Annotated in this window: 227 protein-coding genes, 1 tRNA gene and 2 pseudogenes (1 of these 230 cut by a window edge); 163 read left to right on the top strand and 67 right to left on the bottom strand. The window is 69.9% G+C overall.

Annotated elements, in window-relative coordinates:
* The 12 genes from SOM08_RS21390 to SOM08_RS21335 all read left to right on the top strand — a co-directional run.
* Positions 1-142: the 3' portion of an SAM-dependent methyltransferase gene (locus tag SOM08_RS21390; RefSeq protein ID WP_070400874.1), read on the top strand. The gene continues 308 nt to the left of window position 1, outside the view; the window shows 142 of its 450 coding nt (coding positions 309-450); the start codon falls outside the window, past its left edge; its stop codon occupies positions 140-142.
* Between the two features lie 34 nt (positions 143-176).
* Positions 177-539: a DUF1304 domain-containing protein gene (locus SOM08_RS21385; RefSeq protein WP_116959977.1), complete on the top strand. Its 363-nt coding sequence runs from the start codon at positions 177-179 to the stop codon at positions 537-539.
* A 1-nt stretch (position 540) separates the two neighbouring features.
* Positions 541-927 (top strand): RidA family protein, encoded by a 387-nt coding sequence (locus SOM08_RS21380; RefSeq protein WP_322469699.1) that lies wholly within the window; start codon positions 541-543, stop codon positions 925-927.
* A 148-nt stretch (positions 928-1075) separates the two neighbouring features.
* Complete coding sequence (gene gshA / locus SOM08_RS21375; protein ID WP_070400871.1) at positions 1076-2368, top strand: glutamate--cysteine ligase; 1293 nt, start codon at positions 1076-1078, stop codon at positions 2366-2368.
* A 146-nt stretch (positions 2369-2514) separates the two neighbouring features.
* Positions 2515-4386 carry a potassium transporter Kup gene (locus SOM08_RS21370; protein WP_322469698.1) on the top strand — a complete coding sequence of 624 codons (1872 nt, stop codon included), beginning with the start codon at positions 2515-2517 and terminating at the stop codon, positions 4384-4386.
* A gap of 107 nt (positions 4387-4493) precedes the next feature.
* Positions 4494-4910 carry a group III truncated hemoglobin gene (locus SOM08_RS21365; protein ID WP_116959974.1) on the top strand — a complete coding sequence of 139 codons (417 nt, stop codon included), beginning with the start codon at positions 4494-4496 and terminating at the stop codon, positions 4908-4910.
* 13 nt (positions 4911-4923) lie between these two features.
* Positions 4924-5346, top strand: a complete 423-nt coding sequence (locus tag SOM08_RS21360; protein WP_116959973.1) for an RrF2 family transcriptional regulator — start codon at positions 4924-4926, stop codon at positions 5344-5346.
* A gap of 3 nt (positions 5347-5349) precedes the next feature.
* Entirely contained in the window at positions 5350-5760 is a 411-nt protein-coding gene (locus tag SOM08_RS21355; RefSeq protein ID WP_181936522.1) for a SirB2 family protein, read from the top strand.
* Between the two features lie 60 nt (positions 5761-5820).
* Positions 5821-7011, top strand: a complete 1191-nt coding sequence (locus tag SOM08_RS21350) for a benzoate/H(+) symporter BenE family transporter (protein ID WP_116959972.1) — start codon at positions 5821-5823, stop codon at positions 7009-7011.
* Positions 7008-7958 (top strand): glutathione synthase, encoded by a 951-nt coding sequence (gene gshB, locus SOM08_RS21345; protein ID WP_322469697.1) that lies wholly within the window; start codon positions 7008-7010, stop codon positions 7956-7958. The genes SOM08_RS21350 and gshB overlap by 4 nt, the downstream gene beginning before the upstream one ends.
* A gap of 60 nt (positions 7959-8018) precedes the next feature.
* Entirely contained in the window at positions 8019-8813 is a 795-nt protein-coding gene (locus SOM08_RS21340; protein ID WP_322469696.1) for a trypsin-like peptidase domain-containing protein, read from the top strand.
* A gap of 72 nt (positions 8814-8885) precedes the next feature.
* On the top strand, positions 8886-9320 hold the full coding sequence (locus SOM08_RS21335) for a hypothetical protein (RefSeq protein WP_322469695.1): 435 nt from the start codon (positions 8886-8888) through the stop codon (positions 9318-9320).
* A gap of 11 nt (positions 9321-9331) precedes the next feature.
* Here the strand turns inward: SOM08_RS21335 and SOM08_RS21330 are convergent, their stop codons facing one another.
* Positions 9332-9991 (bottom strand): peroxiredoxin, encoded by a 660-nt coding sequence (locus SOM08_RS21330; RefSeq protein WP_116959969.1) that lies wholly within the window; start codon positions 9989-9991, stop codon positions 9332-9334.
* Positions 9992-10069: 78 nt separating this feature from the next.
* Between SOM08_RS21330 and SOM08_RS21325 the strand changes: the two genes are divergently transcribed.
* Positions 10070-10477, top strand: coding sequence for a carboxymuconolactone decarboxylase family protein (locus tag SOM08_RS21325; protein WP_116959968.1), 408 nt, complete (start codon positions 10070-10072; stop codon positions 10475-10477).
* Positions 10478-10491: 14 nt separating this feature from the next.
* On the opposite strand, the gene SOM08_RS21320 is transcribed toward SOM08_RS21325, so the two are convergent.
* From SOM08_RS21320 to SOM08_RS21280, 9 genes are all read right to left on the bottom strand, one after another.
* Positions 10492-11562, bottom strand: a complete 1071-nt coding sequence (locus SOM08_RS21320) for a TonB C-terminal domain-containing protein (RefSeq protein ID WP_322469694.1) — start codon at positions 11560-11562, stop codon at positions 10492-10494.
* A complete protein-coding gene (locus SOM08_RS21315) occupies positions 11559-12458 on the bottom strand; it encodes a hypothetical protein (protein ID WP_322469693.1) in 900 nt (299 codons plus the stop codon). Before SOM08_RS21315 ends, SOM08_RS21320 begins: the two co-directional genes overlap by 4 nt.
* Positions 12459-12511: 53 nt before the next feature.
* Positions 12512-13339, bottom strand: coding sequence for an ABC transporter permease (locus SOM08_RS21310; RefSeq protein ID WP_070400851.1), 828 nt, complete (start codon positions 13337-13339; stop codon positions 12512-12514).
* A gap of 28 nt (positions 13340-13367) precedes the next feature.
* The gene (locus SOM08_RS21305) at positions 13368-14180 is read right to left on the bottom strand and encodes an ABC transporter ATP-binding protein (protein ID WP_116959966.1); all 813 of its coding nucleotides are present in this window, start codon (positions 14178-14180) and stop codon (positions 13368-13370) included.
* 1 nt (position 14181) lies between these two features.
* The gene (locus SOM08_RS21300; protein ID WP_322469692.1) at positions 14182-15207 is read right to left on the bottom strand and encodes an ABC transporter substrate-binding protein; all 1026 of its coding nucleotides are present in this window, start codon (positions 15205-15207) and stop codon (positions 14182-14184) included.
* A gap of 128 nt (positions 15208-15335) precedes the next feature.
* Positions 15336-16100: a class II glutamine amidotransferase gene (locus tag SOM08_RS21295; protein ID WP_116959964.1), complete on the bottom strand. Its 765-nt coding sequence runs from the start codon at positions 16098-16100 to the stop codon at positions 15336-15338.
* Positions 16101-16129: 29 nt separating this feature from the next.
* Complete coding sequence (locus tag SOM08_RS21290; protein WP_116959963.1) at positions 16130-17668, bottom strand: MFS transporter; 1539 nt, start codon at positions 17666-17668, stop codon at positions 16130-16132.
* On the bottom strand, positions 17665-17895 hold the full coding sequence (locus SOM08_RS21285) for a cysteine-rich CWC family protein (RefSeq protein WP_116959962.1): 231 nt from the start codon (positions 17893-17895) through the stop codon (positions 17665-17667). Before SOM08_RS21285 ends, SOM08_RS21290 begins: the two co-directional genes overlap by 4 nt.
* A gap of 49 nt (positions 17896-17944) precedes the next feature.
* Positions 17945-18865: a LysR family transcriptional regulator gene (locus SOM08_RS21280; protein WP_181936520.1), complete on the bottom strand. Its 921-nt coding sequence runs from the start codon at positions 18863-18865 to the stop codon at positions 17945-17947.
* Between the two features lie 267 nt (positions 18866-19132).
* Between SOM08_RS21280 and SOM08_RS21275 the strand changes: the two genes are divergently transcribed.
* From SOM08_RS21275 to SOM08_RS21145, 27 genes and pseudogenes are all read left to right on the top strand, one after another.
* Complete coding sequence (locus SOM08_RS21275; protein ID WP_116959960.1) at positions 19133-19705, top strand: cupin domain-containing protein; 573 nt, start codon at positions 19133-19135, stop codon at positions 19703-19705.
* A 3-nt stretch (positions 19706-19708) separates the two neighbouring features.
* Positions 19709-20494, top strand: coding sequence for an alpha/beta fold hydrolase (locus SOM08_RS21270; protein WP_116959959.1), 786 nt, complete (start codon positions 19709-19711; stop codon positions 20492-20494).
* Between the two features lie 22 nt (positions 20495-20516).
* Positions 20517-21569: a TRAP transporter substrate-binding protein DctP gene (dctP, locus tag SOM08_RS21265; RefSeq protein WP_322469691.1), complete on the top strand. Its 1053-nt coding sequence runs from the start codon at positions 20517-20519 to the stop codon at positions 21567-21569.
* 6 nt (positions 21570-21575) lie between these two features.
* Complete coding sequence (locus SOM08_RS21260; protein ID WP_116959957.1) at positions 21576-22079, top strand: TRAP transporter small permease; 504 nt, start codon at positions 21576-21578, stop codon at positions 22077-22079.
* Between the two features lie 13 nt (positions 22080-22092).
* Positions 22093-23391 carry a TRAP transporter large permease gene (locus SOM08_RS21255; protein ID WP_322469690.1) on the top strand — a complete coding sequence of 433 codons (1299 nt, stop codon included), beginning with the start codon at positions 22093-22095 and terminating at the stop codon, positions 23389-23391.
* A 110-nt stretch (positions 23392-23501) separates the two neighbouring features.
* Positions 23502-23906: pseudogene (locus SOM08_RS21250) on the top strand (EscN/YscN/HrcN family type III secretion system ATPase); the annotation flags it as partial.
* Between the two features lie 327 nt (positions 23907-24233).
* Positions 24234-24662 carry a CopD family protein gene (locus tag SOM08_RS21245; protein WP_116959955.1) on the top strand — a complete coding sequence of 143 codons (429 nt, stop codon included), beginning with the start codon at positions 24234-24236 and terminating at the stop codon, positions 24660-24662.
* Positions 24663-24673: 11 nt separating this feature from the next.
* Complete coding sequence (locus SOM08_RS21240; RefSeq protein ID WP_116959954.1) at positions 24674-25789, top strand: VanZ family protein; 1116 nt, start codon at positions 24674-24676, stop codon at positions 25787-25789.
* A 9-nt stretch (positions 25790-25798) separates the two neighbouring features.
* Entirely contained in the window at positions 25799-26152 is a 354-nt protein-coding gene (locus tag SOM08_RS21235) for a (2Fe-2S) ferredoxin domain-containing protein (RefSeq protein ID WP_070400841.1), read from the top strand.
* Between the two features lies 1 nt (position 26153).
* Positions 26154-26777: an alpha/beta hydrolase gene (locus SOM08_RS21230; protein WP_116959953.1), complete on the top strand. Its 624-nt coding sequence runs from the start codon at positions 26154-26156 to the stop codon at positions 26775-26777.
* A gap of 39 nt (positions 26778-26816) precedes the next feature.
* A complete protein-coding gene (locus SOM08_RS21225) occupies positions 26817-27995 on the top strand; it encodes a D-alanyl-D-alanine carboxypeptidase family protein (protein WP_322469689.1) in 1179 nt (392 codons plus the stop codon).
* 119 nt (positions 27996-28114) lie between these two features.
* Complete coding sequence (rpsL, locus tag SOM08_RS21220) at positions 28115-28492, top strand: 30S ribosomal protein S12 (RefSeq protein WP_009516237.1); 378 nt, start codon at positions 28115-28117, stop codon at positions 28490-28492.
* Between the two features lie 150 nt (positions 28493-28642).
* Complete coding sequence (gene rpsG / locus SOM08_RS21215; RefSeq protein ID WP_070400838.1) at positions 28643-29113, top strand: 30S ribosomal protein S7; 471 nt, start codon at positions 28643-28645, stop codon at positions 29111-29113.
* An 89-nt stretch (positions 29114-29202) separates the two neighbouring features.
* Positions 29203-31305 carry an elongation factor G gene (fusA, locus tag SOM08_RS21210; protein WP_116959951.1) on the top strand — a complete coding sequence of 701 codons (2103 nt, stop codon included), beginning with the start codon at positions 29203-29205 and terminating at the stop codon, positions 31303-31305.
* A gap of 158 nt (positions 31306-31463) precedes the next feature.
* Complete coding sequence (gene tuf, locus SOM08_RS21205; protein ID WP_204743597.1) at positions 31464-32654, top strand: elongation factor Tu; 1191 nt, start codon at positions 31464-31466, stop codon at positions 32652-32654.
* A 12-nt stretch (positions 32655-32666) separates the two neighbouring features.
* A complete protein-coding gene (rpsJ, locus tag SOM08_RS21200) occupies positions 32667-32984 on the top strand; it encodes a 30S ribosomal protein S10 (RefSeq protein WP_070401262.1) in 318 nt (105 codons plus the stop codon).
* 196 nt (positions 32985-33180) lie between these two features.
* Positions 33181-33855 (top strand): 50S ribosomal protein L3, encoded by a 675-nt coding sequence (gene rplC / locus SOM08_RS21195; RefSeq protein ID WP_070401261.1) that lies wholly within the window; start codon positions 33181-33183, stop codon positions 33853-33855.
* Positions 33855-34478: a 50S ribosomal protein L4 gene (gene rplD / locus SOM08_RS21190; protein WP_116960984.1), complete on the top strand. Its 624-nt coding sequence runs from the start codon at positions 33855-33857 to the stop codon at positions 34476-34478. Before rplC ends, rplD begins: the two co-directional genes overlap by 1 nt.
* A complete protein-coding gene (rplW, locus tag SOM08_RS21185) occupies positions 34475-34789 on the top strand; it encodes a 50S ribosomal protein L23 (RefSeq protein WP_070401259.1) in 315 nt (104 codons plus the stop codon). Before rplD ends, rplW begins: the two co-directional genes overlap by 4 nt.
* Positions 34790-34791: 2 nt before the next feature.
* A complete protein-coding gene (gene rplB, locus SOM08_RS21180) occupies positions 34792-35616 on the top strand; it encodes a 50S ribosomal protein L2 (RefSeq protein ID WP_070401258.1) in 825 nt (274 codons plus the stop codon).
* A 12-nt stretch (positions 35617-35628) separates the two neighbouring features.
* The gene (rpsS, locus tag SOM08_RS21175; RefSeq protein WP_070401257.1) at positions 35629-35904 is read left to right on the top strand and encodes a 30S ribosomal protein S19; all 276 of its coding nucleotides are present in this window, start codon (positions 35629-35631) and stop codon (positions 35902-35904) included.
* 9 nt (positions 35905-35913) lie between these two features.
* Complete coding sequence (gene rplV, locus SOM08_RS21170) at positions 35914-36249, top strand: 50S ribosomal protein L22 (protein ID WP_009519300.1); 336 nt, start codon at positions 35914-35916, stop codon at positions 36247-36249.
* A 13-nt stretch (positions 36250-36262) separates the two neighbouring features.
* On the top strand, positions 36263-37141 hold the full coding sequence (gene rpsC / locus SOM08_RS21165) for a 30S ribosomal protein S3 (RefSeq protein WP_116960983.1): 879 nt from the start codon (positions 36263-36265) through the stop codon (positions 37139-37141).
* A 2-nt stretch (positions 37142-37143) separates the two neighbouring features.
* Positions 37144-37560 (top strand): 50S ribosomal protein L16, encoded by a 417-nt coding sequence (gene rplP, locus SOM08_RS21160; protein WP_070401255.1) that lies wholly within the window; start codon positions 37144-37146, stop codon positions 37558-37560.
* Between the two features lie 16 nt (positions 37561-37576).
* Positions 37577-37777, top strand: coding sequence for a 50S ribosomal protein L29 (rpmC, locus tag SOM08_RS21155; RefSeq protein ID WP_070401254.1), 201 nt, complete (start codon positions 37577-37579; stop codon positions 37775-37777).
* A 10-nt stretch (positions 37778-37787) separates the two neighbouring features.
* A complete protein-coding gene (gene rpsQ / locus SOM08_RS21150; protein ID WP_070401253.1) occupies positions 37788-38057 on the top strand; it encodes a 30S ribosomal protein S17 in 270 nt (89 codons plus the stop codon).
* 94 nt (positions 38058-38151) lie between these two features.
* Entirely contained in the window at positions 38152-38661 is a 510-nt protein-coding gene (locus tag SOM08_RS21145) for a peroxiredoxin (protein ID WP_070401252.1), read from the top strand.
* Between the two features lies 1 nt (position 38662).
* On the opposite strand, the gene SOM08_RS21140 is transcribed toward SOM08_RS21145, so the two are convergent.
* Together SOM08_RS21140 and SOM08_RS21135 are read right to left on the bottom strand one after the other, a co-directional pair.
* Positions 38663-39160: a GNAT family N-acetyltransferase gene (locus tag SOM08_RS21140; protein ID WP_116960982.1), complete on the bottom strand. Its 498-nt coding sequence runs from the start codon at positions 39158-39160 to the stop codon at positions 38663-38665.
* Positions 39161-39261: 101 nt separating this feature from the next.
* Positions 39262-39930 (bottom strand): cytochrome b/b6 domain-containing protein, encoded by a 669-nt coding sequence (locus SOM08_RS21135; RefSeq protein ID WP_116960981.1) that lies wholly within the window; start codon positions 39928-39930, stop codon positions 39262-39264.
* Between the two features lie 136 nt (positions 39931-40066).
* Between SOM08_RS21135 and SOM08_RS21130 the strand changes: the two genes are divergently transcribed.
* On the top strand, positions 40067-40519 hold the full coding sequence (locus SOM08_RS21130) for a cytochrome c (protein ID WP_322469688.1): 453 nt from the start codon (positions 40067-40069) through the stop codon (positions 40517-40519).
* Between the two features lie 72 nt (positions 40520-40591).
* Here the strand turns inward: SOM08_RS21130 and SOM08_RS21125 are convergent, their stop codons facing one another.
* Positions 40592-41107, bottom strand: coding sequence for a TlpA disulfide reductase family protein (locus SOM08_RS21125; RefSeq protein ID WP_322469687.1), 516 nt, complete (start codon positions 41105-41107; stop codon positions 40592-40594).
* 67 nt (positions 41108-41174) lie between these two features.
* Between SOM08_RS21125 and SOM08_RS21120 the strand changes: the two genes are divergently transcribed.
* A complete protein-coding gene (locus tag SOM08_RS21120) occupies positions 41175-41879 on the top strand; it encodes a DUF4197 domain-containing protein (RefSeq protein ID WP_116960978.1) in 705 nt (234 codons plus the stop codon).
* A gap of 100 nt (positions 41880-41979) precedes the next feature.
* Here SOM08_RS21120 and SOM08_RS21115 read toward each other — a convergent pair whose 3' ends face one another.
* On the bottom strand, positions 41980-42384 hold the full coding sequence (locus SOM08_RS21115) for a thioredoxin family protein (protein WP_116960977.1): 405 nt from the start codon (positions 42382-42384) through the stop codon (positions 41980-41982).
* 6 nt (positions 42385-42390) lie between these two features.
* A complete protein-coding gene (locus SOM08_RS21110) occupies positions 42391-43656 on the bottom strand; it encodes a CaiB/BaiF CoA-transferase family protein (RefSeq protein ID WP_322469686.1) in 1266 nt (421 codons plus the stop codon).
* A gap of 70 nt (positions 43657-43726) precedes the next feature.
* On the opposite strand from SOM08_RS21110, the gene SOM08_RS21105 reads away from it, so the two are divergent.
* Genes SOM08_RS21105 through ptsP form a run of 5 tightly spaced genes read left to right on the top strand, consistent with a single transcriptional unit; the run spans position 43727 to position 47951 of the window.
* Positions 43727-44260, top strand: a complete 534-nt coding sequence (locus SOM08_RS21105; RefSeq protein ID WP_116960975.1) for a hypothetical protein — start codon at positions 43727-43729, stop codon at positions 44258-44260.
* Positions 44257-45528, top strand: coding sequence for an MFS transporter (locus SOM08_RS21100; protein ID WP_116960974.1), 1272 nt, complete (start codon positions 44257-44259; stop codon positions 45526-45528). The genes SOM08_RS21105 and SOM08_RS21100 overlap by 4 nt, the downstream gene beginning before the upstream one ends.
* On the top strand, positions 45525-45971 hold the full coding sequence (locus tag SOM08_RS21095) for a PTS sugar transporter subunit IIA (protein ID WP_116960973.1): 447 nt from the start codon (positions 45525-45527) through the stop codon (positions 45969-45971). The genes SOM08_RS21100 and SOM08_RS21095 overlap by 4 nt, the downstream gene beginning before the upstream one ends.
* A complete protein-coding gene (locus tag SOM08_RS21090) occupies positions 45940-46209 on the top strand; it encodes an HPr family phosphocarrier protein (protein WP_070401241.1) in 270 nt (89 codons plus the stop codon). Before SOM08_RS21095 ends, SOM08_RS21090 begins: the two co-directional genes overlap by 32 nt.
* Complete coding sequence (gene ptsP, locus SOM08_RS21085; RefSeq protein ID WP_116960972.1) at positions 46206-47951, top strand: phosphoenolpyruvate--protein phosphotransferase; 1746 nt, start codon at positions 46206-46208, stop codon at positions 47949-47951. The genes SOM08_RS21090 and ptsP overlap by 4 nt, the downstream gene beginning before the upstream one ends.
* A 7-nt stretch (positions 47952-47958) precedes the next feature.
* Here ptsP and SOM08_RS21080 read toward each other — a convergent pair whose 3' ends face one another.
* The 3 genes from SOM08_RS21080 to SOM08_RS21070 are packed head-to-tail and all read right to left on the bottom strand — an operon-like array spanning position 47959 to position 50296.
* On the bottom strand, positions 47959-48801 hold the full coding sequence (locus SOM08_RS21080; protein ID WP_116960971.1) for a DMT family transporter: 843 nt from the start codon (positions 48799-48801) through the stop codon (positions 47959-47961).
* A gap of 60 nt (positions 48802-48861) precedes the next feature.
* Positions 48862-49551, bottom strand: a complete 690-nt coding sequence (locus tag SOM08_RS21075; RefSeq protein ID WP_322469685.1) for an AraC family transcriptional regulator — start codon at positions 49549-49551, stop codon at positions 48862-48864.
* Positions 49552-49561: 10 nt separating this feature from the next.
* On the bottom strand, positions 49562-50296 hold the full coding sequence (locus tag SOM08_RS21070) for a GntR family transcriptional regulator (RefSeq protein ID WP_070401237.1): 735 nt from the start codon (positions 50294-50296) through the stop codon (positions 49562-49564).
* A gap of 275 nt (positions 50297-50571) precedes the next feature.
* On the opposite strand from SOM08_RS21070, the gene SOM08_RS21065 reads away from it, so the two are divergent.
* From SOM08_RS21065 to SOM08_RS21030, 8 genes are all read left to right on the top strand, one after another.
* Positions 50572-51822: an NAD(P)/FAD-dependent oxidoreductase gene (locus SOM08_RS21065; RefSeq protein ID WP_322469684.1), complete on the top strand. Its 1251-nt coding sequence runs from the start codon at positions 50572-50574 to the stop codon at positions 51820-51822.
* Positions 51823-51861: 39 nt separating this feature from the next.
* Positions 51862-53055, top strand: coding sequence for an ABC transporter substrate-binding protein (locus SOM08_RS21060; RefSeq protein WP_116960968.1), 1194 nt, complete (start codon positions 51862-51864; stop codon positions 53053-53055).
* A gap of 33 nt (positions 53056-53088) precedes the next feature.
* Complete coding sequence (locus SOM08_RS21055; RefSeq protein WP_116960967.1) at positions 53089-53949, top strand: branched-chain amino acid ABC transporter permease; 861 nt, start codon at positions 53089-53091, stop codon at positions 53947-53949.
* Positions 53946-54911, top strand: coding sequence for a branched-chain amino acid ABC transporter permease (locus SOM08_RS21050; RefSeq protein ID WP_322469683.1), 966 nt, complete (start codon positions 53946-53948; stop codon positions 54909-54911). Before SOM08_RS21055 ends, SOM08_RS21050 begins: the two co-directional genes overlap by 4 nt.
* Positions 54908-55699 carry an ABC transporter ATP-binding protein gene (locus SOM08_RS21045; RefSeq protein WP_322469682.1) on the top strand — a complete coding sequence of 264 codons (792 nt, stop codon included), beginning with the start codon at positions 54908-54910 and terminating at the stop codon, positions 55697-55699. The genes SOM08_RS21050 and SOM08_RS21045 overlap by 4 nt, the downstream gene beginning before the upstream one ends.
* A complete protein-coding gene (locus SOM08_RS21040; protein WP_116960964.1) occupies positions 55692-56408 on the top strand; it encodes an ABC transporter ATP-binding protein in 717 nt (238 codons plus the stop codon). The genes SOM08_RS21045 and SOM08_RS21040 overlap by 8 nt, the downstream gene beginning before the upstream one ends.
* 61 nt (positions 56409-56469) lie before the next feature.
* On the top strand, positions 56470-57636 hold the full coding sequence (locus tag SOM08_RS21035) for an ABC transporter substrate-binding protein (RefSeq protein WP_322469681.1): 1167 nt from the start codon (positions 56470-56472) through the stop codon (positions 57634-57636).
* Entirely contained in the window at positions 57636-58991 is a 1356-nt protein-coding gene (locus tag SOM08_RS21030; RefSeq protein ID WP_322469680.1) for an amidase, read from the top strand. Before SOM08_RS21035 ends, SOM08_RS21030 begins: the two co-directional genes overlap by 1 nt.
* Before the next feature lie 13 nt (positions 58992-59004).
* Here SOM08_RS21030 and lipA read toward each other — a convergent pair whose 3' ends face one another.
* From lipA to SOM08_RS21010, 4 genes are read right to left on the bottom strand one after another with little or no spacing between them, the layout of a single operon-like run.
* Positions 59005-59985: a lipoyl synthase gene (gene lipA / locus SOM08_RS21025; RefSeq protein ID WP_116960961.1), complete on the bottom strand. Its 981-nt coding sequence runs from the start codon at positions 59983-59985 to the stop codon at positions 59005-59007.
* Between the two features lie 20 nt (positions 59986-60005).
* Positions 60006-60698: a lipoyl(octanoyl) transferase LipB gene (gene lipB, locus SOM08_RS21020; protein ID WP_322469679.1), complete on the bottom strand. Its 693-nt coding sequence runs from the start codon at positions 60696-60698 to the stop codon at positions 60006-60008.
* A 4-nt stretch (positions 60699-60702) separates the two neighbouring features.
* Positions 60703-60987 carry a DUF493 family protein gene (locus SOM08_RS21015; RefSeq protein WP_322469678.1) on the bottom strand — a complete coding sequence of 95 codons (285 nt, stop codon included), beginning with the start codon at positions 60985-60987 and terminating at the stop codon, positions 60703-60705.
* 9 nt (positions 60988-60996) lie between these two features.
* Complete coding sequence (locus tag SOM08_RS21010; protein WP_322469677.1) at positions 60997-61872, bottom strand: D-amino acid aminotransferase; 876 nt, start codon at positions 61870-61872, stop codon at positions 60997-60999.
* Between the two features lie 141 nt (positions 61873-62013).
* Here SOM08_RS21010 and SOM08_RS21005 point away from each other — a divergent pair, with 141 nt between their 5' ends.
* The 10 genes from SOM08_RS21005 to SOM08_RS20960 all read left to right on the top strand — a co-directional run bounded on the left by SOM08_RS21005 (position 62014) and on the right by SOM08_RS20960 (position 69969).
* The gene (locus tag SOM08_RS21005) at positions 62014-62520 is read left to right on the top strand and encodes an ATP synthase subunit I (protein ID WP_116960957.1); all 507 of its coding nucleotides are present in this window, start codon (positions 62014-62016) and stop codon (positions 62518-62520) included.
* Between the two features lie 22 nt (positions 62521-62542).
* Complete coding sequence (gene atpB / locus SOM08_RS21000; RefSeq protein WP_116960956.1) at positions 62543-63409, top strand: F0F1 ATP synthase subunit A; 867 nt, start codon at positions 62543-62545, stop codon at positions 63407-63409.
* Between the two features lie 77 nt (positions 63410-63486).
* A complete protein-coding gene (gene atpE, locus SOM08_RS20995) occupies positions 63487-63732 on the top strand; it encodes a F0F1 ATP synthase subunit C (protein WP_009519254.1) in 246 nt (81 codons plus the stop codon).
* 126 nt (positions 63733-63858) lie between these two features.
* On the top strand, positions 63859-64329 hold the full coding sequence (locus SOM08_RS20990) for a F0F1 ATP synthase subunit B (RefSeq protein WP_070401223.1): 471 nt from the start codon (positions 63859-63861) through the stop codon (positions 64327-64329).
* 21 nt (positions 64330-64350) lie between these two features.
* A complete protein-coding gene (locus SOM08_RS20985; RefSeq protein ID WP_116960955.1) occupies positions 64351-64881 on the top strand; it encodes a F0F1 ATP synthase subunit delta in 531 nt (176 codons plus the stop codon).
* A gap of 52 nt (positions 64882-64933) precedes the next feature.
* Complete coding sequence (gene atpA, locus SOM08_RS20980) at positions 64934-66490, top strand: F0F1 ATP synthase subunit alpha (RefSeq protein ID WP_116960954.1); 1557 nt, start codon at positions 64934-64936, stop codon at positions 66488-66490.
* Between the two features lie 27 nt (positions 66491-66517).
* Complete coding sequence (gene atpG / locus SOM08_RS20975; protein ID WP_070401220.1) at positions 66518-67384, top strand: F0F1 ATP synthase subunit gamma; 867 nt, start codon at positions 66518-66520, stop codon at positions 67382-67384.
* 44 nt (positions 67385-67428) lie between these two features.
* On the top strand, positions 67429-68841 hold the full coding sequence (gene atpD / locus SOM08_RS20970) for a F0F1 ATP synthase subunit beta (RefSeq protein ID WP_070401219.1): 1413 nt from the start codon (positions 67429-67431) through the stop codon (positions 68839-68841).
* A 24-nt stretch (positions 68842-68865) separates the two neighbouring features.
* Complete coding sequence (locus SOM08_RS20965) at positions 68866-69282, top strand: F0F1 ATP synthase subunit epsilon (protein ID WP_070401218.1); 417 nt, start codon at positions 68866-68868, stop codon at positions 69280-69282.
* Positions 69283-69399: 117 nt separating this feature from the next.
* The gene (locus SOM08_RS20960; RefSeq protein WP_070401217.1) at positions 69400-69969 is read left to right on the top strand and encodes a cyclic nucleotide-binding domain-containing protein; all 570 of its coding nucleotides are present in this window, start codon (positions 69400-69402) and stop codon (positions 69967-69969) included.
* Between the two features lie 71 nt (positions 69970-70040).
* On the opposite strand, the gene SOM08_RS20955 is transcribed toward SOM08_RS20960, so the two are convergent.
* The 3 genes from SOM08_RS20955 to SOM08_RS20945 are packed head-to-tail and all read right to left on the bottom strand — an operon-like array spanning position 70041 to position 72142.
* Positions 70041-70568, bottom strand: a complete 528-nt coding sequence (locus tag SOM08_RS20955; protein ID WP_322469676.1) for a TPM domain-containing protein — start codon at positions 70566-70568, stop codon at positions 70041-70043.
* A 13-nt stretch (positions 70569-70581) separates the two neighbouring features.
* A complete protein-coding gene (locus SOM08_RS20950) occupies positions 70582-71493 on the bottom strand; it encodes a TPM domain-containing protein (RefSeq protein ID WP_322469675.1) in 912 nt (303 codons plus the stop codon).
* Between the two features lie 49 nt (positions 71494-71542).
* On the bottom strand, positions 71543-72142 hold the full coding sequence (locus SOM08_RS20945; RefSeq protein ID WP_116960951.1) for a LemA family protein: 600 nt from the start codon (positions 72140-72142) through the stop codon (positions 71543-71545).
* Between the two features lie 71 nt (positions 72143-72213).
* Here SOM08_RS20945 and SOM08_RS20940 point away from each other — a divergent pair, with 71 nt between their 5' ends.
* Genes SOM08_RS20940 through SOM08_RS20930 form a run of 3 tightly spaced genes read left to right on the top strand, consistent with a single transcriptional unit; the run spans position 72214 to position 74210 of the window.
* Complete coding sequence (locus SOM08_RS20940) at positions 72214-72651, top strand: YybH family protein (protein WP_116960950.1); 438 nt, start codon at positions 72214-72216, stop codon at positions 72649-72651.
* Positions 72652-72670: 19 nt separating this feature from the next.
* Positions 72671-73666, top strand: a complete 996-nt coding sequence (locus SOM08_RS20935) for a YheT family hydrolase (RefSeq protein ID WP_245981145.1) — start codon at positions 72671-72673, stop codon at positions 73664-73666.
* A 10-nt stretch (positions 73667-73676) separates the two neighbouring features.
* A complete protein-coding gene (locus SOM08_RS20930; protein ID WP_322469674.1) occupies positions 73677-74210 on the top strand; it encodes a DUF2946 family protein in 534 nt (177 codons plus the stop codon).
* A 30-nt stretch (positions 74211-74240) separates the two neighbouring features.
* Here SOM08_RS20930 and SOM08_RS20925 read toward each other — a convergent pair whose 3' ends face one another.
* A complete protein-coding gene (locus tag SOM08_RS20925; RefSeq protein ID WP_322469673.1) occupies positions 74241-75083 on the bottom strand; it encodes a c-type cytochrome in 843 nt (280 codons plus the stop codon).
* A 142-nt stretch (positions 75084-75225) separates the two neighbouring features.
* Here SOM08_RS20925 and SOM08_RS20920 point away from each other — a divergent pair.
* The 11 genes and pseudogenes from SOM08_RS20920 (at position 75226) to SOM08_RS20870 (ending at position 83124) form a co-directional block, all read left to right on the top strand.
* Positions 75226-75301: transfer RNA gene (locus SOM08_RS20920), tRNA-Arg, on the top strand.
* Between the two features lie 530 nt (positions 75302-75831).
* On the top strand, positions 75832-76650 hold the full coding sequence (locus SOM08_RS20915; RefSeq protein WP_322469672.1) for an NYN domain-containing protein: 819 nt from the start codon (positions 75832-75834) through the stop codon (positions 76648-76650).
* A gap of 162 nt (positions 76651-76812) precedes the next feature.
* Positions 76813-77235, top strand: a pseudogene (locus tag SOM08_RS20910) (IS3 family transposase); the annotation flags it as partial.
* A 14-nt stretch (positions 77236-77249) separates the two neighbouring features.
* A complete protein-coding gene (locus SOM08_RS20905; protein ID WP_322469671.1) occupies positions 77250-77588 on the top strand; it encodes a DUF1330 domain-containing protein in 339 nt (112 codons plus the stop codon).
* Positions 77585-77986 carry a RidA family protein gene (locus SOM08_RS20900; RefSeq protein ID WP_322469670.1) on the top strand — a complete coding sequence of 134 codons (402 nt, stop codon included), beginning with the start codon at positions 77585-77587 and terminating at the stop codon, positions 77984-77986. The genes SOM08_RS20905 and SOM08_RS20900 overlap by 4 nt, the downstream gene beginning before the upstream one ends.
* Positions 77983-79356, top strand: a complete 1374-nt coding sequence (locus SOM08_RS20895) for a (Fe-S)-binding protein (RefSeq protein WP_322469669.1) — start codon at positions 77983-77985, stop codon at positions 79354-79356. The genes SOM08_RS20900 and SOM08_RS20895 overlap by 4 nt, the downstream gene beginning before the upstream one ends.
* Entirely contained in the window at positions 79353-80321 is a 969-nt protein-coding gene (locus tag SOM08_RS20890) for a tripartite tricarboxylate transporter substrate binding protein (RefSeq protein ID WP_322469668.1), read from the top strand. The genes SOM08_RS20895 and SOM08_RS20890 overlap by 4 nt, the downstream gene beginning before the upstream one ends.
* Positions 80322-80328: 7 nt before the next feature.
* Positions 80329-81105: a ferredoxin--NADP reductase gene (locus SOM08_RS20885; RefSeq protein WP_322469667.1), complete on the top strand. Its 777-nt coding sequence runs from the start codon at positions 80329-80331 to the stop codon at positions 81103-81105.
* Complete coding sequence (gene fdxA, locus SOM08_RS20880) at positions 81102-81428, top strand: ferredoxin FdxA (protein WP_322469666.1); 327 nt, start codon at positions 81102-81104, stop codon at positions 81426-81428. Before SOM08_RS20885 ends, fdxA begins: the two co-directional genes overlap by 4 nt.
* A gap of 8 nt (positions 81429-81436) precedes the next feature.
* Positions 81437-82096, top strand: a complete 660-nt coding sequence (locus SOM08_RS20875) for a Crp/Fnr family transcriptional regulator (RefSeq protein WP_322469665.1) — start codon at positions 81437-81439, stop codon at positions 82094-82096.
* A 38-nt stretch (positions 82097-82134) separates the two neighbouring features.
* Positions 82135-83124 (top strand): fumarylacetoacetate hydrolase family protein, encoded by a 990-nt coding sequence (locus SOM08_RS20870; protein ID WP_322469664.1) that lies wholly within the window; start codon positions 82135-82137, stop codon positions 83122-83124.
* 311 nt (positions 83125-83435) lie between these two features.
* On the opposite strand, the gene arcC is transcribed toward SOM08_RS20870, so the two are convergent.
* The 16 genes from arcC to SOM08_RS20790 all read right to left on the bottom strand — a co-directional run bounded on the left by arcC (position 83436) and on the right by SOM08_RS20790 (position 99359).
* Entirely contained in the window at positions 83436-84386 is a 951-nt protein-coding gene (arcC, locus tag SOM08_RS20865; RefSeq protein ID WP_322469663.1) for a carbamate kinase, read from the bottom strand.
* 1 nt (position 84387) lies between these two features.
* Positions 84388-85389 carry an ornithine carbamoyltransferase gene (gene argF / locus SOM08_RS20860; protein WP_116960905.1) on the bottom strand — a complete coding sequence of 334 codons (1002 nt, stop codon included), beginning with the start codon at positions 85387-85389 and terminating at the stop codon, positions 84388-84390.
* Positions 85390-85430: 41 nt separating this feature from the next.
* Positions 85431-86657, bottom strand: coding sequence for an arginine deiminase (locus SOM08_RS20855; RefSeq protein WP_322469662.1), 1227 nt, complete (start codon positions 86655-86657; stop codon positions 85431-85433).
* Between the two features lie 17 nt (positions 86658-86674).
* Positions 86675-88132 carry a YfcC family protein gene (locus tag SOM08_RS20850; RefSeq protein WP_322469661.1) on the bottom strand — a complete coding sequence of 486 codons (1458 nt, stop codon included), beginning with the start codon at positions 88130-88132 and terminating at the stop codon, positions 86675-86677.
* A gap of 180 nt (positions 88133-88312) precedes the next feature.
* Positions 88313-88831 (bottom strand): DUF2894 domain-containing protein, encoded by a 519-nt coding sequence (locus SOM08_RS20845; RefSeq protein ID WP_322469660.1) that lies wholly within the window; start codon positions 88829-88831, stop codon positions 88313-88315.
* Entirely contained in the window at positions 88824-89489 is a 666-nt protein-coding gene (locus SOM08_RS20840; protein ID WP_181936588.1) for an OmpA family protein, read from the bottom strand. Before SOM08_RS20840 ends, SOM08_RS20845 begins: the two co-directional genes overlap by 8 nt.
* Positions 89489-91423 (bottom strand): hypothetical protein, encoded by a 1935-nt coding sequence (locus SOM08_RS20835; protein ID WP_322469659.1) that lies wholly within the window; start codon positions 91421-91423, stop codon positions 89489-89491. Before SOM08_RS20835 ends, SOM08_RS20840 begins: the two co-directional genes overlap by 1 nt.
* Entirely contained in the window at positions 91420-92088 is a 669-nt protein-coding gene (locus tag SOM08_RS20830; protein ID WP_181936580.1) for a DUF3348 family protein, read from the bottom strand. Before SOM08_RS20830 ends, SOM08_RS20835 begins: the two co-directional genes overlap by 4 nt.
* A 132-nt stretch (positions 92089-92220) precedes the next feature.
* Entirely contained in the window at positions 92221-92763 is a 543-nt protein-coding gene (locus tag SOM08_RS20825) for an L-threonylcarbamoyladenylate synthase (RefSeq protein ID WP_322469658.1), read from the bottom strand.
* A gap of 32 nt (positions 92764-92795) precedes the next feature.
* Positions 92796-93566: an amino acid ABC transporter ATP-binding protein gene (locus tag SOM08_RS20820; RefSeq protein WP_116960899.1), complete on the bottom strand. Its 771-nt coding sequence runs from the start codon at positions 93564-93566 to the stop codon at positions 92796-92798.
* A 23-nt stretch (positions 93567-93589) separates the two neighbouring features.
* Positions 93590-94246: an amino acid ABC transporter permease gene (locus SOM08_RS20815; protein ID WP_322469657.1), complete on the bottom strand. Its 657-nt coding sequence runs from the start codon at positions 94244-94246 to the stop codon at positions 93590-93592.
* Positions 94247-94260: 14 nt separating this feature from the next.
* The gene (locus tag SOM08_RS20810) at positions 94261-94899 is read right to left on the bottom strand and encodes an amino acid ABC transporter permease (RefSeq protein WP_116960897.1); all 639 of its coding nucleotides are present in this window, start codon (positions 94897-94899) and stop codon (positions 94261-94263) included.
* A 76-nt stretch (positions 94900-94975) separates the two neighbouring features.
* Positions 94976-95767 carry an SDR family NAD(P)-dependent oxidoreductase gene (locus tag SOM08_RS20805; protein WP_116960896.1) on the bottom strand — a complete coding sequence of 264 codons (792 nt, stop codon included), beginning with the start codon at positions 95765-95767 and terminating at the stop codon, positions 94976-94978.
* A gap of 34 nt (positions 95768-95801) precedes the next feature.
* Complete coding sequence (locus SOM08_RS20800; RefSeq protein WP_322469656.1) at positions 95802-97166, bottom strand: four-carbon acid sugar kinase family protein; 1365 nt, start codon at positions 97164-97166, stop codon at positions 95802-95804.
* Positions 97163-98422 (bottom strand): ribulose-bisphosphate carboxylase large subunit family protein, encoded by a 1260-nt coding sequence (locus tag SOM08_RS20795; protein WP_116960894.1) that lies wholly within the window; start codon positions 98420-98422, stop codon positions 97163-97165. Before SOM08_RS20795 ends, SOM08_RS20800 begins: the two co-directional genes overlap by 4 nt.
* Positions 98423-98558: 136 nt before the next feature.
* A complete protein-coding gene (locus tag SOM08_RS20790) occupies positions 98559-99359 on the bottom strand; it encodes a transporter substrate-binding domain-containing protein (protein WP_116960893.1) in 801 nt (266 codons plus the stop codon).
* 279 nt (positions 99360-99638) lie between these two features.
* Here SOM08_RS20790 and SOM08_RS20785 point away from each other — a divergent pair, with 279 nt between their 5' ends.
* A complete protein-coding gene (locus tag SOM08_RS20785; protein ID WP_322469655.1) occupies positions 99639-100487 on the top strand; it encodes a LysR substrate-binding domain-containing protein in 849 nt (282 codons plus the stop codon).
* Positions 100488-100499: 12 nt separating this feature from the next.
* Here the strand turns inward: SOM08_RS20785 and SOM08_RS20780 are convergent, their stop codons facing one another.
* Positions 100500-101714, bottom strand: a complete 1215-nt coding sequence (locus SOM08_RS20780) for an MFS transporter (RefSeq protein WP_116960891.1) — start codon at positions 101712-101714, stop codon at positions 100500-100502.
* 118 nt (positions 101715-101832) lie between these two features.
* On the opposite strand from SOM08_RS20780, the gene SOM08_RS20775 reads away from it, so the two are divergent.
* The 10 genes from SOM08_RS20775 to SOM08_RS20730 all read left to right on the top strand — a co-directional run bounded on the left by SOM08_RS20775 (position 101833) and on the right by SOM08_RS20730 (position 114750).
* Complete coding sequence (locus SOM08_RS20775) at positions 101833-102432, top strand: TetR/AcrR family transcriptional regulator (RefSeq protein ID WP_116960890.1); 600 nt, start codon at positions 101833-101835, stop codon at positions 102430-102432.
* A gap of 144 nt (positions 102433-102576) precedes the next feature.
* Positions 102577-103755 (top strand): 4-hydroxybenzoate 3-monooxygenase, encoded by a 1179-nt coding sequence (gene pobA / locus SOM08_RS20770; RefSeq protein ID WP_322469654.1) that lies wholly within the window; start codon positions 102577-102579, stop codon positions 103753-103755.
* Positions 103755-104168, top strand: a complete 414-nt coding sequence (gene ligA, locus SOM08_RS20765) for a protocatechuate 4,5-dioxygenase subunit alpha (protein ID WP_116960888.1) — start codon at positions 103755-103757, stop codon at positions 104166-104168. The genes pobA and ligA overlap by 1 nt, the downstream gene beginning before the upstream one ends.
* On the top strand, positions 104161-105024 hold the full coding sequence (locus SOM08_RS20760) for a class III extradiol dioxygenase subunit beta (protein WP_322469653.1): 864 nt from the start codon (positions 104161-104163) through the stop codon (positions 105022-105024). The genes ligA and SOM08_RS20760 overlap by 8 nt, the downstream gene beginning before the upstream one ends.
* 46 nt (positions 105025-105070) lie before the next feature.
* A complete protein-coding gene (locus tag SOM08_RS20755) occupies positions 105071-106090 on the top strand; it encodes a tripartite tricarboxylate transporter substrate binding protein (RefSeq protein WP_322469652.1) in 1020 nt (339 codons plus the stop codon).
* A 52-nt stretch (positions 106091-106142) separates the two neighbouring features.
* On the top strand, positions 106143-109358 hold the full coding sequence (locus tag SOM08_RS20750) for a 4Fe-4S dicluster domain-containing protein (RefSeq protein ID WP_322469651.1): 3216 nt from the start codon (positions 106143-106145) through the stop codon (positions 109356-109358).
* Between the two features lie 67 nt (positions 109359-109425).
* Positions 109426-110505, top strand: a complete 1080-nt coding sequence (locus tag SOM08_RS20745) for a porin (protein ID WP_116960885.1) — start codon at positions 109426-109428, stop codon at positions 110503-110505.
* A 14-nt stretch (positions 110506-110519) separates the two neighbouring features.
* Positions 110520-112001: an aldehyde dehydrogenase family protein gene (locus SOM08_RS20740; protein ID WP_116960884.1), complete on the top strand. Its 1482-nt coding sequence runs from the start codon at positions 110520-110522 to the stop codon at positions 111999-112001.
* Entirely contained in the window at positions 111998-113752 is a 1755-nt protein-coding gene (locus SOM08_RS20735; protein ID WP_322469650.1) for a thiamine pyrophosphate-requiring protein, read from the top strand. Before SOM08_RS20740 ends, SOM08_RS20735 begins: the two co-directional genes overlap by 4 nt.
* A complete protein-coding gene (locus SOM08_RS20730) occupies positions 113749-114750 on the top strand; it encodes a tripartite tricarboxylate transporter substrate binding protein (protein ID WP_322469649.1) in 1002 nt (333 codons plus the stop codon). The genes SOM08_RS20735 and SOM08_RS20730 overlap by 4 nt, the downstream gene beginning before the upstream one ends.
* Positions 114751-114780: 30 nt before the next feature.
* Here SOM08_RS20730 and SOM08_RS20725 read toward each other — a convergent pair whose 3' ends face one another.
* Positions 114781-115695 (bottom strand): LysR family transcriptional regulator, encoded by a 915-nt coding sequence (locus SOM08_RS20725; protein ID WP_116960881.1) that lies wholly within the window; start codon positions 115693-115695, stop codon positions 114781-114783.
* Between the two features lie 174 nt (positions 115696-115869).
* Between SOM08_RS20725 and SOM08_RS20720 the strand changes: the two genes are divergently transcribed.
* On the top strand, positions 115870-116745 hold the full coding sequence (locus SOM08_RS20720; protein WP_322469648.1) for an acyl-CoA thioesterase: 876 nt from the start codon (positions 115870-115872) through the stop codon (positions 116743-116745).
* 36 nt (positions 116746-116781) lie between these two features.
* On the opposite strand, the gene SOM08_RS20715 is transcribed toward SOM08_RS20720, so the two are convergent.
* Genes SOM08_RS20715 through SOM08_RS20695 form a run of 5 tightly spaced genes read right to left on the bottom strand, consistent with a single transcriptional unit; the run spans position 116782 to position 120405 of the window.
* Positions 116782-117534 (bottom strand): NAD(P)H-dependent oxidoreductase, encoded by a 753-nt coding sequence (locus SOM08_RS20715; protein WP_116960879.1) that lies wholly within the window; start codon positions 117532-117534, stop codon positions 116782-116784.
* 14 nt (positions 117535-117548) lie between these two features.
* Complete coding sequence (locus SOM08_RS20710; RefSeq protein ID WP_322469647.1) at positions 117549-118481, bottom strand: electron transfer flavoprotein subunit alpha/FixB family protein; 933 nt, start codon at positions 118479-118481, stop codon at positions 117549-117551.
* Positions 118482-118493: 12 nt separating this feature from the next.
* Positions 118494-119243 carry an electron transfer flavoprotein subunit beta/FixA family protein gene (locus tag SOM08_RS20705; protein ID WP_322469646.1) on the bottom strand — a complete coding sequence of 250 codons (750 nt, stop codon included), beginning with the start codon at positions 119241-119243 and terminating at the stop codon, positions 118494-118496.
* Positions 119240-120085 carry an HpcH/HpaI aldolase/citrate lyase family protein gene (locus tag SOM08_RS20700; RefSeq protein WP_116960152.1) on the bottom strand — a complete coding sequence of 282 codons (846 nt, stop codon included), beginning with the start codon at positions 120083-120085 and terminating at the stop codon, positions 119240-119242. The genes SOM08_RS20705 and SOM08_RS20700 overlap by 4 nt, the downstream gene beginning before the upstream one ends.
* Positions 120085-120405, bottom strand: a complete 321-nt coding sequence (locus tag SOM08_RS20695; protein ID WP_322469645.1) for a 2Fe-2S iron-sulfur cluster-binding protein — start codon at positions 120403-120405, stop codon at positions 120085-120087. Before SOM08_RS20695 ends, SOM08_RS20700 begins: the two co-directional genes overlap by 1 nt.
* Positions 120406-120529: 124 nt before the next feature.
* Between SOM08_RS20695 and SOM08_RS20690 the strand changes: the two genes are divergently transcribed.
* The 21 genes from SOM08_RS20690 to SOM08_RS20590 all read left to right on the top strand — a co-directional run bounded on the left by SOM08_RS20690 (position 120530) and on the right by SOM08_RS20590 (position 143244).
* Entirely contained in the window at positions 120530-121819 is a 1290-nt protein-coding gene (locus SOM08_RS20690) for an aromatic ring-hydroxylating oxygenase subunit alpha (protein WP_116960154.1), read from the top strand.
* Positions 121819-122310, top strand: coding sequence for an aromatic-ring-hydroxylating dioxygenase subunit beta (locus tag SOM08_RS20685; protein WP_116960155.1), 492 nt, complete (start codon positions 121819-121821; stop codon positions 122308-122310). Before SOM08_RS20690 ends, SOM08_RS20685 begins: the two co-directional genes overlap by 1 nt.
* A 22-nt stretch (positions 122311-122332) precedes the next feature.
* Positions 122333-123157, top strand: coding sequence for an enoyl-CoA hydratase/isomerase family protein (locus SOM08_RS20680; protein ID WP_116960156.1), 825 nt, complete (start codon positions 122333-122335; stop codon positions 123155-123157).
* Positions 123158-123898, top strand: coding sequence for an SDR family NAD(P)-dependent oxidoreductase (locus tag SOM08_RS20675; RefSeq protein WP_116960157.1), 741 nt, complete (start codon positions 123158-123160; stop codon positions 123896-123898).
* 116 nt (positions 123899-124014) lie between these two features.
* Positions 124015-124914 carry an alpha/beta hydrolase fold domain-containing protein gene (locus SOM08_RS20670; protein WP_116960158.1) on the top strand — a complete coding sequence of 300 codons (900 nt, stop codon included), beginning with the start codon at positions 124015-124017 and terminating at the stop codon, positions 124912-124914.
* Positions 124911-126374, top strand: a complete 1464-nt coding sequence (locus SOM08_RS20665) for a 3-oxoacyl-[acyl-carrier-protein] synthase III C-terminal domain-containing protein (protein ID WP_322469644.1) — start codon at positions 124911-124913, stop codon at positions 126372-126374. Before SOM08_RS20670 ends, SOM08_RS20665 begins: the two co-directional genes overlap by 4 nt.
* Positions 126375-126385: 11 nt before the next feature.
* Positions 126386-127588 carry an acetyl-CoA acetyltransferase gene (locus SOM08_RS20660; protein WP_322469643.1) on the top strand — a complete coding sequence of 401 codons (1203 nt, stop codon included), beginning with the start codon at positions 126386-126388 and terminating at the stop codon, positions 127586-127588.
* A 5-nt stretch (positions 127589-127593) separates the two neighbouring features.
* Positions 127594-128388 (top strand): enoyl-CoA hydratase/isomerase family protein, encoded by a 795-nt coding sequence (locus SOM08_RS20655; protein ID WP_322469642.1) that lies wholly within the window; start codon positions 127594-127596, stop codon positions 128386-128388.
* Positions 128385-129167, top strand: a complete 783-nt coding sequence (locus SOM08_RS20650; RefSeq protein WP_322469641.1) for an enoyl-CoA hydratase-related protein — start codon at positions 128385-128387, stop codon at positions 129165-129167. The genes SOM08_RS20655 and SOM08_RS20650 overlap by 4 nt, the downstream gene beginning before the upstream one ends.
* 25 nt (positions 129168-129192) lie before the next feature.
* Positions 129193-130710 carry a 3-hydroxyacyl-CoA dehydrogenase gene (locus tag SOM08_RS20645; RefSeq protein WP_116960163.1) on the top strand — a complete coding sequence of 506 codons (1518 nt, stop codon included), beginning with the start codon at positions 129193-129195 and terminating at the stop codon, positions 130708-130710.
* On the top strand, positions 130707-131561 hold the full coding sequence (locus SOM08_RS20640; protein ID WP_116960164.1) for an FAS1-like dehydratase domain-containing protein: 855 nt from the start codon (positions 130707-130709) through the stop codon (positions 131559-131561). The genes SOM08_RS20645 and SOM08_RS20640 overlap by 4 nt, the downstream gene beginning before the upstream one ends.
* Positions 131562-131597: 36 nt before the next feature.
* Positions 131598-132914, top strand: a complete 1317-nt coding sequence (locus tag SOM08_RS20635; protein ID WP_322469640.1) for a phytoene desaturase family protein — start codon at positions 131598-131600, stop codon at positions 132912-132914.
* 8 nt (positions 132915-132922) lie between these two features.
* Positions 132923-134605, top strand: coding sequence for an acyl-CoA dehydrogenase family protein (locus tag SOM08_RS20630; protein ID WP_245981053.1), 1683 nt, complete (start codon positions 132923-132925; stop codon positions 134603-134605).
* Position 134606: 1 nt separating this feature from the next.
* On the top strand, positions 134607-135830 hold the full coding sequence (locus SOM08_RS20625; protein WP_322469639.1) for a CoA transferase: 1224 nt from the start codon (positions 134607-134609) through the stop codon (positions 135828-135830).
* A gap of 348 nt (positions 135831-136178) precedes the next feature.
* Positions 136179-137219: a TRAP transporter substrate-binding protein gene (locus SOM08_RS20620; protein WP_116960167.1), complete on the top strand. Its 1041-nt coding sequence runs from the start codon at positions 136179-136181 to the stop codon at positions 137217-137219.
* Positions 137220-137222: 3 nt separating this feature from the next.
* The gene (locus SOM08_RS20615; protein WP_116960168.1) at positions 137223-137714 is read left to right on the top strand and encodes a TRAP transporter small permease; all 492 of its coding nucleotides are present in this window, start codon (positions 137223-137225) and stop codon (positions 137712-137714) included.
* Between the two features lies 1 nt (position 137715).
* The gene (locus SOM08_RS20610; protein WP_322469638.1) at positions 137716-139023 is read left to right on the top strand and encodes a TRAP transporter large permease; all 1308 of its coding nucleotides are present in this window, start codon (positions 137716-137718) and stop codon (positions 139021-139023) included.
* Positions 139020-140096 (top strand): phosphotransferase family protein, encoded by a 1077-nt coding sequence (locus SOM08_RS20605; protein WP_116960170.1) that lies wholly within the window; start codon positions 139020-139022, stop codon positions 140094-140096. The genes SOM08_RS20610 and SOM08_RS20605 overlap by 4 nt, the downstream gene beginning before the upstream one ends.
* Positions 140093-140548 (top strand): hypothetical protein, encoded by a 456-nt coding sequence (locus SOM08_RS20600; protein WP_116960171.1) that lies wholly within the window; start codon positions 140093-140095, stop codon positions 140546-140548. The genes SOM08_RS20605 and SOM08_RS20600 overlap by 4 nt, the downstream gene beginning before the upstream one ends.
* Positions 140549-140553: 5 nt before the next feature.
* The gene (locus tag SOM08_RS20595) at positions 140554-141669 is read left to right on the top strand and encodes a hypothetical protein (RefSeq protein ID WP_322469637.1); all 1116 of its coding nucleotides are present in this window, start codon (positions 140554-140556) and stop codon (positions 141667-141669) included.
* 21 nt (positions 141670-141690) lie between these two features.
* Positions 141691-143244, top strand: a complete 1554-nt coding sequence (locus SOM08_RS20590; RefSeq protein ID WP_116960173.1) for an acyl-CoA synthetase — start codon at positions 141691-141693, stop codon at positions 143242-143244.
* Here the strand turns inward: SOM08_RS20590 and SOM08_RS20585 are convergent.
* Positions 143186-143860, bottom strand: a complete 675-nt coding sequence (locus SOM08_RS20585) for a TetR/AcrR family transcriptional regulator (protein WP_322469636.1) — start codon at positions 143858-143860, stop codon at positions 143186-143188. The two genes, SOM08_RS20590 and SOM08_RS20585, sit on opposite strands and share 59 nt — an antisense overlap.
* Positions 143861-143975: 115 nt before the next feature.
* Between SOM08_RS20585 and SOM08_RS20580 the strand changes: the two genes are divergently transcribed.
* The 7 genes from SOM08_RS20580 (at position 143976) to SOM08_RS20550 (ending at position 152034) form a co-directional block, all read left to right on the top strand.
* On the top strand, positions 143976-145241 hold the full coding sequence (locus tag SOM08_RS20580) for an NAD(P)/FAD-dependent oxidoreductase (RefSeq protein WP_116960175.1): 1266 nt from the start codon (positions 143976-143978) through the stop codon (positions 145239-145241).
* 131 nt (positions 145242-145372) lie between these two features.
* Entirely contained in the window at positions 145373-146203 is an 831-nt protein-coding gene (locus SOM08_RS20575) for an ABC transporter ATP-binding protein (RefSeq protein WP_116960176.1), read from the top strand.
* Positions 146200-146991: an ABC transporter ATP-binding protein gene (locus SOM08_RS20570; protein WP_116960177.1), complete on the top strand. Its 792-nt coding sequence runs from the start codon at positions 146200-146202 to the stop codon at positions 146989-146991. Before SOM08_RS20575 ends, SOM08_RS20570 begins: the two co-directional genes overlap by 4 nt.
* Entirely contained in the window at positions 146984-148846 is a 1863-nt protein-coding gene (locus SOM08_RS20565; RefSeq protein ID WP_322469635.1) for an AMP-dependent synthetase/ligase, read from the top strand. The genes SOM08_RS20570 and SOM08_RS20565 overlap by 8 nt, the downstream gene beginning before the upstream one ends.
* A 58-nt stretch (positions 148847-148904) precedes the next feature.
* Complete coding sequence (locus SOM08_RS20560) at positions 148905-149777, top strand: branched-chain amino acid ABC transporter permease (RefSeq protein WP_116960179.1); 873 nt, start codon at positions 148905-148907, stop codon at positions 149775-149777.
* Positions 149777-150823: a branched-chain amino acid ABC transporter permease gene (locus SOM08_RS20555; RefSeq protein WP_116960180.1), complete on the top strand. Its 1047-nt coding sequence runs from the start codon at positions 149777-149779 to the stop codon at positions 150821-150823. The genes SOM08_RS20560 and SOM08_RS20555 overlap by 1 nt, the downstream gene beginning before the upstream one ends.
* 53 nt (positions 150824-150876) lie before the next feature.
* A complete protein-coding gene (locus SOM08_RS20550) occupies positions 150877-152034 on the top strand; it encodes an ABC transporter substrate-binding protein (RefSeq protein ID WP_322469634.1) in 1158 nt (385 codons plus the stop codon).
* 21 nt (positions 152035-152055) lie between these two features.
* On the opposite strand, the gene SOM08_RS20545 is transcribed toward SOM08_RS20550, so the two are convergent.
* On the bottom strand, positions 152056-152649 hold the full coding sequence (locus SOM08_RS20545; RefSeq protein WP_070399268.1) for a TetR/AcrR family transcriptional regulator: 594 nt from the start codon (positions 152647-152649) through the stop codon (positions 152056-152058).
* A 142-nt stretch (positions 152650-152791) separates the two neighbouring features.
* Here SOM08_RS20545 and SOM08_RS20540 point away from each other — a divergent pair, with 142 nt between their 5' ends.
* From SOM08_RS20540 to SOM08_RS20520, 5 genes are read left to right on the top strand one after another with little or no spacing between them, the layout of a single operon-like run.
* Positions 152792-153955, top strand: coding sequence for an acyl-CoA dehydrogenase family protein (locus tag SOM08_RS20540; RefSeq protein ID WP_322469633.1), 1164 nt, complete (start codon positions 152792-152794; stop codon positions 153953-153955).
* Positions 153956-153958: 3 nt separating this feature from the next.
* Positions 153959-155134: a CaiB/BaiF CoA-transferase family protein gene (locus tag SOM08_RS20535; RefSeq protein WP_322469632.1), complete on the top strand. Its 1176-nt coding sequence runs from the start codon at positions 153959-153961 to the stop codon at positions 155132-155134.
* Complete coding sequence (locus SOM08_RS20530; protein ID WP_322469631.1) at positions 155131-155670, top strand: DUF2889 domain-containing protein; 540 nt, start codon at positions 155131-155133, stop codon at positions 155668-155670. The genes SOM08_RS20535 and SOM08_RS20530 overlap by 4 nt, the downstream gene beginning before the upstream one ends.
* The gene (locus tag SOM08_RS20525) at positions 155667-156476 is read left to right on the top strand and encodes an enoyl-CoA hydratase-related protein (protein WP_116960186.1); all 810 of its coding nucleotides are present in this window, start codon (positions 155667-155669) and stop codon (positions 156474-156476) included. The genes SOM08_RS20530 and SOM08_RS20525 overlap by 4 nt, the downstream gene beginning before the upstream one ends.
* Positions 156477-156509: 33 nt before the next feature.
* On the top strand, positions 156510-158036 hold the full coding sequence (locus SOM08_RS20520; RefSeq protein WP_322469630.1) for a cryptochrome/photolyase family protein: 1527 nt from the start codon (positions 156510-156512) through the stop codon (positions 158034-158036).
* 9 nt (positions 158037-158045) lie between these two features.
* On the opposite strand, the gene SOM08_RS20515 is transcribed toward SOM08_RS20520, so the two are convergent.
* Positions 158046-159044, bottom strand: a complete 999-nt coding sequence (locus SOM08_RS20515; RefSeq protein WP_322469629.1) for a sodium-dependent bicarbonate transport family permease — start codon at positions 159042-159044, stop codon at positions 158046-158048.
* Positions 159045-159132: 88 nt separating this feature from the next.
* Here SOM08_RS20515 and SOM08_RS20510 point away from each other — a divergent pair, with 88 nt between their 5' ends.
* The 5 genes from SOM08_RS20510 to SOM08_RS20490 all read left to right on the top strand — a co-directional run bounded on the left by SOM08_RS20510 (position 159133) and on the right by SOM08_RS20490 (position 169180).
* Positions 159133-160020 (top strand): LysR family transcriptional regulator, encoded by an 888-nt coding sequence (locus tag SOM08_RS20510; protein ID WP_322469628.1) that lies wholly within the window; start codon positions 159133-159135, stop codon positions 160018-160020.
* A 161-nt stretch (positions 160021-160181) separates the two neighbouring features.
* Entirely contained in the window at positions 160182-161393 is a 1212-nt protein-coding gene (locus SOM08_RS20505) for an efflux RND transporter periplasmic adaptor subunit (protein WP_116960190.1), read from the top strand.
* 10 nt (positions 161394-161403) lie between these two features.
* Positions 161404-164616, top strand: a complete 3213-nt coding sequence (locus SOM08_RS20500; protein WP_116960191.1) for an efflux RND transporter permease subunit — start codon at positions 161404-161406, stop codon at positions 164614-164616.
* A 6-nt stretch (positions 164617-164622) separates the two neighbouring features.
* The gene (locus SOM08_RS20495; RefSeq protein WP_322469627.1) at positions 164623-167766 is read left to right on the top strand and encodes an efflux RND transporter permease subunit; all 3144 of its coding nucleotides are present in this window, start codon (positions 164623-164625) and stop codon (positions 167764-167766) included.
* Between the two features lie 4 nt (positions 167767-167770).
* Positions 167771-169180 carry an efflux transporter outer membrane subunit gene (locus SOM08_RS20490; RefSeq protein ID WP_322469626.1) on the top strand — a complete coding sequence of 470 codons (1410 nt, stop codon included), beginning with the start codon at positions 167771-167773 and terminating at the stop codon, positions 169178-169180.
* Between the two features lie 39 nt (positions 169181-169219).
* Here SOM08_RS20490 and SOM08_RS20485 read toward each other — a convergent pair whose 3' ends face one another.
* Positions 169220-171106: a hypothetical protein gene (locus SOM08_RS20485; protein WP_322469625.1), complete on the bottom strand. Its 1887-nt coding sequence runs from the start codon at positions 171104-171106 to the stop codon at positions 169220-169222.
* A 304-nt stretch (positions 171107-171410) separates the two neighbouring features.
* Here SOM08_RS20485 and SOM08_RS20480 point away from each other — a divergent pair, with 304 nt between their 5' ends.
* Positions 171411-172712, top strand: coding sequence for an FAD-binding oxidoreductase (locus SOM08_RS20480; RefSeq protein ID WP_322469624.1), 1302 nt, complete (start codon positions 171411-171413; stop codon positions 172710-172712).
* 52 nt (positions 172713-172764) lie between these two features.
* Positions 172765-173505, top strand: a complete 741-nt coding sequence (locus tag SOM08_RS20475) for an SDR family oxidoreductase (protein WP_322469623.1) — start codon at positions 172765-172767, stop codon at positions 173503-173505.
* 118 nt (positions 173506-173623) lie between these two features.
* Here SOM08_RS20475 and SOM08_RS20470 read toward each other — a convergent pair whose 3' ends face one another.
* The 3 genes from SOM08_RS20470 to SOM08_RS20460 form a co-directional block, all read right to left on the bottom strand.
* On the bottom strand, positions 173624-173854 hold the full coding sequence (locus SOM08_RS20470; protein ID WP_116960200.1) for a DUF2798 domain-containing protein: 231 nt from the start codon (positions 173852-173854) through the stop codon (positions 173624-173626).
* 25 nt (positions 173855-173879) lie between these two features.
* Positions 173880-174449, bottom strand: a complete 570-nt coding sequence (locus SOM08_RS20465) for a flavodoxin family protein (protein ID WP_116960201.1) — start codon at positions 174447-174449, stop codon at positions 173880-173882.
* 79 nt (positions 174450-174528) lie between these two features.
* Positions 174529-175020, bottom strand: a complete 492-nt coding sequence (locus SOM08_RS20460; protein WP_116960202.1) for a DUF2938 domain-containing protein — start codon at positions 175018-175020, stop codon at positions 174529-174531.
* Positions 175021-175103: 83 nt separating this feature from the next.
* On the opposite strand from SOM08_RS20460, the gene SOM08_RS20455 reads away from it, so the two are divergent.
* The 3 genes from SOM08_RS20455 (at position 175104) to SOM08_RS20445 (ending at position 177382) form a co-directional block, all read left to right on the top strand.
* The gene (locus SOM08_RS20455) at positions 175104-175523 is read left to right on the top strand and encodes a helix-turn-helix domain-containing protein (RefSeq protein WP_116960203.1); all 420 of its coding nucleotides are present in this window, start codon (positions 175104-175106) and stop codon (positions 175521-175523) included.
* A 157-nt stretch (positions 175524-175680) separates the two neighbouring features.
* Positions 175681-176961, top strand: a complete 1281-nt coding sequence (locus SOM08_RS20450) for a thiolase family protein (RefSeq protein WP_116960204.1) — start codon at positions 175681-175683, stop codon at positions 176959-176961.
* 1 nt (position 176962) lies between these two features.
* Positions 176963-177382, top strand: a complete 420-nt coding sequence (locus tag SOM08_RS20445; protein WP_116960205.1) for a Zn-ribbon domain-containing OB-fold protein — start codon at positions 176963-176965, stop codon at positions 177380-177382.
* Between the two features lie 25 nt (positions 177383-177407).
* Here SOM08_RS20445 and SOM08_RS20440 read toward each other — a convergent pair whose 3' ends face one another.
* Positions 177408-177812 carry a hypothetical protein gene (locus tag SOM08_RS20440; protein WP_116960206.1) on the bottom strand — a complete coding sequence of 135 codons (405 nt, stop codon included), beginning with the start codon at positions 177810-177812 and terminating at the stop codon, positions 177408-177410.
* 219 nt (positions 177813-178031) lie between these two features.
* Between SOM08_RS20440 and SOM08_RS20435 the strand changes: the two genes are divergently transcribed.
* Positions 178032-180488 carry an autotransporter domain-containing protein gene (locus SOM08_RS20435; protein WP_322469622.1) on the top strand — a complete coding sequence of 819 codons (2457 nt, stop codon included), beginning with the start codon at positions 178032-178034 and terminating at the stop codon, positions 180486-180488.
* A 34-nt stretch (positions 180489-180522) separates the two neighbouring features.
* Here the strand turns inward: SOM08_RS20435 and SOM08_RS20430 are convergent, their stop codons facing one another.
* The 3 genes from SOM08_RS20430 to SOM08_RS20420 form a co-directional block, all read right to left on the bottom strand.
* On the bottom strand, positions 180523-181245 hold the full coding sequence (locus SOM08_RS20430) for an aldolase (RefSeq protein WP_322469621.1): 723 nt from the start codon (positions 181243-181245) through the stop codon (positions 180523-180525).
* The gene (locus SOM08_RS20425) at positions 181242-182165 is read right to left on the bottom strand and encodes a delta(1)-pyrroline-2-carboxylate reductase family protein (protein ID WP_116960227.1); all 924 of its coding nucleotides are present in this window, start codon (positions 182163-182165) and stop codon (positions 181242-181244) included. Before SOM08_RS20425 ends, SOM08_RS20430 begins: the two co-directional genes overlap by 4 nt.
* Before the next feature lie 82 nt (positions 182166-182247).
* Positions 182248-183330: a TRAP transporter substrate-binding protein gene (locus SOM08_RS20420; protein ID WP_070399305.1), complete on the bottom strand. Its 1083-nt coding sequence runs from the start codon at positions 183328-183330 to the stop codon at positions 182248-182250.
* A gap of 272 nt (positions 183331-183602) precedes the next feature.
* On the opposite strand from SOM08_RS20420, the gene SOM08_RS20415 reads away from it, so the two are divergent.
* Together SOM08_RS20415 and SOM08_RS20410 are read left to right on the top strand one after the other, a co-directional pair.
* Entirely contained in the window at positions 183603-184076 is a 474-nt protein-coding gene (locus SOM08_RS20415) for a (2Fe-2S)-binding protein (protein ID WP_070399306.1), read from the top strand.
* A gap of 13 nt (positions 184077-184089) precedes the next feature.
* Positions 184090-186336, top strand: coding sequence for a xanthine dehydrogenase family protein molybdopterin-binding subunit (locus tag SOM08_RS20410; RefSeq protein WP_322469620.1), 2247 nt, complete (start codon positions 184090-184092; stop codon positions 186334-186336).
* A 2-nt stretch (positions 186337-186338) separates the two neighbouring features.
* Here SOM08_RS20410 and SOM08_RS20405 read toward each other — a convergent pair whose 3' ends face one another.
* Positions 186339-187271: an AraC family transcriptional regulator gene (locus SOM08_RS20405; RefSeq protein WP_116960229.1), complete on the bottom strand. Its 933-nt coding sequence runs from the start codon at positions 187269-187271 to the stop codon at positions 186339-186341.
* 186 nt (positions 187272-187457) lie between these two features.
* Between SOM08_RS20405 and SOM08_RS20400 the strand changes: the two genes are divergently transcribed.
* The gene (locus tag SOM08_RS20400) at positions 187458-188402 is read left to right on the top strand and encodes an RNA polymerase sigma-70 factor (RefSeq protein WP_116960230.1); all 945 of its coding nucleotides are present in this window, start codon (positions 187458-187460) and stop codon (positions 188400-188402) included.
* Between the two features lie 47 nt (positions 188403-188449).
* The gene (locus SOM08_RS20395; protein ID WP_322469619.1) at positions 188450-188908 is read left to right on the top strand and encodes a carboxymuconolactone decarboxylase family protein; all 459 of its coding nucleotides are present in this window, start codon (positions 188450-188452) and stop codon (positions 188906-188908) included.
* Between the two features lie 15 nt (positions 188909-188923).
* Here SOM08_RS20395 and SOM08_RS20390 read toward each other — a convergent pair whose 3' ends face one another.
* Positions 188924-189814 carry a LysR family transcriptional regulator gene (locus SOM08_RS20390; RefSeq protein WP_322469618.1) on the bottom strand — a complete coding sequence of 297 codons (891 nt, stop codon included), beginning with the start codon at positions 189812-189814 and terminating at the stop codon, positions 188924-188926.
* A gap of 101 nt (positions 189815-189915) precedes the next feature.
* Between SOM08_RS20390 and SOM08_RS20385 the strand changes: the two genes are divergently transcribed.
* The gene (locus SOM08_RS20385) at positions 189916-190530 is read left to right on the top strand and encodes an FMN-dependent NADH-azoreductase (RefSeq protein WP_116960346.1); all 615 of its coding nucleotides are present in this window, start codon (positions 189916-189918) and stop codon (positions 190528-190530) included.
* Between the two features lie 13 nt (positions 190531-190543).
* Here SOM08_RS20385 and SOM08_RS20380 read toward each other — a convergent pair whose 3' ends face one another.
* Positions 190544-191458, bottom strand: a complete 915-nt coding sequence (locus SOM08_RS20380; protein WP_322469617.1) for a LysR family transcriptional regulator — start codon at positions 191456-191458, stop codon at positions 190544-190546.
* 88 nt (positions 191459-191546) lie between these two features.
* Between SOM08_RS20380 and SOM08_RS20375 the strand changes: the two genes are divergently transcribed.
* From SOM08_RS20375 to SOM08_RS20355, 5 genes are all read left to right on the top strand, one after another.
* On the top strand, positions 191547-192770 hold the full coding sequence (locus SOM08_RS20375; RefSeq protein ID WP_322469616.1) for an FAD-dependent monooxygenase: 1224 nt from the start codon (positions 191547-191549) through the stop codon (positions 192768-192770).
* A 163-nt stretch (positions 192771-192933) separates the two neighbouring features.
* Complete coding sequence (locus SOM08_RS20370) at positions 192934-193974, top strand: TRAP transporter substrate-binding protein (protein WP_322469615.1); 1041 nt, start codon at positions 192934-192936, stop codon at positions 193972-193974.
* A gap of 41 nt (positions 193975-194015) precedes the next feature.
* Positions 194016-195101 (top strand): aromatic ring-hydroxylating dioxygenase subunit alpha, encoded by a 1086-nt coding sequence (locus SOM08_RS20365; protein ID WP_322469614.1) that lies wholly within the window; start codon positions 194016-194018, stop codon positions 195099-195101.
* A gap of 16 nt (positions 195102-195117) precedes the next feature.
* Positions 195118-196074, top strand: coding sequence for a PDR/VanB family oxidoreductase (locus SOM08_RS20360; RefSeq protein ID WP_322469613.1), 957 nt, complete (start codon positions 195118-195120; stop codon positions 196072-196074).
* 9 nt (positions 196075-196083) lie between these two features.
* Positions 196084-196809, top strand: coding sequence for a dienelactone hydrolase family protein (locus SOM08_RS20355; RefSeq protein ID WP_322469612.1), 726 nt, complete (start codon positions 196084-196086; stop codon positions 196807-196809).
* A gap of 29 nt (positions 196810-196838) precedes the next feature.
* Here SOM08_RS20355 and SOM08_RS20350 read toward each other — a convergent pair whose 3' ends face one another.
* Together SOM08_RS20350 and gloA are read right to left on the bottom strand one after the other, a co-directional pair.
* Positions 196839-197450: a glutathione S-transferase family protein gene (locus SOM08_RS20350; RefSeq protein ID WP_116960239.1), complete on the bottom strand. Its 612-nt coding sequence runs from the start codon at positions 197448-197450 to the stop codon at positions 196839-196841.
* A gap of 9 nt (positions 197451-197459) precedes the next feature.
* Entirely contained in the window at positions 197460-197897 is a 438-nt protein-coding gene (gene gloA, locus SOM08_RS20345; RefSeq protein WP_116960240.1) for a lactoylglutathione lyase, read from the bottom strand.
* Between the two features lie 147 nt (positions 197898-198044).
* On the opposite strand from gloA, the gene SOM08_RS20340 reads away from it, so the two are divergent.
* The 12 genes from SOM08_RS20340 to SOM08_RS20285 all read left to right on the top strand — a co-directional run bounded on the left by SOM08_RS20340 (position 198045) and on the right by SOM08_RS20285 (position 211679).
* Positions 198045-199178 (top strand): epoxide hydrolase family protein, encoded by a 1134-nt coding sequence (locus SOM08_RS20340; RefSeq protein WP_181936542.1) that lies wholly within the window; start codon positions 198045-198047, stop codon positions 199176-199178.
* A 68-nt stretch (positions 199179-199246) separates the two neighbouring features.
* Entirely contained in the window at positions 199247-199804 is a 558-nt protein-coding gene (locus tag SOM08_RS20335) for a MarR family winged helix-turn-helix transcriptional regulator (RefSeq protein ID WP_116960242.1), read from the top strand.
* Positions 199805-200012: 208 nt separating this feature from the next.
* The gene (locus tag SOM08_RS20330; RefSeq protein WP_322469611.1) at positions 200013-201056 is read left to right on the top strand and encodes a TRAP transporter substrate-binding protein; all 1044 of its coding nucleotides are present in this window, start codon (positions 200013-200015) and stop codon (positions 201054-201056) included.
* 53 nt (positions 201057-201109) lie between these two features.
* Entirely contained in the window at positions 201110-201595 is a 486-nt protein-coding gene (locus SOM08_RS20325) for a TRAP transporter small permease (protein ID WP_181936543.1), read from the top strand.
* A 66-nt stretch (positions 201596-201661) separates the two neighbouring features.
* A complete protein-coding gene (locus SOM08_RS20320) occupies positions 201662-202948 on the top strand; it encodes a TRAP transporter large permease (RefSeq protein ID WP_116960245.1) in 1287 nt (428 codons plus the stop codon).
* A 34-nt stretch (positions 202949-202982) separates the two neighbouring features.
* The gene (locus SOM08_RS20315) at positions 202983-204437 is read left to right on the top strand and encodes an NAD-dependent succinate-semialdehyde dehydrogenase (protein WP_322469610.1); all 1455 of its coding nucleotides are present in this window, start codon (positions 202983-202985) and stop codon (positions 204435-204437) included.
* 28 nt (positions 204438-204465) lie between these two features.
* A complete protein-coding gene (locus SOM08_RS20310; RefSeq protein ID WP_322469609.1) occupies positions 204466-205887 on the top strand; it encodes a Rieske 2Fe-2S domain-containing protein in 1422 nt (473 codons plus the stop codon).
* Between the two features lie 20 nt (positions 205888-205907).
* Positions 205908-206870, top strand: a complete 963-nt coding sequence (locus tag SOM08_RS20305) for a PDR/VanB family oxidoreductase (protein WP_322469608.1) — start codon at positions 205908-205910, stop codon at positions 206868-206870.
* Positions 206871-206960: 90 nt separating this feature from the next.
* Entirely contained in the window at positions 206961-207734 is a 774-nt protein-coding gene (locus SOM08_RS20300) for a GntR family transcriptional regulator (protein ID WP_322469607.1), read from the top strand.
* Between the two features lie 33 nt (positions 207735-207767).
* Positions 207768-209225 carry a sulfatase-like hydrolase/transferase gene (locus SOM08_RS20295; RefSeq protein ID WP_116960250.1) on the top strand — a complete coding sequence of 486 codons (1458 nt, stop codon included), beginning with the start codon at positions 207768-207770 and terminating at the stop codon, positions 209223-209225.
* Positions 209226-209237: 12 nt separating this feature from the next.
* The gene (locus tag SOM08_RS20290) at positions 209238-210875 is read left to right on the top strand and encodes a GMC family oxidoreductase (protein ID WP_116960251.1); all 1638 of its coding nucleotides are present in this window, start codon (positions 209238-209240) and stop codon (positions 210873-210875) included.
* On the top strand, positions 210876-211679 hold the full coding sequence (locus SOM08_RS20285) for a TSUP family transporter (RefSeq protein ID WP_322469606.1): 804 nt from the start codon (positions 210876-210878) through the stop codon (positions 211677-211679).
* A gap of 4 nt (positions 211680-211683) precedes the next feature.
* Here the strand turns inward: SOM08_RS20285 and SOM08_RS20280 are convergent, their stop codons facing one another.
* Positions 211684-212445 (bottom strand): IclR family transcriptional regulator, encoded by a 762-nt coding sequence (locus tag SOM08_RS20280; RefSeq protein WP_116960253.1) that lies wholly within the window; start codon positions 212443-212445, stop codon positions 211684-211686.
* Positions 212446-212542: 97 nt separating this feature from the next.
* On the opposite strand from SOM08_RS20280, the gene SOM08_RS20275 reads away from it, so the two are divergent.
* The 5 genes from SOM08_RS20275 (at position 212543) to SOM08_RS20255 (ending at position 217580) form a co-directional block, all read left to right on the top strand.
* Positions 212543-213346 (top strand): SDR family oxidoreductase, encoded by an 804-nt coding sequence (locus SOM08_RS20275; RefSeq protein ID WP_322469605.1) that lies wholly within the window; start codon positions 212543-212545, stop codon positions 213344-213346.
* Positions 213347-213446: 100 nt separating this feature from the next.
* Positions 213447-214763, top strand: a complete 1317-nt coding sequence (locus SOM08_RS20270) for a flavin-containing monooxygenase (RefSeq protein WP_116960255.1) — start codon at positions 213447-213449, stop codon at positions 214761-214763.
* Between the two features lie 12 nt (positions 214764-214775).
* On the top strand, positions 214776-215702 hold the full coding sequence (locus SOM08_RS20265; protein ID WP_116960256.1) for a bile acid:sodium symporter family protein: 927 nt from the start codon (positions 214776-214778) through the stop codon (positions 215700-215702).
* 7 nt (positions 215703-215709) lie between these two features.
* The gene (locus SOM08_RS20260; protein WP_116960257.1) at positions 215710-216684 is read left to right on the top strand and encodes an SDR family oxidoreductase; all 975 of its coding nucleotides are present in this window, start codon (positions 215710-215712) and stop codon (positions 216682-216684) included.
* Entirely contained in the window at positions 216681-217580 is a 900-nt protein-coding gene (locus SOM08_RS20255) for an EamA family transporter (protein WP_322469604.1), read from the top strand. Before SOM08_RS20260 ends, SOM08_RS20255 begins: the two co-directional genes overlap by 4 nt.
* On the opposite strand, the gene SOM08_RS20250 is transcribed toward SOM08_RS20255, so the two are convergent.
* Positions 217553-218038, bottom strand: a complete 486-nt coding sequence (locus tag SOM08_RS20250; RefSeq protein WP_322469603.1) for a hypothetical protein — start codon at positions 218036-218038, stop codon at positions 217553-217555. The genes SOM08_RS20255 and SOM08_RS20250 overlap by 28 nt on opposite strands.
* A 121-nt stretch (positions 218039-218159) precedes the next feature.
* On the opposite strand from SOM08_RS20250, the gene SOM08_RS20245 reads away from it, so the two are divergent.
* On the top strand, positions 218160-218579 hold the full coding sequence (locus SOM08_RS20245) for a helix-turn-helix domain-containing protein (protein WP_416187024.1): 420 nt from the start codon (positions 218160-218162) through the stop codon (positions 218577-218579).
* The last annotated feature ends 198 nt before the right edge of the window (positions 218580-218777 follow it).

Raw genomic sequence — 218777 nt, 5'->3', positions numbered from 1 at the left:
CGACGGGCGCCACCCCGAGGCTGGCCGGCGCGCGATCGAGCGGCTGCGCGCGGCGCTGGTGGACGGCGGGCGCCTGTTCATCGACGGCGGCGACCCGCTGCGCGAACTGGCGCTCGGGGGCCGCGAGGCCCGCCCGCGTTAGCATCGCCCGGTCCGATTCCCCGGAGACCCCGCCCATGCTTGCCACCCTCGCCAACGCCGTCGTGCTGCTCGTGGCCCTGCTGCACGTCTATATCCTCGTGCTCGAGATGTTCCTGTGGGACAAGCCCAAGGGCATGAAGGCGTTCAATCTCACGCCCGAGTTCGCGGCCCAGACCAAGACGCTGGCGGCCAACCAGGGCCTCTACAACGGCTTCCTGGCGGCGGGCCTGTTCTGGGGCCTGGCGCTGGGGCCGGCGGGCTTCGCGGTCAAGGTCTTCTTCCTGCTGTGCGTGCTGGTGGCCGGCCTCTACGGCGCGGCCACGGCCAGCAAGCGCATCCTGTTCATCCAGGCGGTACCGGCCACGCTCGGCCTGGTGCTGCTCTTTCTGGGCCGTTGACATGCCACGCACCCTCATCTCATCGGGCTCCACCTTCGAACAGGAGATCGGCTACTCGCGCGCCGTGGTCCAGGGCGACTGGGTCTTCGTCTCAGGCACCACCGGTTTCGACTACGCCACCATGGACATCGCGCCCGGCATCGAGGCGCAGACCGAGCAATGCCTGCGCAACATCGAAGCCGCGCTGCAGCAGGCCGGCGCCAGCCTGCGCGACGTGGTGCGGGTGACCTACGTGCTGCCCGACGGCGGCGAATTCCCGAAAACCTGGCCCGTGCTGCGCCGCTTCTTCGGCGAGGTGCGGCCGGCGGCCATGATGATCTCGGCTGGCCTGGCCGACCCGCGCATGCGCATCGAGATCGAAGTGACCGCGCTCCGGTCGTCGGCCTGAGGCCCCTCGGGCGCGGGCCGGCATCGCCCGCTCGCCGGGGCGGGCCGAAGCCTTGCCCGAGCCGCCGGCCGGGCGCCGGCGGGCGCTTGGAATGCCCGTCACCGTCCCCATTTACACTGGCCCTCCCGCCCGGTTCTCCCGCCCCGCCATGGTCCCCCACCTCGTCACCGCCCTCACCGGCCCGATCAACGAACTCGAGCAGCGCATCCTCGAATCCACGCCGGTGATCGAGCGCTGGTTCCGGCTGGAATGGATGGAGCACACGCCGCCGTTCTACTGCTCGGTCGACGTGCGCAACGCGGGCTTCAAGCTCGCCCCGGTGGACACCAACCTCTTTCCCGCCGGCTGGAACCACCTCACGCCCGAGATGATTCCGCTGGCGGTGCAGGCCGCCATGGCCGCCATCGAGAAGATCTGCCCCGAGGCCAAGAACCTGCTGCTGGTGCCCGAGAACCAGCGCGACAGCTTCTACCTGAGCAACCTGGCCACGCTGCAGAAGATCTTCTACATGGCCGGGCTCAATGTGCGGCTGGGCTCGCTGTCGAACGAGATCACCGAGCCCACGCGCATCGACCTGCCCGACGGCGGCCACGTCACGCTGGAGCCCCTGCAGCGCGGCAAGCGCCGCCTGGGCCTGAAGAACTTCGATCCCTGCACCATCCTGCTCAATAACGACCTGAGCGCGGGCGTGCCCGGCATCCTGGAAGAGCTGCACGAGCAGTACCTGCTGCCGCCGCTGCACGCGGGCTGGGGCACGCGGCGCAAGAGCCTGCACTTCAAGGCCTACGAGGAAGTGTCCAAGCGCTTCGGCAAGCTGCTGGGCATGGACCCCTGGCTCATCAATCCGCTGTTCGCGCAATGCGGCCAGGTGGACTTCGAGGCCGACGCGGGCCTGGAATGCCTGCGCAGCAACACCGATGCGCTGCTCACCAAGGTGCGCCGCAAGTACAAGGAATACGGCATCAACGAGAAGCCGTTCGTGGTGATCAAGGCCGACAACGGCACGGGCGGCATGGGCATCATGACGGTGCGCGACGCCAAGGACATCGACAAGCTCTCGCCCAAGACCAAGGCACGCATGGCCACGGTGCAGGCGGGCCAGGCGGTCAGCGAGGTGATCATCCAGGAGGGCGTGCTCACGCACGAGCGCATCAACAGCGCCGTGGCCGAGCCCGTGGTCTACATGATGGACCGCTACGTGGTCGGCGGCTTCTACCGCATCCACGCCGACCGCGGCGAGGACGAGAACCTCAACGCCCCGGGCTCCAGCTTCGTGCCCCTGGCCTTCGAGCAGAGCGCCCAGCTGCCGCAGCCCGGCGTGAAGCCCGGCGCCAGCGTGCCCAACCGCTTCTATATGTACGGCGTCATCGGCCGCCTGGCCATGCTGGCGGCGAGCTACGAGCTGGAAGCCACCGACCCCGAGGCCGAAAACCTCGACTGACAGGCCGGTCGGGGTTGTTGCGGTGCAACAAAATCCACGCAGACCATGGCTTTAGGCGCCCCAGCCGGTGGTGCCCTGCGTCTGGCGGGCGCAGAATCCGCCTCTTCTGAGTTCACGCCCCGCGGCAACCCGGCGGGGCTTCTCGCTTGAATTCCCGCGCCCCGTCCTCGCTGGCCGCCCTCACGCTGGGCGCCATCGGTGTGGTGTACGGCGACATCGGCACCAGCGTGCTGTACGCCGTGAAAGAGATCTTCGGGTCCGGCCACGTCCCCTTCACGCACCGCAACGTCTATGGCGTGTTGTCCATCATCTTCTGGACGCTGACGACCATCGTCTCGCTCAAGTACGTGGTGCTGGTGCTGCGCGCCGACAACGCGGGCGAGGGCGGCCTCATCGCCATGCTCGCGCTGGCCGCCAATGCGGTGAAAGACAAGCCGGCGCTGCGCCGCGCGCTGATGGTGATCGGCATCTTCGGCACCTCGCTGTTCTATGGCGATGGCGTCATCACGCCGGCGATCTCGGTGCTCTCGGCGGTCGAAGGCCTGACGGTGATTTCGCCCGCGCTGCAGCACTACGTGATCCCGCTGACCCTGCTCGTGCTGCTGGTGCTGTTCTGGGTGCAGAAGCGCGGCACCGGCGGCATCGGCCGCTACTTCGGGCCGATCACGCTGCTGTGGTTCCTCGCGGTGGCCACGCTGGGCGTCTCGCACATCGTGCACCACCCCGAAATCCTGGGCGCGCTCAGCCCGCACCACGCGCTGCGTTTCCTGTGGCAGCAGCCGGGCATCAGCTTCATCATCCTGGGCGCGGTGGTGCTGGCCGTCACCGGCGCCGAGGCGCTGTACGCCGACCTCGGCCATTTCGGCAAGAAGCCGATTCGCCTGGCCTGGTTCGCGGTGGTCATGCCCTGCCTCACCCTGAACTACTTCGGCCAGGGCGCGCTGCTGCTGGCCGACCCGAGCGCGGTGAGCAACCCCTTCTTCCGCATGGCGCCCACCTGGGCGCTGCTGCCGCTGGTGGTGTTGGCCACGGCGGCCACGGTGATCGCTTCGCAGGCGCTGATCTCGGGGGCCTTCAGCGTGACCAAGCAGGCCATCCAGCTCGGCTACCTGCCGCGCCTGAACCTGCGCCACACCAGCGTGCGCGACACGGGGCAGATCTATATCCCCTTCGTCAACTGGGCGCTGTTCACCGCCATCGTGCTGGCGGTGGTGATGTTCAAGTCCTCCAGCAACCTGGCCTCGGCCTACGGCATCGCGGTCACCCTGGACATGCTCATCACCACCACGCTCACCTTCTTCGTCATCCGCTACGGCTGGAAATACCCGCTGTGGCTGTGCGTGGGCGCCACGGGCCTGTTCTTCGTCATCGACCTGGCCTTCTTCAGCTCGAACATGCTCAAGCTGTTCCATGGCGGCTGGTTCCCGCTGGTCATCGGCGGCGCGGTCTTCACGCTGATGATGACCTGGAAGCAGGGGCGCCGCCTCATGTCCAAGGCCCAGCAGGCCGAGGCACTGGAGCTCAATGGCTTCCTCGACGCGGTGTTCGTCGAGCCGCCGCTGCGCGTGCCCGGCGTGGCGGTGTTCCTCACGGCCGATCCGGGCATCGTGCCCAACGCGCTCTTGCACAACCTCAAGCACAACAAGGTGCTGCACGAGCAGAACCTGTTCGTGACCGTGCGCTCGCACCAGGTGCCCTGGATCGGCATGAGCGAGCGGCTGGAGGTCGAGCCCCTGGGCCACGACTGCTGGGCGGTCACCATCCACTACGGTTTCAAGAACGACCCCGACGTGCCCGCCGCGCTGGAGCCGCTGCGCCTGCGCGGCTGCGAGATCGAGCCCATGACCACGAGCTACTTCCTGTCGCGCGACGTGGTCACGCCCACGCTGGGCAGCGGCATGGCGCCCTGGCGCGAGAAGCTCTTCGCCGCCATGCACCACAACGCCGCCGGCGCCGCGGCCTTCCTGCACCTGCCGGCCAACGCGGTGGTGGAGCTGGGCTCCAAGGTCGAGATCTGAGGCCTTCGAGGCCCGCGAGGGCAGCAGGGATTTGGCCGCCCTATAAGATCGAAATAAAATAGATCTTATTGATCGCTGTCCTGCGGCAGCAGCAACGAGGACGCCCCATGACCACGACCGATCTGTGCACCGAGGAAGAGCTGAAGGTGCTGGTGCACGCCTTCTATGCGCGCGTGCGCCAGGACGCGGTCCTGGCGCCCATCTTCAACGCCCGCATCGACGATTGGGACCACCACCTCGACAAGCTGGTGGACTTCTGGTCCTCGGTGCTGCGGCGCACCGGGCGCTACACGGGCAACCCCATGCAGAAACACGCGGCCCTGCCCGAACTGAGCGCCGAGCTGTTCGAGCGCTGGCTCGCGCTGTTCGGCGAAGTGGCCGACGCGCAGCCCAACCGCCGCCTGGCGGTACAGGCCCGCGCGCTCGCCGGGCGCATCGCCCAGAGCCTGTGGATGGGCTGGCAGATGGGCCGCGACCCCCAGGCCCTGCCCCATGGCCTGAACCCGGCCGGCGCCACGCCCTGAGGCGGTTGACACCATGCGCCTGACCACGCTGACCGACTACGCGCTGCGCCTGCTGATGTACGTGGCGCGCCAGCCCGGGCGGCTGTGCACCATCGCCGAGGTCGCGCAGGCGCACGGCATTTCCGAGGCCCACCTCATGAAGGTCACGCACCTGTTGGGCCGCCAGGGCTGGATCGAAACCGTGCGCGGCAAGGGCGGCGGCATGCGGCTGGCGCGCGCGCCAGCCGACATCAACCTCGGCGCGGTGGTGAGAGGCATGGAGCCGGACTTCCTGCTCGTCGAGTGCTTCGGCGAGGACAGCCGCTGCGCGCTCACCGGCCGTTGCGGGCTGGCGGGCGTGCTGGACGGCGCGCTCCAGCGCTTCCTCTCGCACCTGGACGGCCACACCTTGGCCGACCTGCTGCCCCCGGCGGCGGCGGTGCTGCGGCGGGCCTGAGCCATGGACCTGCTGCTGGCCTACCCCTGGATCAAGGCCGCGCACGTCGCGCTGGCGCTCAGCAGCGGCGGGCTGTTCGCCGCGCGCGGCGTGGGCGTGCTGCTGGGCTCGGCCGCGCCGCTGGCCGCGCCGGTGCGCCGTCTGAGCCAGTTCATCGACACCGCCCTGCTGATGGCGGCCCTGCTGCTGCTCGCGGCGCTGCGGCTCAACCCCTTCGCCACGCCGTGGCTGCAACTCAAGCTGGGCCTGCTCGTGGCCTACATCGTGCTCGGCACGCTGGCCCTGCGGCGGGCGCGCACGCCCACGGGCCGGGCCATTGCCTTCGCGGCGGCCCTGGCCTGTTTCGCGGCCATGGTGACGGTCGCGCGGGCGCACGATCCGGCGGTGCTGCTGCGCCTGCTGCCGGCGGGCTGAGGCCGCCGGCCGGTCGGGCCCGCGCCAGCGGCGCCGGGCCTGTCCCGGCAGAATCGCGCGATGCGATTCTTCAAGGACCTCAGCCTTTCCGCCGCCACCGCCGGCTTCGTCGCGGTGCTCGTGGGTTTCACGAGCTCGGTGGCGATCGTCTTCCAGGCCGCGCAGGCCTTCGGCGCCACGCCGGCGCAGATCACGTCCTGGATGTGGGCGCTGGGCCTGGGCATGGGCCTGTGCTCGGCGATTCCCTCGCTGCTGCTGCGCCAGCCCGTGATGGTGGCCTGGAGCACGCCCGGCGCGGCGGTGCTGGCCAGCGCGGGCCTGGCCGGCGGCTTCTCGATGTCCGACGCCATCGGCGCCTTCCTGGTCTGCGGGGCGCTCATCACCCTGGCGGGCGCCACCGGCTGGTTCGAGCGGGTGATGAACCGCATCCCCATGGCCATCGCCGCGGCGCTGCTGGCCGGCGTTCTGGCGCGCTTTGGCCTGCAGGCCTTCGGTGCGGCGCAGACCGCGCTGGGCCTGGTGGTGCTGATGCTGCTGGTCTACCTGGTGGCGCGCCGCCTGGCGCCGCGCTACGCGGTGGTGTTCACGCTGCTCGCGGGCGTGGCGCAGGTGCTGGCCAGCGGGCGCTTCAACGCGGGCGCGCTCAGGCTCGAATGGGCGGTGCCGGTGTTCACCGCGCCGAGCTTCAGCCTGGCGGCGCTCACCAGCCTGGCGCTGCCGCTGTTCATCGTCACCATGGCTTCGCAGAACCTGCCGGGCGTGGCGGCCATCCGTGCGGCGGGCTACGACATGCCGATCTCGCGCATCCTCACCGTCACGGGCATCGCCACGCTGGTGCTGGCGCCCTTCGGCGCCTTCGCGCTCAACCTCTCGGCCATCACGGCCGCCATCTGCATGGGCCCCGAGGCCCACCCCGACCGAGACAAGCGCTACACCGCCGCGGTGGTGTGCGGCGCGCTGTACGTGGCCATCGGCCTGGTGGGTGCGCTGGTCACGGGCCTGCTGATCGCCTTCCCGCGCGAGCTGGTGATGGCCATCGCGGGCATCGCCCTGCTGGGCAGCATCGGCGGCGGGCTGCACGCCGCGCTCAAGGACGATGAGCACCGCGAGGCCGCGCTCATCACCTTCCTCGTCACGCTCAGCGGCGTGGTGATAGCCGGCATCGGCTCGGCCTTTTGGGGGGTGGTGGCCGGCGCCGCCGCGCTCTTTGTGCAACAGTACGGCCTCGCGAAAAAACACCTCCGCCCATGACGAAGAAGATCCTGGTCGTCGCCGACCCGCTCGAAGCTTTCAAGACCTACAAGGACAGCACCTTCGCGATGATGCGCGAGCTGCAGCGCCGCGGCCACGCGCTCGCGGCCTGCGAGCCGCGCCACCTGCAATGGGTGAGCGGCGGCCGTGTCACCGCGCAGGTGCGGCACCTGCGCCTCACCGGCGAACTCGACCACTGGTTCGACCTGAGCGGCGAGGGCCGCGAGGCCCTGGCCACCTTCGACGCCGTGCTCATGCGCAAGGACCCGCCCTTCGACAGCGAGTTCTTCTATGCCACCCACCTGCTGGAGCAGGCCGAGCGCGAAGGCACGCGCGTGTTCAACAAGCCCGCCGCGCTGCGCGACCACCCCGAAAAACTCGCGCTGATGGAGTGGCCGCAGTTCGCGCCGCCCACCCTGGTGACGCGCTCGGCCGACGCCGTGCGCGCCTTTCACGCCGAGCAGCGCGACGTGATCCTCAAACCGCTCGACGGCATGGGTGGCATGGGCATCTTCCGCGTGCGCGAGGACGGCCTGAACCTGGGCTCCATCATCGAGACCCTGAACCAGGGCGGCGCCACCAGCGTGATGGTGCAGCGCTACCTGCCCGAGATCGTGGAGGGCGACAAGCGCCTGCTGCTCATCGGCGGGAAGGTGGCGCCCTTCGTGCTCGCGCGCATCCCGCAGGGCAGCGAGGTGCGCGGCAACCTGGCGGCCGGCGGCAAGGGCGTGGCCCAGCCGCTGTCCGATGAGAACCGCGCCGTGGCCGAGGCCATGGCGCCCACGCTGGCCGCGCGCGGCCTGCTGCTGGTGGGCCTGGACATGATCGGCAACCGCGTGACCGAGATCAACGTCACCAGCCCCACCTGTTTCCAGGAGATCCAGCAGCAGACCGGCTTCGACGTGCCGGCGATGTTCGTGGACGCACTGGAGGCGGCGCTGGGCTGACGCGATGGCTGGCCATCGCGGCCGGTGGCCTGGGCGCCGCCAAGCCCTCACACTGTGGCGATGAACACCCCCCCCAAGACCCCCGCCGCGCCGGCCTCGCCGCCGGTGGACCCCTTGTTCCTTGCCACGCCGAAGGTCGGCACCTTCCAGGGCGAGCAATCGCTCACCAACGCCAGCGGCTTCTTCTTCGCGCGCGACGAACACCTCTTCCTCGCGACCAGCCGCCATGTCTTCATCGACGAGGGCAGCGAACACCGACCGGACCGCATCGAGATCACCCTTCACCTGGACCTTCAGGACCTCACGCGCTGCACCGGCTTTTCCATGCCGCTGTACGCCGACGGCACGGCGCTGTGGCGTCAGGGGCAGGACAGCGGCGGCGACATCGACGTGGCCGTGCTCGAAATCGACCGCGAGGCCTTGCCGAAGGAGGCGGTGCTGTTCGCCTTCACGCCCGCGCACATCGTTCACGACTTCGACGCCGTGCCCGTGGACGCCACGCTGTTCATCGCGGGTTTTCCGCTGGGCTTTCACGACGAGGTGCACCAGCTCCCGGTGCTGCGCCGCGCCGCCATCGCCTCGCCCTTCGGCATCCGCTTCCAGGGACAGGGCATCTTCCTCACCGACGGGCGCGCGCACCGTGGCATCAGCGGCGCACCGGTGGTCATGCGCGACCCCGTGCCCGCGACCGGCGTGCTGCCCTGGCGGCTGTTGGGCGTGCACTCCTCGCGCCTGGACATGGGCAACCGCGACCAGGCGCTCGACGAATCCCTGGGCCTGAACTGCGCCTGGTACGCGGACATCCTGCTCACGCTGACGGAGCCGCCCGCGGCGGGGCTGGCCAGTCCCGCGTAGAGAACGACAGGGGGTATGCCCCCGCCGCGCTGTGCACACTGGCGGGCCGTTCACTTCCCGCCCTTGTCGCCCATGCACCTCCATCGAATCGTCCTGATCGCCGCCCTCACCGTCCTGGGCGCCTGCTCGTCCCCCGCGACGCGCCCATCGGCCCAGTCCACCACGCCCGCCGCCGATGACACCCAGAGCGCCACCTCGCGGGACGGCTCCTTCCAGGGCGAGATCACCGGCAAGGCACGGCCCGGCAGCCGGTTCGCCCGGCTCCAGATCGGCATGGGCATGGACGAGGTGCAGACCTTGATGGACCGTGCGCCCGACCGCTCGCATTCCTACGAATCGGGCAAGCGCTGGATTCCGTTCTACTTCGGCAACGACGCGCGCCGCCTGCAAGCGCTCTACAAAGGCGAGGGCTGCCTGATCTTCACCGGCGGCAACGTCTGGGGCAGTGCCGGAGGCGACCTCATCGCCATCCACCACGACGCCACGGGCGCCTGCTACCAGCCCTGAGGCGCCCCCGCTCAGCGCGGCTGCTTGACGATGCGCAGGTAGGGCTTGAGCGCCTTCCAGCCATCGGGGAACAGGGTCTTGGCGTCCGCGTCGCTCACCGAGCCCGCGATGATCACGTCCTGCCCCTGGGTCCAGTTCGCGGGGGTCGCCACCTTGTGCTTCGCGGTGAGCTGAATCGAATCGAGCGCGCGCAGAATCTCGTCGAAGTTGCGGCCCGTGGTCATGGGGTAGGTCATCATGAGCTTGATCTTCTTGTCGGGCCCGATGATGAAGACCGAGCGCACGGTGGCGTTGGTGGCGGCGGTGCGGCCCTCGGCGCTGCCGGGTTCTTCGGCCGGCAGCATGTTGTAGAGCTTGGCCACCTTCAGATCGACGTCGCCGATCATGGGGTACTTGACCGTGGCGCCCTGCGTCTCCTCGATGTCGGTGACCCACTTGCCGTGGCTGTCCACCGGGTCCACCGACAGGCCGATGAGCTTGGTGTTGCGCTTGGTGAACTCGGGTTCGATGCGGGCCATGTAGCCCAGCTCGGTGGTGCAGACGGGGGTGAAGTCCTTGGGGTGCGAGAAGAGGATGGCCCACTGGTCGCCGATCCAGCTGTGAAAGTCGATGACGCCTTGCGTGGTCTGGGCGCTGAAGTTCGGTGCGGTGTCGTTGATGCGTAGGGACATGCCGGGCTCCTGGGCGGGTGAAAAGCCGCTAGTGTGCGCAGTCCGAAAGACCGTGTCCATGAAGGAGTTACCTGCACCATGACCACCGTTCGCCCCTTGGCCGAGCCCGAAGCCGATCCGCGCGTGAAGGCCGTCTTCGACGACATCCGCGCCACGCGCAAGACCGACTTCGTCAACAACCTGTGGCGCGCCCTGGCCTTCGACCCGGCGCTGCTGGAGGGCACCTGGGCCGAGGTGAAGCGGCTGATGGCCACGCCCTCGCAGCTGGACCCGCTGACCAAGGAACTGGTCTACATCGCGGTCTCCGTCGCCAATGGCTGCGGCTACTGCGTGCACTCGCACACGGCGGCGGCGCGCGCCAAGGGCATGACGGACGCCCAGCACGCGGAGCTGATGGCCATCGTTGGCCTGGCGGCCAAGACCAACCACCTGGCCACGGCCCTGCAGGTCGAGGTCGACCCGGTGTTCGACGCCGGCCGCGCCTGAGGTGGCGGCGCGCCTCAGTACAGGCGCACGGCGACGTCGAAGTGCCAGCTGCGGCGGATCTCGATCACGTCGAACTGGCGGGCCATGGCCGGCGGGAAGGCGGTGTGCGTCATGCCGTGCACCAGGCGTGGAATGGCCTCGTCGATGGCGGCCACGCCGCTGGTGCGCACCACCGTGACCGATTCGATCGTGCCGTCGCTGCGGATGGCGACGGTCACCACCGGGTCGGTGTAGCCCTGCCGGGCCGCCTCGCGCACCAGTTCCACCGGCATGTTCATCTCGATGCGCTTGGCCCAGGCCTCGGCGTAGAGGACCAGGTCGCGGTTGGGGTCGTAGCGGCCGAAGAGTCGGACGCGGCGCAGGCCGCTGGCGGACGGGTTGCGCTGCGCCTCGGCCTCGGCCGCCGCGCGGCGCTCGGCCTCTTCGTTGAGCTGGCGCCCGATGGCGCGGCGGCGCTCCTCGCGGGCCTCGTCCTCGGCCTGCCGTTGCGCCTGCAGGCGCGCGGCCTCGGCTTGGGCGGCCTGTTGAGCCGCTTGTTGCGCCGCGGCCTGCTGAGCAGCCGCCTGGCGTTCGCCTTCGAGGCGGGCGGCTTCGGCCTGTGCGGCGGCCTGCTGAGCGGCCGCCTGGCGTTCGCCTTCGAGGCGGGCGGCTTCGGCCTGTGCGGCGGCCTGCTGAGCGGCCGCCTGTTGTGCCGCCGCCTGGCGCTCAGCCGCCAGTCGCGCGGCCTCGGCCGCTCGCTCGGCCTCTGCCCGCTCGGCTTCGCGCTGCTCAGCGGCCCAGCGCTGCGCCTCGGCCCGGGCGGCGGCTTGTCTCGCGGCCTCGCGCTGCTGCGCCTCTTGCCGCAGAGCCGCCTCGCGTTCGGCCTGGGCCTGCTGACGGGCGGCCTCCTGCCGTTCGGCTTCCTGGCGGGCGGCCTCTTGCTCGGCCGCTTGGCGCTCGGCTTCGACTCGGGCCGCGTCGCGCTGCTCGGCTTCGCGCTGGGCCAGGGCCTGGCGGGCGGCCTCTTGCTCGGCCGCTTGGCGCTCGGCCTCCTGGCGGGTCGCTTCCGCGCGCTCGGCCTGCGCGCGCTCGGTCGCTTGCCTCAAAGCGTCCTGGCGCTCGACTTCAAGGCGCGCGGCCTCGGCCCGTTCGGCCTCGGCCCGCGCGGCATCGAGTGGTTCGGCCGGCGGGCGGGCCGCGGCCTGCTGAGCGCTTCGCGCTGGGCCGTGGCCAGGCGCTCGGCCTGCTGGCGCTCCAGCTCCAGGCGCGCCATGTCGGCGCGGACCGCCGCCTGCCGCTCGGCTTCCTGGGCGGCCTCCTGCCGCTCGGCTGCCTGGCGGGCGGCCTCCTGTCTCTCGGCCTCGCGGCGCGCGGCCGCCGCCTCCCGTTCGGCCAGCCGGCGCTGCGCCTGTGCCCGGGCCTCGGCCTGGCGCGCCGCCTCCGCCTGGCGCAGGGCCTCCTGTTGCTCGGCCTCTCGCTGGCGCGCTTCCAGTGCCGCGTGGTCGACCATGGCCAGCGCCGCGGTGTCGGCGCTGCCGGCGGGGGCCGGCGTTGCCGGTGCCGGTGCATCGGCGGTGGGTGCGGCCGTGGGCGCGGGAACGGTCCGGATCTTGGCCTTCGGCGCGGCCGGGCGGACCTTGGAGCGGGCGGCCGGCGCCGTCGGTGCGCCGGCCACGGTCGCGTCGGCGGAGGGCTCGGGCGTTGCGTCGGCCGCCGCTGCCGGCGCGGCCGCGGGCACCAGGCGCACCCGCAGCGCCGGCACCTCGGCTCGCCGCTCCTTCCAGGGCAGCTCCAGGCCCGGCAGCCCGAAGCCGTCGCCGAACGTCAGGCTCAGCAGCAGCGCGTGCACCAGCAGGGAGATCGACCAGGCGAAGGCCTGGCGCCGGCGTTCGTTCACCAGCCAGCCGGGCCGCCGCCAGCGGTAGCCCAGCACCGCCGTCAGCGGGGGCAGCCTGCGCTCGGCGGGCGCAGGGCGCGGGGCGGGTGAGCCGGTGGCGTTCATGGGGGCCGATTGTCCGATCCAAATCCCGTGCCCCACCGGGAGGGCTCAATGCCTCAGAGCTTCTCCGTCTCCCCGGCCTTGGGCTGCCACTTCATCAACCGCTTCTCGATGCGCCCGACCATCGCGTCGAGCACCAGCGCGAAGGCGGTGAGCACCAGGATGCCCGCCATCACCGTGTTGATGTCGAACTGGCCTTCGGCCTGCAGGATGAGGTAGCCCACGCCCTGCGAGGAGCCCAGGTACTCGCCCACCACCGCGCCCACGAAGGCCAGGCCCACACTGGTGTGCAGCGAGCTGAACACCCAGCTCGTGGCGCTGGGCAGGTAGACGTGGCGCAGCAGCTGCTTCTGGCTGGCGCCCAGCATGCGCGCGTTGGCCAGCACCACCGGGCTCACCTCCTTCACGCCCTGGTAGACGTTGAAGAAGACGATGAAGAACACCAGCGTGACGCCCAGCGCCACCTTGGAGCCCATGCCCAGGCCGAACCAGACCGCGAAGATGGGCGCCAGGATGATGCGTGGCATGGAATTGAGCGCCTTGATGTAGGGCTCCAGGATGGCCGAGGCCATGGGCGAGAGCGCCAGCCACAGCCCGCCCGCCAGTCCCGTGACGGCGCCGATGCCGAAGGCCATCAGCGTCTCGGCCAGCGTGATCCACAGGTGCACGTAGATGTCGGCGTCGCCGACGAACCAGGCCCAGATGCGGGCGAAGATCTTCAGCGGCTCGCCGAAGAAGAACGCAGCCTGGCGGTCGTTGTCGAACATGAAGGTCGGCACCAGGCCGGGCGTGGTCATCACGTGCCAGAACACGAAGATGAGCACCAGCAGCGCCAGCTGCCACAGGGTGAGGTTGCCCGGACGGGGCTTGATGAACTTCCACATGCGATGACGGGGCGGTGAAGGGCCGCGCTCAGGCGGCCTTGCGCAGTTGTTGCTGGTAGCCCTTGAGCACCTCGTCGCGCAGCACGGCCCAGATGGCGGCGTGCAGCTCGAGGAAGCGCGGCGTGGTCTTGACCTCGGCCACGTCGCGCGGGCGCGGCATGTCGATGGTGAAGTCGCCGATGGGGCGGCTGGCGGGGCCGGCCGACATCACCACCACGCGGTCGCTCATGGCGATGGCTTCGTCCAGGTCGTGGGTGATGAAGAGCACCGCCTTCTTCTTTTCGGCCCAGAGCTGCAGCACCTCGTTCTCCATCAGCTGGCGCGTCTGGATGTCCAGGGCCGAGAAGGGCTCGTCCATGAGGATGATGTCGGGGTCGAGCACCAGGGTCTGCGCCAGGCTGGCGCGCTTGCGCATGCCGCCGCTCATCTGGTGCGGGTAGCGGTCGCCGAAGCCGCCCAGGCCGACGCGGCGCAGCCAGCCGTCGGCCTGCTCACGCGCCTGGGCGGCGCCCACGCCGCGGAACTGCAGGCCGGCCATCACGTTCTCGAGCGCCGTGCGCCAGGGCATCAGGCTCTCGGCCTGGAACATGTAGCCCGCGCGCGCATTGATGCCCTTGAGTGGCTCGCCGAAGATGCGCGCGCTGCCCTTGCTCGGCTCCAGCAGGCCGGCCGCGACGTTGAGCAGCGTGCTCTTGCCGCAGCCGGTGGGGCCCACCACGCTCACGAACTCGCCCGCGCCGACCCGCAGGTCCACCTGGTCGACGGCGGTGTAGCGCTGGCCCGGGGCGTCCTTGCTGATGAAGGTGCAGGCGACGCCCTGCAGTTCGATCGCGGCGGTCATGTCATCCCTTCGGGTACTTGGCGTTGGCCTTCTGCGCGAAGCTGTTGGTGTAGACCGCGTTCAGGTCGAGCTTGGCCTTGGCGAGCGCGGCGTCCACGCTGCCCAGGGCCCGGAACGCGGTCTCGGCGCCCTTGGCGGGGAACATGCCGTCGGGCGACAGCGCCTTCTGCGCGGCCAGGAAGCCGTCGATGTAAACCGCGCGGTCGCCGAGCAGGTAGCTCTCGGGCACCACCTTGATGATGTCGCCCGGGCCGGCCTTCTGGATCCACTTGTTGGCGCGCACCATGGCGTTGGTCATGGCCTGCACGGTGTTGGGGTTCTTGTCGATGAAGGGCTGCGGGCAGTACAGGCAGCCGGCGGGCATGGGACCGCCGAACACCTTCTCCGCCTCGCTCACGATGCGCGTGTCCGAGACGATCTTCAGGTCGCCCGAGCGCTGCAGCAGGGTGATGACCGGGTCGAGGTTGCTGATGGCGTCGATCTGGCCCGCGCGCATGGCGGCCACGGCGCCGTTGCTCGCCCCCACGCCGACGATGCTGACGTCGCTGGGCTTGAGGCCGGCCTTGGCCAGCACGAAGTTCACCAGCACGTTGGTGGAGCTGCCCGGCGCCGTCACACCGATCTTCTTGCCCTTGAGGTCGGCCACGGTCTTGAAGTTGGCCATGGTCTTGGGGTTCACGCCCAGCACGATCTGCGGCGCCAGGCCCTGCAGCACGAAGGCGCGCATGGGCTGGCCCTTGAACTGCATGTTCACCGTGTGCTCGAAGGCGCCCGACACCACGTCGGCGCTGCCGCCGACCACGGCCTGCAGGGCGCGCGAGCCGCCGGCGAAGTCGACGATGGTCAGGTCCAGGCCCTCGTCCTTGAAGTAGCCCAGCTGCTCGGCGATGGTCAGCGGCAGGTAATAGAAGAGGTTCTTGCCGCCCACGGCGATGGTGCACTTGGGCTTTTCCAGGCCCTGCGCGGCGGCGAAACGGGGCAGGGCGGCGGCGGCGAGGCCGCCGGCGACGAAGTGGCGTCGTTGCATGTCGGGTCTCCTGAGGGGCGGGGCGGCTGGCCCCGCTGGGGTGGTGGCCCGGCGATGATAGACCGGGGGGTTTCCCCGTCGCGCCGCGCGGGACTGGGGATTGCCCTTAGCCCGGCCTCAGTCCGCCTTCAGCCCACCGGCAGCCCGTCCACGAAGACCTTGAGTTCTTCGGGAGCGAAGGGTGTCCACACCTCGTTGCTGGTGAGCGGCGTGGTCACGATCACCGCCGCGCGGTCGCCGGGGTGGTTGAGCTCGGCGAAGTTCACCGTCCAGTCGCGGTCTTTCAGCGTGGCCAGCGAGAACGGGTGCTGGCGCACCAGCCAATGCAGGTGGGTGCTGCAGTGCGCCCACAGGGCCTCGCCGTTGGAGAGCAGGAAGTTGAAGCTGCCGAAGCGGCGCACCTGCGGCACCAGTTCGCGCAGGGTGCGGGTGAGCTCGTCGACGCTGGGCAGGGACGCGTGCGACTTGGCCATTTCCTGCATCAGCCAGCAGAAGGCGCGCTCGCTGTCGGTGCTGCCCACGGGGCGGAAGTGGCTGTGCAGGTTCGGCTCGTAGTCCTTGAGGTCGCCGTTGTGCGCGAACACCCACTGGCGGCCCCAGAGCTGGCGCACGAAGGGGTGGGCGTTTTCCAATGCCACTTCACCGATGGTGGCCTTGCGCACGTGGGCGATGATGTTGCGGCTCTTGAGCGGGTAGCCCTGCAGGAAGGCCGCCATGGGCGAGTCGTGCGCGCTGCGGTGGTCGATGAAGAGGCGCAGGCCCTTGCCCTCGAAGAAGGCGATGCCCCAGCCGTCGGCGTGGTGGTCGGTCTTGCCGCCGCGGTCGCAGAAGCCCGTGAAGCTGAACGACGCGTCGGTGGGCGTGGCGCAGTTGAGTCCCAGCAGTTGGCACATGGCGCGAATTCTGCCTTTTTGCTGGCGGCCTAGCCCTGGGCAGTATGCCGCTCGGGCGGCGAGGGCGGCTCGGCGGGGCCCGGGGGCTTCAGGCGGGCGGCGGCCAGCAGGGCCAGCGCGCAGATGGCCGCGAGCATGAGGAAGGTTTCGTCGAAGGCCGCGAGGCGCGCCGGCGTGGTGGGTGAGGTGTCGAGCGGCGCGCCGTGCGCGGCCAGCCGCCATTCCAGGAAGATGCCGCACAGGCTCACGCCCGCCGCACCGCCCAGCATGCGCAGGAAGTTGATGACGCTGGCGCCCTGCGGGATGTGGGCGTGGCCCAGCCCGCGCATGGCGCCGATGTTGAGCGAGGGCAGGATGAAGCCCAGCCCGATGCGCCCGACGATGGCCCAGAGCACCAGCAGCGGGATGATGCGCGCCGCGTGCTCCAGCCGGATCGTGACCATCAGCGCGAACGAGGCCGCCAGCAGCACCAGGCCGATGCAGACCAGGCGGTGCGTGGGCTGGCGGTCGGCCAGGCGGCCGACGGTGGCGATCGTCACCGCCAGCACCAGGCCCGAGGGCAGCAGCACCGTGCCCACCACCGACGGCGAGAGCTGCAGGCCCATCAGCATGTACACCGGCAACAGGTAGGTGGAGCCGAACAGCGCCACGCCGTAGATGAAGGCCACCAGGCTGCCCATGGCGAAGCGGCGGTCGGCGAACAGGCTCAGGTTCATCAGCGGCTCGGGCCCGTGCGCGTGGCGGTGCGCCCGCAGCATGCGCCGCGCCAGCCAGACAAAAACCAACAGCAAGGCGCCGGCCGTCAGCAGCAGCGTGGCCGCGGTGAGCGGCGTGCCGCCCTGCAGTTCCACCAGGCCATTGAGCAGGCACAGCGTGCCTGCGGCGGCCAGCAGCAGGCCGCGCCAGTCGAGCGCGGCGCCCGCGCGGTTGGCGGCCTGGCCGCCGGGCGCGGAGGTGGGGATGAGCTTGCGCGCCATCCACAGCGAGGCGATGCAGAACGGCACCACCATGAAGAAGATGGAGCGCCAGCCGAACCAGTCCACCAGGATGCCGCCGATGCTGGGTCCCAGCGCCGGCGCCAGCACCACGCCCATACCGAAGACGCCGCTGGCGCGGCCCTGCTCGCTGGGGTCGAAGGCGCGCAGGATGATGATGGCCGGGATGGGCTGCACCACGCCCGCGGCCAGGCCTTCGGCCACGCGCGCGGCCAGCACCAGGGGGTAGTGGTTGGCCAGGCCGCCGGCCATGCCGCCCACCAGCAGCAGCCACATGCAGCCCGAATAGGTGGCGCGGTAGCCATAGCGCGCCAGCAGCCAGGGCGTGGTGAGCATGGACACGGTCATCGCCGCCATGAAGCCCGAGCTGACCCATTGCGCGCGCTCCTGGCCCAGCGCGAAGTGCTGGCTCATGTCGGGAATGGCCACGTTGACCACGGTGGACGACATGATGGACGCCATGGTGCCCACCATGACGGCGAGCAGCAGCAGCCAGCGGTAGCGCGGCCCGTAGCGCTCGCGCAGCGCGGGCAGCCCGTGGGGCGAGGGCGGCGGTGCGGGCGGTTCGCTCATGGGCGGGGTGCCAGCGCCTGGCGCACGCAGGCCTGACAGACGCAGGCCTGGCGGCGCGCCGCCTCGGGGATGCGGGCGAGCAGCTCGGGGCTGAAGGTCTCGCTCACGCACCAGCACGGTGGCTGCGGCTCGCCGGTGGCCTTCTCGATCTCCACCGCGCAGCGGTTGTCGCCGCCGCACAGGGGGCAGCGCGTCGCGTCGAAGGGGATGGGCGGGTTGGCGGGCATGGGAGGGGGTATCCGCGGCGCCATTGTCGCCGCTGCGGGACGGGCGCGATCAGGGGTGCTCGGGGCCCTGGAACAGCTCGATCACCAATTCGCGGAACCAGCGCTGCAGCGGGTTGTTGTGCGTGCGGTCGTGCCACAGCAGCACGACCCCGAACGGCTCCAGGTCCAGCGGCGGCTCGAAGATCTCGATGTCGGTGAACTGGGTGAACCCCTTGGCGACCTTCTCGGGCACGGTGGCGATCAGGTCGGTCTGCTCGATGATGAAGGGAATGCCCAGGAAGGTGGGCTTGGACATCACCGTGCGCCGGGGGCGGCCCGCGCGCTCGAGCGCCTGCTCGATCTGCGCGTTGTACATGGTGGCCTGGCCGGGCTCGACGATCACGTGGCCCTGGTCGCAGAAGCGCCGCAGGTCCATGGCGCCGGACAGCAGTGGGTGGCCGCGCCGGGCCACGCCCACCAGGCGGTCGCGGAACAGCGGGCGCACGCGAAGGCTGGCGGGGGGGTTGGGGAAGTAGGTGATGGACACGTCCACTTCACCGCTGCTGAAGATCTCGCCAAAGCGCGTCGGGTTGGGGCCGACGATGCGCAGGATCACGTTTGGCGCGCGCCGCGCGAGCTCCTTCACCAGCGAGGGCACCACCACGAAGTCGATGTAGTCGGTGACGATCAGCGTGACGGTGTCGTGCGCCTGCGACGGGTCGAAGTCGCGGCGTTCGTGCATCAGCGCGTCGACGTGGCGCAGCGTGTCGGCCAGGCGCGGCGCGATCTCCTGCGCGCGCGCGGTGAGCACCAGGCCACTGCCGCTCTTCACCAGCAGCGGGTCGTTGAACACCGTGCGCAGCTTGGACAGGGCCAGGCTCATCGACGACTGGCTCATCTCCAGCCGTGCCGCGGCACGCGTGACATGCGCCTCGCGCAGCAGCGCGTCCAGCGCCACCAGCAGGTTCAGGTCCAGGTCGCGTAGCCTCATTGGGATCGTCTTGTCGATGGCGGCTATCGGTGTGGCGAATTGCGATCGAAGGCCTCGTTTGAGTTTAATCAAGGACAGCAGAGAACGACGGAGACAAGCCATGCATTCCCCACCGGCCGGTGGCGCCACGCGCCGCTAGCGCGCGCCCGCGCCACACGGCCTTTCCCTCCCCCTCACTTCGCGGCGTCGAGCCGCGCCCTTCGTGCGACACCAGGTCGCGCGCGGCCGCGCTTCGCCTGCGCGCCGCTTTCCTTCAGGAGACCCACCATGGAACAGAAGATCCCCACCATCCGCGTCACGCGAGAGCAGATGCGCCAGCGCGTCGCGCTGTTCAGCGAAATCCGCGGCCACGACGGCGGCCTGCCCGATAGCCGCCACCCGAGCGCGCTGCGCAAGCTCTACAACATCATCGGCTTCCAGCCGCCGAAAAAATCCGATGGCACGGTGGTCGTGTCCCCCGTGGGCGATGAGGCGGCCGAGGCCGCGCACATCAAGATCAGCGAGGGCTTCAACCTGGGCTTCTGCGAGGCCGCGCCGGGCAAGGGCCCGATGATGCACAACCACGACACCAACGAGACCTTCATGCCCATGACGGGGCAGTGGCGCTGCTCGTGGGAGGTGGACGGTCAGGTCGAGAGCTTCGACCTCGGTCCGTTCGACGTGATCTCCTTTCCCGCCGGAGTGCAGCGCCGGTTCGAGAACGTGAGCTTTGGCGAGCCGGACAAGACGCACTGGCTGATGTTCGTGATCGGCGGCGACGCGCCGCAGGCCGAGTTCTCGCCCGAGGCGCACGAGCGGCTCATCGCCGAAGGCTTCATGTCGGCCGACGGAAAGTACTGAGCCATGCAGGAGATGCTCGACCGGCTGGAAAGCCGCTACGCCTGGTCCTCGCTCGAGGTCGATGGCGTCGAGTGGCGCTGGCTCGACACCGCCGGCAAGGGGCCGGCGGTGCTGCTGCTGCCCGGCTCCGTGGGCGATGGCGCGATGTTCGTTCGCACCCTGCTGTCGCTGGGCGAGCGGCTGCGCCTGATCGCCGTGACCTACCCGGCGCTGCCCGAGGCCCCGCGCCTGTCCGATGGCCTGAAGGCCGTGGTCGATCACCTGGGTCTGCCACCCTGCGTGGTGGTGGGCTCGTCCTTCGCCGCCTGGTGGGCGCAGTTTTTTGCCCTGCAGTACCCGCAGCAGGTGCGCCGCCTGGTCATCGGCAACGGCTTCACGGACGCCAGCGACCTGGCCGCCAACCCGCTGTTCGATCCCGCCTGGGTGGCGAGCGTATCGCCCGAGGTGCTGCACGCCAGCTGGCTGGAGCGCGTGGCCGGCGCGCCGGTGTCGCCGCTGCAGCAGCTGCAGCGCGTGATGCTGGCCAAGCGCCAGTCGCCGGCCAGCCTGCACTCGCGCTTCGCCGGCGTGACGCAGGCGCGCGCCTGTCCGCCGCTGCCCCTGGAGCCGTCGCAGATCGTGGTGCTGGACTGCGCCGACGATCCGCTGATCCCGCCCGAGGCGCGCGATCGCCTGCGCGAGCGCTATCCCGGGTCGCGCCATGTGCGCCTGCAGACCGGCGGCCACTACCCGCACCTGCTCAACCCCGAGGCCTACGAGAGCCTGCTGCTCGACCTCAGTTTCGAATGACCCCCATCCGAGGAGACAAGCCATGAGATTCGCCCATTCCCTGCTGGCCGCCGCGCTGGCCCTCGCCGCCTCGATCGCCCACGCCGACAACTTCACCCTGCGCATGGGTGGCGGACACACCACCGGCCTGACCTACATCAGCGTGTACGACGGCTTCTTCGCCGACGAGGTGAGCCAGCGCGTGAAGGCGCGCACCGGACACAACCTGCGCTTCATCAAGGCCTGGGGCGGCAGCGTCGCCAAGGTCGACGGCGTGCTGGAGGCCGTGCAAAAGGGGTCGCTGGACATCGGCCTGTCGCCGATCGGCTTCGAGCAGGCGCGCGCCGGCCTGCTGAACTACAGCGCCTACATGCCCTTCACCGCCGATGACCCGGTGCTGCAGCAGAAGGTGGCCTCGCGCATGCTCAAGGAGGTGCCGGCGCTGCAGGAGAGCGTCAAGCCCTACAACGCGCACATCCTGGCGCAGATGGTGACCGAGGCCTATGGCGTGGCCACCAGCTTCGACTGGCAGCGCGTGGACGAGCTCAAGGGCAAGCGCATCGCCATGGCCGGCACCAACGCGCCGCTGTTCATGCCCACGGGTGCGGTGCCCGTGACGCTGGGCATCGGCGAACACTACCAGGCCATGCAGAACGGCCTGGCCGACGGCAGCCTGTTCATGGTCTCTGGCATGGAGGCCTTCAAGCTGCGCGAGGTGGCCAAGGTCTGGACCAAGACCGGCTTCGGCTCCTACAGCACCTTCGTGTCGTTCATGAACCTGAACACCCGCGCGCGCCTGCCCAAAGAGGTGGTGGCCATCATCGACGAGGTGGCCGAAGAGGCGACCGCGAAGATCGCGGCCGCCAGCCGCCAGCGCGACCTGGACATCGAGGCCCGCCTGCGCGGTTCGGGCACGCAGATCCATGCGCTGTCCGATGCCGAGAAACGCCGCTGGGCGGAGCTCGTGAAGGACCTGCCGGGCCGCGCCGCCAAGGAACTCGACGCCAAGGGGCAGCCGGCGACGCAGGTCCTCAAGACCTATGTCCGCTTCCTCGAGGAGGCCGGCTACAAGTTTCCCATCGCCTACCCGCTCTGAGCCACCGTGAAGACGTCCTTCGACACGCTGCTGAGGGCGCTGCACGCCATCGGCGCGGTGCTGCTCGCGCTGCTCACCCTGGTCATCGGCTATGACGTGGCGGGCCGGTTGCTGTTCAACCACCCGTTCGCGGGCACGGCCGAGCTGACCGGTGCCGGCCTGGTGCTGCTGACCTTCCTGCAGGCGCCCAGCGCCATGCGGCGCGGCAAGTTGCTGCGCGTCACCTTCCTGCTGGAGCGCCTGCCCACCCGCGCGGCCGGCGCGCTGGTGGGCGCCGCCTGGCTGATCGGCGCGCTGGTGTTCGCCACCTTCCTGGTCTCGGGCTGGGGGCCTGCCATCGAGGGCTGGCGAAGCGCGGAGTTCTACGGCAACGACGCGTTCCGCCTGCCCGCCTGGCCCCTGCGCTTCGGCACCTTGCTCCTGTGGTCCGTGGGCGTGCTGGTCTGCCTGCGCTTGTGCGTGGACGCCTGGCGCGGCCGAGGCGCGAGCGAGCCGGCCCCGGCCGATTGAGAGGAGATTCGCCATGTTCTTCGAAACCTGGGCCGCGCTGTTCGTGCTGGTGGCCCTTGTCATCCTGGGTGTGCCGGTGGTGTTCGCCTTCGCCGGCAGCGCGCTGTTCGGCCTGTACTTCGCGCTCGGCGGGGTGTGGCCGGCCATGGACCTGGTGGGCCAGACGGCGATCACCGGCATCAAGGACTACAACCTGGTGGTGATCCCCTGCTTCACGGTGATGGGCATGTTGATCGCGCACTCCGGCGCGGCGGCCGACCTGTTCAACGTCGTCAATCGGCGCCTGCGCGGCGTGCCCGGCCGCCTGGCCGTGGCCACCGTGGGCGGCAACGCGGTGTTCGCGGCCGTGACCGGCGTCGGCGTGGCCTCGGCGGCGGCCTTCAGCCACGTGGCCTACCCGGTGATGCGCGACCACCGCTACAGCCGCAGCTTCGCCACCGGCTGCATCGCGGGCAGTTCGGTGCTGGGCCTGCTCATCCCGCCATCGGTGTTCATGATCGTCTGGGCCATCCTCACCGAGCAGTCGGTGGGCAAGCTGTTTGCGGCCGGCGTGGTGCCGGGCCTGCTGCTGGCCCTGATGTACGCGCTGTACTGCGGCGTCTACGCGAAGCTGCGGCCCGACGCGGCCCCCGAGAGCGAGGACGCGGCAGCGCCGGCCGAGCGCGGCGCGGTGCTGGGCGCGGCCTACGTGGGGGCGCTCATCGTGGTCACGCTGGGCGGCATCTGGTTCGGCTACTTCACGCCCACCGAGGGCAGCGCGGTGGGCCTCATGGGCGCGCTGGTGGTGGCCTGGCTCAAGGGCATGCGCTGGGCCGGCATCCGGGGCGCCTTTGTCGAGGCCGGCCACACGGTCACGCCCATCATGCTGCTGCTGCTCACGGCCACCATGTTCAGCAAGCTGGTCGCGCTCAACGGAATTCCGCAGGAGGTGCAGGCGCTGCTGCAGGCCTGGGGCCTGGGGCCCACGGGCACCATGCTGTTCATGGTGGTGGTGTGGTTCGTGCTCGGCATGATGATCGACAGCATCTCCATCATGCTGCTCACGGTGCCGATCTTCTGGCCCATCGCCATGTCCATGGGGTTCGATCCCATCGTGTTCGCCTTGATCGGCATCCTGGTGATCGAGGCCGGCGTGCTCACGCCGCCGTTCGGCATCAGCGTCTTCGTGGTGAAGGCGGCGGTGCCCGACCCGCTGCTCAAGGTGCAGGAGATCTTCCGCGGCGTGGCGCCCTACTGGATCCTCATCCTGCTGCTGGCCTGGACCATCCACACCTGGCCCGCGCTGGCGACCTGGCTGCCCTCGCGGATGTGAGCCCCAGGCCTGGGCTGGCTTGCCACGGCCGCGGGTGCGGATACCCCTGGGAGATCCGCTCCGGTCGGCTGTGGCAGGGCTTTGACCGTCATTCGGACTAGGTGACCGCCCAAACCGGTGGGGTCTACACCGTGCTGGTGGAGGGCGACGACATGACCGAACCGGTGGCCGACGAGACCCGGTCCATTCTCGACGGGCACATCGTGCTGTCGCGCAAGCTGGCGGCAGCCAACCACTACCCGGCCATCGACGTGCTGGCCTCGGCTTCTCGCGTGATGGGCGCCCTGGTGTCCCCGCAGCACAAGGCCGCGGCTGGCCGCGTGCGCGAACTGTTGGCGAAGTACGACGAGATCGAGTTGTTGCTGAAGGTCGGCGAATACAAAAAGGGCGCCGATCGGGTGGCCGATGTGGCGATCGAGCGCCGCGAGGCCATCAACGCCTTTCTGCGGCAGCCCACGCACGAGTTGTCGGGCTTCGACGCCGCGGTGAAGCAACTGCGGACCCTGGCGGCCTGAGCCGCCCAGCGGGCCCCTCCATTTCCGTTCCTGCCCGCGGCCGCAGGCCGCCGCATCGGTGGTACCGTTGTATCGATCGGGCGACCGACCGGTCGGATCATGTCTCCGTTGCATGGACTGTCAAATCTGACAGGGGTGAAGTTGGAGATTTCCAGGATTTGAGTTAGAGTAGAGGCGGGTGCCGAGAGGTACCTCCCGCTTTTCCTCCCTGAGCGGGTGCCTTAGTGTGTGACAGCAAAAAGGCTTCCCAACCCGGCCCCTGGCCGGGTTTTTTTTGCCCATTGGCCTGCAGCGAGGGTGGTGGATCGCGCGAACTACACTGCCCGGATGCTCTGGGTCAAAGCCTTCCACATCGTGTTCGTGGCCAGCTGGTTTGCTGGCCTGTTTTACCTCCCGCGCGTCTTTGTGAACCTGGCCATGGTGCCGCCCGAAAGCGTGGCCGAGCGGGCGCGCCTGCTGCTCATGGCGCGCAAGCTGCTGCGGTTCACCACCCTTCTGGCGGTGCCGGCGCTGGCGCTGGGGCTGTGGTTGTGGCTGGGGTATGGCATCGGGCGCGGGCCTGGCAATGGCTGGATGCATGCCAAGCTGTTCGTCGTGGTGCTGGTGCTGGGCTACCACCACGCCTGTGGTGTTTTGTTGCGGCGCTTCGAGCGCGGGGCGTCGCGGCACGGCCATGTCTGGTACCGCTGGTTCAATGAGGCGCCGGTGCTGCTGCTGGTGGCGGCGGTGGTGCTGGTGGTGGTCAAGCCCTTTTGAGCGCCGGTGCCATGGTCACGGGCTCTCGGACATCGGCCTGGCCTCTGGCCGTGCTGTACGCCAGCCTGATCGCCTACGCCAGTCTCTACCCCTTCACGGGCTGGCGTGTGCAGGGCGTGGAGCCATGGTCCTGGTTGTGGGCGCCCTGGCCGCAGTACTGGACGGGCTTCGATCTCTGGACCAATTTCGTGGGTTATGTGCCGCTGGGCGCCTTGATGGTGGGGGCCGCCCTTCGGCTGGGTTGGCGCCGCGGGGCGTTCTGGTGGGGGGCTGGCGGTGCCGTGGTTTTGTCGGGCCTGGTCGAGAGCCTGCAGACCTTCTTGCCAGGGCGTGTGCCGTCCAACGTGGACTTCGGTCTGAACTCGACCGGGGGCGCGCTGGGCGCTGGCCTCATGGTGCTGCTGGACCGCTGGGGCGTGCTGGCGCGCTGGGGCCGCTTTCGCGACGGTTGGTTCGCGCCCGGGGCGCATGGCGGGCTCGTGCTGCTGGCGCTGTGGCCGCTGGCCCTGCTGTACCCGGCTGCGGTGCCCTTTGGGTTGGGGCAGGTGGCCGATCGCCTGATGCTGGCGCTGGCCGACTGGCTGGGCGACACCCCGTTCCTTGCCTGGTTGCCGGCGCGCGCGGAGCCGGTGGTGCCGCTGAGTCTGTTGACGCAGGCATTCTGCGTGGCGCTGAGCCTGCTGGCGCCGCTGCTCATGGCCTTCGGCGACATGAAGGGCGGGTGGCGCCGGGTGCTGTTCCTGCCGCTGTTTTTTGGCGGCGCCACGCTGGTCGCGGGGCTGTCGTCGGCGCTGACGCACGGGCCGGTCCATGCCTGGGCCTGGCTCAGTCCTGTGGCTGTGGTCGGCATGCTCGCGGCCTTGGTGGTGGGGCTGGCCTGCCTGCCCCTTCCCCGGCGGCTGTGCCACGCCCTGATGCTGCTGTGTCTGGGGGTGGTGCTCACCCTGCTCAATCGCGCACCCGAGGTGCCTTACATGGTGCAGTCGCTCGAGGTCTGGGAGCAGGGGCGTTTCATCCGTTTTCATGGCCTGTCGCAGTGGCTGGGATGGCTGTGGCCCTTCGCCGCCATCCTGTTCGGGCTGCGGGCCGTGGCGCGTTCGCCAGGGCGCCAGGAGGCGGCCGCCTAGAATCGCGTCATGGCCGATGGCACCGCTACCCCTCCCGCTTCCTACTATCAGCGGCACATTTTTTTCTGCCTGAATCAGCGCGAGGGTGGCGAAGCCTGCTGCGCCGACCACAAGGCCGAAGACGCTTTTGCCCGCTGCAAGTCGCGCGCCAAGGCGCTCGGCCTGCTCGGTCCGGGGGGCGTGCGCGTCAACCGCGCAGGCTGTCTTGACCGCTGCGCGGGTGGCCCGATCGCGGTGGTGTACCCGGAGGCCGTCTGGTACAGCTACGTCGATCAGGCCGACATCGATGAAATCGTCGAGTCGCATCTGCGCGACGGCGTCGTGGTCGAGCGGCTGCTGACGCCTCCCGACGTGGGACGCTGAGGTGAACGCGCAGACCGAATCGCGTCTGATCGACGGTCCGGCCGGCGCCATCGAGCTCGCCATCGACCGGCCCGAGGGCGCGGCCCGCGCCACGGCCGTCATCGCCCATCCCCATCCCTTGCACGGCGGCACGCTCACCAACAAGGTGGTGCAAACCTTGGCGCGCGCGGCCGTGCTGGCGGGCATGGTGGCGGTGCGTTTCAACTTCCGCGGTGTGGGGCGCAGCGGCGGACAGTACGACGAGGGGCGCGGCGAGACCGACGACCTGATGGCCGTGGTGCAGTCCGAGGCGCCTGCCGGGCCCCTGGCCCTGGCCGGCTTCTCCTTTGGCTCCTATGTCACCAGCCAGGCCTTGCAGCGCCTGCACCCCGCGCGCGACGTTCGCGAGCTGGTGCTCGTCGGCACCGCCGCCAGCCGATTTCAAGTGGCGCCGATCCCGCAGGAACTTCACGCCCGAACGCTGGTCGTTCACGGCGAGCTTGACGACACGGTGCCGCTGAGCGCGGTCATGGACTGGGCTCGCCCGCAGTCCTTGCCCGTGGTGGTGGTGCCGGGCGGCGGCCACTTCTTCCATGGCCAGTTGCCCCTGCTGCGCGAGCTGGTGTGGCGCCATTGGCGGCCTTGAGCCGCGGTGGCGCCGAATTTTTTTGAGGACTTTGCGTTGATGACCCGTTTTCGTTCCCTGATCGCCGGCCTGGCGCTGTCGCTGGCCTCGCTGGTGCCCGCCTGGGCGCAGATGCCACAACCCCCCGAGATTGCGGCGCGTTCCTATCTTCTGCTGGACGTGACCACCGGTCAGGTGCTGGCCAGCAAGGAGCCCGATGCGCCGGTGGAGCCGGCCTCGCTCACCAAGCTCATGTCGGCCTACCTGGTGTTCGACGCGCTGCGCGCCGGCAAGATCACGCTCACGCAAACCTTCGGCGTGAGCGAGCGCGCCTGGAAGATGCCGGGCTCGCGCATGTTCATCGAGCCGCGCATGCAGGTCCCGGTCGAAGACCTGATCAAGGGCATGATCGTGCAGTCTGGCAACGACGCCACCGTGGCATTGGCCGAGGGCGTGGCGGGCTCCGTCGAGCGCTTCGTGGAGCTTATGAACCAGCAGGCCAAGGCGCTGGGCATGACGGCCACCAGCTACCGCAACGTCGAGGGCCTCACGGCCCCGGGCCACACCACCACCGCGCGCGACCTGGCGACGCTGGCCACGCGGCTGATGAACGACTTCCCCCAATACGTCGGCTACTACTCCATCCAGCGCTACCGCTACCCCGGCACGCCCGCCACCAACGACACGAACCGCAACCTGCTGCTGTTTCGCGACCCCACCGTCGACGGACTGAAAACCGGCCACACCGACGCGGCGGGCTACTGCCTGGTGGCCACCGCGCGCCGGCCGGTGCCCGGCCTGGGCGACGGGCCGGCCGGCCAGCGCCGTCTGGTGTCGGTGATGCTGGGCGCGTCGAGCGAGAACGCCCGGGCCGCCGAGTCGCAGAAGCTGCTCAACTGGGGATACACCGCGTTCGACACCGTGCGCCTGCTGGCGGCCAACCAGCCGGCGGCCGAGCCGCGCATCTGGAAAGGCAAGGCCGACACCGCCAAGCTCGGCCGCGCCGAAGGCGTGGTGGTGTCGGTGCCGGCCGGCCAGGGCGCGGGCCTGAAGTCCACGGTGGTGCGCCCGGACCCCCTCGTCGCGCCCCTGCAGAAGGGGCAGCCGCTCGGCACGCTGCGCGTGACCACCGCGGCGGGCCAGCCCGTCGTGGAGGTACCGCTGACGGTGCTGGAGACCGTGGAAGAGGCGGGCATCTTCGGCCGTGCCTGGGACGCGATCCGCCTCTGGATCCAGTGACCTGCCTCCCTGGAGCGGGGGGCAGGCTTGGCGCGGCTGACGCGCCAGTGCTACACTAGTAGGCTTTTCGGAATTTTCCGAAAGGCTTTGTCGTTTTCAAACGTTTAGGGACGTTTTCAATGCCAACCATCAACCAACTCGTGCGCCACGGCCGGGAGGTCGAAAAGACCAAATCCAAGAGCCCGGCCATGGAAAACTCGCCGCAACGCCGCGGCGTGTGCACCCGTGTGTACACCACGACCCCGAAGAAGCCGAACTCGGCGCTTCGCAAAGTCGCCAAGGTCCGCCTGACCAACGGCTTCGAGGTCATCTCCTACATCGGCGGTGAAGGCCACAACCTCCAGGAACACAGCGTGGTGCTGGTTCGCGGCGGCCGTGTGAAAGACCTTCCCGGCGTGCGCTACCACATCGTGCGTGGCTCGCTGGACCTGCAGGGCGTGAAAGACCGCAAGCAGGCCCGCTCCAAGTACGGCGCCAAGCGTCCCAAGAAGGCCTGATCGGTCTCATTCGGTGCCGCCCGGTTTTGACGAGCCGGAACGGCGTAGTGGCCTTGAACAAAGGCCGAGTAAGTGCAGGCTCCTGATGGGTCTGCGGGGTGTCTGGATCAAGAAGGACGTCCGGACATCAACTGAAGCAAGAGGTGAAACATGCCACGTCGTCGCGAAGTCCCTAAACGTGAAATCCTGCCGGACCCGAAGTTCGGCAACGTCGAAGTCGCCAAGTTCATGAACGTGATCATGCAAGGCGGCAAAAAGGCTGTGGCCGAGCGCATCATCTACGGTGCGTTCGAGCAGATCGAGAAGAAGTCGGGCAAGGACCCGCTCGAAATCTTCTCGACGGCCATCAACAACGTCAAACCCATGGTGGAGGTGAAGAGCCGCCGCGTGGGTGGCGCCAACTACCAGGTGCCCGTTGAAGTGCGCCCGGTGCGCCGTCTGGCGCTGTCGATGCGCTGGATCAAGGAAGCGGCCAAGAAGCGCAGCGAAAAGTCCATGGCCCTGCGCCTGGCCAACGAGCTGATCGAGGCCACCGAAGGCCGTGGCGGCGCGATGAAGCGCCGCGACGAAGTGCACCGCATGGCCGAGGCCAACAAGGCCTTCAGCCACTTCCGCTTCTGATTCGGACCTTATCTTTCCGATCAACCTGACCCGAGAGCCCGCGGGCCCCTTCCAGGGGTGGCGGGCTCGAACCATTCCGGAGTATTTCCATGGCCCGCACCACGCCCCTTGAGCGTTACCGCAACATCGGCATTTCCGCGCACATCGACGCTGGCAAGACCACGACGACCGAGCGCATCCTGTTCTATACCGGCGTGAACCACAAGATCGGTGAAGTGCACGACGGCGCCGCCACCATGGACTGGATGGAGCAGGAGCAGGAGCGCGGCATCACGATCACGTCCGCCGCCACCACCTGCTTCTGGAAGGGCATGGACCTGTCCTACCCGGAGCACCGCTTCAACATCATCGACACCCCCGGCCACGTCGACTTCACCATCGAGGTGGAGCGTTCCATGCGCGTGCTCGACGGCGCGTGCATGGTGTACTGCGCCGTGGGCGGTGTGCAGCCCCAGTCGGAAACCGTCTGGCGCCAGGCGAACAAGTACAAGGTGCCGCGTCTGGCGTTCGTCAACAAGATGGACCGTACCGGCGCGAACTTCTTCAAGGTCTATGACCAGATGCGCCTGCGCCTGAAGGCCAACCCCGTGCCGGTCGTCATTCCGATCGGCGCCGAGGACAACTTCAAGGGCGTGGTCGACCTGCTCAAGATGAAAGCCATCATCTGGGACGAGGCCTCGCAGGGCATGAAGTTCGAGTACCACGACATTCCGGCCGAGCTCGTCGAGACCGCCAAGGAGTGGCGCGAGAAGATGGTCGAGGCCGCGGCCGAAGCCAGCGAAGACCTCATGAACAAGTACCTCGAGGAGGGTGACCTCTCCGAGGAAGAGATCAAGCTGGGCCTGCGCACGCGCACCATCTCGACCGAGATCCAGCCCATGCTGTGCGGCACGGCCTTCAAGAACAAGGGCGTGCAGCGCATGCTCGACGCCGTGATCGACTTCCTGCCTTCGCCGGTGGACATCCCCCCGGTGGCGGGTACCGACGAGAAGGAAGAGCCCGCGACCCGCAAGGCCGACGACGGCGAGAAGCTGTCCGCGCTGGCGTTCAAGCTCATGACCGACCCTTACGTCGGCCAGCTCACCTTCGTGCGCGTCTATTCGGGCGTGCTGAAGAAGGGCGACACCGTCTTCAACCCGGTCAAGGGCAAGAAGGAGCGCATCGGCCGGATCGTGCAGATGCACGCCAACAACCGCCAGGAAGTGGAAGAAATCCGCGCTGGCGACATCGCCGCCTGCGTGGGCCTGAAGGAAGTGACCACCGGTGAGACGCTGTGCGATCCCGATGCCGTCATCACCCTGGAGCGCATGGTCTTCCCCGAGCCCGTGATTGCGCAGGCCGTGGAGCCCAAGACCAAGGCCGACCAGGAAAAGATGGGCATCGCGCTGCAGCGCCTGGCCTCGGAAGACCCCTCGTTCCGCGTCAAGACCGACGAGGAATCGGGCCAGACCATCATTTCCGGCATGGGCGAGCTGCACCTGGAGATCATCGTCGACCGCATGAAGCGTGAGTTCGGCGTGGAAGCCAACGTGGGCAAGCCCCAGGTGGCCTACCGCGAGACCATCCGCAAGAGCGTGGACGAGGCCGAAGGCAAGTTCGTGCGTCAGTCGGGCGGCAAGGGCCAGTACGGCCACGTGGTGTTCAAGATCGAACCCAACGAGGCCGGCAAGGGCTTCGAGTTCGTGGACGCCATCAAGGGCGGCGTGGTGCCGCGCGAGTACATCCCGGCGGTGGAAAAGGGCGTGATCGAAGCCCTCAACACCGGCGTGCTGGCGGGTTTCCCGGTGGTGGACGTCAAGGTCACGCTGCATTTCGGTTCGTACCACGACGTGGACTCGTCCGAGCAGGCCTTCAAGATGGCCGCCATCTTCGGCTTCAAGGAAGGCTGCAAGAAGGCCAACCCCGTCATCCTCGAGCCGATGATGGCCGTGGAAGTCGAGACGCCCGAGGACTACGCCGGCAACGTGATGGGCGACCTGTCGTCGCGTCGCGGCATGGTGCAGGGTATGGAGGACATGGTCGGTGGTGGCAAGGCCATCAAGGCCGAGGTGCCGCTGTCCGAGATGTTCGGCTACTCCACCACGCTGCGCTCGATGTCGCAGGGCCGTGCCACGTACACGATGGAGTTCAAGCACTACTCGGAAGCGCCGCGCAACGTGTCCGAGGCCATCGTGGCCGCGCGCGCGAAGTAAAAGCAAGTCGGTTCGACGGGGTGGGGGCTTCGCGCGCCCGCCCGCCGATCCAGTCGGTCTGCGACGCCACGCCGTCCTGTGCCCGTGCGGGACGATCCAGCAGTGGCGTGCAGACCTTAAACCCTCACACGGGCTTTGTTCTTTTTTAAGGAATCGACATGGCTAAGGAAAAATTCGAGCGGACCAAGCCGCACGTGAACGTTGGCACGATCGGGCACGTGGACCACGGCAAGACGACGCTGACGGCGGCGATCACGACGGTGCTGGCGAGCAAGTTCGGCGGCGCGGCGAAGGCCTACGACCAGATCGACGCGGCTCCGGAAGAAAAGGCGCGTGGCATCACGATCAACACCGCGCACGTCGAGTACGAGACGGCCAACCGGCACTACGCGCACGTTGACTGCCCGGGCCACGCCGACTACGTCAAGAACATGATCACGGGTGCCGCCCAGATGGACGGCGCCATTCTGGTGTGCTCGGCCGCGGACGGCCCGATGCCCCAGACGCGCGAGCACATCCTGCTGGCGCGCCAGGTGGGCGTGCCCTACATCATCGTCTTCCTGAACAAGTGCGACATGGTCGACGACGCCGAGCTGCTCGAGCTGGTGGAGATGGAAGTGCGCGAGCTGCTGAGCAAGTACGACTTCCCTGGCGACGACACGCCCATCATCAAGGGCTCGGCCAAGCTGGCGCTCGAAGGCGACAAGGGCGACCTGGGCGAGCAGGCCATCATGCGCCTGGCCGAGGCGCTGGACAGCTACATCCCCACGCCCGAGCGCGCGGTGGACGGCGCCTTCCTGATGCCGGTCGAAGACGTGTTCTCCATCTCGGGTCGCGGCACGGTGGTGACCGGCCGTATCGAGCGCGGTGTGGTCAAGGTTGGCGAGGAAATCGAGATCGTGGGCATCTCGGCCACGCAAAAGACCACCTGCACGGGCGTGGAGATGTTCCGCAAGCTGCTGGACCAGGGCCAGGCGGGCGACAACGTGGGTATCCTGCTGCGCGGCACCAAGCGCGAGGAAGTGCAGCGCGGCCAGGTGCTGTGCAAGCCCGGCTCGATCAAGCCGCACACGCACTTCACCGGTGAGGTCTACGTGCTGAGCAAGGACGAGGGCGGCCGTCACACGCCGTTCTTCAACAACTACCGTCCGCAGTTCTACTTCCGCACGACCGACGTCACGGGCTCCATCGAGCTGCCCAAGGACAAGGAAATGGTCATGCCCGGCGACAACGTGTCGATCACCGTCAAGCTGATCGCGCCCATCGCCATGGAAGAAGGCCTGCGCTTTGCCATCCGCGAAGGCGGCCGCACCGTCGGCGCCGGCGTCGTGGCCAAGATCATCGAATAAGGAGCGGTGTCCATGGCTGCCACCAAACAGAAGATCCGCATCCGCCTCAAGGCCTTCGACTACCAGCTGATCGACGCATCGGCCGCCGAGATCGTCGAAACCGCCAAGCGCACCGGCGCCATCGTCCGGGGCCCCGTGCCCCTGCCGACGCGCATGCGCCGTTTCGACATCCTGCGTTCGCCGCACGTCAACAAGACCAGCCGCGACCAGCTCGAAATCCGCACCCATCAGCGCCTGATGGACATCGTGGACCCGACCGACAAGACGGTGGACGCGCTCATGAAGCTCGACCTGCCGGCCGGCGTGGACGTCGAGATCAAGCTGCAGTAAGGCCAGAGGCCCTGGTCTGCCGGGTTTTCGCCCGGTGGACTTGCACAAGGAATGCCCGCTGGCTATACTGGCGGGCTTTCCGGCTTTTGGGCCGGATATTTCGTGGCGCCGGCACCCTGGTGCTCGCCATTCAGGCGCGGTCTTCGGGCCGCGCACCATCAGCCCCGGCCAATTGAAGTCGGGAACGGAGAAAACAATGAGTCTGAGCAACTCCCTCGGGTTGTTGGGCCGCAAGGTGGGCATGATGCGCCTGTTCACCGATGACGGGGACGCAGTGCCTGTCACGGTGGTCGACGTGTCGAACAACCGCGTCACCCAGGTCAAAACCCAGGCCAACGACGGCTACGACGCACTGCAAGTCACCTTCGGCAAGCGCCGCGCCTCCCGCGTCACCAAGCCGGTGGCAGGCCACCTGGCCAAGGCCGGTGTCGAAGCCGGTGAACTCATCATCGAATTCCGCGTGACCGCCGAGGTCGCCGCCCAGTACAAGCCGGGCGACGTGGTCGATGTCAACAAGCTGTTCTCGCAAGGCCAGAAGGTCGATGTGCAAGGCACCTCGATCGGCAAGGGCTTCGCGGGCACCATCAAGCGCCACAACTTCGCCTCGCAGCGCGCGTCGCACGGCAACAGCCGTTCGCACAACGTGCCGGGCTCGATCTCCATGGCGCAAGACCCGGGCCGCGTGTTCCCGGGCAAGAAGATGACGGGCCACCTCGGCGACGTCACCAAGACCATCCAGAACCTCGACATCGTGCGCATCGACGAAGCCCGTCAGCTGCTGCTCATCCGTGGTGCCGTGCCCGGTGCCAAGGGCGGTTTCGTCACCGTGCGTCCCGCCGTCAAGGCCAGCGCCGCCAAAGGAGCGAACTGATGCAAGTCGAACTCCTCAACGACCAAGGCCAGGCCGCGTCCAAGCTGGACGTGCCCGAGACCGTGTTCGGTCGTGACTACAACGAAGCCCTGATCCACCAGCTCGTGGTGGCGTATCAGGCGAACGCCCGTCAAGGCACGCGTGCGCAAAAAGACCGCCAGATGGTCAAGCACTCGACCAAGAAGCCGTTCAAGCAGAAGGGCACCGGCCGCGCTCGCGCCGGCATGACCTCCTCGCCGCTGTGGCGCGGGGGCGGTCGCATCTTCCCGAACAGCCCCGACGAGAACTTCACCCAGAAGCTCAACAAGAAGATGTACCGCGCCGGCATGGCGTCGATCTTCTCGCAGCTCGTGCGTGAAGGCCGCCTGGCCGTGGTCGAGTCGATCAAGGTCGATTCGCCCAAGACCAAGCAGCTGGCCGACAAGTTCAAGGCGATGAACCTGAAGTCGTCGGTGCTCGTGATCGCCGACGAGGTCGACGAGAACCTGTACCTGGCTTCGCGCAACCTGGTCAACGTCCTGGTGGTCGAGCCCCGTTACGCCGACCCGCTGTCGCTGGTGCACTACAAGCAAGTGATCGTCACCAAGGCGGCGATCGACCAGCTCAAGGAGATGTTCGCATGAGCACCGCCCAATTCGACGAAGGTCGCCTGATGCAGGTCCTCGTGGCACCGATCGTGTCCGAGAAGGCCACCCAGGCCGCCGAACAATCCAATGCCGTGCTCTTCAAGGTGCTGCGCGACGCCACCAAGCCCGAGATCAAAGCCGCCGTTGAGCTGATGTTCAAGGTGCAGGTCAAGGGTGTGTCGGTCGTGAACCAGAAGGGCAAGACCAAGCGCTTTGGCAAGACCATCGGCCGCCGCGACCACGTGCGCAAGGCCTATGTCACGCTGATGCCCGGTCAGGAACTCAACTTCGGTGGGGAGGCCGCGTAATCATGGCTGTCATCAAGATGAAACCGACCTCGCCAGGCCGTCGCGGCATGGTGAAGGTCACGCGCGAAAACCTGCACAAGGGTGCCGGTTACGCGCCGCTGCTGGAGCCGCAGTTCCAGAAGGCCGGCCGCAACAACAACGGCCACATCACGACGCGCCACAAGGGCGGTGGTGCCAAGCACCACTACCGCGTGGTCGACTTCCGCCGCAACAAGGACAACATCCCGGCGAAGGTCGAGCGCATCGAGTACGACCCGAACCGCACCGCGCACATTGCGCTGCTGTGCTACGCCGACGGCGAGCGCCGCTACATCATCGCGCCGCGCGGCGTCGAGGTGGGCGCCACGCTGCTGTCGGGCTCGGAGTCGCCGATCCGCGTGGGCAACACCCTGCCGATCCGCAACATCCCCGTGGGTTCGACGATCCACTGCATCGAGCTGCAGGTCGGCAAGGGCGCGCAGATGGCGCGTTCGGCCGGTGCCTCGGCCGTGCTGCTGGCCCGCGAAGGCATCTACGCTCAGGTGCGCATGCGCTCGGGCGAAGTGCGCAAGATCCATGTGGACTGCCGCGCCACCATCGGCGAGGTCTCCAACACCGAGCACAGCCTGCGCCAGATCGGCAAGGCCGGTGCCGTGCGCCACATGGGCATCCGCCCGACCGTTCGCGGCACCGCGATGAACCCGATCGACCACCCGCACGGTGGTGGTGAGGGCAAGACCGGCGAAGGCCGCGCTCCGGTGGATCCGTGGGGCAACCTCACCAAGGGTTACCGTACCCGCAACAACCGCCGCACGCAGTCGATGATCGTCTCGCGTCGCAAGAAGTAAGGGGTTGACCACATGACTCGTTCGCTCAAAAAGGGTCCTTTCGTGGACCACCACCTGATGGCCAAGGTCGAGAAGGCCCAGGCCACCAAGGACAAGAAGCCGGTCAAGACCTGGTCGCGCCGCTCGATGGTCCTGCCCGAGTTCATCGGCCTGACCATCGCCGTGCACAACGGCAAGCAGCACGTGCCCGTGTACATCACCGACCAGATGGTCGGTCACAAGCTCGGCGAGTTCTCCCTGACGCGCACCTTCAAGGGGCATCCGGGCGACAAGAAAGCCAAGAAGTAAGGAACCACCATGAGTACGGAAACCCGCTCTGTCGTCCGTGGCGTGCGCCTGTCGGTGGACAAAGGCCGCCTCGTGGCCGACCTGATTCGCGGCAAGAAGGTCGACCAGGCCCTGAACATCCTGACCTTCACCCAGAAGAAGGCCGCCGGCATCGTCAAGAAAGCCCTGGAGTCCGCCATCGCCAATGCCGAGCACAACGACGGTGCCGACATCGACGAGCTGCGCGTCAAGACGATCTACGTCGAACAAGGCACGACGCTCAAACGGTTCGAGGCTCGCGCCAAAGGCCGTGGCAACCGCATCAGCAAACCCACGTGTCACATCTACGTGACGGTCGGCAACTGAGAGGCACAGGAACATGGGACAGAAAATCAACCCGACCGGCTTCCGCCTGGCCGTCTCGCGCAACTGGGCCAGCCGCTGGTACGCCAGCAACCGCGACTTCGCGGGCATGCTGGCCGAAGACATCAAGGTGCGTGAGTACCTGAAGGCCAAGCTCAAGAACGCCGCCGTGTCGCGCGTGGTCATCGAGCGCCCCGCCAAGAACGCCCGCATCACCATTTACTCGGCGCGTCCGGGCGTGGTGATCGGCAAGAAGGGCGAGGACATCGAGAAGCTGAAGAAGGAACTGGCCGTCAAGCTGGGCGTGCCGGTTGCCGTCAACATCGAAGAAGTGCGCAAGCCCGAGATCGATGCCAAGCTGATCGCCGACTCGATCACCCAGCAGCTCGAGAAGCGCATCATGTTCCGCCGCGCCATGAAGCGCGCGATGCAGAACGCCATGCGCCTCGGTGCCCAGGGCATCAAGATCATGAGCGCCGGTCGTCTGAACGGCATCGAGATCGCCCGCACCGAGTGGTACCGCGAAGGCCGTGTGCCCCTGCACACGCTGCGCGCCGACATCGACTACGGCACCTCCGAAGCCAAGACGACCTATGGCGTCATCGGCGTGAAGGTGTGGGTCTACAAGGGTGACACCCTGGGCCGCAACGACGCCCCCGTGGTGGCCGAGCCGCGCGCCGAAGAAGAGCGCCGCCCGCGTGGTCCGCGCCGTGAACGCAGCGAGCGCCCGGCCGGCCCGACCGCCCGCGCCGCCGTGCGCCGTGGCACCAACACCGCCCCGGCCGATGGCAGCGACAAGCCCGCCGAAGCCACGGGTGGTGATTCCAAACCCGCCGTTAAGCGCGTACGCAAAGACGCACCCGCACCTGCAGCTGCGGACGGCAAAGGAGAATAAACATGTTGCAACCCGCTCGTCGCAAGTACCGCAAGGAGCAGAAGGGCCGTAACACCGGCGTCGCCACCAGCGGCGCCACCGTTGCCTTCGGCGACTTCGGCCTGAAAGCCACCGACCGTGGCCGCATCACGGCCCGCCAGATCGAGGCCGCGCGTCGCGCGATCTCCCGTCACGTCAAGCGTGGCGGCCGCATCTGGATCCGTGTGTTCCCGGACAAGCCGATCTCGCAGAAGCCCGCCGAAGTCCGTATGGGCAACGGCAAGGGTTCGGTCGAGTACTACGTGGCCGAGATCCAGCCCGGCAAGGTGCTGTACGAAATCGTGGGCGTGCCCGAAGCGCTCGCCCGTGAGGCCTTCGCCCTGGCCGCCGCCAAACTTCCGCTGCGCACCACGTTCGTGACGCGCCTGCTGGGCCAGTGATTCAGGAGAACACGCTATGAATACTGAAGAACTGCGCCAGAAGGACGCGGCCGGCCTCGAGGCCGAGATCAAGTCGCTGCAAAAGGCCCACTTCAATCTGCGCATGCAGAAGGCCACGCAACAACTCAACAACACCGCCACGCTGGGCGACACCCGCCGTGCGATCGCTCGCGCCAAGACCATCCTGGCCGAGAAGCAGCGCGCAGCCGCCAAGTAAGGAGCCAACCATGACCGAAGCCAAAACCGCCCTCAAGCGCACCCTGGTCGGCAAGGTGGTGAGCGACAAGCGCGCCAAGACCGTGACGGTCCTGGTCGAGCGCCGCGTCAAGCACCCGATCTACGACAAGATCGTGATCAAGTCCAGCAAGTACCACGCCCACGACGAAAAGGGCGAGTACAAGCTGGGTGACCTGATCGAGATCACCGAGAGCCGCCCGATTTCCAAGACCAAGAACTGGGTGGCCAGCCGTCTGGTGCAGAAAGCCGCCATCGTCTGAGTCCGTTTCCCGGACCTGCGCAGCGCGCATCGAAAAAGCGACCGACAATCCGGTCGCTTTTTTGTTTTCAGCCCCCAACCGAACAGGAGAAACCATGATCAAGGTCGGAGACAAGCTGCCCGCCGGCACGCTGATGGAGTACAGCGAGGTCGAAGGCAACGGCTGCAGCATCGGCCCGAATCCGGTCGACGTGCAGAAGGCCGCCGCGGGCAAGACCATCGCCATCTTCGCGCTGCCGGGCGCCTTCACGCCCACCTGCTCGGCCAAGCACGTGCCGGGCTTCGTGCAGCAGGCGGCCGACCTCAAGGCCGCCGGCGTGGACGAGATCTGGTGCATCAGCGTGAACGACGCCTTCGTGATGGGCGCCTGGGCGCGCGACCAGAAAACCACCGGCGTGGTGCGCATGCTGGGCGACGGCAGCGCCGACTACACCAAGGCCACGGGCCTGACGCTGGACCTGACCGCGCGCGGCATGGGGCTGCGCAGCAACCGCTATTCCATGCTCGTGAAGGACGGCGTGGTCAAGACGCTCAACATCGAGGCGCCGGGCAAGTTCGAGGTGAGCGACGCCGGCACGCTGCTGGCCCAGGCCAAGGCGGCCTGATTCAGAGATCCACCTTGAGGTAGTGCGCGCCCTGCAAGGGGTTGTGGTAGTACGGCGCGATCTCGACGAAGCCGCTGTCCTGGTAGAGCGCGCGCGCCGCCTCCATGTCCGACAGGGTGTCGAGCAGCATGGTGGCGTAGCCCCCCATCTGTCCGAGCACCAGGATGCGGTCGACCAGCAGCCGCCCCAAACCGAAGCCGCGAAACGCCGGGCGCACGAACAGGCGCTTCATCTCGCAGGCGTCGGGGTGGTCGGCGCTGGGCAGCGGGCGCAGGGCGCAGCAGCCGGCGGGCGCGCCGTCCACCAGGGCCAGCAGCAGCGCGCCGCCTGGAGGGGCGTAGTCGCCAGGCAGCGTCGCCAGTTCGTCCTGAAAGCCCTGGAAGCACAGGTCCACGTCCAGCGAGGCCTGGTAGTCCAGGAACAAGGCGCGCACCGCCAGGATGTCTTCGGGGGATTCGGCCAGCCGCAGTTCAATGGCGGCTGAGGGCGTCTCGGGCATGGGTTCGGGGGGCGGCCGGCGGGGCCACAGGGGGAGGGCGAACCGGCAATATAAGTCAATCCGCCCGAGCGGGGCCAGCCAGCGCCGAGCCTGCCAGGCCGTCAGGGCGCGTAACCGACGCTGACCAGCCAGGCCACGAAGGCCGAGCACACCCCCAGCAAGGCCCCGGCGAGCGCCCGGTCCCAACGGCCGTCGCGCGAGGGCGGCAGGGGCGCGGGCAGTTGCTTGTCACCCTTCAGCATGGGTTGGACCAGCGACTGGCGTTTCACGAACAGGTACCAGGCGATGGCCAGCAGGTGCAGCACCAGCAGGCCGATCACCAGGTACTGCCCCACGTCCTTGTGGAAGCCGGTGGCGGCCGAGACCGTCTCGCCCGAGACGAAGCGCGCCAGCGGCCCGAAGGTGGCGATCTCGTCGTCGCTCATGAGGCCGCTGGCCACCTGGGCGGCCAAGGCCAGCAGCAGGGCGAACACCGACAGCGCGCCCAGGGGCGTGTGGCCGGCGGTGTGTTCCAGGGGCGCGCGACCACGCAGGTAGCGCAGCAGCGAGCGCGGCGAGTAGACGAAGCTGGCGAAGCGCGACCAGCGCCCGCCCAGGAAACCCCACACCAGTCGGAACAGCAGCAGCGCCAGCACGGCGTAGCCCAGCAGCAGATGCCACTCCATCCAGGCGCCACCGAGGGTGCCGGTGGTGATGAGCCCGATCACGCACAGCGCGAGCAGCCAGTGAAACAGTCGGGTGGGCAGGTCCCAGATGCGGATGGTGTGCATGTTGGCGAAGCGTGGGTGACGACCGAGCGGTGGATCGGGAAATGCCGCATCGGTTCAACGGAACTTTACCCGTCGTGGCAACCTCAGCGAGCGCCGGCCTGCAGAGCCGGCGTTCAACATCCCCACAGGAGATTCAATGAAGACAGTCGCTCCGCTCGTCCTGGCGCTGGCCGCCAGCGCCCTGGCCGCTCCGGCCATGGCCCAGTTCCAGAAACCCGAGGACGCCGTCAAATACCGCAAGGCCTCATTCACGGTGCTGGCCGCGCACTTCGGCCGGGTCGGCGCCATGGCCAACGGCCGTGTGCCTTTCGACGCCAAGGTGGCGGCCGAGAGCGCGGCCATCGCGGAGACCATGAGCAAGCTGCCCTGGGAGGCCTTCGGCCCTGGCACCGACAAGGGCGACACGCGGGCCCAGCCCGCCGTCTGGACCGAGCAGGCCAAATTCAAGGCGGCGGGCGAGAAGATGATGGGTGAGGTGGCCAAGTTGAACGCGGCCTCCAAGACCGGCAACCTGGACCAGATCAAGGCCGCCTTCGGCGCGGCCGGCGCGAGCTGCAAGGCCTGCCACGACGACTTCCGCAAGAACTGAGCGCGGCGCCCCGCGCCCAGCAAAAAGGCCGGTTGATCCCGGCCTTTTTTCTTGGGGACCCGCGCGCCGCGCTCAGGCCGCCAGCAGTTCCTCGATGAGCTTGTGCAGCGCGTCCATCTCGGGTTCGCCCACGTAGCGCTTGACGATGCGGCCCTGTTTGTCGAGCAGGTAGGTGGTGGGCGTGAGCTTCACGTCGCCCCAGGCCTTGGCGATTTCGCCGGTGTTGTCCAGCGCCACCTTGAAGGGCAGCTGGCGCGACTGCACGAAGTTCACCACCCAGGCCGGCGGGTCGTAGCTCATGGCCACGGCCATGGTCTCGTAGCCGCGCGGCGCGTATTTCTGGTGGGTGGCCACGAGCGCGGGCATTTCCTTCACACAGGTCACGCAGGTGGTGGCCCAGAAGTTCACCAGGGTGACCTTGCCTTGCAGGTCGGCCGTGCGGGCCTGGCTGCCGTCGAGCAGCACGAAGGTGGAATCCGGCGCGGCCTCGCGGCCCGCGCAGCCGCTCAGGCCCAGCACGCCGGCGGCGCCCAGCGCCAGGCCCGCGCCCAGCACCTGGCGGCGGTTCGGTTCGGGCCTCTTGGTCATCGGGTTTGTCATTTCCTGCTTCACCATCTACAGTGCCCGCCTCGGATCAACGTGAGGGAGCACCCACATGCAGCGCCGCCAGTTTCATCACCTGTCCCTGGGCAGCTTGGGATTGCTGATTGTCGCCGCCCAGCGCCAGGCCTGGGCATTGTCCCTGTCGGACCTGACGGACAAGGACGCCGCCGCCGGCATCCGCACCGCGCTCGAGAAAGGTGCGCTGGCCGCCGTGGCCTTGCTGGGCAAGACGGATGGATTCCTCGGCAACCCGAAAGTTCGGATTCCCCTGCCCGGCTATCTGGAAGATGCGGCCAAGCTGCTCAGCTTCGCCGGCCAGGGCAAGCGGGTGGACGAGCTCATCACCGGCATGAACCGTGCCGCCGAGCAGGCGGTGCCCCTGGGCAAGGACCTGCTGGTCGGCGCGGTGAAGTCCATGAGCGTGACCGACGCCAAGAACATCCTGACGGGCGGCGACGACTCCGTCACCCGTTTCTTCGCCGACAAGACCCGCGCTCCGCTGGGCGAAAAATTCCTGCCGGTGGTCACGAAAACCACCGAGAAGGTGGGCCTGGCCCGCAGCTACAACCGCGTGGCCGAGAAGGCCTCCGGCTTCGGGCTGGTGAAAAAGGAGGACGCCAACATCGAGCGCTACGTCACCGGCAAGTCGCTCGACGGCCTCTACACCATCATCGGCGAGGAGGAGCGCAAGATCCGCCAGGACCCGGTGGGCACGGGCAGCGACATCCTCAAGAAGGTGTTCGGCGCGATCAAGTAACACCGCTGCCGCGCTTTGCGCGACACACCAGGTCCTCGGCGCGGGGGCAACCGCCGCCCGGCAGAGCCGGCTCTTCTGTGCTTCTGTAAGTGAGTGGCTGCTACTTCTTCAGGCGGCGGCGCGCAGACTCCAGTCGGTCGTCCAGGTAGCTGCCGTAGAAGTCGGTGGAGGTCACGCCCTCCAGCCGCTCGGCCAGTTCGCGGCCCTCGGGGCCGAAGAAGAGGACCGTGGGTGTCAGGCGCACCCGCCATTCCTCGGCCAGGGCGGCGGGCGTGGTGGTGCGGCCGCCGAAGTCCTGTATGGCGGTGGCCTTGTCCTGCAGGTCGAGCTGCACGGCGATCAGTCGGCCCTCGCGCATGAGCGGGTGCAGGTAGCTGTTGCGCACCAGCTCGCAATAGACGCAGCCGCGCAGCGTGATCATCACGACCAGGGGTTCGCCGCGCGCGGCCGTGGCGTCGGCCGCGGCGCGCAGCGATGGGGGGGTGGGCAGGGGTTGGTAGGCCATGGCGGTTCAGATCGCTCCGCTGCCGCGGAGTTGCGCGAGGCGCGCGGCGTCGGCGCCCAGCCACTCGGCGAGCACCTCCTCGGTGTGTTGGCCCAGCAGCGGCGGCGGGCGGTGATTGCACACGGGCGTCGCACTCATCTTGATGGGGCTGGCGACCAGGTCCATGGCGCCGGCCAGCGGGTGTTCCCAGGTGTGGACCATGCCGCGCTCGCGCACCTGCGGGTCGCTGAACACTTCGGCCAGGTCGTTGATGGGGCCGCAGGGCACCTTGGCGGCTTCCAGGGCGGCCAGCCAGTCGGCCTTGCCGCGCGTCTTCATCACGGCCTCCAGCAGCGGCACCAGCACGGCGCGGTGCCGCACGCGGTTCTGGTTGCGCGCGAAGCGCTCGTCGCGGGCCAGTTCGGGCCGGCCGGCGACGTCGCAGAACTTGGCGAACTGGCCGTCGTTGCCCACGGCCAGGATGATGTGCTGCGCCTGGCCGCTGTCGTCGGGCGCGACCTCGAACACCTGGTAGGGCACGATGTTGGCGTGCGCGTTGCCCGCGCGGCCCGGCACTTTCCCATCGGCGCGGCCGCGCACCAGGTAGTTGGCGCCCAGGTTGGCCAGCATGGCCACCTGCGTGTCGAGCAGGGCCATGTCGATGTGCTGGCCTTCGCCGGTGCGCTCGGCGTGGCGCAGCGCGGCCTGGATGGCGACGGTCGCGTACAGCCCGGTGAACAGGTCGGCCACGGCCACGCCCACCTTCTGCGGGCCGCCGCCGGGCAGGTCGTCGCGCTCGCCGGTGATGCTCATGAGGCCGCCCATGCCCTGCACCGCGTAGTCGTAGCCCGCGCGGTCCTTGTACGGGCCGGTCTGGCCGAAGCCGGTGATGGAGCAATAGACCAGGCGCGGATTGAGCGCGCGCAGCGCGGCGAAGTCCAGCCCGTAGCGCGCCATGTCGCCCACCTTGTAGTTCTCCACGAACACGTCGGCCCGGGCGGCCAGTTCGCGGATCAGCGCCTGCCCGGCGGGCACGGAGAGGTCGCAGGTGATGGAGCGCTTGTTGCGGTTGGCGCCCAGGTAGTAGGCCGCCTCGGCGGTGTCCTGGCCGTCGCGTCCGCGCAGGAAGGGCGGGCCCCAGCCGCGCGTGTCGTCGCCGCCGGGGTGGTCGGGGCCGCGCGGGCGCTCCACCTTCACCACGTCGGCGCCCAGGTCGGCCAGGGTCTGGGTGCACCACGGGCCGGCGAGGACCCGCGAGCAATCGAGGATGCGGATACCATCCAGAGCATTCATCCGTGCATTGTGCGCGAGACCCTCGCGTCCCGGTGCCGCGCCCCGCGGACCCCGGCCCCCGTCCAGTTCCATGACCCGTTCCCGACGACTCGCCGGCGCCCTGGCCGGGCTGCTGCTCATCGCCGCCTGCACCCCCACCTTCAACTGGCGCACCGTGCGCGCCGACGGCGCGCCCGTGGAGGCCCTGATGCCCTGCAAGCCCGAGCGCGCCGAGCGCGAGGTGCCGCTGGGCGGCCTGAACGCCACGCTGCACATGCTCAGCTGCGACACCGGCGGGCTGACCTTCGCCGTGGCCTGGGTCGACGCGGGCGACGCCGCGCGCGCGGCGCTGGCGCTCGAGGCCTGGCGCCGCGCCACGCTGCTGGCGGTGCAGGCCGACCCGGCCCTGGCCGACGACCCCGCCGCGTCCTGGCCGGCCGGCGTGCCGGGCAGCGACCGCGCGCTCGGCCTGCAGGCCAGCGGGCGCAACCCCGGCGGCGAGCCCGTCCAGGTGCGCGCCCTGCACGCCATGCGGGGCGGCCAGCTGCTGCACGCGGCCATCTACGGCCGCGCCATCGAGCCCGAGCTCGCCGCCACCTTCTTCGAGGGAGTCCGACTGCCATGAGCGTTTCCAGCGCCCACGACGAACTGCTCGCCCCGCGCGTGGCGGTGACGGTGTTCCTCGTCTTCGCCGGCACGTATTTCCTGTCGGCGCTGGTGCGCGCGATCACGGCCACGCTCTCGCCCACGCTGAGCGCGGAACTCTCGCTCACGCCGGGCCACCTCGGCCTGCTCGCGGGCGGCTATTTCTTCGGTTTCGCGCTCACGCAGCTGCCCATGGGCCGCTGGCTCGACCACCACGGCCCCAAGCGCGTGGTGCTGGCCTTCCTGGCCATGGCCGTGGCGGGCAGCGTGGCCTTCGCGCTGGCGGACAGTTTCTACAGCCTGCTGGCCGCGCGCGTGCTCACCGGCATGGGGTTGAGCGCCTGCCTCATGGCGCCACTCACGGGCTTTCGCCGCTGGTTCAGCCCCGCCGTGCAGTTGCGCACCAATTCCTGGATGCTGATGACCGGCTCCATGGGCATGGTGGCCTCCACGCTGCCGGTGCAATGGCTGCTGCCCGTGATCGGCTGGCGCGGCCTGTTCTGGGCGCTGGCCCTGCTGTTCGTGCTGTCCATGGCGGCGCTGGCCTGGTCGGTGCCGGCGTGGACGCGGCACGCGAACGCACCCGCGCCGGCCGCCGGTTCGCCCGATGGCGGCTACGGACTCATCTGGCGCGACCACTACTTCCGCACCATGGTGCCCGTGGGCTTCATGAACTATGGCGGCATGGTGGCCGTGCAGGCGCTGTGGGCCGGGCCCTGGATGGTCAAGGTCGCCGGCTACACGCCGGACGAGGCCGCCATGGGCCTGTTCGCCATCAACCTGAGCATGCTCGCGTCCTTCTGGACCTGGGGCGTGGTCAACCCGCACCTGGCGCGCCGCGGCATCCGGCCCGAGTCGCTGATCGGCTGGGGCCTGCCCATCAGCCTGGTGGTGATCGTGGCCATCGCCTGGCTGGGCCCGCGCGCGGGCTGGCTGCTCTGGGCGCTGTTCTGCGTCAGCTCCACCTTCGTGGCGCTGTCGCAGCCGGCCGTGGCCCTGGCCCTGCCGCCGCAGGCCGCGGGCCGCGCGCTGTCGGCCTACAACCTGGTCATCTTCGCCGGCGTGTTCGTGCTGCAGTGGGGCATCGGCCTGGCGATCGACGCGCTGGACGTTTTCGGCTGGAGCGAGCCCGACCGCTACCGCGGCGCGGTGGCCCTGTTCGCGCTGTGTTGCGTGACGGCCTACGGCCTGTTCTGGCGCGGCTGGCGCCGCATCGAGCGGGACCGCGCCGCTACACTGCGCGCATGAACGGCATCCTGCTGATCGCGCACGCCCCGTTGGCCTCGGCCCTGCGGCAGTGCGTGCTGCACGTCTTTCCCGACGCGCAGGACGCGGTGGTGGCGCTGGACGTGCAGCCCAACGTGCCGCCCGAAGAAACCCTGGCCCAGGCGCGCGCGTTGCTGGCCCAGATGGCCCGTCCGCAGACCCTGGTGGTCACCGACATGTTCGGCGCCACGCCCTGCAACGTGGCCCAGCGCCTCATCGACGGCGTGCGCAGCAAGCTCGTCTGCGGCGTGAACCTGCCCATGCTGCTGCGCACCGTGAGCTACCGCCACGAGTCGCTCGACGCGCTGATCTCGCGCGCCATCATCGGCGCCACGCAGGGCGTGATGCAGGTGGCCGTGACCGCTCCGCAAAACCAGGCCCGACGATCCTCGCATGATCAAGACCACCGCGACCATCAGCAATAAGCTGGGCCTGCACGCCCGCGCCTCGGCCAAGCTCACCAAGCTGGCGGGCACCTTCATCAGCGACGTCTGGATGTCGCGCGGTGAACGCCGCGTCAACGCCAAGAGCATCATGGGCGTGATGATGCTGGCCGCGGGATTGGGCAGCACGGTGGACATCGAGACCGATGGCAGCGACGAGCGCGCCGCGATGGACGCGCTGCTGGCCCTCATCAACGACAAGTTCGGCGAAGGGGAATGACCTTCAGCGTTCACGGCCTGGCGGTGTCCCGAGGCGTGGCCATCGGGCGGGCAGTGATCGTCGCCGCCAGCCGCGTGGACGTGGCGCACCGCCTCATCGCGGCGCACGAGGTGGAAGGGGAGATCGAGCGCCTGCGCCAGGCCCGAAAGGCGGTGGCCGAGGAGATCTTGCGCGTGCAGCAGGGCCTGGTCGGCCTGGGCCAGGTCGACGCCCACCCCGAACTCGCGGCGCTGCTCGACGTGCACCTCATGCTGCTGCAGGACGAACAGCTCACCGACGGCGTGAAGCACTGGGTGCAGGACCGGCACTACAACGCCGAATGGGCACTGACCACGCAGCTGGAGGTCATCTCGCGCCAGTTCGACGAGATGGAGGACCCGTACCTGCGCGAGCGCAAGGCCGACCTGGAGCAACTGGTGGACCGCATGCTGCGCGTGATGCGCGGCCAGGCCACGCCGATCGCCGCGCCCACCGTCGCGGCCGCGCGCGCGAGCGAGGACGAGCCGCTGGTGCTGATTGCGCACGACCTCTCGCCGGCCGACATGCTGCAGTTCAAGCAGAGCGTGTTCGCCGGCTTCGTCACCGACGTCGGCGGCAAGACCAGCCACACCGCCATCGTGGCGCGCAGCCTGGACATCCCGGCCGTGGTCGGTGCGCGCTCGGCCAGCCACCTGATCCGCCAGGACGACTGGGTGGTGATCGACGGCGACGCCGGCGTGGTGGTGGTCGATCCGTCGCCCATCGTGCTGGCCGAGTACGGCTACAAGCAACGCCAGGGCGAGGTCGAGCGCGAGAAGCTCTCCCGGCTGAAGAACACGCCGGCCGTCACGCTCGACGGCCAGAAGATCGAGCTGCTGGCCAACATCGAGCAGCCCGACGACGTGGTGGGCGCGCTCAAGGCCGGTGCCGCTGGCGTGGGCCTGTTCCGCAGCGAGTTCCTCTTTATGGGCCGCAACGGCCGCCTGCCCGACGAGGAGGAGCAGTACCGCGCCTACCGCCGCGCCGTCGAGGGCATGCAGGGCCTGCCGGTCACCATCCGCACCGTGGACGTGGGCGCCGACAAGCCGCTGGACCGCAGCGCCGCGCGCGGCGATGACCACCTCAACCCGTCACTGGGCCTGCGCGCCATCCGCTGGAGCCTGGCCGACCCGGCCATGTTCCTCGAGCAGCTGCGTGCCATCCTGCGCGCGGCCGCGCACGGACCGGTCAACCTGCTCATTCCCATGCTCGCGCACGCGAGCGAGATCCGCCAGACCCTGGCCCTGGTGAACCGCGCGCGCGACCAGCTCACCGTGGCCGACGTGCCCTTCGGCGAGGTGCGGCTCGGCGCCATGATCGAGGTGCCCGCGGCGGCGCTGACCATCCCGCTGTTCCTGCGCCACTTCGACTTCCTGTCGATCGGCACCAACGACCTGATCCAGTACACCCTGGCCATCGACCGCGCCGACGAGGCCGTGTCGCACCTGTACGACCCGCTGCACCCGGCGGTCCTGCAGCTGGTGGCCAGCACCATCGCGCAGGCGCGCGCCCAGGGCAAGGGCGTGAGCGTGTGTGGCGAGATGGCGGGCGACGTGACGCTCACGCGCCTGCTGCTGGGCCTGGGGCTGCGCAGCTTCTCCATGCACCCCTCGCGCATCCTCGCGGTCAAGCAGCAGATCCTGCGCAGCGACACGGGCAAGCTGGCCGCCTGGGCGCAGACCGTGCTGCAGTCCGACGACCCGGCCGCACTGCTGGTCGACTGAGGCGGTCTTAGCGCGCGCGCGTGGCCAATACCGCCGCGCCCACAATCATGGCGGCCGCCACCAGCACCGAGGCACTGGGCCATTCGCCGCGCACCGCCAGCAAAGTGCAGGTCGACAGCAGCGGCGTGAGAAAGCTCAGCACGCCGATCTGACGGGCGTCGCCGCGCTTGAGTGCCGCGTCCCACAGGAAGAAGGCGCCGCCCAATGGGCCCAGGCCCAGCAGCGCGATCAGCGCCCCATCCCGAGCCGACAGCGCCACCGAGGGCTCCAGTGCCGCGTGGCACAGCAGCGACAACACGCCCGAGGCCGCGGCGAAGCCTCCGATGGCGGCGGTGGGGAAGGGCGCCACGCGCTTGGTGAGCAGCGAGTAGGTGGCCCAGATGAACGCCGAGCCCAGCGCCGGCAGGTACCCCCAGGACCAGGCGGTGCCGGCGCCATCCTCGGCGCGGCCGAGGATGGCCAGGGCGGCGCCCGCGAAACCGATCAGCGCGGCGCTCAGGTGGCGCGCGCCCAGGCCCACGCCCGGCAGGATCAGCGGCGCCATCACCACGATGCCCAATGGCCAGAGGTAGTTGATGAGGTTGGCCTGCACCGGAGGCGCGTGGCGCAGCGCGATGAACAGCAGGAAGTGAAAACCGAACAGGCCGTAGATGCCCAGCGCCAGCGTGCTCGGTGGCACGCGCCAGCGGCGCAGGTCGAAGCGCGACAGCGGCAAGGCGATCAGGCTGCCGACGAGCAGGCCCAGGCCGGTCAGCAGAAAGGGCGGCACGTGCGAGAGGGCCACGCCGAGCGCGGCGAGCGAGGCCCACAGCGCGATCGCGCCCAGGGCGAGCAGGTTGGCGGAACGCATCCCGCGATCATCGCGCGGCGCGCCGTCGCGCGGCGCGGGTCCATCGTCGCGCGGCGCGGCTCAGGCGCGGCGGCGCAGCGCCGCCGTGAGCGCCGAGGGCGAGCGGTAGCCACTGCGCCGCGCGGCCTCGGCCACGGGCAGGCCCTGGGCGCGCAGCCGGCGCGCCTGCTCGAGCTGCAGCCCGCGCAGCCAGCGCTGCGTGCTCAGGCCCAGCTCCTCGCGACAGCGGGCGGCGAACTGCGCCGGGCTCAGGTGCGCGCGAGCGGCCAGATCGGCCACCTCGATGGCCTCGTGCGCCCAGCGTGTGCGCGCCCAGTCGGCCAGCGCGGACCAGTCGATCGCGCGGCGCGCGCGCCGGGGCGCGCTGCCCTCGGGCAGCCAGCTCTCCAGCAGCAGGGTGGGGCCCAGGGCCAGGGCGCGGGGCAGGCCACGCGCGCAGGCCTCGGCGAGGTAGCGCGCGAGCGCCTGCGTGGCGGCCGTGGGCCCGGCCATGGCCAGGGCCCAGTCGCTGGCGTGGCTGTCCAGCACCAGGCAGCGCGCGCCCTGGCGCGCCTCGAAGTCGTGGCGCTCGCCCGGCGGCACGACGCAGCCGTCGCCCGCGGCGATGCGCTGCCCGCGGCCCGCGATCTCCAGTTCGAGCGCGCCCTCCAGGCCGACCAGGATCTGGAAATGCCCGTGGTCGTGGCAGCCGTGCGAGGCGCCGTAGGCGCGCACGCTCAGGTGGTCGTGGGCGGGGGCGGTGCGGCCCATGGGGGTGTCCTCAGGCCTTGTTCTTGGTGGCCACCAGCCGCATGCCGGGCATCAGCCGCGTGGCGAGTTCGGGCCGCTCCAGCGCGTAGTCCAGGTTCATGCGCGCGATCTCCACATGCTCCTCGCCCAGGGCCTGGGCGCGCGAGCCCTGGCCGCGCTCGATGGCCTGCACCATGGCGTGGTGCGTGCGCTGGGCCAGGCGCATCCACTGCTGGCCCTCCTCCATGGACGACTGCATGGGCAGCATGGAGCTGGGCGAGGCGAAGGGCATGGCGTCCAGCATGTCCATGATCCGGCGCAGCACCGAGTTGCCGCAGCCGTCCATGATGAGTTGGTGGAAGCGGTCGTTGGCCTCGACGTAGGCCGTGTAGTCGTCCAGCTCCATGGTCGGTTTGTTGACCGTCTGGTCGCCGCGCTCCAGGCATTCGTGCAGCTCGCGCAGCAGCTGGCGCGGCGCGCCTTCCTCGGCCAGCAGGCGGGCGGCAAAACCCTCGATGAGGCCGCGCACGCGGATCGCGTCCGCGATCTGCTGCGAGGTGAAGCGGCGCATCTGGTAGCCCCCCGTCGGCGAGGGCTCGATCAGGCCTTCGTGTTCCAGGCTGGCCAGCGCCAGGCGCACCGGCGTGCGCGAGGCGCCGAGCTTCTCGGCCAGCGGGATCTCGGCCAGGCGCTCGCCCGGCACGAACTCGCCTTTGAGGATCAGGTCGCGCAGCTGCACCAGCACGCGGGATTGTTGGGAGTCCATGCGGTTGAACAGGGGATGCGGGCGGGGAATTCTAGGAGAGCCGGCCACGAATGCACGCCATGACGATTGGTTGGCATGCAAGCTGCATGCAATGATTTGACATTGATCTCAAAAGTCCATCGATTGCTCCAAATTGGTGCCTGTTTGATTCGGGTTAACCCTTTATTTTTCATTGGACATCTCGCGCTTGTCGCCTGATTGCCTGACTGTGTTGGTTTGATGAATTCACTTGCATACAATGCGGCGCCCCGATACCCCCGAACCGGAGTGAGCCCATGACCCGCAGCACAACGACCCGGCCCCTGGTCATCGTCGGCGCCTCCTACGCCGGATTGCAGCTCGCCAGCAGCGCGCGCGAGCTGGGTTTCGAGGAGGACATCCTCATCGTCGGCGACGAGCCACACCCGCCCTACCAGCGCCCGCCACTGTCCAAGGGCCTGCTCACCGGCAAAGCCACGGTGGACCAGCTCTGGCTGCGCGCGCCCGAGTTCTATGCCCAGAAGCGCATCGGGCTCTGCCTGGGCCGCCGCGTCGCCGCGCTGGACCTGGCGGCGCGCCGCCTCACGCTGGACGACGGCAGCGTGCTCGAGCACGGCTGGCTGGCGCTCACCACCGGCGCGCGCGCCCGCGCCCCGCTGCCCGGCGCCGAACTGGACGGCGTGCTGCCTTTGCGCACCCTGGACGACGCGCTGCGCGTGGCCGAGGCCGCCGCATCCGCGCGCTCGGTCTGCGTGATCGGCGGCGGCTTCATCGGCCTGGAGGTGGCGGCCGCGCTGCGCGCGCGCGGTGCCGAGGTCTGCGTGGTCGAGACCCAGCCGCGCCTGCTGGCGCGCAGCCTGCCCGAGCGCATGGCGGCCTTCGTGGAAGACGCGCACCGCCAGCGCGGCGTGCGGGTGCTGACCGGGCGCGGCGTGCGCGGTCTGCTGGGCGCCAATGGCCGCGTGGCCGCCGTCGAGCTGGCCGATGGCCAACGCATCGACTGCGATCTGGTGGTGCTGGGCATTGGCGTCTGGCCCAACAGCGAACTCGCGCGCGACGCCGGCCTGACGGTGGACAACGGCATCGTCACCGACCCGCTGGGCCGCACCTCGGCCGAGGGCGTGCTGGCGGCCGGCGACGTGGCCGCCGTGGCGCCCTCGCCCGGAGCGCCGCGCGTGCGGCACGAATCCATCCAGGCCGCCACCGACGGCGCGCGCGCCGCCGCCAGCCTGCTGGTCGGCCAGCCCCGCCCGAACACCGCCGTGCCCTGGTTCTGGAGCGACCAGTTCGACCTCAAGTTCCAGATGGCCGGCGTGGCCCGGGCCGACGACGAGGCCGTGCTGCGCGGCGAGCCCGCCAGCGGGCGCTTCAGCGTCTTCTACCTGCGCGACGGCGCGGTCGCGGCCGCGCACAGCGTCAACCGCCCCGGCGAACACCTGCTGAGCCGCCAGCTCATCGCGGCGGGCGCGCGCCTGTCGCCGCAGGTCCTGGCCGACCCGGACAGCGACCTCAAGGCCGCCATGGCGGCGCAGAGCGCTGCGGCCTGAACCCCTTTTGCATTCATCCCTTCCTCACGGAGCCCCACCATGACCCTCACCAAACGACAAGCCATCGCCGCACTCGGTCTGGCCGGCCTCGGCGCCCTGGGCGCGCTCGGGGCCGCGCAGGCCGCCGAGCCGCTGCGCATCGGCCTGATCGCCACCTACTCCGGTCCCTACGCCGACTACGGTCGCCAGTTCGACGCCGGGATCGCGCTCTTCCTCAAGGAGCGCAACGGCCAGATCGCCGGCCGCCCGGTGCAGATCGTCAAGAAGGACACCGCCGGCCCGGCGCCCGACGCGGCCAAGCGTTTTGCGCAGGAGCTGGTGGTGCGCGACAAGGTGAGCTTCATCACCGGCCTGGATTTCAGCCCCAACGCCTACGCCGTCGCGCCCATCGCCACCCAGGCCAAGGTGCCTACCATCGTGGCCAACGCCTCGTCCTCGGCCATCACCACCAGCTCGCCCTACATCGCGCGCGTCTCGTTCACGGTGCAGCAGGTGTCGGACCCGATGGCCCGCTGGCTGCTGCGCAAGGGCGTGAACAACGTCTACACGGTGGTTGCCGACTACGCCTCGGGCGTCGATGCCGAGACCGCGTTCAAGAAGGCCTTCACGGCCGGTGGCGGCCAGATCGCCGGCGAGCTGCGCACGCCCATGAACAACCCCGACTTCTCGGCCTACGTGCAGCGCATCAAGGACGCCAAGCCGCAGGCGGTGTTCTTCTTCTTCCCCTCGGGCGTGATGCCGCCGGCCTTCCTGAAGGTGTGGAAGGAACGCGGCATGGAAGCCGCCGGCATCCAGCTCTTCGCCACCGGCGAAGCCACCGACGACAGCTACCTCGACGCCACCGGCGACGTGGCCCTGGGCCTGGTCACCAGCCACCACTACTCCTACGCGCACCCCTCGGCCAAGAACCAGAAGTTCGTGAAGGACTTCGAGGCCCAGTTCGGCAAGGCCATGCGCCCGAGCTACTTCGCCGTCTCGGCCTACGACGCGCTCTCGGCCATCGAGGCCGCGCTGGCCAAGACCCAGGGCGACACCCGCGGCGAGAAGGTCATGGAGGCCCTCAAGGGCCTGCAGTTCGAGAGCCCGCGCGGCCCGGTGGAGATCGACGCCGCCACGCGCGACATTGTGCAGACCGTCTACATCCGCAAGACCGAGCGCGTGAACGGCAAGCTCGTCAACGTGGAGTTCGACCAGTTCGAGCGCGTGAAGGACCCGGCCAAGGCCGCCCCTTGAACGGGCGCCCGGCGGCCTTGTGAACGGATCCCCATGGCGATCGTGATCTTCGATGGAGTGGCCTACGGCATGCTCCTGTTCCTCATAGCAGTGGGCCTGTCCATCACGATGGGCCTGATGAACTTCGTGAACCTGGCCCACGGCAGTTTCGCCATGGTGGGTGGCTACGCGGCGGCGCTGCTGATGAACCGCTACGGCCTGGGTTTCTACCCCGCGCTCGCGGCGGCCTTCGTCGCCGCGGCGCTGGTGGGCGCGCTGTTCGAGGCGCTGCTCTACCGGCGGCTGTACAAGGCGCACCCGCTCGACCAGGTGCTGCTGTCCATCGGCATCGTGTTCGTGTCGGTGGCGGCCTTCACCTGGTTCTTCGGCCCCACGATGCAGCCGTTCACGCTGCCCGAGTCCCTCGACGGCCGCCTGTCCCTGTTGGGGCTGGAGGTGAGCCGCTACCGCCTGTTCCTCATCGTCTGCGGCCTGCTGGTGCTCGCGGCGCTGCTGCTGGGCCTGGGGCGCACCCGCTACGGCGCCATGGTGCGCGCGGCGGTGGACAACCAGCGCGTGGCCGCCGGCACCGGCATTCCGGTGCAGCGCCTGTTCTTCCTCACCTTCTCGCTGGGCTGCGGCCTGGCGGGCCTGGGCGGCGCGCTCAGCCTGGGCATGCTGGGGCTGGAGCCCAGCTTTCCGCTGAAGTACCTCGTGTACTTCCTCATCGTGGTCTGCGTCGGCGGCGCCGGCACCATCACCGGTCCCTTCGTGGCCGCGCTGATGGTGGGCATCGTGGACGTGGCCGGCAAGTACTACCTACCCGAGGCGGGCGCCTTCCTCATCTACGTGGTCATGATCGTCATGCTGCTCGTGCGACCCAACGGGATCGTCCCGCGAAAGGGCCTGGCATGAAGCCCATCGTCCTGAAGCCCGCGCAGCTGCGCGCGGCCGAGGTGTTCTTCTGGCTGGCCCTGGCCTCGTGCTACTTCCTGCTGCCCGAGCACCTGAGCCTGATGAGCCAGATCCTCATCTTCGGCCTGTTCGCCGTGTCGCTGGACATGGCCCTGGGCTACGCCGGCATCCTCACCGTGGGCCACGCGGCCTTCTTCGGCGCGGGCGCCTACGCGGCCGGCCTGCTGGCCAAGCACGGCTGGGGCGAGCCCTTCTCGGGCCTGCTGGTGGCGCTGCTGGTCTGCGTGGCGCTCGGCTACCTGCTCAGCACCCTGGTGGTGCGTGGAACCGACCTGGCGCGGCTGATGATCACCATCGGCGTGTGCATGCTGCTGGCCGAGCTGGCGAACCGGCTCTCGGGCATCACCGGCGGCACCGACGGCCTGCAGGGCATGGTGGTGCAGCCGCTGTTCGGCCGCTTCGAGTTCGACCTGTTCGGCCAGACCGCCTTCGTCTACGCCTTCTGCATGGTGCTGCTGGTCTTCCTGGGCGTGCGGCTGATCCTGCGCTCGCCCTTCGGTCTGGCGCTGCGCGGCATCCACGACAGCCGCAAGCGCATGCTGGCCATCGGCTCGCCGGTGGACGCGCGCCTGCGCCTGGCCTACGCGCTGTCGGCCGGCGTGGCCGGCATCGCGGGCGCGCTGCTGGCGCAGACCACGCAGTTCGTCGGCATCGAATCGATCGGCTTCAACCGCTCGGCCGAGATCCTGATCATCCTGGTGCTGGGCGGCACGGGGCGGCTCTACGGCGGCCTGGTCGGCGCCATCGTCTACATGCTGGTGCACGACTGGTTCGCCGACATGAACCCGCAGTACTGGCAGTTCTGGCTGGGTCTCTTCCTCATCGCGGCGGTGCTGCTGGGCCGCGGCGGCCTCATGGGCGCGCTCTCGCGCCTGTTCCAGACCCGGGAGGCCGCCCGATGAATACGCCCGCCCTGCAGACCCATGGCCTGGGCATCTCCTTCGGTGCCTTCCGCGCGGTGAGCGATGTCAGCCTGTCGCTGGAGCCTGGCGCGCGCCAGGCCCTGATCGGCCCCAACGGCGCCGGCAAGACCACGCTGATCAACCTGCTCACCGGCATCTACAAGCCCTCGGCCGGCCGCGTGCTCATGAACGGCGAGGACGTGACCGCGCTGTCGGCCGACCGGCGCGCGCGCCGCGGCCTGGCCCGCACCTTCCAGATCAACACCCTGTTCCCCAGCCTCACGCCGCTGAGCTCGGTGGTGCTGGCGATCAGCGAACGCGAGGGCTTGGGCGCCGTGTGGTGGCGCCCGCTCAAGCGGCACGTCGCCGTCTACGCCGAGGCGCACGAGCTGCTCGGGCGCCTGAAGCTCGACGCGCTGGCCGAGGTGCCGGTGGCCGAGCTGCCCTACGGCAAGCAGCGCCTGCTGGAGATCGCGCTGGCCATGGCGGCCAGGCCGCGCATCCTGCTGCTCGACGAGCCGGCCGCCGGCGTGCCGGAGGACGAGAGCGGCGAGCTCTTCGAGGTCATCGCCGCGCTGCCGTCGGACATCAGCGTCCTCTTCATCGAACACGACATGAAACTGGTCTTTCGCTTCGCGCGCCGCATCTCGGTGCTGGTCACGGGGCAGGTGCTCACCGAGGGCACGCCGGCCGAAATCGGCCGCGACCCGCGCGTGCGCGAGGTCTACCTCGGCCAGTCCCACACGAAGGCCACGCGCGCCATCCCCGCGGAGGTGTCGCATGGCTGAGCTGCTGGCTTTCGACCGGGTGGTGGCCGGCTACGGCAACGCCATCGTGCTGCACGAACTGGACTTCTCGCTCGACGAGGGGCAGAGCCTCGCCGTGCTGGGCCGCAACGGCGTGGGCAAGACCTCGCTGCTCGAAACCCTGATGGGCAATACGCGCGTGATGCGCGGCGCCGTGCGCTGGGCCGGGCAGGACATCACGCGCTGGCCCTCGCACCGCCGCGCCGGCGCCGGCCTGGGCTGGGTGCCGCAGGAGCGCGAGGTCTTTCCCTCGCTCACGGTGGAGGAGAACCTCACGGTGATCGCCACCAAGGGGCCGTGGAACCTGCAGCGCGTCTACGCGCTGTTCCCGCGTCTGCGCGAGCGGCGCGGCAACTACGGCAACCAGCTCTCGGGCGGCGAGCAGCAGATGCTGGCCATCGGCCGCGCGCTGATGACCAACCCGCGCCTGCTGCTGCTGGACGAGCCCATGGAAGGCCTGGCGCCCATCGTCGTGGAGGAGCTGGCGGTCTCGATCCGCCGGCTCTGCGAGCAGGAAGGCCTGGCGTCCATCGTCGTGGAACAGCACCCTGTGCTGGCGCTGGAGATGACGCACCAGGCCATCGTGCTGGAGCGCGGCACCGTGGTGCACGCGGGGCCGAGCGCGGCGCTGGCCCAGGACGCGGCCCTGCTCGAAGGCCTGCTGGGCGTGGGCATCGCCGAACCCGCCTGATCCCCCGATCCCATCGCGGGCGCCGAGGCGCCCGGTTCAACCCCCCATGAGGACACCTGTCATGCCATTTCCCTTCCAGAAAGCCCTCGGTGGCGCACTCGTCGCCCTGGGCCTGGTGGCCGCGCCAGCGGCCTTCGCCCAGGACACCGTGCGCGTCGGCGTCATCGCCGAGATGTCCGGCCCCTTCGCCGAATTCGGCAAGCAGATGCAGGCCGGCATACGGGCCTACCAGAAGATGCACGGCGACAGCGTGGCCGGCAAGCGCGTGGAGGTGGTGATCAAGGACGTGGGCGGGCCCAACCCCGACGCGGCCAAGCGCATCGCCACCGAGCTGGTGGTGCGCGAGAAGGTGAACGTGCTCGCGGGCTTCGGCTTCACGCCGAACGCGCTGGCGGTGGCGCCGATCGCCACCCAGGCCAAGGTGCCCATGATCGTCATGAACGCGGCTGCCGGCGGGCTCACCGCCAAGTCGCCCTACATGGTGCGCACCTCCTTCCACTACCCCGAGACGGTGCCGCCGATCGCGCAATGGGCCATTCAGCAGGGCGCGAAGAAGGCCTATGTGATCGTGGCCGACTACTCGCCAGGCCACGACGCCGAGGCGGCCTTCATCGCGGCCTTCAAGAAGGCCGGCGGCGAGATCGTGGGCAGCGTGCGCACGCCGCTCATGACGCTGGACTTCGCGCCCTACATGCAGCGCGTGAAGGACGCCCGGCCCGACGTGCTGTTCTCCTTCGTCAACGGCGGCGACGTGGCGCCGGCCTTCATCAAGGAGTACCGCGACAAGGGCCTGCCCGAGGCCGGCATCCAGCTCATCGGCACCGGCGACATCGTCGACGAGGCCCTGGTCGAGGCGATCGGCGAGCGCGGCGTGGGCATCACCACCGTGTACCCCTATTCCATGCACCACAAGTCGGCGCTGAACGAGCGCTTCGTGCGCGAGTTCAAGGCCCAGCGCGACCCGAAGTCGCGCCCCACCATCATGGGCGTGGCCGCCTACGACGGCATGGCCGCGCTGTACGCGGCGCTGGCCAAGACCGGCGGCAAGGCCGACGGGCCGACGCTGATCGCCGCGCTGGCCGGGTTGAAGATCGACAGCCCGCGCGGCAGCCTGACCATCGACAAGAACAGCCGCGACGTGGTGCACGACCAGTACATCCGCCGCTTCGAGAAGCAGGACGGCGCGTACTACAACGTCGAGTTCGAAACCTTCAAGGCGGCGCCCTGATGGCCGTCGACGCCCTGTCCCTGGACATCGCCGGGCTGACCGCGGCCTACCGCGACGGCCGCCTGCACCCGCTGCAGGCGCTGGACCAGCTGTTCGACGCCATCGAGGCCGACGCGCGCGGCATCAACGCCTTCTGCCTGCTCGACCGCGCGGCGGCCGCGCGCGAGGCCGAGGCCTCGGGCCGGCGCTGGCAAGAGGGCCGGCCCCTGTCGGTGCTGGACGGCGTGCCGGTCTCCATCAAGGACCTCGTGAACGTGGCCGGCTGGCCCACGCGGCGCGGCTCGCTGAGCGGCAGCGACGACCCTGTGCCGCAGGACGCGCCCGGTGTGGCGCCGCTGCGCGCGGGCGGCGCGGTGCTGTTTGGCAAGACCACCACCACCGAGTTCGGCTGGACCGTGGGCTCGTCGAACCCGCAGGCCGGCACCACCCGCAACCCTGCGGCGCCGGACCGCGAGATCGGCGGCTCCAGCAGCGGGGCGGCCGCGCAGGTGGGCGCCGGGTGGGGGCCGCTGGCCCTGGGCAGCGACGCCGGCGGCTCGGTGCGCCTGCCCGCGTCGTGGAGCGGCACGGTGGGTTTCAAGCCCAGCTTCGGCGCCATCCCGCTGGCGCCGGCCAGCGCCTTCGCCGAGTTCGCGCACCTGGGCACGTTCACGCGCTCGGTGGCCGACTGCGCCCTGGCCATGCGCGTGCTGTCGCAAGCCGACGCGCGCGACCCTTCTTCGCTGTTCGCGCGGACCGAGGCGCCGCCCGCGCGCGCCCTGCGCGTGGCCTGGACGCTGTCGCTGGGCGCGTCGCGGGCCGTCCAGCCGGCCGTGGCCGAGGCCGTGGCGGCGCTGGTGGAGCGCCTGGCCGGCGCGGGCCACACGCTGATCCACTGGCCCGAGGCCGCGAGTGAGCGCGCCGAGGACATGTGGCGCGTGTGGCTGTCGCGCATCCATGAGTCCTTCGTGGACTGGACCGAGGCGCAACGCGAGCGCCTCTCGCCGGGCCTGCGCGACGCGTACGGGCAGGGCGCCGCGCAGGCGCCGGCCGAGTTGGCCCGCGCCCGCGCCCGGCTGCGCACCTGGAGCGGTGCGCTGGCGCAGCGCTTCGCCGACGTCGACCTGCTGATCACGCCGGCCACGCCAGGCGCGGCGCCGCCGCTGGGCGAGGTGGGCGCCGGGCCCTGGTTCGAGGCCGTGGGCGGTTTCACCTACCCGTTCAACCTCACGCAGCAGCCGGCGCTGAGCCTGCCGCTGGGCGCCGACGCCGAGGGCGCGCCCTTCGGCGTGCAGGTGGTGGGGCCGCGCTTCCAGGACGCCGCGGTCTTGGTGGCCGGCGCGCGCATCGAGGCGCTGCTGGCCGAGGCCCGCTGAGCGGGCCGGGCGCTCAGCGCGGGCCGGCGGACGCCGGCGCCGCCAGCGCTTCCAGCACGCCGTGGGCCTGCTGGTCGGCGTGGTAGCTGCTGCGCACCATGGCGCCCACGGCGGCGTGGGTGAAGCCCATCTCGTAGGCCTTGGCCTCGAACATCTTGAAGGTGTCGGGGTGCACGTAGCGGCGCACCGGCAGGTGGTGGCCGCTGGGCGACAGGTACTGCCCGATGGTGAGCATGTCGATGCCGTGCTCGCGCATGTCCTGCATCACCTGCAGGATCTCCTCGTCGGTCTCGCCCAGGCCGACCATGATGCCGCTCTTGGTCGGCACGTTCGGGAACAGGGCCTTGAACTTCTTGAGCAGGTTCAGGCTGAAGGCGTAGTCCGAGCCCGGGCGCGCTTCCTTGTACAGGCGCGGCACGGTCTCCAGGTTGTGGTTCATCACGTCGGGCGGCGCGGCCTTCAGGATGTCCAGCGCGCGGTCGTCGCGGCCGCGGAAGTCGGGCACCAGCACCTCGATGGTGGTCTGGGGGGAGAGTTCGCGCGTCTTGCGGATGCACTCGACGAAATGGCCCGCGCCGCCGTCGCGCAGGTCGTCGCGGTCCACGCTGGTGATCACCACGTACTTGAGCTGGAGCTGCGCGATGGTCTTGGCGAGGTTGAGCGGCTCGTCGGCGTCCAGCGGATCGGGGCGGCCGTGGCCGACGTCGCAGAACGGGCAGCGGCGCGTGCATTTGTCGCCCATGATCATGAAGGTGGCCGTGCCCTTGCCGAAGCACTCGCCGATGTTGGGGCAGCTGGCCTCCTCGCACACCGTCACCAGCTTGTTGCTGCGCAGGATGTCCTTGATCTCGTAGAAGCGGGTGCTCGGACTGCCCGCCTTGACGCGGATCCACTCCGGCTTCTTGAGCGTCTCGGCCGGCACGATCTTGATGGGGATGCGCGCGGTCTTGGCCTGGCTTTTCTGCTTGGCGGTGGGATCGTAGGTCGTGCTCATGGCAAAGGGGGGCGATGGGCTCAGGGCGCCAGCAGTGCGCCGAGCTTCTGGCTCAGGACGGCGGCCGCGTCGTCCCAGGTGACGGGGACGCCGATTGTAGAAAGGTCCACCGTTTCCAGCCCGGCGTAGCCGCACGGGTTGATACGGCGGAAGGGTTGCAGGTCCATGGCCACGTTCAGGGCCACGCCGTGGTAGGTGCAGTGCCGGCTCACCTTGATGCCCAGCGCCGCGATCTTGCCCAGGCCGGTGAAGTCGGGCGCGGGCGGCGGACTGCCGGGTTCGCGCCGCGCGGGCGCCTGCGGCAGCCGCGCGTGGCCGCGCGGGTCGTCCCGCCGCACGTAGATGCCGGGCGCGCCGGCCACGCGGTGGCCGGTGACGCCGAAATGGTCCAGCGTGCGGATCACCGCCTCTTCGATGCGGTAGACGTATTCCTTGACGAAGTAGCCGGCGCGCTGCAGGTCGATCAGCGGATAGGCCACCACCTGGCCCGGGCCGTGGTAAGTGACCTGGCCGCCGCGGTTGGTGGCCACCACCTCGATGCCGCCGGGCGCGAGCAGGTGGTCTTCGTGCCCGGCCAGGCCTTGCGTGAACACCGGTGGGTGCTCGCAGACCCAGAGCTGATCGGGCGTGTCGGACACGCGTGCGGCGGTGAAGGCCTGCATGGCTTCGTAGGTGGGCCGGTAGGCGGCCCGGCCGAGCCAGCGCACGTCCATGGAATCAGAGCACGACCTTGACCATGGGGTGCGTGGTCAGGGTGCGGTAGACCTCGTCGAGCTGGTCGCGGCTGGTGACGAACACGGCCACCGTCAGGCCCATGTAGTTGCCGGCCTTGCTGGGCCGGCGCTCCAGCGTGGCGGCGTCGAAGGACGGGTCGAAGTTGCGCACCAACTCGATGATGGCCTCGGCGAAGCCCTCGACGTTGTCGCCCATCACCTTGATCGGGAAATGGGTGGGGTAGGTGATGAGCGACTGCTCGGGCGGGATGTCGGGGGGCGTGTGCATGGCGTGGCCTCAGAGGGATTGCTCGGCCACGGCGCGCTGGTAGGCGGCCAGCAGGCGCGCGCCCACCGGACCGGGCTGGCCGTTGCCCACGGGGCGGCCGTCGAGCGTGGTGATGGGCAGCACCTCCTTGGTGGCCGAGGACAGCAGCAGCTCGTCGGCGGCCAGCACCTCGTCGCGCGACACGCGGCGCAGCTCGAAGGGGATGCCGTTGTCGCGGCAGATCGACTCGATCAGGCCGTAGCGGATGCCTTCCAGCACCAGGTGGTCCTTGGGCGGCCCCATCACGGTGCCGTTCTTCACCACCCAGACGTTGCTGGCCGCGGCCTCGCTGAGGAAGCCGTCGCGGAACATCACGGTCTCCAGCGCGCCGGCGTCGGCGCTGATCTGGCGTGCGAAGACCGCGCCCAGCAGGCTGGTGCTTTTGATATGGGCCTTCTGCCAGCGGAAGTCGTCGGCCGTCACGCAGGCCACGCCTTTGGCGCGCTGCTCGGGGCTGGGCAGCTTCATCTCGCCGGCCATCACGAACACCGTGGGCGTCAGCCCCGGCACCATCACGTGGTCGCGCGGCGCCACGCCGCGCGTGACCTGCAGGTAGATCAGCTGGTTGACCACGCCCGCGGCCTGGCGGTCGGCGATCAGCCGACGCGCGATCGCCAGCCACTCGTCGCGCGTGTGCGGGTTGGCGATGCGCAGCTCGCGCAGCGAGCGGTCCAGCCGGTCCATGTGCTCGGTGAAGCGGAAGATCCGCCCGCCGTAGGCCGGCAGCACCTCGTAGACGCCGTCACCGAAGCTGAAGCCGCGATCGAGCACGCTGATGCGCGCGTCGCGCAGGGCGCTGTAGTCGCCGTTGAGAAAGCAGAGCGAATCGGGCAGGGGAGGGTTCATGAGGGGATTATCCGGCTGGGTGTTTTCGCCCGCGCGCGACCGCCCCCCAGCCTTGACTGGCCCATCGGGTTTCTACGTATAATCAATGGCTTTGCGAACCTGACCGGTCCGTCATCTCTCCGTCAACCGCGTTGTCGACCCATGCTGACTGCCAAGCCGACGCCGCCCTTGACCGATGACCTCGGAGATGGGGCGCAAGAACCCGAATTCAAGCCGTTGACGCGCGAGGAAGCGCGGCAATGGCGCGCCAGCCAGCCGGGGCTATCGCTCTGGCGGCTGGTGGGGGTGCAGTGGCTGGTGGGGCTGCTCGCCGCCGCGGTTGCCGCGTTGCTCACGCAGCGGGCCTCTGTCGCGGTGTCGGTCCTGTACGGCGCGGCAACGGTGGCGATCCCTTCGGCCCTCATGGCCTACGGATTGACCTCCAGCGCCTTGTCCCGGCTCTCGTCGGGCTTTGCGCAGGCCGCGCTGGTCGGTTTCCTGTTCTGGGAGGGCGTGAAAGTCCTGCTGTCGGTGGCTCTGCTGGCCGCGGCGGTCTGGATCCTGCCCGAGCCGAACTGGATCGGGCTGCTGATCGGGCTGGTGTTGGTTCTCAAGGTCTACTGGTTTGGGGTGCTGCTCCAGACCCGCAGACCGGTCGCAAACGGTTGACTCCGCGTTTTGGTGCACACAAATGGCTGCTGAAGGCACTCTGACCCCGGGCGAATACATTCGCCACCACCTCGTTCACCTGACGAACCACAAGCAGTCGAGCATCGTCGACTTCTCCGTGATCAACGTGGATTCGGTGGTCGTCAGCAGCCTGCTGGGCCTGCTCATGTGCGTCGTGCTGTGGCTGGCCGCGCGCAAGTCCACCGCCGGTGTGCCGGGCCGCTTCCAGGCCGCCGTCGAGATCCTGGTCGAAATGGTGGACAACCAGGCCAAGGCCGTCATCCACAACGCCACCAGCCGCAAGCTCATCGCCCCCCTCGCCCTGGCCGTGTTCGTCTGGATCTTCCTGATGAACTTCATGGACATGATCCCGGTCGACCTGATTCCCCAGATCTGGCACAGCGCCGGCCCCGCCATGGGCTTCAAGGACTACCTGCGCGTGGTGCCCACGGCCGACCTGTCCACGACCCTGGGCCTGTCCGTCTCTGTCCTGCTGCTCTGCCTGTTCTACAACATCAAGATCAAGGGCCTGGGCGGCTGGGCGCACGAATTGGTGTCCGCTCCCTTCGGCACCAGCAAGAACCCGCTCTGGGCGGTGCTGCTGGGCGTGGTCAACTTCCTGATGCAAATGATCGAGTTCGTGGCGAAGACGGTTTCGCACGGCATGCGGTTGTTTGGCAACATGTTCGCGGGTGAGCTGGTGTTCATGCTGATCGCGCTGCTGGGGGCCTATGCCACCCTCTCGCTCGGCGGTGGACTCTTCTTCGTCGGACACCTGATCGCCGGCACGGTGTGGACCTTGTTCCACATCCTGGTCATCACCTTGCAGGCGTTCATCTTCATGATGCTGGCCCTTATCTACCTGGGGCAGGCGCATGACGCTCACTGACGCGACCGTCCAGGACGCGCTCGGGTAATTTCGTTCCTTTTCTCAATCAGCAAACTTCCATCTCAATAGGAGTCATCATGGAAAACGTTCTGGGTCTCGTCGCTCTGGCTTGCGGCCTCATCGTCGGTCTGGGCGCCATCGGCGCTTCCATCGGCATCGCGCTGATGGGCGGCAAGTTCCTCGAGTCTTCGGCCCGTCAGCCCGAACTCATGAACGACCTGCAAACCAAGATGTTCATCCTGGCCGGCCTGATCGACGCGGCCTTCCTGATCGGCGTGGCCATCGCCCTGCTGTTCGCCTTCGCCAACCCCTTCACGCTGTAAATCGGTTGGTCGGCCCCGCGCGGGCGCGGCCATCGCGGTGAGCGGGCGCAGCGCCCGCCGCCGCCCCGGTCCGTCCGCCGGTTCGCCGGTGTGTTTTTCCCTTAGTCCACACAGAAAGGCGTTGCGATGAACATCAATGCAACCCTCTTTGCGCAGGCCATCGTCTTCGCGATCCTGATCTGGTTCACGATGAAGTTCATCTGGCCACCGATCGCAAAGGCCCTCGATGAGCGCGCGCTGAAGATTTCCGAAGGCCTGGCCGCCGCCGAGAAGGCCAAGACCGAGCTCGCCGCGACCAACAAGCGCGTCGAAGAGGAGCTGGGCAAGTCGCGCAACGAGTCCGCCACCCGCCTGGCCGACGCCGAGCGCCGCGCCCAGACCATCATCGAAGAGGCCAAGGCCCGCGCCAACGACGAGGCCGCCAAGATCGTGGCCGCCGCGCGCCAGGAAGCCGAGCAGCAGGTCGTCAAGGCCCGCGAGACGCTGCGCGAGCAGGTGGCCGCGCTGGCCGTCAAGGGCGCCGAGCAGATCCTGCGCAAGGAAGTCAACGCCGGCGTGCACGCCGACCTGCTCAACCGCCTGAAGACCGAGCTCTGATCGGTCCAACACGAGACGACCATGGCCGAAATCGCCACCATTGCCCGCCCGTACGCGGAAGCGCTGTTCAAGGCCTGCGGCCAGGATGCCGCCGGCGCGGCGGCCTGGCTTGACGCCCTGGCCACCGTGGCCGCCGATGCGGGGCTGCGCCAGTTCGCCGACAACCCCAAGGTCACGCCCCAGCAGGTGTTCGATCTCATCGGTGGCGTGCTCAAGAGCCCGCTGCCGACCGCCGGCCAGAACTTCCTGCGCACGGTGATCGACAATGACCGCCTGGCCGCGCTGCCCGAGATCGCCGCCCAGTTCCGCGCGCTCAAGAACGCCCAGCAGGGTTCGGCCGACGCCACGGTGTACAGCGCCTTCCCGATCGAGCCCTCGGCCCTGGCCGACCTGTCGGCCGTGCTCGAGAAGCGCTTCGCCCGCCCGCTCAACCTGCAGGTGCAAGTGCAGCCCGAACTCATCGGCGGCATTCGCGTGGTGGTCGGCGATGAGGTGCTGGACACCTCCGTCAAGGCCCGCCTGGAACAGATGAAAGTTGCCCTCACGGCCTGATGGCCGGACGTCGGGCGCGCCGCATACCAATCAACGAAAGAAGGAAAGAGTCATGCAACTCAATCCCGCCGAAATTTCCGAACTGATCAAGTCCCGCATCGAGGGCCTGGCGGCCAGCAGCGACGTGCGCAACCAGGGTACCGTGGTGTCCGTCACCGACGGCATCGTGCGCGTGCACGGCCTGTCCGACGTGATGCAGGGTGAGATGCTCGAATTCCCGGCCAACAAGGACGGCGTGCCTTCCTTCGGCCTGGCGCTCAACCTCGAGCGCGACTCCGTCGGCGCCGTGGTGCTGGGCGAGTACGAGCACATCTCCGAAGGCGACACCGTCAAGTGCACGGGCCGCATCCTGGAGGTGCCCGTGGGCCCCGAGCTCGTGGGCCGCGTGGTGAACGCCCTGGGTCAGCCCATCGACGGCAAGGGCCCGATCAACGCCAAGCTGACCGACGTGATCGAGAAGGTCGCCCCGGGCGTGATCGCGCGCCAGTCGGTCGACCAGCCGGTGCAGACCGGCCTGAAGTCCATCGACTCCATGGTGCCCGTCGGCCGTGGCCAGCGCGAGCTGATCATCGGCGACCGCCAGACCGGCAAGACCGCCGTGGCGATCGACGCGATCATCAACCAGAAGGGTCAGAACATGACCTGTATCTACGTCGCCATCGGCCAGAAGGCGTCGTCGATCAAGAACGTGGTGCGTGCCCTCGAGCAGGCCGGTGCGATGGACTACACCATCGTCGTCGCCGCGTCGGCTTCCGAGTCGGCCGCCATGCAGTACCTGTCGGCCTACTCGGGCTGCACCATGGGCGAGTACTTCCGCGACCGCGGCCAGGACGCCCTCATCGTGTACGACGACCTGTCCAAGCAGGCCGTGGCCTACCGTCAGGTCTCCCTGTTGCTGCGCCGCCCGCCGGGCCGTGAAGCCTACCCGGGCGACGTGTTCTATCTGCACAGCCGCCTGCTCGAGCGCGCCGCGCGCGTCAACGCCGACTACGTCGAAGCCTTCACCAAGGGTGAAGTCAAGGGCAAGACCGGCTCGCTGACCGCGCTGCCCATCATCGAGACGCAAGCCGGTGACGTGTCGGCGTTCGTGCCGACCAACGTGATCTCGATCACCGACGGCCAGATCTTCCTGGAAACCAACCTCTTCAACGCCGGCATCCGTCCCGCGATCAACGCGGGTATCTCGGTGTCGCGCGTGGGTGGTGCCGCCCAGACCAAGCTGATCAAGGGCCTGTCCGGCGGTATCCGTACCGACCTCGCGCAGTACCGTGAACTCGCGGCCTTCGCGCAGTTCGCCTCCGACCTCGACGAAGCCACCCGCAAGCAGCTTGACCGCGGTGCCCGCGTGACCGAACTGCTCAAGCAGGCCCAGTACAGCCCGCAGTCCATCAGCCTGATGGCCGCGTCGCTGTTCGCGGTGAACAAGGGCTTCCTGGACGACGTCGACGTGAAGAAGGTGCTGGCTTTCGAGTCGGGCATGCACGCCTTCCTGAAGGACAAGCACGCCGCGCTGCTGAGCAAGCTGCAGAACGACAAGGCCATGGACAAGGACGCCGAAGCCCAGCTGTCGGCGGCCATCGCCGAGTTCAAGAAAACCGGCACGTACTGAGCGCCCCAGGGCCAACCAGGAGCAGCGATGGCTACAGGCAAGGAAATCCGCGGCAAGATCAAAAACTTCGAATCGACGAAGAAGATCACCAAGGCCATGGAGATGATTTCCGTGTCCAAGATGCGCAAGGCGCAGGACCGCATGCGTGCGGCCCGGCCTTACGCCGAGAAGGTGCGGCAGATTGCGGGCAACCTGAGCAAGGCGAACCCCGAGTACACGCACCCGTTCATGGAAACCAACGAAGCCAAGACCGCGGGCTTCGTCGTCGTGACCACGGACAAGGGCCTCTGTGGCGGCCTCAACACCAACGTGTTGCGCGCCTTCACGAACGAGCTCAAGGCCCTGCAGGCCGCGGGTGAGTCGGCCGAGATCGTGGCCATCGGCAACAAGGGCCTGGGCTTCATGAACCGCATCGGCGCCAAGGTGGTGTCCAGCGTCACGAACCTGGGCGACCGGCCCCACCTGGACAAGCTGATCGGCCCCGTCAAGGTGCTGCTCGACGCCTACACCGAGGGCCGCATCAAGAGCGTGCACCTGGCCTACACCCGCTTCATCAACACGATGAGGCAAGAGGTCGTGGTGCAGCAGCTGCTGCCCCTGACCGCCGAGGACCTGCAGGAAGGCGCGGGCGGCCGCGACTGGGACTACATCTACGAACCCGACGCGGCCACCGTCATCGACGAGCTGCTGCTGCGCTACGTCGAGGCCCAGGTCTACCAGGCCGTGGCCGAGAACATGGCGTCCGAGCAGGCGGCGCGCATGGTGGCCATGAAGGCCGCGACCGACAACGCGGGCAACGTGATCGGCGAGCTCAAGCTCGTCTACAACAAGACCCGCCAGGCCGCCATCACCAAAGAGCTGTCCGAGATCGTCGCCGGCGCCGCCGCCGTCTAAGGTCCGCGCCCCTCCGAATCCAGAGAAAACAGAAGGTAAACATCATGTCTCAAGTGCAAGGCAAGATCGTCCAGTGCATCGGCGCCGTTGTGGACGTGGAATTCCCGCGCGACCAAATGCCGCGCGTGTACGACGCGCTGAAGATGGAGGGCACGGCCCTCACGCTGGAAGTCCAGCAGCAGCTCGGTGACGGCGTGGTGCGCACCATCGCCCTGGGCTCGTCCGACGGCCTGCGCCGCGGCATGCTGGTGACCAACACCAACGCCCCCATCACCGTGCCCGTGGGCAAGGCCACGCTGGGCCGCATCATGGACGTGCTGGGCAACCCCATCGACGAACGCGGTCCCGTCGACCAGACGCTCACCGCCTCCATCCACCGCAAGGCCCCGGCCTACGACGAGCTGTCGCCCTCGCAGGAACTGCTGGAGACCGGCATCAAGGTGATCGACCTGGTCTGCCCCTTCGCCAAGGGCGGCAAGGTGGGCCTGTTCGGTGGCGCCGGCGTGGGCAAGACCGTGAACATGATGGAGCTCATCAACAACATCGCCAAGGCGCACTCGGGCCTGTCCGTGTTCGCCGGCGTGGGTGAGCGCACCCGCGAGGGCAACGACTTCTATCACGAGATGGCCGACTCCGGCGTCGTGAAGCTGGACGACCTGGCCGAGTCGAAAGTGGCCATGGTCTACGGCCAGATGAACGAGCCCCCGGGCAACCGCCTGCGCGTGGCCCTGACCGGCCTGACCATCGCCGAGTCCTTCCGCGACGAAGGCCGCGACGTGCTGTTCTTCGTGGACAACATCTACCGCTACACGCTGGCCGGTACCGAAGTGTCCGCCCTGTTGGGCCGCATGCCGTCCGCCGTGGGTTACCAGCCGACGCTGGCCGAAGAGATGGGCCGTCTGCAGGAGCGCATCACCTCCACCAAGGTGGGCTCCATCACCTCGATCCAGGCCGTGTACGTGCCCGCGGACGACCTGACCGACCCCTCGCCCGCCACCACCTTCGCCCACCTGGACTCCACCGTGGTGCTGAGCCGCGACATTGCCGCCCTGGGTATCTACCCCGCCGTGGACCCGCTGGACTCCACCAGCCGCCAGCTCGATCCGCTGGTCGTGGGCGAGGAGCACTACAGCACGGCCCGCGCCGTGCAGGGCACGCTGCAGCGCTACAAGGAGCTGCGCGATATCATCGCCATCCTGGGCATGGACGAACTGTCTCCCGAAGACAAGCTGGCCGTGGCCCGCGCTCGCAAGATCCAGCGCTTCCTGTCGCAGCCTTTCCACGTGGCCGAGGTGTTCACCGGCTCGCCCGGCAAGTACGTGCCGCTGGCCGAGACCATCCGCGGCTTCAAGATGATCACCGCCGGCGAATGCGACCACCTGCCCGAGCAGGCCTTCTACATGGTCGGCACCATCGACGAGGCCTTCGAGAAGGCCAAGAAGCTGGCGGCGGGCTGATCGGTCCCTGCCTGAGGAAATACCATGAGCACCATCCACGTCGACGTGGTCAGCGCCGAGGAGTCCATCTTCTCGGGCGAGGCCAAATTCGTCGCCCTGCCGGGCGAGGCGGGTGAGCTCGGCATCCTGCCCGGCCACATTCCGCTGATCACCCGCATCAAGCCCGGTGCCGTGCGCATCGAGAAGGCCGACGGCGGCGAAGAGTTCGTCTTCGTGGCCGGCGGCATCCTCGAGGTGCAGCCCAACGCCATCACTGTGCTGTCCGACACCGCCATTCGCGGCAAGGACCTCGACGAGGCCAAGGCCTCGTCGGCCCGCCAGCAGGCCGAAGAAGCGGTGAAGAACGCCAAGACCGACGTTGACCTGGCCAAGGCCACGTCCGAACTCGCGGTCATGGCCGCGCAGATCGCTGCGCTGCGCAAGTACCGCCAGAAGAAGTGAAGGACGTCTTCCCTTCGCGAGAGACCGGCCCTGCGCCGGTCTTTTTTTGCCCGCGCCGCTGTTCAGCGTTCGGGCGCTTCACTATGATGGCCGCGTCCCCCGCGCGCCACCCGCTGCATGTCCTCGCTCTTCGACAGTCCGGAACTCGCCCCTGAAGAAGTCGCCGCCCGGCTGCTGGTCACGCCGACGGCGCTCGCCGATCTCACGATCGCGGACGCGATGAAGGTGGTGGGTTACATGAAGCCCAAGCTCATCAAGGCCGGCACCGTGATCATTCACGAGGGCGAGGTGCGCGGCAACGACTACATGCTGCTGGTGCTGGAAGGCGACATTGCCGTCGAGAGCGACCTGCCCGGCCTGCACGAGAGCATGGTGGTCAACGTGATGGGCCCGGGCCACCTGCTGGGCGAGATGGGCGTGCTCGACGGGGCGCCGCGCTCGGCCACCTGCACGGCCAACACCGACATCGCCGCCGCCGTGCTGTCGCGCACCGCGCTGATGCGCCTGCTCAAGGACGATCCGCGCCTGGGCTCGCGCCTGCTGCTGGCCATTTCCAAGCGCCTGGCCGACCGGCTGCGCGACACCACGCGCAAGCTCAAGACCTTCGCCCAGATGAACAAGGCCCTGCAGCAAGAGCTGCAGGTGGTGATGAACAACCGCACCAATCTGACGCGCGGGCGCGGCTGAACGGCGGCGCGAATCTGTGTCCCCACCGCGCGGTGCGCTTCGGTGCGAGCGCTGGCGGGGCGGTGCAGCGCTCAGGCGCGCAGCACCGCATCGGGCAGCTCGTTCTCGCCCGGCGCCGCGGCGTCGGACGGGAAGTGCTGCACCAGCAGCGCCGACACCTCCTCCAGCGCCTGCGTGAGGCCATCCTCGAACCCACCCGCGCGCAATTGCGCACCCAGCCGGTCGACGATCGCCTGCCAGGTCTCGGGCGGCACCCGGCGCGCCAGCGCGCGGTCGGCCACGAACTCGATGGCGTGTTCGGCGAGCAGCAGGTAGATCAGCACGCCGTTGTTGTGTTCGGTGTCCCACAGCCGCAGGCGGCCGAACCAGGCGAGGGCGCGGTCGCGCACCACGGCGGCCAGGGGCTCGCGGGGGCCGATGCGCAGCAGGTAGCTGGTGGGCAAGGCGGCCTCGACCACCAGGCGCACCTCCCCGGTGTGGCGCGCCTCGCTGGCCGTGACCCGCCGAGTGAGGCGTTCGGCCATGTCGTCGGGCACGGCGCGCGCGCTGTCGTGGCGGTCCATCCAGCGGTGTCTGAGCAAGCGCCACCAGCGGTTCATGACCGGGCCCTCCTCACCAGCCGCCGGAGGCGCCGCCGCCCCCGAAGTTGCCGCCGCCGCCGGAGCTGAAGCCCCCGCCGCCGCCAAAGCCGCCGCGACCGCCGCCGAAGCCGCCACCCCCCCAGCCGCCGCTGCCGCCCCAAGGGCCGCCACGGCCGCGCGACGAAGGCATCGACGCCGGCATGAAGCGAGCGAGCACCGCCACCAGCATGCCCAGCACCGCGGCCCCGGCCGCCACCCACAGCACCGAGGTGAGCAGCCAGGCGATCACACCCGTGGCCGCGCCGGTGAGCGGGATGCCCAGCCCGCGCCCGAAGGCCCGGCGCATGAAACCGGCGACCATGGGCACGGCGAACAGCAGAAACACCAGGGCATCGGTCCATTCGCCGGCGCCGCCGCGGGCGCTCGGCTCCTGGGCGGGCAGCGGCAGCGCCTCGCCGCGCACGGCGGCCATGATCTGCGTGAGCCCGGCGTCGATGCCGCCCGCGAAATCGCCGCGCCGCAAGGCGGGTGCCACCGCCTGGTCGAGGATGCGGCGCGCCAGCAGGTCCGGGATGGCGCCTTCGAGCGTCTTGGCCGGCGCGATGCGCATGCGCCGGTCGTCCTTGGCGATGACGAACAGCAAGCCGTCGCCCACGTCGCGGCGCCCGATCTTCCAGGCGTCGCCCAGGCGCTGGGTGTAGTCGGCGATGTCCTCGGGGGCGGTGCTCGCCACCATCAGCACCACGATCTGCGTGCCGCGTTCGCGCTCGAAGCCGGCCAGGCGCTCCTCGAGGCGCTGCAGCGAGGCGGCGTCCAGCGTGCCCGTGAGGTCCATCGCCCGCGCGCGCAGCTCGGGCACGGGCTGCAGGCCCTGCGCCCAAGCGAAGGCGGTGGCCAGGCCCAGGACCAGGGCCATCAGCGCGCGCAACAGGGGGGTGCTCATCGACGGGGGGCGCGGCCGCGTGGGGTTCAGGGTGCGGCCAGGCGCGGCCTTACGGTTTCTGCGTGCCGAAGTCCACCTTGGGCGGCTGGCTGATCTGCGCCTCGTTGGTCACGGTGAAGTTGGCCTTGGGCTGGTAGCCGAACACCATGGCCGTGAGGTTGCTCGGGAAACTGCGCGCCAGCACGTTGTAGGCCTGCACGGCCTGGATGTAGCGGTTGCGCGCCACGGCGATGCGGTTCTCGGTGCCCTCGAGCTGCACGCGCAGGTCGGAGAAGCCCTGGTTGGCCTTGAGGTTGGGGTACTGCTCCACCACCACCATCAGGCGGCTGAGCGCGCTGCCCAGCTCGCCCTGCGCCGCCTGGAATTTCTGCAGCGCCGCGGGGTCGTTGAGCAGCTCGGGCGTGGCCTGGATCGAGGTGGCCTTGGCGCGCGCGTTGATCACCGCCTCCAGCGTGCCGCGCTCGAAATTGGCCTCGCCCTGCACGGTGGCGACGATGTTGGGGATGAGGTCGGCGCGGCGCTGGTACTGGTTGAGCACCTCGGCCCAGGCCGAGCGGCTTTCTTCGTCCAGGCGCTGGAAATCGTTGTAGCCGCAGCCGCCCAGCACGGCAGTGGCGCAGAGCAGCAGCAGCGAGAGCAGGCGACGCATGGGATCTCCTTGGGGTTCCGGGTTCGCGGGCACTATACCCCGCACCCGTGGCGCGGCGGCACAATGCGCGCATGCGCAAACCCAAGCTGCCACCGGGTACGCCGGACGACACCGAAGCCGCGTTCTACGACGCCCTGCAACACGCCGACATCGACCGCCTCATGGCCTGCTGGGCGGACGAGGACGACATCGTCTGCGTGCACCCCGGTGGCCCGCGCCTGCTGGGGCACGAGGCCATCCGCGCCACCTTCGAGGCCATGTTCGCCAATGGCAGCGTGATGGCCATGCCCGAGAAGCTGCACCGCCACGACGACGGCCACTGTGCCGTGCACAGCGTGGTCGAGCGCGTGGCCGTGCTCGGCGACGACGGGCCGCGCCATGCCTTCGTGCTCGCCACCAACGTCTACATCAAAACGGCGCAGGGCTGGCGCCTGATCGCGCACCACGCGAGCCCGGGCACGCGCACCGAGCCGGCCGAGGCGTCCGCCCAGAAGCCCTTGCTGCATTGAATTGAAGCCCGAACCCTTGTTGGCCGATCTGTCCGCCTACCGAGCGCCCTGGTGGCTGCCCGGCGGGCACGCGCAGACCATCTGGCCCGCGCTGCTGGCGCGCCGGCATTTCGGCCCGGCGCCCCTTTGGCGGCGCGAGCGCTGGACCACGCCCGACGGAGACTTCATCGATGTCGACCACGCCACGCACGCGGCGCACGCGCAGTCGCCGCGGCTGGTGCTGTTCCACGGGCTCGAGGGCTCCTCGGCCAGCCAGTACGCCGTGGCCTTCGCCGATTTCGCCGCCGAGCGCGGCCTGGCCTACGCGGTGCCGCACTTTCGCGGCTGCTCGGGCGAGATCAACCGCGCGCCGCGCGCCTACCACTCGGGGGACTTCGAGGAGATCGACTGGATCCTGCGCCGCTTCGCCCAGGCCGACCCGCTGCGCCCATTGGTCGCGGTGGGCGTCTCGCTGGGCGGCAACGCGCTGCTGCGCTGGGCCGGTGAGTCCGGCGATGCGGCGGGCGGCGTGGTGACGGCGGTGGCGGCGGTGTGCTCGCCGCTGGACCTCGCGGCGGGCGGCCACGCCATCGGGCGGGGCCTGAACCGGCAGATCTACACGCGCATGTTCCTGCGCAGCATGAAGCCCAAGGCCCTGGACAAGCTGGCCCAGCACCCGGGCCTGTTCAACGCCGAGGCTTTGCGCGCAGCGGCCGACCTGCACGCCTTCGACGACATCTTCACCGCGCCGCTGCACGGTTTTCGCGACGCCGAGGACTACTGGGCGCGCGCCTCCGCCAAGCCGCACCTGGCGCGCATCCGCGTGCCGGCGCTGGCCGTCAATGCGCGCAACGACCCCTTCGTGCCCGCGCACTCGCTGCCGAGCGCGCGCGAGGCCGGGCCGCGCGTGACGCTGTGGCAACCGGCGCACGGCGGCCACGTGGGCTTCGCCGCCCCGCTGGGTGCCTGGGGATTGCCGGGCCATGTGCGCGCCATGCCCGAGGCGGTGGGACACTGGCTGCTCGCCCACACCTGAGGCCACCGTCATGGACGACATCGTCAAGGCCGCGCTCGCCAAATGGCCCAACGTGCCGCACTGCCACGGCTGGCTGGGGCTGGACGCGCGCGGCCAGTGGTACATGCGCGACGACCGCGTGCAGGCCGCCGGCCCCTTCGCACGCAGCAAGGGCTCGCTGCTGCGGCACGACAAGCTCATTGCCTTCATCCAGCGCAACTACGCGGCCGACGAACAGGGCCAATGGTTTTTTCAGAACGGCCCGCAGCGCGTGTACGTGGAGCTGGAGAACACGCCCTGGGTCTGGCGCCTGCAGCCCGACGGCGGCGTGCAGGCCCACGACGGCGAGCCCGTGGCGGTGCGTTCCAGCCTGCTCGACGAGGAGGGGCGGCTCTACCTCGACACCGATCGTGGCATCGGCCTCGTGCACACGGCCGACATGGCGCTCGCGGCCGATGCGGTGGAGGCGGGCCGCTGGCAACCCGAGGCCGTGCGCGTGGACGAACTGCCCGCACGCTATGGCTTCGTGCGCAGCCCCGAGGGCATGAAAAAAGCCGGTCATTGACCGGCTTGTGTTCGGTGGCGCCGCGCGCGCTTACTTGGCGCGGTCCACCAGGTACTGCACGGCGGCCTTGATTTCGGCGTCCGAGGCGGCCATGGCGCCACCCTTGGGCGGCATGGCGCCCTTGCCCTTGATGGCGCTGGCGGTGAGCGCGTCCACGCCCAGGGCGATGCGCGGGGCCCAGGCGGCCTTGTCGCCCGTCTTGGGCGCGCCGGCCACGCCCGCGGCGTGGCACACGGTGCAGGCCTGCTTGTACAGAGCTTCGCCGTTGGCGGCGACGGCCGGGGCCGCCGGCGCAGGGGCGGCGGCAGGAGCCGCGGCCGCGGGAGCAGGCGCGGGCGCGGCCGGTGCGGGCGCCGGCGCGGCGGCTTCGGCCGCCGGGGCGGGGGCCGCCAGCTGCGGCTCGGCGAACTTGGCGCCGGCGGCGTTGGCCATGTACACGACGGCACGGCCGATCTCCGGGTCGCGGAAGGCGCCGCCACCCTGTGCGCCCATGGCGCCCTTGCCCTTGAGCGCCGAATTCAGCAGCGCTTCGTAACCGGTGGCGATGCGCGCGGCCCAGGCGCTGGCGTCGCCGAACTTGGGGGCGCCCGCGAGGCCGGCCTCGTGGCAGGCGGCGCACTGGGCCTTGAAGACGTTGGCGCCAGACTCCAGCGGGCGGTTGGCGTCGCGGATTTCCACGGAGCCGATCTTCTCGATGCGCTGGGCGACCGCGATGTCGGTATCCACCGCGCCGGCGCCGGGCTTGTTGGCCGAGGTCACGAAGTAGACCAGGCCGATGATGACGAACACAGGCACCACGAACGCGAAGAACGACGTCCACAGCAGCTGGGCAGGCGTCTTGATGGGGCCGGTATGGGAATCGTGGTCGCTCATGGGGTCCTCAGGGGGTGGCAGGCGGGCCTTCAAGGCCTTCTGGCAAGGTGCGCCGGGGCACCGGCGGACAGCCCGCGATTATATCTAGCGCCTCTGGCGGGCCGGGCGATCCCGAGCAAGCCGCTAGAATGGGCGCCACCGCGCGGCTGTAGCTCAGTGGATAGAGTATCGGCCTCCGAAGCCGAGGGTCGTGGGTTCGATCCCCGCCAGCCGCGCCACATCAATGACTTACGCGCATCCCAGCGTGGGTCAAACATGTCGTTGAGGCGCTGCCTCGTCCGTACAGGACGCTGCCCGCAAGCCAGCTTAAGGTCTGAGGTGAGGGTCTTCGAGCTGCCGCGCGGTTGGCTGTGGCCCGCATCTGGACCAGGACTGGCCCACCGTAGTCCGCGTGATGTGGCTTTCCCCCGGGGAAGGACGATCGCCCCATAGCCCAAGAAGCGAACTTGGGCGGTCGCCCCAGAGCGGCACATGCCAGGTGCACCACCGTCGTCGACACGGACCATCCTGGCAAAGGTCGTGTCACAACCAGGGCCTGCTGCATCCTCCGCACTGGAATGTCACTCCGCCTCGGGGCCGGTGCCTTCAGCGTCCAATAGGGGGATGTCCCGGTCTCACGAAACCCCCTTTTTTGTGATGCATCGGGGCCGCAGCGCCGGGCGCCGCGGTGGTATCTCCCTTCCCCCGGTCAGTTGGCTCTACCCACGGGCATTACGATGACTGCATCACGACTGGGAGGGAGAAAACTGTGCGAACCAACGACAACGGCGAAAGCGGCTCTGTCGCCCTGTATTGGGATTTCGAGAACCTGCACGCCGGCCTCATGGAAGCCAAGCACGGTGAAGGCGCCTATGCGAAGCAAGACAACCGCTTCAAGGTCCAGGAGCCGTTGGTCGATGTGCAGGCCTTGGTTGAACTCGGCGCTTCGTTCGGACCGGTCGCCATCAACCGCGCCTACGGCAATTGGCAGTACTTCGGTCGGTACCGCGATGCCCTGCTTCAGGGCTCAGTCGAGCTGATCCAGCTATTTCCGCCGGGGGCTTCCGCCAAAAACGGCGCCGACATCAAGCTCTGCCTCGATGCCACCGAGGATCTCAGCCGTTTCGCTCACATCAGGACGGTCATCGTCGTGGGCGGAGATAGCGACTACATGCCTGTTGCGCAGAAGATCAAGGCCGCTGGACGCACCCTGATCGGCATTGGCAACCGCAAGAACACCAATAAGCACTGGGCCAAGAGCTGCCACGAGTTTCGCTACTACGACACCCTTGTCGAGCCGGAAGCCTTGGGTGACCGAGAGACGGCAGATGCCCCGGAGGCTGTGCCAGCGCCGCCGATCAACGCCGCCGCCGAGCTGCTTCGCCGCGCCATTCATTTGTTGTCCGAGTCGAAGGGCGAGCCGTGGGTGAACAAGGCCAGCGTGCTGCCAATGATCAAGCGCCTTGACCCAACGTTCGACCCCAAGGACCACGGGTACGCCGGTTTCGGTGAGATTCTCAAGGCATTGGATGCCGTAGTGGAAGTGCGAAGAGGTGAAGACGATCACCAACTTCGCTTGCGGCGATAGCTCATCGCGCTGACGATTCGCATGACCGGGACACGCGAATCGTCGGCGCGATACCGAGCGGCGCACCGAGTGCGTAGGGCCGGATTGCAGCGAGGCTGTGCAAAACCCTCCAACGGCCCAACCCACGCGCCAGTTTTGGATGATCACTTCTATGGAGGATGCATGACCTCGCCGATCGTGGCGGACGCGCTGATGATGGCCGTGCCGCGCCGGGAAAAGTCGGTGGCCCTGCTGCACCACTCCGACTAGCGTAGCTGATACACCGGCGAGCACTTCCAGCAGCTGCTGGACGAACAGGGCGCCACCTGCCGCATGAGCCGAGCCGGCGAGGTCTGGGACAACTCGGCCATGGAGAGCTTCTTCTGCTCGCTCAAGACCGAACGCACGGCCAGGAAGGGCCATCGAACGCGAGGGCAGGCCCGCTCAGACACGTTCGACAACATCGAGTGCTTCTACAACCCGACGCGTCGGCATTCGACGATCGGCCATCTCGGCCCCGAACAGCTGAACAAGCTCAAGAAGCTTAGGTCGGTTTCAACGAGACCGGCAGCAACCCAGATTGTTGGTCCGCCGTTAAGAACTTAACCGGCAACAAGAGCATGCGGCAGGACACTGGGATCTCCTTAGCTCAGAAGGACGTTCCTGTGGCTGTATACGTTGTCGCTCAACTCAAATTCAAGAATCGGCTGGCCTACGACCGCTACAAGGCTGCGTTCGGACCTGTTTTTCGGAAGTACGCGGGGCAAGTCCTCGCTGCGGACGAAGCACCTCGGGTGGAAGAGGGCAGTTGGTCCGCTGACAAGGTGGTTCTGATTTCTTTTCCCGATGAGCCAACCTACCGTATCTGGGCGGACTCTCCCGAGTATCAGGAGATCGCCAAGGATCGCCGAGAAGGCGCGGAGTGCGTCGTCCTCCTGCTGAAAGGGGTCCCCGCATGAGCCGCCATGTTGTCGAGGTAGGCAAGCCTTGGGAAGGCACGGTGAAGTTCTCCCTGGGCGTGGTGCATTCCGGCTTGACGCTGCACACCGCCGGTGTAACGGCCCGAGATTCACAGGGGCAGCTTGTTGGCGAGGGAGACATGAGAGAGCAGACCGCTCAATGCTTTCGCAACCTCGACGACATCATCAAGACGGCCGGTGCGCGCTGGGAAGATGTCGTGAAGCTCACGCTGTACACGACCGATATCGAGCGATTCCATACGGAGACGATCGAACTCCGATCGCCCTATTTTGTCGGCAAGCCCGCTGCCACGTTGCTGGAGGTCTCGCGGCTGATTGACCCTCGCATGCTGGTGGAAGTTGAGGCGGTTGTGCATCTGCCGGGCCAGGCCCCATGAGCACCATGACGACTGATGTGGGCGTCTATCTGGGCGGCGAGATCAAAGACTTGCTTGCGACATGCACGCGATGCGCGCGATGCGTTGAGGTGTGCCCCGTTGTTCCACACGGCGCGGCCTTCGGCGCGGAGCCCCGCCAGGTGATTGGTGGTGTCCTTGATCTGCTGCGTACCGGTGCCGCTCCAGAAGCCGCCTCGTCTGACTGGTTGCACGGATGCAATGGGTGTGGCGATTGCATCCCTGCATGCCCGGAACACGTTAACCCTCGGCGTCTGCTGATGCTGGCCAGCATGCATGACGCTGCCCGAGAAAGCAGAACGCCTCAACTCTTTCGTCGCATGGCTAGGTCTATCAAACTGATGATCGCCATGCAGTTGCTGCCCTCGGAGTATTCACGGCTGTTCATGCCGACGCGTCCGCGAAAGGCAAAAATGGTCTTCTACACAGGCTGCAATGCACTTCGCACGCCAAACCTCATGTTCAACACCATGGCGGTTCTTGATGCGTTGGAGGTGGACTACGAGGTCGCCGGGGGACCTTCATCGTGCTGTGGTGTCATCGCTTCCAAGTGGCAAGGAGAGCTTCAAGTGGGTGGGCGTGTCACAGTCCACACGATCAAGCGCTTTGAAGCGTTCGAGCCAGAGAAGGTTCTGAACTGGTGTCCGACCTGTGATATTCACATGAACGAAACCATGCAGGGATTTGTTCCACGTGAGTATGAATTCGACCATGTAACGGACTACTTCATGACTCGCGCGGAAAGGCTAAAGGACCTCTTTGTCCAAGAGATTCCTCGCCGAGTGGTTCTGCACGCTCACCATGGGATGCCCGCGATCGGGCGCAACGTTGAATCCCTGCTGCGTTCGATTCCAGGGCTCGAGGTGGTGGAGACAGTCCTGGAGTCCTCCTACACCTGCGGTGGTTCAGGTTGCTCCAAGACGCCCTCTTTGCAGGCCCAAGAGCATCAGCATCTGATCGACCGGGTCAGGTGTCATCAGGCCGATGCGCTGGTCACGCTGTATCACGGTTGTCACATGGCCTTCATGGGGCTGGAGAGAACCGAAGATTTCGAGGTGGTGAACTTCACCGAACTTCTCGCTCAGGCACTGGGGCAGGCGCCACATTCGGATCGTCTGAAGGAGCTCCGACACCTTGATGACTGGCGGGCCATTGTGGAGGCTTCCCAACCCTTGCTGCAGAAAAACGGACTGTCGATCGACAGCGAATGGCTGGAGCGTCATGGCGCGGAAATTTTTTCGGTCTCTGAGTTCAAGGGCGGCCTGGACTGCCTGGCGACAGATGCGCCCAAAAGTACTGTCACCCCGTCCACCCACGTACCTCACCCACCCACCAATGGAGGTCTCTCATGAAGTTGTTGACCCGATACGTGCTCGCCATTGCAGTTGCCGCCTGGGCGGTCTTGCCATTGAGGGCGCAGGAAGTCTTTCCGTCAAAGCCCGTGCGCATCGTGGTGCCATTCACCGCCGGCGGCCCCACCGACGTGATAGCTCGAATGCTGGGTGAAAGGTTGTCGGAAAAGTGGAAGCAACCGGTCGTGATCGAGAACCGTGCGGGTGGTGGATCCACCATCGGTACCAACCTGGTTGCCAAGGCCCCTCCGGACGGCCACACAATCGGCATGGTGGTCATGGCGCATGTGGTCAACCCCGCCATTCGCAGCGACCTGCCATACGACACGCTAGGCGACCTCGCGGGATTGAGCCAGATCACCACGTCGGCCTGCGTACTGGTAGCCCATCCATCGGTGCCGGCAAACAACCTGCGCGAATTGATTGTGCTGTCGAAAGCGCAGCCGGCAACACTGAGCTACGCTACTCCGGGTGCTGGAACCCTCAACCACATGTCCGGCGCGCTACTTAACTCCCTCGCGGGTACCGACCTTTTGCATGTGCCCTACGGAGGCAGTGCGGCTGCCCATGCCGACGTGCTCAGTGGCCGCGTCCCCCTGATGTTCGATGTGTGGGCGCCCGTGAAAGAGTATGTCCGTGCTGGCCGGTTGAAGGTCCTGGGCATAACCTTGAAAGATCGGATGCCCAGCGACCCCAGCTATCCCACGATTGCGGAGACGGTGCCAGGTTTTGAAGTGGTGTCCGCCTTTGGCATGGTGACTTCCAGCAGGGTGCCGCGTCCTGTGATTGAAAAACTTGGTGCAGACATCGCTGCCGTGGTAAGGGAGCCGGCATTCGCAGCGAAGGTAAGGGATTTCGGTATGGAACCAGTGGGCAGCAGTCCGCAGGAATACGACCGCTTCATCCGATCGGAAGTGTCGCGTTGGTCCCGCGTGGTCCGCGAGAGCAACATAAAGGTGCAGTGAGTCCAGCATGAGTGCTATCACCACCCAACGCGTAACCTCTGTAAGGCACTGGAATGACACGCTGTTCAGCTTCACCACCACGCGTGCGCCCGGTCTTCGTTTTCGAAATGGACACTTCATCATGGTGGGCCTGCCAGTGGCAGGAAAGCCTTTGATGCGTGCATACAGCATCGCCAGCCCGAACCATGCCGAGGAGCTCGAGTTCTTCAGCATCAAGGTGCCTGATGGTGCGCTGACGTCGCGGCTCCAGCATCTTCACGAAGGGGACGAGGTTCTGGTTGGCAGCAAAGCCGTGGGCACCCTTGTGCTCGACGATTTGCGACCGGGACGCAATCTGTACCTTCTTGCCACGGGAACGGGGCTGGCGCCCTTCATGAGCCTTGTGCGCGACCTGGAGGTCTATGAACGGTTCGAGCGTGTCGTTCTGGTGCATGGGGTGCGGTATGTGAGCGAGCTGGCATATGCAGAGGAACTGCAAGTGCACCTGCCCAACGACGAATACCTGGGTGAACAGGTTGCCCGAAGACTCGTGTACTACCCGACCTGTACGCGTGAGCCGTTCAAGGTGACTGGGCGCATACCTGAGCTCATTCGCAGCGGCCGTCTGGCGCACGACCTGGGATTGCCCCCGCTCTCGCCCGCCTCGGACAGGGTGATGATCTGCGGTAGTTCGCCTGCTCTGGCAGAGATCCGTGCCGAACTGGATGCCCGTGGGTTTGAGGCCTCTCCCTGCACTGGCGATACCGGCGACTACGTGTTCGAGCGAGCTTTCGTAGAGACATGAGCTACGTGGTAACCGAGAGCTGTATCCGGTGCAAGTACACCGATTGCGTGGCCATTTGCCCAGTAGACGCGTTCAGGGAAGGTCGCAACATGCTGGTCATCGATCCGACGGCGTGCATAGACTGTGGCGTATGTGAACCGGAGTGCCCAGCTGGGGCGATTGTGTTTGATATGGATGCTGCGCCGCTCTGGCGCGACCTCAATCAACGCATGGCTGCTCAGTGGCCAGTTATTTCGGAACCCAAACCCGCTCCACCCGATGCGGACCTGTTTCGTGGTGAGGCCGACAAGTACGTTCGATATTTCACCGAGACTGCGGCGTAGTGTGTTTGATGGAACGGCGAAACAGTCCCAAATGGAACCAGGCGCTGCAAGGCCTCAGTCACGACGAGGCAGAGGCTGTGCACAGCCTGATGCGCGCCCGTTCCTATCCTCCACGAGGAGCGATTTTCGGCCAGGGTGAACCCAGCGATACGCTGGTTGTGGTGCGCAATGGACGGGTGCGGCTGTTCATCACATCACCCGAAGGGGAAGAGTTCACACTCAGCCTGCTGACAGGCGGCAGCATCCTGGGTTTGGCCGCTGCCGTGCTTCAGCGGCCGCGGATTCTCTCGGCTGAAGCGGCTGGGCATGTGGACGTCTCTGTCCTTTCAACCATTGATTTTTTTTCCTGCATGGGCCGCTTCCCACGCTTCTCCCACAACATCACTCACTTGCTGGCCCTTCTGGCCGTAGAGAACATTGAGCGCAGCGCACCACTGGTGTTGGACTCGGCATCGCAACGCCTCGGACGCATTCTGGTGGCCCTGGCCACCCGAACGCACAGCGGAGAGCAGGCGGTGCGCGATCTCACCCACGATGACCTTGGAAAGATGATCGGTGCAAGCCGGACTTGGGTAAGTCTGACACTCGCCGATTTTGAGCGACGCGGCCTCGTTACCCGTCAGCCGGGATGCATTGCCATTCTGAATCCTGAAGGACTGATGCTCTGAGCGCGGAAAACGCGCTCGCGAACTCTGGAGAAAACTGAATGAAGCTCGCAACATACCGCGATGGGTCGCGCGATGGACAGTTGGTTCTTGTGACTGCCCGACTGGACAAAGCCGTGTTTGTTGCGGATATCGCCCAGACGCTCCAATGTGCCCTGGACCGCTGGAACGCCGTGGAGCTGGACCTGAGGCGCAGGGCTGACCTGTTGGAAGCCGGCCAGCTTGCAGGGGCATTCCCCTTCCAAGTGTCCATGTGCATGGCGCCTCTGCCCAGGGCCTATCAGTGGGCGGATGGCTCTGCCTACCTCAATCATGTTGAACTGGTTCGCAAGGCTCGGGGTGCTGCCATGCCGGCTGAACTCTACAGTGATCCCTTGATGTACCAGGGTGGCAGCGACATGCTGCTGGGACCCACCGATGACATCGTTGTCCAGGATGCATCCTGGGGAATCGACTTTGAGGCCGAGCTGGCGCTGGTGCTGGGTGACCTGCCCGTTGGCGTATCTGCCGAGGCGGCGTCCAAAGGCGCTCGACTCGCTGTCCTGGTTAACGACGTTTCTTTGAGGGATTTGATCCCTACTGAACTAGCGAAGGGATTTGGCTTTGTCCAGAGCAAACCCGCTTCCGCCTTCTCGCCAGTGGCCGTGACGCTCGATGAGTTGGGCCCCGCATGGGATGGGGAACGGTTGCATCTTGACTTGGCAGTCTGGCGCAACAACGTGCAGGTGGGAGATCTGCGCAGCGGAGAAGATATGCACTTCTCGTTCGCTGATCTCGCGGCTCACCTGTGTCGTACTCGCTCCGTTTGTGCCGGTACGTTGCTGGGCGCCGGGACAGTTTCCAATCGCCGGGCAGGCGCCGGGTTTGGCTGTATTGCGGAGAAGCGGACGCTCGAGGTGCTGGAGGAAGGCAGGGCGGTGACTCCCTACTTGCAAGATGGCGAGACCGTTCGGATTGAGGCCTTCGACTCTAGCGGTCAAACGATGTTTGGTCCTATCCATCAGAAAGTTGTCGTGTCTTCGTGTGCCTAGAGGTGAACAGCCCCGGCTTTCGTGGAGGCCGGTTGGCTTCAGTCAGATGCGCAGCGAGGCGCCAGGGCATGAGAGCGCAAAGCGTGAAAACGGTGTCCAGGCCGGCGCCTCGAAAAGGAAGGCCCGGGCAGGGAATGGTGAGCCCAAGACGGCCGGCGTGGACAAGGGAGTACCAGTCGGAGAAGAGATCAAACCGCCGGTGCGTCTGCCGCCATTGCTGTTCTTCGGACCTCCGGGTGTGAGCAAGGCCCACCTTTGCGATTCCCTGGCCAAAATGCTTGGCGTGTGCTCCTGCCCCTGAGGGGCGTTCATCATGCCGGGCTTCTCTGTAACGGAACGGTTCGAAATCCTGGGACAGGGTCAATCCGCGTGCCCGCCTGCCGTGCCAGGATGGCGGCCGCATCGTCCAGCGCGCCGATGCCGGCCAGGGCGCCGGTGCGGTCCACGAAGTCGCAGGCGGCACGCACCTTCGGGCCCATGGACCCCGCGGCGAAGTCCATGCCGCTCAGTTCCAGCGGCGTCACGTCGCCGAGCGCGCGCTGGTCGGGCGTGCCCCAGCCGGTGAACACGGCGGGCACGTCGGTGAGCATGAGAAACGCATCCGCCTGCAGCTCGGCGGCGAGCAGGCCGCTGGCGTGGTCCTTGTCGATCACGGCCTCCACGCCGATGTGGGTGCCGTCTGGGCGGCGCACCACCGGGATGCCGCCACCGCCCGCGCAGATCACCGTCACGCCCTGGTCGACCAGCAGGCGGATGACCTCGATCTCGAGGATGCGCAGGGGCCTGGGCGAGGGCACCACGCGTCGCCAGGCCGGGCCATCGGGGGCAATGGCCCACCCGCGCTGCTGCTGCAGTGAGCGCGCCTGCGCTTCGCTGTAGACCGGGCCCACGGGCTTGTCCGGTGCGTCGAAAGCGGCGTCGCGCGGGTCCACCTCCACCTGCGTCAGCAGTGTGGCGAAGCGCGCCGGCCCGGGGCAGGCGTTGTCCAGCTCCTGCTGCAACACGTAGCCGATCATTCCCTCGGTCTCGGCGCCCAGCACGTCGAGCGGAAAACGGCCCTGGCCGGCGGTCTCGCCCTGCAGCGCCAGCAGGCCCACCTGCGGCCCGTTGCCGTGGGTGACGACCAGGTGGTGCCCATCCTCCATGAGCCGCGCGAGCGCCGTCGCGGCGCGGCGGATGTTGTCGCGCTGCGTGGCGGCGCTCACCGGCTCGCCGCGCCGCAGCAGTGCGTTGCCACCCAGGGCCACCACCACGCGGGCCATGTCAACCGCCCAGGGTGGCCACCAGAACCGCCTTGATGGTGTGCATGCGGTTTTCGGCCTGGTCGAACACGATGGAGGCCGGGCTTTCGAAGACCTCGTCGTCGACTTCCATGGCACCGATGCCATACAGCTTCTCCATCTGCGCGCCCACTTCCGTTTCGTTGTTGTGAAAGGCGGGCAGGCAATGCATGAAGCGCACGCGCGGATTGCCGGTCAAGGCCATCGCGCGCGCGTTGACCTGGTAGGGCAGCAGCAGGCGGATGCGTTCCGCCCACACGGATTCGGGCTCGCCCATCGACACCCAGACATCGGTGTAGAGAAAGTCGCAGCCCTTCACGCCCTCGGCCAGGTCCTCGGTCAGCCGCACGCGGGCGCCGCTGTCCCGCGACAGCGCCTTCGCTTCGTCGACCACGGCCGCGTCGGGCCACAGGCTGCGCGGCCCGCACAGGCGCACGTCCATGCCGAGCTTGGCAGCGCCCGTCAGCAGCGAGTTGCCCATGTTGTTGCCGGTGTCGCCGAGGAAGCAGAAGGCCACGTCGCGCAGGGGTTTGTCGCAGTGTTCGCGCATGGTCATGAAGTCGGCCAGGATCTGCGTCGGGTGGAACTGGTCGGTGAGCCCGTTGTACACGGGCACGCCCGACCACTTCGCCAGCGTCTCGACGACCGACTGCCCATGGCCGCGGTACTCGATCGCGTCGTAGACGCGGCCCAGCACCCGCGCGGTGTCCTTGATGGATTCCTTGTGGCCGATGTGGCTGCCCGAGGGGCCAAGATAGGTCACCGTGGCGCCCTGGTCGTGCGCCGCCACTTCGAAGCCGACGCGCGTGCGCGTCGAGTCCTTCTCGAAGATCAGGGCGATCTCCTTGCCGCGCAGCAGGGCCTGTTCGGTGCCGGCGTACTTGGCCGTCTTCAGGTCGGCGGCGAGCTTGAGCAGAAAGCCGATCTCGGCCGCCGAATAGTCGCTCAGCGTGAGGAAGCTGCGGTTGCGCAGGTTGATGGCCATGGCGCGCCTTTCGGTGGTGTCGGGCTGTCGCGGCGGCGGCCTCAGGCCTCACGCCACAGCGGGCAGGTCATGCAGTGCGCCCCGCCGCGGCCCCGGCCGAGTTCGCCGCCGCGGATGGTGATGACCTCGATGCCCGCCTTGCGCAGCAGGGTGTTGGTGTGGGTGTTGCGGTCGTAGCCGATGACCACGCCGGGTTCGAGGGCGACCACGTTGTTGCCGTCGTCCCATTGCTCGCGCGCCTGCTCGTAGCCGTCTCCCCCGGTGGGAATGACGCGCAGCGCCTTCAGACCCAGGCAGTGCGCCACCACGTCGAACAGCGGCTGCTTCTCGGTGCGGCATTGAATGCCGCCGCGGTCGTTCGGGTAAAGGCTGTGGCAGACGATCTGCATCGCCACCTCAACGAAGCTGGTCACGGTGTCGCGGTCGCAGAACGAGAACACGGTGTCCAGGTGCATGGCCGCGCGCGAGCGCGGCATCTGGCAGGCCACCACGCGCTGCACGGCGCCGGCGGCGAACAGGGCCTGGGCCAGTTGCCCCACGGCCTGCGGGGTGCTGCGCTCGCCCATGCCCACCAGCACCACCCCGTGGCCGATGGGCATGATGTCGCCGCCTTCCAGCGTGGCCGGTCCGTGGTCGGTATCGGGGTCGCCCCACCACACGGGGAAGCCGGCCTGCGCGAACAGGGGGTGGAATCGGTACACGGCGGCCGTCAGCAGCGTTTCCTGGCGGCGGGCCGGCCAGTGCATAGGGTTGAGGCTCACGCCACCGCAGATCCACGCGCTGGTGTCGCGGGTGAACATCAGGTTGGGCAGCGGCGGCAGCACGAAACCGTCGGGGCCGAGATAGGGGCCGAACATGCCTTCGGGCTTGAAGGGCAGCTCGTGCACCGCAAGGCCGCCCACCAGATGGCGCGCCAGCTGCGCGGGAGGCAGTTCCCACAGCCAGCCCCTGAGTTCGTCGAGCATGCCCACGCCCACGTGGTTCGGCGTGATCCGGCGCTGCAGCACCCAGTCGCGCGCGCTGGGGATGGCCAGGGTCTCGCTCAGGAGCTGGCCCATCTCCAGCACCTCGACGCCGCGGTCCTGCATCTTGGTGACGAAGTCGAAGTGGTCGGTGCGCGCCTGCTGCACCCAGAAGACGTCGTCGAACAGCATGGCCTCGCGGTTGGCGGGGGTGAGGCGTTCGTGGGCCAGCCCGGGCGAGCCGACCAGCACGCGGCGCAGCTTGCCGACCTCGGAATGCACGCCGAAGCGGGCCGGGCTCGACACGGGCGAAGGGGGCGCGTTCACAGCAGGACCGCCGCGCTCAGCGAGGCCATGCTGAGCAAGGCCAGCATCAGCATCAGCGGCCAGATAAAGCGCAGCCAGCGCTGGTAGGGCACGCGCCCGATGGCCAGCGCGCCGATCACCACCGCGTAGGTGGGCGTGACCAGGTTGGTGATGCCGATCGCGGTCTGGAACGCGGTGACGGCGAGGTCGCGCGGCACGCCGGCGAAATCCGACAGGGGCGCCAGGATCGGCATGCTCAGCACCGCCAGCCCCGAGGTGGACGGCACCAGCAGGCTCAGCAGACCCTCGGTGGCAAAGAGCGCGTTCACGAAGGCCACGTTGGACATGCCGCCGATCCAGCCCTCCAGCGCGTGCAGGATGGTGTCGGTGATTTTTCCCTGGTCCATGATCACCACGATGCCGCGCGCCAGGCCGATCACCAGGGCCACACCGAGCAAGTCACGCGCGCCGTCGACGAAGGCGTTGGTGAACGGCTTCTCCCCCATCCAGGCCACCAGGCCCACGGCGATGGCCGACGCCAGGAAGAGCGCCGACATCTCGGCCATCCACCAGCCGCGCAGCGCCACGCCCCAGACCATGGCGACGAAGGTCGCGCCGAACAGGACCAGGATGATCTGTTGCCGTCCGGTGAGCACCTGGTCGCGGTGGCTCTCGCGGTGGCGCAGGAAGTGGGCTTCGTTGGACGCCTTGAGATCGGCCACCAGCGAGCGGGACGGGTCCTGGCGGACGCGCTCCGCGTAGCGCATCACGTAGGCCACGCAGATCAGCCAACCCAGCGCCAGGATCACCAGCCGCAAGGCCATGCCCTGGGTGAAGGGGATGCCGGCGGCGTTGGAGGCGATGGCGGTCGAGAAGGGGTTGATGGTGGAGCCGAGCACGCCGATCCCGGCCCCCACCATGATCACGGCCACGCCCGTGAGCGCGTCGTAGCCCACCGCGATCATCAGCGGCAGCAGCAGCACATAGAAGGCGAGGGTCTCTTCCGCCATGCCGTAGGTGGTGCCGCCCGCGGCGAACAGCAGCATCAGCACCGGAATCATCCATTTCTCGCGGCCCTGCATGCGCAGCATGACGCGTTCGATGCCGGTGTTGATGGCGCCGCTGGCGTTGACCACGCCCAGGAAGCCGCCGACCACGAGCACGAACAGGGAGACGTCGATGGCGTTGGCCACGCCCGTGGCCTGGTTGTAGAAGCCCGTGATGGGGGCCATCAGCACGTCGAGCGCGCCTTGCGGCGCGGCGTCGACGACCTGGTACGTGCCCGGCACCGGGGTGTCCTTGCCCAGGGCTTCATTGGCCACGCGTTCGTACTGGCCCGCCGGCAGCAGCCAGGTGAGCGCCGCCATCAGCACGATCAGCGCGAACAGGATGGTGTAGGCGGTGGGGAACCGGTCCTGCGCGGAGGGCAGGGGGACGGGGGCCGCGCCCGCGATGGGCTCTGCCTGGTTGGCCATGGTGTTGCCTCCTTGTGCGCCCATGTGTGCCCTGCCGGATGGCAAGGGAGTCGCCTGGCGCTCGGGGCATTCTTGGCCGGTGGTGACCGGCGCGCCTTGACGCTGGTCAAGAACGGTGGTGGTCGCGCCGCGGCCGAACCCACCCGGGCCGCCTCGCAGCGCCGCTCGATACCCCCCGCTTCAACGGGCCTTCCTGGCCTTGGCCGCGGCAGCGGGCTTGGGCCGGGCGCTCGCTTCGTCGAGCCACAACAGCGTGTCGGTGTGCACCATGAAGCGGTGCAGGTAGTCGGGCGAGAGTTCGCTCAGCAGGCTCAGGGTGCGCAGCACGAGCATGTGCGAATTGAGCGGGCCGGCGGCCTCGGGGCCGCGTTGCACGGCCTGCGCCACTTCGTCTTCGGCGCAGAGGCGCGCCCAGCTGTCGTGGAAGGCCTGCGCGCTGCGCAGCTCGGGCCGTGCCGTGCCGGCCGGCTGGGTGCGTTGCCCGATGTGCTGGTTGAGCTGGGCCAGGGGCGTGAGCGGCGGCTTCGACCGCGGGCGAAGGGCGCGCTCGACCGGCGCCGGCTCGCTCGCTGCGGCCTCGGCCGGTGGCAGCGAGGCCAGCGTCGCCATCAGCCGGCGCTGCACGGACTCGGGCGCGGTCTGCATGCGGCGCGCCAGCGCCGCCCGGTAGTGGGCGCGCACGGCCTCGGCGTCAGTCACGCTGGGCCCCCCGGGCGCCATGGCCGGCCTTGGGCACCGGCGCCATTTCCACGCGGCGGTTGAGCGCGCGGCCCTTCTCGTCGGCGTTGGAGGCCACGGGTTGTTCGGCGCCGAAGGCGGCGCTGAACACGCGCTGCGGCGGCATGCCTTCCTGGATGAGGGCGCGCGTGACCGTGAGCGCGCGCTGCGCCGAGAGCTCCAGGTTGTCGGCGAAGCGCTGGTTGCCCGACTGCACCGGGCGGTCGTCGGTGAAGCCGCTGACCATCAGCATCTCGTCGCGCTCGCCCAGGTAGACCTGCAGCGGCGGCACCAGGCTTTGCAGGATCTGCCGTCCCTCGGGCCGCAGTTCGTCGGAGTTGAGCGCGAACAGCACGCTGCCGCTGATGCCGATGCGGCCGTTGTCCAGGGTCACGCGGCCGTTCTGCAGCGGAATGGCCAGGGCCTTCTCCAGGGCCATGCGGCGCTGCTCCTCCTGTTCGCGCTTGCGCACCTCGGCCTGCAGGCTGTTCACCAGGTCCATCTGCACCACGAGCACGCCGACGAGGATGAGCACAAAGGCGCCCACGAGGCCGGACATCAGGTCGCCGAACACCGCCCACACCGGCGCGCCGTGCCCGCCGCCCTCGGTGTCGTCGGGGCGTTCGTCCAGGCCGGCCATCATGCGGCCGTCCCCCCGGGCGGCGCGCGCAGGCGGCGCAGGTCTTCCACGATGCCCTGCTGCGAGCTGATGCTGAGGTCGATCACCTCTCGGGCCTGGGCCACGTAGTAGGCGAGCTGTTCGTCGCTGCGCGCGACCGATTGCGTGACGGCGCCTTCGACGCGCTGCAGGCTGTCGATGAGCGCCTCCTGCGAGCGGCTGAACAGCGCCACGCCGTGGTTGAAGGCCTCGCCCAGGCTGGCCAGTTCGATGGCGCTGGCGCCGACCTGCGCGGCCACTTCGTCGGCGCGCACGGCCTGCGCGCCTACGGTGTCGGCGAACTGGCGGCCCACCCGGTCGAGCACGGCGCCGGCCGAGCCGACCAGCGATTCGATGGCCGCGCGCTGCTCGGCGGTGGCCTGCTGAACGGACTGCAGGAGGGCGTCGATGTGCTGCATCAGCGTGGCGCGCTCCTGCAGGGCGCTGTTGTCGCGCTCGGTGAGCTGGCTCATGTCCTGGCGCAGCCGCGCGATCACCTCGGCGGCGGCCCGGGGCGCTTCGGCGGCCGTCTCGATCAGGCGCGCCATGGGGGCTTCGAGCGCGAGGGCCAGGCTGGCGAGTTGCGTGGACAGCTGCTGGTTCAGCGAGGCCTGCAGCTCGCCCAGCCGCTGCACGGCGGCCTCGCCGCGCGCCGCCTCTTCGCCGCGCAGGCCGGCGAGTTCTTCGCGCCAGCGGGTCGCCGTGTCCTGCAGGGTCTGCGCCACGGCCTGCTGCTGCGCCAGGGTCTGCGCCCCGAGCCGGCGCCATTCGTCCTGCAGGGCCGCGGCCGTGTCCTGCAGGGCGGCGGCCCAGGCGGCCTGGCGCTCGCGTTCTGCCGCGCTGTGCTCGGCCTGCGAGCGGCCCAGCGTGTCCTGCACCTGGGCGAGCAGGGCGCCACTGCGCTGCTCGAAGGTGGTGGTGAAGGCGACCAGCGCCTGGTCCAGGCCCTGCAGCTGCGTGCGCACCAGGGCGTCGACGCGCTCGTGTTGCCGCGTGGCCTCCTGGGTGAGGGCATTCATGGCCTTGTCCACCGCAGCCTGCAGGCCTTCGCCCGCGGCCCGCGCGCTGGCGTCCAGGCTGTGCCGCAGCGATTGCTCAACCGAGCGGGCCAGCCCGCCATAGGCGTCGCCCGACGCCGACAGGAACTGGGCCTGCCGCGCCAGCAGCTGCTCGTCGAGCTGCTGGCTGCGCTGCTCGATCCGCTCCATGAGCGCCTGCAGCCGGTCCGCCACCGCGGGCAGGGCGCTGGCCTGCTGCTGCAGGGCGTCGACCGTGGCCTGGCGCTGGTGCGCGAGCGAGAACGGGCGGAACACCGTGGCCACGCGCGCGTCGAGCTGGCGCGCCGCCTCGGCGCGCTCGCGCCGGGCGATGGCCGACATCAGGCCCAGCATGGCCGAGGTGGCCACGCCCACCACCGAGGTGCCGAAGGCCAGGCCCAGGCCCTTGATGGGCGCGGCCAGCGCCGAGCGGATGGCCTGCAGGTCGGCCGAGCCCTCGAGCGTGAACACCACGCCCTTGAAGGTGAGGACCATGCCGAGGAAGGTGCCGAGCATGCCCAGCATCACCAGCAGGCCGATGAGGTAGGGCGTGAGCGCCAGGCCGGGCAGGGCGCCGCGCTCGCTTTCGATGCGCTGGCGCACCGCGTCGCGCAGGGGGGGCGGCACGCTGGACAGCCAGTCCTCGAGCGCGGCCAGGGGCTGGGGCACCTGGGCCAGCGCCTGGGACAGCGCCGCGCTGGCCTGCCGGTAGCGCCGGATCTCCTGCGCGCCCATGAGGTACACGCCGCCGATGAGCGCGGTCATGGCCAGGGCCAGGCCGCTGGACCCCACGAAGCCCGCGCCGATCCAGACGACGGACAGCAGGCCAAGGACGAAGGCGGAGACGAAGAACAGTCGGTTCACGGAAAGGCGGTTCACGGGGTGTCGATGGAGGGGGAAGCATGGGACGGGCCCAGCGCTTCGATCATGCCGGTCACCGGCTGCAGGCGCAGATCGAGTTCGGCGAGCAGGGCCTGCCGCAGCTCCTGCTCGAACACCTCGGGCCAGGCGTCGGACGGGGTCTGGCGCAGCTGCTCGAAGCGCGCCTTGAGGAAGGCGGGCACGCCGGACAGCAGCCGCTGCTCGCGCCCGCCGATCAGCTGGTCCAGGGTGGCGTCCAGCGCGGCCAGCTGCGCCAGCCGGGGCGAGGTGGCGGCCAGCGCCTGGCGAACGTGGGCGCGAAAGGCGCCGATGGCGGTGTCCATGCGGCGCTGCTGGTCGAGGCAGCGCTGGTGGATGGCGCCGAAGTGGCTGTCGTCCGCGCCGATCGGCTGCCGGGGCGGCGTGGCGATGCCTTGCTCCAGCGTGGCGCGCAGGCCCTGCAGCCCGGCCCGCAGCTGGGCGGCGTGGGACCGGCCGGTCGGCTGCCGTGGTGCAGCCGCCGACGGCAAGGCCTGGTGGGTGGCGTGCAAGGCGATGGCGTCGCGCACGTCCAGCCATTCGGCCAGGCGCTCGGCAAGGTCCCGCCGGGGGGCCTCGGCCGGCGCGGGCAGGTACCCGGCGAGCTGGCGCACCAGGGCGGAGCGGTGGGATCGGCTGCGCAAAACGGTCGGTGGCGCCTTCGGGGGCGCGGGGGTCAACAGGCGGATGAATGGGGGCGCGAGCGCCCCGCATTGTCCTCTACCCGGGCGCGGGGCCGGATGGCCGAGCAGCGCCAAGGCGGCGGGCCGCTGGCGCTAGGCGCCGCGCAGGCTGCGTCCGCTCAGGGCGTCGCGGATCGGGGTGGGCCGCTCGAGGCCACCCAGGGGGAGGTCGAGAAGGGCGTCGAGGTCCGCGCCGGCGAACTGTTGCCACAGCTCGGCCACGCTGCGGGCCGCGGGCTGGCCGTGCCGGTTCGCGCTGGTGGACACCAGCGCGCCGCCGGCGGCCCGGCACAGCCCGGCCGCCGGGCCATGGGCGGTGACGCGCACCGCGATGCCCTGGTGCGCACCCGCCACCACCGCGGGCGCGCTCGCCCCCCGCGGCAGCACCCAGGTGTGGGGGCCGGGCCAGCTGGCGCGCACCTCGGCCAGCGCCTCGGGGGCCAGCCGCGCCCAGTCCACGAAGGGGTCGAGCTGCGCCTCGCTCGCGGCGATGAGCAGGAAGCCCTGCGTGGTGGGGCGTCGCTTGAGCCGGTAGATGCGCTGCACAGCCGCCGCGTTGAAGGGGTCGCAGCCCAGGCCGAACACCGCTTCGGTGGGGTAGGCGACCACGCCACCGCGGCGGACCGCGTCGGCCACCGCGTCCAGGCACGCGGGCGAACGCCGCCGGCTCAGAGGTCGTGCCCCAGGAAGTCCCGCAGCTCCTCGGTCTGGGGGTGGTCGAGCACGTCCGCCGGGCCCACCTCCCAGACCTTGCCCTGGTGCATGAACACGAGCTGGTCCGCGATCTTGCGGGCGAAGTTCATCTCGTGCGTGACCATCACCATGGTCATGCCCTGGTCCGCCAGGCCTTCGATGACGCGCAGCACCTCGCCGGTGAGCTGCGGGTCGAGCGCGGAGGTCACTTCATCGAACAGCATCACCTTGGGTTGCATCGCGAGCGAGCGGGCGATGGCCGCGCGCTGCTGCTGGCCACCCGACAGCTGCTCGGGGTAGGCGTCGAACTTCTCCGACAGGCCCACCTGACTCAGGCACTGCTGGGCCAGCGCGATGGCCTGCGCCTTGCCCAGCTTTTTCACGCTGCGCGGCGCGAGCATGATGTTCTCGCCGATCGTCAGGTGCGGGAACAGGTTGTAGCTCTGGAACACGATGCCCACGTCCAGGCGCAGCTGCCGCAGGTCCAGCGTGGGGTCGGTGAGCACGTGGCCGCACACCTGGATGTGGCCGCGGTTCACCTTCTCGAGCCGGTCGATGCAGCGCAGCGCGGTGCTCTTGCCGGAGCCGGACTTGCCGATGAGCACCGTGACCTCGCCGCGCTTGACCTGAAAGCTCACGCCCTTGAGGACTTCGATCTGGCCGAAGCTCTTGTGCACATCGCGCAGCACCACGATGTCGTTCGCGGAATCGGCGGTGCCGGCGGCGGTCGGGACAAGGTCATTCATAAGGTCTTCTTTCATGGAGAGGCTCACGCGCTGCGCATGCCGCGCGCCATGCGTTGCTCCAACCGCCGGCTCAGGGCCGACAGCGGATAGCAGAGCAGAAAGTAGATCAGCGCCACGACCACGAAGGTGATGAAGGGCTGGAAGGTGGAGTTGTTGATCAGCTGGCCCGCCCGCGTCAGGTCGACGAAGCTCACCGCCGACGCCAGCGAGGTGTTCTTGACGATCTGCACCATGAAGCCGACGGTGCCCGGCGTGGCGTTGCGGATGGCCTGCGGAATGATCACCTTGAACATGCGCTGCGTGCGGCTCAGCGCCAGGCACTCGGCCGCCTCCCACTGCGCCTTGGGCACCGACTGGATGCTGCCGCGCCAGAACTCGCCGAGGTAGGCGCCGACCCAGATCGTCATGGACAGCGTGGCCGCCATCAGCGGCGACACCGCCAGGCCCAGCGCCGGCAGGCCGAAGTAGCCCGCGAACATGATGACCAGCAGCGGCACGCCCTGGACCACCTGGATGTAGGCCGCCGCGAGGGCGCGCAGCCAGGCGAAGCGAGAGACGCGGCACAGCGCGATCAGCAGCCCCATCAGGCCACCGCCGATGAAGGCGCAGGCCGACAGCGCGACCGTCCACAGGGCGCCCTGGAGCAGGAATTGAACGTGGACAAGACCAAAGGTGGGCATCGTTCGCTCTCCCTTCAAAGCGGCGTGCCGAGGCGGCGGCGGCGCGGAAAGATCACCAGGCCGAGCAGCCAGAACCCCAGCCGCATGACCAGCGCCAGGCCGAAGTACATGAAGCCGATCGTGATGTAGGTCTCCATTGGCCGGAATGAGACGCCCTGGATGTAGTTGGCGTTGCCGGTGAGCTCGGCCACCGAGATCTGCGAGGTGATGGAGGAGGCCAGCATCAGCAGGATGAACTGGCTGGTGAGCGAGGGGTAGACGCGCTCCACGGCCGGGCGCAGCACCACGTGCCAGTACACCTGGGCGCGCGACAGTCCCAGGCACTCGGCCGCTTCCCATTGGCCGGCATGTACCGAGTTGAAGCCGGCGCGCATGATCTCGCCCGTGTACGCGCCCACGTTGATGGTGAGCGCGATGATGGCCACCGAGAAGGCGCTCATCGTGATGCCGATCGAGGACAGGCCGAAGAAGACGAGGAAGATCTGCACCAGGAACGGGGTATTGCGGATGCCTTCCACGTAGCCCGCGCACAGCGCCGACAGCCAGCGCACGCTCGAATTGCGGCCGATGGCGCAGAGCGTGCCGATCACGAACCCCAGCAGGGTGGCGGCGGCGGCCAGCTGCAGCGTCACCAGCGCACCGTCCAGCAGCATCGGCCATCGTTCGAGGATGGGAGTGAAGTCCAGGGTCACCGTCGTGCCTCCGATGGGGTTGCCCGCGCGCGCGGGATCAAGCCGAGACTGGGGGCGCCTTGCGGTCGCCGAACATCAGGCCGGCGGCACGGAAGCCGCCGTCGACGTTGAGCGTGTGGCCCTGCACGTAGCGCGCTTCGTCCGAGCAGAGGAACACGGCCGCGTCGCCGATTTCCTCGGGCGTGCCATAGCGCACCATGGGCACGAGGTAGTTGTAGGCGCTGCGCGTGGCGGCGTCGTGTGCGGTCGCGGCCATCTCGGTCTCGATGGCGCCGGGCGCGATGTTGTTCACGTTGATGCCGTGCGGCGACAGCTCGACCGCCATCACCTTGGTGAGCAGCTCCAGGCCGGCCTTGGCCGCGCCGTAGGCTCCGCGGCCGTTGCCGCCGCGCTGGCCCGAGAGCGAGGCGATGTTGATGATCTTGCCGCCGTGGCCCTGCGCCACCATGCGCCGGGCGCAGGCCTGCGCCACGATGAAGGCGCCGGTGAGGTTGATGGCAATGGTGCGGTTCCAGTTCTCCAGCGTGATGTCCAGGAACGGGGTGTTGCCGCCGATGCCGGCGTTGTTGATGAGGATGTCGAGCCGGCCGAGCTGGGTGGTGACGTCCTTGAGCAGCGTCTCCACCGAGCGCGGATCGGCCACGTCGACCACGAAGCCGTGCGCCTGGGCGCCGGCCTCGCGCAGTTTGGCGGCCGCCGCGTTGGCGCCCTGGGGGTTGATGTCGGCGATGGCGATGACGGCGCCCTGGCGCGCGAGGGCCGTGGCGATGGCGAAGCCGATGCCGCGGGCACCGCCGGTGATGAGGGCGATCTTTGCTTGCAGTCTCATGAAGGGTCCTGTGGTGGTGAGGGCGTGCGGCGGTTCAGTGTGGGTCTCTGACCGCCGTGAAAAAGTCGGGGGCGCCGGTCTGGCCGCCCTTGAGGGCGATCTCCAGGCCGTCGATGGCGGGGTCGGTCGAATGGGCGCGGCACAGCGGCACGCCCGGCGACAGCGGCGCGATGGCGGTCAGCGCGTCGATGCCCAAGCGCGAGGCCGCGTGGCTGGAGGTGTCGCCGCCGGAGATGACGGCGCGCCGCAGGCCGCACTGGCGCACCAGGGCGTTGAGGACGTCGCCGAGGGCGGCACCGAGCCGGTCGTTGACGGTGGCGATCGGCGTGCCGCTGGCCCGCACGGCGTCGCGGAACGCGGCCACGCGCGGATCGTCGGGGCCGGTGGCGGTGAAGACCAGCGGGTCGCGACCCCGCGCGATGGCCTCGCGGCCGAGCGCGCTCACGCGCCGCACCTCGGCGGCCAGCAGGTCCTCGTGGACCGCCAGCCGCGCGTCCAGCACGATGGGCTCGAAGCCCCGCGCGCAGGCGTGCTCGATCTGCGCCGCCGTGATCGGCGACACCGAGCCCGACACGGCCGCGAGGCGCTCCGCGCGGGCGCAGCCGGCGCTGGCGGAGGCCGACGGCATCAGCCCGGCCGCGCGCCAGTGCGCCACCAGCGCCTGCTCGACGCCTTGCGAGCCCAGGACAAACTGCGGCGCCGCGCCCCGTTCCCAGATCAGACGACCGGCCTCGCGCAGGGTTTCCGGGTCCAGCACGTCCACCGAGACGATGGCCGCGCCGCGTTCGATCTCCTGCGCCAGCAGCGCATCGGCCCGGCCGCGTTTCATGCTGGCGAAATCCACCAGGCCCACGCGCAGATCGGTCTGCGCGGCCAGGTGGCGGCCCAGGTCGGCCTCGTGCATGGGCGTGGTGGGGTGGGCCGCCATGGTGGGGTGGCGGTCGAGCCGGTAGCCCACGCCGTTGGCGTGCGCGAACAGGTTGCCGAAGGCCTGGAAACGGCCCATGCCGGGGTCCGACACCACGAGCGGGATCCACCCCGCGAAGCGCCGCCGGGCGATCTCGGCCGCGCGGCCGATGCTGCCGATGTGGGGCGCCGAGTCGAAGGTCGAGCACACCTTGTAGTGGACGACGGGCGCGCCGATGCCGGCGAGCTGCTCGAAGACCGCGGGCAGGTGCTGCTCCATCCACTCGGGCGGTCGCGAGCGCGCCACGCCCGCCACGCCGATGGCGCGGTAGTGCGCGAAACGGGCCAGGCGCTCGGGCGTGGGCGGCGCGAGGAACAGGATGGTCTCGAGCCCGGCGAAGGCCAGCACCTCCAGGGCCGCCGACGAGCCCGTGAAGTCGTCGCCATAGAAGGCGATCAGCGGCCCCGGGGGGAGCGGACGGGCGCCGCTCACGCAGCGGCCTCCATCGCCGATTGCAGCGCCGGGTGGGTGCGCGCGTAGTCGGCCTGCGGCACGCCCTGCAGCGCCGCGTCCCAGGCTTCGCGCAGGGCGCTCACGCCGGCGCCCGGGCCTTGCGGGTGGGCCAGGATGCCGCCGCCAGCGGTGACGATCAGGTCGGTGGTGTTGACGGCCGCGTAGGTGCCCGGCACTTGCGTGACGCCCTGGCCCGAGGAGAACACGGGCATCACGGTGCAGGGCTTGTCCGCGAACAGCGGTTCGAGGCAGGCGCGCGCCGACGCGATCACGCTGTCGTCGGGCTCGGAGAACTTGTTGGCCAGGCCGTTGACGTGCATGTGGTCGGCGCCGGCCAGGCGCCAGATCTTGCTCCACGCGGTGAACGACCAGCCCAGCAGCGGGTGGCGCGACAGGTAGCCCCAGCCGTTGCGGTGCGCGTGGATGGGCAGCTGCGAGAACTTCGCCAATTCGATCATGCCCGCCAGGCCCACGGAGTTGATGCTGGCCATCAGGCAGGTCGCGCCGTGCGCGAGCAGCACGTCGTGGCGGCGCTTCATCTCCTCGACGTCGCCGGTGAGGTTGAAGGCGTACATGGGCTTTTTGCCGGTGCGGTCCGCGCTGGCGTTCACCTCGCGCATCACCGCGGCCACGCGCTCGTTGAACGGGCAGTTGGGTCCGTCGGCCTGCAGTTCGTCGTCCTTGATGAAATCGATGCCGGCGGCGCAGAGCTGGGCCACCAGGGCCGCCGTGTCCTCGGCGGAGAAGCCGACACTGGGCTTGATGATGGTACCGATGAGGGGGCGCCCCTTCACCCCGGTCAGCCGGCGCGTGCCCTCGGCGCCGAACTTGGGCCCCGGGTAAGCGGCGGCGAAGGGCTGGGGCAGGCGGATGTCGAGCAGGCGCAGGCCGCTCACCTGGCGCAGCTCGAACAGGTTGCCCGCCACCGTGGCCATCAGGTTGGGCAGGGAAGGCCCCAGCGTGGCCAGCGGCCAGGAAAGCGTGAGCCGGGCGCGGACCAGGGACTCGCCCGCGGGCGTCGGTGTCGAGGTGGGCAGCGCGCGCGCGCCGGTGAAGCGCTCGATGACCTCCAGCTTCTCCACCCGCGCCGCCGCGCGTTCGAGCAGCTCGGGCGTTTCGCCCGGCACGCGGACGAAGGTGCCGCTGGACTGCTCCCCGGCGATGGTGGCCGCCACGCGCTCCGGGTCGTCCGGTGTCTCGAGGAGGTAGTCCGCTTCAATACGGTGCTGCTGCATGGCGTTTCCAGGGGTGGGTCGGATGGCGTGCCGGGCGAAGGCCCATGGCGCGCCCGCGCGTGCGTGCGCGGGCGCCAGGAACAAGGAAGAATCGGCGGGGCGTGTGCGGGGCCCGGCCCGCACACGGGCGCGTGGCTCAGGGCTGCAGGAGCTCGGCGGGCACGTCGACGCCGTGGTGCTTGCGGTAGAGCGCGTTGAGCTTGCCGCTCTTGGCGTTGACCGCGATCCACTCGTTGAGCTTGGCCAGCAGCGCGGGCTCGCCCTTCTTCACGCCCATGGCGATCGGGAACTGCTTGATCACCAGCTTGGCCTCGAAGGGCTTGGCGCCCGCGCGCTGGTTGATGGCCTTCATCTGCGGGTCGCCCAGGCCCACGTAGGTGGCCTGGCCCGACAGGGCCGCCGTGATGACGGTGGCATCGTCGTCGAAACGCACCACGTTGATGCCCAGGGCCGAGGCACGGGCGGTCAGCTCCACGTCCTGCATGGTGCTGCGCACCACCGCGATGGACTTGCCCTTCAGGTCGCCCCAGTCCCTCACGCTCTTGTCCGCCACCGGCGCGATCACCGTGGTGCGGATGAAGGAATACGGCTTGGTGAAGTCCACCACCTTGGCGCGCTCTTCGGTCACGGAGAGCGAGGAGATCACCACGTCGGCCTTGTCGGTGTTGACGTTGGGAATGCGCGTGGGGCCGGTGGTGTTGATGAATTCCACCTCCACGCCCCAGTCGGCGGCCAGCGCGCGCGCCACCTCGACGTCGGAACCGGTGGGTTGCAGCGACCCGTCGAGCATGCCGAAGGGCGGGATGCCCATGTCGGTGGCGACGCGCAGCTTCTTGCGGCTGTTGATGTTGGCCAGAACGTCCGCGCTGGCGGGCAGGGCGAGCGCGAGGCCCAGGGCCGCGACGAGGGCGCTGGCGTGACGGCGGTGGATGTTCATGTTTTGTCTCCTGGTCGTTGAGGCCGGATGGCCTGCGGAATGGGATGCACACGCGCGGCCCGGGCGCCGGGTTTCTGCGGTCAAAATCTGACAGCTGCGCGCTCGATGTTCAGGGTAAACCCTGAGATTTCCCATTGCGTTAACGGCAAATGCTGGGAAATTGACGGCAGTCTAGTCAGACTCGCCGCGGCTGACCTTCCATTTGTTCGTCCCTACCTGTGAGTTTTTATGACAGCTCAACCGCTTGCGGCCGGGGGCGATGCCCGCCAGCGCCTGCCCTTGACCTCCCTGCGCGCCTTCGAGGCGGCGGCCCGCCTGGGCTCCATGACGGCCGCGGCGGACGAGCTGTTCGTCACGCACGGCGCGATCAGCCGGCACGTGCACCTGCTCGAAGACCAGTTCGGCGTGCCCCTGCTGGTGCGCCTGCCGCGCTCCGTGGCGCCCACGCCGGAGGGCGCGGCCCTGGCGGGGCAGCTGACGGAGGCCTTTCGCCTGATGCGCGAGGCCGTGGCGCGGCTGGCGCCCGGGCCGCTCACGCTGTCGTGCTCCGCCACCATCATGATGAAGTGGCTGATCCCGCGGCTGAGCGAATTCAAGCGCGCCAACCCCAGCGTGGAAATCCGGCTCAACATGAGCCACGGCGAGGTGGACTTCATCCAGGACCAGATCAGCCTGGCGATCCGCACCAGCATGAACCGCCCGCCGCAGGACGTGGTGATCGAGCCGCTGCAGCACGAGCAGATCGGCCCGGTGTGCCATCCCGAGTACCTGGCGCGCATCGGCATCTCCTCCATCGCGTCGCTGGCGCGCGCCCGCATCCTGGAAACCGCGACGCGCACCTACGCCTGGAAGGAGTGGGTGGCGCTGATGAACTGCGAGGACATCGGCCTCACGCCGCACGAGCGCTACGAGCACTTCTACCTGGTGATCGAGGCGGCGGTGTCCCAGCTGGGCGTGGCGCTCGTGCCGCGCTACCTGGTGGAGAAGGAGCTTGAGTCGGGCCAGCTGGTGGCGCCCTTCGGTTTCATCCAGAGCCCGTACACGCTCAACCTGTGGATCGCGCCGCACGAGCGCCTGCGCGACGATGTGCGCCAGCTGGCGCGGTGGATCCGCGAGCGCATGGAGTGAAGGGCGCGTGGGTCAAGACACCGCGAGCCGCCCGGGCGCCGCGCGCTCGCCCGCCAGCGCGCGCTGCCCCAGCGCGATGGTCAGGGCCGCGGCGAGGCTGGCGACCACCGACACCCAAAAGCCGTTCTGCGGGCCGAAGTGGTCGACCACCCAGCCCGACACGAACGCGCCCAGGGACATGCCGATGCCGATGCCCGTCATCACCCAGGTCACGCCCTCGGTCAGCATGGACGCCGGCACGCGGCGCTCGATCAGGCCGAAGGCGGTGATGAAGGTGGGCGAGATCGCCACGCCACTGAGGAACACGGCGGCCGCGAGCAGGGCGACCGACGAGCCCGCCACCAGCAGCGGCAGCGAGGTCAGGGCCAGCACGCCCACGGCGATGAGCAATTGGCGGTGCAGCGCCAGGCGCGGGTTGAGCGCGCCCAGCACCAGCCCCAAGACGAAGGAGCCGACCGCGTAGACGCCGATCACCAGGCTGGCGGCGCCGGGCTGGCCCAGCGCCGTGGTGATGGCGATGGCGCTGACCTCGGCCGTGGCGAAGGTGGCGCCGACGAAGACCAGGGCGAGGGTGATGATCTGCACCGGGCGCTGGCGGATCGCCGAGCCCGCGGGGCCGTCGGCCTGCGGCGCGCGCACCGCGGGCTCGGTCTTGCGCTGCAGCAGGAAGGCCGCCGTGCCGCCGACCATGAACAGGGTCGAGGCCAGCATGCCGGCCTCGGGGAACCAGGCCGCGGCCAGGCCGACCGAGAGCGAGGCCCCCGAGATGTAGATCAGCTCGTCGGCCGCGGATTCGAAGGCAAAGGCGGTGTTGAGCTCGGGCCGGTCTCGGAACAGCTCGCTCCAGCGGGCGCGCACCATGGCCGACATGCTGGGCAGCGTGGCCGCGCCGAGGGCGGTGGCGAACAGCGTCCAGGCCGGCCAGTTCCAGTGGCTGGCCAGGATCAGCAGCACGAAGGCGGCGGCCGACACGGCAGCGGCCGGCGCCGCCACCGCGGTCTGGCCGTAGCGGTCGATCCAGCGCGAAATCTGCGGCGCCAGGAAGGCATTGCCCAGGCCGTACGTGGCCGCGACGGCGCCCGCCAGCCAGTACTCGCCCAGGGTCTGGGACAGCATGGCGACGATGCCGATGGGCGCCATGGCCAGCGGCAGCCGGCCGAAGAAGGCGGCGATGGAAAAGCCCTTGGCGCCGGGCTCGCTGAATATCCTTGCATAGGGGTTGGACACGGGAAAGCTCCTGGATCGGGGGTGAACGGCAATAAGATACGTGGCGTATGCATGTTATTGACGTACGCTGCGTACGTCAATTCACGTACGTTCTGTATGTGTTTGATTGGAGCCAGCCATGCGAAGAGCCCGCCAGGACATGATTGCCGAGACCCGCGGCAAGCTGATCGCCGCCGCGCGCCAGGCCTTCGGCAGCGTGGGCTACGCCCAGGCGTCCATGGACGATTTCACCTCCGCCGTGGGCCTCACGCGCGGCGCGCTGTACCACCACTTCGGCGACAAGAAGGGCCTGCTGCAGGCCGTGGTGGACCAGATCGACGCCGAGATGTCGGTGCGGCTGAAGGCCATCGCCGCGCGCGCGCCCAACCGCTGGCAGGCCGTGGTGGACGAGTGGATCGCCTACATCGAGATGGCGCTGGAGCCCGAGATCCAGCGCATCCTTTTCCGCGACGCGCCCGCCGTGCTGGGGGATCAGTCGCAATGCCCCAGCGCCCAAAGCTGCATCGAGGCCCTGACGGCCAGCCTGGCGGCGCTCAAGGAAGACGGTGTGCTCATCGACGCCGACCCGGAGGCGATGGCCCGGCTGATCAACGGCGCCAGCAGCCACGCCGCGATCTGGATCGCCAGCTCGCCCGATCCCGAGGCGGCGTCGAAGAAGGCCGTGGCGGGCTTTCGCCGCATGCTCGAAGGCCTGCTGCGCCGGCCGGACCCGGCCTGAGCGACGCCGTCCGCTGAGCCCCGCGGCCCACCACGGGCGCCGGGGTGATCGCGCCAAGCGATTGCTATCGCTTGGCGCTGCCTTGTTGGGGCATGGGTGCCTTCCTACCATCCGCCGACTTCAACAGGGCACCCACCACCGTTCATGAAAACCCAAGTCGCCATCGTCGGGGCAGGCCCGGCGGGCATGCTGCTTTCCGAGATCCTTCACCACCACGGCATCGACAGCATCGTCGTGGAACGCCAGACCCGCCAGTACGTGCAGTCGCGCATCCGCGCCGGCGTGCTGGAACAGACCACCGTGGACATGCTGCGCCAGTACGGCCTGGCCGAGCGCATGGAGCGCGAGGGCCACGCGCACGACGGCATGAAGATCGTCTGGGCCGGCCGCAGCAGCTTTTTCATCGACGTGCGCCAGCACGTCGGCAAACGCTTCGTGGCCTATGGCCAGACCAGCATCCAGGAAGACCTGTTCGCGGCCGCCGACCGCCGCCAGGCCAGCCTCGTCTTCGGCGCGGCCAACGTGGCCCTGCACGGCATCGACACCGACCGGCCACGCGTGAGCTTCGAAGCCGACGGCCAGACCACCACCATCGAGTGCGACTACATCGCCGGCTGCGACGGCTTCCATGGCGTGTCGCGCAAGGCCATTCCGGCCACCGTGCTCAAGGAGTTCGAGAAGGTCTATCCCTTCGGCTGGCTGGGCATCCTCACGCCGCGCCCGCCGCTGCCCGACATCGTCTACGCCAACCACCCGCGCGGCTTCGCGCTGGCGTCCATGCGCAGCCCGACCATGAGCCGCTACTACATCCAGGTGCCGCTGGACACCCGGATCGAGGACTGGTCCGACGAGCGCTTCTGGGAAGAGCTCAAGGCGCGTTACCCCGCCGACCTGGCCGCCGCGATCGTGGAAGGCCCCTCGATCGAGAAGTCCATCGCGCCGCTGCGCAGCTACGTGGCCGAGCCCATGAGCCATGGCCGCCTGTTCCTGGCCGGTGACGCCGCGCACATCGTGCCGCCCACCGGCGCCAAGGGCCTGAACCTGGCCTTCTCCGACGTGCACTACCTCAGCCGGGCCCTGGCCAGCCGCTACGAGACGGGCCGCTCGGACCTGCTGGAGCGCTACAGCGACACCGCCCTGCGGCGCGTCTGGCACTCGGTGCGCACCTCCTGGTACCTCACCAACCTGCTGCACCGCTTCCCGAGCACCACCGCCTTCGACCAGCGCACCCAGGAGTACGAGCTCGAATTCCTGAAGTCCTCGCACAGCGCGCAAGTGGCGCTCGCCGAACAGTACGCCGGCCTTCCCCTGGAGCAGACCTGATGACCCCCGCCACGCGCGATTACCACGACATTCCCGGCACCTACGTGTTCGACGGCGCCCACCAGCGCAAGGGCTACTGGCTCAATATGTTTTGCAAGTCGCTGGACGTGGCGGCCCACCGCGACCAGTTCCGCGCCCACCCCAACGACTACCTGGCGCGCTTCCCCATGAGCGAGGCCCAGCGCGAGGCCGTGCTGATGCGCGACTGGCTCGGCCTGCTGCGCCTGGGCGGCAACATCTACTACACCTTCAAGCTCGCCATCTTCGACGGCCTGAGCATGCAGCACGTGGGTGCCGCGATGTCGGGCACCGGCATGACGGTGGAGGACTTCCGCCGCATGATGGTCTCCGGCGGCCGCCCGGCCGAGGGCATGCGCAGCCTGCGCCAGAACGCGGAGGTGGGCCATGGCTGAGCTCATCGGTGGCGTGGGCACCTCGCACGTGCCCGCGATCGGCGCCGCGGTCGATCACGGCAGGACGCAGGACGCCTACTGGAAGCCCGTCTTTGACGGCATGCAGGCGGCCAAGGACTGGATCGCGCGCGCCAGGCCCGACGTCTGCATCGTGGTCTACAACGACCACGCCTCCTGCTTCTCGCTGGAGCTCACGCCCACCTTCGCGCTGGGCGTGGCCCCGCACTACGAGCCGCACGACGAGGGCTACGGCCCGCGGCCGGTGCCGCGCGTGGAGGGCGCGCCCGAGTTGTCCTGGCACCTGGCCGAGTCGCTGATCCTGGACGAGTTCGACATCACCATCGCTTCGAACATGACGGTGGACCACGGCCTGACGGTGCCGCTGTCGGTGCTGTTCGGCCAGCCCGAGGCCTGGCCCTGCCGCGTCATCCCGCTGTGCGTGAACGTCATCCAGTACCCACCGCCCACCGGCCGGCGCTGCCTCAAGCTGGGCCAGGCCATCCGCCGCGCGGTCGAGTCCTTCCCTGGAAACCTGCGCGTGGCGGTCATCGGCACCGGCGGCCTGTCGCACCAGCTGCAGGGCGAGCGCGCGGGCCTCATCAACGCCGAGTTCGACAACCGCTGGCTCGACGAATTCGTCGACGCGCCCGACCAGGCCGCGGCCCACGGCCACCTGGAACTGCTGCGCGAAGCGGGCTCGGAGGGCCTGGAGTGCGTGATGTGGCTGGTGATGCGCGGCGCCCTGCGCCCGCAGGTCGAGGTGGTGCACCGCTTCTACCACGTGCCCGCCTCGAACACGGCCTACGGCCTGCTGGTGCTGGAGGACGCGCAGCGCGCGCCAGCGCCCGCCACCTAGACGCCCGCCCTCCCGCGGACCCCACGAACAAACAAGGAGACAAGACATGCTGCCAACGAATCCCCCCACCGCGCCGCGCGCCCGACACGGGCTCCTGCGCCGCCTGGGCCGCCAGCTCGCCGCGGCCGCCCTGCTGGGCTGCGCCACGATGGCCTCGGCCCTGGCGCAGGGCGACTGGCCGGCCAAGCCCATTCGCTTCATCGTCGGCTTTCCGCCCGGCAGCTCGCCCGACGTGGTGGCCCGCGCGCTGTCGCCCGGCCTCACGCAGGCCCTGCGCCAGCCCGTGGTGGTGGAGAACCGGGCCGGGGTCACCGGCATGATCGCGGCCGAGGCCGTGGCCCGCGCGCCCAACGACGGCTACACCTTCCTGGTGACCTCGGGCAGCTCCATGTCGATCTCGGTGCACACGCTGCCGCGCGTGCCCATCAACCCCGACAAGGAGCTGGTGCCGGTGGCCGCCGCCGCGCGCATCGAGCTGTTCCTGGTGTCCGACGCGCGCCAGGGCTTTCGCAACTTCAGCGAGTTCATGGCGTTCGCCAAGGCGAACCCGGGCAAGCTGACCTACGGCTCGCCCGGCACCGGCAGCGCACCGCATGTGGCCACCGAGATGCTGCGCGCGCAGAGCGGCATCAACGTGGTGCACGTGCCCTACCGCGGCGCCTCGCCGGCCCTGCAGGACCTGCTTGGCGGCACCACGCAGTTCCTGTTCGACCCCGGCATCGCCCTGGAGCATGTGCGCGCCGGCAGGCTGCGCCTGCTGGCCGTGGGCAGCACCAAGCGCTCGCCCCTGTTTCCCGACACGCCCACCATCCAGGAGCTGGGCCTGGCCGACTTCGACGCCGGCACCACGCACGGCATCTACGCGGCGGCCGGCACCCCGCCGGCCATCGTCAACCGGCTGAACGCCGAAATCAACAAGCTGCTGGCCCAGCCACAGGTGGCGCAGCAGTTCACCGCCATCGGCGCCGAGGCCACGCCCATGAGCGCGGCCGAGTTCGGCGCCCTGATCCGCCGCGACAGCGCGCGCTACGGCGCGATCGTCCGCGAACGCGGCATCAAAGAGTAAGCCCTTCCGTCTCCCCAGAACGGCCGCGCCCGGGCGCGGCCGAGGACCCGCCATGCGCCTTTTTACCCACCACGACCGCCCGGTGCACCTGGGCGCCTTCCCCAGTGAGCGCCTGCGCCGCCTGTCCGGCGCGCCGGACCTGTCCCGCATCGTCGACACCGGCGTGCTGCGTCCGCCCGCGGACGAAGGCGCCGCGCCCACGCTGGCGCGCTCCATCAGCCGCTTCATGTGCGCGCTCGACCAGGTGCGCGAAGGCGACCACAACCCCCACCTCGCCGAGATCCCGGGCAGCCCGGGCCTGCGCAGCGAGCACCTGAAGTCGGCGGCCTACTTCCTCGACACCTCCATCGCCGGCGTCTGCGCGCTGGGGCCGGACCACCGGCTGGCCGAGCGCGTGGAACACCCGGCCTTTCGCACCGCCACCTACGAGCAGTCGGAGACCAAGCTGCGCCTGCGCTTCAACCCGAACGCGGTGCTGCGCCAGATGAAGCGCTCCATGGACCTGTGCGCGCGCGGCGTCGAGCACCACACCCACGCCCTGGTGCTGATGGTGGCCCACCCGCGCGACCCCTCCGCGGACGAACCGGGCGCGGAGTGGATCGTCGGCATGCAGGACTGGCGGGCCGCGCTGCGCGCCGCCGAGACCGCGGCCGTGCTGGCCAACTACCTGCGCATCCTGGGCCACGAGGCGCGCAGCCACACGGCCACCACCACCGACGTGCACCTCAACCGTCTGGCCGTCTCCGCCGGACTGGCGCGGCTGGAGGACGGCGCGCTCACCAACCCCTTCGTGGGCACGCGCTTCGGCCTGGCCGTGGTCACCACCACGCTCGCGCTCAAGCCCGACGAAGCCCTGGCACCGGCCACCCTGAACGAGCGCTGGCGCGCGCGCGGGCCGAGCTGGTGGCTGGGCGCGTCCAGCCAGAAGAACGCCTCCAATGCGGTGGACTTCGCCAAGCGCCACTACCGCGACAGCCTGCACCCGGTGGAAACGCTCAAGCGGGTCGACGAGACCACGACCTTCATCGACGAGGACCGCATCCCGCGCGTGCCCAAGAGCAGCGAGTTCTTCCTGCGCGCGGCCTTCGGCGACCTGGGCAAGGCGCCGCAGGAGGCCTCCAAGGACGGCTACTCGGTGGCCAAGGCCCCGCTGGCCGCCGCGCTGCGCCTGGCCCTGAACGTCTATTCCGTGCTGCAGCGGGGCGAGCCCGCGGCGCACAAGGCCAGCTACGCCGACCCGGCCCGCAACGCCGACCTGGTGAAGGCCACGCTGCACTACCTGGGCGCCGACATCGCCGGTCTGTCGCGCGCGCCGGCCTGGGTCTGGTATTCGCATCGGCAGGACGGCACGGAGATGCCGGTGGCCCACCCCTTCGCGGCCACGGTGATGATCGACCAGGGCTTCGACACCATGGAGGGCACCTCGGGCGACGACTGGATCTCCAGCGCCCAGTCGATGCGCACCTACATGCGCGCCGGCCTGGTCTGCGGTGTGCTGGGCGACCACCTGCGCGGCCTGGGCTTCAGCGCCACCGCCCACTCCGCCGCCGACAGCGACGTCATCCAGACGCCGCTGGTGCTGCTCGCGGGGCTGGGCGAGGTCAGCCGCATCGGTGAGACCATCCTCAACCCCTTCCTGGGCCCGCGCAGCAAGACCGGGGTGATGACCACGGACTTCCCGATCCAGCCCGACAAGCCCATCGACTTCGGCCTGCAGAACTTCTGCGAGTCGTGCAACAAGTGCGCGCGCGAATGCCCATCGGGCGCGATCTCCGCCGGCCCCAAAGTGATGTTCAACGGCTACGAGATCTGGAAGGCCGACGTCGAGAAATGCACGCGCTACCGCATGACCAACCTCGGCGGCTCCATGTGCGGGCGCTGCATGAAGGCCTGCCCCTGGAACCTGCCGGGCCTGGTGCAGGAGAAGCCCTTCCGCTGGGCCGCGATGAACCTGCCCGTGGCCGCGCAGTGGCTCGCGCGCCTGGACGACGCGCTCAACCGCGGCGTCATCAACCCGCGCAAGAAGTGGTGGTGGGACATCACCAACGACGGCACCGGCAAGGTGGTGGCGGCCAAGGAGGTGAACACGCGCGGCCTCAACAAGCACATCAAGATCAAGCACGAGGACCAGACGCTCGCAGCCTACCCCGCGCCGCTGGCGCCGCTGCCGCTGCCCATGCCCAGCCCGGTGGACCGCGAGGCCGGCATCGAGGCCTACCGGAACCTGCTGAGCCCGGCGCAGTACCAGGCGCGCATCCGCGAGGGCCAGACGGAGAACCTGGTGCCGCCCCTGCGCCGCCTGACGGACGAGCCGCCGGTGCGGGTGGCCCGCATCGGCCGCCGCTGGACCAGCTCGGCCGACGGCAAGATCGACCTGTTCGAGATCGTGGCCAGCGACGGCCAGCCGCTGCCGGCCTGGCAGGCGGGCGCGCACATCGACATCACCATCACGCCCGAGTTCATCCGCCAGTTCAGCCTGGCCGGTGACCCGGCCGACCGCGGCCGCTACCTGCTCGGCATCCTGCGCGAGGACCAGGGCCGCGGCGGCTCGCTGAAGATCCACCAGATGCTGCGCCAGGACGCGCAGGTGGTGATCTCCCAGCCGCGCAACCACTTCCCCGTGATCGCCACGGCGAAGCGGCACGTGCTGCTGGCCGGTGGCATCGGCGTCACCCCGCTGATCGCCATGGCCCACGAGCTGCACGCCGCGGGCGCGGACTTTGATCTGTACTACAAGTCGCGCACGCGCGCCCAGGCCGCCTTCATCCCCGAGCTGCAGGCCATGCCCTGGGCCGACAGGGTGCACTTCCACTTCAGCGACGAGCGCCGGCTCGACATCGCCGACGTGCTGCGCGACTACCGCGACGGCCACCACGTGTACACCTGCGGTCCCGCGGCCTTCATGGACGCGGTGTTCGACACCGCCACGGGCTTCGGCTGGCCGGAGGAGGCCCTGCACCGCGAGTACTTCTCCGTGCCCGAGACCGAGGCGCGCGAGCGCCTGCCCTTTCGGCTCAAGCTGGCCCGCTCGGGCCAATGCATCGCCGTGGCCGCCGACCAGTCGGCGGTGCAGGCCCTGGCCGCTGGCGGCCTGCAGGTGGACGTCAAGTGCAGCGACGGGCTGTGCGGCGTGTGCGCGGTTCCCTACCTCGAAGGCGACGTCGATCACCGCGACTTCGTGCTCAGCAAGGAACAGCGCAAGTCCCGGATGGTGTTGTGCTGCTCCCGTGCCGCGCAGGCGGACGGGGAGGTGGTGCTGGACCTGTAAGCGAGGCGGCACCCGCCGCCACCCCAACCGCTCGCCCCCGAGCGAACAACAGAAGGAGACAAGCAAGATGAAGAAGATCAGCCTGATCGGCGCCGGCCTGCTGGCGCCCGCCCTGGCCCTGGCGCAAGGCGGCGCCCCGGCGGCCTCGTCCGTGCAGCTGTACGGGCGCCTGGACGCGTCCATCAACTCGGTGCGCTACTCGGCCACCGGCGCGGCGCCCTCGCGGCAGAACAGCTTCCTGTCGAGCGACACCTCGCGCTGGGGCATCCGCGGCAGCGAAGACCTGGGCGCCGGCCTGCAGGCCTTCTTCAAGCTGGAGAGCGGCTTCAACGTCGACACCGGTGCCCAGTCCAACCCGGCCGCGTACTTCAACCGCGAAACCGTGGTCGGCCTGCGCGATCAGCGCTACGGCACGCTGATCCTGGGCAGCCAGTTCACGCCCAACATCGCCATGTCGCTGCGCGTGGACCCGTTCCAGCGCTCGGGCATGGGCGCCAGCCTCACGCTGTTCCAGCGCGGCGGCGCGGCCGGCCTGCTGGGCTACCCGGCGATGCACAACAACGCGGTCCAGTACATCTCGCCCAGCTTCGGCGGTGTCGTCGGCAAGCTGATGGTGGCCAGCAACGAAGGCGCCTCGCCCTTCGGCAACCCCTCCAGCCTGGCGCTGGAGTACAGCAACAAGGCGCTCTACCTCGGGCTCGTCCACGACCGCCTGAACTCCACCGGCGCCGCCGCCGGCCAGCCCGCGCTCGCGTCGGTGAAGAACCAGGTGACCAGCCTGGGCGCGAGCTACGACCTGAAGGTGGTGAAGCTGTACGGCTACCTGGTCAAGGCCGATGTGGACGGCGCGCCCGGCATGCGTGGCGGCTACCTGGGCGTCAAGGTGCCCGCGGGCGTCGGCGAGATCAACGCCGTCTACCAGGTGCGCAACGTGGACGATGCGGCCAACTCGGACGCGCGCCTGTTCGCGGTGCAGTACATGCACCCGCTGTCCAAGCGCACCTCGGTCTACACCAGCGTGGGCCACCAGAGCAACAAGGGCAACGCGGCCTTCGGCCTGTGGCCCTCGCGCACGGAAGCCGGCGGCGGCCCCGCCGCCGGTGCCGACGTGCGTGGCTTCCAGGTGGGCATGCGCCACGTTTTCTGAAGCCGGGAGCCGCCATGACCGACACCGCCCAATCGGGCTTGTACATCGATGGCCAGCGGGTCGAGGCCAGCGGCGGCCGCCGCTACCCGATCCACAACCCGGCGCGTCCCGCCGAGCGCGTGGGCCAGGCCGCGCTGGCCTCGGTCGAGGACGTGGACCGCGCGTTCCAGGCCGCGCACCGGGCCTTTCCCGCCTGGTCGGCGCGCAGCCCCGCCGAGCGCGCGGCGCTGCTGCGCCGCGTGGCCGAGCACCTGACGGCCGATGCCGTCGACCTGGAGCGCCGCACGCGCCTGTTCACCCGCGAGCACGGCAAGGTCCTGAAGGAGGCCGCCACCGAAATGGGCCGCCTGGGCTCGCGGTTCACCGACGTGGCGGACAACGCGCCGCGGCTGATGGCCGACGAGCGCCTGTCCGGCCCGCCGTTCGACACCGTCATCGCGCGCAAGCCACGCGGCGTGGCGCTGCTCATCGTCCCGTGGAACTGGCCGCTGTCGATCCTCGGCGCCAAGCTGCCACAGGCGCTGCTGGCGGGCAGCACGGTGGTCATCAAACTGCCGCAGCAGTCGGCCATCGCGCCGGCGCAGACCGTCGCGATGATCGCGGAGATGCTCCCGCCGGGCGTGGTCAATCTCATCACCGGCGAGGCCGCTGAAATCGGCGACGCCATGCTCACGCACCCGCTGGCCGCCGCGATCAACTTCACGGGCAGCGTCGGCGTGGGCAAGCACGTCATGCGCCTGGCCGCCGAGCGGCTGACCCCGGTGACCCTGGAGCTGGGCGGCAACGACGCGGCCCTGGTGCTGCAGGACGCGGAACTGGACGCGGCCGCCTTGCGGCGGCTGTACCAGGGGGCGTTCATGACGGCGGGCCAGATCTGCATGGCGATGAAGCGGCTCTACGTCCACCGCTCGCGCTACGACGAGCTGGTGCAGGGGCTGTCGGCCGTTGCCGCCGAACAGGTCGTGGGCGACGGCCTCCTGCCGGACACCACCATGGGACCGCTGAACAACCCGCGTCAGCTCCAGGTCGTGCGGGACATGATCCAGCAGGCCCGCGAGCGCGGCGCGGACGTGCGGGAATTCGGCGCGGTGCCCGACCCGGCGCTGTACCGCCAGGGCCACTTCCAGCGGCCGACCCTGGTGCTCGACCCCGACCCCTCGCTCGACGTGGTCCGCGAAGAGCAATTCGGTCCGGTGCTGCCGATCCTTCCCGTCGACACGCAGGAGCAGGGGATCGCGCTGGCGAACGACTCGCGCTTCGCGCTGTGTTCCTCGGTCTGGACGGCCGACCCCGAGCGCGCGATGGCGGTCGCCCGTCAGCTGGAGGCTGGCTACACCTACCTCAACGGCCACGGACCGCTGGCGCAGGACAACCGCGCGCCTTTCGGCGGCTTCAAGGACAGCGGCTTCGGCCGCAACCTGGGCTTCCAGGGCATCGAAGGCTTCCTCTCCCCCCACAGCATCTCCGCCCCCGCGGGCTGGCTCCACAAGGCATGAACACCGAATCCCCCCTGGTCCCGGCGCCCACCGTGGCCGAGCAGTTGCTGCGCCTGTGCGCCGACGCTGGCGTCAGGTACATCTTCAGCAACCTCGGCAGCGACCACCCGGCCTTCATCAGCGCGTTCGCGCGGCTCCAGCAGGCCGGCCTGCCCATGCCCGAGGTGGTCGTCTGCCCGCACGAGATGACGACCCTGAGCGCGGCCGACGGCTACGCGATGGTCACCCGCCAGCCCCAGCTGGTGCTGGTCCACGTCGACGTGGGCACGCAGAACCTGGGCGCCAGCGTGCACAACGCGGCGCGCGGCCGCATCCCGGCCATCGTGGTCGCCGGCCTGTCGCCCGTCTCCTGCGACCCGTCCGTGCTCGGCCACCGCAACGAGTACATCCACTACACGCAGGACACCAGCCGCCAGAGCGACATCGTCGCGCCGTACATGAAATGGATGTACGAGCTGCGCGCGCCCGACATGGTCGAGCCCGTGGCGCGGCGGGCGCTGCAGATCGCGTCCTCGTCGCCGCGCGGTCCCGTCTATCTGACGGGCGCGCGCGAGGTCTGGGACGCGCCCGCGCCCGCGGTGCGCGAGCAGCCCGACCACTGGCGGCCGTCGGCGCTGGGCGGGTTGCCACCCGCCGAGGCGCTGGCCCTGCACGAGGCGCTGTGCCGCGCGAAGCGGCCGCTGGTGATCACCAGCTACGCGGGCATGGACCCGGGCGTGCCGCCCCGCCTGGTGGACGCGGCGGACCGCTATGGCCTGGGCGTGCTGGAGCTCGGCCCGCAATACGTGAGCTTTCCGGGCAGCCACCCCTGCCACCTGGGCTACCAGCGCAACCTCCTCGTCGACGAGGCGGACCTCATCCTGCTGCTCGACGTGGACGTGCCGTGGCTGGCCTCGCAGGTCACGCCGCACGCGGACGCCACGCTGTTCCACATCGACGTCGACCCACTCAAGACGGACCTGGGCTACTGGCACTTCCCCGCGCAGGGCCGCTTCCAGGCCAGCACGGCGCAGGTGCTGGCGCAGCTGCTGGCCCTGGACGCCGCGCCGGCCCTGGCGGGGCGGGCGCAGCGCCTCGAATGGGTCGCGGCGGCGAAAGAGCGGGTCGCCTTGCGGATCCCGCCGGCGCCCACGCAAGGGCCGATCACGCCGGCCGAGCTGACCCGGGCCGTGCGCGAGCTGGTGAACGACAAGACCGTGGTGCTGGTCGAGGCGCCGTCGCACGCCACGCTGATCGCGTCCGTGCTCAAGACCGACCGGCCGGGCGGCTGCTACCTGAACCATGGCGCCGGGCTGGGCTGGGGCATCAACGCCGCCATCGGCGTGAAGCTCGCGTCGCCCGAGTCGGAGGTCATCACCCTGGTCGGCGACGGCTGCTACCTGTTCGGCGTGCCGGGCAGCGCCTTCTGGGTCGCGGGGGCCTGCGGGGCCGCCACGCTGACCGTGGTCTACAACAACGGCGGCTGGAGATCGCCGCGGCACTCGACGGCGCTCGTGCACCCCGACGGCCCGGCCGAACGGCACGACCGCTACTGGGTGGCGTCCGGGCAGGGCGTGAAGTTCGAAGCCCTGGCCGAGGCCACGGGCGCCGCGCTCGGCTTCGCCGTGCAGGACCGGGCCGAGCTGGCGTCGACGCTGCGCTCGGCCCTGGAAGCCGTGCGCGGGGGCCGCAGCGCCGTGGTGAACGTGCAGCTCGCCCCCATCACCTCGCAATCGCTGTTGCCTTCCACGGCGCAAGGAGACCAGCCATGACGACCAAAGACCCGCGCAGTCACCGCGCCACGCGCCGGCGGGCGCTGACGGCGGCCCTGGGCGGGCTGCTGGCCCTGGCCTCGGGCGGCGCCGCCGCGCAGGCCAGCGCCTGGCCGACCCGACCCGTCCGCATCATCGTGGGCTTTCCCGCGGGGGGCGGGCCCGACGTGATGGTGCGCAGCCTCGCCCCGGGCCTGTCGGAAGCGCTGGGCCAAGCGGTGGTGATCGAGAACAAGTCCGGTGTGACCGGCATGCTGGCCGCCGACGCGGTGGCGAAATCCACGGATGGCCACACCTTCCTGATGACCACCGGCAGCTCGATGTCGATCTCGGTCCACACGCTCGAGCGGCTGCCGCTCAACCCCAGGACCGACCTGGTGCCCATCGCGGCGTTCGCGCGCGTTTCGCTGTTCCTGGTGGGCAACGCCAAGCTGCCGTTCAAGACGTTTTCGGACCTGCAGGCCTACGCCAGGCAGCACCCCGGCCGCCTGACCTACGGTTCGCCCGGCAATGGCAGCGCGCCGCACGTGGCGATGGAAATGCTGAAAGCGCAGACCGGCCTCACGGCCGTGCACATCCCTTACCGGGGCGCGGCCCCGGCCTTGCAGGACCTGCTGGGCGGATCGGTCGACGTGCTGTTCGACCCGGGCATTGCCTTCGAGCACGTGCGGGCCGGCAGGCTCCACCTGCTGGCGGTGGCCTCGAACGAGCGCTCGCCGCTGTTCCCCGACGCGCCCACCCTGAGGGAACTCGGTGTCAAGGACTTCGACGGCGGCACGACGCACGGGCTGTATGGCCCGGCGGGCACGCCCCCGCCGGTGGTCGCGCGGCTGAACGCGGAGATCAACCGCCTGCTGAAGACGGCGCCGGTGGCGGCGGGCATCCAGGCGCAGGGCGCCGAGCCGACGCCGATGGCGCCGGCGGCCTTCGCCGCCCAGATCCTGCGCGACAGCGAGCGCTACGGCGCGGTCGTTAAGGCCCGGGGCATCAAGGAGTAGGCCGGGCGCCGCGGAACCGCGGCCCGGCGGCTACAGCCGCCGGCTGCCGCGCGACAGCACGCGCGCGCAGGACTGGCTCATGGCCAGGAAGGCCTGCGCCGCCGACGACAGCTGGGGCTCGCGCCGGTGCAGCACGGTATTGACGTACTGCGGCATCGCCTCGCGCAGCTTCAGCGTCACCAGCCCGCGGCCCATCAGGTCTTTCTCGATGAGGACGGCGGGGATCATGCACATCCAGTCCGTGCTGCGCACCAGCGCCACCATCTGCGTGATGGCCTCGCAGGTGGCCGCCACCGGCGGCGCGGCGAAGCCGTGGTCGGTGAAGTAGCGCGCCACGGTGCCGCCCGGGCCGCCGGGCGAGCCGAGCAGCACCCATTCCGTGTGGCGCAGGTCGGCCAGCGAGGCCACGCCCGCCAGCGGATGGCCCTCGCGCGCGACCACCGTCAGGTTCGAGCTGAACAGCTCGACGCAGGCCAGGTTGGACGCGAGGCCCTTCGGGGGAATCGCGGTGATCGCCAGTTCGATCTTGCCCTGCTGCAGCGCCGACTCCAGGTGCTCGAACACGCCGCTGATGAGGTTCAGCCGCACGTCCGGAAAGCGCTTGTGGAAGTCGGGCACCACCAGGTGGAGCAGCGTGGCCGTCGGCGTCGGGCCCAGCCCGATGCTCAGGCTGCTGACGCCCGCGCCGCGCAGCTGCTCGGCGTCGATCAGGATCTGGCGGGATTCGCGGTCGATGAGCTGGGCGCGCTCGTAGATCTGGCGGCCCTCCGCCGTGAGGCTGATGCCGCTCGTGGAGCGTTCGATGAGGCGCAGCTTGAGCGCGTTCTCCAGCGCCTGGATGCTGCTCGTGAGGCCCGCCTGCGACACCTCCAGCTCCCGCGCCGCGCGGCGGAAGCTGCCGAACTCGACGATGGCCAGGAAGGTGCGCAGTTGCTGAAGCGTCATGGGGGTCTGGTCGGGGCCGCGTGAGGTCGCGCCGATTATGGGACGTCGACCGCTGGCATGCCGCGTCCCGCGCACCGGCGGGTGGGGGATTCAAATAACAAACCGACGAGACGGTTTATTATTGGAGACATCCGCGCTGGCCCCCGGGACCGGCGCGCCTGAACGGGAGACCCGATGCCCCTGACCCCGACCGACACCCCGCTGACCGAGCGCCTGCAACTGCAACCCGCCGGCCCGGGCCGCTGGCGCAGCCTGCACGGCGACGCCAACCAGAACGGCCGCTCCTACGGCGGTCAGTTGCTGGGCCAGGCCATGCGGGCCGCGCTGATGGACGTGCCCGACGCGCGCGCGCCGACCATGATGCAGTTCCTGTTCCTGCAAGGCGCCATGCCGGACCAGCCCATCGTGTTCGAGGTGCGGCGCTTGCAGGAGGGCAAGCGCTTCAGCTCGCGCCAGGTGCGTGGCGTGCAGGGCGAACGCACCGTGCTCGACGCCCAGGTGAGCTGTGCCTTGCCCTTGTCGGGTCCCTCGCACGCCGAGGCCTCGCCGGTGCCTCCTGGCGAGCGGCCCGAGGACCTGCCCACGCTGAACGAGGTGCCCGGGCCCTGGCGCGAGCGCATCGCGCTCATGGGCGGCTACGGCCGCGACTGCAATGCCGCGATTCACTTCCGCATTCCCGACGTGGAGCGCCAGCTCGGCGGCGTGGACGCGGGGCGCGGGTTCCGCTACTGGATGAAGGTGCCGCAGGCCCTGGCCGACGAAGCGCCCCTGCACGCCGCCGCCTTCGCCTACCTGTCCGACTGGTGGCTCAACTTCTGCATCCTGCGGCCACACCTGGCGCGCGCCGGCGAGCGCGGCATGTACATCTCCAGCCTCAACCACGCCCTGTGGCTGCACGCGCCGCTGCGCGCCGACCGGTGGGTCCATGTGCAGACGCACAGCGCGCACGCGGCCCAGGGCCGCGGCCTGGCGCTCGCGCACTACCACGACGAAGCCGGGCGGCACGTCGCCACCGCCACCCAGGACTGCCTGGTGAGCTGGACCGACTAGCGCCCAAGAGCCCAGGCGCCGTTGGCGGCGCCGCGCTCAGGCCCCGTCGCCGGGCCGCCGGTGGCCCGCGGTGCGCGGGGCGATTCCGGGCTTGAGGCGCCAGTCGGGCCCGAAGTCCGACAGCGGGTGCGAGGGCATCGCCGCCTCGTGCTCGATGCCGCGCAGGCGCGCCGCGTAGGCGTCGAGGTAGGCCCCGCGCTGCCCGGGGTCGGTGTACTGGATGGACCAGCCCACGAAGGGCTGCAGCACCTGCAGCCCCGAGTAGCCGAAGGTGCCGTGCTGCAGGTGCCAGAGGATCACGTCGCGCTGGCCCAGCAGGCCGTCGGGCGCCATCATCTCGGGGAAGCAGCCGGTCGTGAAGGCCAGCATGGCCTTGCGGCCCTTCAGCCCGCCCTGGTCGAAGCGCTTGCCGCCCGCGCCGTACACCGTGCCGTTGGCGAACACGCGGTCGATCCAGCCCTTCATGATCGCGGGCACCGAGAACCACCAGAGCGGAAACTGCAGGATCAGCAGATCGCAGGCCATGAGCTTGTCGAGCTCGGCCTGGATGTCCGCGCGGAAGGTCTGGCGCTGCGAGGCCTGCTTCTGCTCGCGGTCGTACTGCAGCGCGTCGGGAAAGCGGCGCTCGCTGAAATCATCGCCCGTGGCCACGGGCTGGAAGCCCATGGCGTAGAGGTCGGACACCACCACCTGGTGGCCGGTCTCGCGCAGGGTCTGCACCGCGCGCTGCAGCAAGGCCTGCCCGAAGGAGCGGGGCTCGGGGTGGGCGTGAACGATGAAGACCTTCATGGCGGGCCCCGGTGTCAGAGCGCCTTGACCAGCTCGGGCACGGCCTCGAAGAGGTCGGCCTCCAGGCCGTAGTCGGCGACGCTGAAGATGGGGGCCTCGGGGTCCTTGTTGATGGCCACGATCACCTTGGAGTCCTTCATGCCCGCCAGGTGCTGGATGGCGCCCGAGATGCCGGCGGCGATGTAGAGCTGCGGCGCCACGATCTTGCCCGTCTGGCCCACTTGCAGGTCGTTGGGCGCGTAGCCCGCGTCCACCGCCGCGCGGCTGGCCCCGATGGCCGCGCCCAGCTTGTCGGCCAGCGGCGTGATCACCTCGTTGAACTTCTCGCTGCTGCCCAGCGCGCGACCGCCGCTGACGATGATCTTGGCCGCCGTCAGCTCGGGCCGGTCGCTCTTGGCGATCTCGGCGCCCAGGAACTGGCTCTTGCCCGAATCGGCCACCGCGTTGGCGGTCTCCACCGCCGCGCTGCCACCCGTGGCCGCCGCCGCATCGAAGCCCGTCGTGCGCACCGTGATCACCTTCTTCTCGTCCGTGGCCTGCACGGTGGCGATCGCGTTGCCCGCGTAGATCGGGCGCTCGAAGGTGTCGGGGCTCACCACCTTGGTGATGTCGGAGAGTTGCGCCGCGTCCAGCAGCGCGGCCACGCGCGGGGCCACGTTCTTGCCCGCAGCGGTGGCCGGGAACAGGATGTGGCTGTAGCTGCCTGCCAGCGCCACCACCTGCGCGGCCACGTTCTCGGCCAGCCCGTGTTCGAAGCCGGCGGCGTCGGCGTGGATGACCTTGGCCACGCCCGCGATCTGGGCCGCGGCCTTGGCGGCCTCGCCCGCGTTGTGCCCGGCCACGAGCACGTGCACGTCGCCGCCGCATTGGGCCGCGGCGGTCACGGTGTTGAGGGTGGCGCCCTTGATGGACGCGTTGTCGTGTTCGGCAATAACCAGTGCAGTCATGTCAGTTCTTCCTCAGATCACCTTGGCTTCGGTCTTGAGCTTGCTCACCAGCGTGGCCACGTCGGGCACCTTCACGCCCGTGCCGCGCTTGGGCGGCTCGCTGACCTTCAGCGTCTTGATGCGCGGCTTCACGTCCACGCCCAGGTCCTCGGGCTTCACCGTCTCCAGCGGCTTCTTCTTGGCCTTCATGATGTTGGGCAGCGTCACGTAGCGCGGCTCGTTCAGCCGCAGGTCCGTGGTGATGACCGCGGGGGTGCTGATCGACAGGGTCTCAAGACCACCGTCGACCTCGCGCGTGACCTTGGCCTTGTCACCCTCGATCTCGACCTTCGAAGCAAAGGTCGCCTGCGGCAGGCCGGCCAGTGCGGCCAGCATCTGGCCGGTCTGGTTGCAGTCGTCGTCGATGGCCTGCTTGCCCAGGATCACCAGGCCCGGCTGTTCCTTGTCCACCAAAGCCTTGAGCAGCTTGGCCACCGCCAGCGGCTGCAGCTCCTCGGCGCTCTCCACCAGGATGGCGCGGTCCGCGCCGATGGCCATGGCCGTGCGCAGGGTTTCCTGGCACTGCGTGACACCGCAGGAGACGGCGATCACTTCGGTGACCACGCCCTTTTCCTTCAGGCGCACCGCCTCTTCCACCGCGATCTCGTCGAACGGGTTCATCGACATCTTCACGTTCGCAATGTCGACGCCGCTGCCATCGCTTTTCACGCGGACCTTGACGTTGTAGTCGACCACCCGTTTCACGGGCACCAGAATTTTCATGCGTTCTCCTTCGGGTTGTGGTCTTGGGCGAAGCGGCGCGCGCGCGCCAGCACCGGGGCGTCCACCATGGCGCCCTCGAACCGGAAGGCCCCTTCGCCGTGCGCGGCGGCGGCCACCAGCACGCGCCGCGCCCAGGCGCTCTGTTCCTCGCTGGGGCCCAGGGCCGCGTTGACCGGCGCGACCTGGGCCGGGTGGATGCACAGCTTGGCGCCGAAACCGAAGCGGCGCGCGCGGCGTGCATCGGCGCCCAGGCGCTCGGTGTCCTGCAACGCGGTGGTCACGCCGTCCACGGGCGGCGCCAGGCCGGCGCGGCGCGAGGCCTGCACGAAGGCGAAGCGCACCGGCGCCAGTTCGGCCTCGTCGCCGTCGCAGGCCATGCCCAGGTCGGCCTGGAAGTCGAGGTGGCCGAAGGCCAGGCGCAGCACGCCGGGCACGCGCGCGATGGCGTCGATCTGGCCCAGGCCTTCGGCCGATTCGATCAGCGGCAGCCAGCGCCGCGCGGGAAAGGCGGCGAACAGGCGCCGCAGGTCCGAAGGGCTTTCCACCTTGGCCGGCATGGCGGCGCCCAGGCCCTGCAGCCCGCCGAGCAGGGCCGCGTCGTCCGCGTGCCAGGGCGTGGCCGAGGCATTGAGCCGCACCAGCAGGCGCGAGCGAACGCTGGCGCCCAGCGTGGGCCACAGGCGCGCCAGCGCCTCGCGCGCGCCGGCCTTGCGCTCGGGCGCCACCGCGTCCTCCAGGTCGAGGACCAGCGCGTGCGCGCCGCTGGCGAGCGCCTTGGGCAGGCGCTCCAGCCGGTCGGCGGGCAGAAACAGGAGGCTGCGGGCGAGGGCGATGCCGTGCATCAGACCTGCTCGTCCGGCAGCTGGATGCGCATGCCCGCCAGCGCGGGCTGCATGCGGATCTGGCAGCACAGGCGGCTGTTGCCGCGCAGGTCGGGCACGCCTTCGAGCATGAAGACCTCGGTCTCCGAGCGCGGGGGCAACTGGTCGAGGAAGGCCGGGTCCACGTAGCCATGGCAGGTGGCGCAGCTGCACACGCCGCCGCAATCGCCCAGGATGCCGGGCACGGCGTGGTCGATCGCGACCTGCATGAGGCTGCGGCCTTCGGGGGCCTCGACCGCGTGCTCGCTGCCGTGGGGGTCGATGAAAACAACGGTGGGCATGGGTGAATCGTCCTTGGTGAAAACCCCGAGATGGCGGTTTGACATAGTCCGTCTCGTCGGACTATTATTCCACCAACCGACGCACCGGACAACACACATTCCATCCCCAACGGAGGACCCCGAATTGGACCACTGCGCCCCCGTGATTCCCATCGCCAGCGCGCCCGCCGCCGAGCCGCGCTGGGACCAGCTCGTGCGCGACGAGCACGTGCACGGCTCGCTGTACACCGACCCCGCGATCTACCAGGCCGAACTGCAGAAGATCTGGTTCCGCACCTGGGTCTACGTGGGGCATGAGAGCGAGGTGCCGAACGCCAACGACTACGTCATGAAGTCCATCGGTCCCGAGCCGGTCATCATGACGCGCGACCGCCACGGCACGATCCACCTGCTGCACAACCGCTGCCCCCACCGAGGCAACCGCGTGTGCATGACCGAGCAGGGCAACGCGCGTTCCTTCACCTGCCCCTACCACGGCTGGACCTTCGCCAACGACGGCGCGCTCAAGGGCTGGCCCTTTCCCTCGGGCTACGAGGGCGTGGACCGGGGCGACTACGGTCTGGGCAAGGTCGCGCGCGTGGCCAGCTACCGCGGCTTCGTCTTCGGCTCCATGGCGGCCGAAGGCCCCAGCCTGGAGGAACACCTGGGCGCGGCCATGAAGTCCATCGACGCGCTGTGCGAGACCTCGCCCGAGGGCGAGGTGGAGATCACCGCAGGCTTCCTCAAGCACAAGGTCAAGGCCAACTGGAAGTTCCTGGTCGAGAACGAGACCGACGGCTACCACCCGTCCTTCGTGCACGCCTCCATCTTCGAGGTGGCTCAGAGTGGCATCGGCTCGCTCTACAGCGCCGAGTCCACGGCGGTGTCGCGCGACTTCGGCAACGGCCACACCGAGAACGACCTGCGCCCGGAGTTCCGAAAGCGCGACGTGCCGCTGTCCTGGTTCGGCACCACGGCCGACAAGCTGCCCGACTACACGGCAAAGATGAACGCCGCCTATGGCGAGGAGCGGGCGCGCAAGATCATGATCGACGGCACGCCGCACATCATGATCTACCCGAACCTGTTCATCGCGGAGATCCAGATCTTCGTGATCCAGCCGCTGTCGGTGGACGAGACCGTGCAACACGTGACCGCGCTGCAGTTCAAGGGCGCGCCCGACCTGAACCGGCGCATGCGCCAGCAGACCATGGGATCGGTGGGCCCGGCGGGTTTCCTGCTGGCCGACGACGCCGAGATGTACGAGCGCACCCAGATGGGGGTGCGGATGCGCAATCCCGAGTGGCTGTTCCTGGGCCGGGGCAAGCACCGCGAGCGCCGCGACGCCGACGGCTTCCTGATCGGCGACAACACGGACGAGGTGCCCAGCCGTGGCATCTGGCGGCACTACCGCGCCACCATGGAGGCCGCGTGATGCCCATGACGACCGAACAACGCGCCACGCTGGAAGACGTCACGCAGTTCGTCTACCGCGAAGCGCGCCTGCAGGACGAGCACCGCTACGACGACTGGGAGTCGCTGTGGACCGACGATGGCGTGTACTGGGTGCCCGCGAACGGCGACGGTGGCGACCCTGAGAAGGTGATGTCCATCATCTACGACAACCGCTCGCGCATCGCGCTGCGCATCCGCCAGTTCCACACCGGCAAGCGCTTCAGCCAGACGCCGCAGTCGCGCCTGCGCCGCCTGATCTCCAACATCGAGGTGCTGGAGGACGATGGCCGCGAACTCAGCGTGGGCAGCAACGTGCTGATCTTCGAGAACCAGACGCGTGGCGACATGCTCTGGGCCGCGCGCACCGAGTACCGCCTGCGCCGCATGGATGGCCAGCTGCGCATGGCGCGCAAGACGGTGAACCTGGTGAACAACCAGGACGCGCTGTACTCGATGGCCTTCCTGATCTGACGCCGCCAAACGGAGACACTGCATGAGCAAGCCAACGAGTCCCGAGGTGCTGGTGGGCGAGGGCCCGGTGCGCCTGGACCTGCACGCCGACGGCGTGGCCCACCTGCGGCTGGCGCGGCCCGAGGCCGCCAATGGCCTGAACGTCGAGCTGCTGCGCGCGCTGCACGAAGCGGTGCTGCGCATCCACGGCGAAGGCCGCGTGCGTGCCGTGCTGCTGACGGGCGAGGGCCAGCACTTCTGCGCCGGCGGCGACGTGCACACCTTTCTTTCGAAAGGCGAGGCGTTGCCCGACTACATCCGCGTCGCGACGGCGCTGCTGCAGCTCGCCACGGCCGCCCTGATCCGGCTGAACCCGCCGGTGGTGGCGGCGGTGCAGGGCTTCGCGGCCGGCGGCGGCGGCATGGGCCTGGTGTGCTCGTCCGACTTCGTGGTGGCCGGCGAGTCCACGCGCTTCCTGGCCGGCGCCACGCGCGTGGCCATGGTGCCCGACGCCGGCGTGTCGGTCACGCTCACGCAGCTCGTGGGCTTTCGCCGCGCCATGGAGATCCTGATGCTCAACCCCACGATCACGGCGGCCGAGGCCAAGGACATGGGCCTGGTCACGCGCGTGGTGGCCGACGAGCGCTTGATGGACGAGGCCTGGTCGCTCGCGCGCCAGCTCGCGGCCGGTGCGCCGGCCGCGCTGGCCAACACCAAGCGCCTGCTGTGGAACGGCATCGGCCAGGGCGTGGAAGCGGCCATGCCCGAGGAAAACCACATCCAGGCCCTGCTGTCCGGCATGGCCGACGCGCGCGAGGGCTTGTCGGCGGTGATCGAGAAACGCGCGCCGCGTTTCACGGGGCGCTGAATGGCGGCCGACAAGACCGCGCGACGGCGCGCACTGGTCACCGGGGGCGCCAGCGGCATTGGCGAGGCCATCGCGCGCCGCCTCGCGGCCGATGGCCTGGACGTGCTCATCGCCGACCGGCAGGCCGAGGCCGCCCAGCGCCTCGCGCAAGCGATCGGCGCCCGCGCCGTGGCGCTGGACGTCTGCGATTTCGATCGCGTGCACGCGGTGGTGGCCGAACAGGGCCCCTTCGATGTGCTGGTGAACAACGCGGGCGTGGACCAGCACGCCTTCTTCACGAACACCACGCCGGCCGACTGGCGCCGCCTGCTGGCGGTGAACCTGGAGGCCGTGCTCAACACCACGCACGCGGTGCTGCCGGGCATGCAGGCGCGTGGCTTCGGGCGCATCGTCAACGTGGCTTCGGAAGCGGGCCGGCTGGGCTCGCGCGGCGGTTCGGTGTACGCGGCGGCCAAGGGCGGGGTGATCGCCTTCACGCGCTCCATCGCGCGCGAGAACGGCCGCAAGGGCATCACGGCCAATGTGGTGGCGCCGGGGCCGATCGACACGCCGCTGCTGCGCCAGGCCGTGGCGCAGGGTGGCGACAAGCTCATGGAGGGCATGACCCAGGCCACGCTCGCGGGCCGGCTGGGCAGCACCGAGGAGGTGGCCTCGGCCGTGGCGTTCCTCGCCTCCGAGGGCGCGGCCTATGTCACCGGCGAGGTGCTGGGCGTCTCGGGTGGCATGGGGTGCGGCGCATGACACAGGACCCCCACGCTGAGCCGCGGCGCGGGTCGCCGACCGCCGGGGGGACCGGTCCGGCTGGGAGCGCCCCGGCGCCGGATCGGACCTCGTCGCCGTCGTCGGTCGAGACCGTCATGGCCCGCGTGAGAGCGGTCTATGGCCGCTGGCGCCGCGACACCCCCGTGGCGCAGATGCGCGCCGACTGGGACCGGCTCTTCGACGCCACCGGCGAGGCCGCGTTCGAGCCGCTGATCGCGGGCGGCGTGCCCTGCGCCTGGATCACCGCGCCCGGCGCGCGCACCGACCGCGCCATCGTCTATTTCCACGGCGGCGGTTTCCAGGTGGGCTCGCTGCGCTCGCACCGCGAGCTGATGGCGCGCCTGTCGGCCGCCGCTGGCGCGCGCGTGCTGGGCGTGGACTACCGCCTCGCGCCCGAGCACCGCCACCCGGCGCCGTTGCAGGACGCGCTGGCCGTGCTGCAGTGGCTGCGCGGCCAGGGCTTCGCGGCGCGCGACACCGCGCTCGCGGGCGACTCGGCGGGCGGCGGCCTGGCCCTGGGCGCGCTGCTGGCGCTGCACGGCCGGGGCGACGCCCTGCCGGCCGCGGCCTTGCTCCTGTCGGCCTGGACCGACCTCGCCGCCACCGGCGAGAGCTACGAGACCCGCGCCAGCGCCGACCCCATCCACCAGCGCCCCATGATCCTGGCGATGGCGCGCAACGCCCTCGGCCCCGACGGCGATCCGCGCGACCCGCTGGTCTCGCCGCTCTACGCCGACGAGCAGGCCCTGGCCGCGCTGCCCCCCCTGCTGCTGCAGGTGGGCGACCGCGAGACCGTGCTCAGCGATTCCGAGGCCTTCGCGCGCCGCGTGAACGCGGCCGGTGGCCAGGCGCGCTGCCAGGTCTGGCCCGGCATGGTTCACGTGTTCCAGCAATTTCCCCATGAGCTGCCCGAGGCGCGCGACGCGCTGGACGAGGGCGGCCGATTCCTCGCGTCCCACCTGGGGCGCGCCACTTCCGGAGACACCTCAGCATGATCGGAATCACCGCCTATGGCGGCTACGTGCCGCGCCTGCGCCTGTCGCGCCAGGCGGCGGCGCAGGCCAACGCCTGGTACGCCCCGCAGTTCGGTGGCCGCAAGGGCACGCGCGCCTTCGCCCACTGGGACGAGGACAGCATCACCCTGGCCGTGGCCGCCGCGCGCGACTGCCTGGGCCCGGCCAGCGCGCGCGAGCGCTCGACCGTGCGCGCGCTGCTGCTGGCCAGCGACACGCTGCCCTTCGCCGAGCGCCTGAACGCCGGCGTGGTGGCCGGTGCGCTCGATCTCGACGAGGGCATCGAGGCCCTGGACCTGGGCGGCACGCAGCGCGCGGCGCTCTCGGCCTTCACACAGGCCGTGGCGCGCGTGGCGGCCGGCGGGGGCGACACCCTGGTGCTGGCGGCCGACAACCGGCGCACGCGCGCGGCCAGCGCGCAGGAGCTGGAGTACGGCGACGCCGCCGCCGCCCTGCTGGTGGGCACGCAGAACGTGCTCGCGGAGTACCTGGGCGCGGGCACCGTCACGGCCGATTTCGTGGACCACTTCCGCGCCGCCGGCGAGGACCTGGACTACCACTGGGAAGAGCGCTGGGTGCGCGACGAGGGCATCGCCAAGCTGGTGCCGCGCGCGGTGCAGGCGGCGCTGGCCCAGGCCGGCGTGGCCGCCGCCGAGGTCGATCACTTCATCTTCCCCACCACCTTCGCCAAGATGGACCAGCAGCTGGCCAAGGCCTGCGGCATCCGCGCCGAGGCGGTGGTGCCCAACCTGGGCGACTGCGTGGGCGACAGTGGCGTGCCACACGGCCTGCTGCTGCTCGCCCACCTGCTGGAGCGCGCGCGGCCCGGCCAGCGCATCGTGCTGGCGCAGTTCGGCAGCGGCGCGCAGGCCCTGGTGTTCCGTGTCACCGAGGCCATCGATGGCTTCAAGCCGGCGCGCGGCGTGAGCGAATGGCTGGCGCGCGGCGTGGAAGAACGCCACTACACGCGCTTCCTCTCCTTCAAGGGCCAGCTGCAGCTGGAACGCGGCATGCGCGGCGAGCAGGACAAGAAGACCGCGCTGTCGACCGCCTGGCGCCACCACCGCGCGCTGCAGGCCCTGGTGGCCGGGCGCTGTGAGGTGACGGGCAGCGTGCACTTTCCGCCCTCGCGCCTGACGTACGACGCCCGGCCCCTGCAGGACACGCAGAAGCCCCACCCGCTGGCCGACCGGCCCGCGCGCATCCTGAGCTGGTCGGCCGAGTACCTGTCCTGGCACCCGGCGCCGCCGCACCACTACGGCCAGATCGACTTCGAGGGCGGCGGGCGCATCCTCATGGACTTCACCGATCTGGAGGTGGGCGAGGTGGACAGCGGCACCGCCATGGAGATGGTGTTCCGCGTCAAGGACGTCGACGAGCGCCGCGGCTTCACGCGGTATTTCTGGAAGGCCACCCCGGTGCGTGGCGCGTCCAAGACCTGAAGGAGAACCGCATGGCACAAGGCATCAAAGACAAGGTCGCCATCCTCGGCATGGGCTGCAGCAAATTCGGCGAGCGCTGGGACGCCAGCCCCGAGGACCTCATGCTGGAGGCCTACAACGAGGCCATGGCCGACGCCGGCATCGCGCCGGACCAGCTCGGCGCGGCCTGGTTCTCCACCCACATGGACGACGTGGGCACGGGACGCGGCGGCACGCCCATGGGCATCGCGCTGCGCCTGCCCAACATCGGCATCACGCGCGTGGAGAACTTCTGCGCCGGCGGCTCCGAGGCCATCCGCGCGGCCGTGTACGCCGTGGCCGCGGGCGCCTGCGACATCGCGCTCGCGCTCGGCGTGGAAAAGCTCAAGGACACCGGCTACGGCGGCCTGCCCATGGCCACCGTCGGCACCTACATCCCGCAGTGGTACCCGAACGCGGTGGCACCGGCCAACTTCGCGCAGCTCGCCAGCGCCTACCGCGCCAAACACGGTATCGACGCGGCCTTGCTCAAGCGCGCGATCTCGCACGTCTCGGTGAAGAGCCACGCCAACGGCGCCAAGAACCCCAAGGCCCATTTGCAGAAGCCCATCACCGAAGAGCAGTGCCTGAAGGCGCCCACCATCGCGGCGCCGCTGGGCCTGTTCGACTGCTGCGGCGTGTCCGACGGCGCGGCCGCCGTGATCGTCACCACGCCGGAGATCGCGCGCAGCCTGGGCAAGACCGACCTCGTCACCTTCAAGGCCCTGCAGGTCGCGGTGTCCAACGGCTGGGAGCTGCAGTCCAGCGAGTGGGACGGCAGCTATGTGCACACCGCGCGCGTCGCCGCGAAACGCGCCTACGCCGAGGCCGGCATCGAGCGCCCGCGCGAGCAGATCAGCATGACCGAGGTGCACGACTGCTTCTCCATCACCGAGTTGGTGACCATGGAAGACCTGGGCCTGTCCGACGAGGGCCGCGCCGTGTACGACGTGCTCGACGGCGCCTTCGACGCCGAGGGCCGCGTGCCCTGCCAGATCGACGGCGGCCTCAAGTGCTTCGGCCACCCGGTGGGCGCCAGCGGCATCCGCATGCTCTACGAGATCTACCTGCAGCTGCAGGGGCGCGCCGGCGCGCGCCAGCTCGCGGACCCGAAGACCGGCCTGATCCACAACCTCGGCGGCCAGCCGTCGCAGAACGTGTGCTCGGTCTCCATCGTCGGACTGCAAGGGGTCTGAGCGCCATGAGCGAGCCTGTCGTTCTGCTCGACCACCCCGCGCCGCGGGTGGCGCGCCTCTGCATCAACCGCCCGGCGCAGCGCAACGCCATCGACGAGGCCGTGCGGCAAGGCTTCATCGATCGGCTCGACGCCCTGGTCCGGGACGCGTCGGTGCGGGCCCTGGTCATCGGCGGCGTGCAAGGCGTGTTCTCCGCCGGCGGCGACGTACCCAGCATGCTGGGCCTGAGCGAGGCGCAGGCGCGCGCTCGCCTGGGCCATGTGCAGCAGGTCTGCCAGCGCGTGGCCGATCTGCGCCTGCCCGTGGTGGCCGCCATGGAGGGCGTGACCGCGGGCGCGGCCGTCGGCCTGTCGCTGCTGGCCGACCGCATCGTGATCGGGCGCGAGGCGCGCGTGCTCTTTCCTTTCCTCAAGATCGGCCTGGTGCCCGACTGGGGCCAGCTGCTCACCCTGCCGCGCCGCGTGGGCCTGCCGGTGGCGCGCCGCCTGCTCTGCGGCGGTGAGCCCGTGCGTGGCGAAGAGGCGCTGCGCCTGGGCCTGGCCGACGAGCTGTGCGAGGACGCGCAGGTGATGGACCGCGCCGTGGCCCTGGCCGGCGAGCTGGCCCTGCTGCCCGCCGAGCCCTTCGCCCGCATGAAGCAGCGCCTGCAGCACCCCAGCGCCACGCTGGCCGAGGAGCTCCAGCGTGACCAGGACGACCAGGCCGCCTGCCTGCTGGGCGCCGACTTCCGCGAAGGCTTCTCGGCCTTTCGCGAGAAACGCGCCCCCGATTTCATTCACCGCCCCGGAGACCGCGCATGAGCGAAGCCCCCCAGGAGCCGGTGCGCCTGTCGCGTGAAGGTGCGGTGGGCGTGCTCACGCTCAACCGCCCCGACAAGCGCAACGCGCTCGACCTCGGCATGCGCACGGCCATCGCCGCCGCCGTGCGCGCTCTCGAGGCCGACGCCGCCATCCGGGCCATCGTCATCACCGGCGGCGACAGCGTGTTCGCCGCCGGCGCCGATCTGAACCTGCTGGTCGACAAGGGCGCGCAGGACGTGGCCGCCATCGACCTCGGCCAGTACTGGGCGCCGCTGGCGAACGCGCGCAAGCCCGTGGTCGCGGCGGTCAGCGGCTTCGCGCTCGGCGCGGGCTGCGAACTCGCGCTGATGTGCGACTTCATCGTGGCCGACGCCAGCGCCCGCCTGGGCCAGCCCGAACTGGCCGTGGGCATCATGCCCGGCGCCGGCGGCACGCAGCGCCTGGTGCGCAGTGTGGGCAAGCAGGTCGCCAGCCTCATGCTCATGACGGCCGAGCCGCTGACGGGCGAGCGCGCCTTCCAGCTCGGGCTGGTGGCCGAACTCGCGCCCGAGGGCCAGTCGCTGGCGCGCGCGCTGGAGCTCGCGCGCAAGGCGGCCCGTATGCCGCCCAAGGCCATCGAAGCCACCAAGCGCGTGCTGCGCCAGGGCGCCGACCTGCCACTGGACGCCGCGCTGGCGCTGGAGAACCGAGAGTTCCTGCTGCTCTTTGACACCGATGACAAGACCGAGGGCATGCGCGCCTTCCTCGACAAGCGCAAGCCGCAGTTCAACGGCCGCTGAACGCGGCGCACCTGTTCCATTCCCCATGGCGACTGTTCCCCCCACCACCATTGGCGTCGTCGGCGCCGGCACCATGGGCCGCGGCATCGTGCAGCTCTTCGTGCAGGCCGGCCACACCGTGTATTGCCACGACGCGCAGCCCGGCGCGGCGACGAAGGCCATCGAGCATGTCGACGGCATGCTCGCGCGCGCGGTGGAGAAGGGGCGCATGGCGGCCGCCGACCATGAACGGGCGAGGCACCGCCTGAAGGCCTGCTCCCGCCTGGCCGATCTCGCGGACTGCGAGCTGGTGATCGAGGCCATCGTGGAGGACCTGGCGGTCAAGCGCGCGCTGTTTCGCGAGCTCGAGGGCCTGCTCGGCGAACAGGCCATGCTGGCGAGCAACACCTCGTCGCTCACCGTGGCCGAGATCGCGTCCGCCTGCCAGCGGCCCGAGCGCGTGGCGGGCCTGCACTTCTTCAACCCCGTGCCGCTGATGAAGGTGGCCGAGGTGATCGCCGCCGTGCGCACCGCGCCGGCCGTGGTGCGGCGCCTGAGCGAACTCACCGAAGGCGCGGGCCACCGCGCGGTGGTCGCGGCCGACCAGCCGGGCTTCCTCATCAACCACGCCGGGCGTGGCCTCTACACCGAAGGCCTTCGCATCGTCGAGGAGCGGGTGGCCACGCCGGCCGAGGTGGACGACGTGCTGCGCGAGGCCCTGGGCTTTCGCATGGGGCCCTTCGAACTGCTGGACCTCACCGGCCTGGACGTGTCCTCGCGCGTGATGGCCTCGATCTACGAGCAGTTCCAGCAGGAGCCGCGCTTTCGGCCGTCCTCCCTGGTGCCGCCGCGCGTGGCCGCGGGCCTGTTCGGCCGCAAGAGCGGCGAGGGCTGGTACCGCTACGTGGACGGCCAGCCGCAGCGCCCGCCGGCCCGGCCGCTGCCCCCCTTGCCCGAGGCGCTGGCGGTGTGGGTGGACCCGGCCGCGAGCGGCGCCGACGGCCTGCGGGGTCTCGTGGTGGCGGCCGGCGCGCGCCTCGTCGACGGTCCGGGCAACGCCGACCTGTGCCTCGTGATGCCCTGGGGCGAGGACGCCACCGGCGCGGCGCTGCGGCTCGGCCTGGACGCCACCCGCTGCGCCGCCGTGGACCCGCTGCCGCCGCTGGCGCTGCGCCGCACGCTGATGTTGACGGCGGTGACCTCGCCGGCCGCGCGCGACGCGGCCCACGCGCTGCTGGCGAAGGACGGCACGGCCGTGACCCTGATCAACGACAGCCCCGGCTTCATCGCGCAGCGCGTGATGGCCACCATCGTCAACATCGCGGCCAACATCGCGCAGCGCGGCATCGCCAGCGTGGCCGACCTGGAGGACGCGGTGCGTCTGGGCCTGGGCTACCCGCAGGGCCCGCTGGGCTGGGGCGACCGGCTCGGCGCGGCGCGCCTGCTGGAGGTGCTGCGCGCGCAACTGGCCGCCACCGGCGACCCGCGCTACCGCCCCAGCGCCTGGCTGCAGCGCCGCGTGGCCCTGGGCCTGCCGCTGACCACGCCGGAGGCCGAGCGATGAGCGGGGTCGACCTCGAGCACCTGCGCCAATGGGTGGGCCGCAGCGAGACCCGCGAGCAGCACCTGGACCCCTTCCCGGCGCAGGCGCTGGCGGGCCTGCTGGACCGAAGCGACAGGCCGCAAGAAGGCGATGCCCTGCCACTGCCCTGGCACTGGCTTTACTTCCTCGACGCGCCCAGCCGCGAGGGCACGGGCGTGGACGGCCACCCCCGCCGCGGCGGCTTCCTGCCGCCCGTGCCGCTGCCGCGCCGCATGTGGGCGGCGGGTGAGCTCACGCTGCACGAGCCGCTGCGCCTGGGCCGGGTGGCACGCAAGACGTCCACCGTGCGCAGCGTGGACCTCAAGCAGGGCAAGGCCGGTGCCTTGGTGTTTGTCACGGTGGCGCACGAACTGGAACAGGACGGCCAGCCCCGCCTCAGCGAGCGGCAGCACATCGTCTACCGCGAAGCGCCCACCGCGCCCGCGCCGCTGCCGCCCGGCGAGGCCGCGCCCGCCGACGCGGACTGGCGGCGCGACCTCGTGCCCGACCCCGTGATGCTGTTCCGCTTCTCCGCGCTGACCTACAACGGCCACCGCATCCACTACGACCGCGACTACGCGACGCGCGAAGAGTTCTACCCCGCGCTGGTCGTGCACGGTCCGCTGCTGGCCACGCTGCTGCTCGACCTGGCCGCACGCGAGCGGCCCGGCGCGGTGCCCACGCACTTCGGCTTTCGCGCCCAGCGCCCCGCCTTCGACACCGGCGCGCTGCGCCTCAACGGCCGCCTCAACGCCGGGGCCGACGGCGCCGCGCTCTGGACCAGCGACCCCCAGGGCTTCGTCGGCATGAGCGCCACGCTGCGCTGGCGCTGAGCGGCCCGCACACGAACTTCCACAGGAGACCAACAGATGACCCATCCCCCCTACGACGTGGTCGTGATCGGCGCCGGCGCCGGCGGCATGAGCGCGGCCGCCCACCTGGTGGCCGCCGGCCGCAAGGTGCTGATCGTGGAGTCGCAGGACCGCCTCGGCGGCCGCGCCTCCAGCGAGGAGATCGACGGCTTCATCGTCAACCGCGGCGCCATCGCCATCGAGCGCGGCAGCGGCTTCGAGCAGACCTTCGAGCTGCTGGGCGTGCCGCTGGACGTGCGCGAACCCCAGCCCGCGACCGTGTTTCGCATCGACGGCAAGATCATCGACCCGAGCAAGGGCGGCGGCTGGAACCTCATCCTTGGCGGCCTCACCAAGGCCGCGGCCAAGATCGGCGCGAGCTTCGGCGACGTGCGCAAGGGCAATGCCGAGCTGCCCGAGGAAGCCCTCAGCACCGAGGACTGGCTCAAGAAGTTCACCAAGAACGCCACGGTGCACCGGCTGTTTCGCAACTTCTGCGCGGCGATCTGGGCCGCCAACGCCGACGAATTGCCGGCGCGCGCCTTCCTGACCTACTTCGCCTTCAAGGGCGCCTTCAAGCGCTTCGGCTTCTGCCCACGCGGCACCATCGGTCTGTGGAACGACCTGGGCGCCGGCATCCGCGCCAAGGGCGGCGAGATCTGGCTCGACGCGCCGGTCCGCAAGATCCACGTCAGCGACGGCCGCGCCATGGGCGTGGACGTGGAGCGCAACGGGGTGACGAAACGCATCGACGCGCGGGTGGTCATCAGCAACGTTGGCCCGGCTGCCACCATCGCGCTGGCCGGCGAGGCGGCGCTGGGCGAGGCCTACGTGGCCAAGGCCCGGCGCGTGCTGCGCCCGGCCGCGAACATCGTGGTCAACTTCGCGACCCGGCAGCGCCTGATCGACCAACCCGGCCTCATCACCTTCGCCAACACCGAGCGGCTGTGCAACATGGGCGAGCTCACGGCGATGTGCCCCGAGATGGCGCCGCCGGGCTGGCACCTGTACGTGGCCTACGTGGTGCCCAAGCCGGCCCTGGGCGACTTCGACGAGAAGGCCGAGACCGAGCTGGGCCTGCAGGACCTGCGCAACGAGTTCCCCGGCTTCGCCGACGCCAAGATCCTCTCGATCCGCGTGATGCGCGGCGAGTGGCCGGCCCAGCGCTCCTGCGCCGGCTTCGACCTGCCGCAGGAGACGCCGCTGCCCAACCTCTGGAACGTGGGCGATGCCGTCAAGGACTACGGCGGTGGCGGCACGCAGGCCTGCGTGGACACCGGCCGCGAGGCGGCGCACAAGGCGCTGGGCCTGCTCGGCGTGGGCCAGGCCGCATGATGCGCGACATGAACAACGCCCTGCAACGGCCACTCGCCGACGCCTCGTCCGTGCTGGCGCGGCTGCGCTCGCTCTTCGACGCGGGTGTCCAGGTGCTGGCGCGCCATTGCCTGGAGAACGGCCGCCTGAGTGCGCGGCGCCTGGACGAGGTGCAGGTGGCCAGCTTCGAGATGGCCTGGGCCGGTGCCGAGCTGCTGGCCGCCGAGACCGCCATCGCCGCGCTCACCCCCGCCAGCGACCCGCTGGACGCGCAGCTCGCGCTGGTGTTCACGGTGGACGCGGTGGTCTCGCTGCTCGACCGCCTGGACGCGATGCTCGCCGAGACCGGCGAAGACCCGGCGGCGGTGGACGCGCTGCGCGCGGCGCCCGAGTGGCGTGCGCTGCGCCGCGCCGCGGGCGGCGCCGAGGCCTTGCAGGCCGCGGGCCGGGGCGTGATCGAGGCCCAGGGACTGGTCGGCGACATCGCCCTCGACGAGGCCCACGCGCTCGCGCAGGACGCCTTTCGCCGCTTCGCCGCCGAGGTGGTGGCCCCACAGGCCGAGGCCATCCACCGGCACGACCTCACCGTGCCCGAGTCGCTGCTGCAGCCCATGCGCGAGATGGGTGTGTTCGGCCTGGCCATTCCCGAGCGCTTCGGCGGCAGCGCACCCGACGACCGCGAGGACACCCTGCTCATGGTGGTGGTGACCGAGGCCTTGTCCGAAGGCTCGCTGGCGGCCGCGGGCAGCCTGATCACGCGGCCCGAGATCCTCACGCGCGCGCTGATCGCGGGCGGCACCGACGGGCAGAAGGCGCACTGGTTGCCGCGGCTCGCGGCCGGCGAGCCGCTGTGTGCCATCGCCATGACCGAGCCCGACTGCGGCTCCGATCTGGCGGCCTGCCAGCTCAAGGGCACGCGCGTGGACGGCGGCTGGCTGCTCAACGGCGCCAAGACCTGGTGCACCTTTGCCGGCAAGGCCGGCGTGCTGATGGTGGTGGCGCGCACAGACCCCGACCGCTCGCTGGGCCACAAGGGCCTGTCGGTGCTGCTGGCCGACAAGCCCTCGGTGGACACGCACCAATTCGAGGTGAAACAGGACGGCGGCGGCACGCTCACGGGCCGCGCCATTCCCACCATCGGCTACCGCGGCATGCACTCCTTCGATCTGTCGTTCCAGGACTACTTCGTGCCCGACGCCCACGTGGTGGGCGGCGAGGCCGGCCTGGGCAAGGGCTTCTATTACACGCTCGCGGGCATGGTGGGCGGGCGCATGCAGACCTCGGCGCGCGCCTGCGGCGTGATGCGCGCGGCCCTGCGCGCGGCCGTGCGCTACTCGCAGGACCGCCAGGTCTTCGGCGCGCCGCTGGCCGACTTCGCGCTCACCCAGGCCAAGCTGGCCCGCATGGGCGCGCGGCTGGCGGCCTGCCGCCGCCTGGCCTACACCGTGGCTGGCATCGTCGACGGCGGCCACGGCCGCATGGAAGCCAGCCTGGTCAAGCTGCTGGCCTGCCGCTCGGCCGAGCTGGTGACGCGCGAGGCCCTGCAGCTGCACGGCGGCATGGGCTACGCCGAAGAGACGCCGGTGAGCCGCTACTTCGTCGACGCGCGCGTGCTCTCCATCTTCGAGGGCGCCGAGGAGACGCTGGCGCTCAAGGTGGTGGCGCGAAGCCTCATGGAGCGCGCGCTCGGCATCGCGCCGGCGGGGGCTTGAGATGGCTCAGCCCAAGGGCATCCTGAGCGGCCTGCGCGTGGTAGAGGCCGCGGCCTTCGTGGCCGCGCCGCTGGGCGGCATGACGCTGGCGCAGATGGGCGCCGACGTGATCCGCATCGACGCCCTGGGCGGCGGGCTCGACTACCGCCGCTGGCCCGTGACCCGGGACAACACCAGCCTGTTCTGGTGCGGGCTCAACAAGTCCAAGCGCTCGGTGGCGCTGGACCTGGCCTCGCCCGAGGGCCGAGAGATCGCCATGGCCCTGGCCTGCGCGCCCGGCGAGGACGCGGGACTGTTCCTCACCAATTTCCCGCCACGCGGCTGGCTGGACCACGAGGCCCTGAAGGCGAAGCGGGCGGACCTGATCCAGCTCACGCTGATGGGCGATCGCCACGGCGGCTCGGCCGTGGACTACACCGTCAACCCGCGCCTGGGCCTGCCCTACGTGACGGGTCCTGTGGACGGCGAAGGCGCCGTCAACCATGTGCTGCCGGCCTGGGACCTGATCACCGGCCAGATGGTGGCCGTGGGCCTGCTGGCCGCAGAACGCCACCGTCGCCGCACCGGCCAGGGCCAGCACGTGAAGCTGGCCCTCGAGGACGTGGGGCTGGCGGTGATGCAGCACCTGGGCTTCATCGCCGAGGCGCAACAGGGCCAGCCGCGCGAGCGCCATGGCAACGCGCTGTTCGGTGCCTTCGGCCGCGACTTCGTCACACAGGACGGCGAGCGCGTGATGGTGGTGGGCCTCACCCCCCGGCAGTGGCGCTCCCTCGTCGAGGCCATGGGGCTGGGCGCGGCGGTGGACGCGTTGGGCGCCCGGCTGGGGGTGGACCTCTCGCACGAGGGCGAGCGCTTCAAGGCGCGCGAGGCCTTGGCCGAACTGATCGGCCCCTGGATCGGTGCGCGGCCGTTCGCGCAGGTGGCGCAAGCCTTCGAGGGGCACGGCGTGTGCTGGAGCCGTTACCAGACCGTGGCCGAGCTCGTGCGCGACCCCGAATGCTCGCCGGCCAACCCGCTGTTTCAGCGGGTGGAACAACCGGGTGTGGGCGAGATGCTCGCCGCGGGCATTCCGCTGGACTTCGGCGCCGTGCCGCGACTGCCGGTGCAGGCCGCGCCGCGCCTGGGCGAGCACACCGAGGAGGTGCTCACGCAGGTGCTGGGCATCGATGCCGCGCAGTTCGGGCGCCTGCACGACCGGGGTGTCGTGCGCGCGGCCGGGAGCTGAGAGGCCATGACCATGGCCGCTTCTGCGGGTTGGCGGGGTGAGGGTCCGGGGTGCCTTGCTGCGCGTGGACGGGCCGAGGCCCCGGCGTGCGCTGCGGCGGGGCGTCGGCCAGCGACGCAGCTGACACGCCAAGCACGCTGGCAGCCGAGAGGCCACAGGCGTTGGGCGCGGTCGCGGACCTTGCGCGGGATGCCCTTGACGCCTTCTGTCTGACAGACAGGGGAAACCCCAAGTGATCACCACACACAAACCCTTCTCATATACCGTCCCGTCGGACTATTATTGAGACCGTGCAGCGCAGGCTGTCCTGCGCCGTTTTCCGTCCCGCCAACACCTAGGAGACCCGCCATGATTTCCCGCACCCGCCGCCTCGTCGGCGCCTTGGCGCTGATCGGCGCTTTCGCGGCCGCCGCGCCCGCGTCCGCCCAGACCACGGTCATCAAGTACTCCAACTGGCTGCCGGTGGGCCAGGCCATGCGCATGGAGGTGATCGAGCCCTGGATCGCCGAGGTGGAGAAGGTCACCGCCGGCCGCGTGAAGATCGACACCCTGCCCAAGGTGGTGGGCACGCTGCCCGCGCAGTTCGACGTGGCGCGCGACGGCCAGGCCGACCTGGTGGTCTTCATTCCGGGCTACACGCCCAACCGCTTCGACATCCTCGAGGCGCTGCAGATGCCCTTCGTGAGCGACAACCCCGAGGTGCTCGCGCCCCTCGCCGACCGCTTCTTCCGCAAGCACCTCGCCAGCTATGGCGAGTTCAAGGGCGTGCACCCGCTGTCGGTCTACGTGGTGTCGCCGGGCCAGCTGTTCAACAACAAGCGGCCGCTGCGCAGCATCGCCGACTTCAAGGGCCTGAAGTTCCGCAGCCCGCAGCCCAGCGCCACGCAGGCGCTCACGCTGCTGGGCGCGGTGCCGGTGAACAAGCCGGTGAGCGAGACCTACGAGTTGATGTCGTCCGGCGTGCTCGACGGCACGCTGATGCCACCCGAGTCCATCCCCGCCTTCAAGCTCAACGACCTTGTGCCCTACGCCACCATCGTGCCGGGCGCCATCTACAACACCGTGCTGGTGCTGGGCATCAACGAAGACAAGTGGAAGTCGCTGCGCGCCGAGGACCGGGAGGCCATCACGCGCATCAGCGGCGACGCCTTCGCCGCCAAGATCGGCGCCGCCTACGCCAAGGGCGATCGCGCGGCCTTCGACGGCCTGCGCAAGGCGGGCAAGAGCGTGGAGACCGCGTCGCCCGCGCTGGTGGACGAAATGAAGAAGGTGCTCGCGCCGGTCGAAAAGGACTGGATCGAGAAGGCCAAGAAAAAGGGCGTGGCCGATCCGCAGAAGCTGCTGGACGAGCTGCGCGCCGAGGTGGCCGCGGCCTCGCGCGGGAAGTAAGGCATGGCGCGCGCACGGGAAGGACGCCTCGAACGCGCCCTGACGGCGGTGGGCACGCTGAGCCTGCTGGCGCTCATGGCCATCGTGTTCATCGACGTCGCCGGCCGAAACCTCCTCAACAGCCCGCTGCCCTGGGGCACGGAGGTGATGGAGGTGCTGCTCGGCCTGATGGTGTTCGTGTTCTATCCCGTGCTGGCGCGTCGGCACGGCCACATCGTGGTCGACCTGGTGCCGCTGCCGCGCGCGGCGCGCGCGGCCCAGCGCCTGCTCGCGGGCGGCGTGGGCGCGGCGCTGTTCGGCGTCATCGCCTGGACCTGTGGCCGCCAGGCCATCCGTTCTGCGGGCTATGGCGACGCCTCGGCCATCCTTGGCATTCCCACGGCCTGGGTGCTGTGGGGCATGGCGGCGCTGGCGGGCCTGAGCGCGCTGGTGTTCCTGGCGCAGGCCTTCGGCGCCTGGCGCGACGACGCGGCCTGCGCCGATCACGGGGCTTGAGATGCTCGCGGTCTCCCTTGGATTCCTGGTCGCCTTCGCGCTGATCTTCCTGCAGGTGCCGATCGCCACTGCCCTCGGGCTGGTGGGCTTCGGCGGCGTGGTGGTGCTCAATGGCTGGACGCCCGCGCTCAGCATGGCCGCCACCATCACGCGCGACAGCACCCTGGTCTACACGCTCATCGTGCTGCCGCTGTTCGTGCTCATGGGCAATCTGGTGGCGGGCGCCGGCATCTCCGGCGACCTGTTCCGCGCCGCGCAGGCGCTGATCGGCCGGCGCCGCGGCGGCGTGGCCATGGCCACGGTCGCGGCCTGCGGGGCGTTCGGCGCCATCTGCGGCTCCAGCGTGGCCACGGCCGCCACCATGGGCAAGGTCGCCATTCCCGAGATGCGCCGCCTGGGCTACGGCGACCGGTTGGCCTCGGCCGCCGTGGCGGCCGGCGGCACGCTGGGCATTCTGATCCCGCCCTCGGTGATCATGGTGGTGTACGGCGTGGCCACACAGACCCACATCGGCAAGCTGTTCGCGGCCGGCATCGTGCCGGGCCTCATCGCCGTCGTCGGCTACCTGCTGGCGGTGCGCTACCTGGTCTGGCGCGACCCTTCGCAGGCCCCCGTGAACAGCGAGCGCCTGGCGATCGACGTGCCTGGGCTGGTGCGCACGCTGTGGCCCGTGGTGGCGATCTTCGGCATCGTCATGGGCGGCATCTACGGCGGCCTGTTCACCTCGGTCGAGGCCTCGGGCATCGGCGCCACGGCGGCGCTGCTGTTCGCGCTCACGCGGCACAACCTCACGCTGGCGCAGATCCGCGGCATCTTCGTGGACAGCGCGAGCACCTCGGCCATGATGTTCGCCATCATCCTGGGCGCGGCCCTGTTCGGCGAGTTCGTCAACATCACCGGCGTGCACGAGGGCTTGCTGGCCATGGTGCAGGGCAGCGGCCTGTCGCCCTTCGGCGTCATCCTGGCGATGATTGCGATCTACCTGGTGCTCGGCTGCGTGCTCGAGAGCCTGTCCATGATCCTGCTGACGGTGCCGATCTTCTTTCCCATCGTCACGGCGCTGGGCTACGACCCGGTGTGGTTCGGTGTCCTGATCGTGGTGGTGGTGGAGATCGGCCTCATCACGCCCCCCATCGGCGTCAACCTGTTCGTGATCCGCTCGGTGACGCCCGACATCGCCATGGGGTCCATCGTGCGCGGCGTGCTGCCCTTCATCACGGCCGACCTGCTGCGCGTGCTGCTGATCGCCTCCGTGCCCGCGCTCAGCCTGTGGCTGCCCAACCTGTTGTTCAAGAGCACCGGCGGATGAAACAGCCCAGCCTGGACCTGTCGGCGGACACGCTCGAGCGCCGACTCGCGCCTTTTCTCTCGCGCGCCCTGAACCGCCCGCTGCGCCTGGACGGCTGGCGCCGCTTTCCGGCGGGTTTCTCCTGGATCACCCTGGGCCTGCGCGCCACGCCTGGGGACGGGGGCGAGCCGCTGGACCTGATCCTGCGCATCGGCGACCCGCGCGGCCTGCTCGCGCCCTACCGCGCCGAGCCCGAGTACCGCGCGCTGGAAGCGCTGCAAGGCCTGGCCTCGCTGCCGGTGCCGCGCGTGTTCGCGTTCAGCGACGACCCCTCGGTCATCGGCGCGCCCTTCCTGGTCACCGGCCGTGTCGATGGTGACACGCCCATGCCCTGGAAGGGCGCGGCCGAGGCGCGCGGCGAACAACACAACGCCAGCCTGGCGCGCGACTTCAGCGACGGCCTGGCCGCGCTGCACCGCGTGGACTGGCGCGCCACGCCACTCAAGCGCCTGTGGGGCGAGGTCGACCCCGCCACGGTGGCGCGCGAGCAGACCCTGCACTGGTGGCGCCATGCCGGCTTCGGCGACGACGCCGCGCACGCGCCGCCGCAGCTGCACCACGCCATGCGCTGGCTGCTGCGCCACGCGCCCGCCGCGCCGCGCGTGGTCATCGTGCACGGCGACTACCGCGTGGGCAACTTCCTGCAGCGGGACGGCCGCATCACCGCCGTGCTGGACTGGGAGCTGGTGCACGCGGGCGATCCGCACGAGGACCTGGCCTGGGCCGCGTTGCGCGTGTTCTCGGGCGGCACCGGTCGCGTGGGCGGCCTCATGGACCGCCAGGCCTTCGTCGAGCGCTACGCGCGCCAGGCCGGCTTCACGCCCGACCCGGTGGCTTGGCGCTACTACGAGGTGCTGGGCCTGTTCAAGAGCGCGTCCATGCTGCTGAGCGCGGCGCAGCGCGTGCAGAGTGGGCGCGCGCGCGACATCCGCATGGCCTCCATGGGCTTTCAGGTCGCGTCCACGCTGTTGGAACTCAATCGCCTGATCGGCGAGGCCGCCGCCGAATCGCGCGGCGCGGAGGTGACGCCATGACCACCGACCTGGGACGGCTGATCGAGGCCTTGCGCCGCACCCTCAGCGACGCGGTGGCGCCCGAGCTGAGCAGCGACTTCGCGCGCGGCCAGCTGGCCGCCGTGAACGACATCCTCGGCAAGCTCGCCGGCATGGCCGTGTGGGACCCGCAGGCCCTGCAAGCCCAGGCCCAGGCGCTGCGCGAAGGCCATCGGCGCTTCGCCGAATGCGCCGCGCGCGCCGGCCTGGTGCTGCCGGCGGGTGGCGACGCCGCCGGCCTGGATGCCGCGCAGGCGCGCACGCGCGAGCTCAGCGATTGGCTCGATACGAACGGCCCCGCGCTGGGGCCGGCGCTGGCCGCCGAACTCGACGCCATCCTGCGCCAGGCGCTGCGCGAGCAACTGCGCGTGGAGCGCCAGCGCATCCCCCTCACCGACTTCAGCGCCATGACGGCCGCTGCACCGAAGGACTGAACCCCATGCTGACCCCCCAGGACGACCTGCCCGGCCACCAGACGCCCGGCACCTTCGCTCAGGCCGGCCACGGCGATCCGCGCTTCACCGAGCGCTGGTGGTACACCGCGCACCCGCTCGACGGCCGCCCGCTGATCCTCGACGTCGGCTTTGGCTACTACCCCAACCGCGGCGTCATGGACGCCTTCGCCGGTGTCACCGTGGGCCGCACGCAGTTCAACTTCCGCGCCTCGCGCCGCCTGGGCGCGAACCCGCTGGAGCTGGCGGTCGGCCCGCTGCGCCTGGACATCGCGCAGGGGCAGCGCCTGCATCGCCTGGCGCTGCGCGACAACGCCTCGGGCATTGCCTTCGAGCTGGACTTCGAGGCCAGCTTTCCCGCGGCGCAGGAAAAACAGAGCCGGCGCGAGCGCGATGGCGCGGTCGAGGAAGACCTGGCGCGCGTGGCCCAGTTCGGCCGCTGGCGCGGCTGGCTGCAAGTGAACGGCGAACGCCACGCGGTCGAGCCGGCCAGCTGGTGGGGTCAGCGCGACCGCTCCTGGGGCATCCGTTCCGAGATGCGCACCGACTGGGCCGCGCCCCCGATGCAGACGCACAAGAAGTTCTTCTGGACCTGGTCCATGTTCCAGACGCCCAGCATGGGCGCGTCGATCTTCCTCAAGGAGCGCGAGCCGGGTCAGCCCTACTACCTGTCGGGCGCCGAGTTCCAACGCCTGCCCGACGGCAGCGTGCGCCACCGCGAGGTCGCGTCGGTGGCGCACGAGCTGCAATGGGCCGATGACCCACTGGGCCAGACCATCGCCGCTGGCGAGTTCACGCTGGGTTTTGCCGATGGCGGCTCGCGCCTGATCCGCGTCGAGGCCCTGCCCGCGCGCTATTACCTCAAGGGCGGGCTGTACGGTGGCTGGGGCGGCTGGAACCACGGCGACGACAAGGGTGCCTACGCCGAGGCGCACGACGCCTGGAACCTGGACGACCCGCTGACCCGCGAACGCGCCCGAACCCTGGGCGACCACGTGGTGCGCGTGAGCGTGGATGGCGAGACCGGCATCGGCATCAGCGAGTACGGCGTGGCCGCCGGTTACCCCAAGTACCCGCTGCCGCAGAAGCATCCGGCGCTATAAAGTCGGGAGCAGGAGACACACATGCAGCTGACACAGGCGCTCACGCGGGCGGTGCAGACCCGCCACCGCTTCGCGGCCACCCTCTACAACGACCGCCAGCGCAGCTGGGCCGAGGTGGGCGAGCGCGTGCCGCGCCTGGCCGCCGGCCTGCGCGCGCTCGGCCTGCAGCCGGGCGACCGTCTGGCCGTGCTGGCGTTCAACAGCGACAACTACATCGAACTGTTCTTCGCCGCCGCCTGGGCGAACCTGGTGATCGTGCCGCTGAACACGCGCTGGGCCATCCCAGAGAACGTCTACAGCCTGCAGGACGCGGGCTGCGCGGGCCTGGTGGTGGACGACGGCTTCGCGGCGCAGGTGCCCGAACTGCTCAAGGGCCACCCCATGGACCGGGTGGTGCACATGGGCGATGCGCCCACGCCCGCCGGCATGCAGGCTTACGAGGCGCTGATCGCGCGCACGCCGCCCATGGCCGACGAATGCGGCCGCGACGACGAACTCTGCGGCATCTACTACACGGGCGGCACCACCGGCCACCCCAAGGGCGTGATGCTTTCGCACAAGAACTTCATCGCGGCGTCCATCAACTGGATCGCCACCTTGCATTTCTCGGACGAGACGCGCTACATGCACTCGGCGGGCCTGTTCCACCTGGCCGGCGCGTCCCCGGCCTTCGCGCTCACGCTGGCCGGCGGCACCCATGTGTGCCTGCCCAAATTCGACGCGGTGCTGGCCTTCGAGGCGATACAGACCCACCGGGTCAACTACGTGCTGTTCGTGCCGACCATGATCAACATGATGTTGAACCACCCGGACTTCGAGCGCTACGACCTCAGCAGCGTGCGCTACTGCGAGTACGGCGCCTCGCCGATCCCCGATGCCGTGCTGGCCGCGGCCATCGCCAAGCTGCCCAGCTGGGAGTTCATCCAGGGCTATGGCATGACGGAGACGGCCGCGCTCACGGTGAGCCTGCCCTGGCGTTTCCATTTCGATGGCGAGCACGGCCCCCACAAGCGCCAGGCCGCCGGCCGCGCGGCCTATGGCGTGGACGTGAAGATCGTCGACCCCGACGGCCAGGAGCTGCCGCGCGGCACGCCGGGCGAGATCGCGGTGCGTGGCGCGCAGGTGATGCTGGGCTACTGGAACAAGCCCGAGGCCACGGCCGCCGCCATCCGCGACGGCTGGATGCACACCGGCGACGGCGCCTGGATGGACGAGGACGGATTCATCACCATCGTCGACCGCGTCAAGGACATGATCATCAGCGGAGGAGAGAACATCTACTCGCGCGAGGTGGAGAACGCCGTGCACGCCCACCCGGCGGTGCGCGAGTGCGCCGTCATCGGCGTGCCCGACGAGAAGTGGGGCGAGGCGGTGATGGCCGTGGTGGCGCTCAAGGACGGCCAGCGCGTGAGCGAGCAGGAGATCATCGACCACTGCCACACGCTCATCGCCAACTACAAGTGCCCGCGCCAGGTGGTGTTCCGCGAGGCCCTGCCGCTGTCGGGCGCGGGCAAGATCATGAAGAACGTGCTGCGCGAGCCTTACTGGCAAGGGAAGAAGCGGTCGGTGAACTGATGCGCTGCGCCACAGCGCCCGCGTCGCCTGCCTTGAACCCGTGCACGAACAGGTGCGAGATGCGCGCCGCCAGCTCCTTCGGGCCGATGTCGCCCGATGGCCGGTACCAGCTGAAGGTCCAGATCATCATGCCGAAGAGCAGCAGCGCGTAGGGCTTGCGCACGCGCGCGGTTTCCATCAGGCCGGGGTTGAGTTCCTCCAGCAGGCCGTTGAGCAGCTCGGTCATGCTGCTCTCCAGCGAGCGGATGGTGCGCAGCTCCGCGCGCGGCAGGTACTTCAGGTCGTTCATCAGGATGATGTGCTCGTCGCGCTCGCGCGCCGCGCCCTGCATGAAGCTCTCCACGAACTGCTGAAAGCGCGCCTCGGCCGGCAGCGCTTGCGCCACGATGCGCGTCAGGTCCTCGGCCTGGCGCGTGATGTGGTCGTGCACGATGGCGTAGAGCAGCTCTTCCTTGCTCGGGAAGTAGTGGTAGATGTGCGACTTGGAGGTGCCGCAGGCCTTCGCCACGTCCTGCATGGTCGCCTGGTCGAAGCCCTTGCGCGCGATCAGCGCGGCGGCCTTGTCCAGGATGGTGGCCTTCTTGTCCTCGTAGTCGTCCGCCCGCGTTCTGGTCATCGCTGCTCCTTGAAAGTGTGTCCAGCCCCATTGCGCTCGGGCCCGAAGCTGTTTATATTTAGACCGACGAGACGGACTATATATTGACCTGGATCAACCACTCATCAGGGTAAGCATGGAGACTTCGCACAAGCATCTGGTGATTGTGGGCGCGGGCCACGCCGGCAGCGAGCTCGCGGTGTCGGCGCGACAGAACGGCTGGGCCGGCCGCATCACCCTGCTGGGCGAGGAATCCGTGCTGCCCTACCAGCGTCCGCCCCTGTCCAAGGCCTGGCTGGCCGGCCAGGTGGACGCCGACGGCCTGCTGCTGCGCCCGCGCAGCGCCTACGACGCGGCCCGGGTTGAGCTGATGACCGGCGCGCGCATGCAGGCCATCGACCGCGCGAGCCGCCGCCTCGTGCTGGCCGACGGCAGCGCCCTGGCCTACGACAAGCTGGCGCTGTGCACCGGCGGGCGGCCCCGGCCCCTGTCCTGCGCCGGGCTGGCGCCGGGCCAGCGGCCCCGCAACCTGCACTACCTGCGCAGCATGGCCGACGCCGAAGGCATCCGCGCCCAGCTGCGGCCCGGCGCGCGGGTGTTGATCATCGGCGGCGGCTATGTCGGGCTGGAGGTGGCGGCCTCGGCGCGCGGCCTGGGCGCCGAGGTCACGCTGCTGGAACTGCAGCCGCGCGTGCTCGCGCGCGTCGCGGGTCCGGACGTCTCGGCCTTCTACGAGCGCGTGCACCGCGCCGCCGGCGTGGACCTGCGCACCGGCACCGAGCTGGCCTCGGTCGAGGTGGAGGACGACAGGGTTCGCGCCGTGGTCTGCCGCGACGGCGCGCGCCTGCCGGTGGACCTGGTGGTGGCTGGCCTGGGCATGCTGGCCAACGTGGAGGCCGCGCGCGCCGCCGGGCTGGCGCAAGAGGGCGGCATTGCGGTGGACGAGTTCTCGCGCACGCGCGATCCGGACGTACTGGCGGCCGGCGATTGCACGCTGCAGTTCAGCAGCCTCTACGGCCGCGAGCTGCGCATCGAGTCGGTGCCGAACGCGCTGGAGCAGGCGCGCGCGGCCGGGTCCTGGCTGGGCGGCAAGCCCAGGCCGAACCGCGCCGTGCCCTGGTTCTGGTCCGACCAGTACGCGCTCAAGCTGCAGATGGCGGGCCTGTCGCAGGGCCATGATCGCTGCGTGCTGCGCGGCGACCCGGCCACGCAGTCGTTCAGCGCCTTCTATGTGGCAGGCGAGCGCCTGCTGGCCGTGGACGCGATCAACCGGCCCGCCGATTTCATGCTGGCCAAGCGCGCGCTGGCGCAGGCCTGCACGGTGGATGCGGCGCGCCTGGCCGACGAGTCGGTGCCGCTGAAAGACCTTCTGCAGACCGCCTCGGCGGTCCCCGCCATCTAGGGTATTCCCCAGGGAGTCGACAGGAACCAGGCACCATAATTCGCGTCAATTAAAGACCGACGCGACGGACTAATTATTAAGGAGTGACCTCCTTCCGCGCAGCGATGCGAGGGAGAGGAACAGAGACACCCATGACACCCCATACCGCCGCCAGCGCATCGCCCGCGCCCGCGCTGGCCATCCACAACATCCAGGTCGTCTACGGCGGCGCCATCGAGGCCGTGCGCGACGTCTCCCTCGAGGTGCGCCCCGGCCAGATCGTGGCCCTGCTGGGCTCCAATGGCGCCGGCAAGTCCACCGTGCTCAAGGCCGTGTCGGGCGTGCTCGACGCCGAGGACGGCGTCATCGAGAAGGGCAGCATCCTGCTCGGTGGCCGCGCGGTCGAGAAAGACCCCGCGCCGGCCATCGTTCGCCAGGGCATGGTGCAGGTGCCGGAAGGCCGGCGCCTGTTCCAGACCCTCACGGTCGAGGAAAACCTGATCACCGGCGCCCACCTGCAGAGCGCCGCCCACCTGGCGCAGACGCGCGACGAGGTGTTCGCGCTGTTTCCGCGCCTGGCCGAGATGCGCCAGACCACCGCGGGCTACCTCTCGGGTGGCGAGCAGCAGATGGTGGCCATTGGCCGCGCGCTGATGAGCCGGCCCAAGGTGCTCGCGCTCGACGAGCCCTCGCTGGGCCTGGCGCCGCTGGTGGTGAGCGAGATCTTCCGCTGCATCCAGACGCTGCGCGAGACCACCGGCCTGACCATCCTGCTGGTCGAGCAGAACGCCAGCCGCGCGCTGGCCATCGCCGACTACGCCTACATCATGGAGAACGGCCGCGTGGTGCTCGACGGCACCAGCGAGCAGCTGCGCCGCAACGCCGACGTGCGCGAGTTCTACCTGGGCCTGAGCTCTCAGCCCGGCCGCACCAGCATGAAAGACGTGAAGCACTACAAGCGCCGCAAGAGGTGGCTGTCATGAGCGCCGCGCAGCAGACCCCCGTGCTCGAGGCCACGCGCATCTCCAAGCGCTTCGGCGGCGTGAAGGCCGTCAACGAGGTGAGCCTGAAGGTGATGCCGGGCGAGATCGTGAGCCTGATCGGCCCCAACGGCGCGGGCAAGACCACCACCTTCAACCTGGTGAGCGGCGTGCTGCCCCCCAGCGAGGGCCGGATCGTCTTCCAGGGCCGCGACACCGCGGGCCTGAAGTCGCACCAGTTCGCGAACCTGGGCATCGGCCGCACCTTCCAGAACCTGGCGCTGTTCCGCCATGGCACGGTGGTGGAGAACCTGCTGGTGGGCCGGCACATCCACTTTCGCTACCCGGTGTGGGAAGCGCTGGCCTTCTGGGGCCGCTCGCGCCGCGAGGAGATTGCCGCGCGCGAAAAGGTGGAACGCATCATCGAATTCCTCGAAATCGAAGAGCTGCGCGACAAGCCGGTGAGCCAGCTCGCCTACGGCCAGCAAAAGCGCGTGGAGCTGGGCCGGGCCCTGGCCTGCGAGCCCAGCCTGCTGCTGCTGGACGAAATCGTCGCGGGCATGAACCGCGAGGAAAAGGAAGACATCGCGCGCTTCACGCTCGACATCCGCGACGAGTTCGGTATCGCGGTGCTCATGATCGAACACGACATGCAGGTGGTGATGGACCTGTCCGACCGCGTCTATGTGCTGGACTTCGGCTGCCTGATCGCCGAAGGCACGCCGGCCGAGGTGGCCGCCAACCCGGCCGTGCTGGCCGCCTACCTCGGCGAGGAGGGCGCGCATGCTTGACCATCAGACGCTGCTGCGTGGCGAGGGAACGCTGCCCGGCCTGCTGCGCCTGCGCGCGCAGGAGCGCGGCCAGCAGGTGGCCCTGCGCGAAAAGGTGCAAGGCATCTGGCGCGGCCGCACCTGGGCCGACTACTACCGCGACGCCCGCCGAACGGCCCTGGGCCTCATGAAGCTGGGCCTGCAGCGCGGCGACCGCATCGTCATCGCGTCCGAAGACATCCCCGAGTGGTTCTACGCCGATCTGGGCGCCCAGATGCTGGGCGTGCAGGTGGTGGGCATCTATCCCACCAACCCCTGGGCCGAGGTGCAGTACATCGCGGGCCACTGCCAGGCCAAGGTGGCGATCACCGGCGACCAGGAGCAGACCGACAAGGTGCTCGACGCCATGAAGGCAGGCCCCGGCCTGCCGCACCTGCGGCACATCTTCTGCGTCGACATGAAGGGCCTGCGCCGCTACGCGCCGGGCGAGCCGCACAGCTACGAGCACCTGATGGCGCTGGGCGACCAGTTGATTCAGGAGGACCCGCTGGCCGAGCAGCGCCTGGACCGGAGCATCGACGCTCTGGTGCCCGACGACGTGAACATCCTCGTCTACACCTCGGGCACCACCGGGCCGCCCAAGGGCGCCATGCTCACGCACCGCAACTTCATCTTCGCGGCCTACTCCTATGCGGCGGCGCGCCAGATGGTGGACAAGCGCTTCGAGTCGGTGTGCTACCTGCCGCTGTGCCACGTGGCCGAGCGCGGCTACTCCACGGTGCTGCACCTGCTCACCGGCGGTTGCGTGAACTTCGCCGAATCCATCGACACGGTGTCGGCCAATATCCGGGAGATCGCGCCCACCTTCTTCCTGGGCGTGCCGCGCATCTGGGAGAAGCTGCAGCAGCACTTCGAGTTCCGCATGAAGGACAGCGGCCGCGTACAGCGCTGGCTGTACCGCGTGGGCATGAAGCGCGGGCGCGCGCTGTCGGACCGGCGCGCCGTGCATGGGCGGCTGGTGTCCCTGGGCGATCGGCTCGAATTCGGCTTCTGGTACTTGCTGCTGTTTCGCAACATGCAGCGCCACATGGGCCTGAACCGCACACACACCCGCATGTGTGGCGGCGCCTCGGTCTCGCCTGAAACGCTCAAGTTCTTCGACGTCATCGGCCTGCCCGTGGGCCAGGGGTATGGCCTCACCGAGGCCGGCGGCCTGGCCTTCGTTCAGGTGCCGGGGCGGCCGTTCGTGCCGGGCAGCTGTGGGCCGGCCATGCCAGGCGTGGAATGGCGCGTGGGCGAAGACGGCGAGGTGTTCGTGCGATCACCGGGCGTGTTCCAGGGCTACTTGTTCGACGACAAGGGCACCCAGGACATCCTGGCGCCGGACGGCTGGCTCGCCAGCGGCGACATCGTCGAGGTGCGCGCGACGGACGAGATCGCCGTGGTCGACCGCAAGAAGGCCATCATCATCACCAGCGGCGGCAAGAACATCGCGCCGTCGGAGATCGAGAACGCGCTCAAAGACAGCCCCTTCGTGCGCGAGGCCATCGTGGTGGGCGAGGGCCGCAAGTTCCTCGGCGGCCTGATCCAGATCGACTTCGACAGCGTGGGCCGCTGGGCCGCCGAGCGCGAGCTGCCCTACACCACCTTCAAGTCGCTCACGCAGATGGGCGAGGTGCGAGAGCTCATCCAGCAGGTGGTGGACGAGGTGAACTCGAAGTTCGCCCGCGTGGAGAACATCCGCAAGTTCGTGCTCCTGGAAAAGGAGCTGGACCACGACGACGGCGAACTCACGGCGACGCAGAAGGTGCGCCGCGGCCTCATCAACAAGAAGTTCGCGCGCGAGCTCGAACAGATCTATGGAGGCGCGTCATGAGCCCCGCACGGCCGCCCGCAAGGGCCCTCACCGCAGCGCGTCGCGCGGAGGTTTCCGAATGAACTACTTCATCGAACTGGTCGTCTCCGGGCTGGCCATCGGCGCGATCTATGGCCTGGTGGCCATGAGCTTCGCGGTCATCTTCAAGGCCACCGGCATCGTCAACTTCGCCCAGGGCGAGATGGGCATGCTCACCGCCTACACCTCCTGGTCCATCGCCACGGCGCTGGGCACCGACGCGGTGTCCACCATCGTGGTGGCGGTGGCCGTGGGCGCGGCCCTGGGCCTGGTCTGCGAGCGCCTCATCATGCGGCCCATGCTCGGCGAGCCGGTGCTGTCGGTGGTGCTGGTGACCGTGGGCCTGGCGGTGGTGCTGCGCGCCCTGGTGACGCTGATCTGGGGCGCCGCGCCGCACAAGTTCAACGTGGAGGGCGCCGACACCATCGTTCACCTGGGCGACATCGGGCTGCGCGCGAGCCAGCTCACGGTGATCGCGGCACTGCTGGTCGCCATCGGCGGCTTCTGGTTCTTCCTGCGCCACAGCCGCTTCGGCGTGGCCATGCGGGCGGTGGCGGCGGACGAGAAGACCGCGCGGCTCATGGGCGTGTCCACCGCGCGCGTGCAGGCCGTGGCATGGGCCTCGGCCTCGGGCCTGGCGGGCCTGGCCGGCGCCTTCTTCGCGGTCATCTACGGGCTGGCGCCCACCATCTACGAGATCGGCTTGAAGGCCTTCCCGGCCACGGTGCTGGGCGGCTTCGACTCGGTGCTGGGCTCGGCCTTCAGCGGCCTGTTCATCGGCGTGCTGGAGAACCTGGTCGGCGGCTACCTGCCCAGCACGCTCAAGGAGATCGCCGGGTTCCTGCTGATCCTGGTGGTGCTCATGGTGCGGCCCTTCGGGCTGTTCGGCGAAAAACGGATCGAGAGGGTCTGATGCGCAGCGGTTTCTTCAAGCAAAGCTATGGCGAGCTGGTCGTCCTGACGGACTCGCCAGCGGTCAAGGGGTGGACGGTGGCGTTGCTCGCCGCACTCGCGCTCGCGCCCTTCGTGCTCGGCAACTTCATGCTGTCGCACCTGACCGTCATCCTGTTCACCACCGTGGGCGCGCTGGGGCTGATGGTGTTGACCGGCTTCACCGGCCTGATCTCGCTCGGCCACGTGGGCTTCCTCATGCTGGGTGGCTATGCCTACGCCATCGCGGTCACGCGCTGGGGCCTGCCGGCGGAGGTCGCGCTGCTGCTGTCGGCGGCGCTGCCGGCGCTGTTCGGGCTCATCGTGGGCATTCCTTCGCTGCGGCTGCACGGGCTGTACCTGGCCATCACCACGCTGGCCTTCGCGCACATCGTGACGGCGGGCATCCTGGCCGGCGGCGAGCTCACCGGTGGCGGCAGCGGCATCATGGTCGACCGCCCGGTGGTGCTGGGCATGGACCTGTCCAGCGACCGCGCCTTCTACTGGTTCTGCCTGGGCGTGTGCGCGCTGGCCGTGCTGGCCGTGCTCAACCTGCGCCGCTCCTACGCGGGCCGCGCCCTGGTGGCCGTGCGCGACAACGACATCGCGGCTCGCACGATGGGCATCAGCCTGGTGCACTACAAGCTGCTGGCCTTTCTCATCAGCGCAGCGCTCACCGGCCTGGCGGGCGGCCTCATGGCCATCTACATGAGCTTCGTATCGGTCGAGGGCTATCCCTTTCTGCTGAGCATCGAGGCCCTGGCCATCGTCATCGTGGGCGGCATCGGCTCGGTGCTGGGCGCGGTGCTGGGCACGGTGTTCATCGTGACGCTGCCCGAGGTCTTCTCCAGCCTGATGTCCTTCCTCGGCGGTCGGCTCGCCGACACCATGACCACCAGCGCGCACGAGATCAAGACCGTGCTCTACGGCGTCGCGATCATCGCCTTCCTGCGCTTCGACCCGCGCGGCCTGCGCGGCATCTGGCACGACCTGCGCCATACCTGGGTGCACTGGCCGCTGCGCTACTGATTCCCTTCCCCCCACCCAACGGCTTCGGCCACGAACGACAAACAGGAGACAGCATGAACAGCCAACTCACCGCCCTTGCCATCGGCCTGCTGGCCGCGGCCGCCACCTTCAGCGCCGCCGCGCAGCAGCAGGGCGTGACCGACACCGAGATCGTGCTCGGCGACATCCTGCCGCTGAGCGGGCCGCCCGCACTGTTGGGCGTGGCCCACAACCTGGGCGTGAAGGTCGCCGTGGCCGAGGCCAACGCGGCCGGTGGCATCAACGGCCGCAAACTGCGCCTTATCACCGAGGACGACGGCTACGTGCCCTCGCGCACGATCCAGGGCGTGCGCAAGCTGGTCAACAGCGACAAGATCTTCGCCTTCACCTCGATCTCGGGCACGGCGCAGTCGCAGGCGGCCATGTCCATCATCAAGCAGTCGGGCCTGCCGGCCATGGCGCCGATCACCACCTACGAGGGCCTGTACAAGCCTGCCATCAAGAACGTGTTCGCCGTGGGCTACGACATGCGCGAGGCGGTGTACGGCCTGGTCTCGATGATGGCGGACCGCTACCCGAACAAGAAGTGGGCCGTGATCTCGCAAGACGACGAGTACGGCGAGAACGTGCGCGACGGTTTCGAGCGCGTGGCCAAGGAGAAGAAGCTGCAGGTGGTCTCCAGCCAGATCTTCAAGAAAGGCCAGTCGGACTTTTCGTCCGAGATCCTGAAGGTCAAGCAGTCGGGGGCCGAGGCGCTGATGGCCGGCGGCGTGCTGGGCGAGAACATCACCATGACCAAGGAACTGGAGCGCATCGGCCACAAGATTCCGGTGGGCGTGACCTATGTGTCGCGCGTGCCCGCCAGCGCCAAGATGATGGGCAGCGCCGGCGAGAACGTGTACACGGTGGACTACGTGTACCTGGAGAGCTCGCCGGAGGCCAAGGGCTTCATGGACAAGATGGAGAAGTACCTGACGGCCGAGGAGCGCGGCCGCGCGAACCGCTACAGCTTCACCGGCTACGCCGCGACCCGCGCCCTGTTCACGGCCATGGAGCGCTGCGGCAAGGCCCTGACGGCGGACTGCACCAACGCGGAGCTGGCCAAGCTGAAGAACCTGGAGACGGGGGCGATGACGCCGATCGGCTACACCGCCGAGAACCACCTGGCCGCGCCCAAGCTGTTCTTGCTGAAGGCGGACCCGGCGGCGTCGACCTATAAGCTGGCGCAGTGAGCGCCCGGGGCCGGGGAGGGCTCAGCCCTTCTCGGCCAGGAAGCCCTTGAGGAACAGCCGGGACAGCCGGTCGCACAGTTCCTGGGGCTTCACCTCGCCGGAGGGCTTGTACCAGAAGTCGGTCCAGTTCAGCATGCCCAGCAGCATCATGGTGTAGGGCTTGTAGACCGGCTCCGGCAACTCGGGGTTGAGGTCGTGCAGCAGCCGGGTCACCTGTTCGGTCAGCTGGCGCTGCAGGTTGATCAGCGGGGTCTGCTTGGCCTTGGGCAGGAACTTCACATCGTTCATGGCCACCATGTGGCGGCGGCGCGACTGCGCGGACTTCTGCGTGTAGGCCTCCACCACCATCTGCAGCCGCTCGCGCGCGCTGGCCTTGCTCACCAGGGCCTCCTCGATCGCGCCGATCAGGCGCTGCAGGTGTTCCTGCAGCATGGCGAACAGCAGGTCGTCCTTGGTGGGGAAGTAGTGGTACAGCATCGACTTGGTCGCGCCGCAGGCCTTGGCCACGTCCTGCATCTTGGCGGCCGGGTAGCCTTCCTTCGCGAAGATGGCTGCCGCCGAATCCATGATGGCCTGGGCCTTGGTTTCGTAGTCGTCCGAACGGATGCGCGGCATGGGTCCTCCTGGCGAAAAAGAGCGGCGCGAGTGTAGCAAGGCGCCTTGCGGGCCCCACCGCCCGCCCATAAAATAAACCGACACGCCGGACTATGAATGGAAAAGGCCCGGTTTTCCTTGACCCGCATCAACGCCGCTTCACATGACCGAATTCGAATTCCTCGAGCCCGACTTCCTCGATGAGGACCTGCGCATGGTGCGCGACCAGGTGCGTCGCTTCTCCAAGGAACGCATCGTGCCCTTCGCCGACGCCTGGGAGGCCTCGGGCGAGATTCCGCGCGCCCTGTTCCGCGAGCTGGGCGAGCTGGGCTTCCTGGGCATGCGCCACCCGGTGGAATACGGCGGCGGCGGCCTGGGGCCGCTGGCCTCGGTGGTGCTGGGCGAGGAGCTGGCGCGCTCGGGCTACGGCGGCGTGGCCTCGGCGCTCACGGTGCACAGCGACATGTCGATCAGCCACATCGCGCACCGCGGCTCGCACGAGCAGAAGCAGAAGTACCTGCCCGACGCCTGCGCCGGCCGCAAGGTCGGCGCGGTCTGCGTGACCGAACCCGGCGCCGGCTCCGACGTGGCCGGCCTGCGCACGCGCGGCGAGCGCATGGCCGATGGCGGCTGGCTCATCAATGGCTCCAAGACCTTCATCACCAACGGCGTGCATGGCGACATCTACATCGTGGCCGCGCGCACCGACCCCGAGGCCAAGGGCAGCCGTGGCATTTCGCTGTTCATCGTGGAGAAGGACAACCCGGGCCTCAAGATCACGCGCCAGTTCGACAAGCACGGCTGGCGCTCGTCCGACACGGCCGAGCTGTTCTTCGACGACCTGACGTTGCCCGCCGATGCGCTGCTGGGCGAGGAGGGCAAGGGCTTCTACTACATCATGGGCACCTTCCAGAACGAGCGCCTGGTGGTGGGCGCGCTGGTCTCGGGCACCTGCGCGCGCGCCATCGAGCTCACGGTGGACTACGTGCGCCAGCGCCAGGCCTTCGGCAAGTCGCTGTGGGACCAGCAGGTGGTGCGCAACAAGCTGGCCTGGATGGCCTCGAAGGCCGCGGCCGTGCGCGCGCTCACCTACCAGTGCGCGCTCATGATCGAGCAGGGCAAGGACACGGTGCGCGAGGTCTCCATGCTCAAGGCCTTCGGCGCCGAGACCCTGCAGGAGGTGGTGCACACCTGCCTGCAGCTGCACGGCGGCACCGGCTTCATCACCGGCACGCCGGTGGAGCGCATGGCGCGCGACGCGCGCATCCTCACCATCGGTGGCGGCGCCACCGAGGTGATGCTGGAAGAAGTCGCCAAGCGCATGTGACCCATGCCCGGACCGCTCGCCCACCTCACCGTCATCGAGCTCGCGGGCATCGGCCCCGGGCCCTTCGCCTGCATGGTCCTGGCCGACCTGGGCGCCACCGTCGTGCGCGTCGACCGCCTGCCAGGCCCGCCCTCGCGCGGCGGCCTGGAGGACCTGATGCGCAACGACGGCATCGTGGACCGCGGCCGCCAGTCGATCGCCGTGAACACGAAGGACCCGCGCGGCGTGGAGGCCGTGCTCCGGCTGGTCGCATCCGCCGACGTGCTGATCGAGGGCTTTCGCCCCGGCGTGGCCGACAAGCTGGGCCTGGGCCCCGAGGCCTGCCGCGCGCGCAACGCCCGCCTGGTCTATGGCCGCATGACGGGCTGGGGCCAGAGCGGCCCGCTGGCCCAGGCCGCCGGGCACGACCTCAACTACATCGCGCTCAGCGGCGCGCTGCACGCCATGGGCCCGGCCGACCGGCCGCCCGCCCCGCCGCTCAACCTGGTGGGCGACTACGGCGGCGGCGGCATGCTGCTGGTGGTGGGCGTGCTGGCCGCGCTGGCCGAGGCCCAGCGATCGGGCCAGGGCCAGGTGGTGGATGCCGCCATGACCGATGGCGCGGCCCTGCTGATGAGCGCCCAGTACGGGCTGATGGCCAAGGGCTTCTGGCAGGACCGCCGCGAAAGCAACTTCCTCGACGGCGCGGCCCCCTTCTACGGCACCTACGAATGCGCCGACGGGCGCTACGTGTCCGTGGGCGCCATCGAGCCCCAGTTCTACCGGCAGTTGCTCGAGCGCTGCGGCATCGAGGACCCGGCCTTCCAGAGCCAGTGGGCGGCCGGCGAATGGCCCGCGCTGCGCGGGAAGCTGGAAGCGCTGTTTCGCACCCGCACGCGCGACGCCTGGTGCGCGCTGCTGGAGGGGACGGACGCCTGCTTCGCGCCCGTGCTGTCGATGGCCGAGGCGCCCGCGCACCCGCACAACGCCGCGCGCGGCACCTTCGTGCGCGGCGAGGACGGCGTGGTGCAGCCCGCGCCCGCGCCGCGCTTCGACCGCACGCCCGCCCAACTGCCGCAGCGCGCCCCCGTGGTGGGCGCCGACACGCGCGCGCTGCTGGCGCGGGCCGGCTACGCGGCCGCCGACATCGAGGCCCTGTGCGCGGCCGGCGTGGTGCACGCGGCGGAGGCGGTGCGATGAGCGGGCGCCGGCCGCTGCACCTGCGACGCATCCAGTGCGAGGCCTTCGAGCGCGAGGACGGCCTGATCGACCTTGACGGCCTGCTGGTCGACACCAAGCCGCAGCCGCTGCAGTTGGTGCACCGCGCGGTGCCGGCGGGCCAGGCCATCCACCAGATGCGCGTGCGCCTGACCATCGACCGCGAGCGTCGCATCGTCGACGCCCGCGTGTCCAGCGACCACGCGCCCTACCTGGACTGCCGCGGGGTCGAGGCGGCCTACCGACAGCTCGTGGGCCTGCGCATCGAGCCAGGCTTCACCCTGGCGGTCAAGCGCCTGTTCCGCGGCACGGCGGGCTGCACCCACATGACCGAGCTGCTGCCGACCCTGGCCAGCACGGCCTTCCAGGTGCTGTGGGCCAGCGGCGATTTCGCCGACACCGAGGCGGCGGCTGGCGCGCGTGGCCATTCGCCGCTGGGCGGCTGTCACGCGCTGCGCCTGGACGGCGCGGTGGTGCGCACCCACTTCAAAGAACACGCCCGGGAGACCCCGCCATGAAGCCTGCCGTCCTGTTCGAGTCGCGCGAAGGCATCGCCACGCTCACGCTCAACGAAGGCGATCGCCTCAACCCCCTCAGACCCGAGCTGCAGCAGGGCGCGCTGGACGCCTTGCGCCGCGTGCGCGAGGACCGGTCCATCCGCGCCCTCATTCTCACCGCCGCCGGTCGCGCCTTCTGCGTGGGCGCCGACCTGAACGACTTCAGCGAACGCGCGAAGGACGCCTCGCGCGGCTCGCTGGGCACGCAGGTGGGCCAGATGCTGGACGAGACCGGCAACCCCCTGGTGGCCGAGCTGCGGTCCCTGCCCGTGCCGGTGGTCTGCGCCGTCAACGGCGTGGCGGCGGGCGGCGGCGTGGGCCTGGCCCTGGCGGCCGACCTGGTGATCGCCGCGCGCTCGGCCTACTTCTACCTGCCCTTCGTGCCCGCGCTGGGCGCCGTGCCCGACATGGGCGCGAGCTGGGCGCTGCCGCGCGCCGTCGGCCGCGCTCGCGCGCTGGGTCTGGCGCTGCTGGGCGACAAGCTGGACGCGCCGCGCGCGGCCGATTGGGGCCTGATCTGGGCCTGCGTGGACGACGCCGCGCTGGCGCCGCAAGCCTGGGCCCTGGCCAGGCGCCTGGCCGCGCTGCCGGCGCACGCCATCGCCGAGACCCGCGCGCTGTTCGCGGCCAGCGAGCGCAACCACCTGGTGCAGCAGCTGGCGCTGGAGCGCGAGCGCCAGGCCGAGCTGATCGACGGCGAGTCCTTCGCCGAGGGCATGCGCGCCTTCATCGAGCGGCGGCCACCGGTGTTTCGCGGGCGGGACTGAACCGCCGCCCGGGCGCCGTGTAAGGTGGGCGGGATGAGCCCCCCGTGCCGCCACCTGGTCGTCGTGCTCGGCGACCAACTCGATCCCCAGAGCAGTGCCTTCGATGGCTTCGACGCCACGCGCGACCGCGTGTGGATGTGCGAGGCCGCCGAAGAGAGCACGCACGTCTGGAGCAGCCAGCAGCGCATCGTGCAGTTCCTGGCCGCGATGCGGCACTTCGCGGCCGCGCTGCGCGAGCGGGGCCTGCCGATCGACTACCAGACCCTGCGCGAAGGCGGCCTGGCCGATGCGCTGGGCGAGGCGGTCGCGCGCTGGCGCCCGCAGCGCGTGCGGCTCACCTGGCCGGGCGACTGGCGGGTGCTGCAGGCCCTGCGCCTGGCGGTGGGCGACACGCCGCTCGATCTGCTGGAGGACCGGCACTTCTTCTGCAGCACCGAGCGCTTCGCCCGGCACGCGCGCGGGCGGCGGCGCTTGCGCCTGGAGTCCTTCTACCGCGAGATGCGGCGAGAACACGGCGTGCTCATGGACGGCGACGGCCCCTGCGGCGGCGTCTGGAACCTCGACGGCGAGAACCGGGCGGCCTTCGGCGCGCAGGGCCCGGGCTTCTTGCCGCCGCCCGCGCGCTTCGAGCCCGACGCGCTCACCGCGGAGGTGATCGCGCTGGTGCGCGCCCGCTTCGGCGACCATCCCGGTCAGGCCGAACCGTTCGGCTGGCCCGTGACGCGCGCGCAGGCGCTGCAGGCGATGCGCCAGTTCATCGACGAGCGTCTGGCGCACTTCGGCCACTGGCAGGACGCGATGTGGGGTGGCGAGCCCTGGCTCTACCACGCGCAGCTCTCGGCGGCGCTCAACCTCAAGCTGCTGCATCCGCGCGAACTGGTCGCCGCCGCCGAGGGCGCCTGGCGCGCGGGGCGCGTACCCCTCGCCTCGGCCGAGGGTTTCATCCGCCAGATCCTGGGCTGGCGCGAGTACGTGCGCGGCGTCTACTGGCTGAAGATGCCGGCGTACGCCGACCACAACGCGCTGGACGCGCGGCGGGCGTTGCCGGCCTGGTACTGGAGCGGCGACACGCCCATGCGCTGCCTGTCCGATGCCATCGGGCAGACGCTGCGCCACGGCTATGCGCACCACATCCAGCGCCTCATGGTCACCGGCCTGTTCGCGCTGCTGTACGGCGTGGAGCCGAAGCAGGTGCACGCCTGGTACCTCAGCGTCTACGTGGACGCGGTCGAATGGGTCGAACTGCCCAATACGCTGGGCATGAGCCAGTACGCCGACGGCGGCCTGCTCGCCAGCAAGCCCTACATCGCCACCGGCCGCTACATCGAGCGCATGAGCGACCATTGCCGCGGCTGCCGTTTCGATCCCGGACAGCGCACGGGTGAGCGTGCCTGCCCGTTCACCACCCTGTATTGGGACTTCCTGGTGCGCCACGCGGCGCGCTTCGCGGCGCACCCTCGGCTGGCGCCGCAGCTCCGGCACCTCGATCGGATCGGCCCCGAAGAGCGCGCCGCCATCGCCGCGCGCGCCGCCTGGGTGCGCGCCGGCGGTCTGGGCTGAGGCGCCGCCTCAGAGCGCCGTCGCCAGCCAGGTGTAGAGCGGGATGCCCAGCAGGATGTTGAGCGGGAAGGTCAGGCCCAGCGACAGGCCCAGGTAGAGCGAGGGGTTGGCCTCGGGCACGGCGTGCCGCAGCACGGCGGGGACCACGATGTAGGACGCGCTGGCGCTCAGCACCATCAGCAGGGCCGTGTCGGCCGGCGGCAGCCCGAGCAGGCGCGCCAGGGCGAGGGCGATGGCCGCGTGCGTCAGCGGGCCCAGGACCGCATAAGCGATGAGCACCGGCGAGGCGCGCCGCGCGTCGGCGAAATTGCGCGCCACCAGCAAGCCCATGTCGAGCAGGAAGAAGGCCAGCAGCCCCTTGAACAGGTCGCCCGCGAAGGGCTGCATCACGGCCCGGCCGGCGTCGCCGCTGACCCAGCCCACCACCAGCGAGCCCAGCAGCAGGAGCTGCGCGCCGTCGGTGAAGGACTCCCGCAGGATGCCGCGCAGCGGCGTGCCGCCGGCCCCGGCCCCCGGTGAGAGGGCGGCCTGTCCGGCGCCGACCACGATCGCTGCGCGCGAAGCGTGGCGCGCGGCGTTGGCCAGCAGCACCGCCATCAGGATCGCGGGCGACTCCATCAGCACCATGGCCACGGTCATGTGCCCGCCCGGCGCCAGCCCCAGGTTCTCCAGGTGCTGCGTGGCGGCGACGAAGCTCACCGCGCTGACCGAGCCGTAGGCCGCGGCCACGGCGGCGGCGTCGAAGTGGGAGACGCGGTGCCGCAGGAAGGCGTACCCCAGCGCGGGCACCAGGAAGGCCATGAACAGCGCCGCGGCCAGGCTGCCGAGCATGGCCGGCGTGAGGCCCGCGGCGGCCAGCGCGAAGCCGCCCTTGAGGCCCAGCGCCATCAGCAGGTAGAGCGAGAGGAATTTGCCGATGGCGGGCGGGATCTCCAGGTTGGAGCGCAGGGCGCCGGCGAATACGCCGAAAACGAAGAACAGGATCGCGGGGTCCAGCAGGCCGGTCATGGGGAAGCTCCAGGTTGGCCGGCATGCTAGGCAATGCCGCATGCTTCGTAAAATCGATTTGTTCTGGCGTTCACATAGGGAAAAGTCTATGAACGTGAGTTTTCGGCAGTTGCGCCTGTTCCTTGCCCTGCACGAAACCGGCAGCGTGAGCGGCGCCGCGCGGGCCATGCACGTCACCCAGCCCACCGCCTCCATGCAGCTGCGCGAGATCGGCGAGGCCGTGGGACTGCCGCTGTACGAGGTGATCGGCCGCAAGGTGCACCTCACGCCGGCCGGGCACGACCTGGCCCGGACCGCGCGCGCCATGGTGCGCGAGTGGGACAGCTTCGGCCAGGAGGTGGCGGCCACCAAGGGCCTGGCGCGCGGCCGGCTGAAGGTCTCGGTGGTGAGCACCGCCAAGTACTTCGTGCCGCGCCTGCTGGGGCGCTTCTGCCACAAGCACCCGGCCATCGACGTCGCGCTGGAGGTGCTCAACCGCGACGGCGTGGTGCAGCGCATGCGCGAGAACCTCGACGACCTCTACATCATGTCCATGCCGCCCGCGGACCTCGCGGTCGAGGGCGAGGTGTTCATGGCCAATCCCCTGGTCGTGATCGCCGCCGCGCGCCACCCGCTGGCCCGCGGCCAGGGCCTGGCGCTGCGCGCGCTGGCCGAGCAGCGCTTCATCCTGCGCGAGCGTGGCTCGGGCACGCGCATGGCCAGCGACCGGCATTTCCGTGCCGAGCGCTTCGTGCCCGATGTGCGCATGGAGCTGGGCAGCAACGAGGCCATCAAGGAGGCGGTGGCCGGTGGGCTGGGCCTGGGCGTGGTGTCGCAGCACGCGCTGCACGGCCACTCGCGCGAGCACGGCGTGGTGGTGCTCGACGTGCAGGGTTTTCCGATCGCCTCGCAATGGAGCATCGTGCACCTGGCCGGCAAGCGCCTGTCCCCCATCGCCCTGGCGTTTCGCGACCACCTGCTCGGACACGCCCGCTGAGGGCCGGGCCCCGCGCGCGCGGCCGTGGCGAGGGCGCCCGCGCGGCCGGGTCTTTCAGGCCGGAGTTGTTGCGACTGGCTATCATTTGCCGCGATACCTCCCCGACGCGCCCCGCGGCGCCTCGCGCGCGCCGTGCCGCCCGCGCTTTCCACGCTGTTCCCATGCCCGAATCCGATCGAACGCCCGCGCTCCCGTCTCACCGTTCCTGGGCGCGCGGCCTGCTCTGGCTGGGCCTGCTGTTGGCCGCGGGCGCGGCGGCCTGGTGGTTTTTGCTGCGCCCGCCGCAGACGCCGCCGCCCGCGCCCAGCCAGTGGCGCGGCCCGGTGGCGGTGCGCGTGGAGCCGGCCCGCACCGAAGACTTCACGGTGCAGGCGCGCGCCGTCGGCACGGTGGCGCCCTACAACACGGTGGTGGTGCGCAGCCGCGTCGCGGGCCAGCTGGCCCGCGTGCTGGTGCGCGAAGGCCAGCGCGTGGCGCGCGGCCAGTTGCTGGCCGAGATCGACCCCGAACCGCTGCGCGTGGCGCTGGCCCAGGCTCAGGGTCAGCAGCAGCAGAACCTGGCCCAGCTGCGCAATGCCGAGAGCGAGCTCGCGCGCTACGAACAGCTGTTCACGCGCGATGCCATCGCCCGCCAGCAGCTGGACCGCCAGGCCGCGCTGGTGCAGCAACTGCGCGGCACGCTCAAGGCCGACCAGGCGCAGGTGGACAACGCGCGGCTGCAGCTCTCCTACACCCGCATCGAGGCGCCCATCGCGGGCCGCGTGGGCCTGCGCCGGGTGGACGCCGGCAACCTGATCGCCGCCAACGACGCCAACGGCCTGTTCACGCTCACGCAGACGCAGCCCGTGGCCGTGCTCTTCAGCGTGCCCGAGCCCCAGGTGGCCGACGTGCGCGCCGCGCACGCGGACAAGACCCCGGCCGTGGTCGAGGCCTGGGACCGCGACAACCGCCAGCGCCTGGCCATCGGCCGCCTCGACACGCTGGACAACCAGATCGACGCGGCCACCGCCACGCTGCGCCTGAAGGCGCGCTTCGAGAACGCGGACGACGCGCTCTTTCCGAACCAGTTCGTCAACGTGCGCCTGGCGCTGCGCCAGCTGCCCGGCGCGGTGACCATCCCCACCGACGCCGTGCAACACGGCTCGCGCGGCAGCTACGTCTACGTCATCGCCGACAACAAGGCCCGCGTGCGCGACCTCGTGCTGGGCCCGGCCAGTGGCGGGCGCACCGTGGTGACGAAGGGCCTGGCCGAGGGCGAACCGGTGGTGCTCGAAGGCCTGGACCGCCTGGAGGAAGGCCGCGCGGTGAAGGTGGTGCAGGCCACCGAGCTGCCGGCGAACTCGCCGCTCGCGCCGGACGCCGCCCCGCGCTGAGAGCGTCGCCATGTCCGCCGCGCCCTCGCTCTCGCGCCCCTTCATCCTTCGGCCGGTGGCGACCTCGCTGCTGATGCTGGCGGTGCTGATCGCCGGCCTGCTGGCCTGGCGCCAGCTGCCGGTGTCCGCGCTGCCACAGGTGGACTACCCGGTCATCCAGGTCTTCACCTTCCAGCCCGGCGCCAGCCCCGACGTCACCGCGCGCACCGTCACCGCGCCGCTGGAGCGCCGGCTCGGCCAGATCCCGGGCCTGGCGCAGATGTCGTCCACCAGTTCGGGCGGCGCCTCGGTCATCACCCTGAAGTTCGCGCTGGAGGTGGACCTGGGCGTGGCCGAGCAGGATGTGCAGGCCGCGCTGCAGAGCGCCAACAGCCTGCTGCCGTCCGACCTGCCGGCGCCGCCGATCTACCGCAAGGTGAATCCGGCGGACGTGCCCATCCTCACCCTGGCCATATCGTCCGAGACCCTGCCGCTGCCGCGCGTGGTCGACCTGGTGGACACGCGCATGGCGGGCCAGCTCTCGCGCCTGCCCGGTGTCGGCCTGGTCAGCCTGGCGGGCGGGCAGCGCCCGGCCATCCGGGTGATGGCCAACAGCCGCGCGCTGGCGGCCAACGGCCTCACCCTGGAGGAGCTGCGCACGGCCATCGCCGCCGCCAACAACAACCAGCCCAAGGGCAGCTTCGACGGCGAGCTGCGCAGCACCATGCTCGACGCCAACGACCAGCTGCGCTCGGTGGCCGAGTACCGGCGCCTGATCGTGGCCTGGCGCGACGGCGCGCCGCTGCGCCTGGCCGACGTGGCCCAGGTGGAAGAGGGCGCCGAGGACCGGTTCCTGGCCGCCTGGGCCGGCATGGCCTGCGTCCCGGGCCAGGCCGGCGGCTGTGGCCTGGCGCCGGCCGTGCTGCTCAACATCCAGCGCCAGCCCGGCGCCAACGTCATCGCCGTGGCCGACCAGGTGCGCGCGCTGCTGCCGCAGCTCACGGCCACGCTGCCGGCCACGGTGAAGGTGCAGGTGGTGTCCGACCGCACCGAGAGCATCCGCGCCTCGGTGCGCGACGTGCAGAAGGAGCTGCTGTTCGCCATCGCGCTGGTGGTGCTGGTCACCTTCGTCTTCCTGCGCACGCCGGCGGCCACGCTCATTCCCAGCGTGGCCGTGCCGCTGTCGCTGGTGGGCACGTTCGCGGCCATGCTGCTGCTGGGCTACTCGCTCAACAACCTGAGCCTGATGGCGCTGACCATCGCCACCGGCTTCGTGGTGGACGACGCCATCGTGATGCTGGAGAACATCGCGCGCCACCGCGAGCAGGGCGCGGGGCCCATGGAGGCGGCGCTCAAGGGCGCCAGCGAGATCGGCTTCACCCTGGTCTCGCTCACGGTCTCGCTGGTGGCGGTGCTGATCCCGCTGCTGTTCATGGCCGACGTGGTGGGCCGCCTGTTCCACGAGTTCGCCGTCACCCTGGCCGTGGCCATCGCCATCTCCCTGGTGGTCTCGCTCACGCTCACGCCCATGATGGCCGCGCGCCTGCTGCCGCGCCCGCCCGCGCACGGCGAGGATCGCGACTGGCAGGGCGAACGCCGGGCCGCCCCAAGTTCGCCCGCCCCCCTTGGGGGGGAAGCCGGGCTTGCCCCGGTGCGGGGGGCGCTTGACGGCACCATCGAGCGCTACGGCCAGGCGCTCGACTGGGTGCTCGCGCGCCAGCCCCTGGCCCTGCTGGCGCTGGCCGCCACGCTGCTGCTCACCGGCCTGCTCTACCTGGCCGTGCCCAAGGGCTTCTTCCCGGTGCAGGACGCGGGCGCGATCCAGGTGGTGACCGAAGCGCCGCAGAGCGTGTCCTTCGGTGCCATGGCCGAGCGCCAGCGCGCGCTGGCCGAGGCGCTGCTGGCCGAAGCGCCGGTGCAGAGCATCGCGTCGTACATCGGCGTGGATGGCAGCAACGCCACGCTCAACAGCGGGCGCATGCTGATCACGCTGGCGCCACACGCGCAACGCGCGGTCTCGGCCGGCGAGCTGATCGAGCGCCTGCGCGAGCGCGCGCGCGGCGTGGGCGGCATCCAGGCCTGGTTCCAGCCGGTGCAGGAGCTGGGCATGGAAGACCGCATCAGCCGCACGCAGTACCAGTTCACCCTCAGCTCGCCCGACAGCGCGCTGCTGGCCGAGTGGAGCGAGCGCCTGTTGCAGGCCCTGGCGCAGCGGCCCGAGCTGGCCGACGTGGCCGGCAACCTGCAGCGCGAGGGCCTGCAGGCCTACCTGGAGGTGGACCGCGACGCCGCCGCCCGCCTGGGCCTGCGCATGAGCGACATCGCCTCCGCGTTGCAGAGCGCCTTCGGCCAGCGCCAGGTCAGCACCCTGTTCACGCACGCCAGCCAATACCGCGTGGTGCTGGAGAGCGACGACGCGGCGCGCGGTGGCCTGCAGGCGCTGGAGGGGGTGTACGTGCGGCCCGCGACCGGTGCGAGTGGCGCGGCCGATGCGCGTCCGGTGCCACTGTCCGCCGTGGCGCGCGCGGTGGAGCGGCGCGCGCCGCTGGCCATCGAGCACCAGGGCCAGTTCCCGGCCGTCACCCTGTCCTTCAACCTCGCGCCCGGCCATTCGCTGGGCGAGGCCGTGGCCGCCATCGACACCGTGCGGCGCCAGATCGAGCTGCCGATCGCCGTGGAGCTGGCCTTCCAGGGCGCGGCCGAGGGCTTTCGCAGCTCGCTGACCAATACGCTGTGGTTGATACTGGCCGCCGTGGTGGTGATGTACCTGGTGCTGGGCATGCTGTACGAAAGCGCGGTGCACCCGCTGACCATCCTGTCCACGCTGCCCTCGGCCACGGTGGGCGCGCTGGCCGCGCTGCTGCTGGCGGGCCGGCCGCTGGACCTGATCGCGGTGATCGGCGTGGTGCTGCTGATCGGCCTGGTGAAGAAGAACGGGATCATGATGGTGGACTTCGCGCTCGACGCCCAGCGCCGACTGGGCCTGTCGCCGCGCGAGGCGATCCACCGCGCCGCGCTGCTGCGCTTTCGCCCCATCCTCATGACCACGCTGGCCGCGCTGTTCGGTGCCGTGCCCCTCATGCTGGCCAGCGGCTCGGGCGCCGAGCTGCGCCAGCCGCTGGGCATCGTCATGGTGGGCGGCCTGGTCGTGAGCCAGGTGCTCACCCTGTTCACCACGCCGGTGGTCTACCTGGCCTTCGACCGCCTGGCGCGCCGCCGCGCCGCGCGCGCCCCGCTGGCCTGAGCCGCCATGCACGCGCTGGCCCGCTTCTTCATCCGCCGCCCCATGGGCAGCGCGATGCTGGCCGCCGCCATCGTGCTCACTGGCCTGCTGGCCCTGCGGCTGCTGCCGGTGGCGCCGCTGCCGCGTGTGGACTTCCCCGTCATCCAGGTGCGCGCCAGCCTGCCCGGCGCCAGCCCCGAGAGCATGGCGTCCACCGTGGCCGCGCCGCTGGAGCGTGCGCTGGGCAGCATCGCCGGCGTCACCAGCATCCGCTCCAGCAGCAACCAGGGCAGCACCGGCGTGACGCTGCAGTTCGACCTGAACCGCGACATCGACGACGCGGCGCGCGAGGTGCAGGCCGCCATCAACGCGGTGCGCGGGCAATTGCCTTCCGGCATGGTGGGCAATCCCAGCTTCGTGAAGGTCAATCCCTCGCAGGCGCCCATCATGGCGCTGGCCCTGTCCTCGCCGCGGCTGCCCCCGTCGGCGCTGTACGACAACGCGTCCACCGTGCTCGCGCAGAAGCTTGCGCAGGTGGCCGGCGTGGGCGAGGTCACGGTGGACGGTTCCTCGCTGCCGGCGGTGCGCGTGCAGGTGCAGCCCCAGGCGCTGGCGCACCGCGGCCTGTCGCTGGACGACGTGCGCCGCGCGATCGCCGACGCCAACGCCTGGCGGCCCGTCGGCGCGGTGGAGCGCGACGCCTCGCGCTGGCAGATCGCGCTGCCGGCGCCGCTGCGCACGGCGGCCGATTTTTCGACGCTGGTGGTGCGCAACGAAGGCGGCGCGCTGGTGCGCCTGTCCGACGTGGCCGAGGTCAGCGACTCGGTGGAGAACCGCTACACCGCCGGCTACCACAACAACCGCCCCGCCGTGGTGCTGCTGGTGAGCCGGCGGCCGGGCGCCAACATCGTGCAGACCGTCGACGCCATCCACGCGCAGCTGCCGCAGCTGCGCGCCCTGCTGCCGGCCGACACGCAGCTCAGCGTGGTGATGGACCGCTCGCCCGGCATCCGCGCCACGCTGCGCGAGGGCCGCTTCACCCTCGTCCTGAGCTGCCTGCTGGTGATGGCCGTGGTCTGGGCCTTCCTCGGCAGCCTGCGCACGGCGCTCATCCCCGCGCTGGCCCTGCCGGTGTCGCTGGTCGGCGCGCTGGCGGCCATGTGGTGGCTGGGCTTTTCGCTCAACAACCTGTCGGTGATGGCCTTGATCGTGGCCGCCGGCCTGGTGGTGGACGACGCCATCGTGGTGCTGGAGAACATCCAGCGGCACCTCGAGCGCGCGCGCGCCGCCCAGGCCGCCGCCGGCCAGCGCGAGATCGGCCGGCGCACCGTCTGGCGCGCCGCCTTCACCGGCGCGGGCGAGGTCGGCTTCACCCTGCTCGCCATGAACGGCGCGCTGATCGTGGTCTTCGTCTCCACCCTGTTCATGGGCGGCGTGGTGGAGCGCCTGTTCCGCGAGTTCTCCCTCACCCTGGTGGCGGCCATGCTGATCTCGCTGGCCGTGTCGGTCACGCTCACGCCGGCGCTGTGTGCGCATGGCCTGCCGGCCGGCCCGCGCACGCGCGCGCCGGGCCCGCTGGCGCGCCTCATCGCCACCGCGCTGGCCGACGTGCAGGCCGGCTACGCGCGCAGCCTGGCCTTCGCGCTGCGCCACCACTGGCTCACCCTGCTGCTGCTCGTGGGCACGGTGGCGCTCAACGTCTGGCTCTACGTGGCCATCCCCAAGGGCATGCTGCCGCAGCAGGACACCGGCCAGCTCAGCGGCTTCGTGCGCGGCGACGATGGCTTCTCCTTCCAGGGCATGCAACCCAAGGTGGAGGCCTACCGCCGCCTGCTGGTGGCCGACCCGGCCGTGGCCGACGTGACCGGGGTCAGTGGCGGGCGCACCGGCACCAGCAACTCCTGGTTCCGCATCCGCCTCAAGCCCCTGGCCGAGCGCGGCGAGCCGGCCTCGGCCGTGGTCGCGCGCCTGCGCGCCGCCGCCCCGCCCATTGCCGGCGGCATCCTGTTCGTGTCGGTCGACCAGGACATCCGGCTGGCCAGCGGCGGCGGCGACGGCGAGTACCTGTTCGTCATGCGCTCCGACTCGCTGGCCGACCTGCGCCAGTGGACGCGCCCGGTGGGCGAGGCGCTGCGCGCGCTGCCCGAACTGGCCGGCGTGGACTTCGGCGCCGGCGAGGACGCGCAGCAGGTGGTGCTGCAGGTGGACCGCGAGGCCGCGCGCCGCCTGGGCGTGGGCATGGACACGGTGACCACCGCGCTCAACAACGCCTTCTCGCAGCGCCAGGTGGCCACGCTGTACGACGCGCTGAACCAGTACCGCGTGGTCATGGAGGCCGACCCGCGCGGCAACAGCGAGCCGAGCGCGCTGGAGGAGGTGCAGCTGCTCAACGGCGCGGGCCAGCGCGTGCCGCTCAGCGCCATCGCCACCTGGCGCTATGGCCTCACGCGCGACCGCGTGCAGCACGACGCGCAGTTCGCCTCCGCCGGCATCAGCTACGGCCTGGCGCCGGGCGTGAGCCTGCAGCAGGCGCAGGCGGCCATCGAGCGCGCCGTCAACGGCCTGCTGTTGCCCACCAGCCTCTCCACCGGCGAGCGCGCGGGCGACCCGAACAGCCTGCAGGCCACGCTCAAGCGCCAGCCCTGGCTGATCCTGGCCGTGCTGGTCACCGTCTACCTGGTGCTGGGCATGCTCTACGAAAGCCTGTTGCACCCGCTGACCATCCTGTCCACCCTGCCCTCGGCCGGCGTGGGCGCGCTGCTGGCGCTGCGGATCTCGGACACCGAGTTCAGCCTGATCGCGTTGCTGGGCCTGTTCCTGCTGATCGGCGTGGTGATGAAGAACGCCATATTGATGATCGACTTCGCCCTCGCCGCGCAGCGCCGGCGCGGCCTGGCGCCGCGCGACGCCATCCACGAGGCCGCGCTGCGCCGCCTGCGCCCCATTCTCATGACCAATCTGGCCGCGCTGCTGGGCGCGGTGCCGCTGGTGCTGGGCCTGGGCGAAGGCTCGGAACTGCGCCGCCCGCTGGGCATCGCCATCATCGGCGGCCTGGCCATGAGCCAGCTGCTCACGCTCTACACCACGCCGGTGGTCTACCTGATGCTGGAACGGCTGCGCGCGCGGCTGAGCCCCTTGCCCGCGGGCGCGTCCGCCGCCACGCCCGCCTGACGCCATGCCACCTTCGTCTCTGTTCGCCTCGATGTCGCCTCGCCTCGCGCTCGCCGCCCTGCCGCTGTTCCTGGCCGCGTGCGCCAGCGGCACGCGCGAGGCGCCCGCGCCGCGCATCGAATTGCCACCCGGCTTCCACCACGCCAACGCCGACCGCAGCGCGCCGGCCGCGCCCATCGACCCCGAGTGGTGGCGCGCCTATGGCGACCCCGAACTCGACGCCCTGTTGCGCCGCGTGGCCGAATCCAACCCCGAGCTCGCGCGGGCCGAGGCGCGCTGGCGCCAGGCCCGGGCGCAGGTGGACGCGGCGCGCGCGCTGGCGCTGCCGCAGCTCGGCGCGGGCGCGTCGGTCACGCGCCGCGGCGGCGGTGCCAGCACCGGCGCGCGGCGGCTCTACGACGCCGGTCTCGACCTGTCCTGGGCGCCCGACCTCTGGGGCCGCGCCGCGCGCTCGCGCGAGGCCGCGGCGGCCGATGCCGACGCGCAGGCCGCGCTGCTCGACGCCGCGAGACTGGCGCTGCAGCTGGCCGCCGCGCAAGGCTACGTTCGCCTGCGCGCGCTCGACGCCCAGCTGGCGCTGCAGGCCGAGGCCGAGGTCGCCTACACGCGCTCGCTGCAGATCACGCGCCTGCAGTACGAGGCTGGCCTGGTCGCGCGTGCCGACGTCATCCAGGCCGACACGCAGCTGCAGTCCCTGCGCACCCAGGCCTTCACCCTCCAGCGCCAGCGCGCGCTGGAGGCCAATGCGCTCGCGCTGCTGGCCGGTGCCACGCCCACGGACTTTCCCGTGGCGGCGCGTGAGGGCGCCTTGCCCGCGGTGCCGCCCGTGCCCGCCGCGCTGCCCGCCGAGTTGCTGCGCCGCCGCCCGGACCTGGCCGCCGCCGGGCGCCAACTCGCCGCCGCGCACGCGCGCCTGGGCCTCGCGCAAACCGCCTGGCTGCCGGACCTCACGCTGTCGGCCAGTGCCGGCTGGCAGTCGACGGGCTTCGCGCGCCTGCTCGACGCGCCGTCGCGCGTGTGGTCGCTGGGCCCGCGCCTCGCGGCCACCTTGTTCGACGGCGGCGCGCGCCGCGCCAACGAAGCCCTGTTCGGCGCCGCCTACGACGAGCAGGCCGCGGCCTGGCGCGCGGGCGTGCTCGCCGCGGTGCGCGAAACCGAGGACGCGCTCGCGCAACTCGCCACCCTGGCCGAGCAGGAACGCCAACAGGCGCGCCTGGTGGAACTGGCCAGCGAGAACGAGCGCGTGGTCGGTTACCGCTACGAGGCGGGCGAAATCAGTTTCCTGGAAGTGGCCACCGCGCAGAACCTGGCGCTGTCGGCGCGTCGCGCCGCGCTGGACGTGCGGGCCCAGCGGCTGGCGGCGAGCATGGCCTTGGTGGCGGCGCTGGGGGGCGGCTGGCAGCCGACGCCTTGAGTGCCCCTGCCGTGCGGCATGGCCGCGTCGGGCCAGCGGTCATTGGCCCGTTGGGTGCGCCGAATCCCAGGACAGCACGCACAGCCTGACCGACAGCTGCGGGGCAAACCAGGGGAGGGGGCCGCTGGGCGCCTGGATCGACAGGCCGAGGACCCGGTCTTCCGGGCGGCTCTCGGCATTGAAGAAGCGCGCCGCCGCTTCGGTGGAGACCAGCGCGGGTGACAGCAGGAAGCCGGTCTGGCCCGCCTCGCGCAGGTAACGGAAGTCGGCACTCCCCGTCGGGGTGGCCATCGTCATGCGAAGGGCGGGGGGGCCGGTCAGCACGCCCAGGACCCGCCCGAGCCAGGTGCTGGCGACCTCGATCTCGGCCCAGACCGCTTGATCCGGACCCACCCAGGGAACCAGCACGGGCTGATCGAATTCCACGTCGGCCGTGCGGCACACCTCGGACTGGGTCAGCGGCGACGCACGGCGCGTCAACAGCAGGGCGTTCGGTGCCTGCCGGTCCAGCCGGTATTGCCGGCGGTAGGCGGCCAGGGCGAGCGGATCCTCCTGCGCGGCGTAGCGACCATCGATGGGCTCGACGCTGAACACCACCGACCGCGGCGCCTGCGGGCTGGCGAGGAAGTCCGCGTTGCGCTCGGACATATAGCGGCTGGTCGCGAAGTAGGACTGAAAGGCGGGTCGCGTGGCGATCGGCAGCCCGGACGCGTAGGCCAGACTGAACTCGAAGGGGAAGACGTCCATCGGTCCTTCGATATCAGCAAACGGAATGGCCGAGCGCGCCTGCGCGACCGCCATCGCCTGGAGACGACCCAACTCGGCGTTCAGGAGGGTTCCGTAGCCGGGGTCCACCACGCGGCGGACGCGATCCTCCACCGTGTGGGCATACCCCTTGATGAACCCCACCTGGTACAGCGATGCCGTGATGTAGGTGACCAGCGCGGCCGCTGCAACGGCCACCGCGGCGATCACGCGCCGCTGGTTGCGGGTCATGCGGTCGACGCTGGGGCTCCAGAGTTGCACCAGGCACACGAAGGCCAGCGCGAGAAACGCGTTGCCGGGGTGGGCACCGTGCCGCACAAAGCCCATCTTGTAGGCGACCAGCAGATACCCCAGCGTGAGGAGGCTGAGCACGGTGCTGGCGGCATGGGTCATGCGCAGGGTCGTCGCGACCAGGACCGCCGCGCCAGCGATGTAGGCGCCGTGCAGCGCCAGCGGCGCGGGCAGTCCCATGTCCGCGTTGTAGGCCAGCGAGACATCGACATACCCGCGCACGAAGTCGGCAAAGCCCGAGACCTGCTGGCCCGACAGCCAGAACAGCAAGACGACGGACAAGCCGAAACACACGGGGACGATGGGCCTGTAGTCCCGCACGCTGAAGCGGTAGAGGCTCGCCAAGGCAATGGCGGGCACGGTGAAGAACAGGGCATTCGCCTTGACCAGGCAGGCAAACGCGGCGCCGAAGGCGAGCAGAATGGACAGCGCGAGTTGCGCCGCATGGCCTGGCTGTCTGCGGCACTCGTGGTGGCACAGCAGCAAGGCCGGCAGGAGCAGGTACACATCCCGCCACATCAGCAGGTGCAGGGTCAGGCCGCACCAGGCCAGCAGGGCCCACACACTCCGGATGCGCAGTACCGAGAAACAACCGATGCCCAGGATCAGCAGGTAGACGGCCCGGTAGAGCAGCTTTTCCGGATGGGACGACTCGACGTATATGGCCGATTCAATAAAGGACAAAGGTCCGTAATTGAATAGGATCTGACTTCCGTGTTGCAGCTGGTTGTCGTGGGCGTATGCCAGCATGGCGTGCCAGGACAGATCGAGCCCCCGCATGGACGGTGCGTAGACCACGTCGATCAGGTAGGCCAGAACGAACAGCGCGCCAGTGACCGGCACGGCAAAAGAGAATAGTCGGGCCTTCATGTCGTGCTTGTGCCGCGCGGGTGCTGACTAATGTTGGAAAGGCCCGTGTGAGCTCGCCGTGCCAGCACATGGTCCGGCCAACACCCATGGTAGCATCGCCCACCATGCCTCCGTACCGCCCCTCTGTTGCAGTGCCATTCCAAGGCATTGGGCGCCAAGGCATTTCCCCAGGCATCTTTGCGCGCCAATCCATGCAATGTATGGATGAGGGCGCCGGCGGGGCCTTCGGCCGCGGCATGGCATGCCGGCCGGACAGGCGCGAAGTCCGGGTGCGCGGCGAACGCGTGGCGGCCGAGGCGGGCTGATGGAGTTGCACGGCTGGGGCCGCTATCCGAGGCAGGAAGCCCAGGTGGTCGAGCCCTTGTCGGGACAGCACTGCCTGCGTGCGGTGTCTGGCACCTCGCCACTGATTGCTCGCGGACTGGGCCGCAGCTACGGCGACAGCGCGCTGGGCCCACAGGTTCTTTCAACGCGCCTGCTGGATCAGCTTCATGCCTTTGATCCGGAGACGGGTTTGCTGTCGTGCGCCGCGGGTACTTCGCTGGACGACATTCTGCGAACCTTTGTCCCCCGTGGCTGGTTCCTGCCGGTCATGCCCGGCACGCGCTTCATCACCGTGGGCGGTGCCATCGCCAGTGACGTTCATGGAAAGAACCACCACCGCGATGGCACGTTCAGCGCGCATGTGGCGTCCATTCGGATTCTGTTGGGCAATGGAGAGTGTGTCGGGGCTTCCCCATCGGACAAGGCCGAGCTTTTTCACGCCACCTGTGGCGGGATGGGGCTGACCGGCGTCATCGTGTCCGCCGTGTTGCGGCTCAAGCGAATCGCCGCCAGCGACATCCTGGAGACGCGGATCAAGGCGCCCAGCCTCGACGCTGTTCTCGAGGCATTCGATGCGCACGCCGCCAGCGCCTATTCGGTTGCCTGGATCGACTGCATGGCGCGCGGCGCCAGCCTGGGCCGCTCCATTCTGGTCACGGCCGAGCCGTGCGTTGATGGCCCGCTGGTGGCACGGCGGGTCAAGGCCCCTGGCGTGCCCATCGAAATGCCCTCGGGCCTGCTTCGCCGGCCGTTGGCCAGGATGGTCAACGCCACGTATTACCGGCGGGCGCGCGCGCAGGCCCAAACGAAGCGAAAGCCGTTCGAATCATTCTTTGCCCCTTTGGATGCGATGGCCGGGTGGAGCGGCTGGTATGGCCGGTCGGGATTCCTTCAGTACCAGTTGGTTCTGCCCAAAGAAGCCGGCGCGACCGGATTGCGGGAAATACTCCAACGCATTGGCCAGTCCGAACTGGGTGCCTTTCTCGCCGTCCTGAAACTGTTTGGCGACGCGAACGCCAACCCCTTGAGCTTTCCCATGACGGGGTACTCGCTGGCCGTGGATTTCAAGGCGGAAGGGGCCGCATTCGAACTGCTCGATCGGTTGGACGGCGTCGTCGCGGCGCACGGGGGGCGACTCTATCTCGCCAAGGACGCTCGCATGAGCGCGGCCACGTTCAAGGCGGGCTACCCACGGTGGCAGGCGTTCGAAGAGGTGCGCGCACGCTGGCATGCCCACGGCAAGTTCATGTCGACCCAGTCCCGCCGGTTGGGTCTGGCCTGAGCGAGCGCCCGGCCCCCGCAACGCCCTTCACGTTCATCCCCAGCCCCCAAACATGACCAGGATTTTGATCATCGGTGCGACATCGGCCATCGCGAAGGCGACCGCGCGCCTGTGGGCGTGCGAAGGGCATGCGCTCTACCTGGTCGGGCGCGACAAGGACCGTCTGCACGAGATCGCGGACGATCTCAGGGTCCGCGGCGCGCGTTCCGTCGCCTGCGCTGCCCTGGACGTGAACGACCTGGCGCGGCATGCCGACGTGATCGATGCCGCCGCCGGCGCGCTGGGGGGGCTCGATGTGGCCCTCATCGCCCACGGCACGCTGGGGGACCAGAAGGCCTGCGAGCAAGATGTCCGGATCGCGCTCCAGGAACTGAACACCAACGCCCTCAGTGTCATTTCACTGCTCACGCACCTGGCCAACCGATTCGAAGCGCAGCGGCACGGCTCGATCGTCGTTCTCGGTTCGGTGGCCGGCGAACGCGGCCGGCAGTCCAACTACGTGTACGGCACCGCGAAAAGCGCGGTGGCGACGTTCATGCAAGGCGTGCGCAACCGATTGCACCGGTCTGGCGTCCAGGTGCTGACGGTCAAGCCCGGGTTCGTGGACACGCCGATGACGGCCGCCTTTGACAAGAAGGGGCCGCTCTGGAGTCCCCCGGACGCCATCGCCCGCGCCGTTCTCCGCGGGGTGGCCAAGCGACGCGATGTCGTTTACGCACCGTGGTACTGGTGGGGCGTGATGCTGGTCATTCGGTCGATCCCAGAGCGCCTCTTCAAAAGGCTGTCGCTCTGACCCGTCCTGCCGGTGTTCGCCTTCGCGGTGTTCGCGTTCTACGGTCTTCGGCCATGCTTCGCGACCACCGGCGTGGGCTCGCTGTACCACTGCCTGTTGGCCTGGGTCGCGCAGCGCCTCAGGGCCGGCTGCCGACCAGCCAGGCCACGGCGCGGCGCGCGAGCGGCGCCACGACCAGCACCACGGGAAACGCCACCACCCAGGCCGTCAGCCAGGCGCTGGTCCACAGACCGGCGAAGCCCTGAACGAAGCCGACGGCTCGGTAGGTGGAGATGCCGGACACCAGCAGAGACATGAGGCCCGACAGGATGAGGCCGAAGAGAACCGGGGCGTATTTCGCGGGAAGCATCGAGGGCATTCCATGGGGGTAGTGGTCAGGCCGGCACCGCCACGCGGTTCAGGCTCAGGGCGAAGTGTCGGCCAAACAGGCGCGCGGTCTTGGTGTCGCCCGGCACGAAGGCGTCCGCCGGGGCCGAATGGCCGGCCTGGGCCATCAGCCCCGACCAGGAGCCCAGCCGGTTGGCGGCCTCGTCGTAGGGCACGCCGCTGTGTTGCTCGGGCAGGATCGGGTTGCCCACCCACAGCATGCCGTGCTGCATGCTGAAGACGAACATCGACAGCAGGGTCGACTGCTTGTCACCCGACGGCAGCGAGGACACGGTGAAGCCCGCGGCGAGCTTGCCCCTGAGTTGCTGTGTGCGCCAGAGGCGACCGGTCGAATCCATGAAACCCTTGAACGGGCCGGAGACGCCGCCCAGGTAGGTCGGCGAACCGAAGATGAAACCGTCGTAGCCGATCAGATCGTCGGGCGTGCGTGCGATGTCTTCGGCCTTGACGAGGCGGGCGTCGACGCCGCCGACCTCCTGTGCGCCGATGCGTACCAGGCGGGCGATGTGTTCGGTGTGGCCGTGGGCGCTGTGGTAGACGATGGCGAGTGTGCTCATGGGTGAGGCTCCGGGATGTGGAGGGACTTCGGGTGGTGGAGGGCCTTCGTCGAGAAATCCCGATCGATGAAGGCGCGGGTCAGAGGGGCGCCGCGAGGGCCGCGGCCGCCAGGTACAGGCCGGCACCGAACACGGCGTGATTGGCCAGGTTGCGCAGGCAGTTCTTCAGTGGCGTGGGCGTCTTCAAGGCCAGGAAGCCGGCGCCCATGGCGGGTTGCATCACGAACCAGGGGGCGGCCACGGTGGCGAGTCCGAACACCAGGGCAGGCAGGACCGTCGGCCGCGCCAGCCAGCCCTGGCCCAGCGTGGCGATGAGCAGCGCGGCGTAAGCGACGCCGACGAGGTAGTGGGTAAACCAGCCCAGCCCACGCTCGAAGGGCAGCGGAGGGGCTTTGGCGATGGCCGGGTGGGCGAAGCGCCCCCGGGAGAAGTGCCCCACCCAGCGACCGACCATGGCGAAGCCCGCGGTGGGCACGCCCAGGCGCGCCAGGACCAGCAGCCAGACGTCCATCACGGCCGTGGCGCCAATCCCGATGAGAACGGTGTGTGCGATGAGGGGCAGGGAAGGCATGGAAATCTCCAGGAATCGATTGACTTTTTGATGCGATGGAGAAAGCATAGAAGTTGAAGTCAACTTCAAGTCAAGCGGTTTTTATGGACATCTCGGAAGTCGCCAAGAAATCCGGCGTGGCCGCCTCGGCGCTGCGCTACTACGAGCGCAAGGGGCTCATCCATTCCCTGGAGTCCGCCGGGGTGCGGCGTCGCTTCTCGCCGGCGGTGCTGGACCAGCTGGCGCTCATCGCCCTGGGTCAGGCGGCGGGGTTCTCGCTGGACGAGATCCGGGAGATGTTCACGCCGGGTGGCGCGCCCCGCATCGATCGGGCGATGCTGTCGTCCAAGGCCGACGAGCTCGAGCGCATGGTCAAGCGCCTGAAGGCCATGGTCGAGGGCCTGCGGCACGCGGCGGCCTGCCCCGCGCCGAGCCACGCGCAATGCCCGTCGTTCCAGCGCCTGCTCAAGGCCGCGTCGGTCGGCGCGCTGGAGAACCGGCAGCGGTACCGGCCACTGCGCTAGGACGAATGGGCCGCATCAACCGGCAGGGATGGCGGCGCGTGCGCGAGCTTGATGCGCATCAACATCGGCGGGTGGCATCGGTCTAGATTGCGTCTCCCTGGGTCAAGGCAGCCGCTCTCCGTCGAGGCGGTGCGACAGGCCCTGGAAAGGGGTGCGTATGCGGAACCTGTTGCGCGAACCGGTGGCGATTGCCGGCGTCGGGTGTTCGCGATTCGGTGATTTGCTCAGCACGCCGGGCCTCAAAGGCCTGAGCCTGCAGGAGCTGACCGCCACGGCGGTGAAGGAGGCCCTCGACGACGCCGGGCTGAGCGGCCAGGACGTCGACGCGGTGTTCGCCGGCAACGCCATGGTGCACAGCTCGCAGGTGCCGGGCACCTACACCCAGCTCGCGAAATGGACCGGAACGCAGTTCAAGGCCGGCGTGCATTTCGAGGCGCAGTGCTCCACCACCAGCGTGGGCGCGGCAATGGCGGCGATGGCGGTTGCGGCCGGGGTCTATGACGTCTGCCTGGTCTACGGCCTCGAGACGACGCGCACCAAGGTAAAAGGCTACAGCCCCTACGAGCGCGAGCCGATCAGCCACCAGCAGACCTGGCTCTGGACCGACATGGCGGTGAATCAGGCCTATGGCGTGCCGCAGGGCTACGACATCTTTTCCACCTACAACGGCCTGGTCGCGCTCGGCTACTGCCGCAAGTACGGCATCTCGATCGAGGATTACGACCGCGGCATGTTCGAGCTCTGCCGCACGCGGCGGCTGCACGGTTCGATGAACCCGAAGGCGAACGTGCAGGAGACCCTGGAAGCGAAGGCCGCGTCCGAAGGCTTCTCCGATCCCTACGATCTCTGGCGGTCCGACCAGCACAACCCCTTCGTCGCCTGGCCGTCGCGGCTGATGAGTCTGGTCACGACCGCCGACGGCGCGTCGGCGCTGGTGATCGCCCGGCCCGGGGCCTTGCGCGGTGCCAAGGCGGCGCCGATCGCCTTCAAGGGATTCGGCATCTGCTACAGCGACCTGCCCTGGTATGGCGAGGACCCCACGCAGTGGGAGTTCGATCGGCGCGCCTGCCAGGCGGCGATGGACATGGCGGGCATCAAGGCCGGCGACATCGGCTACCTGCACACGCACGACTGTTCGCACATTTCCGGGCTATGCACGGCGGAGATGATCGGCTACTTGAAAGCTGGCGAAGGCTTGACGGCGGCGCGCGACGGTCGCCTCCGGTTCGACGGCGATCGGCCGATGTCGACGCACGGCGGCCGGCACGCCTTCGGGCATGCCTGGGGCGCGAGCGCGGGCTCCGACATCTACGAGGCCGCGCTGCAGATGCGCGGCCAGGCCGGCCGCCGCCAGATGCCGAAGCGGCCCGAGGTCGCCATGATTCACACGCATGGTTACGCGATGATCAGCACCGCGGTTGTTCTGGGAGCCACCTGACATGAGCAACGAAGACACACGCCCCAGCGCGATCCGCTGGTACTACGAGGGGCTGAGTGCAGGTGCGTTTCGCGCCATGCGGTGCAGCGCCTGCGGCCGGTTGACGTTCCCGCCCACGGGGTGCTGCGAGCACTGCGGCAGTTGGTCGGTCGAGGGCGCCGAGATCAGCGGCGAGGGCACGCTGCTCTTCGCGACGCACAACATCGCGCCGGCCTGCCACCCGCGCTTCGAGGCGATCGCACCGTATGTCTACGGGCACATCCGGCTGAAGGAAGGCAACATCGTCCAGGCGATCGTGCTGGGCGTCGAGGCGGTGCCGGACCAGTTGCACGCGCTGTTCAAGCGTGGCCCGGTGCCGGTGAAGGCCGAGACGCTGACGATGCAGGACCTGCCGGTGCTGGCGTTTCGGCTCGCCGGCTGAGTCGGGCGTGGCTGCGCCGGGGCGCTCAGTCCCGGCAGTAGCCCTCGCCGGTCCGGACCTTCAGGCAGTCCTTCTTGCCGGCCAGCCACTTCATGCCCGTCTGCTCGCCGTTGCTGGCGCGCAGCACCTCCTGCTTTCCATCGCGTTCGAACCCGATCGCATCACCCACCGCCATGCCGACGAAGGTCCGCGGCCCATCCAGGTTCTGTACGGTGACGTCGTAGTGGCCGTTGCCGCCCGTGATGCGGACGAAGGTCCCTTCCGGACCGTTCCACTGACCGATCCATTGGTCGGTGCTGGGGGCGGGAGGAGGGGCCGGCGCCGATGACGCGGGGGCCGTCGGGGCGGCGGCGTCGCGGTCCCCGCAGGCCGCGAGCGACAGGGCCAGCGCAAGAGCCGCTGTCAGATGCCATGGCATTGACGTGTTCATGGGAACAGTGTGCCGTGGTGTCCGTCCGATGAGAAGCACCAGCCGTTGAGGCCGCCACTCGCTCCGTTGATTACACCCGCGCCCGGGTCTCGCGACCGCCCCCCCCCTAGACTGCCGCACTTCGAGTGGCACGGCGCTTTTGTGCTGGCTGTAGTGCTATTGTTTTCATAGGGAGACGATCGAATGAACCGGTGTCATGGAACGGGATGGAATGCGGCAGTGGTATTGGCCGGCCTGGCCGCCAGCGGCGTGGCACAAGCGGCCGCCTTCACAGCCGCCAACGAGGCCGAGCTGATCACCGCGATCAACCAGGCCAACGCCAGCGCAGACCCGAGTTCCACGATCACCCTGACCGCCAACTTCACGGTCACGGGGGTGCTGCCGCCGATCCGGGGCAACGTGGCGGTCAATCCCGCCGGCAGCAACACGGCGGTGGAGTCTGTCGGCGGGGCCGCGCTGACGTTCGAGGGCGGCGCGAGCTACGGAACCCTCGGCAATCTGCAAGTCGGCGACGCGGCGGGCACCACCGGGGCTTTGACCGTGCAGGGTACGGGCAGCTCCGTGCGGGCTGTGTCGCTTCTTGGCAGCGCCGGGCAGGTCAACATCAGCGTGCTCGACGGCGGGCTGCTGACCGCAACGGGCCCGAGCGGCGTGCGGCTGGGAGGCACGTCGCCGACGGTGTCGGGCGGTGGTGTGGCGAACGTGCGCGTCAGCGGCGCTGGCTCGGCCTTCACCTCCGGCGTCGGCTTCGTCCACCAGCGCGGCACCCTGGAGGTGTCCAACGGCGGCACCGTCGAGGGCCGGGCGGCGGTCCATCTCGGGTCCATGCCAGGTGGCTTCACCGGGGTGGTGACGGGAGCCGGCTCCCGCCTGGCCTCCACCATCGCCACCATCAACCTCGGCGCGTCGGGCTCGGCCACGCTGACGGTGGCCGATGGGGCGGTGCTCTCCGCCAACAACGGGGCCTCCGCCGTCAACCTGGCCGCCAACGCCGCGGGCGTCGCCGTGCTGAACATCGGCGGGGCCGTGGGCCAGGCCGCGGTCGCGCCAGGCGCCGTGAACGCCTCCGTCGTGAACGGTGGCGCTGGCACGGCGGTGCTGAACTTCAACCACAACGCCGCCGCGTACAGCTTCGCGCCGGCCATCACCGGCAGCATCAGCCTCAACCACGTGGGCAGTGGCACGACCACGCTCACCCGCGCCAGCACCTACAGCGGTGCCACCCACATCACCGGCGGCACGTTGCGCGCGGGCGTGGCCAACGCCTTCAGCGCCGCTTCGGCGCACACGGTCGGCGCCTCGGGCGCGCTCGACGCTGGCGATTTCGACCAGACCCTCAGCACGCTGAACAACGCCGGTACGGTGTCGCTGCCCGGCGGCACGCTCACCATGACGGGCGCCTACGTGGGCCAAGGCGGCACCTTGCGCGTGGGCACGGCCCCGGGCGGCCTGGCCAGTGGCCGGCTCGTGCTCAGTGGCGCGGGGGCCAGCGCCACCGGCACCACGCTGCTGGGCATCGCCAACTTCGGCGGCCTGGGCGCGCCCACCACCGGCGATGGCATCGAGGTCATCACCGCCACCGGCGGCGCCACCACCACGGCGCAGACCACCAAGGACGCGTTCCGCCTGGCCAATGGCGTGGTGGGCGGCGGCGCCTACCAGTACCGCCTGTACGCGGCCGACGCCAGCGGCGCGGGCGAGAACTGGTACCTGCGTTCCGACGGCCTTCGCAGCGAAGTGGCGCTGTACGCGGTGGTGCCCGAGCAGTTCCGCGCGCTCGATATCGCCATGCTGGCCAACCGCCGGCAGCGCATGGGCGAATCGCGCGCCGACACCGACAACAGCGGCCGCGAGCGCCAGGCCTGGGGCCGCGTCTTCAGCGTGGACCGCGACATCGCCCAACAGGGCACCGTGAGCCCCACGAGCAACGGACGCCTAAACGGCTTCCAGACCGGCACCGACCTGTGGGCCGCGGGGCGCTGGCGCGCGGGCCTGTACCTCGGCCAGCTCGAGGGCGACATGGACGTGCGCGGCCAGGCCAGTGGCGCCGCGAACTACATGTCCGGCCGCAACGACCTGCGCAGCCAGTACCTGGGCGGCTACGCCACCTGGCAGCGCGACAGCCTGAGCCTGGAGGCCGTGCTGCAGCTCGGCCACCACCGCTACAGCGCCACGCCGGCGCAGGGCGAAGCGAGCGCCGGCAAGGGCGACAGCCTGATGGCCTCGATCGAAGTGGGCCGAGGCCTTGCCCTGTCGCCGCGCTGGCAGCTCGAGCCCACGGTGCAGCTGGCCTACCAGCACCTGAGCCTGGACGAGACCCGCCTGAGCGGCGCCACCGTGCAGCAGGACACCGATGGCGGCTGGCTCGCGCGCGTGGGGGTGCGCGTGAAAGGGCGCTTCGACGCCGGCCCCGGCGCGCTGCGGCCCTATGCCAGCCTGAACGTCTACAAGCGCAGCAACAGCACGGACATCACGCGCTTCGTCGGCGGCGCGGGCGGCACCGACATCAGCAGCCGCACTGGCGGCAGCAGCAGTGAGCTGAGCGCCGGCCTGGACTGGCAACTCAGCCCCACCGTCAGCCTGTACGGCGAGGTGGGCCGGCTGTGGGACCTGGGCGGCGACGCGCGCACCGACAGCGGCCTCAGCGGCGGCGTGGGCGTGCGGGTGCTGTGGTGATCGCCGCTCCGGGCGAGGGCGCGCGGGTGCGCGCTCAGAGGCGGCGCCGCAGCGCCTCGAAGAACAGCTCGGACTGCAGGCGTTCGCCCAGGGTCTGTTCGGCCACGCGCGCCGCCATCTCGGGCGTGCTGGGCGCCAGCGCCAGGCCGCTGGAGGCGGCGAGCACCTGGGCCATGCAGGCGCGCTCCAGGTAGTAGAGGTCGTCGAAGGCGTGGTCGATTCGCGCGCCGCAGACGATGACGCCGTGGTTGGCGAGGAAGGCCACGTCGGCGCCGCCCATGGCGCGCGCGATGCGCTCACCCTCGGCGTGGTCGAGCGCGAGGCCGTTGTAGACCGGGTCGCTGCCCACGCGGCCATGGAAGCGCATGGCGTTCTGCGACAGCGTGGTGTCCAGCGCGCGCTCGCGCGTGAGCGTGAGCGCCGTGGCGTAGGGCATGTGGGTGTGCAGCACCACGGCCTGGCGCGCCACGCGGTGCACGCCGGCGTGGATGTGCATGGCCGTGCTCTCCACCGGGTGGCGGCCCGCAAGCGCGCGGCCCTGCGTGTCCACCATGACGATGTCCTCGGCCTGAACCTCCTGCCAGAGCAGGCCGCGCGGGTTGAGCAGGAAGCGGCCCGAGGCGTCGGGCAGCTCCACGCTGAAGTGGTTGCACACGCCCTCGGACAGACCGAAGTGGGCGGCGGCGCGCAGCGCGAGCGCGAGGTCGGCGCGCAGGCGGCGCACCGGTTCGGTGTGGAAGTCTTGTTCGTGGTTCATGCCTGTGTTCCGATGAGCCCGGCCGCCACCAGCCGCGCGGCCGCGAGGTCCCAGCCCGCCCAGCCGCAGTTCTTGAAGAACACCGGGCCTGCCGGGCGCGGGCGCGCCAGCCAGTCGGCCAGCGTGGGCACGGTGGGCACGTCGAGGCCGGCCTGCAGCAGGTCGCCGGCCTCGTGATCGGCGTCGCGGGTGTCCACGGCCAGCGCGCCGCGCGCGGCGACATGGCGGCAGACGTCGGGCGCCCATTCGAGCATGGTGGGTGTGAAGGCACCCACGGCGGCGATGAAGGCGTCGTCGCGCGGCAAGGCGTGCAGCGACGCGGCCTGTGCCGGCGTGGCGCTCACCACCAGCGGGCAGTCGGCCAGCGCGGCGTCGGCATCGTCCACGCGCCGGGCGTCCAGGCCGAGGCGGCGCGCGTGCGCGACCAGGGCCTCGGCGCTGGCCGCGCTGCGTGAGGCCACGCGAACCTGCCGCACGCCCAGGCCGCTGGCGAAGGCCTCCAGGTGGGCGCGCCCCTGCACGCCAGCGCCCACGATGAGCAGCGGGCCGTCGGTGCGCGGCGCGAGCGTGCGTGCGGCCAGCAGCGAGACGGCAGCGGTGCGCCGCGCCGTCACCGTGGGACCGTCGAGCAGGGCCAGGCGGCGGCCGTCGCGCGCGTCGAACACCACCACGTCGCCCTGGATCGCGGGCAGGCCGCGCGTGGCGTTGTCGGCGACGAAGCTGATCAGCTTGGTGATGGCCACGCGCGCGTCGGTGGCGGGCATGGCGAAGAAGGTGCCGCCCGCGGGCAGCGGCAGCACGGTGCGCGCCGGCACCTTCACCGTGGGGTCGCGCAGCAGCGCGGCGATGGCGTCGGCGAGCGCGGGGTAGGGCAGGGCGGCGGCCGTGGCCTCGGCGGCGTACAGGCGGGGTGGGCTCATGGACCGATGATGCGGCATGGCGCCGGCCCTGCGGAAGAAAAAAGCCCGCCGGGCGGCGGGCTTCGTCTCGGGGCCGGACCGTTCAGATCTTGGCCGAGGTGATGTAGCTGTCGTAGCGCCACTCGGAGAAGCGGCTCCACAGAATCTGGTCGCGCTGGAAGGCGCGCATGTCCTGGTGGATCTTCTTGAACTCGGGCGACTTGGCCTCGTGCTCGGCGAACACCTCCATCGCGGTCTTGAAGCCGGCGTCCATCACGGCCTTGGGGAAGGCGACGAGCTTGGTGCCCGAGGCCACCAGGCGCTTGAGGGCGATGGGGTTCTGTGCGTCGTACTTGGCGGTCATGTCGCGCGCGGCCACGGCACCGGCGGCGCGCACGATGGCCTTGTTCTCGGCGGACAGGGCGTCGAAGGCCTTCTTGTTGATGAAGAACTCCAGCTCGGCGCCGCCTTCCCACCAGCCGGGGTAGTGGTAGAAGGGCGCGACCTTGTTGAAGCCCAGGCGCTCGTCGTCGAACGGGCCGACGAACTCGGTGGCGTCGAGCGTGCCTTTCTCCAGGGCCTGGTACACCTCGCCGGCGGGCATGTTCTGCGCCACCACGCCCAGCTTGGCCATGGACTCGCCGAACAGGCCGCCGCCCATGCGCATCTTCAGGCCCTTGAGGTCGGCCACGGTCTTGATTTCCTTGCGGTACCAGCCGCCCATCTGGGTGCCGGTGTTGCCGGAACTCATGGAGAGGATGTTGTACTTGGCGTAGAACTCGTCCATGAGCTTGCGGCCGTTGCCGTGCTCCATCCAGGCGTCCATGTGGCGCGCGGTCAGGCCGAAGGGCACGGCGCAGCCGAAGGCGAAGATGGAGTCCTTGCCGGTGAAGTAGTAGGACGCGGTCTGCGCCATCTCGATGGTGCTGTCCTGGATCGCGTCGACCACGCCGAAGGCGGGCACGATCTCGCCGGCGGCGTGGATGGAGACCTCGAACTTGCCGCCGGACAGCGCCTTCACGGTCTCGGAGAACTTCTCGGCCGAGCCGAAGATGGTGGGCAGCGATTTCGGGAAGCTCGACGCCAGGCGCCAGCGAACGGCGGCCTGGGCATGCACCGCGGGTGCGATGCCGGTGGCGAGCACGCCGGCGATGCCGGCGTTCTTGATGAGGGAACGGCGATCCATGGAAATTGACTCCTCGGGAAACGGGGATTGGGGTTGCGGACGCAACCACCTATAGGGAGGGGCAGTATGCCACCCCCCATTCCTAGGGTTTTCACTAGATCGCGCCCCACCCCGCGGGCCCGGGCCGCGTGCGCCCTGGCCTGGAGGATCAGGCAAGCATCTCGCAGCCCTGTGCTAACACCCCGGGAGGGCGTTGGCCAACACTCTCGGCCATGCCGGCGGCCTGGGCCCCGGCATGACCGATCCGCCTGCTTTTTCCCTTGGGAGACCCCATGACCACCCTTCAAGTCAATGGCCGGAACCACACGCTCGATGTGGACCCCGGCACCCCCGTGCTCTGGGCCCTGCGCGACAACCTGGGCATGACCGGCACCAAGTTCGGCTGCGGCGCGGCGCTGTGCGGCGCCTGCACCGTGCATCTCGATGGCCAGGCCATCCGCTCCTGCATCACGCCCGTGGGCAGCGTGGAGGGCCGCGCGATCACCACCATCGAGGCCGTGGCGCAAGGCGAGGACCGCGTGGGCCGCGCCGTGCACGAGGCCTGGGTCAAGCACGACGTGGCGCAGTGCGGCTACTGCCAGAGCGGCCAGATCATGAGCGCCACGGCCTTCCTCAAGTCCCTGCCCAAGGGCCAGCGGCCGAGCGCCGCCGATATCGACGCGGCCATGGCCGGCAACGTGTGCCGCTGCGGCACCTATGAGCGCATCCGCGCCGCGGTGGCCGAGGCCGCGCGCGCCATCGCCTGACGGAGGAACGGACATGCTGCCCGCCACCTTCACCCCCGAACTGCCCCGTGCGCTGCAGCTGATGCTGGCGCGCGGCGGCGCACCCGCCGAGGGCGTGGCCGAGCTGCCGCGCCGCGGCTTCCTCAAGCTCGCCGTGGCCAGCGGCTTCGCGCTGGGCCTCGCGCCGCTGGCCGCCCAGGCCCAGGGCGCGGGCGGGCCCGACGTGGCGCTCAAGCCCACGCAACAACCCGGCGCCTTCGTCGCCATCGCCACCGATGGAACCGTCACCGTCACCGTGAACCGGCTCGAATTCGGCCAGGGTGTGCAGACCGCGCTGCCCATGGTCCTGGCCGAGGAGCTGGACGCCGATTGGTCCCGGGTGCGCAGCCAGCTCGGCAGCAATGACCCGGCCTACGCCGATCCGTTGGCGGGCATGCACCTCACCGGCGGCTCCACCGCCATCAAGAACAGCTTCACGCAGTACCGCGAACTCGGCGCGCGCACGCGCGCCATGCTGGTGGGCGCGGCCGCCGCGCGCTGGAAGGCCGACCCGGCCACCCTGCGCACCGAGGCCGGTCACGTCATCGGCCCCGGTGGCCGCCGCGCCAGCTACGGCGAACTGGCCGAGGCCGCGATGCAGCAGCCCGTGCCCGAGCGCGTGGCATTGAAGGACCCGAAGCGCTTCAAGCTCATCGGCCAGCCCACCACGCGGCTGGACGCGCGCGCCAAGAGCAGCGGCCGGCAGGACTTCGGCATCGACGTGCGCCGCCCGGGCCAGCTCACGGCCGTGATCGCGCGCCCGCCGGTGTTCGGCGCCCGCTTGCGCTCGGTGGACGACGGCGCCGCGCGCGCGGTGAAGGGCGTCAAGGCCGTGCTGCGCGTGCCGCTGGACCGCGGCGCCGAGGGCGTGGCCGTGGTGGCGGAGGGCTACTGGCCCGCCAAGCTGGGGCGCGACGCGCTCAAGATCGACTGGGCCAGCGACGCGGTGGAGAAGGTCGACAGCGAGCGCCAGCTCGCCCAGTACCGCGAGCTCGCGGGCCGGCCCGGCGCGACGCATTTCGACGCCGACATGGCGCCGCTGGCCACGGCGCCGAAGCGCATCGAGGCCGAGTTTGTTTTTCCCTACCTCGCGCACGCGCCGATGGAGCCGCTCAACTGCACGGTGGAGCTCGCCGAGGGCGGCGCCACGCTGTGGGTGGGCACGCAGATGCCGGGCCTGGACGGCATGGCCGCGGCGCGCGCCCTGGGGCTCAAGCCCGAGCAGGTGCGCGTGAACGTGCAGGCGGCCGGCGGTGGCTTCGGCCGGCGCGGCGTGCCCAGCAGCGAGTACGTGGTCGAGGCCTGCCAGATCGCCCGCGCCGCGCGCGAGGCGGGGGTTCGCGCACCGGTGCGCACCGTCTGGAGCCGCGAGGACGACATCAAGGGCGGCTACTACCGCCCCATGCACCTGCACCGCGCGCGCATCGGCTTCGACGAGCGCGGCCGCGTGCTGGCCTGGGACCACGTGATCGTGGGCCAGTCCATCATCGCCGGCAGCCCCTTCGAGCCCTTCATGGTGAAGAACGGCGTGGACCAGACCGCCGTGGAAGGCATGCGCGCGCCTTACCCCGTGCCCATGCGTTTGACCGTGCACCATCCCAAGGTCAATGTGCCGGTGCTGTGGTGGCGCAGCGTGGGCTCCACGCACACCGCCTTCGTGATGGAGACGCTGATCGACCAGATCGCGCGCGAGACGAACCAGGACCCGGTGGCCTACCGGCTGGCGATGTTCGGCGATCAACACCCGCGCCACCGCGACGCCCTGAAGCTCGCGGTGGACAAGAGCGGCTACGGCAGGCGACGGCTGGCCGAGGGCCGCGCCTGGGGCGTGGCGGTGCACGAGAGCTTCGATTCGGTGGTGGCCTACGTGGTCGAGGCCTCGGTGAAGGACGGCGAACCCGTGCTGCACCAGGTGACGGCGGGCGTGCACTGCAACCTCGTCGTCAACCCGCGCACGGTGGAGGCGCAGGTGCAGGGCGCGGCGCTGATGGGCCTGGGCATGTGCCTGCCCGGCGCGGCCATCACGCTCAAGGACGGCGTGGTCGAGCAGGGCAACTTCGGCGACTACCGCGTCGCGCGCATCACCGAGATGCCGAAAGTGGCCGTGCACATCGTGCCCAGCGCCGACCCGCCCACCGGCATGGGCGAGCCCGGCCTGCCGCCGCTGGCGCCGGCGTGGGCGAACGCGCTGGCGAGGATCACCGGCAAGCCCTTGCGCGATCTGCCCTTCAAGCTGGCCTGATCTCAGGCCGGGGCGTCGGCCAGGGCCACGTAGCCCTGGCCGTTGCCCCGCGCGCTTTCCAGGTCGCGCAGCGGCGACAGACCGAACTGGCGGCTGTACTCGCGGCTGAACTGGGAGGCGCTCTGGTAGCCCACGCGGTAGCCGGCGCTGCCCACGTCCAGCCGCTCCACCAGCATCAGGCGGCGCGCCTCCTGCAGGCGCAGGCGCTTCTGGTACTGCAGCGGCGTCATGGCGGTGACCAGGCTGAAGTGGTGGTGCAGGGACGAGGCGCTCATGCCCACCTGGCTGGCCAGGGCCTCGATGCGCAGCGGCTGCCTGTAGTTCTGGCGCAGCCAGGCGATGGCCTTGGCGATCTTGTTGCTGGGGCTGTTGGCCGAGGCGATGCGCAACAGGGCGGGGCCGTGCGGACCCGTGAGCAGGCGGTAGAGGATTTCCTGTTCGATCAGCGGCGCCATGGCCGCGATGTCCTGCGGGCGCTCGAGCAGGCGCACCAGGCGCAGCATGGCGTCGAGCAGCTCCAGCGGTGCCTTGTGCACGGCCACGCCGCGCGGGCTGTCGCCAGGCAAGGCTTCGCTGGGCAGGCTCACGCGCGACAGGACCTCCTGCAGGCGCGCGCCGTCGATGGCCATGCCCAGGCTCAGCTTGGGCCGCTCGGGCGTGGCCTGCACGATGCACGAGATGACGGGCAGGTCCAGCGTCACCACCAGGCAGTCGCCGACGCCGTAGTGGTAGACCTCCTCGCCCAAGGTGAGGCGCTTGGCGCCCTGCGTGACCAGCGCGAAGCAGGGCCACTGCGCCGTGTGCATGGGCAGCGAGGGCGAGCTCTGGCGGGCGAAGAACAGGTGGTCCACCGCGGTGGGTGTGAGGCCGTCGCGGTCGGTGGATCGGGCAATGATGCCGTTGATCTCGCTCAGGTAGTCGTCGGGCTTGAGCATGGGGCCTTCATTCGTGGGGGGGGCGCCGGGATGATCCCGCAAATGACCCGATCCTCCATGCCAGTGGGGTCAAACGGACGCGGGTTCGCAGGATCGGGCAAGCCCGGCGGAGGATCGTGGCAGCCGCCCGTCGGGCTGTCGCACGGCCCTGGTCACAATCGCTCCCTCCGATCCGTCTGGCGCGTCATGAACGATCACTCCCTGGACAGCTTCCTTCGCCTGCGGCCCCGGCTGCGTGGCATCGCCTACCGCATGCTGGGCTCGGCCGCCGACGCCGACGAGGTGGTGCAGGACGCCTGGCTGCGCTGGCACGGCACCGACCCTGCGGCGGTGGCCAACGCCGAGGCCTGGCTGGTCTCCGTCACCACGCGCCTGGCCATCGACCGGCTGCGCGCGGCGCAGTCGCGGCGCGAGCAGTACGTGGGCACCTGGCTGCCCGAGCCCATCCTCACCGAGGCCGAGGCGCCGCACACGCCCGAGCAGATGCTGGAGCGGGCCGACCAGCTCTCGCTCGCTTTCCTCGCGGTGCTCGAGCGCCTGGCGCCCGAGGCGCGCGCGGCCTTCCTGCTGCGCGACATCTTCGAGGCCGAGTACGGCGAGGTGGCGGCGGCGCTGGGCAAGAGCGAGGCGGCCTGCCGCCAGCTGGTGCACCGCGCGCGCACCCTGCTCAAGGACGGGCGCGCGCGCCAGACCGTGCCACCCGAGGACCAGCGGCGCCTGCTGAGCGCCTTCGCCGAGGCGGCGTCGCGCGGCGACATCAGCGGCCTGAAGGCCGTGCTGGCCGAGGACGCGCGGCTCATCAGCGACGGCGGTGGCAAGGTGCCCAGCTTCGGCGTGCCCCTGCTGGGCGGCCAGCGCATCGCGCAGCTCTACCTGGCCACCAGCCTGCGCTTCGCGGGCCGCGTGCACTACGAACTGGCCCCGCTCAACGGCGAATGGGGCCTGCTGCGCTTCATCGACGGCGCGCTGGAGTCGGCGCAGGCGCTGCGGATCGAGGACGGTCGCGTCGTTGGCATCCATGTGCAGCGCAACCCCGACAAGCTGCGGCACATCGCGCAGGCACTGGGTCACGCGCAACTGGACCCGTCGGTCACGAACTACGTCACAGGAGACGGCGCCGCTTCGTCTTGAGGGGTGAAGGCTTCCTTCATTCCTTCTGACAACGAAAGGTGATTCCCGTGAACGCTCCCCGTCTCCCCTGGACCGAGATCGCGCCCAAGACCTACCAGGCCATGGCCGCCGTCAAGGCCAGCACCCTGCGCTCCACGCTGGGCAAGGGCCTGATGTCGCTGATGGACCTGCGCGTGTCGCAGATCAATGGCTGCGCCTTCTGCGTCGACATGCACACGCGCGAGCTGCGCCAGCACGGCGAGGCCTGGCAGCGCATCAACAGCCTGTGCACCTGGCGTGAGACGGTGCTGTACAGCCCGCGCGAACGCGCGGCGCTGGCCTGGGCCGAGGCATTGACGCGCCTGCCGGACGGGCACGCGGGCCACGACAGCGCCTTCGACGCGCTGCGCGACCACTTCAACGACCAGGAGATCGTTGAACTCAGCTGGACCATCGCCCAGATCAACACCTGGAACCGCATGGCCGTGGGCATGCACGCGCCGCTGCCCGACAAGCCGATCGAATAACGGTAGCCGCTGCGCTTAAGCGGTCCCGCGCGCGTTGGCCAGCAGAACTTCGGCCAGGCGCTGCGCGGCCGGGCCGGCGCCCTCGCGGTCCCCGAACACCAGGTACAGGTCGGCGAAGCGCTCGCCGCCGCGCCGCATGGGCAGGGGCTTGAGCCGGCCCGCGTCCAGGTCCGGGCGGATCAACTCCTCGGGCAGCCAGGCGAAGCCGTGGCCGCCGCGCGCGGCCTCGATGGAGGTGGAGATGTGGCTCACCGTCCAGCGGCGCGGCGTCTGCACCGCCGGCTCGTGGCCGCGCTGCGGACTGGTCTCGCGCACCACCAGGTGGCGGTGCTGGCGCAGGTCGCGCAGCGTGACGGCGCGGCCCAACTGGTGCAGGGAGTGGTCCGGGTGGGCCACCAGCAGGAAGCGCACGCGCATCAGGTGCTGACCCTCATAGCCCGTGGGCACGGTGCCGTAGATGGCGATGTCGATGCCGCCTTCTTCCAGCAGCGAGCTGCGGTGGCCCAGCACGGCCTCCACCACCTCGACGCGCGTGTGTTCGGCGCTCTGGCCGAAGCGCTCCAGGCAATCGAACAGGCGCCGGTTGGGGTAGATCACTTCCACCGCCAGCCGCAGCTCGGCCTCCCAGCCCAGCGACAGGCAGGCCGAGGCCGATTCCAGCGCGGCGGCCTCGGCCACCAGGTAGCGCGCGCGCTGGTACAGCTGCTCGCCGGTGGGCGTGAGCCGTGCCTTGCGGCCCTCCAGCTCGAACACCTGCACGCCAAGCTGCGCCTGGATCTGCTGCACCGCGTAGGTGACGGAGGACTGGCTGCGGCTGAGCTGCTCGGCCGCGCGCGCGTAGCCGCCGGCCTCCACCACGGCCACCAGGGCGTTCCATTGATCAAGGGTGACGCGGGGGTGGGCCATGGCTTTTATTATCGATTGAGTAGATGGTTTTGAGCGGAATTTTGCGCTTTTTAATTCAATTCGTCGATGTTTCAATGGCGCATCCCAACAAGGAACCCGCCATGAAAACCCTGCTCCTGATCCGCTCCAGTCTCCTGCTCGGCAACGGCCAGTCCAACCGCCTGGCCGACCGCTACGTCGCCGCCTGGCAGGCCGCCCACCCCGAGGGCCGCGTCGTCGTGCGCGACCTCGCGACCCACCCCGTGCCGCACCTGGACCTGGCGCGCGTGGGCGCCTTCTCCACGCCAGCCGAGCAGCGCACGCCCGAACAGCAGGCCCTGGTGGCCGAGTCCGACGCGCTCATCGCCGAGCTGCAAAGCGCCGATGTGGTGGCGCTGGGCCTGCCGCTCTACAACTTCGGCATCCCGTCCACGCTCAAGGCCTACTTCGACCACATCGCCCGTGCCGGTGTCACCTTCCGCTACACCGCGGCCGGCGCCGAGGGCTTGGTCAAGGGCAAGCAGGTGCTGGTGTTCGCTGCGCGCGGCGGTCTCTACCAGGGCCAGCCGCACGATACGCAGACGCCCTACGTGCGCAACTTCCTGGGCTTCCTGGGCATGACGGACGTGCGCTTCGTCTTCGCCGAGGGCCTGAACATGGGCGAGGAACCGCGCCGCGAAGGCCTGCGCGCCGCCGAGGCGGACATCGACGCGCTGCTGGAGCCGGTGGCCGCCTGAGCGCCGCAGCCGCTCAGGTGGCGCCGGCGGCCGAGCGGCCCAGGTGCTGCACCAGCGCGCGCAGCAGTGGCGCCGCGGCGGGCGTGAGCGGCGCGCCGCGGCGTGCGATCGAGAAGAACTCCATGGCCACCATGGGTTGGCCCATGCGGTGCACGTCCACCGCATAGCGCCGGCAGGTGCTGGCCACGAAGGCCGGAAGCACCGCCACGCCCTGGCCGGCCTCGGCCATCGCGATCAGCGTGTGCAGGTGGGCGAACACCGGCCGATCCTCGCGCGGCAGCGCGGGCGCGAGGCGGGCGTCCACGAGCTGCTGGATCGCGTTGTCCGCGGGCAGCGCCAGCAGCGGCAGCGCCCGCAAAGCGGCCCAGCTCAAGGTGCCGCGGCCATTGAGGGCGGCGGTCAGCGCGCCGCGCGCGCCCACGGCCACCAGCGGCAAGCGCAGCAGCAGCTCGCGCGTGGTGGTGGGTGACTCGCGCAGCAGCACACCCACGCCCACATCCACTTCGCCGCGCTCCACCATCGGCTGGATCTGTCGGCGGTCCACGTCCTTCACCACCACGCGGATGTCGGGGTGCGTGCGCGCGAGCTCGTGGCAGGCCTGCGGCAGAACGTCGGCCGCGACCAGGGGGGTGGCCGCCAGGTGCACGGTGCGCGCGGCGTCGGCCGACAGCTGGCTCAGTTGGTCGGCGACCTCACGGAAGTCGCGCAGCGTGCGCTCGGCCAGCGGCAGCAGGCGCTCGCCTCCCAGGGTGAGCGACACCGAACGCGTGGTGCGCTCGAACAGCCGGCAGTCGAGCTGGGCCTCCATGTCGCGCAGCATCAGGCTCAGTCCGGCCTGGGTGATGTGGATCTGTTCCGCCGCGCGCGTGAGGTTGCGCCAGCGCGCGATGGCGGCGAAAGCCTCAAGTTGGCGCAGACTCAGATTCATAAGTTATCAATATTAATTGATCAGATAACAAAACTTCCCTTGTGGAATTCGCCTGGTTCCAATGGCAGCTCTTCAACGAGAGGTGCGCATGGCGAAGGACATCAGCGTCGCGGTGGTCGGCGCGGGCATTGGCGGGTTGACGGCGGCGCTGGCGCTGCTGCGAGCGGGCATCGACGTCGAGGTGTTCGAACAAGCCACGCGCTTCGGCGATGTGGGCGCAGGCATCCAGATGAGCGCCAACGGCACGCGCTGCCTGTTCGACCTGGGACTGGAAGAACCGTTGCGTGCCGTGGCAAGCGTGCCGGCGGGCAAGCAGATCCGGCTCTGGAGCACGGGGCAGCGCTGGACCCTGTTCGACCTGGGGGAGCGCTCGGTGGAACGCTATGGCTTTCCCTACCTGATGCTGCACCGTGCCGACCTGCACGCGGTGCTGGTGCAGGCGGTGCGTGCGCTCAAGCCCGACGCCATCCGCCTGGGCGCCCAGGTCCAGGATCATCACGAGCGCGAAGAGCGGGTCTGGGTGAAGGCCGAGGGCGCACCGATCGCCGGCTTCGACGCGCTGGTCGGCGCCGACGGCATTCATTCCCATTGCCGCGCGCGCCTGTTCGGCGCCGCCACGCCCTGGTTCACCGGGTGCATGGCCTGGCGCGGCCTGGCGTCGGCGAAAGACCTGCCCGACCACCTGTCGGCGCCCGTGGGAACCAACTGGGTCGGGCCGGGTGCGCACGTCATCACCTACCCGGTGCGGCGCGGCGAACTGATCAACGTCGTGGGCGTGGTCGAGCGCGGCGACTGGACGCACGAATCCTGGAACAGTCCCGGCCGCGTGGAAGACTGCTTGAGGGATTTCCGGGGCTGGCACGAGGACGTGCAGCGATTGCTCCGCGCCATCGAAACGCCGTACCAATGGGCGCTGCTGGGCCGCGACCCCATGCCCCGCTGGAGCAAGGGCCGCGCGACCTTGCTGGGCGATGCCTGCCACCCGACGCTGCCTTTCCTGGCGCAGGGAGCGATGATGGCCATCGAAGATGGCGTGGTGCTCGCGAGATGCCTGGCGGCGTCGCCGCGGGACCCGGCGTCCGCCTGGCGACGCTATGAGTCGCTGCGCCACGAGCGGACGGCGCGCATCGTGCGCGGCTCCGCCGACAACGCGCGGCGCTTCCACAACCCCGAACTCGCCCATGCCGAAGGGGCTGCCGCCTACGTCGACCGCGAATGGTCGCCCGAACAGGTGAGCCGCCGCTACGACTGGCTCTTTGCCTACGACGCCGCGCGCGCCGCCGACGCAGCGGACACGGCGGTTCGCACCTGAGCGCGCGTTTGCGCCTCCCGCTGTGATCTGTCAAGAGGGGAATCTACATGTTGCTACGTCAACGTTGAGGTAGCAACATCATTTCCACAACAACCAGATCCGGCAGGGAAGGCGCGGCATTCGCCGCAACCACCAAAGCCTGTTCAAACCCCAGGAGACAGACATGATCCGCAGACGCAGCCTTCTCAAGACCGGTGCCGCCGCCGCGGTGGCCGGGCCCATCTTCCAAAGCTTCTCCCAGCAGGCGGTGAGCCTGCGCATGCACACGTTCATGGCGCCCACGTCCAACGTCTGGACGATCATGCTCAAGCCCTGGATGGACAAGGTGGAGAAGGAGTCGGGCGGACGCATCCGGTTCGAGGGCTACCCCGCCATGCAACTGGGCGGCACGCCGCCCCAGCTCTACGACCAGGCGCGCGACGGGGTGGCCGACATCGTGTGGACGCTGCCGGGCTACACGCCGGGCCGCTTCGTGCGCGGCGAGGTCTTCGAGCTGCCGTTCATGATGAACGAGGCCGGCGCCACCTCGCGTGCCTACTGGGAGTTCATCCAGACCCAGGCGCCCGACGAGTTCAAGGACACGAAGGTGCTTGCCCTGCATGTGCATGGCCGCGGGTCCTTTCATTCCACGCAGCAGATCAAGACGGTCGCCGACCTCAAGGGCATGAAGCTGCGCGCGCCCACGCGCCTCATCACGCGCCTGCTGGCCATGTACGGTGCGGTGCCCGTGGGCATGCCGCTGCCGGGCATTCCGGACGCGCTGTCCAAGGGGACCATCCAAGGCGTGGCGACGGCCTGGGACGTGGTGCCGTCGGTGAAGGTGCACGAACTCACCAAGTACTCGACCGAATTCGCCGATGACGTGCCGGCCTTCTATACGGGCACCTTCGTCATGGCCATGAACCGCGCCAAGTACGAGTCGCTGCCGCCAGACCTGAAGAAGGTGATCGATGCCAATTCGGGCATCGACACCTCGGCCCAGTTCGGGACCATCACGCAATCGAGTGACGCGATCGGTCGCAAGGCGGTGATGGACCGGGGCAATCCGATCTACACGATCCCAAAGGCCGAGGCGGCCGAGTTCATCCGCCTCGCCGGGCCGCTGAAGGATGAGTGGGTGGCCGACATGAACAAGCGCGGTTACGACGGGCAGAAGCTGCTGGCCTCGGCCAAGTCGCTGATCGCCAAGTACGCCAAGACCTGAAGCCGCCCGCGGGGCGGAGGAATGAGAGAAAGGACCTTCCCATGTTCATCCTGAACACCTGGTACATCGCGGCCTGGGGCCACGAGATCGCCGACAAGCCGCTGGCGCGGCGCATCTGCGACCAGCCCGTCGTGCTGTTCCGTGACCTGAAGACAAAGCAGATCGCGGCGCTGGAGGACAAGTGCTGCCACCGCGCGGCACCGCTGTCCATGGGTGTGGTGGTCGAGAGCGGCCTGCAGTGCGGCTACCACGGCGTGGTGCACGACTGCGCCGGCCGCTGCGTGCACATCCCTGGGCAGGACAAGATCCCCGCGCGCGCCAAGGTGCGCGCCTATCCCGTGGTGGAGAAAAACGAGTTCATCTGGATCTGGATGGGTGACCCCGAACTCGCGGACGAGTCGGCGATCGTCGATTACCCCTTCAACGACGACCACCGGAACTGGCCCCACCACCGCGGCTTCTATCACATCAAGGCGGGCTACATGCTCATGGTGGACAACCTGATGGACCTGACCCATCTGGGCTACGTGCATGGTTCCACCATCGGCGGGAATCCGCAGACGCACGTGGAAGCCTTGATGGATGTGACCAAGACCGAGGACAGCCTGAAGTACGTGCGCTGGATGCTCAACTCGGTGCCGCCGCCGACCTACCTGGCCGCCGTGCCCTTCAAGGGGCGGGTGGACCGCTGGCAGGAGTTTGAGTTCTCGCCGCCGAGCAACGTGCTGCAGTGGAGCGGCGCGGTGGACGCCGGCACCGGCGCGCGGGAGAACGGCAACCGTTCGGGCGGCTTCTCGCTGCGCATCTTCCACGGCCTCACGCCCGAGACCGAAAACACCTGCTTCTACTTCTACGCGCCGGCCAATGGCTACCGACCCGAGGATGAGGCGGCGACGGCCGCCCTGATGGACCACATCTCGGAGGCCTTCATGGAAGACAAGCTGATCTGTGAAGGCCAGCAGGCGAGGCTCGACGAGCTGGGCGACGGTGGTCTGGTGGACATCGTCTCCGACGCCACGCGCGTGCAGCTGCGCCGCATCATCCGGCGCATGGCCGAGGCGGAGGCGCGTCAGAACGCCGCGCGCGCGCAAGAGGCGGTGCCGCGCGCGGCCGTGCCGCAGACCTGAGCGGGCGGTCGCGGACATGCAGGCTTTGCGTTTGCGCGTGGCGCGCAAGTCCCGGGAGGCGGCCGGCGTGGCCGCCTTCGAATTGCGCTCGCTCGATGGTTCGGCGCTGCCGCCCTTCACGGCGGGCGCGCACGTGGATGTGCTGCTGCGCGAGGGTCTGGTTCGCCAGTACTCGCTGTGCAATGCGCCCTGGGAGCGCGACCGCTATGTGCTGGGCGTGCAGCGCAAGGTCGACTCGCGCGGCGGCTCCGTCGCCATGCACGACGAGGTGCATGAGGGCGCCATCGTGGACATCGGCCTGCCGCGCAACCTGTTTTCCATGGCACCGGCGAAGCGATCGCTGCTGTTTGGCGCGGGCATTGGCATCACCCCGTTGCTGTCCATGGCCGAAGTGCTGCACGCGAGCGGGCGGGCCTTTGAACTGCACTACAGCGCGCGCTCGCCCGAGCAGGCGGCGTTTCGCGCGCGGCTGGCCGCCGCAGCCTACGCCGATCGCGTGCGCTTTCACTTCAGCACGGGCCCAGGCGCCAACCGGCTGGAACTGCCACCGCTGCTGGCCACGCCCGATCCCGAGGCGCGGCTCTATGTCTGCGGCCCCCCCGGCTACATCGGCGACATCACCGACTTTGCCGCCGCGCACGGCTGGCGCGCGGACCAGGTGTGCGTCGAGCGGTTTGGCGCCACCACCGCCAGCAGCGGGGGCGATCGGGCCTTCGATGTCGTGCTGGCGCGCAGCGGGCGGCGTTTCACCATCGCGCCGGGTCAGGCCATTCACGAGGTGTTGCTCAGCGAAGGCGTGGAGGTGCCGCTGTCCTGCGAGCAAGGGGTCTGCGGCACCTGCCTGACGCGGGTGCTGTCCGGCGTGCCGGACCATCGCGACAGCTTCCTGGACGCCAGTGAGCACGCGCGAAACGACTGCATGACCGTGTGCTGTTCGCGCGCGACATCGCCCGAGCTGCTGCTCGACCTTTGATCCACGCCCATGACCGAAGCCGACATCGACATTCCCACCGCCGACGGCGCGATGAACACCCGCGTGGTGACGCCCGCCGGCGCCGGTCCGCACCCGGTGGTGCTGTTCTACATGGACGCCTTCGGCGTGCGCGAAGAGCTGCACGAGATGGCGCGACGCCTCGCCGCCGAGGGCTACCTGGTGCTGCTGCCCAACCTCTATTACCGAGAGACGCGCCGCTTCGTCATGAAGCCGGGCGAAGAGGGCATGAACGAGATGCGCGCCATGATGGGGCGGCTGGACATCGGGGCCGTCAACCGCGACACCCAGGCCCTGTTGAATGCCCTGGAGACCCTGCCCGCTGCCGATGCGCGCCGCGTGGGCGCGGTGGGCTACTGCATGAGCGGACCCTTCGTGTTCGCAGCGGCCACCGAGCACCCGGACCGGATCGCCGCCATCGCGTCCATTCACGGGGCGAACATGGTGACCGAGCGCGCCGACTCGCCGCACCGCATGGCCGAGCGCTTGCGCTGCGAGACCTATGTGGCCTGTGCCGAAGTGGACAAGTGGGCGTCGGCCGCCGACATGGCTGTGCTGGAAGGTCGGCTGCGGGCCAGTGGCGCGCCGTTCCGGCTGGAGTGGTACCCGGGCGCGCAGCATGGTTTCGTGTTCCCTTCGCGCAGCGGCGCCTACGAGCGTGCGAGCGCCGAACGCCATTGGCAGCGCCTGTTCGATCTCTTCGGGCGCCGGCTCTGAGAGGCTGGGGCGCACCGCGCCCCAACCCTTCAGCCCACGCGCCGCACCGCGGGCCGGGCCGCCACGGCCTGCAGCCAACGATCGATCGCCGGCGTGTCGCCGAGTTGGCCGTCCGAGAGCTGCTTCACGCGCTGCAGCCAGCCCGCCGTCGAGCAGAAGGTGGGAATGTCCGCAATCGAGTACTCACCGCAGATGTACTCGTTCGCCTGCAGGCGCCGCTCCAGCACCTTGAACAGGCGCACCGCCTCGGTGGTGAAGCGCTCCACCGTGCCGGGCACCGGCACGGGCAGGTCCGCGTAGTGGTGCAGTTGCGGCAGCGTGCCGCCCACCGAGCCCGTGCCCCAGACCAGCCAGGCCAGCACGTCAAAGCGCTTCGCGCCCGCGGCGGGCAGGAGCCGGCCGCTCTTTTCCGCCAGGTAGGTGAGGATGGCCGCCGTCTCGAACACGGGCACCTCGCCTTGCGGCGTGTGGTCCACGATGGCGGGAATCTTGTTGTTCGGCGAGATCGCGAGAAAGGCCGGGTCGAACTGTTCGCCCTTGGTGATGTCGATCTTGCGCGTGTCGTAGGCCTCGCCGGACTCCTCCAGCATGATCTGCGCCTTGCGGCTGTTCGGGCCGGGGTAGGTGTAGAAGGTGATCACGCCCGCTCCTCAGCCCGCCACGGTCTTGGAATCGATCAGCTCGATCTTGTAGCCGTCGGGGTCTTGCAGGAACGCCAGGTGCAGCGTGTCGTTCTTCATCGGGCCGGCCTCGCGAATGATGTGGGCGCCCTTGGCCTTGAGGTCCGCGCAGGTGGCGTAGATGTCGTCCACCGCGATGGCGATGTGGCCATAGCCGCTGCCCAGCTCGTAGGGCTTGTCCTGGTCCCAGTTGTGGGTCAGCTCGATCACCGCGTGGTCGATCTCGGCGCCATAGCCCACGAAGGCCAGGGAGAAGCGGCCTTCGGGATAGTCCTTGCGGCGCAGCAGCTTCATGCCCATCAGGCGCGTGTAGAAGTCCAGCGACCGCTCCATGTCCTTCACGCGGATCATGGTGTGCATCACGCGGTGCCGGGGCTGGTGGCCCGGCGTCGTTTCCGTCTGGCTCATGTCTGTCTCCGTTCAATGGGGGAAGGCCGGATCGCGCGCCTTTCCGTGGGTGGTGGTCACCTCTTGATGTTGCAATTGCAACGTTGAGGTGGCAACATTATGCGAAGAATTCAGACAACCGCCAACTACCTTTTCGAGGAGACACGCATGGCCATGGCCATCCCGTTCAAGCACGTCACCGACGACGCCATGCTGGATCGCATCGCGCGGCAGGTGGCCGAATACCGCTGGCCCCGCACGCCCGCGGGCGCCAGCTGGCCGCAGGGCGCCGATCCGGCGACCATGCGGTACATCGTTCAACGCTGGCGCGACGGCTTCGACTGGCGCGCGCAAGAGGCCAGACTCAACGAGCGGCCTCAGTTCCAGGCGAGCGTGGCCGATCTGCGCCTGCACTTCGTGCACCAGCGGGCCGCGGCGAAGGCGGAACGCCTGCCGGTGTTGCTGATGCACGGTTGGCCGGGTTGCTATCTGGAGTACCTCGATGTCGCGGACCGGCTGGTGGCCGCCGGCCACGACGCGGTGGTCGTGTCCCTGCCCGGCGCGGGACATTCGGACGCGCCCGAGCAAGCCATGGGGCCGCGCGCCATGGCGGGCCTGATGCACCGCCTGATGACCGAGGTGCTGGGCTGCCCGCGCTACCTGGCGCACGGCGCCGACTGGGGCTCCCTCATCGCGGGCTGGCTGGGCTTCGAGCACCCGCAGGCGTGCGCGGGCGCGCACATGACCATGGTGAGCCCGCGCTTCGTCGCCGGCGCGGCGACCGCGCCACAGGAGCAGCAATGGCTGGCGGCCTTTCGCGAGCGCTTCGAGGACGATGGCGCCTACTTCCGCCTGCAGACCTCGCGCCCCCTCACCGCCGGCTATCTGCTCAACGACAACCCGGTCGGTCTGCTGGCCTGGATGCTGGAGAAGTTCGCCGCCTGGGGCGACCCGCTCGAGGCCGGCCAGCCGGCGGCGTTCCAAACGCCCGAGCGCGCCGACCGCTTGCTGCGCAACGTGATGCTCTACCTGGTCACCGGCAGCGCGGCCACGTCCACCTGGATTTACCGAGGCCTGACCACCGAAGGCCCGCCCGGCTACCCCGGCGGTCAGCGCGTGGAGGTGCCGGTGGCGATCGCCGCCACGCGCGACCCCATGTTCCAGCTGCCGCCGCGCAGCCTGGTGGAAAAGGCCTACCGCGTCACCCGATGGACCGAGCTGGCGGGGGGAGGGCACTTTCCGGGCTATGAAGTCCCCGACGCGCTCGGCGAAGACATCCGCGCATTCGCCGCCGGCCTGTGAGCGCCCTGGGCGCCGCCGGGCCAGCTTGTACAGTACGTCTCTGTTGAATCCACGCTAGGGACTACTGAATGGCAACGTCGGTGAAAAAGGCCGCCACGGACCAGAGCAAGAAGAAGCGCGAGGTGCTCAATCTTGCCCACTACGTCACCTATTTCTTCACGGTCCTTGCGAACAAGCTGTCGAGCGGCGCCTCGCGGCTGTACCTCAAGCGCTTCGGCATCGGAATCATCGAGTGGCGGGTGATGGCCATGGTCGCGATCGAGCCCGACATCGCGCCGGCCCGCATCACGCAGATCATTGGTCTGGACAAGGCCTCGGTGAGCCGGGAATCGCGCCGGCTGGAAGAGAAGGGTTACCTGGCCGTGGCCGAAGACCCGAGCAACCAGCGCCGCAAGCTGCTGAGCCTCACGCCCCTGGGCTACGAACTGCACGACCGCATCATCCAGGTGGCGCTGGAGCGCGAGCGCCGCCTGCTGTCGGACCTGAGCCCCGACGAGGTGGAAACCCTGGTGGATCTGCTGCAGCGCACCACCGCCAAGATCCCTCACGTCAACGAGTTCGACCCGGGCTCAACGGCGGCGGCCACCACCAAGCCGCGGCACCGCAAAAACACCATGATGCGCTGAGCCAGCCCCCCGTCGGCTCGGCCGAGGCCGGTCGCCTTTTTGGGCGATCGGCCTTTTTTTATGCGTCTCCATTGAATGTGAGTGCAAGCTTCAGTCTTTGGTCTGAATCTAGGGTTTTCCCGATCTTCTGCAGAACTATGGTCCTATATAGTTCATCGCAGTTGGCGCAGATCAACGCACCCATCCACCACCAGATCCAGGAGACAAGATGTCCAGCACATTCGCTCGAAGGGCGGCATTCGCCGCCCTCGCCACCGCCGGGGCGCTGGTCGGCGGCCTGTTCGCCACCGCGGCCTCGGCCCAGGAAATCACCATCAAGTACGCCAACGTCATGGCGCCGGCGCACGACACCAGCAAGGGGGTGGACAAATTCGCCGAACTGGTGGCGAAGAAGTCCAACGGCCGGATCAAGGTGCAGCACTTCCCGGGCGGCCAGCTGGGCAGCGACAAGGAAACCTACGAGGCCGCGCAGCAGGGCCTGCTGCAGATCGCCGGCGGCTCGTACGCCAACCTCGTCACCATCACCCGCGCCTTCGAGGTGCTGCACCTGCCCTACATCTTCGACAGCCGCACCGAGGCGCACCGCGCGCTCGACTCGGCCAAGGTGCGCGAGGCCATCAACAAGGAGCTCGATCAGGTCGGCCTGCGCTGGCTGATGACCTTCGAATTCGGTTTCCGCGACATCAATACCACCAGCAAGAAGGTGCTGGAGCCCGGCGACCTGGGCGGCCTGAAGATCCGCGTCTCGCGCTCGCCGACGGAGGTGGGTGGCGTGAAGGCCTTCGGCGGCACGCCGGTCACCGTCGACTGGCCCGAGGTCTACAACGCGCTGCGCTTCAAGGTGGTCGATGGCGAAGCCCAGCCCTTCGGCACCATGGTCAGCGCCAAGCACCACGAGATCATCAAAGAGCACCTCGAGCTTGACTGGCAGTACTACGGCTTCGTGGGAATGATCAGCACCAAGCAGTGGAACGCCTATCCGCAGTGGGCGCGCAAGGTCATCGAAGAGGCCGCGACCGAGGCGGAGCAATACCACCGCCGCATCTGGGCCGAGGAAGACGAGAAGGCGAAGGCGGCCTACCTCAAGGCGGGCGGCCAGATCACCGTGCCCACGCCGGCCCAGCGGGCCCTGTGGGTGAAGGCGGGCCAAGGCATGTGGGGGTCGTCCGGCATCGACAAGGCCCTGATCGACCTGGTCCGCGCGGAGGCCACCGCCACCGCGCCCGCCGCCGGCGCCACCGCCGCCAAGTGAAGCCCCGGCCCCGCCCGGCGTTCGGGCGGGGCGCCACCCTAGGGATGCACCCCATGGAAAAGCTGCTCGATCGCGCCACCGCCGCGCTGGTGGCCCTGCTCGTCGCGACGATGGTCGCCGTCATCCTCGCCTCGGTGTTCACGCGCTACGTGCTCAACGACCCGCTGAGTTGGGCCGAGCAGGTGGCGAAGTACCTGATGATCTGGGCCGCCTTTCTCGGCGCCAGCATCGGCATCAAGGAGGGCGCGCACATCGCGGTGACCGTGCTGGTCGATGTGCTGCCGCCTTCGCTGCAGCGCCTCTGCTCCTACCTGGGGTACGCGCTCACCGCGGCTTTCCTGTCGGTGGCGCTGTACCAGGGCGTGCTGTTCACGAACAAGGTGCGGCCGCACTCCGACCCACTGGTGTGGGAGATGAGCATGGCCTGGGCCTACGCCGCCATCCCGGCCGGCTGCCTGCTCATGCTGTTGCAGCTGGCCTTCGTGTTCTTCAAAGGCGATGGCGGCCAGAAGATGTCTTCCTCCGCCAGCATGACATGAGCCCGGCGCCTCCCCGCGGTCCGATGCCCTGCTTTCCCTTCATTCCTGTCTGACACGAGGTTGCTCATGGGTGCCACCCTGATGCTGACGTTCCTGGGCGTGCTCGCCATCGGCGTGCCCGTCGCCTTCGCCCTGGGCATCGCCGCCATGGTCATCTTCGCGGTGATCAATCCTTCGCTGCTGGCCCTGGTGCCGCAGCGCATCTTCACGGGCATGGACCTGTTCGCGCTGGTGGCCGTGCCCTTCTTCATCCTGGCCGGCGAGCTCATGGGCGGCTCGGGCATCCTGGACCGCATCATGGCCTTCTCGCGCATGGTGGCCGGCGGCATCCGCGGCAGCGTGGCGCAGGTCACCATCCTGGTGAGCATGATCTTCGGCTGGATCAATGGCTCGGGCGTGGCAGGCGCCAGCGCCGTGGGTTCGATGATGATCCCCACGGCGACCAGGCAGTACGGCAACGCGGGCTTCGCCTGCGCGGTCACCGCCTGCGCCTCGACGGTGGGGCCCATCATTCCGCCGTCGGTGCCGATGATCATCTACGCCCTGGTGGCGCAGAACGTCTCGGTGGGCGCGCTGTTCGCCGCCGGCGTGGTACCGGGCCTGCTGATCGGCCTGGGGATGATGGCCATCGTGTACCTCATCGCGCGCCGCCGCAACTACCCGGCCGACGGTGGCCACTACACCCTGGGCCAGCGCTTCGTGATCTCGCGCCAGTTTCTGGTGGCCCTGTTGCTGCCGCTGATCATGGTGGGCGGCATCGTCTCCGGGGCCTTCACCCCGGTGGAGTCGGGCGCCATCGCCGTGCTCTACGCGATGCTGGTGGGCTTCTTCGTCACGCGCACCCTGGACCTGAAGGGGCTCTATGCCGCGCTGCGCAAAACCGGGGTGATCTCCTCGGTGGTGTTCCTGATGATGGGCGTGGCCAACGTCGCCGCCTGGATCATGACCACCGAGCAGGTGCCGCAGGCCGCGGCCGAGGCCATCCGCGCGTTCACCGACAACCCGCTGGTGTTCCTGCTGCTGGTCAACCTCATCCTGCTGGTCGTCGGCTGCCTGTTCGACACCGTGGCCGCGATGGTGATGTTCGGCCCCATCCTGATCCCCATGGCCGAGGCCTTCGGCATCGACCCGCTGCACTTCGGGGTGATCGTCTGCATCAACCTGATCATCGGCATGGTCACGCCACCCGTGGGCATCTGCCTGTTCGTGGTGTCGGGCATCGCCAAGACGCCGATCGAGCGCGTGGTCAGGGAGAGCCTGCCCTTTCTCTTCTGGCTGCTGGCGGTGCTGGCCATCGTCACCTACCTGCCGCAGAGCTACCTGTGGCTGCCCCGGCTGATGGGCTACGCCTGAGCGGCCGTCCTTCACGCCTTTGCCTCTATTCAACATGAACGACAACGCCTATCCCTCAAGCCTCGAACTGCTGGTGGCCGGCCAATGGCGCGGCCTGGCGGGCCGCGACAGCCTGCCGGTGGTCAACCCCGCCACGCAGCAGGAAATCGGCCGCCTGCCGGTCGCCACCGACGCCGACATCGACGAAGCCCTGGCCGCCGCGCAAGCGGCGTTCGAATCCTGGTCGCGCACCAGCGCCTGGCAGCGCGCCACGGTGCTGCACCAGGCCGCCAGGCTCATCGATGCGCGGCGCGATCGCATCGCCCATCTGCTGACACTCGAGAACGGCAAGCCGCTGGCCGACGCGCAGGGCGAGATCGACCGCGTGCTGGAGGCGCTGCAGTACTGCGCCGAAGAGGCCAAGCGCGCCTACGGCCGCATACTGCCGCCGCGCGCGCCGCTGCTGGTGCAGTCCACGGTCAAACGCGCCATCGGGCCGGTGGCCGCGCTGGTGCCCTGGAACTTCCCCGTCTTCCTGGCGGCGCGCAAGGTGGCGGCGGCGCTGGCGGCGGGCTGCACGGTGGTGCTCAAGCCCGCCGAAGAGACCCCGGCCGCCTGCGTCGAGCTCGTGCGCGCCTTCGTCGATGCCGGCGTGCCCCCGGGCGCGCTGAACCTGCTCTACGGGGTGCCGGCGCGCATTTCGCAGCGGCTGATCGCCTCGCCCGTGATCCGCAAGATCTCCTTCACCGGCTCGGTGCCGGTGGGCCGGCTGCTGGCCACGCAGGCCGCGCAGCACCTCAAGCCCTGCACCATGGAGCTGGGCGGGCACGCGCCGGTGATCGTGTTCGACGACGTGGATGTGGACAAGGCCGCGCGCGCCTGCGCGGCCTTCAAGTTCCGCAACGCCGGCCAGGTCTGCCTGTCGCCCAGCCGCTTCTATGTGCAGTCGGGCGTGCAGGAAGCCTTCACGCGCCGTCTCACCGAACTGGCCAAGGCCCTTCGCGTGGGCGACGGCCTGCTGCCCGACACGCAGATGGGGCCGCTGCAGAACGCGCGCCGCCTGGAGGCCGCCAGCCGCCTTGTCGAACAGGCGCACGGCGAGGGCGCGCGCGTCGAAACCGGCGGCGGCCGCCTGGGCCGCCAGGGCTTCTTCTTCGCGCCCACCGTGCTGAGCCAGGTGCCCGCCAGCGCACGCATCCTGGCCGAGGAGCCGTTCTGCCCGGTCGCGCCCATCGTGGGCTTCGACACCTTCGACGAGGCCATCGCCCAGGCCAACGCCACCGAGTTCGGGCTGGCGGCCTACGCCTTCACCCAGCGCCTGGACCGCGCCGCCGAATTCACCGAGCGCATCGAGGCCGGCTGGATCGGGGTCAACAGCTTCACGCCCTCGCTGTCGGACGCGCCCATCGGCGGCATGAAGGACAGCGGCCTCGGTTACGAGGGCGGCCCCGAGGGCCTGGACGCCTACATGCACATCCGCTTCATCAGCCAGGCCAACGCGCTGGCCTGATCGATCGACTTATCCAGGAGAACATCCCATGACCCACCAAGCCAAGGCCCAACCCCTGCGATTCACGGGGTACCAGCAACGCAACAAGCCCGGTCCCGACCTGGAGCTCACCAGCACCGAACCCGGCACGCCCATGGGCGAGTACATGCGCCGCTACTGGCAGCCGGTGTGCCTGTCCGAGGAACTGAAGGACGTGCCCAAGGCCATTCGCATCATGAGCGAGGACCTGGTGGTGTTTCGCGACAAGAGCGGCGACATCGGCGTCATGCACCGGCACTGCTCGCACCGCGGTGCCTCGCTCGAGTACGGGATCATCGCCGAGCACGGCATCCGCTGCTGCTACCACGGCTGGCACTACGGCATCGACGGCCGCCTGCTCGACGCGCCCTGCGAGGCCGACCCCACGCGCCTGAAGGAGACCGTCTGCCAGGGGGCCTACCCCGCCTTCGAGCGCCACGGCCTGGTGTTCGCCTACATGGGCCCGCCGGAATCGCAGCCGCCTTTCCCCGATTTCGACAGCTATGGCTTTCCCGCCGACACCAAGCTGGTGCCGTTCTCCAACGTCTACCCCTGCAACTGGCTGCAGGTGTACGAGAACATCATGGACCACATGCACACCGCCGTGCTGCACAACAAGATGGTGGTGGATGGCGTGGACGCGGCGGTGGCCGACGGTGTTTCGCTCGAAGGCTTTGGCGACATGCCCGTCATGCAGTGGGAGCCCACCCGAACGGGCAACGGCTGCGTCTTCGTGGCCGGCCGGCGCCTGCCCGACGACAAGGTCTGGGTGCGCATCACCGAGATGGTCTTCCCCAACTACCTGCAGATCGGCTCCCTGCTGCCGACCGCCGCGCGCGAGCGCCACGGCACCTCGGGCTGCACGCGCTGGAACGTGCCGGTGGACGACGAGCACATGATCATCTTCGGCTACCGCCACTTCAACAGCACGGTGGACCCGGATGGGCTCGGCGTGGAAGCGGACTGTGGCGTCGACAAGATCGACTTCCTGGAAGGCCAGACCGGCAACCGCAGCTACGAAGAAGGCCAGCGCGCCCCGGGCGACTGGGAGGCCCTGGTGAGCCAGCGCCCGATCGCCGTCCACGCCCTGGAACACCCCGGCAGCTCCGACGTGGGCGTGTACCTGTGCCGCAAGCTGTTGCGCGAAGCCGTGCGCGGCAAGTCGTCGCCCGACCCCTTGTACGAGCGCCTGATCGCCGAGGGCCGCAGCCTGCCGTTGTACGCGCAGGACAGCGTGCTGCACGCCGCGGAACTGCCGCGCGCCGAGGACCGCAAGCTCGTGCTCTCGCTCGGCAAGCGCGTGCTCGACATCATGCGAGCGGCGGACGACCTGCCCACGCCCGCGCAGCGCGACGCCTTCGTGCGCGAGCAGCTCGACCGCATCGACGGTGGCCTGCAGGCGGTGGGCCAGGCCGAGACCCAGGCGGGCTGATCCCGAGCAGGAGCCGTTCCGTGAAGCTGCGAGTCCGATCCATCACGCACGAGGCCGAGGGCATTCTGTCCTTCGACCTGGTCGACCCGGCCGGCGCGCCGCTGCCGGCCTTCGAGGCCGGCGCGCACCTGGACGTGCGGGTGCCCGGCACCAGCATGTCGCGGCGCTATTCGCTGTGTGGCCCCACCGGGGACACGCGGCGCTGGCGCATCGCCGTGCTGCGGGTGGCCCACAGCCGCGGCGGCTCGCGCGCCATGCACGAGCGCGTGCGCCCCGGCGATCTGCTGGAGGTGTCCGGGCCGCACAACTTCTTTCCGCTGCAGGAACAGGCCGAACGCAGCCTGCTGCTGGCGGGTGGCATCGGTGTCACGCCGCTGCTGGCCATGCTGCACCGCCTGCGCGCGCTGGGCCGGCCGGTGGTGCTGCACTACTGCGCGCAGAGCCCCGAGCGCACGGCGTTCCGGGAACTGCTCGAGCCCCTGGTGGGCGAAGGCCTGGTCCACTTCCACCACGACAACGGCGACCCGCGGACCGGGCTCGACATCGAGGCCCTGCTGCGGCAGGCACCCGATGGCACGCACCTCTACTACTGCGGGCCGGGCGGCTTCATGCAGGCGGTGCAGCGGGCCAGCGCCCACTGGCCCGAGGGCAGCGTGCACTGTGAGTACTTCGGCGCCGAGCCCGCGGCGCCCGCTCCGTCGGTGGCGCCGGGAGCAGGGGATGGCGACGGCGTGCCGGTGCGGCTGCTGCGCTCCGATCGGACCCTGCGGGTGCGGCCGGCGCAAACGCTGCTGCAGGCCTTGCGCGAGGCCGGCGTTGATTGCCCCAGCTCCTGCGAAGCCGGTGTCTGCGGCACCTGCCAGGTGGCCTACCGCGACGGCACCCCCGAGCACAACGACCTCATCCTGAGCGAAGAGGAACGCGCGTCGCAGGTGCTGGTGTGCTGCGCCCGCGCCCGTGAACCCTTCAGCCTGGACATCTGAGCACCGGCATGATCCGCACGGCTTTTCACACACGATCCGCATCCGGGCCAGGGGCCCGGGCACACGCCACCAAGAAGGGAGGGGCGCGCCATGAGCACCGTTGAAGAATTCTTCCAGGTCCTGCAACTGCCCGACCGCAGCGGCCGGCCCAAGTACCAGCGCCTGGCCGACACGCTCGTGGACGCGATCCGCCAGGGCCTCTGGCGGCCCGGCGACCGCCTGCCGCCCGAGGAGGAACTGACCCAGCTCACGCCGTTCAGCCTGGGCACGGTGCAGCGCGCCCTGCGCGACCTGTCGGAGCAGGGCCTGGTGATCCGCCAGCACGGACTGGGCAGCTTCGTGGCCGACCCCCCGCGCGAACTGCAGGACCCCTGGCACTGCCGCTTCGTCGGCGACGACGGCGAAACCCTGCTGCCCATCTTCTCGCAGGCGGTGGCCCGCGTCGCGGTGCAGGGGCAGGGGCCCTGGACGCGCCACCTCGGCGTGGAGGCCGAGGTCATGCGCCTGGACCGCGTGATCATCGTCAACGACGAGTTCCGCATCTTCAGCCGCTTCTATGGCGACCGCCGCGTGCTGCGCCACCTGTGGGAGATGCCCATGGAGGAGCTGCATGGCGCCAACTTCAAGAAAGTGATCGTGCGCCAGTGCCAGCTGCCCATCACCGAGATCACGCACTGCGTGAGCACGCGCGCCTTCGACGACGAGGCCTGCGAACGCATCGCCATGCCCGCCGGCACCAGCGGCCTCTACATGTACGCCAGCGCCTACGCCGGCCGCGAGCGCTGCGTCTACTTTCAGGAATTTTCGATCGCGCCCAACGGGCGATCGCTGCAATTTCCCGAGACCACCGTCTCGCCGTTCTGACCCGACCGACCCCTTTCCCGAGGCAAGACCGCCATGAAAACCCCCGCCCGCAACCTGATCGTCATCATGTCCGACGAGCATTCGCCCAAGGCCCTCGGCTGTTACGGCAGCGAGATCGTGCGCACGCCGAACCTCGACGCGCTGGCCGCGCGCGGCACGCGCTTCTCGGCCGCGTACTGCAGCAGCCCGGTGTGCATTCCCGCGCGCGCCTCGTTCGCCGTCGGCAAGTACATCCACCAGGTGGGCTACTGGGACAACGCCGACGCCTACGACGGCGCCATCCCGAGCTGGCACCACCACCTGCGCGAGCGCGGGCATGACGTGGTCTCGATCGGCAAGCTGCACTTTCGCAAGACCGGCGAAGACCATGGCTTCAGCGACGAAATCATCCCCATGCACATCATCGAGGGCAAGGGCGACCTGATGGGCCTGGTGCGCAGCGAACTGCCGGTGCGCAAGGGCGCCTACAAGATGGCGCGCTACGCCGGCCCCGGCGAGAGCCAGTACACCTTCTACGACCGCGAGATCACCGCGCGCGCCCAGGTGTGGCTGCGCGAGGCGGTGCGCCGCGAGTCCGACAAGCCCTGGGTGCTGTTCGTGTCGCTGGTGGCGCCGCACTTCCCGCTCACCGCGCCGCCCGAGCACTACTACCACTACTACGAGCAGAACCTGCCCATGCCCAAGCTCTACGAGAAGGGCGAGCGGCCCACGCACCCCTACCTGGTCGACTACGCGCGCAGCTTCAACTACGACGACTACTTCGACCGCGAGACCGTCAAGCGCGCGGTGGCCGGCTACTACGGCCTGTGCTCATTCCTCGACGAGAACATCGGCAAGATCCTGCGCACCCTGGAAGAGACCGGCCTGGCCGACAGCACGCGGGTGATGTACACCTCGGACCACGGCGACAACATGGGCACGCGCGGCCTGTGGGGCAAGTCCACCATGTTCGAGGAGACCGCCGGCGTGCCGCTGATCATGGCGGGTGAAGGCATCCCGCGCGGGCACACCGTGGACACGCCGGTCAGCCACGTCGACGCCTACCCCTTCATCCTGGACGCCGTGGGCCACACCGAGCCCTCGCTGCGCGAGGGCTACCCCGGCGTCTCCCTGTTCGACACCGCCGCCGGCGCGGTGCCCGAGCGCAACGTGCTGGTCGAGTACCACGGCATGGGCTCCACCACCGGCGCCTTCATGATCCGCCACGGCCGCTACAAGTACGTGCACTACATCGGCTACCCCGCGCAGCTGTTCGACCTCGAAACCGACCCCGAGGAGCTGAACGACCTGGCCTCCAACGGGCGTTACGCGGCCGTGCTCGACGAATGCCACCAGCGCCTGCTGAGCGTGTGCGACCCCGATGAGGTGGACCGCCGCGCCAAGGCGCGCCAGGCCGAGCTGCTGGCGCAGAACGGTGGCCGCGAGGCGGTCATCGAACGCGGCGACCTGGGCTTCACGCCGGCGCCGGGCGCCGTCATCGCGTTCGATTGACGGGGGCCGGGCATGAGCGACCAGGGCTATGACTTCATCGTCGTCGGCGCGGGTTCGGCCGGCGCCACGCTCGCCTCGCGCCTGGCCGAACGGCAGCGCGGCCGGGTGCTGCTCGTGGAGGCCGGCGCCTCGCGCGAGCGCGACTTCTGGATCCGCGCGCCCATCGGCATCGCGCGCGTGGTGGGCGATCCGCGCTACGTGTGGACCTTCCGCACCGAGGCGCAGAACGCCCTGGTGGGGCAGAACGTGTACTGGCCGCGCGGGCGCATGCTGGGGGGCAGCAGCGGTGTCAACGGCACCATCTACGTGCGCGGCGAAGCGGACGAGTTCGACCACTGGCGCGAGCTGGGCTGCGAGGGCTGGGGCTATGCCGACCTGCTGCCGTACTTCCGGCGGCTGGAGACCACGGCCGTGGGCGACGCGGCCTACCGCGGGCGCGAAGGCCCGGTGCACGTCAGCACGCTGGGCGACATGCGCGATCCCTTGTCCGATGCCTTCCACGCCGCCTGCGTGAGCGCCGGCATTCCCGCCAACCCCGACTACAACGGCGAACGCTACGAGGGCGTGGGCTACCTGCAGCTCAACACGCGCCACGGCCAGCGCTGCGACACGGCCACGGCCTACCTGAACGGGCGGCGCGCCGACCACCTGCACGTCGTCACCGAAGCCACCGTCACGCGCGTGCTGTTCGATGGCCGCCGCGCGGTGGGCATCGAGTACCTGCAGGGCGGCCAGCGCCGCCAGGCGCGGGCCGCGCGCGAGGTGATCCTGTCGGCCGGTCCGATCAAGTCGCCGCAGCTGCTGGAGCTCTCGGGCGTCGGCCAGGCCGAGCGCCTGCGCGCCCTGGGCATCGGTGTGGTCCATCACCTGGCGGGCGTCGGCGAGAACCTCATCGACCACGTGCAGACGCGCGTGACCTACGAGGCCAACCGGCGCGTCGGGCTGAACCAGGTGGTGGGACACCCCATCCGCCAGACCCTGATGGGCCTGCGCTACCTCACCACGCGCAAGGGCCTGATGGCCACGCCCGCCTTCACCATCCACGCGCTGGCGCGCACCGCGCGCGATCAGCAACTGGGCCGAGCCCGCCCCAGCGTGAAGATCCAGCTCGCCCAGCTGAGCGGCAACGCCCGCTTCGAGATGACCACCGGCGGCACGCCGGGCGCCATGCTGGACGACTACCCGGGTTTCTCCATCGGCTGCTTCCAGCTGCGCCCGCGCTCGCGCGGCCAGGTGCACGCGGCCAGCGCGGACGCGATGGCCGATCCCGTCATCGACCCGCGCTACCTCACGCACGAGGACGATTGCGCGGACGTGGTGGCCTCGGTCCGCCTGGCGCGCCAGGTCGCCTCGCAGCCGGCGCTGGCCGGCTTCATCGTGCGCGAGACGCGCCCGAGCGCGCAGGCGCGCAGCGACGACGAGCTGCTGGCCTACGTGAAGAAATCCGCCGCGACCTCCTTCCACCCCGTGGGCACCTGCCGCATGGGCGCCGATGAGCAGGCCGTGGTCGACGCCGCGTTGCGTGTGCGCGGCGTGGAGGGCCTGCGCGTGATCGATTCGTCCGTGATGCCGACCATGCCCTCGTCCAACACCAACGCGGCGTCCATCATGGTGGGCGAGAAGGGGGCCGACCTGGTCCTGGGGCGCTGAGTGCCGCCGGGGCTGTCCGAGCTGGCGCCGCTGGCCTGGCCCCACGCGCCCTGGCTGCTGCTCCTGGCGGTGCTGGTGTCCTTCGTGGCCGGCGTGGTGCGCGGCTTCGCCGGCTTCGGTTACTCGGCGCTGGTGGTCGCGGCCTTGTCGCCCTTCGTGCCGCCGGGGCCGGTCGTGGTGGCGGTGCTGGTGCTGGAGGTGCTGGCCTCGCTGCGCGTGCTGCGCCAGGCCGGGCCTCTGATGGACCGGAGCTGGCGCGACGCCCTGCTGGGCGGCAACCTGCTGTTCGTGCCGCTGGGCATGGCCGGCCTGGCCTGGCTGGACCCGGGGGTGGTGCGCGTCGTGGTAGCGGCCCTGCTGCTGGCCGGCGCGCTCGGCGTGCGGCTGGTGATCGGCCGCCGGCTGCTGGCCACGGCCTCGCTGCGCGCCACGGCGGCCGCGTCGTCGGGCCTGCTGAACGGCTTCGCGGCCTCGGGCGGCATCGTCGCGGCGCTGCTCATGGCGGCCACGGGCATGCCGGCGGCCACGCTGCGCGCCACCATGATCAACCTGCTGATGTGGATCAGCGCCTACGCCTTGCTCTGGGGCGCGGCGCTGTCCTTCGTGGGCCGCTCGCCGCTGTTCGGCGCGCAGGCCCTGGGCTGGCTGCTGCTGCTGTGGGCGCCCCTGCTGGTGGGCATGCGCGTGGGCGGCCGCGCCTTCGAGCGCACGGACGCGCGGCGCCAGGCGCGGTTGGTGCTGGACGTGCTGATCGGCGCCGCCGCGCTCGGGCTGCTGGTGGCCTGCCTGGCCCGCCCCGCCTGAGGCCTCACAGCGTGCGCGCCAGCGCCTGCGCCGCCTGCGCCAGCCGCGGCAGGAACGCGGGCAGCCGCGCCAGCGGCACGCGCGCCGACGGCGCCTGCAGCGCCAGCGCGCAGCGCAGGCCGCGCTCGCCGGGGGCGCGCACCGGCACCGCGATGCAGACCAGGCCATCGACGAACTCCTCGGCGTCGAAGGCGTGGCCCTGGCGGCGGATGGTTGCCAGCTCGGCCTCCAGCGCCTCGCGCCGCACCAGCGTGGTGGCCGTGTGGTGCGTGAGGCTCAGTCCATCGAGCAGGGCCCGGCGCCGCGACGGATCCAGGTGCGCCAGGAACAGCTTGCCGCTGGCCGAGCAGTGCAGCGGCACGCGCGTGCCCGGGCGCAGCTCCAGCCGCAGCGGAAACGCCGACTCCACCCGGTCCAGGTAGACCACCTCGGCGCCCGACAGGGCCGTGAGGTTGCAGCTCTCGCCCAGCTCGGCCACCAGCTGGCGCAGCACCGCGTGGCGCACGCCGTGCTGCGTGCTCGCGCCCAGCGCGTCTTCGCCCAGGCGCAGCAGGCGCGGCGCCAGCGCGTAGCGCCGGCCGTCGGGTTCGCGCTGCAGCCAGCCGCCGGCCTCCAGCTGCTGCAGCATGCGGTGCACCGTGGGCTTGGGCCAGCCGGTGCCGGCCACCACCTCGGGCAGGGCCAGGGGCCGGCCCTCGCGCACCAGGTGCTCGATCAGGTCCATCAGGCGCAGGCCCGGGCTGGTGGGGGAGTCAGGTTCTTCCATGTCTCGAATTCCGAGACAAATCAATAAAAGTTTTCGAGACGCAGTGTAGGCGCCCCCTACAGTCGCCCGCAACACGAGAACAGAGGAGGCCCGCGCCTTGCGATTCCACAACGCCGTGCTCACCGGCGCCTGCGGCGGCTTCGGCCAGGCGCTGGCGCGCCAGCTCATCGCGCAGGGCGCCCGGGTGGCGCTGATCGGCCTGAACCGCGCGGCGCTGGACGAACTCGCCGCGCTCGCGCCCGAGCGCTGCGCCGTCTACACGCCCGACGTGAGCGACGCCGCCGCCATGGCCGCCGTGGGCGCCGACTGGCTCGCCCGCTTCGGCGCGCCCGACCTCGTGATCGCCAACGCCGGCGTGGCCGGCGGCTTCGAGACCGCCCGCCCCGACGACCTGCGCGTGATGCGCCGCATGCTGGAGATCAACCTGCTGGGCGTGGCCACCACGTTCTCGCCCTTCCTGGGCGCGATGCAGGCGGCGGGCCGACCGGCCGCGCTGGTGGGCGTGGCCAGCATCGCCGGCTGGCGCGGCATGCCGGGCAACGGCGCCTACTGCGCCAGCAAGGCCGGCGTCATCGCCTACCTGCAGAGCCTGCGCGCCGAGCTGCGGCCCACGGCCCTCACCGTGCACACCGTGAGCCCGGGCTACCTGCGCACCGCGCTCACCGCCGGCAACCGCTTCGCCATGCCCGGCCTGCTGGAGCCCGACGAGGCCGCGCGCCGCCTGCTCGCGGGCGTGGCGCGCGGCACCGAACACATCGTGCTGCCGCGGCGCATTGGCTGGCTCTCGCGCCTGCTCGACCTGCTGCCCGAGAAGCTGCACGACAAGATCCTGCTGGGCCAGCCGCGCAAGCCGCGCGCGGGCGAGCCCGGCGCCACCGAGATCCCCGGACTGAAACAATGACCACCCCTGCCGCGCTTCGCGCGACCCCCTCAAGGGGGCGACACCAGCCGTCTGGCAAAGCCAGCCCGGCGGTGTCCCTGGGGCACACCCGCTGATTCCCATGACCGCTCCCACCGAACAACAGATCGCCCTCATCGGCGCCGGCCCGTCCGGCCTGGCCGGCGCGCGCTGCCTGCAGAAACACGGCGTGCCCTTCCAGGGCTTCGAGGCGCACGGGGACGTGGGCGGGCTGTGGAACATCCACAACCCGCGCTCCACCGTCTACGAATCGGCGCACCTGATCTCCAGCAAGCGCATGACGGAGTTCCTGGAATTCCCCATGGGCGAGGGCGTGGCCGACTACCCCAGCCACCGCGAGCTGCTGGACTACTTCCGTGCCTTCGCCGACCACTTCGGCCTGCGCCAGCACTACCGCTTTCACACCCGCGTGCTCCAGGCCGAGCCCGTGTCCGACGCGCCCGACACCCTGTGGCGCCTGACCACGCAGACCGGCGACGCCGAACCCCAGACCGCGCTCTACAAGGGCGTGGTGGTCGCCAATGGCACCCTGGCCGAACCCAATATTCCGCGCTTCGAGGGCTCGTTCAGCGGCGAGATCTGGCACACCGCGCAGTACAAGTCGGCCACGCAGCTCGCGGGCAAGCGCGTGCTCATCGTGGGCGCGGGCAACTCGGGCTGCGACATCGCCGTCGACGCCGTGCACCACGCCAGAAGCATCGACATCTCGGTGCGGCGCGGCTACTACTTCGTGCCCAAGTACGTGTTCGGCAAACCGGCCGACTCGGTGGGCGGCAAGCTCTCGCTGCCGCCCTGGCTCAAGCAGCGCATCGACAGCACCATCCTGCAATGGTTCACCGGCGACCCGGTGCGCTTCGGCTTCCCCAAGCCCGACTACCTCATGTACGAGTCGCACCCGGTGGTGAACTCGCTCATCCTGTACCACATCGGCCACGGCGACGTGGCCGTGCGCCCCGACATCGCGCGCCTGGACGGCCCCACCGTGCACTTCAAGGACGGCAGCGCGCGGGACTACGACCTCATCCTCACGGCCACCGGCTACAAGCTGCACTACCCCTTCCTGGACCACGCGCTGCTGAACTGGCAGGGCATGGCGCCGCGGCTGTACCTCAACATCTTCGCGCCGCGCTTCGACCGCCTGGCCGTGCTGGGCATGGTCGAGGCCAGCGGCCTGGGCTGGCAGGGCCGCTACGAACAGGCCGAGCTGGTGGCGCGCTACCTCAAGGCCCTGGACGCGGGCGCGCCGCAGGCCGCCGCGCTCAAGGCCGCCAAGGCCGGCCCGCCGCCGGACCTGTCGGGCGGCTACCGCTACCTCAAGCTCGAGCGCATGGCCTACTACGTGCACAAGGGCACCTACCGCAAGGCCGTGCGCGAGGCCGCCGACGCCTTCCCGCAATAAGCAAGGACCCCCATGCTGCCCGTCGACGAGATCCGCCTGAACTTCAACCCCGCCTCGCTCGCCGTGCTGAACGCGGTGCTGGCCTTCCTGATGTTCGGCATCTCGCTGGACACGCGCATCGACGACTTCAAGCGCGTGCTGCGTTTGCCCCTGGCCTTCACCGTGGGCATCGTGGCGCAGTTCCTGTTCCTGCCCGCCATCACCTTCGGGCTCACGCTGCTGCTGGGCGTGGCGCCCAGCATCGCGCTGGGCATGATCCTGGTGGCCTGCTGCCCGCCGGGCAACGTGAGCAACATCCTCACCCACCGCGCCAACGGCAACGTGGCCCTCAGCGTGTCCATGACGGCGGTGTCCAACGCCGTCGCCATCGTGGCCATGCCGCTGAACTTCGCTTTCTGGGGCGGCCTTCATCCCACGGCCTCGACCCTGCTCAAGACCATCGCGCTGGACCCGGTGCAGATGGTGGGGCACATCCTGCTCATCATCGGCATTCCGTTCGCGCTGGGGCTGTGGGTGGCGCACCGCTTCCCCCGGGCCACCGCGCGCTTCAAGAAGCCGGTGCGCATCCTCAGCTTCCTCGCGCTCATCGGCTTCATCGTCGGCGCCATCGCGGGCAACTGGCGCTACTTCCTCGACTACGTGGGCCTGGTCATCGTGGCCGTGGCCATCCACGACGCGCTGGCCTTCGGCATCGGCTGGCTCAGCGCGCGCGCCGTGGGCCTGCCCGACTACGACCGCCGCGCCCTGTCCATCGAGGTCGGCATCCGCAACGCGGGCCTGGGCCTGGTGCTGATCTTCAGTTTCTTCGGCGGCCTGGGCGGCATGGCCGTGGTGGCCGGCGTCTGGGGCTTCTGGGACATCATCGCCGGCATGCTGCTGGCGGGCTGGTGGGGCAGGCGCCCGTTGCGGGGCGGTGTGCCCGGGCAGGCGCGCGCATGAGGGCCGCATGAAAGCGAAAGGCATCCTCATCACCGGCGCCGACGGCTTCCTGGGCCGCGGCCTGGTGGCCGCGCTGGCAACGCGCGGCGACACCGACACGGTGGTGGCCACCGACGTGCGCGAGGTCGAGCCCGCGCGGCGCCTGCCCGGCGTCACCTACCGCCGCGTCGACGTGCGCGACGAGGGCCTGGGCGCGCTGCTGGCCGAGCACCGCATCGACACCGTGGTGCACCTGGCCTCCATCGTCACGCCCGGCAAAGGCTCCACGCGCGCGCTGGAGTACGCGGTGGACGTGGGCGGCACGCGAAACGTGCTCAATGCCTGTCTGGCGCAGGGCGTTCGGCACCTGATCGTGTCGTCCAGCGGCGCGGCCTACGGCTACCACGCCGACAACCCCGCCTGGATCACCGAGGACCACCCGCTGCGCGGCCACGAGGCCTTTGCCTACGCGCACCACAAGCGCCTGGTGGAAGAGATGCTGGCCGAGGCGCGCCGCCAGCACCCCGCGCTGGCGCAGACCGTGCTGCGCATCGGCACCATCCTGGGCGAGCGCGTGGACAACCAGATCACCGCCCTGTTTCAGAAGCCGCGCCCCATCGCCATCGCCGGCAGCGACAGCCCCTTCGTCTTCGTCTGGGACGAGGACGTGGTGGGCGCGCTGCTGCACGCGCTGAGCGGCGACGCACCGGCCGGCTGCTTCAACCTCGCGGGCGACGGCGCACTCGGCATCCATGAGATCGCCGCGCGCCTGGGCAAGCGCGCGCGCGTGCTGCCGGCCGGCCTGCTGCGCGCCGCGTTGGCCGTGGGCCACGCGCTCGGCGTGTCGCGCTACGGGCCCGAGCAGATCGACTTCCTGCGCTACCGCCCGGTGCTGCTCAACACGGCCCTGAAGGAACGCTTTGGCTACGTGCCGAAGAAGACCAGCGCCCAAGCCTTCGAGGCCTTCGTCGCGGCGCGGCGGGCGCAAGGGCGCCCGCTGTGAACGCCGCCCTCCCGTTCTCGCGCGGCGATGCGCTGCGCGCCCTGGCCGTGGTCGTGATCTGGGGCCTGAACTTCGTGGTGATGAAGCTGGGCCTGCAGGCCGTCAGCCCCATGCTGCTGGGCGCGCTGCGCTTCGCGGCGGCCTCGCTGCCCTTTTTGCTGTTCGTGAAGCCGCCGCCGCTGCCCTGGCGCTTCATCGCCGGTTACGGCCTGGTGCAGGGCCTGGGCCAGTTCGGTTTTCTGTTCCTGGGCCTGCAGCTGGGCATGACGGCCGGCATGGCCTCGGTGGTGATGCAGACCCAGGCCTTCTTCACCCTGCTGCTGGCCGTGCCGCTGCTGGGCGAGCGCGTGCGCGCCCACCAGTGGCTGGGCCTGGGCGTGGCGCTGGCCGGCCTGCTGCTCATCGCCTCGGCCCACGGCGAAGGCCCGGGCCAGATGACGCTGGCGGGCTTCGTGCTCACGCTGTCGGCCGCGGCCATGTGGGCCTTGTCGAACATCGTGGCGCGCCGCGCCAGCCAGATCGCGCGCTACGAGCCCTTTCCCTTCGTGGTGTGGAGCAGCGTGTTCCCCATCGTGCCGTTTGCGCTGATCGCGCTGGCCACCGACGGCCCCGCCAGCCTGCAGCGGCAACTGCAAGGCATGGGCCCCGGCGCCTGGTTCGCGGTGGTGTACCTGGCGCTGGCCGCCACGCTGCTGGCCTACAGCCTGTGGACGCGGCTGTTGCAACGCCACGCGGCCACACGGGTCACGCCGTTTTCTCTGCTGGTGCCGGTGGTGGGGCTGTGGGCCGCCTGGGTGGCGTACGGCGAGGCGCCGCTGGGGCTGCAGTGGCTGGGAACGGGGGCGGTGCTGCTGGGCTTGGTGGTGAATCAGGTGGCGGGGAGGCGGGCGGGGTGATCGGCTGATCCTGGTCCTGCAGGGCGCGCGCGAACCGCTTCATACAGCAGGCGCCGGCCGGCGGCCTCGCCCACGGGCTGCAGATCGGTGTTGCGCAGTTGTGGGTCGGTGCCCAGCTGAAACAGCAAGGGGCCGAGGGCCGGCGACTCGCCCGGCGCGGGCGCCCACAGCGCGCCGATCCACTCCAGGGCCCAACTGGGCCCCGCACCGCGGCGCCGGCCCAGGCGCGCGATGCCGCTGAGGTCCGCGACGGGTATGTGGGCCAGCAGGTCCAGCAGCGTCGTGTCCCAGGCCACCAGCGAGGTCTGCGACAACTTGCGGCCATTGCAGGCGACCTCGTGGACCAGCAGGTACCAGGGCCGCTCCAGCGCGAGCGTGATGGCCGGCCAGTGCGTCTGGGGCGGGGCCACCTGGGTGGGGTGGAGGTGCTGGACGAGGCCGGGGGCGGTGATGAACACGGTGGGACTCCCAAAAAATCCGACCGCAAATTGTGCCGCAAACTAGCACATGGCCTGTGTTCGGTGCCACCCTTTTTTGGTGCCTGAACAAGCCTCTGACTCCCAGCTCCTTCTTGCCCAGTTGGCGGCGAACCTTCGCGCGCTTCGAGCCAAGGACAACTGGACTGCCAGCGCGCTGGCGGAGCAAGCGCACATCAGTCGGCGAATGCTTCAACTGCTGGAGCAGGGGGGCGTCAACGTCTCATTGGGTGCGGTGAACAAGCTGGCGCGGGCCCTGGGCGTCACAACGGGTTCACTGCTCGGGAAAAGGCCCATGGCCCGGCAGGACGGTGCTGCCTTGATCGAGCAGGTTCTGGCAACGAACCTCGTCTCGGCGAGAAGGCGGTTGAACCTGACCCAGGAAACCCTGGCTCAGCAATCCGGCATCAGCAGAGCCGTCATTGCGCACATCGAACGTCAGGCGCGTAACCCATCGCTTCACACCTTGGCGAGGCTGGCGGCTGCGCTCGATCTATCGCTTGAGGCCTTATTGAGCCAGTAGATCGGGCTGGGTCGAACGGGTTGTACTGACCGGCTGAGAGTCGGATTTGCAGCGGTTGCGGTCGGTCAAGGTCACGAGCCAACGTGACTGGTTTCGGCCAGAAGCGGACGTCTCTCTGCCGCAGGAGCAGACGTTCAACGTTTGAGTTCATCCGCCTGCGGAAGCGGGTGAAGCCCGCTGTAGCAAGTCGGGTGCACC

The organism is Hydrogenophaga sp. SNF1, from assembly GCF_034421675.1.
Taxonomy (GTDB): Bacteria; Pseudomonadota; Gammaproteobacteria; order Burkholderiales; family Burkholderiaceae_C; genus Hydrogenophaga; species Hydrogenophaga borbori.
This window is presented reverse-complemented; position numbering and strand designations above follow the sequence as displayed.

Excerpts from the sequence above, each read along its gene's own strand:
- SOM08_RS20940 (WP_116960950.1), top strand. The coding sequence starts at position 72,214 with ATGCGCAAACCCAAGCTGCCACCGGGTACGCCGGACGACACCGAAGCC.
- rpsS (WP_070401257.1), top strand. The coding sequence starts at position 35,629 with ATGACTCGTTCGCTCAAAAAGGGTCCTTTCGTGGACCACCACCTGATG.
- SOM08_RS20595 (WP_322469637.1), top strand. The coding sequence starts at position 140,554 with ATGCTGACCCCCCAGGACGACCTGCCCGGCCACCAGACGCCCGGCACC.
- rplV (WP_009519300.1), top strand. The coding sequence starts at position 35,914 with ATGAGTACGGAAACCCGCTCTGTCGTCCGTGGCGTGCGCCTGTCGGTG.
- SOM08_RS20490 (WP_322469626.1), top strand. The coding sequence starts at position 167,771 with ATGCCACCTTCGTCTCTGTTCGCCTCGATGTCGCCTCGCCTCGCGCTC.
- pobA (WP_322469654.1), top strand. The coding sequence starts at position 102,577 with ATGAAAACCCAAGTCGCCATCGTCGGGGCAGGCCCGGCGGGCATGCTG.
- SOM08_RS20710 (WP_322469647.1), bottom strand. The coding sequence starts at position 118,481 with ATGACTGCACTGGTTATTGCCGAACACGACAACGCGTCCATCAAGGGC.
- SOM08_RS20505 (WP_116960190.1), top strand. The coding sequence starts at position 160,182 with ATGCCCGAATCCGATCGAACGCCCGCGCTCCCGTCTCACCGTTCCTGG.
- SOM08_RS20645 (WP_116960163.1), top strand. The coding sequence starts at position 129,193 with ATGGCGACTGTTCCCCCCACCACCATTGGCGTCGTCGGCGCCGGCACC.
- SOM08_RS20465 (WP_116960201.1), bottom strand. The coding sequence starts at position 174,449 with ATGAGCACACTCGCCATCGTCTACCACAGCGCCCACGGCCACACCGAA.
- SOM08_RS21055 (WP_116960967.1), top strand. The coding sequence starts at position 53,089 with ATGGCGATCGTGATCTTCGATGGAGTGGCCTACGGCATGCTCCTGTTC.
- SOM08_RS20565 (WP_322469635.1), top strand. The coding sequence starts at position 146,984 with ATGCTTGACCATCAGACGCTGCTGCGTGGCGAGGGAACGCTGCCCGGC.
- SOM08_RS21095 (WP_116960973.1), top strand. The coding sequence starts at position 45,525 with ATGAACGGCATCCTGCTGATCGCGCACGCCCCGTTGGCCTCGGCCCTG.
- SOM08_RS21240 (WP_116959954.1), top strand. The coding sequence starts at position 24,674 with ATGGTCACGGGCTCTCGGACATCGGCCTGGCCTCTGGCCGTGCTGTAC.
- SOM08_RS20335 (WP_116960242.1), top strand. The coding sequence starts at position 199,247 with ATGGCAACGTCGGTGAAAAAGGCCGCCACGGACCAGAGCAAGAAGAAG.
- SOM08_RS21110 (WP_322469686.1), bottom strand. The coding sequence starts at position 43,656 with ATGAATGCTCTGGATGGTATCCGCATCCTCGATTGCTCGCGGGTCCTC.
- rplC (WP_070401261.1), top strand. The coding sequence starts at position 33,181 with ATGAGTCTGAGCAACTCCCTCGGGTTGTTGGGCCGCAAGGTGGGCATG.
- SOM08_RS20485 (WP_322469625.1), bottom strand. The coding sequence starts at position 171,106 with ATGAAGGCCCGACTATTCTCTTTTGCCGTGCCGGTCACTGGCGCGCTG.
- SOM08_RS20720 (WP_322469648.1), top strand. The coding sequence starts at position 115,870 with ATGCCCCTGACCCCGACCGACACCCCGCTGACCGAGCGCCTGCAACTG.
- SOM08_RS20820 (WP_116960899.1), bottom strand. The coding sequence starts at position 93,566 with ATGAATGACCTTGTCCCGACCGCCGCCGGCACCGCCGATTCCGCGAAC.
- SOM08_RS21225 (WP_322469689.1), top strand. The coding sequence starts at position 26,817 with ATGACCCGTTTTCGTTCCCTGATCGCCGGCCTGGCGCTGTCGCTGGCC.
- SOM08_RS20755 (WP_322469652.1), top strand. The coding sequence starts at position 105,071 with ATGCTGCCAACGAATCCCCCCACCGCGCCGCGCGCCCGACACGGGCTC.
- SOM08_RS20580 (WP_116960175.1), top strand. The coding sequence starts at position 143,976 with ATGGAGACTTCGCACAAGCATCTGGTGATTGTGGGCGCGGGCCACGCC.
- SOM08_RS21290 (WP_116959963.1), bottom strand. The coding sequence starts at position 17,668 with ATGAGCGAACCGCCCGCACCGCCGCCCTCGCCCCACGGGCTGCCCGCG.
- rpsG (WP_070400838.1), top strand. The coding sequence starts at position 28,643 with ATGCCACGTCGTCGCGAAGTCCCTAAACGTGAAATCCTGCCGGACCCG.
- SOM08_RS21070 (WP_070401237.1), bottom strand. The coding sequence starts at position 50,296 with ATGGACTCCCAACAATCCCGCGTGCTGGTGCAGCTGCGCGACCTGATC.
- SOM08_RS21060 (WP_116960968.1), top strand. The coding sequence starts at position 51,862 with ATGACCCTCACCAAACGACAAGCCATCGCCGCACTCGGTCTGGCCGGC.
- ptsP (WP_116960972.1), top strand. The coding sequence starts at position 46,206 with ATGACCTTCAGCGTTCACGGCCTGGCGGTGTCCCGAGGCGTGGCCATC.
- SOM08_RS20750 (WP_322469651.1), top strand. The coding sequence starts at position 106,143 with ATGCGCCTTTTTACCCACCACGACCGCCCGGTGCACCTGGGCGCCTTC.
- SOM08_RS20890 (WP_322469668.1), top strand. The coding sequence starts at position 79,353 with ATGAAGTTGTTGACCCGATACGTGCTCGCCATTGCAGTTGCCGCCTGG.
- atpE (WP_009519254.1), top strand. The coding sequence starts at position 63,487 with ATGGAAAACGTTCTGGGTCTCGTCGCTCTGGCTTGCGGCCTCATCGTC.
- SOM08_RS20265 (WP_116960256.1), top strand. The coding sequence starts at position 214,776 with ATGCTGCCCGTCGACGAGATCCGCCTGAACTTCAACCCCGCCTCGCTC.
- SOM08_RS20630 (WP_245981053.1), top strand. The coding sequence starts at position 132,923 with ATGAACAACGCCCTGCAACGGCCACTCGCCGACGCCTCGTCCGTGCTG.
- SOM08_RS20955 (WP_322469676.1), bottom strand. The coding sequence starts at position 70,568 with ATGAACCGCTGGTGGCGCTTGCTCAGACACCGCTGGATGGACCGCCAC.
- SOM08_RS20260 (WP_116960257.1), top strand. The coding sequence starts at position 215,710 with ATGAAAGCGAAAGGCATCCTCATCACCGGCGCCGACGGCTTCCTGGGC.
- atpG (WP_070401220.1), top strand. The coding sequence starts at position 66,518 with ATGGCTACAGGCAAGGAAATCCGCGGCAAGATCAAAAACTTCGAATCG.
- SOM08_RS20415 (WP_070399306.1), top strand. The coding sequence starts at position 183,603 with ATGACCACCCTTCAAGTCAATGGCCGGAACCACACGCTCGATGTGGAC.
- SOM08_RS20660 (WP_322469643.1), top strand. The coding sequence starts at position 126,386 with ATGGCACAAGGCATCAAAGACAAGGTCGCCATCCTCGGCATGGGCTGC.
- SOM08_RS20705 (WP_322469646.1), bottom strand. The coding sequence starts at position 119,243 with ATGAAAATTCTGGTGCCCGTGAAACGGGTGGTCGACTACAACGTCAAG.
- dctP (WP_322469691.1), top strand. The coding sequence starts at position 20,517 with ATGAGATTCGCCCATTCCCTGCTGGCCGCCGCGCTGGCCCTCGCCGCC.
- SOM08_RS21105 (WP_116960975.1), top strand. The coding sequence starts at position 43,727 with ATGACCCGTTCCCGACGACTCGCCGGCGCCCTGGCCGGGCTGCTGCTC.
- SOM08_RS21380 (WP_322469699.1), top strand. The coding sequence starts at position 541 with ATGCCACGCACCCTCATCTCATCGGGCTCCACCTTCGAACAGGAGATC.
- SOM08_RS20945 (WP_116960951.1), bottom strand. The coding sequence starts at position 72,142 with ATGCGTCGCCTGCTCTCGCTGCTGCTGCTCTGCGCCACTGCCGTGCTG.
- SOM08_RS21330 (WP_116959969.1), bottom strand. The coding sequence starts at position 9,991 with ATGTCCCTACGCATCAACGACACCGCACCGAACTTCAGCGCCCAGACC.
- SOM08_RS20600 (WP_116960171.1), top strand. The coding sequence starts at position 140,093 with ATGACCACCGACCTGGGACGGCTGATCGAGGCCTTGCGCCGCACCCTC.
- SOM08_RS20760 (WP_322469653.1), top strand. The coding sequence starts at position 104,161 with ATGGCTGAGCTCATCGGTGGCGTGGGCACCTCGCACGTGCCCGCGATC.
- SOM08_RS20990 (WP_070401223.1), top strand. The coding sequence starts at position 63,859 with ATGAACATCAATGCAACCCTCTTTGCGCAGGCCATCGTCTTCGCGATC.
- atpA (WP_116960954.1), top strand. The coding sequence starts at position 64,934 with ATGCAACTCAATCCCGCCGAAATTTCCGAACTGATCAAGTCCCGCATC.
- lipB (WP_322469679.1), bottom strand. The coding sequence starts at position 60,698 with ATGGACGTGCGCTGGCTCGGCCGGGCCGCCTACCGGCCCACCTACGAA.
- SOM08_RS20385 (WP_116960346.1), top strand. The coding sequence starts at position 189,916 with ATGAAAACCCTGCTCCTGATCCGCTCCAGTCTCCTGCTCGGCAACGGC.
- rplB (WP_070401258.1), top strand. The coding sequence starts at position 34,792 with ATGGCTGTCATCAAGATGAAACCGACCTCGCCAGGCCGTCGCGGCATG.
- SOM08_RS20870 (WP_322469664.1), top strand. The coding sequence starts at position 82,135 with ATGAAGCTCGCAACATACCGCGATGGGTCGCGCGATGGACAGTTGGTT.
- argF (WP_116960905.1), bottom strand. The coding sequence starts at position 85,389 with ATGGCCATCAACCTGCGCAACCGCAGCTTCCTCACGCTGAGCGACTAT.
- SOM08_RS21335 (WP_322469695.1), top strand. The coding sequence starts at position 8,886 with ATGCACCTCCATCGAATCGTCCTGATCGCCGCCCTCACCGTCCTGGGC.
- SOM08_RS21120 (WP_116960978.1), top strand. The coding sequence starts at position 41,175 with ATGCAGCGCCGCCAGTTTCATCACCTGTCCCTGGGCAGCTTGGGATTG.
- SOM08_RS20360 (WP_322469613.1), top strand. The coding sequence starts at position 195,118 with ATGCAGGCTTTGCGTTTGCGCGTGGCGCGCAAGTCCCGGGAGGCGGCC.
- tuf (WP_204743597.1), top strand. The coding sequence starts at position 31,464 with ATGGCTAAGGAAAAATTCGAGCGGACCAAGCCGCACGTGAACGTTGGC.
- SOM08_RS21145 (WP_070401252.1), top strand. The coding sequence starts at position 38,152 with ATGATCAAGGTCGGAGACAAGCTGCCCGCCGGCACGCTGATGGAGTAC.
- SOM08_RS20575 (WP_116960176.1), top strand. The coding sequence starts at position 145,373 with ATGACACCCCATACCGCCGCCAGCGCATCGCCCGCGCCCGCGCTGGCC.
- SOM08_RS20450 (WP_116960204.1), top strand. The coding sequence starts at position 175,681 with ATGCGGAACCTGTTGCGCGAACCGGTGGCGATTGCCGGCGTCGGGTGT.
- SOM08_RS20315 (WP_322469610.1), top strand. The coding sequence starts at position 202,983 with ATGAACGACAACGCCTATCCCTCAAGCCTCGAACTGCTGGTGGCCGGC.
- SOM08_RS21325 (WP_116959968.1), top strand. The coding sequence starts at position 10,070 with ATGACCACCGTTCGCCCCTTGGCCGAGCCCGAAGCCGATCCGCGCGTG.
- SOM08_RS21010 (WP_322469677.1), bottom strand. The coding sequence starts at position 61,872 with ATGAACCCTCCCCTGCCCGATTCGCTCTGCTTTCTCAACGGCGACTAC.
- SOM08_RS20400 (WP_116960230.1), top strand. The coding sequence starts at position 187,458 with ATGAACGATCACTCCCTGGACAGCTTCCTTCGCCTGCGGCCCCGGCTG.
- SOM08_RS20390 (WP_322469618.1), bottom strand. The coding sequence starts at position 189,814 with ATGGCCCACCCCCGCGTCACCCTTGATCAATGGAACGCCCTGGTGGCC.
- SOM08_RS20610 (WP_322469638.1), top strand. The coding sequence starts at position 137,716 with ATGCTCGCGGTCTCCCTTGGATTCCTGGTCGCCTTCGCGCTGATCTTC.
- SOM08_RS20900 (WP_322469670.1), top strand. The coding sequence starts at position 77,585 with ATGAGCCGCCATGTTGTCGAGGTAGGCAAGCCTTGGGAAGGCACGGTG.
- SOM08_RS20425 (WP_116960227.1), bottom strand. The coding sequence starts at position 182,165 with ATGAGCCCACCCCGCCTGTACGCCGCCGAGGCCACGGCCGCCGCCCTG.
- SOM08_RS20370 (WP_322469615.1), top strand. The coding sequence starts at position 192,934 with ATGATCCGCAGACGCAGCCTTCTCAAGACCGGTGCCGCCGCCGCGGTG.
- SOM08_RS21130 (WP_322469688.1), top strand. The coding sequence starts at position 40,067 with ATGAAGACAGTCGCTCCGCTCGTCCTGGCGCTGGCCGCCAGCGCCCTG.
- SOM08_RS21015 (WP_322469678.1), bottom strand. The coding sequence starts at position 60,987 with ATGCACACGCCCCCCGACATCCCGCCCGAGCAGTCGCTCATCACCTAC.
- SOM08_RS20375 (WP_322469616.1), top strand. The coding sequence starts at position 191,547 with ATGGCGAAGGACATCAGCGTCGCGGTGGTCGGCGCGGGCATTGGCGGG.
- SOM08_RS20795 (WP_116960894.1), bottom strand. The coding sequence starts at position 98,422 with ATGCAGCAGCACCGTATTGAAGCGGACTACCTCCTCGAGACACCGGAC.
- fusA (WP_116959951.1), top strand. The coding sequence starts at position 29,203 with ATGGCCCGCACCACGCCCCTTGAGCGTTACCGCAACATCGGCATTTCC.
- SOM08_RS21365 (WP_116959974.1), top strand. The coding sequence starts at position 4,494 with ATGACCACGACCGATCTGTGCACCGAGGAAGAGCTGAAGGTGCTGGTG.
- SOM08_RS20550 (WP_322469634.1), top strand. The coding sequence starts at position 150,877 with ATGAACAGCCAACTCACCGCCCTTGCCATCGGCCTGCTGGCCGCGGCC.
- SOM08_RS20515 (WP_322469629.1), bottom strand. The coding sequence starts at position 159,044 with ATGACCGGCCTGCTGGACCCCGCGATCCTGTTCTTCGTTTTCGGCGTA.
- rpmC (WP_070401254.1), top strand. The coding sequence starts at position 37,577 with ATGAATACTGAAGAACTGCGCCAGAAGGACGCGGCCGGCCTCGAGGCC.
- SOM08_RS20805 (WP_116960896.1), bottom strand. The coding sequence starts at position 95,767 with ATGAGACTGCAAGCAAAGATCGCCCTCATCACCGGCGGTGCCCGCGGC.
- SOM08_RS20615 (WP_116960168.1), top strand. The coding sequence starts at position 137,223 with ATGGCGCGCGCACGGGAAGGACGCCTCGAACGCGCCCTGACGGCGGTG.
- SOM08_RS20405 (WP_116960229.1), bottom strand. The coding sequence starts at position 187,271 with ATGCTCAAGCCCGACGACTACCTGAGCGAGATCAACGGCATCATTGCC.
- SOM08_RS20280 (WP_116960253.1), bottom strand. The coding sequence starts at position 212,445 with ATGGAAGAACCTGACTCCCCCACCAGCCCGGGCCTGCGCCTGATGGAC.
- SOM08_RS20620 (WP_116960167.1), top strand. The coding sequence starts at position 136,179 with ATGATTTCCCGCACCCGCCGCCTCGTCGGCGCCTTGGCGCTGATCGGC.
- SOM08_RS20885 (WP_322469667.1), top strand. The coding sequence starts at position 80,329 with ATGAGTGCTATCACCACCCAACGCGTAACCTCTGTAAGGCACTGGAAT.
- SOM08_RS20270 (WP_116960255.1), top strand. The coding sequence starts at position 213,447 with ATGACCGCTCCCACCGAACAACAGATCGCCCTCATCGGCGCCGGCCCG.
- SOM08_RS20430 (WP_322469621.1), bottom strand. The coding sequence starts at position 181,245 with ATGAACCACGAACAAGACTTCCACACCGAACCGGTGCGCCGCCTGCGC.
- arcC (WP_322469663.1), bottom strand. The coding sequence starts at position 84,386 with ATGGCCCGCGTGGTGGTGGCCCTGGGTGGCAACGCACTGCTGCGGCGC.
- SOM08_RS21075 (WP_322469685.1), bottom strand. The coding sequence starts at position 49,551 with ATGGGCCGCACCGCCCCCGCCCACGACCACCTGAGCGTGCGCGCCTAC.
- SOM08_RS21355 (WP_181936522.1), top strand. The coding sequence starts at position 5,350 with ATGGACCTGCTGCTGGCCTACCCCTGGATCAAGGCCGCGCACGTCGCG.
- SOM08_RS20530 (WP_322469631.1), top strand. The coding sequence starts at position 155,131 with ATGAGCGGGCGCCGGCCGCTGCACCTGCGACGCATCCAGTGCGAGGCC.
- SOM08_RS21090 (WP_070401241.1), top strand. The coding sequence starts at position 45,940 with ATGATCAAGACCACCGCGACCATCAGCAATAAGCTGGGCCTGCACGCC.
- SOM08_RS20775 (WP_116960890.1), top strand. The coding sequence starts at position 101,833 with ATGCGAAGAGCCCGCCAGGACATGATTGCCGAGACCCGCGGCAAGCTG.
- SOM08_RS21340 (WP_322469696.1), top strand. The coding sequence starts at position 8,019 with ATGAACACCCCCCCCAAGACCCCCGCCGCGCCGGCCTCGCCGCCGGTG.
- rplD (WP_116960984.1), top strand. The coding sequence starts at position 33,855 with ATGCAAGTCGAACTCCTCAACGACCAAGGCCAGGCCGCGTCCAAGCTG.
- SOM08_RS20325 (WP_181936543.1), top strand. The coding sequence starts at position 201,110 with ATGGAAAAGCTGCTCGATCGCGCCACCGCCGCGCTGGTGGCCCTGCTC.
- SOM08_RS20295 (WP_116960250.1), top strand. The coding sequence starts at position 207,768 with ATGAAAACCCCCGCCCGCAACCTGATCGTCATCATGTCCGACGAGCAT.
- SOM08_RS21115 (WP_116960977.1), bottom strand. The coding sequence starts at position 42,384 with ATGGCCTACCAACCCCTGCCCACCCCCCCATCGCTGCGCGCCGCGGCC.
- rpsL (WP_009516237.1), top strand. The coding sequence starts at position 28,115 with ATGCCAACCATCAACCAACTCGTGCGCCACGGCCGGGAGGTCGAAAAG.
- SOM08_RS20840 (WP_181936588.1), bottom strand. The coding sequence starts at position 89,489 with ATGGCCGGCCTGGACGAACGCCCCGACGACACCGAGGGCGGCGGGCAC.
- SOM08_RS20355 (WP_322469612.1), top strand. The coding sequence starts at position 196,084 with ATGACCGAAGCCGACATCGACATTCCCACCGCCGACGGCGCGATGAAC.
- SOM08_RS20330 (WP_322469611.1), top strand. The coding sequence starts at position 200,013 with ATGTCCAGCACATTCGCTCGAAGGGCGGCATTCGCCGCCCTCGCCACC.
- lipA (WP_116960961.1), bottom strand. The coding sequence starts at position 59,985 with ATGAGCACGACCTACGATCCCACCGCCAAGCAGAAAAGCCAGGCCAAG.
- SOM08_RS20985 (WP_116960955.1), top strand. The coding sequence starts at position 64,351 with ATGGCCGAAATCGCCACCATTGCCCGCCCGTACGCGGAAGCGCTGTTC.
- SOM08_RS20380 (WP_322469617.1), bottom strand. The coding sequence starts at position 191,458 with ATGAATCTGAGTCTGCGCCAACTTGAGGCTTTCGCCGCCATCGCGCGC.
- SOM08_RS20875 (WP_322469665.1), top strand. The coding sequence starts at position 81,437 with ATGGAACGGCGAAACAGTCCCAAATGGAACCAGGCGCTGCAAGGCCTC.
- SOM08_RS20650 (WP_322469641.1), top strand. The coding sequence starts at position 128,385 with ATGAGCGAAGCCCCCCAGGAGCCGGTGCGCCTGTCGCGTGAAGGTGCG.
- SOM08_RS21080 (WP_116960971.1), bottom strand. The coding sequence starts at position 48,801 with ATGCGTTCCGCCAACCTGCTCGCCCTGGGCGCGATCGCGCTGTGGGCC.
- SOM08_RS21255 (WP_322469690.1), top strand. The coding sequence starts at position 22,093 with ATGTTCTTCGAAACCTGGGCCGCGCTGTTCGTGCTGGTGGCCCTTGTC.
- SOM08_RS21100 (WP_116960974.1), top strand. The coding sequence starts at position 44,257 with ATGAGCGTTTCCAGCGCCCACGACGAACTGCTCGCCCCGCGCGTGGCG.
- ligA (WP_116960888.1), top strand. The coding sequence starts at position 103,755 with ATGACCCCCGCCACGCGCGATTACCACGACATTCCCGGCACCTACGTG.
- SOM08_RS21065 (WP_322469684.1), top strand. The coding sequence starts at position 50,572 with ATGACCCGCAGCACAACGACCCGGCCCCTGGTCATCGTCGGCGCCTCC.
- SOM08_RS20320 (WP_116960245.1), top strand. The coding sequence starts at position 201,662 with ATGGGTGCCACCCTGATGCTGACGTTCCTGGGCGTGCTCGCCATCGGC.
- fdxA (WP_322469666.1), top strand. The coding sequence starts at position 81,102 with ATGAGCTACGTGGTAACCGAGAGCTGTATCCGGTGCAAGTACACCGAT.
- gshA (WP_070400871.1), top strand. The coding sequence starts at position 1,076 with ATGGTCCCCCACCTCGTCACCGCCCTCACCGGCCCGATCAACGAACTC.
- SOM08_RS21035 (WP_322469681.1), top strand. The coding sequence starts at position 56,470 with ATGCCATTTCCCTTCCAGAAAGCCCTCGGTGGCGCACTCGTCGCCCTG.
- SOM08_RS20590 (WP_116960173.1), top strand. The coding sequence starts at position 141,691 with ATGCAGCTGACACAGGCGCTCACGCGGGCGGTGCAGACCCGCCACCGC.
- SOM08_RS21275 (WP_116959960.1), top strand. The coding sequence starts at position 19,133 with ATGGAACAGAAGATCCCCACCATCCGCGTCACGCGAGAGCAGATGCGC.
- SOM08_RS21235 (WP_070400841.1), top strand. The coding sequence starts at position 25,799 with ATGGCCGATGGCACCGCTACCCCTCCCGCTTCCTACTATCAGCGGCAC.
- SOM08_RS20685 (WP_116960155.1), top strand. The coding sequence starts at position 121,819 with ATGCCCATGACGACCGAACAACGCGCCACGCTGGAAGACGTCACGCAG.
- SOM08_RS20695 (WP_322469645.1), bottom strand. The coding sequence starts at position 120,405 with ATGCCCACCGTTGTTTTCATCGACCCCCACGGCAGCGAGCACGCGGTC.
- SOM08_RS20585 (WP_322469636.1), bottom strand. The coding sequence starts at position 143,860 with ATGACCAGAACGCGGGCGGACGACTACGAGGACAAGAAGGCCACCATC.
- SOM08_RS20340 (WP_181936542.1), top strand. The coding sequence starts at position 198,045 with ATGGCCATGGCCATCCCGTTCAAGCACGTCACCGACGACGCCATGCTG.
- rpsQ (WP_070401253.1), top strand. The coding sequence starts at position 37,788 with ATGACCGAAGCCAAAACCGCCCTCAAGCGCACCCTGGTCGGCAAGGTG.
- SOM08_RS21280 (WP_181936520.1), bottom strand. The coding sequence starts at position 18,865 with ATGAGGCTACGCGACCTGGACCTGAACCTGCTGGTGGCGCTGGACGCG.
- SOM08_RS20475 (WP_322469623.1), top strand. The coding sequence starts at position 172,765 with ATGACCAGGATTTTGATCATCGGTGCGACATCGGCCATCGCGAAGGCG.
- atpD (WP_070401219.1), top strand. The coding sequence starts at position 67,429 with ATGTCTCAAGTGCAAGGCAAGATCGTCCAGTGCATCGGCGCCGTTGTG.
- SOM08_RS20560 (WP_116960179.1), top strand. The coding sequence starts at position 148,905 with ATGAACTACTTCATCGAACTGGTCGTCTCCGGGCTGGCCATCGGCGCG.
- gloA (WP_116960240.1), bottom strand. The coding sequence starts at position 197,897 with ATGAGCCAGACGGAAACGACGCCGGGCCACCAGCCCCGGCACCGCGTG.
- SOM08_RS21135 (WP_116960981.1), bottom strand. The coding sequence starts at position 39,930 with ATGCACACCATCCGCATCTGGGACCTGCCCACCCGACTGTTTCACTGG.
- SOM08_RS20605 (WP_116960170.1), top strand. The coding sequence starts at position 139,020 with ATGAAACAGCCCAGCCTGGACCTGTCGGCGGACACGCTCGAGCGCCGA.
- SOM08_RS20815 (WP_322469657.1), bottom strand. The coding sequence starts at position 94,246 with ATGCCCACCTTTGGTCTTGTCCACGTTCAATTCCTGCTCCAGGGCGCC.
- SOM08_RS20525 (WP_116960186.1), top strand. The coding sequence starts at position 155,667 with ATGAAGCCTGCCGTCCTGTTCGAGTCGCGCGAAGGCATCGCCACGCTC.
- SOM08_RS21285 (WP_116959962.1), bottom strand. The coding sequence starts at position 17,895 with ATGCCCGCCAACCCGCCCATCCCCTTCGACGCGACGCGCTGCCCCCTG.
- SOM08_RS20520 (WP_322469630.1), top strand. The coding sequence starts at position 156,510 with ATGAGCCCCCCGTGCCGCCACCTGGTCGTCGTGCTCGGCGACCAACTC.
- SOM08_RS20555 (WP_116960180.1), top strand. The coding sequence starts at position 149,777 with ATGCGCAGCGGTTTCTTCAAGCAAAGCTATGGCGAGCTGGTCGTCCTG.
- SOM08_RS20850 (WP_322469661.1), bottom strand. The coding sequence starts at position 88,132 with ATGGCCAACCAGGCAGAGCCCATCGCGGGCGCGGCCCCCGTCCCCCTG.
- SOM08_RS20635 (WP_322469640.1), top strand. The coding sequence starts at position 131,598 with ATGACCCATCCCCCCTACGACGTGGTCGTGATCGGCGCCGGCGCCGGC.
- SOM08_RS20725 (WP_116960881.1), bottom strand. The coding sequence starts at position 115,695 with ATGACGCTTCAGCAACTGCGCACCTTCCTGGCCATCGTCGAGTTCGGC.
- SOM08_RS20950 (WP_322469675.1), bottom strand. The coding sequence starts at position 71,493 with ATGAGCACCCCCCTGTTGCGCGCGCTGATGGCCCTGGTCCTGGGCCTG.
- SOM08_RS20625 (WP_322469639.1), top strand. The coding sequence starts at position 134,607 with ATGGCTCAGCCCAAGGGCATCCTGAGCGGCCTGCGCGTGGTAGAGGCC.
- SOM08_RS20445 (WP_116960205.1), top strand. The coding sequence starts at position 176,963 with ATGAGCAACGAAGACACACGCCCCAGCGCGATCCGCTGGTACTACGAG.
- SOM08_RS21005 (WP_116960957.1), top strand. The coding sequence starts at position 62,014 with ATGCTGACTGCCAAGCCGACGCCGCCCTTGACCGATGACCTCGGAGAT.
- SOM08_RS21045 (WP_322469682.1), top strand. The coding sequence starts at position 54,908 with ATGAATACGCCCGCCCTGCAGACCCATGGCCTGGGCATCTCCTTCGGT.
- SOM08_RS21385 (WP_116959977.1), top strand. The coding sequence starts at position 177 with ATGCTTGCCACCCTCGCCAACGCCGTCGTGCTGCTCGTGGCCCTGCTG.
- SOM08_RS20735 (WP_322469650.1), top strand. The coding sequence starts at position 111,998 with ATGAACACCGAATCCCCCCTGGTCCCGGCGCCCACCGTGGCCGAGCAG.
- SOM08_RS20675 (WP_116960157.1), top strand. The coding sequence starts at position 123,158 with ATGGCGGCCGACAAGACCGCGCGACGGCGCGCACTGGTCACCGGGGGC.
- SOM08_RS20700 (WP_116960152.1), bottom strand. The coding sequence starts at position 120,085 with ATGCACGGCATCGCCCTCGCCCGCAGCCTCCTGTTTCTGCCCGCCGAC.
- SOM08_RS20730 (WP_322469649.1), top strand. The coding sequence starts at position 113,749 with ATGACGACCAAAGACCCGCGCAGTCACCGCGCCACGCGCCGGCGGGCG.
- SOM08_RS20640 (WP_116960164.1), top strand. The coding sequence starts at position 130,707 with ATGAGCGGGGTCGACCTCGAGCACCTGCGCCAATGGGTGGGCCGCAGC.
- gshB (WP_322469697.1), top strand. The coding sequence starts at position 7,008 with ATGACGAAGAAGATCCTGGTCGTCGCCGACCCGCTCGAAGCTTTCAAG.
- SOM08_RS20905 (WP_322469671.1), top strand. The coding sequence starts at position 77,250 with ATGCGGCAGGACACTGGGATCTCCTTAGCTCAGAAGGACGTTCCTGTG.
- SOM08_RS20895 (WP_322469669.1), top strand. The coding sequence starts at position 77,983 with ATGAGCACCATGACGACTGATGTGGGCGTCTATCTGGGCGGCGAGATC.
- SOM08_RS20930 (WP_322469674.1), top strand. The coding sequence starts at position 73,677 with ATGGACGACATCGTCAAGGCCGCGCTCGCCAAATGGCCCAACGTGCCG.
- SOM08_RS20410 (WP_322469620.1), top strand. The coding sequence starts at position 184,090 with ATGCTGCCCGCCACCTTCACCCCCGAACTGCCCCGTGCGCTGCAGCTG.
- SOM08_RS20680 (WP_116960156.1), top strand. The coding sequence starts at position 122,333 with ATGAGCAAGCCAACGAGTCCCGAGGTGCTGGTGGGCGAGGGCCCGGTG.
- SOM08_RS20810 (WP_116960897.1), bottom strand. The coding sequence starts at position 94,899 with ATGCTGCTGGACGGTGCGCTGGTGACGCTGCAGCTGGCCGCCGCCGCC.
- SOM08_RS20545 (WP_070399268.1), bottom strand. The coding sequence starts at position 152,649 with ATGCCGCGCATCCGTTCGGACGACTACGAAACCAAGGCCCAGGCCATC.
- SOM08_RS20535 (WP_322469632.1), top strand. The coding sequence starts at position 153,959 with ATGCCCGGACCGCTCGCCCACCTCACCGTCATCGAGCTCGCGGGCATC.
- SOM08_RS21040 (WP_116960964.1), top strand. The coding sequence starts at position 55,692 with ATGGCTGAGCTGCTGGCTTTCGACCGGGTGGTGGCCGGCTACGGCAAC.
- SOM08_RS20500 (WP_116960191.1), top strand. The coding sequence starts at position 161,404 with ATGTCCGCCGCGCCCTCGCTCTCGCGCCCCTTCATCCTTCGGCCGGTG.
- SOM08_RS20455 (WP_116960203.1), top strand. The coding sequence starts at position 175,104 with ATGGACATCTCGGAAGTCGCCAAGAAATCCGGCGTGGCCGCCTCGGCG.
- SOM08_RS21300 (WP_322469692.1), bottom strand. The coding sequence starts at position 15,207 with ATGCAACGACGCCACTTCGTCGCCGGCGGCCTCGCCGCCGCCGCCCTG.
- rpsC (WP_116960983.1), top strand. The coding sequence starts at position 36,263 with ATGGGACAGAAAATCAACCCGACCGGCTTCCGCCTGGCCGTCTCGCGC.
- SOM08_RS20665 (WP_322469644.1), top strand. The coding sequence starts at position 124,911 with ATGATCGGAATCACCGCCTATGGCGGCTACGTGCCGCGCCTGCGCCTG.
- SOM08_RS20570 (WP_116960177.1), top strand. The coding sequence starts at position 146,200 with ATGAGCGCCGCGCAGCAGACCCCCGTGCTCGAGGCCACGCGCATCTCC.
- SOM08_RS21050 (WP_322469683.1), top strand. The coding sequence starts at position 53,946 with ATGAAGCCCATCGTCCTGAAGCCCGCGCAGCTGCGCGCGGCCGAGGTG.
- SOM08_RS21305 (WP_116959966.1), bottom strand. The coding sequence starts at position 14,180 with ATGACCGCCGCGATCGAACTGCAGGGCGTCGCCTGCACCTTCATCAGC.
- SOM08_RS20740 (WP_116960884.1), top strand. The coding sequence starts at position 110,520 with ATGACCGACACCGCCCAATCGGGCTTGTACATCGATGGCCAGCGGGTC.
- atpB (WP_116960956.1), top strand. The coding sequence starts at position 62,543 with ATGGCTGCTGAAGGCACTCTGACCCCGGGCGAATACATTCGCCACCAC.
- rpsJ (WP_070401262.1), top strand. The coding sequence starts at position 32,667 with ATGGCTGCCACCAAACAGAAGATCCGCATCCGCCTCAAGGCCTTCGAC.
- SOM08_RS21350 (WP_116959972.1), top strand. The coding sequence starts at position 5,821 with ATGCGATTCTTCAAGGACCTCAGCCTTTCCGCCGCCACCGCCGGCTTC.
- rplP (WP_070401255.1), top strand. The coding sequence starts at position 37,144 with ATGTTGCAACCCGCTCGTCGCAAGTACCGCAAGGAGCAGAAGGGCCGT.
- SOM08_RS21360 (WP_116959973.1), top strand. The coding sequence starts at position 4,924 with ATGCGCCTGACCACGCTGACCGACTACGCGCTGCGCCTGCTGATGTAC.
- SOM08_RS20310 (WP_322469609.1), top strand. The coding sequence starts at position 204,466 with ATGACCCACCAAGCCAAGGCCCAACCCCTGCGATTCACGGGGTACCAG.
- SOM08_RS21140 (WP_116960982.1), bottom strand. The coding sequence starts at position 39,160 with ATGCCCGAGACGCCCTCAGCCGCCATTGAACTGCGGCTGGCCGAATCC.
- SOM08_RS20460 (WP_116960202.1), bottom strand. The coding sequence starts at position 175,020 with ATGCCTTCCCTGCCCCTCATCGCACACACCGTTCTCATCGGGATTGGC.
- SOM08_RS20965 (WP_070401218.1), top strand. The coding sequence starts at position 68,866 with ATGAGCACCATCCACGTCGACGTGGTCAGCGCCGAGGAGTCCATCTTC.
- SOM08_RS21270 (WP_116959959.1), top strand. The coding sequence starts at position 19,709 with ATGCAGGAGATGCTCGACCGGCTGGAAAGCCGCTACGCCTGGTCCTCG.
- SOM08_RS20290 (WP_116960251.1), top strand. The coding sequence starts at position 209,238 with ATGAGCGACCAGGGCTATGACTTCATCGTCGTCGGCGCGGGTTCGGCC.
- SOM08_RS21295 (WP_116959964.1), bottom strand. The coding sequence starts at position 16,100 with ATGTGCCAACTGCTGGGACTCAACTGCGCCACGCCCACCGACGCGTCG.
- SOM08_RS20655 (WP_322469642.1), top strand. The coding sequence starts at position 127,594 with ATGAGCGAGCCTGTCGTTCTGCTCGACCACCCCGCGCCGCGGGTGGCG.
- SOM08_RS20745 (WP_116960885.1), top strand. The coding sequence starts at position 109,426 with ATGAAGAAGATCAGCCTGATCGGCGCCGGCCTGCTGGCGCCCGCCCTG.
- SOM08_RS20925 (WP_322469673.1), bottom strand. The coding sequence starts at position 75,083 with ATGAGCGACCACGATTCCCATACCGGCCCCATCAAGACGCCTGCCCAG.
- SOM08_RS20365 (WP_322469614.1), top strand. The coding sequence starts at position 194,016 with ATGTTCATCCTGAACACCTGGTACATCGCGGCCTGGGGCCACGAGATC.
- SOM08_RS20420 (WP_070399305.1), bottom strand. The coding sequence starts at position 183,330 with ATGGATCGCCGTTCCCTCATCAAGAACGCCGGCATCGCCGGCGTGCTC.
- SOM08_RS20510 (WP_322469628.1), top strand. The coding sequence starts at position 159,133 with ATGAACGTGAGTTTTCGGCAGTTGCGCCTGTTCCTTGCCCTGCACGAA.
- SOM08_RS21315 (WP_322469693.1), bottom strand. The coding sequence starts at position 12,458 with ATGAACGCCACCGGCTCACCCGCCCCGCGCCCTGCGCCCGCCGAGCGC.
- SOM08_RS20790 (WP_116960893.1), bottom strand. The coding sequence starts at position 99,359 with ATGAACATCCACCGCCGTCACGCCAGCGCCCTCGTCGCGGCCCTGGGC.
- SOM08_RS20480 (WP_322469624.1), top strand. The coding sequence starts at position 171,411 with ATGGAGTTGCACGGCTGGGGCCGCTATCCGAGGCAGGAAGCCCAGGTG.
- SOM08_RS20300 (WP_322469607.1), top strand. The coding sequence starts at position 206,961 with ATGAGCACCGTTGAAGAATTCTTCCAGGTCCTGCAACTGCCCGACCGC.
- SOM08_RS20440 (WP_116960206.1), bottom strand. The coding sequence starts at position 177,812 with ATGAACACGTCAATGCCATGGCATCTGACAGCGGCTCTTGCGCTGGCC.
- SOM08_RS21030 (WP_322469680.1), top strand. The coding sequence starts at position 57,636 with ATGGCCGTCGACGCCCTGTCCCTGGACATCGCCGGGCTGACCGCGGCC.
- SOM08_RS21245 (WP_116959955.1), top strand. The coding sequence starts at position 24,234 with ATGCTCTGGGTCAAAGCCTTCCACATCGTGTTCGTGGCCAGCTGGTTT.
- SOM08_RS20470 (WP_116960200.1), bottom strand. The coding sequence starts at position 173,854 with ATGCTTCCCGCGAAATACGCCCCGGTTCTCTTCGGCCTCATCCTGTCG.
- SOM08_RS20960 (WP_070401217.1), top strand. The coding sequence starts at position 69,400 with ATGTCCTCGCTCTTCGACAGTCCGGAACTCGCCCCTGAAGAAGTCGCC.
- SOM08_RS21125 (WP_322469687.1), bottom strand. The coding sequence starts at position 41,107 with ATGACCAAGAGGCCCGAACCGAACCGCCGCCAGGTGCTGGGCGCGGGC.
- SOM08_RS20670 (WP_116960158.1), top strand. The coding sequence starts at position 124,015 with ATGGCCCGCGTGAGAGCGGTCTATGGCCGCTGGCGCCGCGACACCCCC.
- SOM08_RS20540 (WP_322469633.1), top strand. The coding sequence starts at position 152,792 with ATGACCGAATTCGAATTCCTCGAGCCCGACTTCCTCGATGAGGACCTG.
- rplW (WP_070401259.1), top strand. The coding sequence starts at position 34,475 with ATGAGCACCGCCCAATTCGACGAAGGTCGCCTGATGCAGGTCCTCGTG.
- SOM08_RS20495 (WP_322469627.1), top strand. The coding sequence starts at position 164,623 with ATGCACGCGCTGGCCCGCTTCTTCATCCGCCGCCCCATGGGCAGCGCG.
- SOM08_RS20715 (WP_116960879.1), bottom strand. The coding sequence starts at position 117,534 with ATGAAGGTCTTCATCGTTCACGCCCACCCCGAGCCCCGCTCCTTCGGG.
- SOM08_RS21310 (WP_070400851.1), bottom strand. The coding sequence starts at position 13,339 with ATGTGGAAGTTCATCAAGCCCCGTCCGGGCAACCTCACCCTGTGGCAG.